The 187,162-nt window shown below is 58.5% G+C and carries 174 protein-coding genes, 4 tRNA genes and 3 pseudogenes; 97 read left to right on the top strand and 84 right to left on the bottom strand.

Annotated elements, in window-relative coordinates; all coding sequences use genetic code 11:
• The first annotated feature begins 282 nt into the window (after positions 1 to 282).
• Both amn and CKW21_RS25850 read left to right on the top strand, forming a co-directional pair.
• Positions 283 to 1,782 (top strand): AMP nucleosidase, encoded by a 1,500-nt coding sequence (amn, locus tag CKW21_RS25855; RefSeq protein WP_170948728.1) that lies wholly within the window; start codon positions 283 to 285, stop codon positions 1,780 to 1,782.
• 68 nt (positions 1,783 to 1,850) lie between these two features.
• Positions 1,851 to 2,486, top strand: coding sequence for a pseudouridine synthase (locus CKW21_RS25850; RefSeq protein WP_095196703.1), 636 nt, complete (start codon positions 1,851 to 1,853; stop codon positions 2,484 to 2,486).
• Here the strand turns inward: CKW21_RS25850 and CKW21_RS25845 are convergent.
• Both CKW21_RS25845 and CKW21_RS25840 read right to left on the bottom strand, forming a co-directional pair.
• Positions 2,481 to 2,690, bottom strand: a complete 210-nt coding sequence (locus tag CKW21_RS25845; RefSeq protein WP_095196702.1) for a DUF2788 domain-containing protein — start codon at positions 2,688 to 2,690, stop codon at positions 2,481 to 2,483. The genes CKW21_RS25850 and CKW21_RS25845 overlap by 6 nt on opposite strands.
• Positions 2,691 to 2,901: 211 nt before the next feature.
• Positions 2,902 to 3,381, bottom strand: a complete 480-nt coding sequence (locus tag CKW21_RS25840) for an Lrp/AsnC family transcriptional regulator (protein ID WP_007937367.1) — start codon at positions 3,379 to 3,381, stop codon at positions 2,902 to 2,904.
• A gap of 437 nt (positions 3,382 to 3,818) precedes the next feature.
• Between CKW21_RS25840 and CKW21_RS25835 the strand changes: the two genes are divergently transcribed.
• A complete protein-coding gene (locus CKW21_RS25835) occupies positions 3,819 to 4,865 on the top strand; it encodes a DUF6515 family protein (RefSeq protein WP_095196701.1) in 1,047 nt (348 codons plus the stop codon).
• Here CKW21_RS25835 and CKW21_RS25830 read toward each other — a convergent pair.
• Together CKW21_RS25830 and CKW21_RS25825 are read right to left on the bottom strand one after the other, a co-directional pair.
• Positions 4,850 to 5,755, bottom strand: a complete 906-nt coding sequence (locus tag CKW21_RS25830) for a cation diffusion facilitator family transporter (protein ID WP_095196700.1) — start codon at positions 5,753 to 5,755, stop codon at positions 4,850 to 4,852. The genes CKW21_RS25835 and CKW21_RS25830 overlap by 16 nt on opposite strands.
• A 23-nt stretch (positions 5,756 to 5,778) precedes the next feature.
• The gene (locus CKW21_RS25825) at positions 5,779 to 6,198 is read right to left on the bottom strand and encodes a polyribonucleotide nucleotidyltransferase (protein ID WP_095196699.1); all 420 of its coding nucleotides are present in this window, start codon (positions 6,196 to 6,198) and stop codon (positions 5,779 to 5,781) included.
• Between the two features lie 361 nt (positions 6,199 to 6,559).
• Between CKW21_RS25825 and hrpB the strand changes: the two genes are divergently transcribed.
• The gene (hrpB, locus tag CKW21_RS25820) at positions 6,560 to 9,076 is read left to right on the top strand and encodes an ATP-dependent helicase HrpB (RefSeq protein WP_095196698.1); all 2,517 of its coding nucleotides are present in this window, start codon (positions 6,560 to 6,562) and stop codon (positions 9,074 to 9,076) included.
• Between the two features lie 45 nt (positions 9,077 to 9,121).
• Here the strand turns inward: hrpB and CKW21_RS25815 are convergent, their stop codons facing one another.
• The 7 genes from CKW21_RS25815 to CKW21_RS25790 all read right to left on the bottom strand — a co-directional run bounded on the left by CKW21_RS25815 (position 9,122) and on the right by CKW21_RS25790 (position 17,498).
• The gene (locus CKW21_RS25815; protein ID WP_256590333.1) at positions 9,122 to 10,381 is read right to left on the bottom strand and encodes a cysteine desulfurase-like protein; all 1,260 of its coding nucleotides are present in this window, start codon (positions 10,379 to 10,381) and stop codon (positions 9,122 to 9,124) included.
• A gap of 41 nt (positions 10,382 to 10,422) precedes the next feature.
• Entirely contained in the window at positions 10,423 to 11,796 is a 1,374-nt protein-coding gene (gene cysS / locus CKW21_RS25810; protein WP_095196696.1) for a cysteine--tRNA ligase, read from the bottom strand.
• A 119-nt stretch (positions 11,797 to 11,915) separates the two neighbouring features.
• Positions 11,916 to 12,359, bottom strand: a complete 444-nt coding sequence (locus tag CKW21_RS31275) for a hypothetical protein (RefSeq protein WP_141233024.1) — start codon at positions 12,357 to 12,359, stop codon at positions 11,916 to 11,918.
• A 185-nt stretch (positions 12,360 to 12,544) separates the two neighbouring features.
• Positions 12,545 to 13,498 carry a DMT family transporter gene (locus CKW21_RS25805; protein ID WP_170948727.1) on the bottom strand — a complete coding sequence of 318 codons (954 nt, stop codon included), beginning with the start codon at positions 13,496 to 13,498 and terminating at the stop codon, positions 12,545 to 12,547.
• Positions 13,499 to 13,547: 49 nt separating this feature from the next.
• The gene (locus CKW21_RS25800; RefSeq protein WP_170948726.1) at positions 13,548 to 14,468 is read right to left on the bottom strand and encodes a JmjC domain-containing protein; all 921 of its coding nucleotides are present in this window, start codon (positions 14,466 to 14,468) and stop codon (positions 13,548 to 13,550) included.
• A gap of 43 nt (positions 14,469 to 14,511) precedes the next feature.
• Entirely contained in the window at positions 14,512 to 16,074 is a 1,563-nt protein-coding gene (locus tag CKW21_RS25795) for a thioredoxin family protein (protein ID WP_095196693.1), read from the bottom strand.
• Between the two features lie 32 nt (positions 16,075 to 16,106).
• A complete protein-coding gene (locus CKW21_RS25790; protein ID WP_095196692.1) occupies positions 16,107 to 17,498 on the bottom strand; it encodes a KamA family radical SAM protein in 1,392 nt (463 codons plus the stop codon).
• 600 nt (positions 17,499 to 18,098) lie between these two features.
• Between CKW21_RS25790 and CKW21_RS25785 the strand changes: the two genes are divergently transcribed.
• Both CKW21_RS25785 and argE read left to right on the top strand, forming a co-directional pair.
• Positions 18,099 to 18,776 carry a DUF1028 domain-containing protein gene (locus tag CKW21_RS25785; RefSeq protein WP_095196691.1) on the top strand — a complete coding sequence of 226 codons (678 nt, stop codon included), beginning with the start codon at positions 18,099 to 18,101 and terminating at the stop codon, positions 18,774 to 18,776.
• Positions 18,769 to 19,935, top strand: coding sequence for an acetylornithine deacetylase (argE, locus tag CKW21_RS25780; protein ID WP_095196690.1), 1,167 nt, complete (start codon positions 18,769 to 18,771; stop codon positions 19,933 to 19,935). Before CKW21_RS25785 ends, argE begins: the two co-directional genes overlap by 8 nt.
• 122 nt (positions 19,936 to 20,057) lie before the next feature.
• On the opposite strand, the gene CKW21_RS25775 is transcribed toward argE, so the two are convergent.
• A complete protein-coding gene (locus tag CKW21_RS25775; RefSeq protein WP_095196689.1) occupies positions 20,058 to 20,972 on the bottom strand; it encodes a LysR family transcriptional regulator in 915 nt (304 codons plus the stop codon).
• A gap of 244 nt (positions 20,973 to 21,216) precedes the next feature.
• Between CKW21_RS25775 and CKW21_RS25770 the strand changes: the two genes are divergently transcribed.
• From CKW21_RS25770 to CKW21_RS25745, 6 genes are all read left to right on the top strand, one after another.
• On the top strand, positions 21,217 to 22,707 hold the full coding sequence (locus CKW21_RS25770) for an aldehyde dehydrogenase (protein WP_095196688.1): 1,491 nt from the start codon (positions 21,217 to 21,219) through the stop codon (positions 22,705 to 22,707).
• Positions 22,708 to 22,839: 132 nt separating this feature from the next.
• On the top strand, positions 22,840 to 23,895 hold the full coding sequence (locus CKW21_RS25765; protein ID WP_095196687.1) for an ABC transporter substrate-binding protein: 1,056 nt from the start codon (positions 22,840 to 22,842) through the stop codon (positions 23,893 to 23,895).
• A 139-nt stretch (positions 23,896 to 24,034) separates the two neighbouring features.
• A complete protein-coding gene (locus tag CKW21_RS25760; protein WP_095196686.1) occupies positions 24,035 to 25,480 on the top strand; it encodes an APC family permease in 1,446 nt (481 codons plus the stop codon).
• 28 nt (positions 25,481 to 25,508) lie between these two features.
• The gene (locus CKW21_RS25755; RefSeq protein WP_095196685.1) at positions 25,509 to 26,891 is read left to right on the top strand and encodes an aspartate aminotransferase family protein; all 1,383 of its coding nucleotides are present in this window, start codon (positions 25,509 to 25,511) and stop codon (positions 26,889 to 26,891) included.
• 310 nt (positions 26,892 to 27,201) lie between these two features.
• A complete protein-coding gene (locus CKW21_RS25750; protein WP_095196684.1) occupies positions 27,202 to 28,467 on the top strand; it encodes an NAD(P)/FAD-dependent oxidoreductase in 1,266 nt (421 codons plus the stop codon).
• 37 nt (positions 28,468 to 28,504) lie between these two features.
• Positions 28,505 to 28,930 carry a RidA family protein gene (locus tag CKW21_RS25745; RefSeq protein ID WP_095196683.1) on the top strand — a complete coding sequence of 142 codons (426 nt, stop codon included), beginning with the start codon at positions 28,505 to 28,507 and terminating at the stop codon, positions 28,928 to 28,930.
• A 129-nt stretch (positions 28,931 to 29,059) separates the two neighbouring features.
• Here CKW21_RS25745 and CKW21_RS25740 read toward each other — a convergent pair whose 3' ends face one another.
• Positions 29,060 to 30,139 (bottom strand): endonuclease/exonuclease/phosphatase family protein, encoded by a 1,080-nt coding sequence (locus CKW21_RS25740; protein ID WP_095196682.1) that lies wholly within the window; start codon positions 30,137 to 30,139, stop codon positions 29,060 to 29,062.
• Positions 30,140 to 30,205: 66 nt separating this feature from the next.
• Positions 30,206 to 30,880: a YciC family protein gene (locus tag CKW21_RS25735; protein ID WP_095196681.1), complete on the bottom strand. Its 675-nt coding sequence runs from the start codon at positions 30,878 to 30,880 to the stop codon at positions 30,206 to 30,208.
• Positions 30,881 to 31,058: 178 nt separating this feature from the next.
• Here CKW21_RS25735 and CKW21_RS25730 point away from each other — a divergent pair, with 178 nt between their 5' ends.
• The 3 genes from CKW21_RS25730 to CKW21_RS25720 all read left to right on the top strand — a co-directional run bounded on the left by CKW21_RS25730 (position 31,059) and on the right by CKW21_RS25720 (position 33,220).
• Positions 31,059 to 31,829 carry a DUF2076 domain-containing protein gene (locus tag CKW21_RS25730; protein ID WP_095196680.1) on the top strand — a complete coding sequence of 257 codons (771 nt, stop codon included), beginning with the start codon at positions 31,059 to 31,061 and terminating at the stop codon, positions 31,827 to 31,829.
• A gap of 277 nt (positions 31,830 to 32,106) precedes the next feature.
• Entirely contained in the window at positions 32,107 to 32,586 is a 480-nt protein-coding gene (locus CKW21_RS25725; protein WP_095196679.1) for an NYN domain-containing protein, read from the top strand.
• A gap of 22 nt (positions 32,587 to 32,608) precedes the next feature.
• The gene (locus CKW21_RS25720; protein WP_095196678.1) at positions 32,609 to 33,220 is read left to right on the top strand and encodes a PolC-type DNA polymerase III; all 612 of its coding nucleotides are present in this window, start codon (positions 32,609 to 32,611) and stop codon (positions 33,218 to 33,220) included.
• 120 nt (positions 33,221 to 33,340) lie between these two features.
• Here the strand turns inward: CKW21_RS25720 and CKW21_RS25715 are convergent, their stop codons facing one another.
• Positions 33,341 to 33,799, bottom strand: a complete 459-nt coding sequence (locus CKW21_RS25715; RefSeq protein ID WP_095196677.1) for an Lrp/AsnC family transcriptional regulator — start codon at positions 33,797 to 33,799, stop codon at positions 33,341 to 33,343.
• 166 nt (positions 33,800 to 33,965) lie between these two features.
• Here CKW21_RS25715 and yedA point away from each other — a divergent pair, with 166 nt between their 5' ends.
• Positions 33,966 to 34,907, top strand: coding sequence for a drug/metabolite exporter YedA (gene yedA, locus CKW21_RS25710; protein ID WP_095196676.1), 942 nt, complete (start codon positions 33,966 to 33,968; stop codon positions 34,905 to 34,907).
• Between the two features lie 66 nt (positions 34,908 to 34,973).
• Positions 34,974 to 36,311: a DEAD/DEAH box helicase gene (locus CKW21_RS25705; RefSeq protein ID WP_095196675.1), complete on the top strand. Its 1,338-nt coding sequence runs from the start codon at positions 34,974 to 34,976 to the stop codon at positions 36,309 to 36,311.
• Positions 36,312 to 36,447: 136 nt separating this feature from the next.
• Here CKW21_RS25705 and CKW21_RS25700 read toward each other — a convergent pair whose 3' ends face one another.
• Positions 36,448 to 37,689 carry a TIGR03862 family flavoprotein gene (locus CKW21_RS25700; RefSeq protein ID WP_095196674.1) on the bottom strand — a complete coding sequence of 414 codons (1,242 nt, stop codon included), beginning with the start codon at positions 37,687 to 37,689 and terminating at the stop codon, positions 36,448 to 36,450.
• Between the two features lie 279 nt (positions 37,690 to 37,968).
• Positions 37,969 to 38,889 carry a histone deacetylase gene (locus CKW21_RS25695; protein WP_095196673.1) on the bottom strand — a complete coding sequence of 307 codons (921 nt, stop codon included), beginning with the start codon at positions 38,887 to 38,889 and terminating at the stop codon, positions 37,969 to 37,971.
• A 79-nt stretch (positions 38,890 to 38,968) separates the two neighbouring features.
• Here CKW21_RS25695 and CKW21_RS25690 point away from each other — a divergent pair, with 79 nt between their 5' ends.
• The 3 genes from CKW21_RS25690 (at position 38,969) to CKW21_RS25680 (ending at position 41,104) form a co-directional block, all read left to right on the top strand.
• On the top strand, positions 38,969 to 39,538 hold the full coding sequence (locus CKW21_RS25690; protein ID WP_095196672.1) for a GNAT family N-acetyltransferase: 570 nt from the start codon (positions 38,969 to 38,971) through the stop codon (positions 39,536 to 39,538).
• A gap of 106 nt (positions 39,539 to 39,644) precedes the next feature.
• On the top strand, positions 39,645 to 40,514 hold the full coding sequence (tesB, locus tag CKW21_RS25685) for an acyl-CoA thioesterase II (protein WP_095196671.1): 870 nt from the start codon (positions 39,645 to 39,647) through the stop codon (positions 40,512 to 40,514).
• On the top strand, positions 40,511 to 41,104 hold the full coding sequence (locus CKW21_RS25680) for an HAD family hydrolase (protein ID WP_095196670.1): 594 nt from the start codon (positions 40,511 to 40,513) through the stop codon (positions 41,102 to 41,104). The genes tesB and CKW21_RS25680 overlap by 4 nt, the downstream gene beginning before the upstream one ends.
• A gap of 124 nt (positions 41,105 to 41,228) precedes the next feature.
• On the opposite strand, the gene CKW21_RS25675 is transcribed toward CKW21_RS25680, so the two are convergent.
• From CKW21_RS25675 to CKW21_RS25655, 5 genes are all read right to left on the bottom strand, one after another.
• Complete coding sequence (locus CKW21_RS25675; protein WP_095196669.1) at positions 41,229 to 42,200, bottom strand: hypothetical protein; 972 nt, start codon at positions 42,198 to 42,200, stop codon at positions 41,229 to 41,231.
• A complete protein-coding gene (locus tag CKW21_RS25670) occupies positions 42,201 to 43,094 on the bottom strand; it encodes a neutral zinc metallopeptidase (protein ID WP_095196668.1) in 894 nt (297 codons plus the stop codon).
• Between the two features lie 148 nt (positions 43,095 to 43,242).
• Positions 43,243 to 44,097, bottom strand: a complete 855-nt coding sequence (locus CKW21_RS25665; RefSeq protein WP_095196667.1) for a neutral zinc metallopeptidase — start codon at positions 44,095 to 44,097, stop codon at positions 43,243 to 43,245.
• A 134-nt stretch (positions 44,098 to 44,231) separates the two neighbouring features.
• The gene (locus tag CKW21_RS25660; RefSeq protein ID WP_095196666.1) at positions 44,232 to 45,065 is read right to left on the bottom strand and encodes an aldo/keto reductase; all 834 of its coding nucleotides are present in this window, start codon (positions 45,063 to 45,065) and stop codon (positions 44,232 to 44,234) included.
• Entirely contained in the window at positions 45,049 to 46,797 is a 1,749-nt protein-coding gene (locus CKW21_RS25655) for an FAD-dependent oxidoreductase (RefSeq protein WP_095196665.1), read from the bottom strand. Before CKW21_RS25655 ends, CKW21_RS25660 begins: the two co-directional genes overlap by 17 nt.
• A 175-nt stretch (positions 46,798 to 46,972) precedes the next feature.
• Here CKW21_RS25655 and CKW21_RS25650 point away from each other — a divergent pair, with 175 nt between their 5' ends.
• The 4 genes from CKW21_RS25650 (at position 46,973) to CKW21_RS25635 (ending at position 50,889) form a co-directional block, all read left to right on the top strand.
• Complete coding sequence (locus CKW21_RS25650; RefSeq protein WP_095196664.1) at positions 46,973 to 47,749, top strand: IclR family transcriptional regulator; 777 nt, start codon at positions 46,973 to 46,975, stop codon at positions 47,747 to 47,749.
• Between the two features lie 242 nt (positions 47,750 to 47,991).
• Entirely contained in the window at positions 47,992 to 49,047 is a 1,056-nt protein-coding gene (locus CKW21_RS25645) for a Gfo/Idh/MocA family protein (protein WP_095196663.1), read from the top strand.
• Positions 49,048 to 49,049: 2 nt separating this feature from the next.
• Entirely contained in the window at positions 49,050 to 49,865 is an 816-nt protein-coding gene (locus tag CKW21_RS25640; RefSeq protein ID WP_095196662.1) for a sugar phosphate isomerase/epimerase, read from the top strand.
• A 145-nt stretch (positions 49,866 to 50,010) separates the two neighbouring features.
• Complete coding sequence (locus tag CKW21_RS25635) at positions 50,011 to 50,889, top strand: DMT family transporter (protein WP_095196661.1); 879 nt, start codon at positions 50,011 to 50,013, stop codon at positions 50,887 to 50,889.
• Between the two features lie 125 nt (positions 50,890 to 51,014).
• Here the strand turns inward: CKW21_RS25635 and CKW21_RS25630 are convergent, their stop codons facing one another.
• A complete protein-coding gene (locus CKW21_RS25630) occupies positions 51,015 to 52,352 on the bottom strand; it encodes an MFS transporter (RefSeq protein WP_095196660.1) in 1,338 nt (445 codons plus the stop codon).
• Between the two features lie 497 nt (positions 52,353 to 52,849).
• Here CKW21_RS25630 and quiC point away from each other — a divergent pair, with 497 nt between their 5' ends.
• Positions 52,850 to 54,751, top strand: a complete 1,902-nt coding sequence (gene quiC, locus CKW21_RS25620; RefSeq protein ID WP_095196658.1) for a 3-dehydroshikimate dehydratase QuiC — start codon at positions 52,850 to 52,852, stop codon at positions 54,749 to 54,751.
• 102 nt (positions 54,752 to 54,853) lie between these two features.
• Positions 54,854 to 55,528 carry a TetR family transcriptional regulator gene (locus tag CKW21_RS25615; RefSeq protein WP_095196657.1) on the top strand — a complete coding sequence of 225 codons (675 nt, stop codon included), beginning with the start codon at positions 54,854 to 54,856 and terminating at the stop codon, positions 55,526 to 55,528.
• A 162-nt stretch (positions 55,529 to 55,690) separates the two neighbouring features.
• On the opposite strand, the gene CKW21_RS25610 is transcribed toward CKW21_RS25615, so the two are convergent.
• The 3 genes from CKW21_RS25610 to CKW21_RS25600 all read right to left on the bottom strand — a co-directional run bounded on the left by CKW21_RS25610 (position 55,691) and on the right by CKW21_RS25600 (position 58,041).
• On the bottom strand, positions 55,691 to 56,554 hold the full coding sequence (locus tag CKW21_RS25610; RefSeq protein ID WP_371917549.1) for a shikimate dehydrogenase: 864 nt from the start codon (positions 56,552 to 56,554) through the stop codon (positions 55,691 to 55,693).
• Complete coding sequence (aroQ, locus tag CKW21_RS25605; RefSeq protein ID WP_095196656.1) at positions 56,551 to 56,991, bottom strand: type II 3-dehydroquinate dehydratase; 441 nt, start codon at positions 56,989 to 56,991, stop codon at positions 56,551 to 56,553. Before aroQ ends, CKW21_RS25610 begins: the two co-directional genes overlap by 4 nt.
• Before the next feature lie 138 nt (positions 56,992 to 57,129).
• Positions 57,130 to 58,041, bottom strand: coding sequence for a LysR family transcriptional regulator (locus CKW21_RS25600; protein WP_095196655.1), 912 nt, complete (start codon positions 58,039 to 58,041; stop codon positions 57,130 to 57,132).
• Between the two features lie 117 nt (positions 58,042 to 58,158).
• Here CKW21_RS25600 and CKW21_RS25595 point away from each other — a divergent pair, with 117 nt between their 5' ends.
• The 3 genes from CKW21_RS25595 to CKW21_RS25585 all read left to right on the top strand — a co-directional run bounded on the left by CKW21_RS25595 (position 58,159) and on the right by CKW21_RS25585 (position 59,452).
• Positions 58,159 to 58,365 carry a 4-oxalocrotonate tautomerase family protein gene (locus CKW21_RS25595; protein ID WP_034148192.1) on the top strand — a complete coding sequence of 69 codons (207 nt, stop codon included), beginning with the start codon at positions 58,159 to 58,161 and terminating at the stop codon, positions 58,363 to 58,365.
• A 215-nt stretch (positions 58,366 to 58,580) separates the two neighbouring features.
• The gene (locus CKW21_RS25590; RefSeq protein ID WP_095196654.1) at positions 58,581 to 59,009 is read left to right on the top strand and encodes a DUF4160 domain-containing protein; all 429 of its coding nucleotides are present in this window, start codon (positions 58,581 to 58,583) and stop codon (positions 59,007 to 59,009) included.
• Entirely contained in the window at positions 59,006 to 59,452 is a 447-nt protein-coding gene (locus tag CKW21_RS25585) for a DUF2442 domain-containing protein (protein ID WP_095196653.1), read from the top strand. Before CKW21_RS25590 ends, CKW21_RS25585 begins: the two co-directional genes overlap by 4 nt.
• Before the next feature lie 54 nt (positions 59,453 to 59,506).
• Here CKW21_RS25585 and trmA read toward each other — a convergent pair whose 3' ends face one another.
• The gene (gene trmA / locus CKW21_RS25580; protein WP_095196652.1) at positions 59,507 to 60,586 is read right to left on the bottom strand and encodes a tRNA (uridine(54)-C5)-methyltransferase TrmA; all 1,080 of its coding nucleotides are present in this window, start codon (positions 60,584 to 60,586) and stop codon (positions 59,507 to 59,509) included.
• Positions 60,583 to 61,878, bottom strand: a complete 1,296-nt coding sequence (locus CKW21_RS25575; RefSeq protein ID WP_095196651.1) for an NCS2 family permease — start codon at positions 61,876 to 61,878, stop codon at positions 60,583 to 60,585. Before CKW21_RS25575 ends, trmA begins: the two co-directional genes overlap by 4 nt.
• A 217-nt stretch (positions 61,879 to 62,095) precedes the next feature.
• On the opposite strand from CKW21_RS25575, the gene CKW21_RS25570 reads away from it, so the two are divergent.
• Both CKW21_RS25570 and CKW21_RS25565 read left to right on the top strand, forming a co-directional pair.
• Complete coding sequence (locus CKW21_RS25570; RefSeq protein ID WP_095196650.1) at positions 62,096 to 62,533, top strand: DUF4879 domain-containing protein; 438 nt, start codon at positions 62,096 to 62,098, stop codon at positions 62,531 to 62,533.
• An 82-nt stretch (positions 62,534 to 62,615) separates the two neighbouring features.
• Positions 62,616 to 63,167, top strand: coding sequence for a DJ-1 family glyoxalase III (locus tag CKW21_RS25565; RefSeq protein ID WP_095196649.1), 552 nt, complete (start codon positions 62,616 to 62,618; stop codon positions 63,165 to 63,167).
• A 5-nt stretch (positions 63,168 to 63,172) separates the two neighbouring features.
• On the opposite strand, the gene CKW21_RS25560 is transcribed toward CKW21_RS25565, so the two are convergent.
• Positions 63,173 to 64,414, bottom strand: coding sequence for an MFS transporter (locus CKW21_RS25560; RefSeq protein WP_095196648.1), 1,242 nt, complete (start codon positions 64,412 to 64,414; stop codon positions 63,173 to 63,175).
• A gap of 483 nt (positions 64,415 to 64,897) precedes the next feature.
• Between CKW21_RS25560 and CKW21_RS25555 the strand changes: the two genes are divergently transcribed.
• From CKW21_RS25555 to CKW21_RS25545, 3 genes are all read left to right on the top strand, one after another.
• A complete protein-coding gene (locus CKW21_RS25555; RefSeq protein ID WP_095196647.1) occupies positions 64,898 to 66,334 on the top strand; it encodes a cytochrome ubiquinol oxidase subunit I in 1,437 nt (478 codons plus the stop codon).
• Between the two features lie 3 nt (positions 66,335 to 66,337).
• Positions 66,338 to 67,345, top strand: a complete 1,008-nt coding sequence (cydB, locus tag CKW21_RS25550; protein WP_095196646.1) for a cytochrome d ubiquinol oxidase subunit II — start codon at positions 66,338 to 66,340, stop codon at positions 67,343 to 67,345.
• A gap of 98 nt (positions 67,346 to 67,443) precedes the next feature.
• Positions 67,444 to 67,611, top strand: coding sequence for a DUF2474 domain-containing protein (locus CKW21_RS25545; protein WP_095196645.1), 168 nt, complete (start codon positions 67,444 to 67,446; stop codon positions 67,609 to 67,611).
• Between the two features lie 75 nt (positions 67,612 to 67,686).
• On the opposite strand, the gene CKW21_RS25540 is transcribed toward CKW21_RS25545, so the two are convergent.
• The gene (locus CKW21_RS25540) at positions 67,687 to 68,811 is read right to left on the bottom strand and encodes a methyltransferase (RefSeq protein ID WP_095196644.1); all 1,125 of its coding nucleotides are present in this window, start codon (positions 68,809 to 68,811) and stop codon (positions 67,687 to 67,689) included.
• A gap of 163 nt (positions 68,812 to 68,974) precedes the next feature.
• Positions 68,975 to 69,695, bottom strand: a pseudogene (locus CKW21_RS25535) (autoinducer binding domain-containing protein).
• 335 nt (positions 69,696 to 70,030) lie between these two features.
• On the opposite strand from CKW21_RS25535, the gene CKW21_RS25530 reads away from it, so the two are divergent.
• Entirely contained in the window at positions 70,031 to 70,807 is a 777-nt protein-coding gene (locus CKW21_RS25530; protein WP_095196643.1) for a ferredoxin--NADP reductase, read from the top strand.
• Between the two features lie 46 nt (positions 70,808 to 70,853).
• On the opposite strand, the gene mscL is transcribed toward CKW21_RS25530, so the two are convergent.
• The gene (mscL, locus tag CKW21_RS25525) at positions 70,854 to 71,267 is read right to left on the bottom strand and encodes a large-conductance mechanosensitive channel protein MscL (protein WP_095196642.1); all 414 of its coding nucleotides are present in this window, start codon (positions 71,265 to 71,267) and stop codon (positions 70,854 to 70,856) included.
• Positions 71,268 to 71,965: 698 nt separating this feature from the next.
• Between mscL and radA the strand changes: the two genes are divergently transcribed.
• Positions 71,966 to 73,333, top strand: coding sequence for a DNA repair protein RadA (radA, locus tag CKW21_RS25520; RefSeq protein WP_095196641.1), 1,368 nt, complete (start codon positions 71,966 to 71,968; stop codon positions 73,331 to 73,333).
• Positions 73,334 to 73,464: 131 nt separating this feature from the next.
• Here the strand turns inward: radA and CKW21_RS25515 are convergent, their stop codons facing one another.
• Complete coding sequence (locus CKW21_RS25515; protein WP_095196640.1) at positions 73,465 to 73,833, bottom strand: PilZ domain-containing protein; 369 nt, start codon at positions 73,831 to 73,833, stop codon at positions 73,465 to 73,467.
• A gap of 157 nt (positions 73,834 to 73,990) precedes the next feature.
• Between CKW21_RS25515 and CKW21_RS25510 the strand changes: the two genes are divergently transcribed.
• From CKW21_RS25510 to yjiA, 3 genes are all read left to right on the top strand, one after another.
• Positions 73,991 to 76,057, top strand: coding sequence for a carbon starvation CstA family protein (locus CKW21_RS25510; RefSeq protein WP_095196639.1), 2,067 nt, complete (start codon positions 73,991 to 73,993; stop codon positions 76,055 to 76,057).
• A 14-nt stretch (positions 76,058 to 76,071) separates the two neighbouring features.
• Positions 76,072 to 76,269 (top strand): YbdD/YjiX family protein, encoded by a 198-nt coding sequence (locus tag CKW21_RS25505; protein WP_095196638.1) that lies wholly within the window; start codon positions 76,072 to 76,074, stop codon positions 76,267 to 76,269.
• A gap of 160 nt (positions 76,270 to 76,429) precedes the next feature.
• Positions 76,430 to 77,401 carry a GTPase gene (gene yjiA / locus CKW21_RS25500; RefSeq protein ID WP_095196637.1) on the top strand — a complete coding sequence of 324 codons (972 nt, stop codon included), beginning with the start codon at positions 76,430 to 76,432 and terminating at the stop codon, positions 77,399 to 77,401.
• Between the two features lie 90 nt (positions 77,402 to 77,491).
• On the opposite strand, the gene CKW21_RS31260 is transcribed toward yjiA, so the two are convergent.
• From CKW21_RS31260 to CKW21_RS25485, 4 genes are all read right to left on the bottom strand, one after another.
• Positions 77,492 to 78,058: a hypothetical protein gene (locus CKW21_RS31260; RefSeq protein WP_141233023.1), complete on the bottom strand. Its 567-nt coding sequence runs from the start codon at positions 78,056 to 78,058 to the stop codon at positions 77,492 to 77,494.
• Positions 78,059 to 78,080: 22 nt separating this feature from the next.
• Positions 78,081 to 78,611 (bottom strand): hypothetical protein, encoded by a 531-nt coding sequence (locus tag CKW21_RS25495; RefSeq protein ID WP_095196636.1) that lies wholly within the window; start codon positions 78,609 to 78,611, stop codon positions 78,081 to 78,083.
• Between the two features lie 210 nt (positions 78,612 to 78,821).
• On the bottom strand, positions 78,822 to 80,075 hold the full coding sequence (gene glyA, locus CKW21_RS25490) for a serine hydroxymethyltransferase (RefSeq protein ID WP_095196635.1): 1,254 nt from the start codon (positions 80,073 to 80,075) through the stop codon (positions 78,822 to 78,824).
• Between the two features lie 221 nt (positions 80,076 to 80,296).
• On the bottom strand, positions 80,297 to 84,145 hold the full coding sequence (locus tag CKW21_RS25485; RefSeq protein WP_095196634.1) for a bifunctional diguanylate cyclase/phosphodiesterase: 3,849 nt from the start codon (positions 84,143 to 84,145) through the stop codon (positions 80,297 to 80,299).
• A 284-nt stretch (positions 84,146 to 84,429) separates the two neighbouring features.
• Here CKW21_RS25485 and ettA point away from each other — a divergent pair, with 284 nt between their 5' ends.
• Positions 84,430 to 86,094: an energy-dependent translational throttle protein EttA gene (ettA, locus tag CKW21_RS25480; RefSeq protein ID WP_007970893.1), complete on the top strand. Its 1,665-nt coding sequence runs from the start codon at positions 84,430 to 84,432 to the stop codon at positions 86,092 to 86,094.
• 347 nt (positions 86,095 to 86,441) lie between these two features.
• Complete coding sequence (gene gdhA, locus CKW21_RS25475; RefSeq protein WP_095196633.1) at positions 86,442 to 87,779, top strand: NADP-specific glutamate dehydrogenase; 1,338 nt, start codon at positions 86,442 to 86,444, stop codon at positions 87,777 to 87,779.
• Here gdhA and CKW21_RS25470 read toward each other — a convergent pair.
• The 4 genes from CKW21_RS25470 to CKW21_RS25455 all read right to left on the bottom strand — a co-directional run bounded on the left by CKW21_RS25470 (position 87,776) and on the right by CKW21_RS25455 (position 91,263).
• Entirely contained in the window at positions 87,776 to 88,270 is a 495-nt protein-coding gene (locus CKW21_RS25470; protein ID WP_095196632.1) for a GreA/GreB family elongation factor, read from the bottom strand. The two genes, gdhA and CKW21_RS25470, sit on opposite strands and share 4 nt — an antisense overlap.
• 70 nt (positions 88,271 to 88,340) lie before the next feature.
• A complete protein-coding gene (locus tag CKW21_RS25465) occupies positions 88,341 to 88,697 on the bottom strand; it encodes a hypothetical protein (RefSeq protein WP_095196631.1) in 357 nt (118 codons plus the stop codon).
• A gap of 130 nt (positions 88,698 to 88,827) precedes the next feature.
• A complete protein-coding gene (locus tag CKW21_RS25460) occupies positions 88,828 to 90,681 on the bottom strand; it encodes a DUF4105 domain-containing protein (protein WP_095196706.1) in 1,854 nt (617 codons plus the stop codon).
• Between the two features lie 93 nt (positions 90,682 to 90,774).
• On the bottom strand, positions 90,775 to 91,263 hold the full coding sequence (locus CKW21_RS25455; RefSeq protein ID WP_095196630.1) for a DUF3015 domain-containing protein: 489 nt from the start codon (positions 91,261 to 91,263) through the stop codon (positions 90,775 to 90,777).
• Positions 91,264 to 91,540: 277 nt separating this feature from the next.
• On the opposite strand from CKW21_RS25455, the gene CKW21_RS25450 reads away from it, so the two are divergent.
• On the top strand, positions 91,541 to 93,979 hold the full coding sequence (locus CKW21_RS25450) for a Lon protease family protein (RefSeq protein WP_095196629.1): 2,439 nt from the start codon (positions 91,541 to 91,543) through the stop codon (positions 93,977 to 93,979).
• Positions 93,980 to 94,302: 323 nt separating this feature from the next.
• On the top strand, positions 94,303 to 94,644 hold the full coding sequence (locus CKW21_RS25445; RefSeq protein ID WP_047533476.1) for a hypothetical protein: 342 nt from the start codon (positions 94,303 to 94,305) through the stop codon (positions 94,642 to 94,644).
• Positions 94,645 to 94,650: 6 nt separating this feature from the next.
• Here the strand turns inward: CKW21_RS25445 and CKW21_RS25440 are convergent, their stop codons facing one another.
• Positions 94,651 to 96,480, bottom strand: coding sequence for a hypothetical protein (locus CKW21_RS25440; RefSeq protein ID WP_095196628.1), 1,830 nt, complete (start codon positions 96,478 to 96,480; stop codon positions 94,651 to 94,653).
• 169 nt (positions 96,481 to 96,649) lie between these two features.
• On the opposite strand from CKW21_RS25440, the gene CKW21_RS25435 reads away from it, so the two are divergent.
• The 3 genes from CKW21_RS25435 (at position 96,650) to CKW21_RS25425 (ending at position 98,407) form a co-directional block, all read left to right on the top strand.
• Positions 96,650 to 97,138, top strand: a complete 489-nt coding sequence (locus CKW21_RS25435) for a TIGR00645 family protein (protein WP_095196627.1) — start codon at positions 96,650 to 96,652, stop codon at positions 97,136 to 97,138.
• A 219-nt stretch (positions 97,139 to 97,357) separates the two neighbouring features.
• Complete coding sequence (locus CKW21_RS25430) at positions 97,358 to 97,666, top strand: DUF6482 family protein (protein WP_095196626.1); 309 nt, start codon at positions 97,358 to 97,360, stop codon at positions 97,664 to 97,666.
• 123 nt (positions 97,667 to 97,789) lie between these two features.
• A complete protein-coding gene (locus tag CKW21_RS25425; protein ID WP_095196625.1) occupies positions 97,790 to 98,407 on the top strand; it encodes an FKBP-type peptidyl-prolyl cis-trans isomerase in 618 nt (205 codons plus the stop codon).
• A 129-nt stretch (positions 98,408 to 98,536) separates the two neighbouring features.
• On the opposite strand, the gene CKW21_RS25420 is transcribed toward CKW21_RS25425, so the two are convergent.
• The 3 genes from CKW21_RS25420 to CKW21_RS25410 form a co-directional block, all read right to left on the bottom strand.
• Positions 98,537 to 98,794: a hypothetical protein gene (locus CKW21_RS25420; protein WP_095196624.1), complete on the bottom strand. Its 258-nt coding sequence runs from the start codon at positions 98,792 to 98,794 to the stop codon at positions 98,537 to 98,539.
• A 205-nt stretch (positions 98,795 to 98,999) separates the two neighbouring features.
• A complete protein-coding gene (locus tag CKW21_RS25415; RefSeq protein WP_095196623.1) occupies positions 99,000 to 99,341 on the bottom strand; it encodes a zinc ribbon domain-containing protein YjdM in 342 nt (113 codons plus the stop codon).
• Between the two features lie 184 nt (positions 99,342 to 99,525).
• The gene (locus CKW21_RS25410; protein ID WP_095196622.1) at positions 99,526 to 100,494 is read right to left on the bottom strand and encodes a polyprenyl synthetase family protein; all 969 of its coding nucleotides are present in this window, start codon (positions 100,492 to 100,494) and stop codon (positions 99,526 to 99,528) included.
• Positions 100,495 to 100,734: 240 nt separating this feature from the next.
• Here CKW21_RS25410 and rplU point away from each other — a divergent pair, with 240 nt between their 5' ends.
• The 5 genes from rplU (at position 100,735) to CKW21_RS25385 (ending at position 104,496) form a co-directional block, all read left to right on the top strand.
• Positions 100,735 to 101,049 carry a 50S ribosomal protein L21 gene (rplU, locus tag CKW21_RS25405; RefSeq protein ID WP_003176051.1) on the top strand — a complete coding sequence of 105 codons (315 nt, stop codon included), beginning with the start codon at positions 100,735 to 100,737 and terminating at the stop codon, positions 101,047 to 101,049.
• A gap of 35 nt (positions 101,050 to 101,084) precedes the next feature.
• Positions 101,085 to 101,342, top strand: coding sequence for a 50S ribosomal protein L27 (rpmA, locus tag CKW21_RS25400; protein WP_003281574.1), 258 nt, complete (start codon positions 101,085 to 101,087; stop codon positions 101,340 to 101,342).
• Positions 101,343 to 101,539: 197 nt separating this feature from the next.
• Complete coding sequence (gene cgtA / locus CKW21_RS25395) at positions 101,540 to 102,763, top strand: Obg family GTPase CgtA (protein WP_095196621.1); 1,224 nt, start codon at positions 101,540 to 101,542, stop codon at positions 102,761 to 102,763.
• A gap of 137 nt (positions 102,764 to 102,900) precedes the next feature.
• Positions 102,901 to 104,019: a glutamate 5-kinase gene (proB, locus tag CKW21_RS25390; RefSeq protein WP_077047080.1), complete on the top strand. Its 1,119-nt coding sequence runs from the start codon at positions 102,901 to 102,903 to the stop codon at positions 104,017 to 104,019.
• Between the two features lie 12 nt (positions 104,020 to 104,031).
• Positions 104,032 to 104,496, top strand: coding sequence for a CreA family protein (locus CKW21_RS25385; RefSeq protein ID WP_095196620.1), 465 nt, complete (start codon positions 104,032 to 104,034; stop codon positions 104,494 to 104,496).
• A gap of 184 nt (positions 104,497 to 104,680) precedes the next feature.
• Here CKW21_RS25385 and rpsT read toward each other — a convergent pair whose 3' ends face one another.
• A complete protein-coding gene (gene rpsT, locus CKW21_RS25380) occupies positions 104,681 to 104,959 on the bottom strand; it encodes a 30S ribosomal protein S20 (protein ID WP_007970922.1) in 279 nt (92 codons plus the stop codon).
• A gap of 252 nt (positions 104,960 to 105,211) precedes the next feature.
• Here rpsT and murJ point away from each other — a divergent pair, with 252 nt between their 5' ends.
• From murJ to ispH, 6 genes are all read left to right on the top strand, one after another.
• Positions 105,212 to 106,750 (top strand): murein biosynthesis integral membrane protein MurJ, encoded by a 1,539-nt coding sequence (gene murJ / locus CKW21_RS25370; protein ID WP_095196619.1) that lies wholly within the window; start codon positions 105,212 to 105,214, stop codon positions 106,748 to 106,750.
• Between the two features lie 142 nt (positions 106,751 to 106,892).
• Positions 106,893 to 107,831, top strand: a complete 939-nt coding sequence (gene ribF, locus CKW21_RS25365; RefSeq protein ID WP_170948725.1) for a bifunctional riboflavin kinase/FAD synthetase — start codon at positions 106,893 to 106,895, stop codon at positions 107,829 to 107,831.
• Positions 107,832 to 107,844: 13 nt separating this feature from the next.
• A complete protein-coding gene (gene ileS / locus CKW21_RS25360) occupies positions 107,845 to 110,676 on the top strand; it encodes an isoleucine--tRNA ligase (protein WP_095196617.1) in 2,832 nt (943 codons plus the stop codon).
• The gene (gene lspA, locus CKW21_RS25355; RefSeq protein ID WP_095196616.1) at positions 110,669 to 111,181 is read left to right on the top strand and encodes a signal peptidase II; all 513 of its coding nucleotides are present in this window, start codon (positions 110,669 to 110,671) and stop codon (positions 111,179 to 111,181) included. The genes ileS and lspA overlap by 8 nt, the downstream gene beginning before the upstream one ends.
• Positions 111,182 to 111,188: 7 nt before the next feature.
• Entirely contained in the window at positions 111,189 to 111,626 is a 438-nt protein-coding gene (fkpB, locus tag CKW21_RS25350; protein WP_170948729.1) for an FKBP-type peptidyl-prolyl cis-trans isomerase, read from the top strand.
• Positions 111,627 to 111,756: 130 nt separating this feature from the next.
• Positions 111,757 to 112,704 (top strand): 4-hydroxy-3-methylbut-2-enyl diphosphate reductase, encoded by a 948-nt coding sequence (ispH, locus tag CKW21_RS25345; RefSeq protein ID WP_095196614.1) that lies wholly within the window; start codon positions 111,757 to 111,759, stop codon positions 112,702 to 112,704.
• Here the strand turns inward: ispH and CKW21_RS25340 are convergent.
• A complete protein-coding gene (locus CKW21_RS25340; RefSeq protein ID WP_095196613.1) occupies positions 112,681 to 113,229 on the bottom strand; it encodes a GspH/FimT family pseudopilin in 549 nt (182 codons plus the stop codon). The two genes, ispH and CKW21_RS25340, sit on opposite strands and share 24 nt — an antisense overlap.
• 130 nt (positions 113,230 to 113,359) lie before the next feature.
• On the opposite strand from CKW21_RS25340, the gene CKW21_RS25335 reads away from it, so the two are divergent.
• The 7 genes from CKW21_RS25335 to thiO are packed head-to-tail and all read left to right on the top strand — an operon-like array spanning position 113,360 to position 117,487.
• Positions 113,360 to 113,833: a GspH/FimT family pseudopilin gene (locus CKW21_RS25335; RefSeq protein ID WP_095196612.1), complete on the top strand. Its 474-nt coding sequence runs from the start codon at positions 113,360 to 113,362 to the stop codon at positions 113,831 to 113,833.
• Positions 113,830 to 114,279, top strand: a complete 450-nt coding sequence (gene pilV / locus CKW21_RS25330; RefSeq protein ID WP_095196611.1) for a type IV pilus modification protein PilV — start codon at positions 113,830 to 113,832, stop codon at positions 114,277 to 114,279. The genes CKW21_RS25335 and pilV overlap by 4 nt, the downstream gene beginning before the upstream one ends.
• Complete coding sequence (locus tag CKW21_RS25325; protein ID WP_095196610.1) at positions 114,276 to 114,989, top strand: PilW family protein; 714 nt, start codon at positions 114,276 to 114,278, stop codon at positions 114,987 to 114,989. Before pilV ends, CKW21_RS25325 begins: the two co-directional genes overlap by 4 nt.
• Positions 114,990 to 115,000: 11 nt before the next feature.
• Positions 115,001 to 115,480 carry a PilX N-terminal domain-containing pilus assembly protein gene (locus tag CKW21_RS25320; RefSeq protein ID WP_095196609.1) on the top strand — a complete coding sequence of 160 codons (480 nt, stop codon included), beginning with the start codon at positions 115,001 to 115,003 and terminating at the stop codon, positions 115,478 to 115,480.
• Entirely contained in the window at positions 115,467 to 115,913 is a 447-nt protein-coding gene (locus CKW21_RS32385) for a hypothetical protein (protein ID WP_095196608.1), read from the top strand. Before CKW21_RS25320 ends, CKW21_RS32385 begins: the two co-directional genes overlap by 14 nt.
• A gap of 14 nt (positions 115,914 to 115,927) precedes the next feature.
• Complete coding sequence (locus tag CKW21_RS25310; protein ID WP_095196607.1) at positions 115,928 to 116,329, top strand: type IV pilin protein; 402 nt, start codon at positions 115,928 to 115,930, stop codon at positions 116,327 to 116,329.
• 57 nt (positions 116,330 to 116,386) lie between these two features.
• Positions 116,387 to 117,487 (top strand): glycine oxidase ThiO, encoded by a 1,101-nt coding sequence (gene thiO, locus CKW21_RS25305; RefSeq protein ID WP_095196606.1) that lies wholly within the window; start codon positions 116,387 to 116,389, stop codon positions 117,485 to 117,487.
• A 102-nt stretch (positions 117,488 to 117,589) separates the two neighbouring features.
• On the opposite strand, the gene CKW21_RS25300 is transcribed toward thiO, so the two are convergent.
• The 4 genes from CKW21_RS25300 to CKW21_RS25285 form a co-directional block, all read right to left on the bottom strand.
• Entirely contained in the window at positions 117,590 to 118,921 is a 1,332-nt protein-coding gene (locus CKW21_RS25300; RefSeq protein WP_095196605.1) for a sigma-54 dependent transcriptional regulator, read from the bottom strand.
• A gap of 2 nt (positions 118,922 to 118,923) precedes the next feature.
• Positions 118,924 to 120,510, bottom strand: coding sequence for a PAS domain-containing sensor histidine kinase (locus CKW21_RS25295; protein ID WP_095196604.1), 1,587 nt, complete (start codon positions 120,508 to 120,510; stop codon positions 118,924 to 118,926).
• Complete coding sequence (locus tag CKW21_RS25290; RefSeq protein ID WP_095196603.1) at positions 120,500 to 120,733, bottom strand: PP0621 family protein; 234 nt, start codon at positions 120,731 to 120,733, stop codon at positions 120,500 to 120,502. The genes CKW21_RS25295 and CKW21_RS25290 overlap by 11 nt, the downstream gene beginning before the upstream one ends.
• Positions 120,734 to 120,868: 135 nt before the next feature.
• Positions 120,869 to 121,891, bottom strand: coding sequence for an outer membrane protein assembly factor BamD (locus CKW21_RS25285; protein ID WP_095196602.1), 1,023 nt, complete (start codon positions 121,889 to 121,891; stop codon positions 120,869 to 120,871).
• A gap of 151 nt (positions 121,892 to 122,042) precedes the next feature.
• Here CKW21_RS25285 and rluD point away from each other — a divergent pair, with 151 nt between their 5' ends.
• The 9 genes and pseudogenes from rluD to CKW21_RS32375 all read left to right on the top strand — a co-directional run bounded on the left by rluD (position 122,043) and on the right by CKW21_RS32375 (position 129,008).
• On the top strand, positions 122,043 to 123,005 hold the full coding sequence (rluD, locus tag CKW21_RS25280; RefSeq protein WP_095196601.1) for a 23S rRNA pseudouridine(1911/1915/1917) synthase RluD: 963 nt from the start codon (positions 122,043 to 122,045) through the stop codon (positions 123,003 to 123,005).
• Positions 123,002 to 123,727 (top strand): peptidoglycan editing factor PgeF, encoded by a 726-nt coding sequence (pgeF, locus tag CKW21_RS25275; protein ID WP_095196600.1) that lies wholly within the window; start codon positions 123,002 to 123,004, stop codon positions 123,725 to 123,727. The genes rluD and pgeF overlap by 4 nt, the downstream gene beginning before the upstream one ends.
• Before the next feature lie 130 nt (positions 123,728 to 123,857).
• On the top strand, positions 123,858 to 126,422 hold the full coding sequence (gene clpB, locus CKW21_RS25270) for an ATP-dependent chaperone ClpB (RefSeq protein ID WP_095196599.1): 2,565 nt from the start codon (positions 123,858 to 123,860) through the stop codon (positions 126,420 to 126,422).
• 400 nt (positions 126,423 to 126,822) lie between these two features.
• Positions 126,823 to 126,898: transfer RNA gene (locus tag CKW21_RS25265), tRNA-Asn, on the top strand.
• 9 nt (positions 126,899 to 126,907) lie between these two features.
• A tRNA-Pro gene (locus CKW21_RS25260) sits at positions 126,908 to 126,984 on the top strand.
• 5 nt (positions 126,985 to 126,989) lie between these two features.
• Positions 126,990 to 127,065 (top strand) — tRNA-Lys (locus tag CKW21_RS25255).
• A gap of 95 nt (positions 127,066 to 127,160) precedes the next feature.
• A tRNA-Pro gene (locus tag CKW21_RS25250) sits at positions 127,161 to 127,237 on the top strand.
• 145 nt (positions 127,238 to 127,382) lie between these two features.
• A pseudogene (locus CKW21_RS32380) lies at positions 127,383 to 128,150 on the top strand (MCP four helix bundle domain-containing protein); the annotation flags it as partial.
• A complete protein-coding gene (locus CKW21_RS32375) occupies positions 128,145 to 129,008 on the top strand; it encodes a methyl-accepting chemotaxis protein (RefSeq protein ID WP_371917550.1) in 864 nt (287 codons plus the stop codon). The pseudogene CKW21_RS32380 and the gene CKW21_RS32375, both read left to right, overlap by 6 nt.
• 120 nt (positions 129,009 to 129,128) lie before the next feature.
• Here CKW21_RS32375 and CKW21_RS25240 read toward each other — a convergent pair whose 3' ends face one another.
• Genes CKW21_RS25240 through CKW21_RS25225 form a run of 4 tightly spaced genes read right to left on the bottom strand, consistent with a single transcriptional unit; the run spans position 129,129 to position 131,863 of the window.
• Complete coding sequence (locus tag CKW21_RS25240; protein ID WP_095196597.1) at positions 129,129 to 130,427, bottom strand: NAD(P)/FAD-dependent oxidoreductase; 1,299 nt, start codon at positions 130,425 to 130,427, stop codon at positions 129,129 to 129,131.
• Between the two features lie 60 nt (positions 130,428 to 130,487).
• Complete coding sequence (locus tag CKW21_RS25235) at positions 130,488 to 130,661, bottom strand: DUF3094 domain-containing protein (RefSeq protein WP_095196596.1); 174 nt, start codon at positions 130,659 to 130,661, stop codon at positions 130,488 to 130,490.
• 51 nt (positions 130,662 to 130,712) lie between these two features.
• Complete coding sequence (locus CKW21_RS25230) at positions 130,713 to 131,240, bottom strand: MOSC domain-containing protein (RefSeq protein WP_095196595.1); 528 nt, start codon at positions 131,238 to 131,240, stop codon at positions 130,713 to 130,715.
• A complete protein-coding gene (locus CKW21_RS25225; RefSeq protein WP_007970534.1) occupies positions 131,237 to 131,863 on the bottom strand; it encodes a DUF1780 domain-containing protein in 627 nt (208 codons plus the stop codon). Before CKW21_RS25225 ends, CKW21_RS25230 begins: the two co-directional genes overlap by 4 nt.
• A 241-nt stretch (positions 131,864 to 132,104) precedes the next feature.
• Here CKW21_RS25225 and CKW21_RS25220 point away from each other — a divergent pair, with 241 nt between their 5' ends.
• From CKW21_RS25220 to CKW21_RS25210, 3 genes are read left to right on the top strand one after another with little or no spacing between them, the layout of a single operon-like run.
• Entirely contained in the window at positions 132,105 to 133,472 is a 1,368-nt protein-coding gene (locus CKW21_RS25220; RefSeq protein ID WP_095196594.1) for an aromatic acid/H+ symport family MFS transporter, read from the top strand.
• A complete protein-coding gene (locus tag CKW21_RS25215; protein ID WP_095196593.1) occupies positions 133,469 to 134,689 on the top strand; it encodes a benzoate/H(+) symporter BenE family transporter in 1,221 nt (406 codons plus the stop codon). Before CKW21_RS25220 ends, CKW21_RS25215 begins: the two co-directional genes overlap by 4 nt.
• 17 nt (positions 134,690 to 134,706) lie before the next feature.
• A complete protein-coding gene (locus CKW21_RS25210; RefSeq protein WP_095196592.1) occupies positions 134,707 to 135,975 on the top strand; it encodes an OprD family porin in 1,269 nt (422 codons plus the stop codon).
• 8 nt (positions 135,976 to 135,983) lie between these two features.
• Here CKW21_RS25210 and CKW21_RS25205 read toward each other — a convergent pair whose 3' ends face one another.
• The gene (locus CKW21_RS25205; protein ID WP_095196591.1) at positions 135,984 to 136,226 is read right to left on the bottom strand and encodes a DUF2790 domain-containing protein; all 243 of its coding nucleotides are present in this window, start codon (positions 136,224 to 136,226) and stop codon (positions 135,984 to 135,986) included.
• 120 nt (positions 136,227 to 136,346) lie between these two features.
• Between CKW21_RS25205 and CKW21_RS25200 the strand changes: the two genes are divergently transcribed.
• Together CKW21_RS25200 and CKW21_RS25195 are read left to right on the top strand one after the other, a co-directional pair.
• Positions 136,347 to 137,279 carry a LysR family transcriptional regulator gene (locus CKW21_RS25200; RefSeq protein WP_095196590.1) on the top strand — a complete coding sequence of 311 codons (933 nt, stop codon included), beginning with the start codon at positions 136,347 to 136,349 and terminating at the stop codon, positions 137,277 to 137,279.
• A 75-nt stretch (positions 137,280 to 137,354) separates the two neighbouring features.
• Positions 137,355 to 138,044, top strand: coding sequence for an energy-coupling factor ABC transporter permease (locus tag CKW21_RS25195; RefSeq protein ID WP_095196589.1), 690 nt, complete (start codon positions 137,355 to 137,357; stop codon positions 138,042 to 138,044).
• Between the two features lie 19 nt (positions 138,045 to 138,063).
• Here CKW21_RS25195 and CKW21_RS25190 read toward each other — a convergent pair whose 3' ends face one another.
• Complete coding sequence (locus CKW21_RS25190) at positions 138,064 to 138,405, bottom strand: hypothetical protein (RefSeq protein ID WP_095196588.1); 342 nt, start codon at positions 138,403 to 138,405, stop codon at positions 138,064 to 138,066.
• A 178-nt stretch (positions 138,406 to 138,583) separates the two neighbouring features.
• On the opposite strand from CKW21_RS25190, the gene CKW21_RS25185 reads away from it, so the two are divergent.
• Genes CKW21_RS25185 through CKW21_RS25165 form a run of 5 tightly spaced genes read left to right on the top strand, consistent with a single transcriptional unit; the run spans position 138,584 to position 143,641 of the window.
• Complete coding sequence (locus tag CKW21_RS25185) at positions 138,584 to 140,062, top strand: cytochrome c oxidase subunit II (protein ID WP_095196587.1); 1,479 nt, start codon at positions 138,584 to 138,586, stop codon at positions 140,060 to 140,062.
• A 42-nt stretch (positions 140,063 to 140,104) separates the two neighbouring features.
• On the top strand, positions 140,105 to 141,880 hold the full coding sequence (ctaD, locus tag CKW21_RS25180) for a cytochrome c oxidase subunit I (RefSeq protein ID WP_095196586.1): 1,776 nt from the start codon (positions 140,105 to 140,107) through the stop codon (positions 141,878 to 141,880).
• On the top strand, positions 141,877 to 142,569 hold the full coding sequence (locus CKW21_RS25175; protein WP_095196585.1) for a cytochrome c oxidase subunit 3: 693 nt from the start codon (positions 141,877 to 141,879) through the stop codon (positions 142,567 to 142,569). Before ctaD ends, CKW21_RS25175 begins: the two co-directional genes overlap by 4 nt.
• Positions 142,570 to 142,575: 6 nt before the next feature.
• On the top strand, positions 142,576 to 143,289 hold the full coding sequence (locus CKW21_RS25170; RefSeq protein ID WP_095196584.1) for a heme-copper oxidase subunit III family protein: 714 nt from the start codon (positions 142,576 to 142,578) through the stop codon (positions 143,287 to 143,289).
• A gap of 13 nt (positions 143,290 to 143,302) precedes the next feature.
• A complete protein-coding gene (locus CKW21_RS25165; protein ID WP_095196705.1) occupies positions 143,303 to 143,641 on the top strand; it encodes a cytochrome C oxidase subunit IV family protein in 339 nt (112 codons plus the stop codon).
• 31 nt (positions 143,642 to 143,672) lie between these two features.
• Here CKW21_RS25165 and CKW21_RS25160 read toward each other — a convergent pair whose 3' ends face one another.
• The 6 genes and pseudogenes from CKW21_RS25160 to CKW21_RS31980 all read right to left on the bottom strand — a co-directional run.
• Entirely contained in the window at positions 143,673 to 144,227 is a 555-nt protein-coding gene (locus CKW21_RS25160; protein WP_095196583.1) for a hypothetical protein, read from the bottom strand.
• A 223-nt stretch (positions 144,228 to 144,450) separates the two neighbouring features.
• The gene (yacG, locus tag CKW21_RS25155) at positions 144,451 to 144,651 is read right to left on the bottom strand and encodes a DNA gyrase inhibitor YacG (protein ID WP_060543361.1); all 201 of its coding nucleotides are present in this window, start codon (positions 144,649 to 144,651) and stop codon (positions 144,451 to 144,453) included.
• Entirely contained in the window at positions 144,648 to 145,271 is a 624-nt protein-coding gene (gene coaE / locus CKW21_RS25150) for a dephospho-CoA kinase (protein WP_095196582.1), read from the bottom strand. The genes yacG and coaE overlap by 4 nt, the downstream gene beginning before the upstream one ends.
• Complete coding sequence (locus CKW21_RS25145; protein ID WP_095196581.1) at positions 145,268 to 146,140, bottom strand: A24 family peptidase; 873 nt, start codon at positions 146,138 to 146,140, stop codon at positions 145,268 to 145,270. Before CKW21_RS25145 ends, coaE begins: the two co-directional genes overlap by 4 nt.
• Position 146,141: 1 nt before the next feature.
• The gene (locus CKW21_RS25140) at positions 146,142 to 147,359 is read right to left on the bottom strand and encodes a type II secretion system F family protein (RefSeq protein WP_095196580.1); all 1,218 of its coding nucleotides are present in this window, start codon (positions 147,357 to 147,359) and stop codon (positions 146,142 to 146,144) included.
• Positions 147,360 to 147,361: 2 nt separating this feature from the next.
• Positions 147,362 to 147,502 (bottom strand): annotated as a pseudogene (locus CKW21_RS31980) (hypothetical protein); the annotation flags it as partial.
• Positions 147,503 to 147,819: 317 nt separating this feature from the next.
• On the opposite strand from CKW21_RS31980, the gene CKW21_RS25130 reads away from it, so the two are divergent.
• A complete protein-coding gene (locus tag CKW21_RS25130) occupies positions 147,820 to 148,239 on the top strand; it encodes a pilin (RefSeq protein WP_095196578.1) in 420 nt (139 codons plus the stop codon).
• 309 nt (positions 148,240 to 148,548) lie between these two features.
• Positions 148,549 to 148,905 (top strand): BON domain-containing protein, encoded by a 357-nt coding sequence (locus CKW21_RS25125; RefSeq protein ID WP_095196577.1) that lies wholly within the window; start codon positions 148,549 to 148,551, stop codon positions 148,903 to 148,905.
• A gap of 270 nt (positions 148,906 to 149,175) precedes the next feature.
• Here CKW21_RS25125 and CKW21_RS25120 read toward each other — a convergent pair whose 3' ends face one another.
• The 16 genes from CKW21_RS25120 to dksA all read right to left on the bottom strand — a co-directional run bounded on the left by CKW21_RS25120 (position 149,176) and on the right by dksA (position 170,119).
• A complete protein-coding gene (locus tag CKW21_RS25120) occupies positions 149,176 to 149,472 on the bottom strand; it encodes a DUF2845 domain-containing protein (RefSeq protein WP_095196576.1) in 297 nt (98 codons plus the stop codon).
• The gene (locus CKW21_RS25115; RefSeq protein ID WP_095196575.1) at positions 149,472 to 152,423 is read right to left on the bottom strand and encodes a DUF748 domain-containing protein; all 2,952 of its coding nucleotides are present in this window, start codon (positions 152,421 to 152,423) and stop codon (positions 149,472 to 149,474) included. The genes CKW21_RS25120 and CKW21_RS25115 overlap by 1 nt, the downstream gene beginning before the upstream one ends.
• A 93-nt stretch (positions 152,424 to 152,516) precedes the next feature.
• The gene (locus CKW21_RS25110; RefSeq protein WP_095196574.1) at positions 152,517 to 153,533 is read right to left on the bottom strand and encodes a class I SAM-dependent rRNA methyltransferase; all 1,017 of its coding nucleotides are present in this window, start codon (positions 153,531 to 153,533) and stop codon (positions 152,517 to 152,519) included.
• Between the two features lie 158 nt (positions 153,534 to 153,691).
• Entirely contained in the window at positions 153,692 to 154,564 is an 873-nt protein-coding gene (locus CKW21_RS25105) for an oxygenase MpaB family protein (protein ID WP_095196573.1), read from the bottom strand.
• Positions 154,565 to 154,707: 143 nt separating this feature from the next.
• Positions 154,708 to 156,645 (bottom strand): acetate--CoA ligase, encoded by a 1,938-nt coding sequence (acs, locus tag CKW21_RS25100; RefSeq protein WP_095196572.1) that lies wholly within the window; start codon positions 156,643 to 156,645, stop codon positions 154,708 to 154,710.
• Between the two features lie 212 nt (positions 156,646 to 156,857).
• Positions 156,858 to 158,522: a glucose-6-phosphate isomerase gene (gene pgi, locus CKW21_RS25095; protein ID WP_095196571.1), complete on the bottom strand. Its 1,665-nt coding sequence runs from the start codon at positions 158,520 to 158,522 to the stop codon at positions 156,858 to 156,860.
• A 223-nt stretch (positions 158,523 to 158,745) separates the two neighbouring features.
• A complete protein-coding gene (gene panD / locus CKW21_RS25090; RefSeq protein WP_003228271.1) occupies positions 158,746 to 159,126 on the bottom strand; it encodes an aspartate 1-decarboxylase in 381 nt (126 codons plus the stop codon).
• A gap of 154 nt (positions 159,127 to 159,280) precedes the next feature.
• Positions 159,281 to 160,141, bottom strand: coding sequence for a pantoate--beta-alanine ligase (panC, locus tag CKW21_RS25085; RefSeq protein WP_095196570.1), 861 nt, complete (start codon positions 160,139 to 160,141; stop codon positions 159,281 to 159,283).
• Positions 160,138 to 160,938 carry a 3-methyl-2-oxobutanoate hydroxymethyltransferase gene (panB, locus tag CKW21_RS25080; RefSeq protein ID WP_095196569.1) on the bottom strand — a complete coding sequence of 267 codons (801 nt, stop codon included), beginning with the start codon at positions 160,936 to 160,938 and terminating at the stop codon, positions 160,138 to 160,140. The genes panC and panB overlap by 4 nt, the downstream gene beginning before the upstream one ends.
• Positions 160,939 to 161,301: 363 nt before the next feature.
• A complete protein-coding gene (gene folK, locus CKW21_RS25075; RefSeq protein ID WP_095196568.1) occupies positions 161,302 to 161,787 on the bottom strand; it encodes a 2-amino-4-hydroxy-6-hydroxymethyldihydropteridine diphosphokinase in 486 nt (161 codons plus the stop codon).
• A 3-nt stretch (positions 161,788 to 161,790) separates the two neighbouring features.
• Positions 161,791 to 163,191: a polynucleotide adenylyltransferase PcnB gene (locus CKW21_RS25070; RefSeq protein ID WP_095196567.1), complete on the bottom strand. Its 1,401-nt coding sequence runs from the start codon at positions 163,189 to 163,191 to the stop codon at positions 161,791 to 161,793.
• Between the two features lie 734 nt (positions 163,192 to 163,925).
• Positions 163,926 to 165,365 carry a sigma-54 dependent transcriptional regulator gene (locus tag CKW21_RS25060; protein ID WP_095196565.1) on the bottom strand — a complete coding sequence of 480 codons (1,440 nt, stop codon included), beginning with the start codon at positions 165,363 to 165,365 and terminating at the stop codon, positions 163,926 to 163,928.
• 22 nt (positions 165,366 to 165,387) lie between these two features.
• The gene (locus CKW21_RS25055; protein WP_170948724.1) at positions 165,388 to 168,342 is read right to left on the bottom strand and encodes a sensor histidine kinase; all 2,955 of its coding nucleotides are present in this window, start codon (positions 168,340 to 168,342) and stop codon (positions 165,388 to 165,390) included.
• Positions 168,326 to 168,502 carry a hypothetical protein gene (locus CKW21_RS25050; RefSeq protein ID WP_003176118.1) on the bottom strand — a complete coding sequence of 59 codons (177 nt, stop codon included), beginning with the start codon at positions 168,500 to 168,502 and terminating at the stop codon, positions 168,326 to 168,328. The genes CKW21_RS25055 and CKW21_RS25050 overlap by 17 nt, the downstream gene beginning before the upstream one ends.
• A 77-nt stretch (positions 168,503 to 168,579) precedes the next feature.
• Positions 168,580 to 169,476: a tRNA glutamyl-Q(34) synthetase GluQRS gene (gene gluQRS, locus CKW21_RS25045; RefSeq protein ID WP_095196563.1), complete on the bottom strand. Its 897-nt coding sequence runs from the start codon at positions 169,474 to 169,476 to the stop codon at positions 168,580 to 168,582.
• 199 nt (positions 169,477 to 169,675) lie between these two features.
• Entirely contained in the window at positions 169,676 to 170,119 is a 444-nt protein-coding gene (dksA, locus tag CKW21_RS25040) for an RNA polymerase-binding protein DksA (RefSeq protein WP_095196562.1), read from the bottom strand.
• Between the two features lie 333 nt (positions 170,120 to 170,452).
• Here dksA and CKW21_RS25035 point away from each other — a divergent pair, with 333 nt between their 5' ends.
• Together CKW21_RS25035 and sfsA are read left to right on the top strand one after the other, a co-directional pair.
• Positions 170,453 to 171,625 carry a pyridoxal phosphate-dependent aminotransferase gene (locus CKW21_RS25035; RefSeq protein WP_095196561.1) on the top strand — a complete coding sequence of 391 codons (1,173 nt, stop codon included), beginning with the start codon at positions 170,453 to 170,455 and terminating at the stop codon, positions 171,623 to 171,625.
• The gene (gene sfsA / locus CKW21_RS25030) at positions 171,625 to 172,338 is read left to right on the top strand and encodes a DNA/RNA nuclease SfsA (RefSeq protein WP_095196560.1); all 714 of its coding nucleotides are present in this window, start codon (positions 171,625 to 171,627) and stop codon (positions 172,336 to 172,338) included. Before CKW21_RS25035 ends, sfsA begins: the two co-directional genes overlap by 1 nt.
• Here sfsA and CKW21_RS25025 read toward each other — a convergent pair.
• Entirely contained in the window at positions 172,335 to 172,652 is a 318-nt protein-coding gene (locus tag CKW21_RS25025; RefSeq protein WP_095196559.1) for a Rieske 2Fe-2S domain-containing protein, read from the bottom strand. The two genes, sfsA and CKW21_RS25025, sit on opposite strands and share 4 nt — an antisense overlap.
• A gap of 165 nt (positions 172,653 to 172,817) precedes the next feature.
• Here CKW21_RS25025 and CKW21_RS25020 point away from each other — a divergent pair, with 165 nt between their 5' ends.
• Entirely contained in the window at positions 172,818 to 173,690 is an 873-nt protein-coding gene (locus tag CKW21_RS25020) for a hemin ABC transporter substrate-binding protein (RefSeq protein ID WP_095196558.1), read from the top strand.
• Between the two features lie 320 nt (positions 173,691 to 174,010).
• Here the strand turns inward: CKW21_RS25020 and CKW21_RS25010 are convergent, their stop codons facing one another.
• The 3 genes from CKW21_RS25010 to CKW21_RS25000 all read right to left on the bottom strand — a co-directional run bounded on the left by CKW21_RS25010 (position 174,011) and on the right by CKW21_RS25000 (position 176,518).
• Positions 174,011 to 174,283: a TfoX/Sxy family protein gene (locus CKW21_RS25010; protein WP_007971093.1), complete on the bottom strand. Its 273-nt coding sequence runs from the start codon at positions 174,281 to 174,283 to the stop codon at positions 174,011 to 174,013.
• A 242-nt stretch (positions 174,284 to 174,525) separates the two neighbouring features.
• Positions 174,526 to 174,870, bottom strand: a complete 345-nt coding sequence (locus tag CKW21_RS25005) for a pentapeptide repeat-containing protein (protein ID WP_095196556.1) — start codon at positions 174,868 to 174,870, stop codon at positions 174,526 to 174,528.
• A gap of 91 nt (positions 174,871 to 174,961) precedes the next feature.
• Positions 174,962 to 176,518 (bottom strand): bifunctional aminoglycoside phosphotransferase/ATP-binding protein, encoded by a 1,557-nt coding sequence (locus CKW21_RS25000; protein ID WP_095196555.1) that lies wholly within the window; start codon positions 176,516 to 176,518, stop codon positions 174,962 to 174,964.
• Between the two features lie 117 nt (positions 176,519 to 176,635).
• On the opposite strand from CKW21_RS25000, the gene mrcB reads away from it, so the two are divergent.
• From mrcB to CKW21_RS24985, 3 genes are read left to right on the top strand one after another with little or no spacing between them, the layout of a single operon-like run.
• Positions 176,636 to 178,960 carry a penicillin-binding protein 1B gene (mrcB, locus tag CKW21_RS24995; RefSeq protein ID WP_095196554.1) on the top strand — a complete coding sequence of 775 codons (2,325 nt, stop codon included), beginning with the start codon at positions 176,636 to 176,638 and terminating at the stop codon, positions 178,958 to 178,960.
• Between the two features lie 16 nt (positions 178,961 to 178,976).
• The gene (locus CKW21_RS24990; protein ID WP_095196553.1) at positions 178,977 to 179,711 is read left to right on the top strand and encodes a hypothetical protein; all 735 of its coding nucleotides are present in this window, start codon (positions 178,977 to 178,979) and stop codon (positions 179,709 to 179,711) included.
• Positions 179,711 to 180,046, top strand: coding sequence for a YqcC family protein (locus CKW21_RS24985; RefSeq protein WP_095196552.1), 336 nt, complete (start codon positions 179,711 to 179,713; stop codon positions 180,044 to 180,046). The genes CKW21_RS24990 and CKW21_RS24985 overlap by 1 nt, the downstream gene beginning before the upstream one ends.
• Positions 180,047 to 180,096: 50 nt before the next feature.
• On the opposite strand, the gene CKW21_RS24980 is transcribed toward CKW21_RS24985, so the two are convergent.
• Positions 180,097 to 180,519 carry a DUF4124 domain-containing protein gene (locus CKW21_RS24980; protein WP_095196551.1) on the bottom strand — a complete coding sequence of 141 codons (423 nt, stop codon included), beginning with the start codon at positions 180,517 to 180,519 and terminating at the stop codon, positions 180,097 to 180,099.
• Positions 180,520 to 180,918: 399 nt separating this feature from the next.
• Between CKW21_RS24980 and CKW21_RS24975 the strand changes: the two genes are divergently transcribed.
• The 6 genes from CKW21_RS24975 to msrQ all read left to right on the top strand — a co-directional run bounded on the left by CKW21_RS24975 (position 180,919) and on the right by msrQ (position 186,898).
• Positions 180,919 to 182,643, top strand: coding sequence for an acetolactate synthase 3 large subunit (locus tag CKW21_RS24975; protein WP_095196704.1), 1,725 nt, complete (start codon positions 180,919 to 180,921; stop codon positions 182,641 to 182,643).
• A gap of 2 nt (positions 182,644 to 182,645) precedes the next feature.
• Positions 182,646 to 183,137, top strand: a complete 492-nt coding sequence (gene ilvN, locus CKW21_RS24970) for an acetolactate synthase small subunit (RefSeq protein WP_003205610.1) — start codon at positions 182,646 to 182,648, stop codon at positions 183,135 to 183,137.
• 48 nt (positions 183,138 to 183,185) lie between these two features.
• A complete protein-coding gene (gene ilvC, locus CKW21_RS24965; protein WP_095196550.1) occupies positions 183,186 to 184,202 on the top strand; it encodes a ketol-acid reductoisomerase in 1,017 nt (338 codons plus the stop codon).
• Positions 184,203 to 184,347: 145 nt separating this feature from the next.
• On the top strand, positions 184,348 to 185,205 hold the full coding sequence (pssA, locus tag CKW21_RS24960; protein ID WP_095196549.1) for a CDP-diacylglycerol--serine O-phosphatidyltransferase: 858 nt from the start codon (positions 184,348 to 184,350) through the stop codon (positions 185,203 to 185,205).
• A gap of 59 nt (positions 185,206 to 185,264) precedes the next feature.
• Positions 185,265 to 186,278, top strand: a complete 1,014-nt coding sequence (gene msrP, locus CKW21_RS24955) for a protein-methionine-sulfoxide reductase catalytic subunit MsrP (protein WP_095196548.1) — start codon at positions 185,265 to 185,267, stop codon at positions 186,276 to 186,278.
• A complete protein-coding gene (msrQ, locus tag CKW21_RS24950) occupies positions 186,278 to 186,898 on the top strand; it encodes a protein-methionine-sulfoxide reductase heme-binding subunit MsrQ (protein ID WP_095196547.1) in 621 nt (206 codons plus the stop codon). Before msrP ends, msrQ begins: the two co-directional genes overlap by 1 nt.
• Positions 186,899 to 187,162 lie beyond the last annotated feature (264 nt).

Here is a 187,162-nt window from a genome sequence, read left to right as displayed (position 1 = left end):
GGCTTATGGGCCAGAGTGGAAAGGTGGATGACAGCTCTGCTCCCACTCGTGCTTTGAGCACCGCGGACTTACAGCTTGTCATCCACCCCTCTCACCCCAGAGTTTATCCCTAGGCCTAGACACAAGCGGGCTTGCCCGCGATAGCGGCCGGTCAAACAACATGGATGTTGGATGTGAAACCGTAATCGCGGGCAAGCCCGCTCCCACAGGGATTATCTGTGCCTCATATATTGAGGCGCATCCAACACACCACTGTTCCCGTGAAGCGACGATGCAGGCAAGATGAAGCTCTGCAAGTCAGAACACAGGATGCTGATCGTGACCGAAGCTTTTATTGTCGTTCAAACCGCCGAGCAAGCCGTGGATCGGCTTGCGCTCTTGCACAATCGTGCGACCACCGCGCTGAGTCAGGCGCTCAAGCGCTATCTCAAGGATCGTGTCGAGCCGGATGCCGAGCAGCGGGCAATGTTTCGTTATCCCGAGCTGCGCCTGACCTACCACTGCCAGGGTGAAGTCCCGCAGACCACCCGCGCTTACGCCAAGGTCCAACTGCCGGGCACCTACAGGGTCACCGTCACTCATCCCTCCGCTTTCCGTAAGTACCTGCTGGAACAGCTGGTGCCATTGATGCACGACTTCACCGTGACCGTGGAGGTCGGGGTCAGCGAGCAGAACATTCCTTATCCATACGTGGTCGAGCAGGGCGACGAACTGGCCGGTTCCGGTGTCACCGCCGCCGTGCTGGCGCGGGTGTTCCCGAGTACCGACCTGTCGGCGGCGTCCGATGGCATTGCCGATGGCCTGTACGATTGGGAAAACACCGATCCGCTGCCGCTGGCGCTGTTCGACGCAGCGCGGGTGGACTTCTCCCTGCGCCGCCTGGTGCATTACACCGGCAGTGATTGGCGCCATGTGCAGCCGTGGATCCTGCTGACCAACTATCACCGTTACGTCGACCAGTTCATCGTCCATGGCCTGGAGCAGTTGCGCAGCGACCCGCGTTTTGTGCGCATGGTGCTGCCGGGCAACGTGATCATCGAAAAGAGCATGGACCACGGCGAAGCCTCGGCCATTGCCGCCGGTGTGGTCTGGCACCGTTACCAGATGCCGGCCTATCACCTGATCGCCACCGACGGCCACGGTGTGACGTTGGTGAACATCGGTGTCGGCCCGTCCAACGCCAAGAACATCACCGATCACCTGGCCGTGCTGCGTCCGCATTGCTGGTTGATGATCGGCCACTGCGGTGGCTTGCGTCAGTCGCAGACAATCGGCGACTACGTACTGGCTCACGCTTACATGCGCCGTGACGGGATTCTCGACCGCGTGGTACCGCCGAACATTCCGATCCCGGCCCTGGCCGAAGTGCAGATGGCCTTGCAGCAGGCGGCGGCCAACATCACCGGCGAACATGGAGATGAGCTGAAGAAACGCCTGCGCACCGGCACCGTGCTGACCTACGACGACCGCAACTGGGAACTGCGCTGGGCCCAGGAGCGACCGCTGATCAACCTGTCCCGCGCCGTGGCGGTGGACATGGAAAGCGGCACCATCGCCGCCCAGGGCTATCGCTTGCGGGTGCCCTATGGCACGTTGCTCTGCGTCTCGGACAAACCGCTGCACAGCGAAATCAAGCTGCCGGGTTCGGCCAACGCGTTCTACGAGCGTGCGGTCAGCCAGCATCTGAAAATCGGCATCGAAGCGGTGGACCTGCTGCGTACCGAACTCAACTCGTTGCATTCGCGCAAACTGCGCAGCTTCGACGAGCCACCGTTCCGCTGACAGTCATGGTCATTTGGCGGTCAGGCCACTAGCATAGTGAGCCCTGACCGTTAGATGTTCCTTTGCTCATGTCTCGTCCTCAACGTCCTGTTTCCCGCCGCCCTGGCGTGAAGCCATCTCCTTCAGCAACGCGCCGTGTCGCCAAGGCGCCGCCGGCCGAGCCGAAACTGATCCTGTTCAACAAACCGTTCGACGTGCTGACGCAGTTCAGCGACGGCGACGGTCGCGCGACCCTCAAGGATTTTATCGAGATTCCCGGGATTTACCCGGCAGGAAGGCTGGACCGCGACAGCGAAGGCTTGCTGTTGCTGACCAACGACGGCCAACTTCAGGCACGCATCGCCGACCCCAGGCACAAACTGGCCAAGACCTACTGGGTACAGGTCGAAGGCGAGCCGAGTGTCGAGCAGCTGCAGCGTTTGCGTGATGGTGTGGAGTTGAACGACGGCATGACTTTGCCCGCCGATGCGCGGCAACTGGAGGAGCCCGCGTTGTGGCCGCGCAATCCGCCGGTACGCTTTCGCAAAAGCGTGCCGACGAGTTGGCTGGAATTGGTGATTCGCGAAGGTCGCAACCGGCAGGTGCGGCGCATGACAGCGGCGGTCGGGCTGCCAACGTTGCGGCTGGTGCGGGTCAGGATCGGCGACTGGACGATCGAAGGGCTCGATCAGGGCCAGTGGAAAGAAGTGCCGGCGCGGTTATAGCGTGCCGGTTTCGATCAGGCCGATCACTACACTCTTGATGATGAATGCTGCCACGCCAAGGCCCAGCACGAAGAACAGAATGAACGAACCGAAGCGCCCGGCCTTGGACTTCTTCGCCAGATCCCAGACGATGAAACCCATGAAAATGATCAGAATGCTGACCAGTCCGGTCATCATCCACTCTTCGAATACTGCAGGATCCATCGGACATCTCCAGCGTGGGCGGGGCTAAAAGGCGCTGGAGTATAAGGCATGGCGGGTGCGTAAGGTGCGGGCCTGCGGCGGTGTGTCGCAGCTATTCGTCGCTTGTGCGGGCCCCATCGCGGGCAAGCCCGCTCCCACAGGTTCTATGTTGGTCGCAACATGGTGATCGACACAAAACCCTGTGGGAGCGGGCTTGCCCGCGATGGCGTCCTCAGCTACGCAGATGAGTCAAAGGTAGTTCGGTGCTATTGAGTACCTGGTTCAACACAAAACTCGACCGCACGCTGGTCACCCCTTCAATCCGCGTCAGATGCCCCAGCAGCAGTTTCTGGTAATGGTCCATGTCCGGCACCACGACCTTGAGTTGATAGTCGGCATCCATCCCGGTCACGAGGCTGCATTCCAGCACCTGCGGCAAGGTACGAATGGCCGCTTCGAAGTTCTCGAAACGCTCCGGCGTGTGCCGGTCCATGCCGATCAGCACGTAGGCCGTCAGGCTCAGGCCGAGCATCTTGCGGTCGAGCAGGGCGACCTGGCGGGAAATGTAGCCGTCATCCTCCAGTTGCTTGACCCGACGCGAGCAGGGTGAAGGGGACAGGCCGATGCGTTCGGCCAGCTCCTGATTGGAGATGCGCGCGTCGCGCTGCAATTCAGCCAAAATGCTCAGGTCATAACGGTCGAGTTTGCTCATCAAACGGTCCCTTGTCGTATCTATTGCGGCGGATTATCTATCCAGGGTTAAAAATTGCGCAAGTGATGTTTATTTGAGCAATCTTCGCAATCCTCTGTCGGCGCTCCCAGCCTATTCTTATCACCAGAATCACTGCTCGGACAAACAGTCCAGTGCGGCTCGCCCAAACAGGCCAGCTGCGGTCGCCACTCCCACAGGGGATGAGCCGGCCCCCGAGCTACACACTGTCCAGAAGACGGCGTGAGGTGAGCCGACGTCAAAAGCGTCGAGCACGGACGAAGTTCTCAAGGGGAGGCCGACGGGTCTCCCCTTTTTCTTTGCCTGGAATTTGATCGGCCACCCTCAATAAATAAGTTGCGCGACTGATAACCTGTTGCAGAACCGGCCAATGCATCGCCAGTCTTACCTACAGGCCCTAACCCGCAATGAGGAAAAGCATGAAGTCGCGCATCTGGCGTTTGGCCGGTGTTGGTTTGCTGATTATCGGTGTTGAGGTCAGTGTCGCTGCGCAATCGCAATCGCAAGCCGATGAGCCGCAGAACCGGGGGGCCGAGGGTGGGCAGCACGGGGACGGTGGCCATCAGGGCGACAATAGTCAGGGCCGTGGTGGCAACAATCAGCCACGCCAGCAGAACAACGACATCATTCGAGGCGACAACAGTCGCCAGTTCGAGCGCGACGATCATCAAAACAACGCACAGAATCAGAATGGCGGCCAATGGCAGAGCCGTCCGCAGCCCGACTTCAACAACCCGGTTCGGCCACCACCGCCACCGCCGCAACTGCCGGCTAACGATTTACCCATCCAGGGTCGGCCCGACACCGTGCAACAGACTCAACAGCCACGGCGTGGTTACTACCAGGACCAGCCGCGGCGCAATGATCCCAACCAGCACTGGAACGGCTATATAGGCGCACCGTCCAATGACTCTCGGGGGCCTGGGCGCAGCAACGGTTGGGGCCCCGGCCCGCAGTATCGGCCCGGTCATGTGATCGACCGCTTCCCGGATCGCGACTATCGCGTGCCATACCGTGGCATGGATTACTACTATTCCGGTGGCTATTGGTATCGCCCGTTGGGCCCGCGCTATGTGGTGGTCGAGCCGCCGCGCGGGATCCGGGTCCGCTATCTGCCTGACTACGCCGAGCAAGTCTTGATCGGTGGGTCGGTGCTGTTCCTTGCCGCCGGGTCGTATTACGCCTGGCAGGACAGCACCCAGGATTACGTCGTGGTCGAGCCACCCATGAACACCGTGCAGCCGCAACCGGTCAGCAACGGTTACGACGTGGTGGCATACCCTGCCAGCGGCCAGTCGCAGGAGCAGGTCAATCAGGACGGTTACGAGTGCTATCAATACGCGGTGCAGCAGAGTGGCTTCGATCCGCGAACCGCGACCTATCAACCCGCCCCGTCAGTGGTGCAAACCTACCGCCAGGCACAGGGCAATTGCCTGAGCAGTCGCGGCTATCAAGTGAGTTTCTGAGCCCGGGCGGCTTTCACCACTTCCTGCGGGTCGGCGTGCACCAGCACTTCGGCCCGCGGATAGGCGGCGTGGATCGCATCGGCGGCTTGATCGCTGATGCCGTGGGCGACCGACAGCGTCAGCTCCCCCGGCAATTCCAAGTGCAGTTGCACGAACCACTGGTTGCCGGAAATCCGCGTGCGCAAGTCATGGGCGCCTAAAACGCCCGGCACGCTGCAGGCCAGCTCCAGCATATGCTGGCTGACATCCGGTGGCAGTTCTTCATCCATCAGCACCGCGAAGCTTTCCCGGGCGATCCGAGTCGCACTCCAGAAAATGTAGGCGGCGATCCCGAGGCCGAACCAGGCATCGACCTGATGCCAGCCAACCCCGGCCAGGACCAGTGCCACCAAAATACTGCCATTGAGCAACAAGTCCGAGCGGTAATGCAGAGAGTCGGCGCGCACCGCGTTGGAGCCGGTGGCCTTGACCACCCGATGCTGCAACATCAGCAGTGCCAGGGTCAGGCCCAGCGAGAACACAATTACCCCGGTGCTGATCCACGGCGCGTCCACCGGCTCCGGATGCTTGAGCCGGTCGAATGCCTGCAACGCAATCAGCACCGCACTGCCGCCAATGAACAGGGCCTGGGCCATGCCGGCCAGTGATTCCGCCTTGCCATGGCCGTAGCGATGATCGTCATCGGCAGGACGCAGGGCGTAATGCACGGCCAGCAGGTTGAGCAGCGATGTCACGCCATCGAGTGCCGAGTCGGTCAACCCGGCGAGCATGCTCACCGAACCACTCAACCACCAGGCGATGGCCTTGGCGATGATCAGCGTACAGGCCACCGCCACCGAGGCACGGGTCGCCAGCCGCAGCAGGCGGGCGTGTTCGGAGCTGGAGATCATGAGTGCGGCGTTTCCTTGAGCGCTTACGCGGCCGGTTGCAGGCCCAAAAGGGCCAGTTGCTGGGTGCTGCCCTTGTGCTGGATCAGGCGTGGATCGTCCAGCGGGAAGCGGCGACCCGTTTCACGCTCCAGAATAGTCTGCAACTTGAGGTTATCGACCTTGCCGTCGGCACCGATGGCTTCCTTGAGTTTTTCCGGCGCCACTTGGGCGGTCTCGCCCGGCGCGTAGTAAATCGCGCCGGTGGCGAAGTCCACGGCAAACGCGATCAGGCCGGGGATGATGTAGAACAACAGGCCCACGGCATCGAGCACGGCAATGGCCGGGTCAATCTTGCCGTCGATCTGGCCGCGGCGATCCGGGTAGAAAATCGAACCGCACGCGGTGACCTGGGTCAGCAGGGTCGCGATCAATACACCGCCAATCAGGCGAAAGGGAACACGCATAGGAAATCTCCTGAGTAATCTCAATACGAAACGTCGTCGGTATGAATTAAGACCCTGACGAACGCCCGGCAGTTCGCCGTTATACTCGGCCCGGCAGGGCGTGCCCACAGTAAATTTCGGCCGCGTCTCACCCCCACTGGGATTGTTGAGGATTGATGTTGTTTTTTTCAGATCGACAACGCGTCACGGCTGATGAATGTTATCGGGGTTCGGCCCTCCGGGCTGAAGCTGTGGACGCGCCATGCTGCGTTGCGGGACTTGGCAAGGAAACGACCCTTACCTGCGCCCCGCGCCTTGCCTGGCACGCCCACAGCTTCAACGCGACTCGCAATTTACTGTGGGCACGCCCTGGGGAGCCAGCATGATTTCTTTGCCGATTGATGAAGTTTTACCCGCCCTGCGTGAAGCCCTCGCTACACGCCACGAAGCCGTGCTCGAAGCACCGCCCGGCGCCGGTAAAACCACCCGGGTGCCCCTGGCCTTGCTCGATGAGCCATGGCTGTCCGGGCAGACCATCCTGATGCTTGAACCGCGCCGTCTGGCGGCGCGGGCGGCGGCGGAATGGCTGGCCAGTGAACTGGGGGAGAAGGTCGGCGAGACCGTGGGTTATCGCATTCGGCTCGACAGCAAGGTTGGCCCCAACACCCGTATCGAAGTGGTCACCGAGGGCATCCTCACCCGGCGTTTGCAGGACGATCCGGCGTTGGAAGGCGTAGGCCTGCTGATCTTTGACGAATTCCACGAACGCAGCCTCGACGCCGATCTGGCCTTGGCCCTGAGCCTCAATGGCCGGGAGCTGTTCCGTGATGACCAGCCGCTGAAAATCCTGTTGATGTCCGCCACTCTGGAGGGCGAGCGCCTGGCCGGGTTGCTTGACGATGCGCCGATCCTGCGCAGCGAAGGCCGCATGTACCCGGTGGCGATGCGCTGGGGTCGGCCGTTCCAGGCCGGTGAATTCATCGAGCCACGGTTGGTACAAACCATTCTCGAAGCCTTGAACGATGAAACCGGCAGCGTTCTGGTGTTCCTGCCCGGGCAGGCGGAAATCCGTCGCGTTCATCAACAATTGACCGACGCGCTGGGTGAGAACACGCAGATTTTGCTCTGCCCGCTGCATGGCGAACTGGACCTGTCGGCGCAGCGTGCGGCGATCGATCCGGCACCCGAAGGCAAACGCAAAGTGGTGCTGGCGACCAACATCGCCGAGACCAGCCTGACCATTAACGGTGTTCGCGTGGTGATCGATGCCGGGCTGGCGCGGGTGCCGCGTTTCGATCCCGGCAGCGGTATGACCCGCCTCGACACACAACGCATTTCCAAGGCCAGCGCCACGCAACGCGCGGGCCGCGCCGGGCGACTGGAGCCGGGCGTGTGTTATCGCCTGTGGTCGCAGGATCAGCACGAACAACTGGCGGCCTACGGCAGTGCGGAAATTCTCTCTGCCGACCTTGCCGGGCTGGCGTTGCAACTCGGCCGTTGGGGCGTAGCGCCGGGACAGTTGGTCTGGCTCGACGTGCCACCAGCCGCAGCCTATGCACAGGCGCAGGATCTGCTCGAACGCCTGGGCGCCCTGGAAGGCGAAGCGTTGACCCGTCATGGTCAGGCCATGGCGGAATTGCCGGCCCATCCGCGCATCGCCCATTTGCTGTTGCGCGGGCAGGCGCTGGGGCTGGCGGACATGGCCTGCGACGTCGCGGCGCTGCTCGGCGAGCGGGACATCCTGCGCGGCGCCGGGGCGGATCTGCACAGTCGACTGACGCTGGTGTCCGGCGAAGAGCGGGCGGCACGTGGCGCTCAGGGCGGTGTACAACGTGCCCGGCAACTGGCGCGACAGTATCGCGGTTATCTGCGCGGCAAGGCGTCGGAGCCGGTCAGCGATCCCGACCATCCGCGCTGGCTCGGCGCGCTATTGGCGCTGGCCTATCCGGATCGCGTGGCCCAGCAACGCCGGGCCGGGGGCGCCGAATATCGACTGGCCAACGGCCGCGCCGCGCTGTTCGCCGAAGCGGACAGCCTGATGAAGCAACCGTGGCTGGTCATCGCCGACCTCGGCAGCCGACAGGGTCAACGTGAAGAGCGGATTTACCTGGCGGCGGATTTCGATCCTGAATTGTTCGATTCGGTGCTGGCCGAGCAGGTGCGCTGCGTCGATCAACTGGATTGGGACGAACGCGAAGGCGTGTTGCGCGCCGAACGCCAACGCAAGGTCGGTGAGTTGATCCTCAGCCGTGAACCCCTGACCGGGCTCGACGAAACCGCCCGCAGCCAGGCACTGGTGAATCTGGTGCGGCGCAAAGGCCTGGAGCTGTTGCCGTGGACCCCGGAACTGCGACAGTGGCAAGCGCGGGTCGCGTTGCTGCGCCAGTTGGATTTGGCCAGCAAGGCTGAAAGCGAATGGCCGGATGTCAGCGACGCCGCACTGCTCAAAAGCCTCGAACACTGGCTGATGCCGTACCTGGGCAAAGTTTCGCGGCTCAGTCACTTCGCCAATCTCGACCTGTCGAGCATCGTTCACAACCTGCTGCCGTGGCCGCTGCCGCAACGGCTCGATGAACTGGCGCCACATCACTTGAGCGTGCCCTCGGGGTCGTCGATTCGTCTGGATTACAGCGAGCAGCCGCCGATCCTGGCGGTGCGGTTACAGGAACTGTTTGGCCTGGCGCAAACCCCGCGCATCGCCGGTGGCCGGCAAGTGGTGAAGTTGCACTTGCTGTCCCCGGCGCGCAGACCGGTGCAGGTGACCCAGGACCTGGCGAACTTCTGGCGCAGCACTTACGCCGAGGTGAAGAAAGATTTGAAGGGGCGCTACCCGAAACACTATTGGCCGGATGACCCGTTGGTGGCTGAGGCCACTGCACGCATCAAGCCGCGTAAGTGATCAGGGAGGAATGACTCACTTGTGGTGTGAGGCATTACCTTTAACTCAGGTGTTCGGGCGAAGTGTGTACATTGCTGAGAGAAATCGCTCTATATCTTCTTCTGACGTATATTGGGAAATGCTTACTCGGATCACGCCGTCTTGATCATCAAGCTTCAATTGTTTGATGGTTTCCGGGCTGAAGTTATTGCCATGCCATAAAAAAATGCCCTTTTTCGCCAGTTGTAGAGCAATGAGTTCACTGCGCACTGAATGTACGGTGAAGGAAATCGTTGGTGTTCTTAGATGGAGCGTTGAAGGGGCGGTATACCCATGGATTGTAACGAATTCCATGGCCTGTAAGCCTTTGATGGTTTTTTTTAGAAGGCAAGTTTCATGTTTAATGATTGATGTCATTCCGGCGACTATCTGCTCACGTACTCCGGAATGCTTGGCGCATCCGCCGAATTCCTTGCCTATCCACTTCAGGTGTTCAATTGCGCCAAAAAGTCCAGCGATTGCTTCTCTATTTTTTGTGCCGGTTTCAAATTTATATGGAGGCTTGTTAATAGTAGGGCGGAGTTTGTAGGGCAGTAGAGATTCTAGTAGATCCAGACGTCCCCATAGGATGCCTTGATGAGGTCCGTAAAGCTTGTGAGATGAGCAAACAACGAAATCGCAGCCCAGGGACTGAACGTCTAAAATGCCGTGTGGGGCAAAATGAACGGCATCAACATAAACAAGTGCACCAAATTTTTTGGCTATTGTGGATACTTGTGCAATGTCGTTGATTGTTCCGGTTACATTGTTGGCGTAATTCAAGGCAACAATTTTGGTGCGGTCATTAATAATAGAGGTCGCAATACTGGCATCAAAACCGTAAGTGCAAAGATTAAAAGGTAGCCACTTTACAATAAGTCCGGAATCATTGGCCAGCTCTAGCCATGGTGAAATATTGGATTCATGATCTGATTGAGTAAGAACTATTTCGTCTCCCGGCTTCAGGCTGCGTCCCAGGCATCGCGATATGTTATAAGTGAGCGTCGTCATGTTTTGACCAAAAATAATCTCCTCGGTCTCATATGCGTTGAAGAAGTGCGCAGAGGCTTTTCGTGCCTCTTCTATTTCAGTCCCGGCTCTTGAGGAGGTCATAAAAAGACCTCCCAAATTGGCATTGTGATTGATACAGGCTTTAACGCTGGCATCCACAGAGCGTGTGCACATTTGGGTTCCCGCAGCACCATCTAGAAAAATAGAATTCTTTAGGTTTATGTCGGAAAAAACCGAGAATTGTTGCCGGATGCAGTTTATGTCCAATGTATACACACTCCTAAATGTTTGGATCTACCTGTCAGTACGCTAAGTGCTCAGTCGTGTTTCGTGTCTTTGACTTGTATCCCCTGTTTCAGTAGGAGGTCTCTAATGCGGTCTGCTTCAGTCCAGTTTTTTGCTGAGCGCGCCGCGTTTCTTGCGGCAATTAGTGGGGCGTACTCTTCGCTTGAATCAATGGAGTCATTCTGGAATAGACCAATGCCCAAAATTTTATCGAATACGCTTAACAGGTCAATTCGCTCTGCATCGTTCAATTTGTCAGCTTTAATAACTGACCAAAGTTCTGCAATTGCGCTGGGCGTGTGTAGATCGTTTTTTAGATGTCCAAAGAATCTATCTAAGTAAGTATCGTAGTGCTGAGAATGTGTGGATCCGCTCACGGTACCTTTTTTTTGAATGGCAAGGACTCGATTTCGAAGTTTTAGCAGCGCTGTGGTTGCAGAGTCCAAAGCTTTCCACGTAAACATCATTGGGCTCCTGTAATGGGAACCTAAAACGAGATATCTAAAAGCTAAAGGGTCATAGTTCCTGGCGGTTAAAGTATCAACTGTGAGAAACTCGCCCTTGGATTTTGACATTTTTTCTGCATCAATATTGAGGAACTCACAGTGAAACCAGTAGTTGACCCAGCGATGACCAAAGCAGGATTCCGATTGTGCAATTTCATTAGAGTGGTGCACACTGATATGGTCTACACCACCGCAATGGATGTCTACATGCTCTCCGAGAATTTTACTGGCCATGGCTGAGCACTCAATGTGCCAGCCTGGAAATCCTGATCCCCATGGAGACTCCCACTTCATTACCTGATTAGGGTATTTGGAGGTTGAGAACCATAATGCGAAATCAGACTGATTGCATTTTAAAGGATCGTGAGCAACTCTATCAGTCGCTTGTTGTTCTTTGAGTTTCAGTCGGCCGAGCTCGTGATAACTGGGGAATTTTTCGACATTAAAGTAAACATTTCCAGCGCTTAGATAAGCGATTCCTTTTGTGATAAGTCGCTCAATCATTGAGATTATGTCGCTGATGTGTTCAGTTGCCCGGCAAACAACGTCAGGGCGTCGGATACCTAACATACGACTATGTCGGAAAAATTCATCTTCGTAAAAACGAGCTATTTCAAAAGGTGTCTTATTTTCACGGGCAGCTCCTAACATGAGTTTGTCGTCCCCAGAATCGGCATCTGATTGTAGGTGACCAACATCGGTAATATTCATTACGTGTTGCACGCAGTAACCGAAATGTCTAAAAGACTTTGTTAGTATGTCTTGAAAGATATAGGTGCGCATATTTCCTATGTGCGCATAGTGGTAGACCGTAGGGCCACAGGCGTAGATGCCGACCTTTAGCTCAGTAATAGGTTTGAATTGTTCCACTGACCTGCTCAGTGTGTTGAATAGTTTCATTGTTCAGGACTTATGGGGGTGGTTATTTTTGATGGGTGAATAGAGTTGGATGCGTTGTCGAGGCTGTTTGCTGGCTGGGTCTGTGAGGTATTACACTGAGTTAGGTTGAGTGTTGAATGTTATGTTGGTGTTACATCGAAGAACCCACCTCTTTCCGATTCTTTTGCTCGAATCCAGAGATAGTCATCATCAATTACAGTTGGGTCTTCGTGTGCTAAATAGATGAAGCCATAGTTTGTAAATATATTAATTGTTGGCGCAACGGTGTCAGCGACTTTTGGAGCCCGGATCATTTTTTGAAAACTCGGTCGAGCAGAAAGCTCATCCAGCCATCGACGATGGTGTACGGTGCCGGATACGGAATTTATCATGGCGATGACTTCAAATTGTAAATGTGCGCGTTTAGCATCGTGCAACATTGAATAAAAGGCTGTTGAGTCTGCATAACATGCCGCGCAAAGATTGATGCAGTTAACTCCGCATATTTTCGATATCGTCGTCAGTTCTTGAGTCCCCATCATTCTCGCTGCCCATTCGATAAGAATCGGACCCTTTTCGGTCACCATTATTTCGAGGAACGATGGGCCAAAGATTCGCCGAATGCATTCAGGCTGGTATAAAGCATAGTCTTCAGGTTTAAAGCTGTTGACCCCGTATTGTAGAACTTTAGTCGTGGGTTGAATGTGATCGCATGTTGCATCTCTAAACTTTCAGCTCTTCAACTAGAAGTTCTAAAGTTCGATGCGTATCAACGATTGCCGCGTATTTGATATTTGGTTTCCTCGTTCTTGATTTGTTTTAAATGGGAGTGACTATTATGGGCGGCAGCTAGACAAATAATTACCACGCCTGCAAGACTGAATTCTGAAAACTCGAGTCTTGAATCAAATGACTGGAATGCAACTGTGAACAGCGGCGCGGCCGCTAAAACCGCCTGTGTGGTGACCGGTTCACATCGCTTTATTCCTTCCTGTAGTAGATAAAACGGCAGAATAACGCCAAAAATGCTCAGCCAGAATAGTGGTATGATATATTCAAGTGCCTTAGCTAACTCGATTTGATTGTATAGTGAATATGCCCCCGTAATTACTAATAGGATGTAGAAGCGATGAGCGCAGATGAAGAGACTTGACACTCCATGGTCTGCTAGCCTCTTGGATGTAATGGATACAAGCGCCATGGCTATGCCGCAAATAATCATCACGAAATAGCTCTCTCTGGCTTGTAGGGAGTCAAGCTCCTCCTCTAATGCAGTATGTCCATTAATTGATATCCAGGCCAAATAGATGCTAGCTATAGCTATAATGATCGTTGCGATATAGTCGGCCCTGATTAGGGTTGTGGATGGACGGATAAATTTGATCAGCGTGAGTGTTGCTATTATTCCTATGCCGCCTATTAACGCACTAACAATTGCTGGTTCAAACCACTTTAATGAAAATGTGAATGCAATCCATAACGCTGCTGAGCTGAAGTTCAGTGTCAATAATAGGAGATGAAATTGTTTTCTGTTTTTGATTGATTGAAGCTTCCCGTTTCTGGATTTGAGGTTGGTAACATGAAGCAGGAAACATATCGGCCAGGCAATAGCGAATAGTATGAATGCCACTACGGTGCTATCAAGCTTTTGCAGTATGATTCCGAAGTAAACCTCCTTTGCCCCGTCTAATGCATTGACCAGTAGTAGTGCAGAGATTCCCATCAGGAAAGTTCGTGTAGTGTTCATTGTAGGTTTTCACTAGGGATATTAGTTATATTGGCGATAGATTTCTTGTGTTTCCTTTTTTGGATGATTTGTACCTGTGCAGCAGGTCCTCTGCAGAGAATTCTATTGAAAGATTTCTCATTTTATTAAGGCCCTTTTGAATGATATTTAATAAAATGTCGTCATTGTTCGTGGGGTGGGTTGCAAGTGGGTGTGCCCGCAGGGCCTCTACGGAATGTAATTGCTCTAGCACAGCATAAGAAATAATATCTGCGATGGTGGGAGGGTTTATAACAAAGCCAATGGAGAAGGACTCTTCATGGGAAGTGGTGCTGTGCCAGTATCCTCGAGGCATGAAAGTAGTCGTTCCGGGGCGCACAAGATGTTCTTCATTCTTAGTGGGCATTTCGCGTGGTAACTGAGCGCCTGTATATGGATGTCTACCGTTTTGATAAAATCTGTTGGGGTTGTTTGGAAAGTAAGGGTATATCGGATCGGGAAGCGAGGTGTTTTCTGCAAAGCGCCAGGTTTTTTCGCCTTTAATTTGGATCATGAAGTTAGTTTCATGGTCGAAATGAGTTGCAACCTCCACATCTCGGTTAGCTGCAAACGCTTCGCAGCTGACGTACTGTCTAGGAACAGCAAGTGTATGGGCCAGGTCGTCACATGCCGAGGAAATAGCGGGGATGACTTCCATGTTTTTTATGTAAATCATCGCCTCGCCATTGGTGTGTGCGGATAAAGCCTCGAATTTATCGGATACAGAAATTCGTTTTCCTCCAGGGAACAGCAAGTCCACAGAGTCGTTCAGAACACTGAGTAATTTCTCGATGTCATGCAATTCTTCCAGTGATGATAACTCTGTAAATCGATTCATGTCCCCTTGTAATACGTAGGGAAGTGTCGGCCAGTGTTTTTCTAGGAAATACTCGTTATGTACGCCAAACATCTGTTGGATAATGTTCATGGTTTTTCCTGGGCAGGTTCGGCGCGCTCTGCGCGCCGAATTTTTAGGCAGTGATTCGCTCGACTTGTTTGGTCGATGTATCTTTCGGCGATGCATTTTCGCTGTTTTTGATGTATTTGTTATAAACCTCAAACAGCTCATCGCTTCGTTCTTTTAGTTGGTAAGTGGCATTGGAAAAGAGCCTGTCCTGAGTTTCTCGGGGTAACCCGATCATTTCACCTTCGGCGCGCCCAAGTGCATTAAACAGCAGCTTGGCAAGAAACTCCGTTTCTGTACGTTCGTGGCCAATGCGTTGACAGATTGTTTCGATTACAGAGGCGTGGTCATGAAAGTGCCAGCCTAATCGGCAAAGGCGAAACCTTACCGATACTGCAGAGTCTTCCCACCAGCTTAGGGTCGCTTCGAGTTCGGTGTCTGAGATGCCGGAAAACTCCTCCACTAACTGGTGGTGTCGCTTTTCCCACAGCGTAAGGAGGGACTGGATGCTACCGAAGTTGTGAGGAGGGGGACCATACTTTTCCCAATTGGTGAGCGTCGGACTGACACCGGCTTTGTAGTTTGAACTGGATCGACTGGCTTCCAGAGTCGCCCGAATGGCGGGGGCATGAGCCCAGAATTCTGCCATTACGCAATGAACGATATTGTTTCTGATTGTCCTTTGTTTCCCGAGCGTGAAATTCTGATGAAAATGTTGCTGATCGTATTCAGTCGTATTTAATCCAATAAGAGTGCCTTGCAACTCTCGGAACGCGATTTGCCAATCACGAATTATCATCTGGGCTCGACTCAGATTTTGTTCTTGTGCAGCACGTTCATGCCCAGCCTCAGTCGCGACGTCTTTCAGCATCTGAAAAACCCCCAGGCATAACTCGCGCAAGCAGTCGGTGTAATGAACCCAACCTCCTTCGCCCTGTGCGCCGGGCCAGTCAGCCATGAGTTCTTGGTCGGGCACTTGGACTAGAATTTCGCAGAACCGTCGTACTTCACTCACGATAGCAGTTTGTGCGATTGCTTCTGCTGGCATCACGTCTTCTGGGTACCGACCGCGGTCTTGTGCAACCGGCAACCAGTATTCGGCCTCTTGTGTTGTCACGCTTCCAGGTGCGGAATGAGTCAATGCTTTTCTCAGCAATGAGTCTGCCGCGCAATAGTGGAAAGAAGACATAGCCTGCTTCGCTAATCCGATTGACAATTGAGCCACGGTATCGTTGGCGGATATGTCTCCGGGCACATCGTGGTGAACTCGGCAATAACCAAGATCGAGACGTGTGTGTAATGGTGCACCCAGAAACTTATGATAAATATCCCCATCGCTGGAGATAAGTTGCAGGGCTGGCGACATGATAAAGATATGACTGCCGACGAGTTCGGATACCCGTGGATTCGGTCCAGGGTTTTCTACTTCAACCCAAACCGGAATTGTATAGTTTGTGACAGCTGCAATAAGTTGAAGGTCATTGAATACGGATGTTTCTAAACGCTTGCATCCCTCGCATGATTCGCTATGGAAATAAATCAGTATTGGTTTGCCAGTTGATTTTGAAGACTCTATAGCTTTTGAATAGTTGGTGTGAAGTGTCCAATCTATCTTATTGTATTTTGCCATTTTTCTGATCTCGCCTCGGTTGTATTTTGTATTTATTTCACACGCTCTTGCAGGTGTTTTATCAGCTCGGCGCGAGCTGCCGGGTCAGTCCAGAATGACTGAGCACTGGGCGATAAAGTATGGAGCGGGTCGCAGTAAAGAAATAATTTGTCCTTTTTTACCGCCGGTGCGCTATAAACAGTTATGCCCAATGTTTTGTCTTGGTAGTCATAGCTATGTATGTCGCGTTTACCACCTCCACCTGGCAGGTCTACTATAAAGTTAGGCGTGTTATGGCCTGCAATCATTCCTCTCGTGGCTTTTTCTAGTTCTATGGTTTCATTGATACTGTTTCTGAGCGTTTCTACACCGCGAATCATATCGCCTTGAAATACGTAGTACGGTCTGATGTTTAAGTAGGCGAGAGATTGATTTAGTCGTTGTATTTCTTCCGTTGTGTTATTAACACCTCTTAACATGACCGCCTGATTCCTCACCACCACTCCTCTCTCATATAAGATGCCGAGCGCTCTGGCGGTGATGGCGGTTATTTCGTTTGAATGGTTGAAATGCGTGTGTATGGCAATTGACTTTCCCATTTTTCGGGCTTGGTCAGAAAGCCTTGAGATTGCGTCCGTCCACTCAAGATCTGTCTCGATTTTCATAGGGAGCACAGCCAGCCCTTTTTTTGCGAATCGCATACGTCTTATATGGGGAGTGTTTAGCAAGCGCTCGCCAATTTCGGTTATTTGCCGAGCTTTGAGTCGATACGCATCTCCCCCGGAGATAACAACATCCTCGATGTTGTTATTCGATTCTATGTACCGGAATGCGGGCTCCCAGCGTTCGGTTGAACTATTTATTTTCTTTTTTGTAATGCTATCAGTATCAAGGCCAACGGCATAACTACGTGTACAGTACCGGCAGTAAACCGGACATACATGTGTTGCCAGGAACAGGACGCGATCCGGATAACGATGGGTAATCCCGGATGCTGGTGAATCGTCTTGTTCGCCCATAGGGTCTAACTTCAGCAACGGATGGTCTGGTTCCATTTCCGAAGCAAGTGGTAAGAACTGGCGCCGGAGGGGGTCGCAAAGGGCGTTGTTCCAATCAATCAACGATAGAATGTAAGGGGTAAGTCTGATAGACATCGGTGCGAGTCTGTGCCCGTCTTCAAGGTCTTTCAAGAAGGCATCGGTAACTTGATTTTTGATCAACTGCTCCAAGCCCGAGATATTCGTGACTGCATTTTTTTCTTGCCATAGATGGTTGTGAAAAAGTTTTGAATCAACTTCTTTCCAGATTGGCAGTTGTTGCCAGAATGCATCGTTCCGAAAGTTGTATCGGGAGGTTGAGTCTTGTGTGGCTGGTTTTTTATTTTCGGGTGCAGATGAGTTGGTCAGAACGATAGGTGCAACTGTATCGTGGTTTGTATTTGTCATTGTGTTGTGCCTTGGTCGCGCCCTGGTTCGAAGACGGCGAGAACAATAGCAGTACTTTGTCGGGAGGCAAGTATGAATATGCTTGAATTGAATGGGGATGTGTAACTGAATAATGTTGATTGTAGATGTTGGGTTTTATTGTTGGTTTTGGAATTGTTTCACGAGTAAGTGAAATTGTTTCCCTGTGAGTCGCGTGAAACATTTTTTATTGTTGAGTGGTCGTTTTTGGGGGGGCGGTGATAAGTGTTGTCCTATTTGTAATGTATAGATCAGTGCAGGCCTAAAGTGATATTGCAGGTCGTCACGAGGTCGGTGTTTGTGACTAACCGTAAATAAGATATAAGCGTTTATGTTTTTTGGCGATTTACCACTTAGAGCAGCCGAACGCGTGACGGCAGGGTGATCCAGCAAGCGACATCGCTGTTGATGTTCACCTGGGATGATGGGCGGAAAGTGTGTGCTGTGTTCTGTTCTTGTTATCCACCGGCACCCCATAGCCAGTTTTTTCCTACCCCAAAGCCACAAAAAACCTGCTTTCTCCCTTTCCTGTGCATGAACAGAATACGAATCCGCATGCACAGGAAACCTAAGGAGTGAGCCATGACGTTCTCAATTATCGGGCGTTGCCCTGAAACCGGGCAGCTCGGTATTGCCATCAGTTCTTCAAGCATTGCGGTAGGCGCGCGTTGCCCTTGGGCGCGGGCGGGTGTCGGGGCTGTCTCTACGCAGAACATTACGTTGCCGGCGTTGGGAGCGCAGATACTGGATTTGCTGGAGCACCAGCATCTGGAGGCCGGCGCGGCGCTGGACAAGGCGCTCAATTCCAACGGGTGGAGTCAGTACCGGCAGGTCACGGTGATCGATGCGTCAGGCCGGATTGCATGCTTCAGCGGCAAGGAGTCGTTGGGCGTGCATAACGCGGTGAAAGGCGAGCAGTGTGTCGCGGCGGGTAATCTGCTCAGCGATGTGCGGGTCATCGAAGCCATGGTCGCGGCGTTCGAAGCCGAGCCCGGTCAGTTGGCCGATCGTTTGCTGGCTGCCATGCACGCGGCCATGGCTGCCGGTGGTGAGGCGGGACCGGTTCACTCCGCGGCGCTCAAAGTGGTGGGCGACTACACGTGGCCCATCATCGACTTGCGGGTCGACTGGGCCGAGGAAGATCCCATCGGACAGATGGACGGGCTCTGGCAGGCGTATCGACCGCAAATGCAGGACTACCTGACCCGCGCGCTCAATCCGACGGCTGCGCCGAGCTATGGAGTGCCTGGGGATGAGTAATGCCTCCAGCTGCGACCTTCTGGAACGCCTGGTTGGTTTCGCCACTGTCAGCCGGGACTCCAACCTCGAATTGATCCGCTTCATCGAGGCGTATCTGGCCGGGCATGGCGTTGAGAGTGAGCTCCTTTATAACGAAGAAGGCACCAAGGCCAATCTGTTCGCGACCATTGGCCCGCTGAAGTCCGGCGGGGTAGTGCTCTCCGGTCACACTGATGTGGTGCCGGTTGAGGGGCAGGCCTGGACGGTTGATCCCTTTCAATTGACGGAAAAGGATGGGCGCCTCTACGGTCGCGGCACGGCTGATATGAAAGGGTTCATCGCCTCGGTGCTCGCGGCGGTGCCGGTCTTTGTTCGGCGGCCGCTTCTTGCCCCAGTGCATCTGGCGTTTTCATACGATGAAGAAGTGGGATGCCTGGGGGTAAGGCCGATGCTTGCCAAGTTGCAGAAACGGCCGTACAAACCCAGGCTCTGTCTGATCGGCGAACCAACCGAGCTCAAGCCTGTGCTGGGTCACAAGGGCAAACTGGCGATGCGCTGCGAAGTGCGCGGTGCTGCTTGCCATTCCGCCTATGCGCCTTATGGCGTCAACGCGATCGAATACGCCGCGCAGCTGATCGGTCGGTTGGGCGCAATCGGGGCCGAACTCGCGCATCCCGATCGCCATGACGAGCGTTTTGATCCGCCGTATTCAACGGTGCAAACGGGTGTCATCAAGGGGGGCCGGGCGCTGAACATTGTTCCGGCTGAATGCGAATTCGATTTTGAAGTGCGGGCGCTGCCTGACTTCGATGCCCAGGACGTGGCCAGCCAGTTGCAGACTTACGCCGAGGAACAATTGTTGCCCAGGATGCGGGCCGTGCAGGCGGACACCGACATCAAACTGCGGCCGTTGAGTGCCTATCCCGGTTTGGCGACTTCACCCGAGAGCGAGGCGGCGCGCCTGCTGGCGATCCTGAGCCAGTCTTCAGCCTTTGGCACAGTGGCCTTTGGGACCGAGGGCGGTCTGTTCGATCAGGTCGGAATTCCCACAGTGGTCTGCGGCCCTGGGAGCATGGATCAAGGGCACAAGCCCGACGAGTTCATCGCGCTGGAACAGTTGAATGGCTGTGATGCGATGCTGATTCGATTGGCTGATTATTTGTGTGACGCTGTCATTTAAGGGTTCCCCCGAACCCTGTGGGAGCGAGCCTGCTCGCGAAAGCGGAGTGGCAGGCACATTGATGTCGGGTGTGCCGACGACTTCGCGAGCAGGCTCGCTCCCACAAGAGGAGCGGGTCGATTTCAATGAGCAACCTTCTGGCTCAACTGCTCGCGGCAAAAGTCCACGAACAATTGCGCAGGCTTGGTCAGTTGATTGCGTTTGAGGCGGGCGCAAGCCAGTCCGGAGGTTGAGACCGGTTCCTTGATATCGACCGTCACCACCTTTTTCCCATCGTAAGTGCATTCCGAATGCGGGCGGGTCACGAGGATGGAAAAGCCGAATCCCTGACCGACCATGCCGCGCACCATCTCGATCGAAGGCGAGCTGAACACGATGTTCGGCGTCAGTTCCAGTTCGTGGAACAGGCTGACAAAGTAGGTTCGGCTCGGCTGCACATCGAGAAGAATCATTGGCTCCCCGCACAGATCCCTCAGCGATACCTCCTTCTGATCAGCAAAACGATGCCCTTCAGGCAGCAGGACGTAGGGTTTTTGCGGTGGCATCAGTGGCGTGGTTTCTATGGTGCTGTCGAGCCCGTGATCGTAGAGGAAGGCGACGTCGAAAGTGCCTGCGGTCAAACCTTGGACCAGCTCCTGCTGCTCGCCGTCGCGAATGCGAATGTCCACGCCCGGATACAGCTTGCGAAAGTCTGCAATGAGCTGTGGCAAGTACAGCGGGGCAACCGTCTCGAAGCAACCGATGTCGATCTGTCCGGACACCGTATCGTTATCGGCCAACGCATTCTGCTCAAACTCCCTGGCCATGCGCAGCAGCTCTTGCGCCTTGTGATAGAAACGCGTGCCGGTGGGTGTCAGGGAAACGCCCTGGGCATGGTGGCGGATGAACAGCTGGACATTGAACGACTCCTCCAGGCTTTTGATCGCCGTTGAAACCGATGGTTGCGCGATATAGAGCTGTCTCGAAGCCTGCGCCACGCTGCCGGCTTCTACCGTGGTGACGAAGTACTTGAGTTGTCGCAAGGTATAGGAAGCCACACGCACCTCTTTTTGCTCTGCTTGCGGTGAGAGCCGGGATGGCTCCTGTCGCGCGAATGCTTGACTGAACCTTACCCTATGACGGTTCCGGGCTGGTCCAGCGCTTGCCCAGTTTTTTCTTATACCCGGAGCATATTTTTAATAATTTTCCTCTGGGCACGGTTGACGCACTATCTCTCCAACCACTGATATCTACCCCGACCAACTACCCCGACCACCCTGGCGGTCGTAAAGGGAGCGTAGCGTGTTCGACCTCGACTATTGGCAGCAAAGAGCTGCCCGGCAAACTTTCTCAGACAAAGCCTTGATCGATGGCCGGCAGGTAGCTGCCTCTTCAGGCGCAACATTCGATTCCATCAACCCTGCGACCAATCAGTTGCTGGCCCGTGTCGCTGCCTGTGGCGAAGTGGAAGTGGAGCTGGCGGTTCGCAGTGCGCGCCGGGCCTTCAACGAAGGACCTTGGGCACGCATGGCGCCGGTCGAGCGCAAGCGGGTGATGCTGCGTCTGTCTGAACTTGTTCTTGCGCACCGTGAAGAGCTGGCGCTGCTGGATTCGCTCAACATGGGCAAGCCGGTGATGGATGCCTACAACATCGACGTCCCGGGCGCCGCCCATGTATTGGCCTGGTATGGCGAGTCGCTGGACAAGCTGTACGACCAGGTCGCGCCCACCGCGTCATCGGCGTTGGCGACCATCACCCGTGAAGCACTGGGTGTCGTCGCGGCGGTCGTGCCGTGGAACTTCCCGCTCGACATGGCCGCCTGGAAGCTGGCGCCGGCCTTGGCTGCCGGCAATAGCGTGGTACTCAAGCCTGCCGAGCAATCACCCTTTTCGGCATTGCGTCTGGCGGAGTTGGCCCTGGAAGCCGGTTTGCCGCCAGGCGTGCTGAATGTGCTGCCCGGGCTGGGTGAGTCCGCCGGCAAGGCGCTGGGCCTGCACCCTGATGTCGATTGCCTGGTGTTTACCGGTTCGACCCAGGTGGGCAAATACTTCATGCAGTACTCGGCGCAATCGAACCTCAAGCAGGTCTGGCTCGAGTGTGGCGGCAAGAGCCCGAGCCTGGTGTTCGACGATTGCCAGGATCTGGACCTCGCGGCAGAGAAAGCCGCATTCGGCATCTTCTTCAATCAGGGGGAAGTCTGCTCGGCCAACTCTCGCCTTTATGTGCAGCGTTCGATCAAGGATGAGTTTATCGAGCGGCTTCTGGAAAAAGCCAAAGGGTGGATGCCTGGCGATCCACTGGACCCTGCGAGCCCGGCGGGCGCCATCGTTGATGCGGGCCAGGCCTCGCGTGTGATGAGCTTTATCGAGCGCGCCAGGGAAGACGGGGCGAGGCTGCTGACTGGCGGTCGTCGCTTGAGCTTCAATGGCTCCGACAATTTCATCGAGCCGACGATTTTTTCCGACGTCCCCCACGATTCGCACCTGTCACGTGAAGAGGTGTTCGGGCCGGTGCTGGCGATTTCCACCTTCGACACCGAAGAGCAGGCGGTGCAACTGGCCAACGACAGCATCTATGGGCTCGCCGCTTCGGTATGGAGCGATGATCTGAATCGCGCGCATCGCGTCGCTCGCGCTCTGAAGGCGGGCACTGTGTCGGTCAATACCGTGGATGCCCTGGATGTGACCGTGCCGTTCGGGGGTGGCAAACAGTCGGGTTTCGGCCGTGACCTGTCGCTGCACTCGTTCGATAAATATACCCAGCTGAAAACAACCTGGTTTCAATTGCGTTGAGCTGACTTGATAGTTTGATTACGAATTAACAATAAAAAGATGTCCTCGCGCGGCTGGTTATGCGCGTGTTTACGGCCGCGTGGTCGTGACTGCCTCAGTAACTAATCACAATTAAAAAGTGAGGGAGCTTCTATGTTCAGATATTCGTCTTCGAGCGTTACAGCGGTCGCGGGTTTAACCGCGTTAATTATATTCACTGTGCCACTCGCCGCCCATTCGGAAAGTCTTACGGTTATTTCGTTTGGTGGCGCGACAAAGGCCGCGCAAGAGGGTGCTTACTTCAAACCCTTTGAAAAAAGCGGTGCTGGCAAAGTTGTAGTCGGCGAGTACAGCGGCGAACTTTCCAAAGTGAAGGCCATGGTGGATGTGGGCCAGGTCAGTTGGGACGTTGTCGAAGTTGAAAGCCCCGAGCTCCTGCGCGGCTGCGAAGAGGGTTTGTTCGAGCGGCTGGACCCGGGACTGATCGGCGAAGCGGGCAACTACTTGCCTGGCGCGGTCAGCGAGTGCGGTGTGGCCAGTTACGTCTGGTCGATGGTGCTCGCCTACAACTCAGGCAAGGTTGCCGCGACGCCGACCTCCTGGGCAGACATGTGGAATCTGCAGCAGTTTCCAGGCAAGCGCGGCTTGCGCAAGGGCGCCAAATACACACTGGAAGTGGCGCTGCTCGCCGATGGCGTCAAACAAGCTGACCTCTACAAAGTGCTGGGGACCAAGGAAGGGGTGGATCGGGCGTTTCACAAGCTTGACCAGATCAAGCCTTCGATTCAGTGGTGGGAAGCCGGTGCCCAACCCCCTCAATGGCTAACGGCGGGCGACGTCGTCATGTCGGCCGCCTACAACGGCCGTATCGCAGTCGCACAAAAGGAAGGCTCGAAACTCGCCATTTCATGGAACGGCCACCTTTACGATCCTGATCACTGGGCCATCGTTCGCGGCAGCCCGAACAAGGCGCTTGCCGAGCGCTTCATTGTGTTCGCCAGCCAGGCGAGCGGCCAGAAGTCCTTCTCCACGCAGATTCCCTACGGCCCGATCCGCAAGGACGTGCTGGCGCAGCTGCCGGCCGACACGCTGTCCCAGCTGCCCACGGCCCAGGCCAATCTGGCCGAGGGGCAACTGGTGGATGCCACCTTCTGGGTCGATCACGGCGAAGAGCTGGAGGAACGCTTCAACGCCTGGGCGGCCCGCTAAGCCGTTCGGGTCGCCCATCGCGATTCCAGGATGAGACGCGATGGGCGAAACGTGAGGCTGCCGGGAAACCGGGGCCTCGCTCATTCATCCCTGCCTCCCGCGTGGAGGCGATCAACAACAAAAACACGGGGAGATTGTCATGAGTTCAAACACATCCGCCGCCATCCTTGGCAATTCCGGCGGATTGCGTCGTGTCCTGGGGCTGGGCTCCTTGCTGGCTGTTGCGATAGGCGTCGTGGTGTCCCAGGGCGTCATGGTGCTGATGCTGCAAGGTGCGGGCATCGCCGGTTTCGGTTTCATCATTCCGCTGGCCATCGCCTATGTGCTTGCGCTGACCTATGCCTGGTCGTTTTCCGAGCTGGCCTTGATGATTCCCAGGGCGGGCAGCCTCAGCAGTTACACGGAAGTGGCGATCGGGCATTTTCCGGCGATCCTGGCGACTTTTTCGGGCTACATGGTGGTTGCCATGTTTGCGCTCTCCGCCGAACTGCTCCTGCTGGACCTGGTGATCAGCAAGGTTTACCCCGGTGTCCTTCCGCACATGCTGGTGGCCTATGGCGTGCTGGGGCTGTTCACTGTGCTGAACCTGTTCGGCATCGATGTGTTCGCCAAGCTACAGAACGTCCTGGCGCTGGTCATGGTCGTGGTCCTCGTCGCCATGGGGCTTGCGTCATTGAGTAACGGCCAGGCCGATTTCCAGCTGCCGCTCGATCAGGGCTGGAACCCGCTGGAGTTCGGCGCCATCACCCTGGCTGCCATGGCCGTCTGGGGATTTGTCGGGGCCGAGTTTGTCTGCCCGCTGGTGGAAGAGACGCGCAACCCCGAGCGCAACATTCCACGCGCCATGACCATCGGTTTGACCGTGATCTTCGGCGTGATCGCTCTGTATTGCCTGGGTGCATTGCTGTGTATCCCGCGTGAACAGCTGGCCAGCGATGCGCTGCCGCACTATCTGCTCGCAACCACCGTTTTCGGTGAGGCAGGCAAGCTATTTCTGGTCATTGCCGCCATCACCGCGACTTGTAGTACGGTGAATTCGTCCCTGGCCGCCTTGCCGCGCATGCTCTACGGCATGGCGCAAAACGGCCAGGCCTTCCCGCAGTTCAAACAACTCACAAAGCGCGGCCGTACACCTTGGGTGGCAGTGCTGTTCGTCGCGGCGATCACCGGTCTGCCGATCCTGATCCTGGGACACGACTCTGCGGCGATCAGCCTGCTGCTGTTGGCTGCCGCGCTTGCCTGGCTGCTGGCCTACATCATTGTTCACATCGATGTGATCGCCTTGCGCCGGCGCTATCCCCATCTGGCACGTCCATTCCGTTCACCGTTTTATCCATGGCCACAAGTCATCGGCATCGTCGGCATGCTGTTCGCTATCTATCACGTCTCTCCGGCACCGGAGATGACCGCGCGCATTTTTGGTTGTGCGGGTGTGGTGCTGGGCGTGATATCGGTGATTGCCGTGCTATGGGTCAAATTCGTGATGCGCAAGCCGCTGTTTACCCCGGAACCCCTCATTCAACACACATCGCAGGGCAACGATGCGCCTGGTGTGGCACCGCTCACTACGGTGTCCGGGAACTGAACCTTTATTCAATTGAGGAGAACAAGAGATGACAACAGACTACAAACCCCAGCGTGAAACCAGGGACTATCAAGCGAGCGACGCCGCACACCACATTCACGCATTCCTTGATCAGAAAGCGCTGAATGCCGAAGGCCCTCGCGTCATCGTCGGTGGTGAGCGTCTGCATCTGTGGGACAACGACGGCAATCGCTACCTCGATGGCATGTCGGGCTTGTGGTGCACCAACCTCGGTTATGGACGCAAGGATCTGGCCGCCGCGGCGACTCGCCAGCTGGAGCAGTTGCCGTACTACAACATGTTCTTCCACACCACTCACCCGGCGGTGGTCGAGTTGTCGGAACTGCTGTTCAGCCTGCTGCCCAAGCACTACAGCCACGCGATCTACACCAACTCCGGTTCCGAAGCCAACGAGGTGCTGATTCGTACGGTGCGCCGTTACTGGCAGATTCTCGGCAAGCCGCAGAAGAAGGTCATGATCGGGCGCTGGAACGGTTATCACGGCTCCACCCTGGGCGCCAGCGCGCTGGGCGGCATGAAGTTCATGCACGAAATGGGCGGGGTGATTCCCGATGTCGCGCACATCGATGAACCCTACTGGTTCGCCCATGAGGGTGATCTGACCCCGGCGGAGTTCGGCCTGCGTGCAGCCCGGCAACTGGAAACGAAGATTCTCGAACTGGGCGCCGAGAACGTCGCTGCCTTTATCGCCGAACCCTTCCAGGGCGCTGGCGGCATGATTTTCCCGCCGGAAAGCTACTGGCCGGAAATCCAGCGCATCTGCCGCCAGTACGACGTTCTGCTGTGTGCTGACGAGGTGATCGGTGGCTTCGGGCGTACCGGTGAGTGGTTTGCCCACCAACACTTCGATTTCGAGCCGGACACCCTGTCCATCGCCAAGGGCCTGACCTCGGGCTACATCCCCATGGGTGGCCTGATTCTGAGCCGACGCATGGCCGAAGTGCTGGTGGAGCAGGGCGGTGTGTTTGCCCACGGCCTGACTTACTCCGGTCACCCGGTGGCGGCCGCAGTGGCTATCGCCAACCTCACGGCATTGCGCGATGAGGGGGTTGTCACCCAGGTGAAGAACGACACCGGCCCGTATCTGCAGCAGTGCCTGCGCGAAGTATTCGGCCACCACCCGTTGGTGGGGGAGATCCAGGGTGTCGGGTTGGTGGCGGCGTTGCAGTTTGCGCAAGACAAGGCGACGCGCAAGCGCTTTGCCAACGAAGGTGACATCGCCTGGCGCTGCCGCACGATCGGTTTTGAAGAGGGCGTGATCATCCGTTCGACGCTGGGCCGCATGATCATGGCGCCGGCACTGATCGCGACGCGCGGTGAAATCGACGAACTTATCGCCAAGACCAAAATTGCTGTTGATAGAACGGCCCAAGAAATCGGCGTGCTTTAAACAAATAACTTTGGGAGCGAGCCTGCTCGCGAATGCGGTTGATCATTCAACATTGATGTCGACTGATGCACTGCTTTCGCGAGCAGGCTCGCTCCCACAGGTTTGCGTTAATAACTATTAAATAGAACAAGTAAAGAGCTGGGTCGTTAGTTAGTTTTTTACTGGGCAACAACGACAAAAATCATATTTTCGCTGTTTGCATTAACCGAACACAATAAAAGTACGCCGCAAGAGCGGAACTCAATCAATAACAAACGGCTGATCTGTCGCGGCTTGGCGCGCCATAGTCGCCTCACTGAAGGGCACAGGCATGACTGTTAATAAAATCGAAGTAGATACGCTTGTTGTCGGGGCCGGCCAGGCTGGCGTCGCCATGAGTGAGCACTTGAGCAAGCTCGGTGTTCCGCACCTCGTTCTGGAGCGTAATCGCATTGCTGAGGCGTGGCGTACCGGGCGTTGGGATTCGCTGGTTGCCAACGGTCCTGTCTGGCATGACCGCTTCCCCGGGTTGGCGTTCGAAGACCTTGAGCCCGATGCCTTTGCTTCAAAAGATCGCGTTGCCGCCTATTTCGAAGCTTATGCCGAGAAGTTCGAAGCGCCGATCCGTACCGGTATCGAAGTCAAAAAAGTGGTGCGCAACGCCGATCGCCCCGGCTTCACCATCGAAACGTCCGAAGGCGTGATCGAGGCTAATCGCGTGGTGGCGGCGACTGGTCCTTTCCAGCGTCCGGTCATTCCACCGATTGCCCCGAAAGACGAGCGGATCACGCAAATTCATTCGGCCCAGTATTTCAATCCGCAGCAATTGCCGGAGGGTGGGGTTCTGGTGGTGGGAGCAGGCTCTTCCGGGGTACAGATCGCTGATGAGCTACAGCGTGCCGGTAAACAGGTCTACCTGTCCGTCGGCCAGCATGACCGTCCGCCTCGCGCCTATCGCAACCGTGACTTCTGCTGGTGGCTGGGGGTTCTGGGGCTCTGGGATGCCGAGGTCATGCAGCCAGGCCGTGAGCACGTGACCATTGCGGTCAGCGGTGCGCGTGGCGGGCAGACTGTCGATTTCCGTGCGCTCGCCAGGCAGGGCGTCACGCTGGTGGGGCTGACCCAATCCTTCAACGACGGCGTGGTGACGTTCCAGCAGGATCTGGCGCGAAACGTCGCTGCCGGAGACGAGAACTACCTGTCGCTGCTGGATGCGGCGGATGCCTACGTAGCGCGCAATGGCCTTGATCTGCCGGAAGAACCCGAAGCCCGCTTCATGCTGCCCGACCCGGATTGCATCACCCATCCGATCCTTGAGCTGGATTTGGCCGAGGCGGGAGTCACCTCGATCATTTGGGCCACCGGCTACGCCGTCGATTACAGCTGGCTGCAGGTCGACACGTTCGATGCTAAGGGCAAGCCACGTCATCAGCGCGGTGTCTCGAGTGAGCCAGGTGTTTATTTCGTGGGGCTGCCGTGGCTGTCCCGTCGCGGCTCGAGCTTTATCTGGGGCGTTTGGCACGACGCCAAACATGTCGCCGGCCACATTGCGACCCAGCGCCAATACCTGGAATACCGGGATCCGTCGCAGCGTTAAGAATCGATCATCAATCAAGCTTCAGGGGAGCCAGCAGATGCCTACTCATACTCGAATTCGCATGTTCAATACCAAAGACACCTATCCCAACCAGTCTCTGGACAATGATCTTTGCCAAGCCGTAAGGGCGGGCAACACGGTGTATGTCAGGGGCCAGATCGGTACCGATTTCGAAGGCAACCTGGTGGGGCTTGGCGATCCGGGTGCCCAGGCCGAACAGGCGATGAAGAACGTCAAGCAACTGCTGGAAGAGGCTGGCAGCGATCTTTCCCATATCGTCAAAACCACGACCTACATCATTGACCCGCGTTACCGCGAGCCGGTCTATCAAGTCGTGGGCAAGTGGCTGAAAGGTGTTTTCCCGATCTCGACGGGGCTGGTGATTTCCGGGCTTGGGCAACCTCAGTGGTTGATGGAAATCGACGTGATTGCTGTCATCCCGGATGATTGGCAGGCGAACTGAAGGCGTGACCCCTGTGGGAGCGAGCCTGCTCGCGAATGCGGTTGATCATTCAACATTGATACCGACTGACATACCGCTTTCGCGAGCAGGCTCGCTCCCACAGGTTATGCATTCGCCTGGAAACATGGATCAAGGGGTGGCGGGGAGCAAGAACCGCGCAATGACCGGCAAATGATCGGAAATACGCAACGTATCGTCCTGCCGGACCATCGCCTCGACACGTTTGATGCGGGGGCTGTAAAACAGGTAATCAACGGTGCGGTCCGGGCCGTTCAGTCCCGGGTCGTTGGGGTAGTGGGTCAGCCAGCGGGCGCGGTCGATGCCGCTGGCTTCATTGTTGGTGGGGATCATCGGGTATTTGTCCCACAGGGCGTGCAAGGCGCTGTCGGCGGTGTAGGGCGTGCGTTGCTCACTGGGCAGGCGCTGGTATTGCCCCAGCGGCAACAGATTGAAATCGCCGCCGATCAGCCAGGGCGTACCGCGGCTTTCGAACTTGTCGAGGACTTTGGCCACGGCGGAAATCTGCGTTTGCAGTGTCTCGTCCGGTTGCGTCACGCGGTCCAGGTGGGTGTTGAGCACGGCCAGTTGACCGCCGTCGCTCAACGGCAGGTAGGCGACCAGCAAGGCGTTTTTCGGTTGAAACTGGCGGTTGATCAGATTGCTCGGGGCGACCGGTAATTGCAGGCGCTGGGCATGATCGATCTGATAACGGCTCAAGGTCGCCAGTTGCCGGCCAACGCTGCCGAAGATATGGGGATCGGGAACGAAGTCAGCCTTCCAGTCGAAGGCGTGGACGCTGCAGGGATACAGATCGGCGACCCGTTCCAGCAGCAGTTTGAGCTGGTTCTGGTAATCGCTGGCCTTGGCGCCGTCATCCAGTTCCTGCAACAGCACCACGTCCGGTTGTTCGTCGCGAATCACCCGTGCCACTTCATCAAGGCTGAAGGCCATGTCTTCGGGGGTAGGGGCATCGTCGGCGCCGGCTGCCAGGTCATTCCAGAATACGTAACGCTTTCCCGACAGGTACTGGACGTTCCAGGTCATCACCTTCAGCGCCTGGCCGGGCGCCAGGGACGGTGCCCGGGTACTGCAACTGACCGGCAGCACTTCCCTGGCTTCGGGGCGCCAGGTCAGGCTGTAGATCATCACGCCGGCCAGACCGATGACCATCAGCAATCCCAGCAAGGTGTAGCGCAGTAGTCGGGTCATGGCTCGGCTTTTAGCGTTACGGAAATTGACCCCGAGCATACCCGACTGACGGTCGGTCGCCCAAGGTCAGAGTGGCCCGTCGATTTTTTCCGGCACTTCGCTGATCAGCATGAACAGACGGAAGATGACCACGCTGGTGAACAGTTGCAGGAAGCTGTGGGCGCTGTCGATCAGCAGCGAGATCACCGGGTTCTGCGGCTCGGGATAGACCGCCAGCGTCGCACCCTTGAGCAGCCACAACGGTGCCATCACGCACAGAATGCACACCAGGATGCGCATGAAGTGGCCGCGGGTCAGGCGCAGGCTTTCCTTCATCGCCGCCAGTGGCGCCAGGCCACGCAAGACCAGCAGGTACTCACCGAACGCCAGGGTCACCATCAGCCAGATGCCCGGCAGGAAGTACAGCGACAAGCCCAGCAGAATCAGCAGGGTGTTGAGGGCGGTCAGCAGGGCGAATCGCGGCCACAGGTAGGCGGATCGCGACAGCAGTTCGCGGTTGCCTGGCGATTCGCCACGGCTGCGGGCATCGAGAAACAGGATCAATGCGGCGGTGTACAGCGGATAAACCAGCAGGCCGACCATCACACTGATGCCGGGGAAACTGTCCGGCTCGGTGGAGCGGTCGACCACTTGTTGCAACAGGGCTTCGACGATCACCAGCGGCAGGCACAGCCGCACGATCTGGCCCAGATTGCGTTTGAAGAAATACAGGGAGTCACGCAGTACATCGAACGGATTCATCAGTCGGTATCGCAGGTTGAAAGCAGTGGCTCACTTTAACCGATGAAGTGGAGGAGGGCGCAAACGTAAACGTTCGGTAAAGGTCATTGAAACAACTTGTTTCAGTCTCCATTAAGGTCGGGCACCTTATCCTGAGTGGGAAAGGGCAACGATTTCCCCGGCAATCTACGAGGTCGCCATGAACAACGAAGAACAAACCCTGATCGATGGACTGTTTTCCCGGCTGCAACAGGCCGAAGCGGACTCAGCCCCGCGCGATGCCCAGGCCGAGGCGCGGATCAAGGAACACCTGACTCGCCAGCCCGCGGCAGGTTATGTCATGACCCAGGCGATCCTGGTGCAAGAGGCGGCGATCAAAAGCCTCGATGAACAGAACCGACAACTGACCGCGCAAATTCAGCAATTGCAGGCTGACCTGCAACAGGCGAAGGCGCAGACAGCGACTCCGGCGCCGAGCAGCGGAGGTTTTCTGTCGAGCATTTTCGGCAGTGGCACCCGTGATCCACAGCCTGCGCCAAACCGAAGTGCGCCAGTGTCGAACGGTGGCGGCTGGCAAGAGCCGGGGCGGTCCTCATTCAATTCGCAGCCGCCGCAGCAGAATTTCGGTGCCTCGCCGCAACAGAACTACGCGCCACAACAACAGATGCCTGCAGCAGGCAGCAGCTTCCTCGGCGGCGCGCTGAAAACCGCGGCCGGGGTGGCGGGTGGCGTGATGCTGGCACAAGGCATCAGCAGCCTGTTCCATCACAATCAGCAACCGCAGGAAGTCGTCGAAGTCATCAAGGACGAGCCGGCCCAGGTCAACGACCAAAGTAACAATGGCTGGGGCGACGATCAGCGCATGGCCGGTAACGATTCCTACGGCAATGATCAGGGCGGTTTTACCGACGCCGACTACAGCGATGACAATTCATCGTTCTTTGGTGGCGACGACGATTCCTTCGTCTGATTCCGCGAACCCGTGGCGAGGGAGCTTGTCGGATCGCCGCACCGTTCCGTTGGGCTGCGCAGCAGCCCCCTTCTTTCGAAGCAGAGAGCGGGGCCGCTTCGCGACCCAACGCGAGCAAGCTCGCTCGCCACAGGTTGTCATCTCGCAGGGCTGCCATTCGTCCGAGGTTGCCAGGTGCCTACGGCCGATTTTTCGCGGAACCCTCCTTCGGACTGGCATACTGGGCGACTTTCGGGCCAGGGGCCTGATCCTGTCTGCGCACCAAGGGGATGTTGCGGTGAAGAAAATCGCTGTGTTCGCCGATGTCCAGAACCTCTATTACACCGTGCGTCAGGCCTACGGTTGCCACTTCAACTATGCCGCGCTGTGGGCTGAAATCAGCAAGCAGGGGCAGATCGTCGAGGCCTATGCCTACGCCATCGATCGTGGCGACAGCAAACAGCAGCAGTTCCAGCAGATCCTGCGCAACCTCGGCTTCACCGTGAAGCTCAAGCCCTACATCCAGCGCAGCGATGGCTCGGCCAAGGGCGACTGGGACGTGGGTATCACCCTGGACATCATGGATGCGGCGGACCATGTCGACGAAGTGGTATTGGCCTCCGGCGACGGAGATTTCGACATGCTGCTGGAACGCATCATCAGCAAGCACGGCATTCAGGCGGTAGCCTATGGCGTGCCGGGCCTGACCGCCAACTCGCTGATCCGCGCCGCCAGCCGCTACGTGCCGATCGAAGGCGCCTTGCTGCTCAAGAATTGATTTTTACGGAGTTGAAACAGGTTTGGAACGCATTGCAGTCATCGACTTTGAAACCACCGGGATCTCCCCGAGCAGCAACTGCCGGGCCACGGAAATCGCCGTGGTGATCCTTGAACAGGGGCGCATCGTCGAGCGTTACCAGAGCCTGATGAACGCAGGTGTACGCGTCCCGGCATTCATCGAGCAACTCACCGGCATCAGTAACGCCATGCTGCGCACTGCGCCCTCGGCGGAGCAGGTGATGAACGAGGTCAACGAATTCGTCGGCACCACGCCTTTGCTGGCGCACAACGCCGCGTTCGACCAGAAGTTCTGGGACTTCGAGCTGGGGCGGATCAAACGCACCCGCCTGCAGAACTTCGCCTGTTCGCTGCTACTGGCCCGTCGCCTGATGCCCGCCGCACCGAACCACAAACTCGGCACCCTTACGACCTTCGCCAACCTGCCCCACACCGGCAAGGCCCACCGGGCAATGGCCGATGCGGAAATGGCCGCCAACCTGACGGCGCACCTGGCTGAAGAGTTGCGCCAGAAGCATGGCCTTCGCGAGCTGTCCCATGATCTGCTGTGCAAGTTGCAGAAAGTGCCGGCGGCGAAGGTGGGCGAACATCTCAAGCGTTATCGCGGGTTCTGACCGTAGGTTCCTTGTGGGAGCGAGCCTGCTCGCGAAAGAAATTGATCATTCAACATTGATGTCGACTGACACTCCGCTTTCGCGAGCAGGCTCGCTCCCACAGGGGATCACCTGCAAACATCAAATCGCCTTGCCATTCCCTTCCAGTTGCCCCAACGGCACGCGCTTTTCTATCGCGCTCGACAACACAATCGACGTCTTGCTGAACCCGAATTGGGCAACCCGGTTAATCAACTCTTCCAGCTCCGGCATCGAGCCCACCGCCGCTTGCATGATCACGCACGGGTCGCCGGTCACCCGGTGGCATTCGGTGAGTTGTGGGATTTGGATCAGGTCGTCATAGGCTTTCTGGTTGCCGTGCTGGTTCAGGCGCAGTTCGATGACGCACCGGATCGGCAGGCCGACCTTGGACATATCGACTTTCGCCTGGTAACCGGTGATGACGCCGCTGGCTTCGAGTTTGGCCACGCGCTCGGCCACGGCGGGGGCCGACAGGTTGACCTTGCGCGCCAGGTCGGCGTAGGACGCGCGACCGTTTTCCAGCAGGGCGCTGAGGAGCATGCGGTCGTACTTATCCATCGTGCTGACTCCTGAAAAATGACGGACTTTCGAAAGCACGGTTTATAGCCTTGAACTCCGTGTTTTGAAAAGTGTACTGGCGCTTTAAACAGGTTTTGTAACTTATTTTCCAGCGCCAGCCTTTCTAGAATAGCCGTTCACCTGTTCTGCCTGTGAGCTGCCCATCATGTCCGGCCTACGTCGCTTTCCCTTACCGTTGATCGCTGCCTTTTTCGCCTTGTACGTGATTTGGGGCTCGACTTATCTGGTGATCCGTATCGGTGTGGAGTACTGGCCGCCCTTGTTGCTCGCGGGCATCCGCTTCGTCATCGCCGGCACCTTGATGTATGCCTTCCTGCGCTGGCGCGGGGCGCCGGCGCCGACTTGGGCGCAATGGAAAGCCGCCGGGATCATCGGGGTATTGCTGCTGGCATGCGGCAACGGCGCGGTCAGCGTGGCCGAGCACACCGGCGTCGCTTCCGGCGTGGCCGCGCTGGCGGTGGCGACGGTGCCGCTGTTTACCTTGCTCTGTGGCTATTTCTGGGGCGCGCGCAATACCCGTCTCGAATGGGCTGGCGTCGCGCTGGGAATGATCGGCATCGTCATGCTCAACCTGGGCTCCAACCTGCAATCGAGCCCGTTGGGCGCCGCCTTGCTGATTTTTGCCGCGGCCACCTGGGCCTTCGGCTCGGTGTGGAGCAAACACTTGCCGTTGCCTGAGGGTGCAATGGCCAGTGCCGTGGAAATGTTGGTGGGTGGCGTGGTGTTGCTGATCGGTAGTGCGGTCAGCGGCGAGCATCTGGAAAAGATGCCGCCGATCGAAGGCTGGGCCGCGCTGGCGTACCTGACCGTGTTCGGTTCGATCATCGCCTTCAACGCTTACATGTACCTGTTGAAACACGTACGTCCGGCGGCGGCCACCAGTTATGCCTACGTCAACCCTGCCGTGGCGGTGTTGCTGGGGATCGTGTTTGTCGGTGAGACGATCGGTATCGAGGAAGCACTGGCGATGCTGGTGATCATCAGCGCGGTGGTGCTGATTGGCCTGCCGCAGTGGCGAAGGACACCACATCAGCCTGTGGCGAAGGTCGTGCCGACGGTGGTGCCGACAGAATCCCGTGTGAATTAGGGTAAACTGCGCGCCATTGCACTCTTGTTTTGCACAACTCGCGCTGAATTTTCCTACGGTACTTCCATGACTTTCGCCACCCTTGGCCTGATCGACCCCTTGTTGCGCTCTCTTGAGAAGCTCGGCTACCAGACTCCGACGCCGGTTCAGGCGCAAGCCATTCCGGCGGTGCTGGCCGGTCGCGACCTGATGGCCGCGGCCCAGACCGGCACCGGCAAGACCGCCGGTTTCGCCTTGCCACTCCTGCAATTGCTGGCCATGGAAGGGCCGAAAGTCAGCGCCAACTCGGTTCGCGCGCTGATCCTGGTGCCGACCCGCGAACTGGCCGAGCAGGTTCACGAAGCCGTGCGCCAGTACGCCGAGAACCTGCCATTGCGCACCTATGCGGTGTACGGCGGCGTCAGCATCAACCCGCAAATGATGAAGCTGCGCAGTGGCGTCGATCTGTTGGTCGCCACGCCGGGCCGATTGCTCGACCTGTTCCGCCAGAACGCGCTGAAGTTCAACCAGTTGCAAACCCTGGTACTGGACGAAGCCGACCGCATGCTCGATCTGGGTTTTTCCGAAGAACTGGCGAACATCTACAAGGCGCTGCCGAAGAAACGTCAGACCCTGTTGTTCTCCGCGACCTTCTCCGACGACATTCGCCTGTTGGCCGGGCAAATGCTCAACGATCCGCTGAGCATCGAAGTCAGCCCACGCAACGTGGCGGCCAACACCGTCAAGCAGTGGGTGGTGACGGTGGACAAGAAGCGCAAGCCGGAGCTGTTTGTGCACTTGATGCGCAAGGGCAAGTGGAAGCAGGTGCTGGTGTTCGCCAAGACCCGCAACGGCGTGGACGCGCTGGTGGAAAAACTCCAGGGCCTGGGCATCAATGCCGACGGCATCCACGGCGACAAACCCCAGGCGACTCGTCAGAGTGCGCTGGACCGCTTCAAACTCAGCGAAGTACAGATCCTGGTCGCCACCGACGTTGCGGCCCGTGGCCTGGATATCGAAGACTTGCCGCTGGTGGTCAATTTCGACTTGCCGATCGTGGCCGAGGACTACATTCACCGGATCGGCCGTACCGGTCGTGCGGGATCCACCGGCGAGGCGATTTCTCTGGTGTGTGCCGATGAAGTGAATCTGCTGTCGGCTATCGAGATGCTGACCCGTCAGACCTTGAAGCGTCAGAACGAGCCGGACTTCGAGCCCGAGCACCGCGTGCCGGATACCGATGCCAGTGGTCAGGTGATCAAGAAGCCGAAAAAACCGAAGAAGCCAAAGGCTTCCGGTGGTGGCGGTAAACGCAATCTGGGCAAGTGGGTGGATAGCGGTGAGGCTTCGCCACCGGAGCCGTCGGTCAAGCCTGTGCGGAAAGTGCCGGTGTTCAATACCGGGCCGCGCAAGCGCAAGCCTTGATAATCTGCGGCGTCTGTTAGGCCGCTTTCGCGAGCAGGCTCGCTCCCACAGTGGACCTTCGGTGAACACACAATTTGTGAGCACCAAAGATTAAAATGTGGGAGCGAGCCTGCTCGCGAAGGGCGCGCCGCGGTCTTCAGCCTTTGCGCTGCAACCACTCGACAATTCCCAACCCCGCCGCCCGCCCACTGGCGAAACACGCGGTCAGCAGATAGCCCCCCGTCGGCGCTTCCCAATCGAGCATTTCCCCTGCGCAGAACACGCCGGGCAATGGCTTGAGCATCAAGCGTTCATCCATCGATTCGAACATCACGCCGCCAGCACTGCTGATCGCTTCGTCCAATGGACGGGTTTTCACCAGGGTCAGAGGCAATGCCTTGATCGCAATGGCCAGTAACGTCATGTCTGCAAAGGTTTCGGCAGATGTCAGCTCTCGCAATAGGGCGGCCTTCACGCCGTCGATTCCGAGTTGACTGTGCAGATGCTTGGCCATCGAGCGTGAGCCGCGCGGTTTGCTGAGCGCGGCCTGGACTTTATCCACAGGCCGGCCCGGCAACAGATCGATATGGAGGGTCGCGCAGCCGTGCAGGTTTATGGCTTCGCGAATCGGTGCCGACAGGGCGTAAATCAGACTGCCTTCTATGCCGGTGGCGGTGATCACACATTCACCCAATCGTGGAGTGTCGTCGTTCAAACCGATGGCGATGTTTTTCAACGGTGCGCCGGCGAATTTGCTGACCATCAATTCGCTCCAGGCCTGCACCTCGAAGCCGCAATTACTCGGTTGCAACGGCGCCAGTCCTACGCCGCGCTGCTCCAGTGGCAGCATCCACGCACCATCCGAGCCCAGGCGTGCCCAACTGCCGCCACCGAGGGCGAGCAGGGTGGCGTCTGTTTGAACGGTTTTCTCGCCATCGGGGCTGTCGATACGCAAGGCGCCGAGTTCATCCCAACCCAGCCAACGGTGACGGGTGTGGATAACTACACCGCTGTCGCGCAGGCGCTTGAGCCAGGCGCGCAGCAGTGGCGCGGCTTTCATGTCGGTTGGAAACACCCGGCCGGAGCTGCCGACAAAGGTCTCGATGCCCAGATCATGAATCCACTGACATAGCGCATCGACCCCGAAACCCCGCAGCAACGGCGCAATCTGGGGGGCACGTTCGGCGTAGCGCGAGAGGAACGCCGGGTAGGCTTCGGAGTGAGTGATATTCATGCCGCCGACACCGGCCAGGAGGAATTTGCGCCCCACCGAAGGCATGCCGTCGTACAGGTCGACCTTGATCCCGGCCTGGCTCAACACTTCAGCCGCCATCAGACCGGCGGGGCCGCCGCCGATGATGGCGACGTGAGGAGGGGAGGCGGTCGATGGCTGAGTCATGATGAAAGCTGCGGTGTGGCGGAATAGCCGCGCATTCTAGCAGTACACGATCTCTGTGGAAGCGGGCTTGCCCGCGATAGCGGACTGTCAGGCCACAAAGATGTTGAATGTGTCGACCTCATCGCGGGCAAGCCCGGCCCACAGGAATGTATTGAGTCGGGAGGGCTGGTCAAAAAACAACCATCGCCCTGTAGCCCATGGTCACTATGGGCTGTAGTCCCTTTCGCTCAGGTTATCCACAGGCAGCTCCACAGGCATTGTGGGTAAAGCATCCACAACTCAATGACAACCTGATGACTGCCAGACCCGCTCCGCGCTGTGATGGAGAATGCCGTGGCGGCGGGCCAGAGCCTTGCGGTCCTTGCTGTAGCCGCCGCCGATCACTCCGACCACCGGAATATCCCGGCCCAGGCAATGGCGCATCACGCTTTCATCGCGGGCGGCGACGCCTTGGTCGGTCAGTTTCAGGTAGCCCAGCGCGTCATCTTTGTGCACATCGACTCCGGCGTCGTACAGCACCAGATCCGGTTGGTAGAGCGGCAGCAGATAGTTGAGTGCATCGTCGACGACCTTGAGGTAATCGGCATCGCCCATGCCATTGGGCAACGGGATGTCCCAGTCACTTTCGGCCTTGCGTGCAGGAAAGTTCTTCTCGCAATGCAGGGAAACGGTCACTGCTTCCGGGGTGTTGTGCAGGATGCGCGCGGTGCCGTCGCCCTGGTGGACATCGCAATCGAAGATCAATACCCGGTTCACCCGGCCACTTTCCAGCAGGAAGTGGCTGATCACCGCCAAGTCATTGAAGATGCAAAAACCTGCCGGGTGGTCGTAGTGCGCGTGGTGTGTACCGCCCGCCAGATGACAGGCCAGGCCATGCTGCAGCGCCTGCTCGGCCGCCAGCAAGGAGCCGCCGACCGCCCGCACCGTGCGCCGGGCCAGGGCTTCGCTCCAGGGCAGGCCCAGGCGCCGTTGATCCTCGCGGGAAAGTTCGCCACCCATGTAGCGCTCGATATACGAAGGGTCATGGGCGAGGGCGAGAATCTCCGACGGGCACAGTTCCGGACGCAGCAGGTCGGCGTCGCAGGTCAGGCCGCTGTCTACCAGGTGATCGCGCAGCAGGCGAAACTTGTCCATGGGAAAGCGATGATCCGCCGGGAACTCGGGACTGTAGTCTTCGTGATAGATCAGCGGCAGGGGCATAGTGATTTCATATAGGAATGAGTGAAGGATCCTACCAGCGTTGTAGACTTGCGACATCCAGAGGGAGGGCGGAGGGACGATGGAGCCGATACTGAAGCTCGAGAGTGCGCGACTGTTGATGCGCCAGTGGCGCGACGAGGATCTGCCGGAGTTTGCGGCGATGTGTGCCGATCCACAGGTCATGCGTTATTTTCCGGCGCCCTTGAGTCGCCTGGAAAGCGCTTCATTGATTGGGCGGATCAGAGGTCATTTCGCCGAGCACGGCTTCGGCCTCTGGGCGCTGGAGCGCAAGGACACGGGGCAGTTCATCGGTTTTACCGGGCTTGGCGTGGTCGGGTTCGACGCGCCTTTCACCCCGGCCATCGAGATCGGCTGGCGCCTGGCACGGCAACACTGGGGCCTCGGCTATGCCAGCGAAGCGGCATGGACCGCTCTGCGTTGTGGCTTTGACCGATTGCCGCTGAGCGAAATCGTCTCGTTCACCGCTGACAACAATCTGCCTTCGCAGAAGGTCATGCAGGCCATCGGCATGCACCATGACCCTGCCGATGACTTCGAGCATCCGAAGCTCGCCGTCGATCATCCGCTGCGTCATCACGTGTTGTATCGCATCAGCCGTGAACAATGGCTGCAAACCTTGCATGGATAACCTGGCACGGACGTTTACAATGGCCCTCATGTTGGCACGGGCCAGAAACTGAATCGACCGACGCAGCCAAGACTGCGCGGCATTGCGTTGTGTGAGGAGAGTCTGAATGAGCCAAGTGTTGGATGATCTGGTGGACCTGCTGACCCTGGAGCCGATCGAAGAAAACCTGTTCCGTGGCCGCAGCCAGGACCTGGGCTTTCGTCAGTTGTTCGGCGGTCAGGTGCTCGGCCAGTCGTTGTCGGCGGCCAGTCAGACCGTTGAACAAACGCGCCACGTGCATTCGATGCACGGTTACTTCCTGCGTCCGGGCGATGCCGGGTTGCCGGTGGTGTATCAGGTTGATCGGGTCCGCGACGGCGGCAGTTTCAGCACGCGCCGGGTGACGGCGATCCAGAAGGGGCATCCGATCTTCACCTGCAGCGCCTCGTTCCAGTACGACGAAGAGGGTTTCCAGCACCAGAGCGAGATGCCGCAAGTGGTCGGGCCGGAAAACCTGCCATCGGAGCTTGAGCTTACGCAGCAGCGCGCGCACCTGATCCCGGAAAAAATGCGCGAAAAGCTGCTGTGCCCCAAGCCGATCGAATTTCGGCCAATCACCGAGAAAGATCCCTACAACCCGCAACCCTCGGATCCGATCAAGTACGTCTGGTTTCGTGCCGACGGTGCCTTGGCCGACTCTCCGGCGCTGCACAAATATTTACTGGCCTACGCCTCGGATTTCGGACTGTTGACCACCTCGATGCAGCCCCATGGCAAATCGGTCTGGCACAAGGACATGCAGGTCGCCAGCCTCGATCACGCGCTGTGGTTCCATGCCGATCTGCGTGCCGATGACTGGTTGCTGTACGCCATGGACAGTCCGTGGGCCGGCAACTCCCGCGGGTTCTCCCGCGGCAGCGTGTTCAACCGTGCCGGGCAACTGGTGGCTTCGGTCACCCAGGAAGGCCTGATTCGCCATCGCAAGGATTGGGCATGAGCCTGGCCGACGTGCGTCATTGGGTGTTCGACATGGACGGCACCCTGACGGTGGCCGTGCATGACTTCGCGGCGATTCGCGTGGCCCTGGCGATCCCGGCGGATCACGACATCCTGACTCATCTCGCGGCGTTACCAGCCGATGAAGCCGCAGCCAAGCACGCGTGGCTTCTGGAACACGAGCGGGATCTGGCGCTGGGCTCGAAGCCGGCGCCGGGTGCCGTGGAGCTGGTGCGTGAGCTGGCCGGACGTGGCTATCGACTGGGTATCCTCACGCGCAATGCCCGTGAGCTGGCGCATGTCACCCTGGAGGCCATCGGCCTGGCCGACTGCTTCGCCGTGGAGGATGTACTCGGTCGCGATGAAGCACCGCCAAAACCGCATCCCGGTGGTTTGCTGAAACTGGCCGAGGCCTGGAATGTGTCGACCAGCGAGATGGTGATGGTCGGCGATTACCGCTTCGATCTGGATTGCGGGCGTGCGGCGGGCACGCGGACGGTGTTGGTGAATTTGCCGGATAATCCGTGGCCGGAATTGACGGATTGGCATGCGGCGGATTGTGGGGCGTTGCGGGCAATGCTTTCGGCTTGAGGGCCTCATCGCGGGCAAGCCTGCTCCCACAGGGATCTCGGCTGTTCACAAATGATGTGTTCAACACACAAATCCTGTGGGAGCGGGCTTGCCCGCGATGGCGTCAGATCAAACACCTAAAATCTTACTGCCCAAACAATGCTTTCTGCCCCTCCGGCGAGGTAAACATCCCATCCCCGTCATGTCCCACCCCGCGCACTTCGATCAGCTGCTGCTTCAACCCTTGCGGTTGCAGGCGCTTCAGATAATTGAAGTAAAAACGCCCCCGCGCCAATCGATTCGGGCCTTGTGCCTTGGCCTCGCAGCTTTTATCCAGCGCCGGGTGATTGGGGTCGGTGTCCTGTTGCCCCAGTAGATAAACAATGTCGCGCTTGAGGTATTTTTCCTGCAATTGCGCGGCACTTTGTCCTTCGGCATAGGCGGGCAAATCTGTCAGTCCGTACTTCCAGCGGTTGTAGTCCGGGCATCCGGCGTGATTGAAGGCCACCGGTCGCCGCTCATCGAAATACGCATAAGAAGACGGATTGGCGATGACGTAGCGCACCTGCACGCCAGCGGCCTGCACGGCGGGTTGATCGTGGCCCAGCAAAGCGTAGCGCTGAACCACTTGAGCACCACCGGAATGACCGGCGATCACGATTTGTTTCACATCCGGAAACTGCTTGCGATCACTCAAGCGGGCGACGATTTCGTCTAGTGCCTCGTAGGAGCTCAGACGAAACGGTGCGGTGGACTCACCGCCGGCCATCCATTCGTTGCCTTGCCAGCGTAAAACCGTCTCGGCCACCGGGTGCAGCGCGACATCGGCTTCATTGAGAAATTGCGGGGCGATCACCAGGGTCGATGCACTTTGCCCTGCCAGTTCTGCCGAGTGTTCGCCGCTTTTGAGGTAGGTTTGCGCATTGCGCAAGCGACCGTGGACGATGATCAATACCCGTTCGATCTTTGCCGGCGCGGGGCCGAGACCTACCGCCATTTCGCCGGATTTCAACAACAGACGTCCCGGGCTGAGCTCCTTGACCCCATGCTCGGTGGCCCAAGAATTTGTCAAAGGGCTTGCGCAAGTGAACAGCAACACCAACAACCATTTTTTCATTTACAGATTTTTCGCCGCAAAGGTATCGCACTGGCCAACCTGGCCTTGCGCGAATCCGGTTTTGAACCAGCGCACCCGTTGCGCCGACGTACCATGGGTAAACGAGTCAGGCACCACGCGGCCTTGACCCTGTTGCTGCAATCGATCGTCGCCGATGGCATTTGCCGCGTTCAGTGCTTCTTCGATATCACCCGGCTCCAGCCAGTTCAGTCGCTGCTGCGCATTGTTGGCCCAGACCCCGGCCAGGCAGTCGGCTTGCAATTCCTGACGAACCAGCAGGCCGCCATCGCCTTCCATTTGCCGGCCCTGCTGGCGGGCTGCCTGGATTTTCGCGGAAACGCCGAGCAAGGTCTGTACGTGGTGTCCGACTTCGTGAGCAATCACGTAGGCTTGGGCAAAGTCGCCGGCGGCCGCAAAGCGTTGTGACATCTCCTGGAAGAAACTCGTATCCAGATAGACCTTTTGATCCGCCGGGCAATAGAACGGACCCGTCGCCGACGTCGCCATGCCACAGGCCGAGTTGACGCGATTGCTGAACAGCACCAGGGTCGGGTCTTTATATTGACGACCGGCCTGCTGGAAAATCTGCCGCCAGGTGTCTTCGGTATCGCCGAGGATCGAACGGACGAATTCCGCCCCTTCATCATTGGCCGGTGGCGCCTTGCGGGTCTGGTTGGTGGCCGGTGCCGATTGCTCGCCCATCTGGCCCGTCAGCTCGCCGAGTATTTGCATCGGGTCCTGGCCGGTGATCCAGCCGATCCCGACAATCAGAAGGATCGCCGTCAGGCTCAGGCCCTTGCCGCCACCGAAGCGCATCCCGCCGCCCCCGCCGCCGACATCATCGCCACGGGCATCGACCACGTTGTCGCTGCGTCGGCCTTTTTTCCATAGCATGTGGGAATCCTCTTTCGTTCCAGGTAAAGAAGCGTGCGATGAGTGTTGCTGCTCAGGGGGAGCGGCGCCAGTCCGGTCGTCAGACAGCCTTGAGCGCTGCGGGTTCTGCGCAGGGTGTGATATCAGTGGTTTCGTTGATCGGCGGGTCCTACAGGTCTACGGCGGCGAAGGTGTCGCAAGCGTCTGTGCGGCCTGTGTCAAAACCGCTTTTGAACCAGTTCACGCGCTGCTGTGAGGTGCCGTGGCTGAATGTCTCTGGTCGCACGCCAGTGGTCTTGGAGCGTTGCAGGTAGTCGTCACCGAACACTGTCGCGGCATGCAATGCAGCCTCGATATCACCAGGTTCCAGCCAGTCCAGGCGCTGCTGCGCGTGATGTGCCCAGACCCCGGCCAGGCAATCGGCCTGCAATTCCCCGCGCACCTCCAGGCCTCCATCGCCAGTGGCGGGTTTCTTGTCCCGCAGGGCTTTTTCGAGCGGGTCGGAAAGTCCCAGTTCCAGCTGCACGTGATGGCCGATTTCGTGAGCGATGATGTAGGCCCGCGCGAAGTCGCCGACCACTGAGAAACGCTGCTCCAGCTGTGAGAGGAACTCCAGGTCGAGGTACAGCTGTTGATTGCTCGGGCAGTAAAAGGGGCCGATGGTGGAACTGGCAAAACCACATCCTGAACTGACGCCATCGTTGAACAGCGTCAGCGTGGGGGGCGGATAGCGCCGTCCTGCTTGTGCAAAAAGCTGCTCCCAGGTGTCTTCGGTCTCGCCCAGCACTGATTGAACAAACATCAGCTGCCGATCTTTTTCGGGCTCGATTGCGAGTGCGGCGGATGGGACAAGCTCCTGCGAGGAGGTTTTCGGAGTGTCGCCCAGCGTCGAGTAAAGTCCCGCGCTCGCCAGCGCGGCCACGGCCAGTCCGGCACCGAGGGTTTTCCCTGTGAGTGTGCGGGCATCCTTGCCCTTGCGAGTGTCGTTTACGTTGTCGCTGCGTCTAGCCTTGTTCCATAACATGTTTGCGGTCTCTCATGGGTTGATGGGGTATCGCCGGATCCATGAATAACTGCACAGGCAAAAATGGTGTGGGAAAAATGTGTAAGGGTAAGTAAGGCCACGATCGTCGCGGGACGGCCATGGCCATTTCCCGCTTACTGGTCGAACGCATCCCACACGGGGGCAAAGTCGGGGCTGACCTGACGCTCGCGCTTGGACAAGCCGGCAATCAAACGACGATCCTCATCATCCAGCTGCACGTCGAGTGCGGCGAGATTGGCCCGTTGATTGGCGTCGCTGCTGGCTTTGGGAATCGCCGCAACGTTCGGTTGGTCCAGCAACCATTTGAGCGCGACCTGGGTCGGCAGCACACCGTGTTTGGCGGCAATCTGTTGAATGACCGGGGTCTCTGACACCTTGTTACGGGCCAGTGGTGTGTAGGCTGTCAGCACCATGTCGTGTTGGCGGGCGTAGTTCAGCAAGGCGTTTTGTCCGAGCAGCACGTGGTATTCGACCTGAATCGCGGACAGTGGCGCGCCAAGCTCCTCGACGACTTTGCGCAGCAGCGGCAATGGAAAATTCGCCACGCCGATGTTGCGCGCCAGGCCTTGCTCCTTGAACGACACCAGGGTTTCGAGGGTGCGCGGCAGATCCCAGTCCGTGGCGGGCCAATGAATCATGAACAAGTCGACGTAATCGCTGTGCAGGGCCTTGAGGCTGCGGTCCATGGAATGGCGCATGGCGTCGGGTCGCAGTTGGTCCCACCAGACCTTGGTGGTCACGTGGATCTGTTCGCGAGGTGTCGGACTGTTCACCAGTGCCTGACCGACCGCGTCTTCGTTGTTGTAGGCCGCCGCCGTATCGATGTGCCGATAACCCAAGGCCAGGGCCTGTTCCACGGCACGGGTGCATTCGTCACCCAGCATCGGCCAGGTGCCGAGGCCGAGTTTTGGCATGTTCAATCCCTGTGCATTAACGATGTGCTGCATGGTCGATCTCCTGTTCGTAAGCGGTGATTCCTGCGATGTGGCGTGCGGCGATGTAGCCGAAGGTCAGCGCCGGACCGATGTTGATACCGCCGGCGGGGTAATGCCCACCCATGATGCTGGCCATGTCGCCACCCGCCGCGTATAGCCCGGCGATGGCTTGTCCCGAATCGTCGAGGACCTGGGCGTGCTGATTGACCTTGAGTCCGGCGAAGGTGCCGAAGCAGCCGGGCTCGACTTTCACGGCGTAGAACGGCCCTTGTTCGAGGGGGGCGACACAGGGATTGGGTTGCTGCGACGCATTACCCTGTTTGCGGTTATAGGGTGTCGTGCCACGACCGAACCGTGGGTCTTCGCCGTTGCGTGCATGCCGGTTGTACTCCGATACGGTGCTGCGCAAGCCGTCCGGATCGATGCCGCAGGCCGACGCCAATTCCTCAAGGGTGTTGCCGGTTTTCAGATAGCCACTGCGGATAAAGGATGACAGCGGCACGGGAAACGGCCGAGAGATGCCCAAACCATATCGCCGTTGAAAGGCATGGCTGCAGATCAGCCAGGAGGCGACTTCTTCGCCCGCCGGCGCCGCGGCGACCATCGCCGTCACGTAGTCGTAATAGCCGTTGGCTTCGTTGACGAAGCGCTGGCCGTTGCTCAATACACCGATGATCCCGGGCTTGCCGCGTTCGATGATGTGCGGAAAGTGACCCGTGCTGCCGTCGCTGTGCGGTACCCGGGAAACCGGGGCCCAGGCGACGGGGGATTGCAGGTCGGCATCCACTTGGGCGCCAACGCTTTCGCCCAGTCGCAGGCCATCGCCGGACACGCCGAGGGGTGGCAAGGCCAGGTGCTCCCGGCCGGTCGGTGTGCGCGGGAACAGTGCCTTGCGTCGTTCGACATCATTGGCGAATCCGCCCGCTGCGAGTACCACGGCCTTGCGCGCCTTGATGCGAACCGACCCTTTGGTGGTATTGATCACGGCGCCGCGCACCCGATTGTTCTCGCGCAGCAATTGGGTGACCGGCGCCGATTCCCAGAGCAACACGCCGAGATCGTCGGCGGATTTCGCCAGCCGCGCCACCAGTGCCACGCCGTTGACCAGTTGCATCGCCCGACCATGCACGGCGAGGTCGAGCAGGTGGCGGGTAAAACGCCGGGTGACATGCCAGGCTGCCGACAGCGAGCGGGTCAGGTTGAGAAACGCCGTGAGGTCTGTGCCGGCCATGATCGGCATGCCCATGAAGGACGTTTCGCGCATGGTTTTTCGCAGGCGCTTGAGTAGCTTGCCGACTTTTCGTGCGTCGTACGGTGCGGCGATCACCGAGCGTCCACCGGTGCCGGCGCCCGGCGTATCACCATGAATGTCGGCAATCGCATTGCCATCGGCGAATTGCAGCGAGGTGTGCTGTTCGAAGAACCCGACCATTTGCGGGCCGGCCTCCAGGAATGCGTTGATCATTTCCGGCCGGTAACGCTCGCCCAGTTCATGCTTCAGGTACGTGCGCGGCAACTCCACGTTTTCGACGATGCCGGCGCGCCGGGCCAGAGGATTGCACGGTACCCAGGCCCAGCCACCGGACCAGGCCGTGGCACCGCCGAACACCGGATCTTTTTCAACCACAATGACCTTCAGGCCATGCCAGGCCGCAGTCACCGCCGCTGACAACCCGGCCGCACCGGAGCCGACTACCAGCACATCGCAGTCAATGTCGGGAAGAACGTGCGGTTCGGCAGGCATTTTTCGAGCTCCAGCGTATTGTTGTTTTGGAATTTGGTTCCAGAAAATATAAGAGACGGATTGAAGCGAGCAAGGACTGGACGTATAAAGCGGGCGTTTATCGGACAGTCAGTTCCAGATTTCGCGTTCGGCGGGATGTCTTCTAGAATCGGCAAAATTTGCGTGGAAAGTCCCCATGGCCGGCAGTCAGATCGAACGTGTTTTCAGTGTGCTTGAAAGTCTCACCAGTGACCCTCGCGGCTTGCCGATGCAGGCCCTGGCGGAGCAGCTGGATATTCCAAAAAGCGCCACCCACCGCCTGCTCGCCGAGCTGATCCGCCTGGGTTACGTGCGGCAGAATCCAGAGAACCTGCGTTATCACTTGTCGACCAAACTGGTGGCGATGGGGTTCCGATACCTGTCGAGCAGTGGCGCCGACATCGTGCAACCGGTGCTTGATCGCCTGGCGCAGGAAACCGGCGAACTGGTGCGCCTCGGTGTGATCGAGGGCGAGCGGCAGACCTGGATCGCCAAATCCCAGGGCGCCCGTTCCGGTCTGCGGTACGACCCGGACATGGGCCGTGATGCGCCGCTGTTCTACACCGCTTCAGGACATGCCTGGCTGGCGTGCATGAGCGATGCCGAGGCCTTGTCGCTGGTCGAGCGCCAGGCGGCGGACCGGCCGCTGGAGTTGGGGCCGAATGCGCCGCGGTCCAACATCGAACTGCTTGAACGCCTGCGCCTGGCGCGGGAGCAGGGTTACGCCTGTGTCGAGGAAAGTTCGGCGGTGGGCACCTCGGCGATTGCCGCGGTGGTGCGCCATCCCGCTGATGGCCGGGTGATCGGCGTGCTCAGCATCGCCGGACCGAGCGCGCGCATGCCGGGGGCGCGGTTGCATGAGCTGGCGCCGCTGTTGTTGGCGTTTACCGAGGAGTTGTCGGCGGCGAGTCTGGCGTCGGAGTTGTTCAGCTGATCCAGCAAACGCTCCCTCCATTGTGGGAGCGAGCCTGCTCGCGAAGAGGGGGGACATTCAACATCTTTGTCGGCTGGCACTCCGCTTTCGCGAGCAGGCTCGCTCCCACAGTGGATCTGCGTGAGTCCGTAAAGCTGTGCGCTGTTCGAACACTATCTGCTGATGCTTGTTTCAGAATTTGGAACTCGGTTCTAAATTGTTGGGATTCACCCTTCCGACAATAACCACAAAAGGACCGCACCATGAGTTCGCCCCTTCGCATCGCTCTGATCGGCGCTGGCAACATGGGTCAGCAGCATTACCAGCATCTGAAATCCCTGGAGGAAGCCACCTTGTGGGCGGTGGCCGATCCCGGACCGCAAGCGGCACATCTCGCGGCGCTGTGGGGTGTGGCGTATTTCGCAGATCATTGTCAGATGCTGGAGCAGGCGAAACCGGACGCTGTCATCGTCGCCAATCCGAATAATCTGCACGTCAGCACTGCGCTCGATTGCCTCGCCGCTGGCGTTCCAGTGTTGCTGGAAAAACCGGTCGGGGTGCACCTGGACGACGTCCGCGAACTGGTGGCGACCTCGAAAGCCACGGGCGTTCCGGTGCTGGTCGGTCATCACCGTCGCCACAACCCGCTGATCACCCGCGCCCATGAACTTGTCCACAGTGGCGCCCTTGGTCGGTTGACCACGGTCACGGCACTCTGGCAGTTGCGCAAACCCGACAGTTATTTCGAGACCGCGTGGCGGCGCGAGGCCGGTGCGGGGATGTTGTTGACCAACCTGATCCACGACCTCGATCTGCTGCGGTACCTGTGCGGAGAAGTGCGTCAGGTTCAGGCCATTACCAGCAACGCGATACGCGGGTTCGCCAACGAGGATGGCGCGGCGGTGCTGCTGCAGTTCAACAACGGCGCGCTGGGTAGCCTGACCGGGTCCGATGCGGTCGCGGCGCCATGGAGTTGGGAGTTGGATTCGGGGGAGAACCCGGTGTATCCGCGCCAAGCTGATCAGCCCTGCTATATGCTGGCCGGGACCGGCGGTGCGTTGAGCATTCCGCAACTCAAACACTGGCACTATGCACAGGCCGATGGCGGCTGGCACGAACAGTTGCTGTCGACTCAGGAGCGCTTCAGTACGGAAGCAGCCCTGCGTTTGCAATTGCAGCATTTCGTGCGCGTCGCCCGTCGGGAAGTCGAGCCGCTGGTGAGTGTCGCCGATGCCGCTCGCACCCTGGCGCTGGTCGAGGCCATTCTCGAAGCCGCCGAAACCGGTCGCGCGTGCGCGCCGTCCCAGATCGAGGGCTGACCATGAGCGAACGCATCTTTTCCCTGGCCAGCCTGACCGTGCTGGAGTTGTCACCGCCCGACATGGTCGAGGTCGCGGCGCGAGCCGGTTACAGCCATGTCGGCTTGCGTCTGGTGCCGGCGACACCGCAGGAGCATCACTTTGCGCTGGTAGCGGATGTTGATCTGCGCCGCCAGACCTTGACGCGTCTGCGTGATACCGGCATTCGTGTACTGGATGTTGAAATCTTGCGGCTGAAACCGGACACCGTCGTCGCCGACTTCGAGAACATTCTGGCGGTCGGCGCCGAATTCGGTGCCAGTGAGCTGCTGGTGGCCGGTAACGATTCTGACGAGCAACGGCTGACGGACAACTTTGCCGAACTTTGTGATCTGGCAACGTCTTATGGTTTGCATCCGCATCTGGAGTTCATGCCTTGGACCGACGCGCGCAATCTTGAACAAGCGGTGCGCATCGTCGAGCACGCCGGGCGCGAAAATGGTGCGGTGCTGGTGGACGCGTTTCACTTCGATCGTTCGGGTTCGCGGCTGGAAGATCTGGCCAGGGTTGCGCCTTCACGGTTACGGTATGCGCAGTTGTGTGATGTTGCCGGGCCGCGGCCGGCGGACATGGCCGAGATCTTGCGTCAGGCACGCAACGAGCGACGTTTTCCCGGTGATGGCGATTGTGATTTGTCGGGGTTGTTGCGCTGCTTGCCGGCTAACCTTCCATTGAGCCTGGAGATTCCCACGGTGCAACTGCTGGAGCAGGGTGTGAGTGGGTTGGAGCGGGCGCGAATGGCTTTGGATAAAACCCGGGACTTGTTGGCGCGGATTTAACCTGCTGTTGTAGCGAGGGAGCTTGCTCCCGTTCGGCCGTGAAGCGGTCGTCGGTTGAAGTTACACCGCTGCATTGCAGGACTGCTGCGCAGTCCAACGGGAGCAAGCTCCCTCGCCACATACCGATTTCACTTTAGAGGCTTTCATGACCGTCAGCACCCCGCTTTCCGGCGTCAACAAGCCCTTCAAGGGGATTTTGCTGATCGTTCTCGCAACCTTCCTGTTTTCCAGCCATGACGCACTATCGAAATACCTGTCCGGGTTCTATCCGATTGTCATGGTGGTGTGGGCGCGTTACGTGGTTCACACCCTGTTGATGGCCGGGATCTTTCTGCCGCAATCCGGGCTGCGGGTATTGCGCACGAAGCGACCGCTGCTTCAGCTGATCCGGGCCCTGTGCCTGCTGGGCACCAGCCTGTTTTTCACCACCGGGTTGATGTACATCCCGTTGGCCGAAGCCACGTCGGTCAACTTCCTGGCACCGGTGCTGGTCACTGCGTTGTCGGTGCCGTTGTTGAAGGAGCGGGTGACGCGGGGGCAATGGCTGGCGGTGATTTGCGGGTTCATCGGGGTGCTGATCATCGTTCACCCCGGTGGTGATTTGTTCACGCCGGCAGTGTTGCTGCCGTTCTGCTCGGCGCTGTTTTTCTGCTTCTATCAGTTGCTGACGCGCAAGCTGAGCGAGATCGACAGCCCGACCACCAGTAACTTTTTTGCCGGGCTGTGCAACACCCTGGTGATGAGCGCATTGGTGCCGTTCTTCTGGCAGATGCCGAACCTGCTGCACGGCGCGATGATGCTGGCGCTGGGGGCCTGCGGGATGACGGCGCACCTGTTCCTGACCCAGGCCTTCCGTCTTGCGGCCCCGGCCCTGCTGGCGCCATTCAGTTACTGCCAGATCGTGTTTGCCGGCCTGCTGGGCTGGCTGCTGTTTTCCCACACACCGACCCTGACCACCGTGATCGGCATCGCCGTGATTTGTTGCAGCGGGCTGGCGGCGGCCTGGCAGCAAAGCCGTAAATAGAAGGTCATCGATAAAACTGTGGGAGCGAGCCTGCTCGCGAATGCGGTATGTCAGTCAACGTCTATGTTGAATGACAGTCCGTCTTCGCGAGCAGGCTCGCTCCCACAGGGTATTTCGCTGAACTTTTAGTCGGTGACGTTAGGAATCTTGCGCGGTGCCATGAAGTACATCCAGATCAGTGCGATGAAGTACATCGCCGGAATCATGGTGAACAGCACGGTGTAGTTGTTGTTGGTGATGGTCAGGATGTGGCCGACCAACTGGGTCATGAACATCCCGCCAATCGCCGCACACATGCCGCCGAAGCCGAACACCGTGCTCATCATGTGCTTGGGCGTGTAGTCCATCACCAGGCTCCAGATGTTTGCGGTCCAGGCCTGGTGCGCGCCGATGGCCAGGGAAATCGCGGCTACCGCGACCCACAGGTTGCTGGATCCGGCCGCCATGATCACGCCGATGATGCAGCAGGCGAACAGGAACATGGACATCAATCGAGCCTTGATCGGGTTGACCCCGCGGCCGATCAGGAACGAGGACAGAATCCCGCCGCCGACACTGCCGAAGTCGGCGGTCAGGTAAATGATGATCAGCGGAATGCCCATCTGGGTCACGTTGATGCCCAGGTTGTATTGCTGATTGAGGAACGGTGGCAGCCAGTACAGGTAGAACCAGAACACCGGTGCAGTGATCGAGTAGGCGAGGGCGAAGGCCCAGGTGCCGCGCATACGCAGGATTCGCGAAAAGGGTACGCGGGTTTGTTCCGGTTCGACTTCATTCTGGATGTAGTCCAGTTCCGACTGTTTGACGCTCGGGTGATCTTCCGGGTTGAAGTACTTCAAGCCCCAGAACAACAGCCAGATACCACCCAGTGCCGCCATGCAAAGAAACGCAGCTTGCCAGCCCCAGGCGTGCAGGATCAGCGGCAGCAGCATCGGCGTGAACATCGCACCGACGTTGGTCCCGGCGTTGAAAATGCCGGTGGCCACGGCGCGTTCGCCAGCCGGGAACCACAGGCGCGTGGTCTTCACGCAGGCCGGGTAGTTGGCGGCTTCGGTCAGGCCGAGAATGAAGCGGCAGACCATGAAACCAACCGCTGAAGTGGCCAGGCCGTGGGCGCCGGTCGCCAGGCTCCAGAGCAGCACGGCGCAGAAGAACACACGCTTGACGCCGACCCGGTCGATCAAACGGCCTTGCAGCACGAAACCGATGGCGTAGCCGACCTGGAACCAGAAGTTGATGTTGGCGTAGTCCATCGCCGTCCAGCTCATTTCCTTGGCGAGGATGGGTTGCATGACACCGAGGGCGGCGCGGTCGATGTAGTTCAGGGTGGTGGCGAAAAACACCAGCGCCAGCATGCCCCAACGGGTTTTGCCGACGGCCATGGCGCCGCGGATTTTGTCGCCGATGCCGCCAGTGGCGGCGCTCACGGCCGGAGCCATGCGAGAGCTTTGAGTAGGATTCATCTGGGCCATCCGTTCAATGACTGACAAGCGAAGCTCGTCTGGACTTCAAGGGCGCGTGATCAATCGATGGCGGTGGGCGCAGGACTGATCGGCTGGTTTCGTCGGCTGACGGGTTATTCAGCGAGCGGCACGCTGATGCCGGCGGTGCGCAAGGTTCGGATGGACGCCAGGCAGGGCGTAATGACGGCGGTTCGAGTGAGCAAGGCGGTGAATGAGCGCATGAGCGTATACCCGTTTTTTGAAATTTTTATGTGGTGTTCAGGGTCGTTATAACTGAGGCGGACGGTTCATGACCGGACTCAATGTGGTGTTGATGTTGCGCATTGAACAAAAAATCGTCAATTCGCCAAAGTCCATTGTGTTCGATAATCGCACGCAAAACTAACTGGGTAGTACACTTTAAATTGCTCATTGCACCGCCCAGCTCAATAATTCGCTCACTCTTTTAAAATCGGCGCAAATTCCCAGCAGCCGAAGCCTCCACCGGGAGTCGAAACATGCAGCGTTCCATTGCCACCGTGTCCTTGAGCGGTACCCTGCCGGAAAAACTCGAAGCCATCGCCGCCGCCGGTTTTGACGGTGTAGAGATTTTCGAGAACGACCTTCTCTACTACGACGGCAGCCCGCGAGAAATTAGACAGATGTGCGCCGATCTCGGGATCGCCATCACCCTGTTTCAACCGTTCCGGGATTTCGAAGGCTGCCGCCGTGACCGCTTGCCGCGCAATCTGGAGCGGGCCGAGCGCAAGTTCGACCTGATGCAGGAGCTGGGCACCGACCTGGTGTTGGTGTGCAGCAACGCTTCTGCCGACTCCATCGGTGATGAACAGATTTTAGTCGATGACTTGCGACTGCTGGCCGAACACGCTGGCGCGCGCGGATTGCGCATTGGTTACGAAGCTCTGGCCTGGGGTCGGCATGTGAACACCTGGCAGCAGGTGTGGAACATCGTCCGACAGGCCGATCACCCGAGCCTCGGTGTCTTGCTGGACAGCTTTCATACGCTGTCGCTCAAGGGCGATCCGAGTGCCATCGCCGAGATTCCCGGCGACAAGATTTTCTTCGTGCAAATGGCCGACGCGCCGATCCTGGCCATGGATGTGCTGGAGTGGAGCCGGCATTTCCGCTGCTTCCCGGGTCAGGGCGAGTTCGACTTGCCGGGCTTCCTTGCACCGATCATCAAGAGTGGCTACACCGGGCCGCTGTCGCTGGAAATCTTCAACGACGGTTTCCGCGCCGCACCGCCTCGGGCCAACGCCGCCGACGGTTTGCGTTCGTTGCTGTACCTGGAGGAGAAAACCCGCCAGCGTCTGGCGCAGGAAACCCCGGCGCCGACCAACGTCGACATCTTGTTCGAGACGCCAAAGGCCAGCGAGTACAACGGTATCGAGTTTCTCGAATTTGCCGTGGACGAAAGCCTCGGCGCCAAGCTCTCCCATTGGCTGGAGCGCCTGGGCTTCGTCAAGGCTGGCCAACATCGCTCCAAGAGCGTCAGCCTGCTGCGCCAGGGCGATATCAACCTGATCCTCAACTCCGAGCCTTACTCGTTCGGCCACAGTTTCTTTGAGGCGCACGGCCCATCGCTGTGTGCCACTGCCGTGCGGGTCAAAGACAGTGCCAGCGCCCTGGCGCGGGCCGTGGCCTACAAAGGTCAACCCTATCGCGGGCTGGTCGGTCCCAATGAGCTGGAACTCGCCGCCGTGCGCGCGCCGGATGGCAGCCTGATTTACCTGGTGGATCAGGAGAACGATGTCTACGGCACCGACTTCAACCTGTTGCCCGGCGCGGTGGCCAGCGGCGGCCTCAAGCGCATCGACCACATGGCCATGGCGCTGCCCGCCGACAGCCTCGACAGTTGGGTGCTGTTCTACAAGAGCCTGCTGGATTTCGAGGCCGATGACGAAGTGGTCCTGCCCGATCCCTATGGTCTGGTGAAAAGCCGCGCACTGCGCAGCCGGGACAGTTCGATTCGCTTACCGCTTAACATTTCCGAAAACCGCAATACCGCGATCTCACACGCGCTGTCGAGTTATCGCGGTTCCGGCGTGCATCACATCGCCTTTGATTGCGACGACATCTTCGCCGAAGTCAGCCGTGCGAAAGAGGCGGGGGTGCCGCTGCTGGATATTCCGCTCAACTACTACGACGACCTGGCTGCGCGCTTCGATTTCGACGATGAATTCCTCAGCGAATTGGCCTACTACAACGTGCTGTACGACCGCGATGCCCAGGGTGGCGAGCTGTTCCACGTGTACACCGAGCCGTTCGAGGGGCGGTTCTTCTTCGAGATCATCCAGCGCAAGAATGGCTATGCCGGTTACGGCGCAGCCAATGTCGCAGTGCGCCTGGCGGCCATGGCCAAATCCCGAAGTGGTGCCGTACGTCAGACAAAGTTGTAGGAAAATCGTAATCGCGTCGACAAACCGCTGCCGCACGGCTTCCTTCACTGTGCGGCGCGGCTCATAATCGCCAGCCTGTGCAGTGATGGCCGTGAGCCCGCAATGACAATGACTTCAGAACTCTCCGCAGCCCCCGAACAACCTGTCGAGCCGCGCAAGAGTCGCAAGAACAACCCGGAAAAAACCCGCGAGAATATCCTTCAAGAGGCGATTGTCGAGTTCGTTCAACAAGGTCTTTCCGGGGCGCGCGTCGATGCCATCGCCGAACGCATTCATACCTCCAAGCGCATGATCTATTACTACTTCGGCAGTAAGGAACAGCTCTACGTCGAGGTTCTGGAGAAGCTGTACGGCGATATCCGCAACACTGAAAACCGCTTGCACCTGGCCGAACTGGCCCCGGTGGAGGCGATTCGGCGTCTGGTGGAGTTCACCTTCGATCACCATGACCGCAACGTCGATTTCGTGCGCATCGTCAGCATCGAGAATATTCACAATGCCGAATTTGTGAAGCGCTCCGATGCGATCAAGGCAATGAACAACACCATCCTCGATTCACTGGGTGAGATTTTGCGTCGCGGTGCCGAACAAGGGGTGTTCCGCGCCGGTCTTGATCCGTTGGATGTGCATTTGCTGATCAGTTCGTTCTGCTTCTATCGCGTATCGAACCGCCACACCTTCGGCGAGATTTTCCAGATCGATTTGCCGGACGAACGCATCAAGCAGCGTCATCGCGAGATGATCTGCGAGTCGGTGTTGCGATATCTGCAGGCCTGACCGGGAACAGAGTGCTTACTGGAATTGATGGTTGGCACCGGAACAAAATGTGGGAGCGGGCTTGCTCGCGAAAGCGGTCTGTCTATCAACATCTCTGTTGGATGTGCTGCCGTCTTCGCGAGCAAGCCCGCTCCCACATGGGGATGTGCCGAGCGATGCTTTTCAGACATTCATGCTCTGAAAATGCGCCAGCATCCGCTGCGCATCCGGTACCACACCGCTGAACAACTCAAACGCCTTCACCGCCTGAAACACCGCCATGTTGCCGCCATCCAGCGTCCGGCAACCCAGGGCGCGGGCATTGCGTAGCAGTTCGGTTTCCAGGGGGAAGTAAACAATCTCCGCCACCCACAACTCGGCACGAAGCAACTCGACCGGCACGGGCATGCCCGGCAGTTTTTTCATGCCCATTGGCGTGGTATTGACCAGGCCATCAGCCTCGGCCAGGGTCAGCGCCATATCATGACCGGCGACCGCGCGGCCGCTGCCGAAATGTTGGTTGAGGTTGTCGGCCAGGCTCTGGGCGCGGCTGATTTCCACGTCGAAAATGCTCAACTGTTGTACGCCTTCGCTCAAGAGTGCGTGGGCCACTGCCGCGCCGGCGCCACCGGCACCCATCTGTACGACGCGCTCAAGGGCAACGCCCTGCAAACCGCGGCGAAAACCCTCGGCAAATCCCAGGCAATCGGTGTTGTGGCCGATGCGTTTTCCGTCCTTGAGCACGACGGTGTTCACCGCGCCGATGCCGCGCGCTTCCGGGGACAATTCGTCGAGCAGCGGGATGATCGCCTGCTTGCACGGGAACGTGATGTTCAGCCCGGTGAAGTTCATGCGCTCGGCAGCCATCAACAGGTCGGGCAAGGCATTGCTGTCGAGTTGCAGTTGATCGAGGTCGATCAGGCGATAGAGGTAGCGCAAACCCTGGGCATCGCCTTCATGTTCGTGCAGTGCCGGCGTGCGTGAAGCCTGGATACCGGCGCCGATCAGTCCGGCCAATACAGTCTGGTTCTGATTCACGATGTTCATCCTTTCAGGCGTTGGCTGAAATGCTCCAGCGCCAGGCGATAGCCGTGGCTGCCGAACCCGGCCATCACCGCGGTGGCAATGGCTGACACGAAGGAGTGATGGCGGAAAGGTTCACGGGCGTGGACGTTGGACAAGTGGACTTCGATCACAGGCAATTCACTGGCGACCAGGGCATCGCGGATCGCCACCGACGTGTGAGTCCAGGCGGCGGGGTTGATCACGATGCCGACGCAACGACCGCGTGCACCATGAATCCAGTCGAGCAACTCGCCTTCGTGGTTGGTCTGGCGAAACTCCACCGCCAGGCCGAACTCATCGGCGGCACGGCCGCACAGGGCGGAAATGTCGGCGAGGGTTTCATGGCCGTAGGTCGCCGGTTCACGGGTGCCGAGCAGGTTCAGATTCGGTCCGTTGAGCACCAGAATGATGGGGGACATCGAGGTTTCTCCACTTATTGTTTTTGGCATTGGCCAAAGCTTCGGCCTGTGGAGATAAATTGTACTAGATGGTTAATTTGGTCAATTCAAGAGGTGTCCGGCTGGCTTTTTGTGTGCGGTGATCGGACGCTTTTGGTATCAGCGCGGCAAGTGCTCCATCAGGAAATCGATAAATGCCCGCACTTTCAGCGGCATATGGCGATTTTGCGGATACAGCAAGGTGAACGGCCGTGAGCGCCCGCCATAGGGTTTGAGCACTTCCACCAGTGAGCCATCGGCCAGTTCTTTTTCGACGATGAAGCGATAGGTCTGAAACAGGCCTGCGCCATGTTTCGCCAGTGTCACGCCACCCAACACATCGTCGGAACAGCTGAAATTGCCCTCGGCCAGAATCTCGCGTTGCACGCCGTTGTCATTGAACAACCACGCGATGCGCCGCCCGCTGCTGGGAAGTTCGTACTGAATGCATTCGTGCTGTTGCAAGTCGTCGAGGGTTTGCGGAGTGCCGGCGCGCTTGAGGTACTCGGGGCTGGCAATCATCACCAGCGCGGCGTCCTCCAGTTGCCGGGCAATCAGGCCGGAATCAGGAATCGCGCGCACGCGAATCGCCATGTCATAGCCTTCGCCGACGAAATCGATATTGCGATTACTGATGTGCGATTCGACCTTCACCGCCGGAAAGCGCGCACGAAAGGCCGGCAACAATGGCAGGATCCGATGGTGAGCGTACGTGGTCGGGATACTGATTCGCAGGGTCCCGGACGGCACTTGCTGCTGGCCCATGACTTCGCGCTGGGCTTCCACCAGTTGCGCCAAGGCCTGGCGGCATTCCTCGTAATAGCGTCGACCGCTGTCGGTCAAATTGACGCTGCGGGTGGTGCGCGCAAACAGCCGCACACCCAGGCGTTCTTCCATGCGCGACACCGAGCGGCTCACCGCGGCTGGCGTAACGCCCGCCACCAGCGCGGCCGCGGTGAAGCTGCCGGCCTCGGCGGCGAGGCAAAACAGCTCGATGCTGCCCAATTGAAGATCGTCGAATTGTCGCTGCATGATTGATTACACCGGGGATCAAATGAAGTGTGTGAATCAGTATTTATCAGATGCCTGCACACAGATACAGTGAGCTTCCATCAGTAAGCCTTTAATCAGCCGAGCAGGAGAAGCAGCATGCCCTTCGTCAGCGTACGTATCACCCGTGACGGCGTTACCCGTGAGCAGAAAGCCCAGGTCATCGCTGAAATCACCGAGACCCTGCAACGCGTCCTCGGCAAGCCGCCGGAGCTGACCCACATCGTGATCGAGGAAATCGACACCGATAACTGGGGGTACAAGGGCATTACCACCACTGAGTTTCGAAAAAATCAGCCGGGGTGATTGTGGCCCGAGGCAAGACAGCCGTCCTTCGTGATGGCTTTTTTATGGCCGTCGAGAAAAGATTGATAACGATTCTTCAGAGCTATCCATCGGGCCTGAGCGGGTCTGGGCGCTAGGCTGAGAAGCTCCCTCACGATTTGGCGTTCAGCGCCAATGGTCGGATTTTTTTGGGACGGCCGAATCTTCGGACTCAATAACCTAACGGATGGGTTAGCATGAAAGTATGCAGCTACAAAGGACTGTCGGTGGTGATCATGTTACGTGATGAGCATTGTCCGCCTCATGCGCATGTCGATGGAGGAGGCTGGAGTGCGCGGTTCAAGTTCAGCTTCTGGCACAACGGCGTGGAACTCTGGGACGTTGTTCCGCTCTCGCATCGGCCACCCGTGGCAGTGCTTGAGGGTTTGCGCCAGTCGCTCAAGCAACCTGCCTATCTGCTGCGTGCTCGTGATATCTGGTGGCGGAAATTACAGACAGTTTGTCTTGAAAACCAATTGTGGGACTGGCACAGCAATGAAGTCGTCGTCGTTAAAAGAGTCATCAGCACCACCAACATGATTGGATCGGCTCGCTACGAACCTGAAACGAACACGACGCGCCTGTCCCTGATAGGTGCACAGAAATGCGTGGAGATCGAGTTATGAAAACGGTGAAGGTCAAGGCTCAGTCAGATACACCCGTGACGGAAAGCCGCCTGGACGAAGCCATCAGGCGAGGGCAACTGCGCATGAACAACAGCCTGCAAGCGACGGCAGTCAACTTCATTGCCCCGTGCCTGGCCGTTAGCTTCGAAGATGGCTGCGGTGTATTGCTGCCTGTAGCGAACTATCCTGAGTTCGACGACTTTGAAGTCGAGGATTTTGACGGGTTGAGCGTTGGCTTTGCAGGAACTGCACTGTGCCATGAAGGCAAGGACCTGCACGTGTCTATCGCCGGAATGATCTCGGCAAGCAAGCCGTTGATGACAATGGCGGCCTCGGTGATTGCCTCGCGCAATGGTCGCCAGAGCAGCGCCGCCAAAGCCGAAGCTGCAAGGGCCAATGGCAAGAAAGGCGGGCGGCCACGCAAGGCCGACATGGTGATTTGAACGCCCACAAAAAAGCCGTCGTAATGACGGCTGATTTGTTTTTGGCATCAGCGATTACCGCCGGGTCAACAACACCCCGGATTCCATATGATGCGTCCACGGGAACTGGTCGAACATCGCGCATTGGGTGATGCGGTGAGTGTCGTGCAGTTGGGCGATGTTGGCCGCCAGGGTTTCCGGGTTGCAGGAGATGTAGAGGATGTTGTCGAAACGCCGGGTCAGTTCGCAGGTGTCCGGATCCATGCCGGCGCGGGGCGGATCGACGAAGACGCTGCCGAACTCGTAGCTTTTCAGGTCGATGCCGTGCAGGCGGCGGAATGGACGCACTTCATTCAGCGCTTCGGTCAGCTCTTCGGCGGACAGGCGCACCAAAGTGACGTTATCCACCGCGTTTTCGCTGAGGTTGCTCAGTGCCGCATTAACCGAGGTCTTGCTGATTTCGGTGGCCAGCACCTTGCGCACGCGGGTGGCGAGGGGCAGGGTGAAGTTGCCATTGCCGCAATACAGCTCCAGCAAGTCGTCTGAGCGATCGCCGAGTGCGTCGTACGCCCAGTTAAGCATCTTCTGGTTCACTGTGCCGTTAGGCTGGGTGAACGCGCCTTCGGGCTGGCGATAGCTGAAGGTGCGACCGCCGACTTTCAGTTTCTCGACCACGTAATCGTGACCGATGACTTCGCGCTTGCCCTTGGAGCGGCCGATGATGCTGACGTTCAAATCGGTCGCCAGCTTTGTGGCCGCCGCGTGCCAGTGTTCGTCCAGCGGGCGGTGATAACACAGGGTGATCATCGCATCGCCGGCCAGGGTGGTGAGGAACTCCACCTGAAACAGCTTGTGGTTCAAGGCCGAACTGGCCTGCCAAGCCGCTTTGAGCTGCGGCATCAACTGATTGATGCGCAGGCTGGCAATCGGGAATTCTTCGATCAGGATCGGCGTGCGTTTGTCTTCCTGGGAAAACATTGCGTAGTGGCGCTCGCCGGCTTCACGCCACAAGCGGAATTCGGCGCGCAGGCGGAAATTCTGCAGCGGCGAGTCGAATACAGCCGGCTCCGGCGCGTCGAATGGGGCCAGCAGGTCACGCAGGCGCGTGACCTTGTCTTCGAGCTGAACGGCGTAGGCCTGGGAATCAAAAGTCATGCGTTGAACCAACCCAGCTTGATCACGAACAGAATCGACAGAATCACCAGCGCCGAGTTCAGCTCACGGCCGCGGCCGGACAGCAGTTTGATAGCGGTCCAGGCGATGAAACCGAAGGCGATGCCATTGGCGATGGAATAAGTGAACGGCATGGCCAGGGCGGTGACCACGACCGGTGCGGCAACGGTAATGTCGTCCCAGTCTATTTCGGCCAGGCCGGATGTCATCAGCACGGCGACGAACAGCAATGCCGGCGCGGTGGCGAAGGCTGGAACGCTGGCAGCCAGTGGCGAGAAGAACAACGCCAGCAGGAACAGGATCGCCACGACGATGGCGGTCAGGCCGGTACGGCCCCCGGCACTCACACCGGCGGCGGATTCGATGTAGCTGGTAGTGGTCGAGGTGCCCAGCAGGGAACCGGCCATGGCGGCGGTACTGTCGGCGATCAGGGCGCGGCCCATTTTCGGCATGTGGCCGTCCTTGCCCATCAGGCCGGCGCGCTTGGCAACGCCGATCAGGGTGCCGGAGTTATCGAACAGGTCGACAAACAGGAAGGCGAAAATCACGCTGACCAGACCGATGTCCAGTGCGCCCTTGATGTCGAGTTGCAGGAAGGTCGGCGCCAGCGAAGGAGGCATCGAGGTCACGCCGCCGAACGGGGTGAAGCCCATCAGGATCGACACGATGGTCACGGCCAGAATGCCGATCAGCACCGCACCGCGTACGGCAAGCGCTTCGAGGGCGACGATCAGGGCAAAACCGAGGGTGGCGAGGATCGGAGCCGGTTGTTTCAGGTCACCGAGGCCGACCATGGTCGCCGGGTTGCTGACCACGATGCCCGCGTTGTGCAGGGCAATCAGCGCCAGGAACAGGCCGATACCGGCGGCGATCGCCGAACGTAGCGGCAGCGGGATGCTGTTGATGATCCATTCACGGATGCGGAAGATCGACAACAGGAAGAAACACACGGCGGAGATGAACACCGCACCCAGCGCCACTTGCCAGGTGTGGCCCATGTGCAGGACCACGGTGTAGGTAAAGAAGGCGTTCAGGCCCATGCCCGGTGCGAGGGCGATCGGATAGTTGGCGATCAGGCCCATGGTCGCGGAGCCGATGGCGGCTGCCAGACAGGTGGCGACGAACACCGCACCCTTGTCCATGCCGGTCTCGCCGAGGATGCTCGGGTTGACGAACAGAATGTAGGCCATGGCCAAAAAGGTCGTGACGCCCGCCAGAATCTCGGTGCGTACGTTGGTGTTGTGTGCCTTGAGTTGAAACAGCCTTTCCAGCATGTCTGCTCCCCGTGGCGCGCCGGGCGCCGTGAATGTATCGACCTCAACAGCAAAGCACAGACCGCTGCAGGCGCCTGGGAATTTTCTGTGGGTCGGAAAAAGCCGCGCATCATACCAGCAGCACAGGGTTATGGCTGCTTATGGTGGTGATCGTCGTCGATGTTTTGCGTTTGGCCCAAGTCAGCCATACTGCGCGCTGGTTTTTTGGGGGGCATGCATGAAAAAGTGTCTGTTGATCTTGATGGCATTGTTCTTGGGGGCGCAAACCGCCTCGGCGGCCTCGGCACCGCCGTTGACCCAGGTGAAAGTGCTGAAAGTCGAGTCGCCGGGCTGTGGTTTTGAAACCATTGATGAAGGACAGGCGCAGACCCGCTGCAATCACAGTGGCCCGAACATCAGGGTCTACGTGCTGGAAGTGGGCTACGGTCGCAGCCAACCCCATGTCGCGCTCGATGGCTTTGAAGTGGACGGCACCCGCACGCCGGTCTGCGCCTACGAAAACGGCAACCTGACCGATTGCTCCCAGAGAACCAAGGTAGTCGGCAATCTGTACATTTTCAGTCTTGCTGGCAAACAGGAAGGCACGTTCACCTTCAGCAACACCTCGATCAATGCGCCGGGCAACACGATGTCGACGCAGCTTTACATCAAGTAGCTTTACATCAAGAAACAGCCGGCCTCGAACAAGGGTAAGGAAAGCTGACTACGCTTCAAGGATCATTCTGTGGATTGCCCTCATGACCTTTAGAGCCCTGATTACCCTCGCCGAGGGCATCGATGACCTGCAAGCCGTGACCCTCGTCGATGTGCTGCGCCGCGCCAAGGTGGAAGTCGTGGTGGCGAGCATCGAAGGGCGACGCATGCTCACCTGTGCCCGCGGTACCCGCCTCACCAGCGATGCGATGCTGGTGGATTTGCTGGCCCAGCCCTTCGACTTGATCGTCCTGCCCGGCGGAGCCGTAGGCGCGCAACACCAGGCGACCCATCAACCCTTACAACAACTGATCAAGGACCAGGCCGCGGCCGGTCGCCTGTACGCGGGTATCGCCGAAGCCCCGGCAGTGGCGCTGCAAACCTTTGGCGTGTTGCGCCAGCGGCGCATGACCTGCCTGCCTTCGGCCAGTCATCAACTCTCAGGCTGCAACTACGTCGATCAACCGGTCGTTGTCGACGGCAACTGCATCACCGCCCAGGGTTCGGGCGCTGCGCTGGCATTTGCCCTGACACTGGTGGAACAGTTGTGCGGCAAAGCCACGCGGGCGGCGGTGGCTGGGGAGTTGGTTGTTTAGATCACTCAGACCTTAGCCTCTTCTTCCACCGGCATATGCATACGGTCGCGCTGGGCCAATGTCGGAAACAGCTTGATCCAGGTCCCGGTCACCACCAGCGTGCCGATACCGCCCATGACCACGGCCGGCACGGTGCCGAACCAGTGGGCGGTCAGGCCGGATTCGAATTCGCCCAACTGGTTCGAGGCGCCGATGAACAAACCGTTCACTGCACTGACCCGGCCGCGCATTTCGTCCGGGGTTTCCAGTTGCACGAACGAGGCACGGATCACCATGCTGATCATGTCCGCCGCGCCCAGTACCACCAGCACCGCCAGCGAGAACCAGAACGAGGTCGACAGACCGAAGGCGATGGTTGCCACACCGAATACGCCCACTGCGGTGAACATCACCCGCCCGACATTGCGCTCCACGGCAAACCTCGCCAGGAACAGCGACATCAACAGCGCACCCACCGCCGGTGCCGAGCGCAACAGGCCCAGGCCCCACGGGCCGGTGAGCAGGATGTCCTTGGCAAAAACCGGCAACAACGCCGTCGCGCCACCGAGCAGGACGGCGAACAGGTCCAGGGAAATCGCCCCGAGAATGTCCGGACGACTACGGATGAAGCGGATGCCCGCCAACAACGAATCCAGGGTGGCCTTGCCTTTGTTCAGCGGCGTTTGCCGTGCGGGCAGATTGAGCATCAGCGTGCAGGCAATGATGTAGAGGATCACCGTCGGGCCATAGACCCACACACTGCCGAACGCGTAGAGCAAACCGCCGAGTGCCGGTGCGACGATGGTTGCCGACTGCTGGGCCGATTGCGCGGCGGCCACGGCCCGGGGGAACAGAGCGCTGGGCACGATGCTCGGCAGCAGCGCCTGGGTGGTCGGCATTTCGAAGGAACGGGCGGCGCCGAGCAGGAAGGCGAGGATGAAGATCATCTCCCGGGTGACATGGTCGGTCGCGCTGCCGATGGCCAGCGACAGGGCGATCAGCGCTTGCAAGGACTGACAGATCGCCGCGACCTTGCGCCGGTCGTAGCGGTCCGCCACGTGCCCGGTGTGCAGCATGAACAGCACACGCGGTGCGAACTCCACCAAACCGACCAGGCCAAGGTCGAGCACGTTGCCGGTCAGTTGATAGAGATTCCAGCCAATGGCCACAGTGAGCATCTGAAAACCGCTGGCGGTAAAAATCCGGGCCAGCCAGAACGCAAGGAAAGGGCGATGGTGACGTAACAGCAAAGGCTCTTGGCTGGGCATTTGAAGGCAAATCTGGAGGAGGGGAAGGGCGAGATTATCACCAGCCTGTAACAAGAAGTTGCTGATTATGAAAATTTCATTAGCCAGACATCGATTCCTGCAACGCAACAAATTCCTGTGGGAGCGAGCCTGCTCGCGAAAACGGAGTGGCATTCACCGTAATGTTGACTGACCCATCGCATTCGCGAGCAGGCTCGCTCCCACAAGGGATATGTTTCTGCCTGTTACCCCAACCATGAGGCAACTTGTCACGCGGCAAAAGACCACGCAGTTCAACCCCGGAAATGGGACTACTCTTTCAACGTTGCTTGATCCAGGTCAAAACCCTTAAAGGAATTGATCAGGCGGCCGCAAGGCCAGACTCCCTGCGTAGCGATGCGTGTAAAAAAAAGAACAAATAGAGATTCGCCACACTCCATATCCGTGGGGGCCGTGGGTGCAGGCTTCCAGCCAGCAGCCGTACTACCTGACAGAGGAAGACTTATGTTCGGTTTAGAGGCACTTGATCTCGCCCGAATTCAGTTCGCGTTCACTATCTCGTTCCACATCCTGTTCCCTGCCATCACCATTGGCCTGGCGAGTTACCTGGCGGTACTCGAAGGCTTGTGGCTGAAAACCCACAACGACATCTACCGTGACCTCTACCATTTCTGGTCGAAGATCTTTGCCGTCAACTTCGGCATGGGCGTGGTCTCGGGGCTGGTCATGGCCTATCAGTTCGGTACCAACTGGAGTCGCTTCTCGGACTTCGCCGGGTCCGTGACCGGGCCGTTGCTGACGTACGAAGTGCTGACGGCTTTCTTCCTCGAAGCCGGTTTCCTGGGTGTGATGCTGTTCGGCTGGAACAAGGTTGGACGGGGCTTGCACTTTTTCGCCACGGTCATGGTCGCCATCGGCACGCTGATCTCGACCTTCTGGATTCTCGCCTCCAACAGCTGGATGCAGACTCCGCAGGGCTTTGAGATCGTTAACGGCCAGGTCATTCCAACCGACTGGCTGGCGGTGATCTTCAACCCGTCGTTCCCTTATCGCCTGATGCACATGGCCACGGCGGCGTTCGTCGCCACAGCATTCTTCGTGGGCGCCTCCGCGGCTTGGCACTTGCTGCGCGGCAAGGACAATCCGGCAATCCGCAAGATGCTCTCGATGGCCATGTGGATGGCATTGATCGTGGCGCCGATTCAGGCCGTCATCGGTGACTTCCACGGCCTCAACACTCTGAAACATCAGCCGGCAAAAATTGCCGCGATCGAGGGCCACTGGGAAAACCACGGCAACGAGGCGACTCCGCTGATTCTGTTTGGTTGGCCGGACATGAAAGAAGAGAGGACCAAATTCGCCGTCGAGATTCCATACCTGGGCAGCCTGATCCTGACCCACTCTCTGGATAAACAGGTGCCGGCGCTCAAGGAGTTCCCACCGGAGGACCGGCCGAACTCGACCATCGTGTTCTGGTCGTTCCGGATCATGGTCGGTCTTGGCATGTTGATGATCTTCACCGGGTTGTGGAGCCTGTGGCTGCGTAAACGCGACAAGCTCTATACCTCGCGGCCGTTCCTGTACCTGGCATTGTGGATGGGGCCGTCCGGCCTGATCGCGATCCTTGCCGGCTGGTTCACCACGGAAGTCGGCCGTCAGCCGTGGGTGGTCTACGGTCTGATGCGCACGGCGGATGCGTCCTCCAACCATAGTTTCATGCAGATGAGCATCACCCTGATCCTGTTTGTCGTGGTGTATTTCGCGCTGTTCGGTGCCGGTCTGGGCTACATGATGCGCCTGGTGCGCAAAGGACCGAAGATCGACGAAGGCAAGGAAACCAATGATGGAGGTCCCGGCCAGAAACGCACACCGGCGCGTCCACTGTCGGCTGCCGACGACGATCACTCCGATGCCGACCGCACCGTGACCAAGGAGATTTGAACCATGGGTATTGATCTTCCGCTGATCTGGGCCGTGATCATCATCTTCGGCATCATGATGTACGTGGTCATGGATGGCTTCGACCTGGGCATCGGCATTCTCTTCCCGTTCATTCCGGGCAAGGGCGACCGCGATGTGATGATGAACACCGTCGCCCCGGTCTGGGACGGTAACGAAACCTGGCTGGTGCTGGGCGGCGCGGCGCTGTTCGGCGCCTTCCCCCTGGCCTATTCGGTGGTGCTCTCGGCGTTGTACCTGCCGTTGATCCTGATGCTGGTCGGTTTGATTTTCCGCGGCGTGGCGTTCGAGTTCCGCTTCAAGGCCCGGGACGACAAGCGTCACCTCTGGGACAAGGCGTTCATTGGCGGCTCCATCACGGCAACGTTCTTCCAGGGCGTGGCGCTGGGGGCCTTCATCGATGGCCTGCCGGTGGTCGATCGCCAGTTTGCCGGTGGTTCACTGGACTGGCTGACGCCCTTCACGATGTTCTGCGGCGCCGCGTTGGTGGTGGCTTATGCACTGCTGGGATGCACCTGGCTAATCATGAAGACCGAAGGCAAGTTGCAGGAACAGATGCACGACCTGGCGCGGCCGCTGGCGTTTGTATTGCTGGCGGTGATCGGTATCGTCAGCATCTGGACGCCGTTGGCTCACGCCGAGATTGCCGCCCGCTGGTTCACCCTGCCTAACCTGTTCTGGTTCCTGCCGGTGCCGATTCTGGTGCTGGTGACCCTGTACGGCTTGATCCGCGCGGTGGCGCGCAATGCGCACTACACACCCTTCCTGCTGACACTGGTGCTGATCTTCCTCGGTTACAGCGGGTTGGGGATCAGCCTGTGGCCGAACATCGTGCCGCCGTCGATCTCAATCTGGGATGCCGCTGCACCGCCGCAAAGCCAGGGCTTCATGCTGGTGGGCACGCTGTTCATCATCCCGTTCATCCTGGGCTACACCTTTTGGAGCTACTACGTGTTCCGCGGCAAGGTCACCCATGAAGACGGTTACCACTAAGCCAGCACATTGAACCTGTAGGAGCAAAGCTTGGTCCGGGCGGCGCTCCGACGATGGCGTCGGTCGCGGCGCCATCGATCTGAAAGAGGATTGAAGCAATGTCCAGCAAACCTTCCTTGCACGACATCAAACAAGCCGAAAAAAAACCGCTGTGGCAGCGGCTTGGCTGGCTGGCCCTGATCTGGGTCGGTAGCGTCGGTGCATTGTTCATTGTGGCCAGCCTGATGCGGATGTTCATGAACGCCGCTGGCCTGAGCACGCATTGAAAACCTGACATCCCATCCCGTCGCCTGCAGGCGCGGATTTATAACCCTCCGATCGGAGGGTTTTTTTTTGTCCGGTTATTTGCGGGCCTTGAGAATCACGAACTTCGGCGTGGCCGCCACTTGCTCGACACCACGGAACAAACGCGCCAGTTTGCTGTGATAACCCAGGTGACGATTGCCGACGATGTACAACGCGCCGCCGACCACCAGCGCCTCACGCGCTTGCTGGAACATCCGCCAGGCCAGGAAGTCGCCGACAACCTGTTGCTGGTGAAACGGTGGATTGCACAGCACTACGTCAAGCGACTGGGGTTCCTGTCCGGCCAGACCATCACCGGCACGCACGACGACATCGCGCTCGCCCAGCGCCGCACACCAGTTTTCGGCAGCCGATTGCACCGCCATGAACGATTCGTCCACTAGCGTGTAATCGGCTTCAGGGTTTTGCAGGGCGCTGGCGATGGCCAACACGCCGTTACCGCATCCGAGGTCGGCAACCCTTGCTGTGCCAAGGTTCTTCGGCAAATGCGGCAAAAAAGCCCGCGTGCCGATATCCAGGCCTTCGCGGCAGAAGACGTTGGCGTGGTTGAGCAATTCGATGGAGGGGGTATCGAGGCGATAACGGGTCGGGTAGGGCGAGGTAACCGGCGCCTTGGTTTCAACCGTGGCAATCAGCAAGCGGGCTTTCTTCACCGCCAGCGAAGCCTGCACCGGGCCGATGTAGCGCTCCAGCAGATCACCCGCGGCCCGTGGCAAATGTTTGATCATTGCTCCCGCAATCACTTGAGCGCCGGGCGCCAACTGGCCTTGCAGGCGGATCAGTTGTTCTTCGAGTAACGCCAGGGTCTTTGGCACCCGTACCAGGACCCGATCAAACGGTCCCGCCAATACTTCGCTGGCGGGTATGGCCGACACCGCATCAAACGCCTGGCCGTTGCGGGCCAGGTTCTTCTCCAGCCCCTGAAAGGCCAGGAAAGAATCGCCGCTGCTGGTCACCTTGACCTTGCTGGCCAGACTGGCGGCCAACGCGCCGAAACTGTCGTTCAGCACCAGTACCCGCGTGTCGACAGAGGGTTGCTGTTCGGCCAGGTGGTTGAGCAGGTACTCATCGGCCGCATCGAAGGCTTGCAGCGGTTCGTTCTGCTGTTCGGGCTGGCGGATCAGGTCGAGGCTGGCGAAAGGCGTTTCGAGCAAAGGCATGGGGCGGGGCTCTGGGTAATCAACGGATATCCCGCGCCCAGGGGCATCTTGGCGGCGGGGCCGTCCGAGTGGACTGCGTCGTGGGAAAATCACACGTCATCACTCAGGATGGGACCGCGAATGGTACGTTTTTTTGAGTTGGATTACCCGCAGGTTTTTCGGCTCAGCGCATCGCGTTGCTATTGAGATAACCAGCCTTGACGGCGGCAATGACGGCCGAAACCTTATTGTTGACCCCGAGTTTGCGGATGGCTTCCTGTACGTGGAAGTTGATCGTGCGGGCGCTCAGATTGAGAATCCTGGCGCTTTCGTATGCCGTCTTGCCGGCTGCCGCCAGTTTCAATACGTCGATTTCCCGCGGTGATAAATGTGGCATGGACGATTTGGCCGGCTCCTTGGGCAGTGTCTGTACGACCAGCTTATGCAGATGCCGACCAATAAAGACGGAGAAACCAAAATACTCATAAAGCTCCAACATATTAATCGGGCAATGGCTTCTGGCCAGACTCACAATGCTGCAGAAACCGGTTTCCTCGTCATGAACGGCTTGTGACCAACCATGTTGAAGTCCTTGTAATTCAAGTGTCTCCCACATTGCGGAAAAGCTCTTCGCTCCAAAGAATAGGCAGCATGGATCGATTGCAATGTGCCACTACCGGGTCGAGGGCGCCAAACTTCTTTTTTTCATATTCAGAGTTCCAGTCTTTTGGGTAATTGTTGAACCGTACAGTGTGAAAGTGTTCGGTGTTGGTTGGGCAAGTCGTTGAAAAAGCGAAAAATTTAAAACCGATATTTTTCGCGAATCTCAGTGCGATTTCGTAAGCGACCTCCGGCTCGGTTGCTGTTGATAATTGTTTAAGTTGTGACTCCTTCCACCTTTCCATCATGAGGCTCCACAGTCGTGATAGCTTTGGGGCGCATATTGGATCCAGAAGATCGGCGCGAAGGCAAGTGTAGGATGTTTCTTACTTATATGTTGAGATTTTTTAGACTTACTAACGTCTCTCAAACTAAGCGTCTGGTTCTAACGATAGTTTAATGAGTGGGCTCATTTAAATGGTGGTTTTCATTCTATTGAGCTTTTGTGTTAACTGAATAGTTAGTGGCTTGTGTGCGGGTTGGTGAAATCAAGAATGTTTGCCAAAGACACTACAAATCACCCGTGTTTATGGGGCTCGCTTTGCGAGACACTGTGGCTATCTGTTGAATGGAGCCCACCATGACTGCCAGCGAAGATAAATTTACTCGCCAGACTTTGCTCGACGTCCAGCCGTTGACCCCGAACCTGTTCACCCTGCGCGCTACCCGGGATGCGGGCTTTCGTTTTCGCGCGGGGCAATTTGCCCGCCTGGGCGTGACCAAGGCTGATGGCAGTGCGGTCTGGCGCGCCTATTCCATGGTGTCGTCGCCCTTCGATGAGTACCTGGAATACTTTTCCATCGTAGTGCCGGGGGGCGAGTTCACCAGTGAACTGAGTCGGTTGGGCGTTGGCGATACGCTGCTGGTCGACCGCCAGGCCTTTGGGTACCTGACGCTCGATCGATTCGTCGATGGGCGTGATCTGTGGCTGTTATCCACAGGCACCGGCCTGGCACCGTTTCTGTCGATCCTGCAGGATTTCGAGGTGTGGGAGAAATTCGAGCGAATCATCCTGGTCTACAGCGTGCGCGAATCACGGGAACTCGCCTATCAGGACCTGATTGCAGGGCTTACACAACGAGAGTACCTGGCGGAGTATGCGTACAAATTACAGCTGATCAACACAGTGACACGCGAACACCATCCCGGTGCTCTTAACGGACGGATCACCACGCTGATCGAAAATGGCGAGCTGGAGCGGGTAGCCGGCGTGGCGCTGACACCCGAGCATTCTCGGGTTATGTTGTGCGGGAACCCGCAAATGATTGACGACACGCGCAAATTGCTCAAACAACGCGACATGCACTTGAGCCTCAGCCGGCGGCCCGGTCAGGTGGCGGTAGAAAACTTCTGGTAAAAAAACGGCGCCCTGAAGGCGCCGTTCTTATAGGCCGTCCAAGCGGTCAAGGCCTGTTGTTCTGAGCCTTGAGCAGATCACGGATTTCACTCAGCAACTCTTCCTCCTTGGTCGGAACCGGTGGCAGGGTTGGAGCGACGGCTTCTTCGCGCTTAAGGCGGTTGATGGCTTTGACGCCCATGAAAATCGCGAAAGCGACGATGATGAAGTCGATCATGCTCTGGATGAATTTACCGTACGCCAGCACCACTGCCGGGGCCTCACCTTGAGCCGCTTTCAGCGTGATGGCCAGGTCACTGAAGTCCACCCCACCGATCAACAGCCCGATGGGAGGCATGATCACGTCACCGACAAATGACGAAACGATCTTGCCGAAGGCGGCCCCGATGATGATACCGACGGCCATGTCGACCACATTGCCTTTGACCGCGAAGGCCTTGAACTCACTTAGCACGCCCATAGGTTATTTCCTTGTTACAGATGAGGTTGGTGAACGCAGTGTAAATCAGCAATGTGCATCGTGCTCGAATCGACTGCTGACAGTGTTCGCCTGCAATCGACCCGGGGGGCGTTGAAAAGTTTTTCAGATAGCCGATTTGTCGCCTGGCTCTGCGCTGCCGGGTCATTCTCACAGGTCCTTTTCGAATCTACTCGTCGTTCTCATTAATGGCTTCAACTCAGGCACTGTTTCGGGATTGTGGATCCTGGCGAAAACTCTCGATGCAGGCACTCGATTGTTATTATTCATTGGTGAAGTAAATGCTCTAAGTCGGTAGGAAGGTTTAGTGGGTGAGTGAAAATAGTCTTTCTGATTTTCATGGGAGTAGTGAGGAAGAATTGTACGGCTGGAGGTTCTGTTGATAAGTTTTGTACAGGTTTTATATTGATTTGCTGAAGGGCTCAATGTGTTCTTATCGGTTACAGGGCGAATGAAATTGAACTGGAGTTCGTGGAGTGCGATTGTAAATATCTATTCCCTGAAACATCTTCTGCGGATCTAATGTGAAAAAAGTGTAAATTTAAAAATTAAATTGATATTACTTTTCAGATCTGCTCGTTAGTACATTTCAAAGTTATGACTATCGAGGTCCGTTGTGCATCAGCCTGCGCCAAGTTCGCTTTCCTGCGCTATCATCGCGGTTTTTGCCGGGGGTTCAGATGGCCAAGGCCAAGCGCATGTACGGCTGCACCGAGTGCGGCTCAACCTTCCCGAAGTGGGCCGGCCAGTGCGGCGAATGTGGCGCCTGGAATACGTTGACCGAAACCATGGTGGAAAGCGGCGGAGCCGCGGCACCGACAGGGCGTACCGGTTGGGCTGGTCAACAGGCACAGATCAAGACCCTGGCTGAAGTCAGCGTCGAGGAGATCCCACGGTTTTCCACTGCGTCCAGTGAGCTCGATCGGGTACTGGGTGGTGGCCTGGTCGATGGCTCGGTGGTGCTGATCGGCGGTGATCCCGGTATCGGCAAATCGACCATTCTGTTGCAAACCCTGTGCAACCTGGCCAAGAGCATGGCGGCCCTGTACGTCACGGGTGAAGAGTCCCAGCAGCAAGTGGCCATGCGCGCCCGACGCCTGGGTTTGCCGCAGGATCAGCTGCGGGTCATGACCGAAACCTGTATCGAAACCATCATTGCCACGGCCCGGCAGGAAAAGCCCAAGGTCATGGTCATCGACTCGATCCAGACGATTTTCACCGAGCAACTGCAATCGGCTCCAGGCGGTGTATCCCAGGTGCGTGAGAGCGCGGCATTGCTGGTGCGTTACGCCAAACAAAGCGGCACGGCGATTTTCCTCGTCGGCCACGTGACCAAGGAAGGCGCATTGGCCGGGCCGCGGGTACTGGAGCACATGGTCGACACCGTGCTTTATTTCGAAGGCGAATCCGATGGGCGCCTGCGTCTATTGCGGGCAGTGAAAAACCGATTCGGCGCAGTTAACGAGTTGGGCGTATTTGGTATGACCGACAAAGGGCTGAAAGAAGTCTCCAATCCATCGGCTATTTTTCTGACCCGTGCACAGGAAGAAGTCCCGGGCAGCGTGGTCATGGCGACGTGGGAGGGCACCCGGCCGATGCTGGTGGAAGTCCAGGCACTGGTGGATGACAGCCATCTGGCCAACCCGCGTCGGGTGACGCTGGGGCTGGATCAGAATCGTTTGGCAATGTTGCTGGCGGTGTTGCATCGTCACGGCGGTATTCCCACCCACGATCAGGATGTATTCCTCAATGTGGTCGGCGGCGTGAAGGTATTGGAAACGGCCTCTGACCTGGCGTTGATGGCAGCCGTGATGTCCAGTTTGCGCAACCGGCCGCTGCCCCATGACTTGCTGGTTTTTGGTGAGGTCGGTCTGTCCGGGGAAGTGCGTCCGGTGCCAAGCGGTCAGGAACGTCTGAAGGAAGCGGCCAAGCACGGCTTCAAGCGTGCCATCGTGCCCAAGGGCAATGCACCGAAAGAAGCGCCGCCGGGGTTGCAGATCATTGCCGTCACGCGTCTGGAGCAAGCCTTGGACGCATTGTTCGAGTAGTTGCTGAAGAAACACGGACCCTGTGGGAGCGAGCCTGCTCGCGAAGGCGGCCTGACATTCAACATTGATGTTGGCTGCAACACCGCTTTCGCGAGCAGGCTCGCTCCCACATTGAGATTGATATCAGGTCGTCAGACTTCGATCAACGCACCCAATTCCCGCTCAAGCTCCTGCGGGTCACCCAGATTGAGTTCAATCAATCGCCGCAAACGCTCAATGGACTCCAGGCTGATGTGCCGGCAGACAAACCCGAGCTGGCCATGGTCTTCATGGGTCAGTTGCACATCCATTTCGATGTCGGTGTCTTCGCTCAGATGAATGTCGACAAAAAAATCCTGCTGCGGATCACCTAGCCAGGGCTCAGGCCGCTCGATCAGCAAGCCCTTGAGCGACAGATCGATCAACTTCACCGGCCAGATGAATTCCCCCTGGCTCAGCTCGGTTCTGGCATCGAACGCAATACGTTTGAAGCGGCGGCGATCGGCAGGGTGTTCGCTCATGGCGCAATCCTCTAGATGTTCGCTGACTATAGACCCGCATTGTTAGAACCTGCCAGCCAGCACAGCGCTCTAGACCAACGTTGGGGTATGGCCTTTGTCGTCAGGAGAGCTAAACTCCGTTGGCTGTCTTTCTGTCCACTCTGGCTGGAATAATAAAATGAAAAATAATAATAGCCCGCTACGCCACATACCCTGGCTGGTGCTGGCAATCGTTGGAGCGTGCGCCCTCGGGGTCGTGGCATTGCGCCGAGGTGAGGCGATCAACGCCTTGTGGATCGTGGTCGCTGCCGTGGCCATCTATCTGGTCGCGTACCGTTACTACAGTCTGTTCATCGCTAACAATGTGATGCAGCTCGACCCGCGACGGGCCACCCCCGCCGTGCTCAACAACGATGGTCTGGACTATGTTCCAACCAACAAACACATCCTTTTTGGTCACCACTTCGCGGCCATCGCCGGCGCGGGGCCGCTGGTCGGCCCGGTCCTGGCGGCGCAGATGGGCTACCTGCCCGGTACGCTGTGGCTGATCGCCGGGGTGGTGCTGGCCGGTGCCGTGCAGGACTTCATGGTCCTGTTCATGTCCACTCGCCGCAACGGTCGTTCCCTGGGTGACATGGTCCGTGAAGAAATGGGCCGCATCCCCGGGACCATCGCGCTGTTCGGCTGTTTCCTGATCATGATCATCATCCTCGCGGTGCTGGCGCTGATCGTGGTCAAGGCCCTGGCCGAAAGCCCATGGGGGATTTTCACGGTGATGGCGACCATCCCGATCGCGATGTTCATGGGCATTTACATGCGCTACATCCGCCCGGGCCGCATCGGTGAAATCTCGATCATCGGCGTGTTGCTACTGCTCGGTTCGATCTGGCTGGGCGGGCAGATTGCCGCCGACCCGGTGTGGGCCAAGGCGTTCACCTTTACCGGTGTGCAGATCACCTGGATGTTGATCGGTTACGGTTTCGTGGCCGCCTCGTTACCGGTGTGGCTGATCCTGGCCCCTCGTGACTACCTCTCTACCTTCCTCAAGATCGGCACCATCGTCGCCCTGGCGATCGGCATTCTGATCACCATGCCCGAGCTGAAAATGCCGGCGCTGACCCAGTTCGTCGACGGCACCGGCCCAGTGTGGAAGGGCGGTCTGTTCCCGTTCCTGTTCATCACCATCGCCTGTGGCGCGGTATCGGGTTTCCACGCGCTGATTTCCTCCGGCACCACGCCGAAGCTGCTCGATAACGAGGTCAATGCCCGTTACATCGGTTACGGCGGCATGCTGATGGAGTCCTTCGTGGCAATCATGGCCATGGTCGCCGCTTCGGTGATCGAACCGGGCGTGTACTTCGCCATGAACAGCCCGCCGGCCGTGGTCGGCACTGATGTGGTGGCGGTGGCACAAGCGGTCAGCAACTGGGGCTTTGCGATTACCCCGGAGGCGCTGCAAGCCGTGGCCAAGGACATCGGTGAGACCACCATCCTGGCCCGTGCCGGCGGTGCGCCGACCCTGGCGGTGGGTATCGCGCAGATCCTGCACAGCGTGCTGCCAGGTGAGAACACCATGGCGTTCTGGTACCACTTCGCGATCCTGTTCGAGGCGCTATTCATCCTGACCGCGGTCGATGCCGGTACCCGTGCCGGTCGGTTCATGCTGCAGGACTTGCTCGGCTCCTTCGTGCCGGCGCTCAAACGCACCGAATCCTGGGCTGCCAACTTCCTTGCCACTGCCGGTTGTGTGGCCATGTGGGGCTGGCTGCTGTACCAGGGCGTGATCGATCCGCTGGGTGGCATCAACACCCTGTGGCCGCTGTTCGGCATCTCCAACCAGATGCTGGCGGGTATTGCGCTGATGCTCGGCACCGTGGTGCTGATCAAAATGAAGCGCCAGCGTTATGTGTGGGTGACCATGCTGCCAGCGGTATGGCTGCTGATCTGCACCACCACCGCGGGCTTCATCAAGCTGTTTGACGCCAACCCGGCGATCGGCTTCCTGTCGCTGGCCAAGAAATACAGCGATGCCCTGGCCAATGGTCAGATCCTCGCCCCGGCCAAGGACATCACGCAAATGCAGCATGTGATCTTCAACGCCTACACCAACGCCACACTGACCGCACTGTTCCTGTTCGTGGTGTTCAGTATCCTGTTCTATGCACTCAAGGTCGGCATTGCCTCCTGGGGTAAAAAAGAACGTACGGATAAAGAATCGCCCTTCCAGGCGCTGCCGGATGCGTAATCGAGGATTGCAGTATGTTCAATGACTTGAGTCGCCTCGGTAAATACCTCGGTCAGGCCGCGCGCCTGATGGTCGGCATGCCTGACTACGACAACTACGTCGAGCATATGCAAAGCAAACACCCGGACAAACCGGTGATGGACTACGAGACGTTCTTCCGCGAACGCCAGGAAGCCCGTTACGGTGGCAAGGGTGGGCCGAAGTGCTGTTGATTCGACAGTCAGGCTGATGCACCCCCTGTGGGAGCGGGCTTGCTCGCGAATGCAATCTGTCATTCAACATTTGTGTTGACTGACACATCGCCTTCGCGAGCAGGCTCGCTCCCACATTTGTTTTTTATTGTTCTCTAATTTTGTGAAAAAGGAGATTCGGGTGTCCTCTCCCATCCCGGTAACGATTCTCAGCGGCTTCCTCGGCGCAGGCAAAACCACCTTGCTTCGCCACCTGCTCAAAGCCGAGCACGGCCTGAAAATCGCTGTGATCGAAAACGAATTCAGTGACGCCGGTATCGACACCCAACTGCTGGGCGACGAACCGGTTCAGGTGATGACGCTATCCAACGGTTGCGTTTGCTGCACCATCCACACCGACCTGACCAAAGCCTTGTACCTGCTGCTCGAGCGCCTGGACAGCGGCGAAATCGCCTTTGACCGTCTGGTGATCGAATGCACCGGACTGGCCGATCCTGCACCGGTGGCACAAACCTTCTTCATCGACGAGGAACTGCGCGAGCGTTACATCCTCGACGGCATCATCACTTTGGTGGACGCGGCACATGCCGAACTGCACCTGACCCAGACCATTGCCCAGGCGCAGATCGGTTTCGCCGACCGTTTGCTGGTGAGCAAGCGCGACCTGGTGGACGAGCCTGCTTTCATCGCGTTGAGTGAGCGCCTGACCCGCATCAACCGCCGCGCGCCCATTCGTGTGGTAGACCATGGCAAGATCGATCTGGCCGAACTGCTCGATGTGCGTGGCTTCAATCTCAATGCTGACCTGGGAGGCGGCGTGAGTTTGCGTCCGGTCAGTACGGCGCCTTCCATCGATCGCATTTCCAGCCTGGTGCTGCGCACCGACAAGCCGCTGGATATCGACAAGCTCAGTGAGTTCATGAACGAACTGCTGGAAGATCATGGCAAGCAGTTGCTGCGTTACAAAGGTGTGTTGAACATCCTGGGAGAGCCACGGCGCATGGTATTTCAGGGCGTATTGAAGCTTTATGGTTTCGACTGGGATACGGAGTGGTCGGACGATGAAACGCGTGAAAGCGTGATCGTGTTCATTGCCGATGATTTGCCGGAAGAGAAGATTCGTGCGGGTTTTGCCAAAGTGGCTGCGAACTGAACCCGCTCGCGTGGTGATAATGAGTTTTTCTGACATCTGAAAGATGCGGGCAAGACGTATACGTCGTGCCCGCCAATTCGGGCGTTTACTTCAGGTTTCATCCGGATGATTGAGGTAGGGCGAATTTCTTTCCAGGATGTTCAGGTTAAAAGCCAGCGCTGTCCCCTCTTTAGCGGCGATATAGGTGTATGGGGAGCCTCGGATTATTAGTGTGTGTAGTACTCCCGAATTTCTAGCTTGTAAATAGATGGAGGGGGTAATGTTGTTCAGGTTTTCAAGGTTGATGGGTATGCCGTTTTCTCTAATTAGATAAAAGGTGTCTGATTTAGTTGAGGGGAATGCACCAATTAATCCATTGTTGTTGGTGCTGAGGCACATTCCATAATGTGGGCCTGGCGAGCGGATGTAGAGTCGATAACCGTTATTGGTATGTCTGAAGTAAAGCGCCAGGCGAGGCCGATAATTTATAGGGACTTCACTTCGTAGTCCTAATAAGTGGGAGTCATCTCGTCTTTGTGAGGGGCCTGTAAAAAATCCACCGCTGGCGCGATTAGGTGTGGAGATCGCCCGTTCGCCATGCATTTCTTCCAGGAAGTGCAAAAGGCTGAACTCAGTGCCAATGGTCGCAATAAAGGATTTTTGTCTATCTGTACTCATTAGAATCTTCCTGCTTGAAGGATCAAGCTGCGCCGCGACTCAGTATCTCAAATTTGAAGTCCAGCGGCCGAGCACTGACTTTCCCCGTGCAGACCAGGCTGCCCACCTTTGTATTGCCCCGAGCGCTCAAAGTACGACCGCCCCTTGTCTGGATCCTGAGGACGGGGGTATCGGTGTTTATCTGGTCCAGCGTGACAATTTGGCCGTTCCCATCGAGCAGGTTATAGGTTGTCTGTTCATGGTCATAACGAAAAGCGCTGATGAAATCCTGGTTTTCATTGCTCAATGCGTAACGGTGGTACAGGCCATCTGTAAGAAGGTAAATAGAGTAATAATCATCGATGCAGTCAAAATAAAATTTTATTTGATTTGCCGGTGCATCGGTTTTTACGCACAGGTAACTTGAAATGTCCATGTTTGCGTCAAATGACCAGGTGTCATAGTCCAGCTTTTTAATCAGGGTGGTTTTTCCGTAAGTTATTTTAGGCAGGTGAAGGTTGCCATGGTTTGTTTTCATCGTGGCGATGAAAGACCGCTCTTGGTTTTTATTCATTTCAGTGCATCCATGTTCTGATATGTATAGGTTGTTTTTCCGAACTCATTCGTTCGGTTATTAAGCTAGCAACTTATATGGGGGGGAGAAAGGCTGTTTTAGAAGGTTGATGTATCAGTGTTTTTCGTGAGTTCTTGAAGCGTTAAAGGCTTAAAGCAGGGGCCAAAAAAAACCCGGCCATCAGGCCGGGTTTTTTTCAAGCTACCGCTATCAGGCGCCGTACACCGGCAGCTTCTTGCAGATCGCCTTGACCTTCTCACGAACGGCGTCGATTACCGCTTCGTTGTTCAGGTCAGCCAGGATGTCGCAGATCCAGCCAGCCAGTTCCTTGCACTCTGCTTCCTTGAAGCCACGAGTGGTCACAGCCGGGGTGCCGAAGCGCAGGCCGGAGGTGACGAACGGGGAGCGTGGGTCGTTTGGCACGGAGTTCTTGTTCACGGTGATGAAAGCCTTGCCCAGAGCGGCGTCGGCGTCTTTACCGGAGATTTCCTGTTTGATCAGCGACAGCAGGAACAGGTGGTTTTCAGTACCGCCCGACACTACGTCGAAACCGCGCTCGATGAACACGCTGGCCATGGCCTGGGCGTTTTTCACCACTTGTTGCTGGTAAGCCTTGAACTCTGGCTGCAGTGCTTCCTTGAAGCAGATCGCCTTGGCGGCGATCACGTGCTCCAGCGGGCCACCCTGGGCACCCGGGAATACCGCGGAGTTCAGCTTTTTCTCGATGTCGGCGTTGGCGCGAGCCAGGATCAGGCCGCCACGTGGACCACGCAGAGTCTTGTGGGTGGTGGTGGTCACGACGTCAGCGAATGGCACCGGGTTCGGGTAGACGCCAGCGGCGACCAGACCAGCCACGTGGGCCATGTCGACGAACAGGTAGGCGCCAACCTTGTCAGCGATTGCGCGGAAGCGTGGGAAGTCCAGAACCTGCGAGTAGGCAGAGAAACCGGCCACGATCATTTTCGGCTTGTGCTCGACCGCCAGGCGCTCGACTTCGTCGTAGTCGATCAGGCCGTTGGCGTCGATGCCGTACTGGATGGCGTTGTACAGCTTGCCCGAGGACGAAACGCTGGCACCGTGGGTCAGGTGACCGCCGTGTGCCAGGCTCATGCCCAGGATGGTGTCACCGGCCGACAGCAGGGCCAGGTAAACGGCGCTGTTGGCTTGCGAACCGGCGTGTGGCTGAACGTTGGCGTAATCGGCGCCGAACAGTTCTTTTGCACGGTCGATGGCCAACTGCTCAACCACGTCGACGTACTCGCAACCGCCGTAGTAGCGCTTGCCCGGGTAGCCTTCGGCGTACTTGTTGGTCAGTACCGAGCCTTGAGCTTCCATCACCGCAGGGCTGGTGTAGTTTTCCGAAGCGATCAGCTCAATGTGCTCTTCCTGGCGCTGAGCTTCTTGCTCCATGGCGGCAAAGAGATCGGCGTCGTACTTGGCAATAGTCAAATCACGGCTGAACATGGCGGTCCTCAAGGATCGGGGGCAGAAAAGGGGGGCATTCTACCCCAACGGGTTTTGGAAGGCATATGAAAGGACATCATGTCGCAGACAAGTGGGCTTCATGCAGGGATCAGCGGTGATCCTGCGGGCCTCTTCGCGAGCAGGCTCGCTCCCACAGGAGATCGCAATCCAATGTGGGAGCGAGCCTGCTCGCGAAGGGGCCGGTCGGAGCACCGAAAATTTCAGTCGAACACGAACAACGCATCATTGCTGAATTGCACTTCGAACTTGTTCGCCGGCATCGGGCGGCCGAACAGGTAGCCCTGAACTTCGTCGCAGCCGTGCTCCCTCAGGAAGTCGAGCTGCTCGTGGGTTTCCACGCCCTCGGCGATCACCGCCAGGTTGAGGCTGTGGGCCATGGCAATGATCGCCCGGGCGATCTGCGCATCCTGTTCGCCCGAAGGCAGGCCATCGACGAAGGTGCGGTCGATTTTCAGCACGTCGATCGGGAACTGCTTGAGATAGTTGAGCGATGAATAACCCGTGCCGAAGTCATCGACCGCGATGCTCAGGCCGAGATTTTTCAGTCCATCGAGTATCTGCATTGCCTCGCTGACTTCACGCATCAGGATACTTTCGGTCAGCTCCAGTTCCAGGCACGCCGGTGGCAGGCCGGTGTCCTTGAGGATGGTGGCGATCCGCGTACCGAGTTGGCCATCGGAGAACTGCCGCGCCGAAATGTTCACCGACACCTTCGGCACCCGTACTTTAGCCTGGTGCCAGGTCTTGAGCTGACGGCAGGCCTCGCTGATCACCCAGTCGCCCACATCCACCACCAGGCCGAGTTCTTCGAGCACCGGAATGAAGTCCCCCGGCGGTACCAGGCCACGGCGCGGATGGCGCCAGCGCAACAAGGCTTCGGCGCCGGTCAGACGTTTACCATCGCCACTGAATTGCGGCTGGTAATACAGCACGAACTCGTTCTGTTCCAGGGCATGACGCAAATCGCTTTCCAGTTCCAGGCGCTCCAGGGCGCTGGCGTTCATGTCCGCCTGATAAAACTGGAAGTTGTTCTTGCCGCGCTCTTTGGCGTGATACATCGCGGTGTCGGCGTTTTTCATCAGCTGGCTGAGTTCGTTGCCGTCCTGAGGGCTCAGGGCGATGCCGATACTGGCGGTGACAAAGAACTCGCGGCCTTCGAGCACGAACGGTTTCACCAGGCTGGCGAGAATCTGTTCTGCAACGTGGATCGCCCGGGTCAAGGCGATTTCACGGTTAGCTCGCGGTTGCAGGAGCAAGGTGAACTCGTCGCCGCCCATGCGCGCTACGGTATCGTCGTCATCGACGCAGCCAAGCAGGCGCGTGGCCATTTCCTTGAGCATGCGGTCGCCGGCGGCGTGCCCCAGGGAGTCGTTGATCGGCTTGAAGCGGTCGAGGTCGAGGAACATCAACACTACCCAGGATTTCTGCCGTTCGGCCGCTTGCAGCGCCGTGTGCAGGCGGTCCTGGAACAGTGTGCGGTTGGGCAGGTGCGTCAAAGCGTCGTAATAGGCGAGGCGGTGAATTCGCTGCTCACTGGCCTTGCGCTCGCTGATGTCGCTGAAGAAGCACACGTAACTGGCCAGGTCGCCTTCGTCGTCCAGTACCGCCGTAATGCCGACCCAGGCCGGGTAATGCTCGCCATTGCGGCGTTTGAGCCAGACTTCGCCTTCCCAGGTGCTGTTCTGGTTCAGTTGCTTGAGCACGTAACGCAGATGGGCTTCCTGCTGCTCGTCGACAGTCAGTATGTTCGGCAACTGGTCGAGTACCTGTTCCACTGCATAACCGCTGACGCGGCTGAAGGCTTCGTTGGCCTGGACGATGTAGCCGGCCGGGTCGGTGATCAGGATCGCCGAGGTCGAGTGCTCGAATACCGTGGCCGCCATACGCAGGTCTTTTTCGGCACGGCGTTGCTGGCTGATGTCGCGACCGACCCCGAGCACGCCTTCGAATGCACCGTGCTCGTCCCAGACCAGCACCAGCCGCAGTTCGATAGGAATCTTGCGCCCGTCGGCCCGCAGGCAGTCGAACAAGAACAATTGGGTCTGCACCTGGTTGCGCAACAGAGCCAGTTGATCGGGTTGATCCAGCGCGTTGTTGACCCGTTCCATCAGGCTGTAGATGCCTGCCAGTTGTTGCGGGTTGGCGATGGTTGATTGCCAGCCGTTCTGGAAAATCCATTCGGCGTCATAACCCAGCACGGCTTGTACCGACGGGCTGACGTAATTGAGCGTCATGCGGTTATCGGTGGAAAAAATCACGTCGCTGATGCTTTCGGCGAGCATCCGGTAGCGCTGCTCACTGTCACGCAGGGACTCACTGGCTTCGATTTGCTCGGTGACGTCCTTGGCCACGCCAATGATGCGGGTCACCTGGTCGTGCTTGTCCCGTGCCAGGGCCTGTTCGCGAATGTCGAAGCGCCGCCATTCACCGTCCCGGTGACGGAAACGCAGCTGGCATTGCATCAATTGGCTGTAGCCACCTTGCCGTTGGGTCTGGCGCGAGCGGTGGTAGTAGTCGGCATCGTCGGGATGCAGGAGGATTTCCCAGAAGTACTCGCCCATCTGGTGCAATTCGGTGCGGTTGTAGCCCAGGGTCTGGCCCAGATGATGGTTACTGAAAATCATGCGCTGGCTGATCACGTCCTGTACGTACAGGTGATCGGGCACGGTGCGTACCACATCAGACCAGAAACCTTCGCGCTCCTGCAGCGACAACTCAATGAGCTTGCGGCTGGTGATATCGGTGATGCTCAGGATCACCGCGTTATAGTCGTCGGGACTTTCCGGCAGGCGCAGCACCAGCCACAGGTGCTGATCACGGCCATTGGCATCCTGGAGTTTGATTTCCAGCTCAAGTTGCTGCTGCTGATGGAATGCCGCTTCGAGTACTTGATTGCCGATGGCGCTGCCATCGAGCGGGTTGCCATCGATCAGCAGGTCCCAGGCTTGCCTGGACGTACTGACATTAAGCAGCTGCAGGGCAACCTGGTTGACTTCGGTAATACGCAGCGCCTGTAGCAAATGTCGGCGTTGCTCCGGGTCATCCAGCCGCGCCTGCAATTGTTCGGTGCTTTGCAGTCGAGCCTTGTCAAAGGCGCTCTTGAGTCCGGACATGTCGAGTACACACAGCGCAACGCCAGTGCCTTCGAAAATTTCCTGATAACGTCGACGCCCTTCATGCAACTGGCGTTGGCGTCGGCGCATGTTCAGCAGGACGACAAACGGCAGCATGGAAAAGGCCAGGCCCAGCAGGCATTTGCCGATGAAGGCCGGCAGCAGCTCTTCGAGCACGCGCTGGCGATCGAACAGCCCACGCAGCTGCCAGTCGCTGCCGCTCAGTGGGACGGTCAGCACACTGTTGCTCAGATCGTCCTGGGTCAGTGTGCCCGGGTTGACCAGTGGCAGCGCGATATCGCGGCTGATGATCTGGTGGTTGAAACGGTTTTCCACCAGCCACTGCGGGCGGCCATCGGCCTCGCTCAGATTGGTCAGGGACGAAAAAAACGTCGGCTTCAGGCGCAAGGCCCAATAGCCACGGGTACTGCCGCTGGCTTGATGCAGCAGCAGGTGCACCACGGAGCCATCGATCGCATTGCTGAAGTAGTGAGGCTGGGCACGACTGCGTCGGACCAGCTCGCCCAGATAGTCGGCGTCTTCGCTGTTGGTCGCGCTGTCAGTGAGGATTGTCCCGGAGGGGCTGAGCAGGGCCAGGCTGGTCAGGTCTGGCAAGGATTTTTGCAGCTTGCGCAGCAGCTCCTGCTGTTCGTCGGTGCTTTGCGGCTGTTCGACGATCGGTAGCAGGTTAAGGGCGATCTGAGCGTTGAGCGCCATGTTCAGGCTGACTTGCGCGGCCAGGTCGGCGGTGTAGTCGATGGTGTACTGCCGCTGATTTTTCCGGGTTTCACGCAACTGGTCCAGCAGCTGCCAAAACAGCAGTGCGAGCAGCAACAGAGCCAGCATCGCCAGCGCGCCTTTCAGGGTTCCGCGCAGGGGCGAACCGGGCGCCGCTGTCGGAGCACTGTTAGTCAGGGACGGAGTGACATTGGACAAACTGTAATCCTGCGGTTTGGCTGGACTGGCGCGACGTGCACTATAAGCCGGACGCCCGGAGGGCGGCTAGCATGCCTTGAGTCGTGGCAAAGTGCCAGTCCCGCTCGGCTGGACGGCCACCTGTCATTGAGGTAGCTTTGCCGGTTACGCGGGAGCGTTCCAGCTCCTAGAATCAGACTTTTTCAGCGCACCCGCATTGATAGTTTCAATCGGATGGCGCGCACAGTCTGGCCAGGCATCGTCTGCGCTCCAATCATTCATCAGTCACTGACCCAAGGTTCTCCATGGCTCAATACGTATTCACCATGCATCGGCTGGGTAAAGTTGTACCGCCGAAGCGGGAAATCCTGAAAAACATCTCCTTGTCTTTCTTTCCAGGCGCCAAGATCGGCGTACTCGGCCTCAACGGTTCGGGTAAATCCACGCTGCTGAAAATCATGGCCGGCGTCGACACCGAGTTCGAGGGTGAAGCCCGTCCGATGCCGGAGCTGAACATCGGCTACCTGCCGCAGGAACCACAACTGGATCCGACCAAGACTGTGCGTGAAGTGGTCGAGGAAGCCGTCAGCGTGATCAAGGACGCCCAGGCGCGTCTGGACGAGGTCTACGCGGCCTACGCCGATCCGGATGCCGATTTCGACAAACTGGCTGCCGAGCAGGCCAAACTCGAAGCGATCCTGCAGGCCAGCGACGGTCACAACCTGGAGCGCCAGCTGGAAGTCGCCGCCGATGCGCTGCGTCTGCCGGCCTGGGATGCCAAGGTCGAACACCTGTCCGGTGGTGAAAAGCGTCGTGTGGCCCTGTGCCGCCTGCTGCTGTCCGCCCCTGACATGCTGCTGCTCGACGAACCGACCAACCACCTGGACGCCGATTCCGTCGCCTGGCTGGAGCACTTCCTGCACGATTTCCCGGGCACCGTGGTTGCGATCACGCACGACCGTTACTTCCTGGACAACGTCGCCGGCTGGATTCTGGAACTCGACCGCGGCGCGGGCATTCCCTACGAGGGCAACTATTCGGGTTGGCTGGAAGCCAAGTCCGATCGTCTGGCTGCCGAATCCAAGCAGCAGTCGGCTCACGAAAAAGCCATGAAGGAAGAACTGGAGTGGGTGCGCAAAGGCGCCAAGGCCCGCCAGTCCAAATCCAAGGCTCGTCTGCAACGCTTCGAAGAAATGCAATCGCAGGAATTCCAGAAGCGCAGCGAAACCAACGAGATCTACATTCCGGCCGGTCCTCGCCTGGGTGACAAGGTCATCGAGTTCAAGAACGTCACCAAGGGCTACGGCGATCGCGTATTGATCGACAACCTGTCGTTCTCCATGCCTAAAGGCGCCATCGTCGGCGTTATCGGTGGTAACGGTGCGGGTAAATCCACGCTGTTCCGCATGCTGATGGGCAAGGAAACGCCGGACTCGGGCAGCATCGAAGTCGGCGAAACCGTCCAGCTTGCTTGCGTGGATCAGAGCCGCGAAGACCTGGACGGCAGCAAGACGGTGTTCCAGCAAATCTCCGACGGTTCCGACCAGATCCGCATCGGCAACTACGAGATCCCGTCGCGTACTTACGTCGGCCGTTTCAACTTCAAGGGCGGCGACCAGCAGAAGTTCGTCAAGGATCTGTCCGGTGGTGAGCGCGGTCGCTTGCACCTGGCCCTGACCCTGAAGGAGGGCGGCAACGTCCTGCTGCTCGACGAACCGTCCAACGACCTCGACGTCGAAACCCTGCGTTCCCTGGAAGAAGCCCTGCTGGACTTCCCGGGCGCCGCCATTGTGATCTCCCACGATCGCTGGTTCCTTGACCGCGTCGCGACCCACATCCTGGCGTACGAAGACGACTCGCAAGCCGTGTTCTTCGAAGGCAACTACACCGAATACGAAGCCGATCGCAAAAAGCGTCTCGGTGAAGCAGCTGCCCAGCCGCATCGTGTACGGCACAAGAAACTGGCCTGATTTCGGGTTGGTTGCTTGAAAAAGAACGGAGCCTTCGGGTTCCGTTTTTTTTTGCGCTTTTTTAGCTGCTTCGAGTTGCGGCTTTCGCGAGCAGGCTCGCTCCCACAGGGAGCGCATTACAATTGTGGGAGCGAGCCTGCTCGCGAAGGCGGAGTCACTGGTGGTGCAAGGGCTAATTTGTAAATCCCTGTTTCAGTGCAAAAGCGGCCGATAATCGGACTGAATTTATATCGGTTGCACCATTTAATTTCATAAATGCGACATTTTGCTCTGTCCTAGTGCGCGTTTCGTTTGTTAAAGTCCGGCCCAATTTCTTCCAACGACAATAAATTTGCCGAGACTTTTCCATGATCGAATCCGTTGAATCCTTCCTTGCCCGCCTGAAAAAGCGCGATCCGGACCAGCCTGAATTCCACCAGGCGGTCGAAGAGGTCCTGCGCAGCCTGTGGCCTTTTCTTGAGGCCAATCCGCACTATCTGACTTCAGGCATTCTGGAGCGGATCTGCGAGCCGGAGCGGGCGGTCGTGTTTCGGGTTTCCTGGGTCGACGATCACGGTAAGGTGCAGGTCAATCGCGGGTTCCGCATCCAGATGAACAGCGCCATCGGTCCATACAAGGGCGGCTTGCGCTTCCATCCTTCGGTAAACCTCGGCGTGTTGAAGTTTCTGGCGTTCGAGCAGACCTTCAAAAACTCGCTGACGTCGCTGCCCATGGGCGGTGGCAAGGGCGGTTCGGACTTCGATCCGAAAGGCAAAAGCGATGCGGAAGTCATGCGCTTCTGCCAGGCCTTCATGAGCGAGCTGTACCGTCACATCGGTGCCGACGTTGACGTGCCGGCCGGTGATATCGGCGTCGGCGCCCGTGAAATCGGTTTCCTGTTCGGCCAGTACAAGCGCCTGAGCAACCAGTTCACCAGCGTGCTGACCGGCAAAGGCCCGAGCTACGGCGGCAGCCTGATTCGTCCTGAGGCTACCGGATTCGGTTGCGTGTATTTCGCTGAGGAAATGCTCAAGCGTCGCGGGTTGACCGTTGAGGGCAAACGCGTAGCGATTTCCGGCTCGGGCAACGTTGCGCAATACGCGGCACGCAAGGTCATGGACCTGGGTGGCAAAGTGATTTCGCTGTCCGACTCCGAAGGCACGCTGTACTGCGAGAGCGGTTTGACCGAAGCGCAATGGCAAGCGGTATTGGAACTGAAGAATGTCCAGCGCGGGCGCATCAGCGAATTGGCCGGCCGTTTTGGTCTGGAATTCCTCGCCGGTCAGCATCCGTGGGGCCTGAGTTGCGACATCGCGTTGCCATGCGCCACGCAAAACGAACTGGATGCCGATGCGGCTCGTGCATTGCTGCGCAACGGCTGCGCTTGTGTGGCGGAAGGCGCCAACATGCCGACCACGCTGGAGGCGGTGGATCTGTTCATCGACGCGGGCATCCTGTTTGCACCGGGCAAGGCGTCCAACGCCGGTGGTGTTGCTGTGAGCGGGCTGGAGATGTCGCAGAACGCCATGCGCTTGCTGTGGACCGGCGGTGAAGTCGACAGCAAGCTGCACGCAATCATGCAGTCGATTCACCACGCTTGCGTGCATTACGGTGAAGAGAACGGTCAGGTCAATTACGTCAAGGGTGCGAACATCGCCGGCTTCGTCAAGGTCGCCGATGCGATGCTGGCCCAAGGCGTGGTTTAAGCCGGTTCGATGCGGATGATCTCGATCAGTTGATCGCCGGCCGGGCGTTGCCAAAGCACCTCGTCACCGAGCTGTGCCCCGAGCAACGCCCGACCCAACGGCGATCCCCAATTGATCAGGCCTTTGGCGGCAACGGCTTGGTCTTCCCCCACCAGTTGCACGCGACGCTCGGTGCCGTGCTCATCAGCGTAAATGACCCAACTGCCGATCTGGACTTTCCTGGTTGAAGTCGCGGGCGGCACGACCTGGGCACTTTGCAGGCGTTGATGGAAGTAGCGCAGATCACGCTCAAGGTTGGCCATCAACTGTTTGTCAGCCTGATCGCCGAGCGCCGATTGTCCGCCGTGCAGCGCCTGCAACTCGGCAACCTTGTTTTGCAGCAGGCTCAGGCCCTCGGGGGTGACGTAATTGGGCTGTGCACTGACCTGCCGTTCGACCGGCTGATCGGCTTGCGCGGCGGCGTTATCTTCATTGACGAAGGCACGACTCATGGTTTTCTCCCGATATAGGGTTTGGGCCATGGTTGCAGGGTTTTAGTTTCGGTGGATGTCTATCAGCGACCTATTGCGAGTGATAGGCCCGGGCGGCGTCCTGATCCTTTTGCTGTTGCCAGGCTTTGTCGCGCTCGTCCCAATGGCGGTTGCGATAGTCCTCGCGGTCCTGGCTTTCGCGCATGGCCTGACATTGGCGAAAACCATCGCTCCAACCCTCGGCGTAGTTTTTGTCTTTCAGATAACGCAGGACATTTTTGCGAAACTCACCGGTGATCGCTCCGGCGGCTTGCCGGCCACTGCTGCAGCCGTCATCGAAACCATCGGCGAACGCCGGCGGGTAACCCTTGGCGATCAGATCCTCGTGGGTTGTCTGGCAACCGGCGATCAACATCAACAAACTCAACACGCCTGCGCAACGCGACATCTCAGACTCCCGGGCCGCAATACACCCTGTATGGAAAGTCTAGGTCGGTGTTCGTGAGGCGATTGTGCAATGGCCGTGAAAAATCCATTCAACACCACAAAAAACCTGTGGGGGCGGCAGCGCTTTTGGGTTAGTAGTGATACCACTTCAGCTCCAGCATCACTTCATTCTCGGGCGTGGCCAGGTGGCTGAATTCACGCTGGGCGCTCAGGCGCAAGCCCAGGTCGCGCGATAACTCCCACTGTTGATTCAGGCTCACGCTGCGGCGCACTTCGCCATTGGTGAAGAAATCACCTTTGGTTTCCAGGCTGAAGTTGCCCAGCGGGTTTTTCCACAGCAGGCCTGTGTTGAAACCTGCGGCCGGTGCGATAAATCCGGCGAAATCATTGTTGTGTTCCACGCGCACGGTGCCCAGGGCGAACCCCAGCAGGTCGTCGCCCAGTTGCCAGGTCCCGCCACCACCGCCATTGACGTGGCTGACCAGGTTCTCATCGTCATGCTTGCCCGGCACCCGCTCCAGGCCGCCAGTGACTTGCCATGAAAGCGGTTGCAGCAGCTCATTGCGCGGGGTCAGTGAGCGGATGGTCGCCAGATCCAGTTGCTGCACCTGCCACTCATTGCCTTCGTACTGACGCAGTTTCAGTTGCAGGATCTCGATCTGCGCGCCCAGGGGGAAACTTTCGGCGTTGTCGTTGAGGTCGTGATAGGCCATGCGCAGGCCATATTCGCCAAAGGCGCGATCGCCGCGAGTGCCGAGGCCGGCCTGCCAGGTGCGGGATTCATGGCCATCCTCGGGCAGGCCGGGTTGCGGGATGTCCAACTCCGGAGCCGGGTTCTGATTGATTGCCCGCAACAGTTCGAAACTGCGCTGCGCCCGCTGCGGGTCACGTTCCTGGCCATTCGCGCGGTAGCGCTCCAGGCGATAGGCCGCGTCGATGATCAGCGCCTGGCGGTCGCGGGGTTGCGCCTTGAAGGCCTGGGTTTGCAAGTGCTGCTGGTCGGCGCTGACTTTCAGCACCCACTGTTGTTCTTCATCGGTCAACGGTTCGGCACGGCTCAGCAGTTCGCGCTCGCGGGAAGGGCGGTACTGGATGGATTCCACCAGACCGGCCTCTTTCACAGCTTTGACGGTGTCGGTGGGGATCGCGGTCAGCGGGAATTGCTCGGTCAGGCGCAGGCTTGGACGCGCCACTTGCAGCAGTTCCAGCAGTCGGTAGGAGCAGTTTTCGTCGAAGAAGAAATAGTCGAATTTGATCTGCTTCAACTCCCAGACGTGCTCGACCATGCGTGCGGTTTCCTGCTCCGTCAGGTTCAGGCGGTATTCCCACAGATCGCGGTTTTCCAGGCTGCGGTATTCCGAGAGTTTTTCCTGGTAGGGCACCAGCGCAAACAACCCCGGATAACCCCCCATCAGGCCTTTCCAGGCGTAGAGGATGCTGTTGTCCGAGCCTTCGATGTAGGCGCCGAAGTTGATCGCGTAACTGAGCAGCGAGGTCTTGTCGCTTTGCACATCCGCCTGATCGATACGCAGCAGGGTGTGGCCGAACATGGAAGACGGGCTGTTGAGGTAGGCCGCCGGGAAAATCATCACCGCGCTATGGGGCGAGACGTCCTTGAACCACTGCTTGAATTCAACGCAATCGGGCGTCGGCAGATCGGTCAGGTTGAGCTGTGCTTTCAACCAGCGGGTACGCGCCGGGTAAACGCATTGTGCATGTTGTTCGCCGGCACTTGCCGGGGCGTACAGTGCTTGTACGGTGGCTGCCAGCTCCTGGTCCGGGTGTTCGTGGCCGTCGGTGGCGAGGAAGAATTTCTGGTCGCTGACATAGCTGCGCCAGCCACCGAGCTTGGCGGTTTCGTAATGACCCAGGGAAATCCAGAAAGGGTCATTGGCCAGTTGCTGCAAACGTTGAGGGTCGATGTGGGGCGCGGCGGACAGCGGGGCGCAGACACAGAGCGCCAGCCAGGCAAGGCGTTTGAGCATAGTCAGCAACTTAAACAGGAAAAAACCAAGACCCAAAGGGGGAGGTCCAAAAAATAAAGCCCGCTTCCCGGAAGAAGCGGGGTGCGCTCGAGCTTAAGCCTGAGTGGCGTACTTGGCCAGACGAGGATCGTTCTTCAGAACGGCCAGGGTGTTGGTATGCACATCTTCCGCGGTCACGTCAGCCTTGCTGAAGATCTGCTGGAAGTGCTGGTGAGTGACGGCGGCGAAGTGCGCACGGTCTTCCGGCGCCACGCCCAATACCACGGCATAAGTGGTCAGCGCTTCGCCCTGACCTTTAGCCATGTCTTCGGACAGCTCGTTCATCATGCCATTCATGGCAAACCAGGATTTGCCGCCATAGGTCAGCGACGCGTTGGTGGAGCAACCGTTGGTGCCGGAAGTCATACCGAAGGTTGCGTTACCGGAAGTGCCGTTGGTGGTGGATGCCAGGAAGTGAGCCGGAGTACCACGCTGACCTTCGAACAGCATGTTGCCCCAACCGCAATCCGGGCCGCCTGGCGCCTGAGCCATGGCGTTGATGGATACAGCGGTGAAGAGAGTACCAAGAAGAATCCGTTTCATAGCTTTGTTCTCTTTATGTGCGTACCAATGGACAAGGGTTCTGGCGCCTATCTCGCCAGTTTGGACCGGTTATTAATCCAGTCGCGCAGTTTGGAGTTTAGGCACGATCATGGGGTTCCGTGATTTTTTGCAAAACATTCGTTGAAAACAGGGATTTGGCGCTGCTCTGCGCCGGGGTATCGACTTGTCTATGCTTTGGTCAGAGGCGCTCCTTGCCAGTCAGGCATGGGCGGCGCCAGAATGCCGCTATCTGCCCCGCCTGATGTAAGGAAGCCCGATGCCTGATCCTGTTGCTGCCAGCTTGCGTCTAGCGCCCGAAGCGCTGACCCGTCCGTTTTCCGCTGAACAGTTCAGCTTCTCTACCACCAATGATCTGGAGCCCTTCCGCGGTGTGCTTGGCCAGGAACGTGCGGTCGAAGCCTTGCAGTTCGGTGTGGCCATGCCACGCCCCGGTTACAACGTATTCGTCATGGGCGAACCCGGCACCGGCCGGTTTTCGTTCGTCAAACGCTACCTGAAGGCCGAAGGCAAGCGCCTGCAGACCCCGGCGGACTGGGTCTACGTCAATAATTTCGATGAGCCGCGGGAGCCGCGCGCACTGGAGTTGCCCTCGGGCACCGCCGGTGCCTTTATCGGTGACATCAACGGGCTGATCGACAACCTGCTGGCAACCTTTCCAGCGGTGTTCGAACACCCGTCCTACCAGCAGAAAAAAAGTGCCATCGACCGCGCCTTCAACCAGCGCTACGACAAGGCGCTGGACGTGATCGAGCGTCTGGCCCTGGAAAAAGACGTCGCGCTCTATCGCGACAGCAGCAACATCGCGTTCACTCCGATGCTCGACGGCAAGGCGCTGGACGAGGCGGAATTCGCCCAATTGCCGGAAGTCGACCGCGAGCGTTTCCACGACGACATTTCGGCCCTTGAGGAGCGCTTGAACGAAGAGCTCGCGAGCCTGCCGCAATGGAAGCGCGAGTCGAGCAATCAGCTGCGCCATCTCAATGAAGAAACCATCACCCTGGCCTTGCAGCCGTTGCTCTCGCCGTTGTCGGAGAAGTACGCCGAGAACGCGGCAGTCTGCGGTTACCTGCAAGCGATGCAGGTGTATTTGCTGAAAACCGTGGTCGAGCAACTGGTGGATGACAGCAAGACCGACGCCGTCGCCCGCAAACTGCTGGAAGAGCAGTACGCGCCGAGTCTGGTGGTCGGTCATTCGGCCAGTGGCGGTGCGCCCGTGGTATTCGAACCGCACCCGACCTATGAAAACCTGTTTGGCCGCATCGAATACAGCACCGATCAGGGCGCGCTGTACACGACCTACCGGCAGTTGCGGCCGGGTGCGCTGCACCGGGCCAACGGCGGTTTCCTGATCCTCGAAGCGGAAAAAATGCTCAGCGAGCCATTCGTATGGGATGCGCTCAAGCGTGCCCTGCAATCGCGCAAGTTGAAAATGGAGTCGCCGCTGGGCGAGATGGGCCGCTTTGCCACCGTGACCCTGACCCCGCAGCACATTCCGCTGCAAGTCAAAGTCGTCATCATCGGCGCCCGTTCGCTCTATTACACGCTGCAGGACCTTGATCCGGACTTTCAGGAGATGTTCCGCGTCCTGGTGGATTTCGATGAAGACATCCCGATGGTCGACGAGAGCCTGGAGCAATTCGCCCAACTGCTGAAAACCCGCACTTCCGAAGAAGGCATGGCACCGTTGACCGCTGATGCGGTGGCGCGCCTGGCGACGTACAGCGCGCGTCTGGCTGAACATCAGGGACGTTTGTCGGCGCGTATCGGTGATCTGTTCCAACTGGTCAGCGAGGCGGACTTCATTCGCCACCTGGCTTCTGACGAAATGACCGACGCCGGACACATCGAGCGGGCGCTCAAGGCCAAGGCCACCCGTACCGGACGCGTGTCGGCACGGATTCTCGATGACATGCTGGCGGGGATCATCCTGATCGATACCGATGGCGCCGCCGTCGGCAAGTGCAACGGCTTGACGGTGCTGGAAGTCGGCGATTCGGCCTTCGGTGTACCGGCGCGGATTTCCGCCACGGTGTATCCGGGCGGCAGCGGCATCGTCGACATCGAGCGCGAGGTCAATCTCGGTCAGCCGATCCACTCCAAAGGCGTGATGATTCTCACCGGATACCTGGGCAGCCGTTACGCGCAGGAATTCCCCTTGGCGATATCCGCGAGTATCGCCCTGGAGCAATCCTACGGTTACGTGGATGGCGACAGTGCGTCCCTGGGCGAGGCGTGCACCTTGATTTCGGCCCTGTCGAAAACCCCGCTCAAACAGTGCTTTGCCATCACCGGGTCGATCAACCAGTTCGGTGAAGTGCAGGCGGTGGGTGGGGTCAACGAGAAGATCGAAGGTTTCTTCCGGCTCTGCGAAGCTCGCGGCCTGACCGGTGAGCAGGGGGCGATCATTCCACACGCCAACGTGGCCACGCTGATGCTCGACGAGAAAGTGCTGGCCGCCGTGCGCGTGGGGCAGTTCCATGTCTATGCGGTGCGCCAGGCAGACGAGGCGTTGAGCCTGCTGGTTGGCGAACCGGCGGGCGCGCCGGACGAGAATGGCGAGTTTCCTGAAGGCAGTGTCAACGCTCGGGTGGTGGAGCGTTTGCGGGTGATTGCGGAAATGATCAGCGAGGAAGACTTGAAAGAGGCCGAGAAAGAGATGGCGGTCGAGGCGCTGGTGGAGGCCAAGCCGGCCTGATGTAACCTGAGTTCACCTTGTTCCACTGTGGGAGCGACGATTCGACTTGCTCGCGAATGCGATCTGCCAGTCACTATTGTGTTGGCTGACAGGATGCCTTCGCGAGCAGGCTCGCTCCCACATTTCTATCCGGTTCAGGGTGTAAAAGTGCCACTACTCTGACGTCAAACTTCACACAATGACCATTCGGCGCCTTCTGGTTTCGCCTGACGTACCGGTCAAACTTTTCTTCTATTATCAGCTCAAGGATATCGACAGTAATCACTGGATCGAGACAGTCTTCCCGTGGAGGCTGAATACCGGATCTACCGAGGGTCGCCGCCATGTCGCGCAACCTCTGCCTTACCCGTCAATGCCTGGGTCTTGTGACCCGTATCGAATGCGCCATCAAGCCCCTGGCTGGCGATACGGGCATGTGGACCTTGCTGTTCGCCGCCGGGATGGCCGGCGAACAACCTTCAGCCATCAAGGCCCAAGGCCCGTTTCATGGCCCTTTCGTGGCTGAGTCCATCCTCGACACCATTGTTGAAAGCCTGACCCTTCACGGCTACGAACTGGCCGATGATCCGCAAATCTGGTGCCTGCACCTGCAAGCCCAGCTGCGGGAAATCAATGGCGGTCGTTGCCGCAGTGTCGGTGGCTTCGAGTTCCGGCCAGAGCATTGATGCGCGCTACTGGTCCAGTTTGGACAGGTCAGCCTTGTCGAGCTTGACCTCGTAACCATATTGCACGGTGGCGAGGTCGGTTCGCTGATAGCTTTCCAGGCGCGTGGGCTTTCCATAGAAGTAATGCACGGCAAATAATCCGGGGCCTTCAGGGCTGGCGTCGTGGTTGACCGCAAGAATTTCCTTGAGGTAATGACCGCTATCGTCCTTGGCATAAAACCGCCAGTCCTGCTCGGGAAACACCTTCAGATTCACCACCAGAGCATTGCCTTTGAGTTCCAGGCCTTTGGGCAGCTGGCGGGCATCGATGCTCTGTTTATCGATTGTGGCCAGGAACAGTGGCATGGAGCCCACCGCATACGCGGGTGTTTCCGGGAACAGGTTCAGGTCGTAGGTGATAGTGCCGCGCAAGGGGTCGACCTCATAGGCTTGCGCTGGCAGTTCGATCGGCTCGTCGCGTTTGCCGCTGCTGTCCTCGGTGAAGAAGGTGACCGGGCTTTCACCAGGATTGAAAGACGTGCCGAGCAATTCATCATTGAAACTTCTGAGGTGACTGAACTCCACTCGCGCAGCGCTCGGGTCCTCCACTGACTGGCTGACAATGACGCCCTTTTTCAGTTGCTCCTCAGTCAATGTCGCGCCCTTGAGCCAGCTCGGCGCCTGATCGTCATACACCAGCACCGGCAATTCCAGGGGCTGGATGGTCTTCTGTGTGGTGTGACGGTCGAAGCGCCGCACCGGCAGGTTCAGATCCTTGCGGGTGACCGTGACCGCGGAGAAATCCAGCAGGCTGACTTCGAGAGTGTCGATCGGTCCATTGAAATACACCTTCGAGTATCGGTGGGTTTGCTGTTTCTCGAAGGTGCGCTGTTCCTCGTCGAGCTGTTTTTCGAACGCCTCGCTCCAGGCCTTCTGTTGCTGCATTTTCGCTAACTGTCGCTGATAGAAGGTAATTTGCGCCGCGGTTTCATTGATCGAGCCGGACCGCGAGAGAAACTGCCCGGTGGCATCCCTGGCCTGGACGATCAGCGGGTTCAGTGGTGCCTCCCCGATCTCCGGGGCCTGGGGCTCCTTGTTGTTGAATTCGATTTCCGCGTAGTTGTTGCCCATTTTCAGCAAGGTGACGCTGAGGTTGTCGTTGGTGCGAGTCTGGCCAACATCCTTTTTCGTCAGGTCGAAGCTATAGAGCCGGCGTGGCGCAATGACTTCCACCTTGCCTTGCAGGCTGACGGGTTGCGGCTGGCTCTTGATGTCGACATCGAGACCTTCGATGAACGGGTAGGTCACGGTCAGGTCATCAGGGTTGGTCAGGTTGGAGCTCGACGGACTCAGCTGGATGCCGGGATCGGTTTCCGACCATTCCGGCTGAAAGGCGATGACGCGTTTGTTGCTCAGTGTGACTGACTGCCATTCCAGACCATGGGGGAATAGAAATGCGGCAGGCGTGCTGAAGTTGAAAGGAAATACCGGCTGCAGGTCGGTCAGGTAGTCGGAGCTGGAATCTTTATGCAGCACGAACAGGCCGTTGATGTAAGTGTCGACCAGGGCCTGCGGCGTGGGGTAGTGCTTGAGTACGGCGAGGGCATCTTCACCGTATTCGGTCACCACCGGTTTGCTGTCGAGCTTCAGTTGCGCCCGTTCCAGCAGCAACAGTGAGCCGCCGAGCTCAGCCACGGCATCCTTGAGTTTCGGGTCAGTGATTGCATCCAGCGATTTTTCGAACTGCGCCGTCTTCTCCTCAAGGCTGATCTCGCGCTTGTCTTCGCCGGGCGAGCAGGCGCTCATCAGCAAAGCCAGGCAGATTCCGGCACTCGTCAAAGGCAATCGCACATCCATTTCCAGTTTCCTGTCCGATATCACTGCGCTGTCAATGGTTTGGACACTAGCAGAAAAAAAATGACATACACCCGCAGGTGACGGATTTACCGACGGTTTATGGCTGCTTCTGGGTATAGACGAGTGGCTGTTATACTCGCGACCATTTTCAAAACACGTGTGAGATTCAATGGAACGCTTTATCGAAAACGCAATGTACGCCTCCCGCTGGCTTCTGGCGCCGATCTACTTCGGCCTGTCCCTCGGGCTGCTGGCCTTGGCGCTGAAATTCTTCCAGGAAGTCTTCCACGTCATACCCAACGTCTTTTCGATGGCCGAAGCAGACCTGATCCTGGTACTGCTGTCGTTGATCGACATGGCGCTGGTGGGTGGTTTGCTGGTGATGGTGATGATCTCTGGTTACGAAAACTTCGTTTCCCAACTGGACATCGATGACACCAAGGAAAAGCTCAACTGGCTGGGCACCATGGATTCGTCTTCCCTGAAGATGAAGGTGGCGGCTTCGATCGTGGCGATTTCTTCCATCCACTTGCTGCGCATCTTCATGGACGCCAAGAACGTCGATCCCGAGCATTTGAAGTGGTATGTGATCATTCACATGACGTTCGTGGTGTCGGCATTCGCCATGGGTTATCTGGATAAGCTGACCAAGCACTGATTTGCCCACACCCCGTAGGAGCGAGCTTGCTCGAAAAACCTGATTGCTCCGCTGGGCATCTGGTTTTAAGCGTTTTCGTTAACGACCTTCGCGAGCAAGATCGCTCCCACAGAAGGGCATGGGTTGTGTAACAGACGAACGGTGTGGTTTGTGGCTTGTACTTTGATGCGTCAAGGCATATCCCTGTAAAGGTAATGACTCGCCGCATGAGGTGCGTTCATGAACCTGCAAGAGTTGAATGCGTATGCCGTCGCCGGAAAGGTCGATGAGCTGAACCTGATCTCGCTGGAAGGCGGAATCTATCTGCTGGAAGCCCGGATGCACGGAGCCGCCTATCCGCTGAGTGATACGCACGGGCACATGATGCACCTGCGCTCAGTTGAGCATGCCCGTGATGTGCTGCGCTCCTTTCCCAAGTTGAACTTCAATCTTGTGCACACCCTGGTGCACGACGAGATGTGCGGCCTCGGTGGCATTGATGAAAGTCTGAAGGTGCCGATCGAACAACGTTCTGCGCCACAGCACTGACGGCTCTGATCAACACATTGGCATCTGTGCTAGTCTGCTGACCCTTTTTGGTTCCGGGCGCTCCGGGGACAAGCTGTGCACGCACGGCAATTTCCCGGGCCGTTCGCACAGCGGAGCAGTGTCATGTCCGAAGTAAATCTGTCCACCGACGAAACCCGCGTCAGCTACGGTATTGGCCGTCAGCTGGGCGACCAACTGCGCGACAACCCGCCACCGGGCGTCAGCCTGGACGCGATCCTGGCAGGCCTGACCGACGCATTCGCCGGTAAGCCAAGCCGTGTCGGCCAGGACGAAATGTCCGCCAGCTTCAAGGTGATCCGCGAAATCATGCAGGCCGAGGCTGCAGCCAAAGCTGAAGCGGCCGCAGGTGAAGGCCTGGCCTTCCTGGCTGAAAACGCCAAGCGTGATGGCATCACCACCCTGGCTTCCGGTCTGCAGTTTGAAGTGCTGACTGCGGGTGAAGGCGCCAAGCCATCCCGTGAAGATACCGTGCGTACCCACTACCACGGCACGCTGATCGACGGCACTGTGTTCGACAGCTCCTACGAGCGTGGCCAGCCTGCGGAGTTCCCGGTTGGCGGCGTGATCGCCGGTTGGACCGAAGCCCTGCAACTGATGAATGCCGGCAGCAAATGGCGCCTGTACGTGCCGAGCGAACTGGCTTACGGCGCTCAAGGCGTTGGCAGCATCCCGCCACACAGCGTACTGGTGTTCGACGTCGAGCTGCTCGACGTTCTGTAATACCCAGCCCGGAATTACACCGGGCTAATGTGGGAGCGAGCCTGCTCGCGAAGGCGGAGTGTCAGTCAGCTAAATGTTGAATGTCAGACCGAATTCGCGAGAATCTCCCACAGTTTTTAACAGCGATGTTCATACTTCGATCTTGTTGTGCAGTTCACTGGTCGGGCGCAATGCCCGGGCATAGCAGAACAGAAACAGATTTCTCACCACTTCCTTGAGCACCACTGGCTCGCTGGAACTCAAACCATTGAGGTCCAGGTCTCCCTGGTCCTGCAGTTCGCTCAGGGCTTCTTCTTCAAGCACCGCACAGACTTCACCGGTTTCCCGGTGCAGGATTCTCAGATATGGGTGTGGGCGGTCAAGCCAGGCATCGATCAAATAAGTCATGTCTCATCTCCATTGATTGGGATTCAATGAGAATAATTCTTATTCATCAAATAGCAAGGGTCTATTGGCTGATTGTGGCTTTTTCCGGGTAAAGATTGCGTAAGGTCAAAACGACTGGCGTTCAGCTATCACGAGCATGTGTTGGTCGGGCAGGGGAGGGCGAAGCACCATCCCGCGTCGGGCGCGGGATGGGGATGCAGCGAAATCAGACTTTTCTGACGAACTCGGATTTGAGCTTCATCGGGCCGATCCCGTCGATCTTGCAGTCGATATCGTGATCACCATCGCACAAGCGGATGTTCTTCACCTTTGTGCCGACCTTGACTACCAGGGATGTGCCTTTGACCTTGAGATCCTTGATGACGGTGATGGTGTCGCCGTCCTGCAGGATGTTGCCCACCGAATCCTTTTTCACTGCATCATCGGACACCGCTTCGGCTTCGCCGCCGGCGGACCATTCGTGGGCGCACTCGGGGCAGATCAGCTGGGCGCCGTCTTCATAGGTGTATTCGGAATTGCATTTCGGGCAGGGTGGCAACGTGCTCACTAAGGCTCCTTGGATTCAGGATCGCTAAAAAGCGCACATTATATAGGGTTTTAGGCGAAAGAGGGCAGGACCGAAAAAACCTGTGGGAGCGAGCCTGCTCGCGATAGCGACTTAACATTCAACGCAGATGTCGACTGTAAGTCCGCTTTCGCGAGCAGGCTCGCTCCCACAGGAGATGTTGCTGTCAGTGTGTACGGGCGACCGCAAACTCGCTCAATTCGACCAGCGCATCGCGATATTCGCTGGCCGGCAGCGCGTCGAGGCACTTGATCGCACGGGCCACATAGTCGCGGGCCAACTTTGCGGTGTATTCCAGCGAACCCGAGGCTTCCACGGCTGCACGAATGCTTTCCAGGTCTTCGATGCCGCCTTTCTGGATCGCCTTGCGTACCAGGGCTGCCTGCTCCGGTGTGCCTTCGCGCATGGTGTAGATCAGCGGGAGGGTCGGCTTGCCTTCGGCAAGATCGTCACCGACGTTCTTGCCCAGGGTTTCAGCGTCGCCTTTGTAGTCCAGCAGGTCGTCGACCAGTTGGAAAGCCACACCCAGATGATCACCGAAGGTGCGCAGCGCTTCGCTCTGTTCAGGCGTTGCACCGGCCAGCGCCGCGGCGCTGTGGGTCGAAGCTTCGAAGAGCATCGCGGTCTTGCCGCGGATGACTTCCATGTAGGTTTCTTCGGTGGTGCTGGCGTCACGAACCTTCGACAGCTGCAACACTTCGCCCTCGGCGATGATGCGCGTGGCTTGTGAAAGAATCTTCATGACCGGCATGGAGCCCAGCTCGACCATCATTTCGAACGAGCGTGAGTACAGGAAGTCGCCCACCAGTACGCTGGGTGCATTGCCCCACATGGCGTTGGCGGTCGAGCGGCCTCGGCGCATGCCGGACATGTCGACCACATCGTCATGCAGCAGGGTCGCGGTGTGCAGGAACTCGATGGTCGCGGCCAGCAGGCGAAGGTCATCGCCTTCACGGCCCAGGGCCTTGCCACACAGCAACACCAATAAAGGTCGAAGGCGTTTGCCGCCGGCCGAGGTGATGTAATCGCCGATTTTCGACACCAGCGGCACTCGGGAAGTCAGCTGCTTCTTGATGATGCCGTCGACGGCGCTAAAATCGTCCGCGACCGCGCGGTAGAAAGCTTGGGGTTGCATCAGCGACAGTCGCTCCAGAAGGGTTGCGCGGCATGCTAGGACCCACGTCCGGGCCTGTCAAGGCGCGATGGACGGCCTATTGCAAGGCGCTCGTGCCTTGCGTACAATCGCGCACCCTGAACTTCCTGGGCAGCACCTGCCTTACGCAATTGCAATCGGGCCTTCCAGCCCCATGCAGCCATGCCAGCCAATACCTCTTCTTATAAAGAGCTGGGTGAGCAGGATTATCGGAGAAATACCATGTCTTATGCAGTAATCGTTACTGGCGGCAAGCAATACAAGGTCGCCCCGGGTGAATACCTGAAGATCGAAAAACTGGAAATCGCTACCGGCGAATCCGTTACCTTTGATCGCGTTCTGTTGGTTGCCAATGGCGACGACGTGAATATCGGCGCTCCAGTTGTTGCTGGCGCTACCGTTGTGGCTGAAGTGATCTCCCAAGGTCGTCACGATAAAGTCCGCATCATCAAGTTCCGTCGCCGTAAGCACCACATGAAGCGTATGGGCCACCGCCAGTGGTACACCGAGATCAAAATCACCGGTATTCAGGCTTAATTACAGCCTAATTCCTCACTAGGAGAATTGAACTCATGGCACACAAAAAAGCTGGTGGTAGTACCCGTAACGGTCGCGACTCAGAAGCCAAACGCCTTGGCGTGAAGATGTATGGCGGCCAGGCTATCAAAGCAGGCAACATCATCGTGCGTCAGCGCGGCACCCAATTCCACGCTGGCTACGGCGTTGGCATGGGTAAAGATCACACCCTCTTCGCTAAAGTCGAAGGCGTGATCAAGTTCGAAGTAAAAGGCGCCTTCGGTCGTCGTTACGTGAGCGTTGTCGCGGCTTAATTGCGCGATCGCTGGAAAAGCCCTGTCTCGCGACGGGGCTTTTTCGTTTGTGGGGTGAGTCTCTTGCAAAACTGTTTGTATGGGCTGTCGGCGCGCTGGACTGTGCGGTCGTTGATTGAGGTCGCTGCGCTCATTTTTGCAAGAGTCTTATGTCTTAGTGTTTTTCGGCTCGTCCGTATGGCGAGAGGCGTTGTGTTATGAAGTTTGTTGATGAAGTATCGATCCGAGTAAAGGCTGGCGACGGCGGTAACGGTTGCATGAGTTTCCGTCGCGAAAAATTCATCGAAAACGGTGGTCCGAACGGTGGTGATGGCGGTGATGGCGGCTCGGTCTACATGATCGCCGACGAAAACCTCAACACCCTGGTGGACTATCGTTACACCCGGCACTTCGATGCCGAGCGTGGCTCCAACGGCGGCAGCACTGATTGCACCGGCAAAAAAGGTGAGGATCTGGTACTGCGCGTACCGGTCGGCACCACCGTGATCGACTCCGCGACCCAGGAAGTGATCGGCGACCTGACCAAGGCTGGTCAGAAGCTGCTGGTTGCCCATGGTGGCTGGCACGGTCTGGGCAACACCCGCTTCAAATCCAGCACCAACCGTGCGCCGCGCCAGACTACGCCGGGCAAGCCGGGCGAACAGCGTGACCTCAAGCTGGAAATGAAAGTGCTGGCGGACGTTGGTCTGCTGGGCTTGCCGAACGCCGGCAAAAGTACCTTTATCCGTTCGGTGTCGGCTGCCAAGCCGAAAGTCGCCGACTATCCGTTCACTACTTTGGTGCCAAACCTGGGTGTGGTCAGCGTCGATCGCTGGAAAAGCTTCGTGGTTGCGGACATTCCGGGTCTGATCGAAGGTGCTTCCGATGGCGCGGGCCTGGGGATTCGCTTCCTCAAGCACTTGTCGCGCACGCGCCTGCTGCTGCACCTTGTCGACATGGCGCCGCTGGATGAGACCGATGCTGCGGAAGCGGCTGAAGTGATCGTCAGCGAGCTGACCAAGTTCAGCCCGTCCCTGGCTGAGCGTGATCGCTGGCTGGTGCTGAACAAGTGCGACCAGATCCTCGATGAAGAGCATGATGCCCGCGTCAAGGAAATCGTTGATCGTCTGGAGTGGACGGGTCCGGTTTACGTGATTTCGGCCATCGCCAAGCAGAACACCGAGCGTCTGTGTCACGACATCATGCGTTACCTGGAGGATCGTGCTGATCGCCTGGCTAACGACCCGGTCTACAAGGAAGAGCTGGCCGAGCTTGATCAGCGCATCGAAGACGAAGCCCGTGCCCAGCTGCAGGCGCTGGATGACCAGCGTGCCCTGCGTCGCAGTGGCGTGAAGTCGGTCCACGACATCGGCGATGATGATTGGGATGAAGAAGATGTGGATGACGAAGACGGTCCGGAAATCATTTACGTGCGTGACTGATTCGTTGCGATAAACTTAAGCGCCGCTCAATCGAGCGGCGTTTTAGTATCTGGAAATCGATCGTTGGTCACGAATAACCACGAATAACGTCACGGGCAGTGCTAGGTCGCGCTGTCCTCAAGCTAAGGTTGAAGATGATGCGGAGCAAGGTGACAGGTGCGCAGCGTTGGGTCGTGAAAATCGGCAGCGCTCTGCTGACGGCGGACGGCAAGGGCCTGGATCGCGCGGCAATGGGTGTCTGGGTTGAACAGATGGTGGCCTTGCATGAGGCGGGTGTCGAGCTGGTGCTGGTGTCCTCCGGGGCGGTGGCGGCGGGCATGAGTCGTCTGGGCTGGACTTCGCGACCCAGTGCGATGCACGAACTCCAGGCCGCTGCTGCAATCGGCCAGATGGGGTTGGTGCAGGCTTGGGAGTCGAGCTTTGCCGAGCATGGTCGGCACACTGCGCAGATTCTCCTGACCCACGACGACCTGTCCGACCGCAAGCGCTACCTGAACGCTCGTAGCACCTTGCGCGCGCTGGTTGAGCTGAAGGTTATTCCGGTGATCAATGAAAACGACACCGTGGTCACAGACGAAATCCGTTTCGGCGATAACGATACCCTGGCGGCGCTGGTGGCCAACCTGGTCGAGGCGGACCTGCTGGTGATCCTCACGGATCGCGATGGCATGTTCGACGCCGATCCGCGCAACAATCCGGATGCCCAGCTGATTTACGAGGCGCGTGCCGATGACCCGGCGCTTGACGCGGTGGCGGGTGGGACCGGTGGTGCGCTGGGGCGCGGCGGCATGCAGACCAAATTGCGCGCAGCGCGTCTGGCGGCGCGTTCCGGTGCGCACACGATCATTGTTGGTGGGCGCCTCGAGCGAGTGCTGGATCGTCTCAAGGCGGGCGAGCGCATCGGCACCTTGCTTTCGCCTGAGCGCGGCATGCTGGCGGCGCGCAAACAGTGGCTGGCCGGGCACCTGCAAACCCGTGGCACGCTGGTGCTGGATGCGGGCGCGGTGACGGCGCTCTCCCAAGGCAACAAGAGTTTGCTGCCGGTGGGGGTGAAGTTGGTTCAGGGCAGCTTCCGTCGCGGCGAGATGGTGGTATGTGTGGCGCCGGACGGTCGAGAGATTGCGCGTGGCCTGGCCAACTACAGTGCGCTGGAAGCGCAAAAAATCATCGGTCAGTCCTCTGATGCGATTGTCGGTCTGTTGGGTTACATGGCGGAGCCGGAACTGGTTCATCGCGATAACCTGATCCTGGTCTGAAGGAATACCTGAATGCGTGTGGCAAAAGGATTGTTGGGGCTGCTGCTGGCGATGCCGCTGCTGGCTTCGGCCGAGGAAATTGGCCAGGTGTCGACGGTGTTCAAGTTCGTTGGGCCGAACGACCGGATCGTGGTCGAGGCGTTTGATGATCCGAAGGTCGAGGGTGTGACCTGCTACCTGTCGCGTGCCAAGACGGGTGGCGTGAAAGGTGGTCTGGGACTCGCCGAGGATCGTGCCGAGGCTTCCATTGCGTGTCGTCAGGTAGGGCCAATCAAGTTCAAGGGCGAGCTGAAGGACGGTGATGAAGTATTCAAGGAGCGCACCTCGCTGGTGTTCAAGACCATGCAGGTGGTGCGTTTCCTCGACAAGAAGCGTAATACGCTGGTTTATCTGGTCTACAGTGATCGCTTGATCGAGGGCAGTCCGCAGAATGCGGTGACGGCGATTCCGATTTTGCCGTGGGCGAGCGCCCAGTAATCTGAAGTTCGCGAAGATCCACTGTGGGAGCGAGCCTGCTCGCGAAGATGGCTGCACATTCAGCATTCATGTGTCTGATGTACCGCTTTCGCGAGCAGGATCCCTCCCGCATTTTTGTCGAATTCACCAAATCGCAGGCAATAAAAAACCGACCCTGAGGTCGGTTTTTTAATGAGCGTGTCGCTTAGGCAGCAGCGGCAACGTTCAGGGCCTTTACGTGGCCATTCAGGCGGCTCTTATGGCGAGCAGCCTTGTTCTTGTGGATGATGCCTTTATCGGCCATGCGGTCGATAACTGGCACAGCCAGAACGTAAGCAGCTTGTGCTTTGGCAGCGTCTTTTGCGTCGATGGCCTTAACTACGTTTTTGATGTAGGTACGAACCATGGAACGCAGGCTGGCGTTGTGGCTGCGACGCTTCTCAGCCTGTTTTGCACGTTTTTTGGCGGAAGGTGAGTTGGCCACCGTCGAGCTCCTCGAAAGACTTTTTAGGAAATAGCAAACAAAATAGGCCGCGAATCATGCCGATGAGTTGAAGTCTTGTCAAGGGCGCTTGAAACGTTCCGCTAAGTGGTAGGCGTGGTGCGACGGGATATTTCTTTCCGGCGTGTGACCTGTAAACTCGCGAGCTTTGGCTCTGTGCTGTTGCGGCGCGGAGTATCGCACAAGTAGGCGCGTAGTTCGCCTGCTGTTTATCGACAGGCACAAACTCTTTCAATGAATCTGCTCAAATCGTTGGCCGCCGTCAGCTCTATCACGATGCTTTCCCGGGTTCTCGGATTCGTCCGTGACACCCTCATTGCGCGCGCATTCGGCGCAGGAATGGCAACCGACGCCTTCTTTATCGCATTCAAACTGCCCAACCTGTTGCGGCGCATCTTCGCCGAGGGGGCGTTTTCCCAGGCGTTCGTGCCCATTCTTGCCGAATATAAAAGCCAGAAAGGGGACGAGGCGACGCGTACGTTCATTGCCTATGTCTCGGGCCTGTTGACGCTGGTGCTGGCGCTGGTTACGGCGCTGGGCATGCTTGCCGCGCCGTGGGTCATCTGGGTGACGGCACCGGGTTTCACCGACACGCCGGAAAAGTTCGAACTCACCACCAGCCTGTTGCGGGTGACCTTCCCCTACATATTGCTGATTTCCCTGTCGTCCCTGGCTGGCGCGATCCTCAACACCTGGAACCGTTTTTCGGTGCCGGCCTTTGTGCCGACGCTGCTGAACGTCAGCATGATCATCTTTTCGCTGTTCCTGACGCCGTATTTTGATCCGCCGGTGATGGCGCTGGGTTGGGCCGTACTGGTGGGCGGCCTGGCGCAGTTGCTCTATCAGCTGCCTCACCTGAAAAAGATCGGCATGCTGGTGCTGCCGCGCCTGAATCTGCGCGACAGTGGCGTCTGGCGAGTGATGAAGCAGATGCTGCCGGCGATTCTCGGGGTATCGGTCAGCCAGATTTCGCTGATCATCAATACCATTTTCGCCTCGTTCCTGGTCGCCGGCTCCGTATCCTGGATGTACTACGCCGATCGTTTGATGGAGCTGCCTTCCGGCGTACTGGGCGTAGCGTTGGGCACGATTCTGCTGCCGACGCTGGCCAAGACTTACGCCAGCAAGGATCGCCATGAGTATTCTCGAATCCTCGATTGGGGTCTGCGCCTTTGCTTCATGCTGGTGCTGCCTTGCGCTCTGGCATTGGGGATTCTGGCCGAGCCACTGACGGTTTCATTGTTCCAGTACGGTCAGTTCAGTGCTTTCGATGCGGCGATGACCCAGCGGGCGCTGATTGCCTACTCGGTCGGTTTACTCGGGATTATTGTGATCAAAGTGCTGGCTCCCGGCTTTTATGCGCAACAAAACATCCGGACTCCGGTAAAAATCGCGATTTTTACCCTGATCGTCACGCAGCTGTTCAACCTGGTGCTGATCGGCCCCCTGGCCCATGCCGGCCTGGCGCTTGCCATCAGTGCCGGCGCCTGCCTCAATGCCGGGTTGCTTTTCTATCAGTTGCGCAAGCAGCAGATGTACCAGCCGCAACCGGGTTGGGCTAAGTTCGGTTTCAAGTTGGTGGTTGCGGTGGCGGTGATGTCTGGCGTGTTGCTGGCCGGGATGCATTTCATGCCGGCCTGGGGCGAGGGGCAGATGCTTGAGCGCTTCCTGCGCCTGGGCGCGTTGGTGGTCGCGGGTGTGGTGGCTTATTTCGGCATGTTAGTGTTGATGGGCTTCCGTTTGCGCGACTTCAATCGCAAGGCGCTGGGCTGAGGATAAAACCTCGATAACTATTTAGAAAAAACGTGGGCGGGCCGGCATTTTTGTCGGCTCGATTACTTTGGCATACGGTGTTGCCTGTCGTCGGCCGCCGGGTGTGGTTATAATCGACCACTTTATGAGCAAGAAGCGCGTTATGCAGCTGGTTCGAGGCCTCCACAATCTGCGCCCCCAGCATCGGGGCTGCGTCGCCACTATTGGCAACTTTGACGGTGTACACCGTGGCCACCAGGCTATCCTGGCGCGGCTGCGTGAGCGTGCGCTCGAATTGGGCGTGCCCAGCTGCGTGGTGATTTTCGAGCCGCAGCCACGGGAGTTCTTCGCGCCGGATACGGCGCCTGCGCGTTTGGCCCGCCTGCGGGACAAACTGCAGCTGCTGGCGGCCGAAGGCGTCGACCGGGTCTTGTGCCTGGCGTTCAATCAGCGTCTGAGCAAGCTCAGCGCCAAGGCGTTCGTCGATACCATCCTAGTGGACGGCCTCGGCGTGCAACACCTTGAAGTCGGCGACGACTTCCGTTTCGGCTGTGACCGGGTAGGGGATTTCGATTTCCTGCAACAGGCCGGTGTCACACAGGGTTTTACCGTTGAAGCGGCGCAGACCGTCGAACTCGACGGCATCCGGGTCAGCAGTACCCAGGTGCGTAATGCGCTGGCGGCTGCCGACTTTGTCCTGGCCGAACGTCTGCTCGGTCGCCCGTACCGTATCGCAGGTCGCGTGCTGCACGGCCAGAAACTCGCGCGGCAGCTGGGTACGCCCACCGCCAATATACAACTCAAGCGCCGTCGCGTGCCGTTCACCGGGGTTTACCTGGTCAACGTGGAGATCGACGGCAAGACCTGGCCCGGCGTCGCCAACATCGGCGTGCGGCCCACGGTTCAAGGTGATGGCAAGGCCCACCTGGAAGTGCATCTTTTAGATTTTGCCGGCGATCTGTATGACCGGCGTTTAACGGTGGTTTTCCACCACAAGCTGCGTGAAGAGCAGCGTTTCGCCTCTCTGGAGGCGCTGAAAACGGCGATCAACGCGGATGTCGCCGCCGCCCGTGCACTAGCCGCACCTAGCGCCCATCGCTAATGAAGAGCCTTAAATGACCGACTATAAAGCCACGCTAAACCTTCCGGACACCGCCTTCCCAATGAAGGCCGGCCTGCCTCAGCGCGAACCGCAGATTCTGCAGCGCTGGGACAGCATTGGCCTGTACGGAAAGTTGCGCGAGATTGGCAAGGATCGTCCGAAGTTCGTTCTTCACGACGGTCCTCCGTACGCCAACGGCACGATTCACATCGGTCATGCGCTGAACAAGATTCTCAAGGACATGATCATCCGCTCGAAGACCCTGTCGGGCTACGATGCGCCTTATGTTCCGGGCTGGGACTGCCACGGCCTGCCGATCGAGCACAAAGTCGAAGTGACCCACGGCAAGAACCTGGGCGCGGACAAGACCCGCGAACTGTGCCGGGCGTACGCCACCGAACAGATCGAAGGCCAGAAATCCGAATTCATCCGTCTGGGCGTGTTGGGTGACTTTGCCAACCCGTACAAGACCATGGACTTCAAGAATGAGGCCGGTGAAATCCGCGCCCTGGCTGAAATCGTCAAGGGCGGTTTCGTGTTCAAGGGCTTGAAGCCTGTGAACTGGTGCTTTGACTGCGGTTCGGCCCTTGCTGAAGCGGAAGTCGAGTACGAGAACAAGAAGTCCTCGACCATCGACGTGGCTTTCCCGATTGCCGATGAAGCCAAGCTGGCTGCCGCCTTCGGTCTGGCATCGCTGGCCAAGCCTGCCTCGATCGTGATCTGGACCACCACCCCGTGGACCATCCCGGCCAACCAGGCGTTGAACGTCCACCCGGAATTCAACTACGCGCTGGTTGATGTCGGCGACAAGCTGCTGGTACTGGCTGAAGAGCTGGTCGAATCGTGCCTGGCCCGTTACAGCCTGCAAGGCTCGGTCATCGCGACCACTACCGGTAAAGCGCTGGAGCTGATCAACTTCCGTCACCCGTTCTATGATCGTCTGTCGCCGGTTTACCTGGCCGACTACGTCGAGCTGGGCGCCGGCACCGGTGTGGTTCACTCTTCGCCGGCCTACGGCGTGGACGACTTCGTGACCTGCAAGAAGTACGGCATGGTCAACGACGACATCCTCAACCCGGTACAAAGCAATGGCGTGTACGTGCCATCGCTGGAGTTCTTCGGCGGCCAGTTCATCTGGAAGGCCAACCCGGCCATCGTCGACAAGCTGACCGAAGTCGGTGCGCTGCTGCACACCACCATCATCGAACACAGCTACATGCACTGCTGGCGCCACAAGACGCCGCTGATCTACCGCGCCACCGCACAGTGGTTCATCGGCATGGACAAGCAGCCGACCACGGGCGACACCCTGCGCCAGCGTTCGATCAAAGCCATTGAAGACACCAAGTTCGTCCCGGCCTGGGGCCAGGCGCGCCTGCACTCGATGATCGCCAACCGTCCGGACTGGTGCATTTCCCGTCAGCGCAACTGGGGCGTGCCGATCCCGTTCTTCCTGAACAAGGAAAGCGGCGAGCTGCACCCACGCACTGTCGAACTGATGGAAGAAGTCGCCAAGCGCGTCGAAGTGGAAGGCATCGAAGCCTGGTTCAAGCTGGACGCTGCCGAACTGCTGGGCGATGAAGCGCCGCAGTACGACAAGATCAGTGACACGCTGGACGTCTGGTTCGATTCGGGCACCACGCACTGGCACGTGCTGCGCGGTTCGCATCCGATGGGCCACGAAACCGGTCCACGGGCCGACCTGTACCTGGAAGGTTCGGACCAGCACCGCGGCTGGTTCCACTCCTCCCTGTTGACCGGTTGCGCCATCGACAACCACGCGCCATACCGCGAGCTGCTGACCCACGGTTTCACCGTCGACGAGTCCGGCCGCAAGATGTCCAAGTCGCTGGGCAACGTCATTGCACCGCAAAAGGTCAACGACACCCTGGGCGCCGATATCATGCGTCTGTGGGTGGCATCGACCGACTATTCGGGCGAAATGGCGGTTTCCGAGCAGATCCTGCAACGCAGTGCGGACGCCTACCGGCGTATCCGTAACACCGCGCGCTTCCTGCTCTCGAACCTGACCGGGTTCAACCCGGCCACCGACCTCCTGCCGGCCGAAGAAATGCTGGCACTGGACCGTTGGGCCGTGGACCGTACCCTGCTGCTGCAACGCGAGCTGCAAGAGCACTACGGCGAATACCGCTTCTGGAACGTCTACTCCAAGATCCACAACTTCTGCGTGCAGGAGCTGGGCGGTTTCTACCTGGATATCATCAAGGATCGCCAGTACACCACCGGCGCCGACAGCAAGGCCCGTCGTTCGTGCCAGACCGCGCTGTTCCATATCTCTGAAGCGCTGGTTCGCTGGATCGCGCCGATCCTGGCGTTCACCGCCGACGAGTTGTGGCAGTACCTGCCGGGCGAGCGTAACGAGTCGGTGATGCTCAACACCTGGTACGAAGGCCTGACCGAGTTGCCAGAAGGCTTCGAGCTGGATCGCGCGTACTGGGACCGGATCATGGCGGTCAAGGTCGCGGTCAACAAGGAAATGGAAATCCAGCGTGCAGCCAAGGCTGTCGGTGGCAACCTGCAAGCCGAAGTGACGCTGTTCGCCGAAGACGCCCTGAGCGCCGACCTGGCCAAGTTGAGCAACGAGCTGCGCTTCGTCCTGATTACCTCCACCGCCAGCGTTGCGCCTTTTGTAAAAGCGCCTGAGGACGCGGTAGTGACCGAAGTTGCCGGCCTGAAGCTCAAAGTGGTCAAGTCGAGCCACGCCAAGTGCGCCCGTTGCTGGCACTGCCGTGAAGACGTCGGCGTGAACCCGGAGCATCCGGAGATTTGCGGTCGTTGCGTCGACAACATCAGCGGTGCTGGCGAGGTTCGCCACTATGCCTAACGCCGTTGGCCGTTTCGGACGGCTGAGCTGGCTCTGGTTGAGTTTGCTGGTCCTGGTCATCGACCAGGCCAGCAAGTTCTACTTCGAAGGCAAGCTTACGATGTACCAGCAAATCGTGGTGATCCCCGATTACTTCAGCTGGACCCTGGCCTACAACACCGGTGCTGCGTTCAGCTTCCTGGCCGACAGCTCCGGCTGGCAGCGCTGGCTGTTTGCCTTGATTGCGATCGTGGTCAGTGCGGTGCTGGTGGTCTGGCTCAAACGCCTGGGCCGCAATGAAACCTGGCTGGCAGTCGCCCTGGCACTGGTGCTCGGTGGCGCGCTGGGTAACCTTTATGACCGCATTGCCCTGGGCCATGTGATCGATTTCATCCTGGTGCACTGGCAGAACCGCTGGTACTTCCCGGCGTTCAACTTTGCCGACAGTGCTATCACTGTAGGCGCAGTCATGCTGGCACTGGATATGTTCAAAAGTAAAAAGACCGGAGAAGCCGTTCATGACTGAACAGGTATTGGCTGAGCAACGCATCGGCCAGAACACGGAAGTCACCTTGCATTTCGCATTGCGCCTGGAGAACGGCGACACGGTGGACAGCACCTTCGACAAGGCCCCGGCGACTTTCAAGGTTGGTGATGGCAACCTGTTGCCAGGTTTCGAGGCTGCACTGTTCGGTTTCAAGGCAGGCGACAAGCGTACGCTGAGCATCGAGCCGGAAAACGCATTTGGCCAGCCCAACCCGCAAAACGTGCAGATCATTCCGCGCTCGCAGTTCCAGAACATGGACCTGTCGCCGGGTTTGCTGGTGATCTTCAACGATGCGGCCAATACTGAATTGCCAGGCGTGGTGAAAGAATTCGATGATGCGCAAGTGACCATCGACTTCAACCACCCGTTGGCCGGCAAGACGCTGACCTTTGACGTGGAAATTATCTCCGTCAAAGCGCTTTAACTGCTTTTCTGTAGGAGCGAGCTCGCTCGCGATGATCGTTAACGAATACGCGTTTTTTCTGGATTAACGCGTTGTCCTTTAGTTTTTCGCGAGCAAGCTCGCTCCTACAGGGCAAGACACGAGGCACAGCATGCAAATCAAACTCGCCAACCCCCGTGGCTTCTGCGCCGGTGTGGACCGGGCGATCGAAATCGTCAACCGCGCCCTGGAAGTCTTCGGACCGCCGATCTATGTGCGCCATGAAGTGGTCCACAACAAATTCGTCGTCGAAGACCTGCGCAATCGTGGCGCGATCTTCGTCGAAGAGCTGGATCAGGTGCCGGACGACGTGATCGTGATCTTCAGTGCCCACGGTGTGTCCCAGGCTGTACGCACGGAAGCCGCTGGCCGTGGCCTGAAAGTGTTCGATGCCACATGCCCGCTGGTGACCAAGGTGCACATCGAAGTTGCGCGCTACAGCCGCGACGGTCGTGAATGCATCCTCATCGGCCACGCCGGTCACCCTGAAGTCGAAGGCACCATGGGCCAGTACGATGCCAGCAACGGCGGGGCGATCTACCTGGTCGAAGACGAGAAAGACGTCGCCGAACTGCAAGTGAACAATCCCGAAAAACTGGCGTTCGTGACCCAGACCACCCTGTCCATGGACGATACCAGCCGCGTCATCGACGCCCTGCGTACCCGTTTCCCGGCCATTGGCGGTCCGCGCAAGGACGATATCTGCTACGCCACGCAAAACCGTCAGGACGCAGTCAAGCAACTGGCTGACGAATGCGATGTGGTGCTGGTGGTCGGCAGCCCGAACAGCTCCAACTCAAATCGCCTGCGTGAACTCGCCGAGCGCATGGCCACTCCGGCCTATCTGATCGACGGTGCCGAAGACCTGCAAAAGAGCTGGTTCGACGGTGTCGAGCGTATCGGCATCACCGCTGGCGCCTCCGCGCCGGAAGTCCTGGTGCGTGGCGTGATCCAGCAATTGCAGGCCTGGGGCGCCACCGGCGCCGACGAGCTGGCGGGTCGGGAAGAGAACATCACGTTCTCCATGCCTAAAGAACTACGTGTTCGCTCCCTGCTCTGAGTCTTCTCCACCCACGCATAACGCCTGTTCAGTCTTTTTGCTGCGCAGGCTGACGAGACCGGTGCGGGCCAGTACCACCTGGTATTGGCTCAACGGCTCGCGGGCTGAGCAAATGTGCAATGTCCCCGCTTGAAAAGCCCCGCTTGGCAATAGCGGCTCACCCAGACCACTGAACCTTACAAAACTCCTGACCGGTCGATTACCCACAACAGGCACACGGGCACTGCCTTGGCGTTCCATAAGCAGCGGATTGCTGCTGTCCTCATGTCCCTTGCCGCTCACATCCAGAATCATCCGCCAGCCTTGAGCCCAGTCATTGTTGATGCTGTGGATGACGATGGTCTGATTGCGTGTGATGGCTTCGGTTCTGGCCGTGCGTATGCCACTGAAAAGCGACCTCGCCGCCTCCTCCCGATAATTCGACTCCGTTACGGCTGCAAACGCCGGACTGACCAAATGCAGAACAATCCCGACAATCGTCAGTCCCATGAGCAGTTCGATCAGGCTGAAACCGTGCTGACGCATGGCAAATCCCTCCCTGGAGTGTTGTGCCCCGTGCGATCCGTGCACGAGTGATGGCAATCCAACCGCGCCGCGGCGGTCGAACGTTCTAGTGTGTAAAAGCAGGTATAGCCGACGGCAACGGAGGGCACCGATGGAGCATCGTACAAAAGGTTTCACGCTGATCGAGTTGCTGGTTGCCATTGCGATCTTTCTGGTCCTGATCACCTTGGCTGTCCCGGCGTTCACCCGATCCACGCAAATTTCCAGGGCCGACACCGAGATCGGTGATCTGCGACGTGGCCTGAATTTCGCCCGACTGGAGGCGATAAACCACGGTGTGACCACGCGAGTGCGCCCTACCGCGGGCGGCAGTTTTTGGAACGGCGAGTTGTCGGTGTATGACGGTACTGGCACACCGGCCAATGTATTGCGTGTTGTTCCAGCAATGAGCAGCGGCGCGACGCTGACGCTAACCTCAGGAGTGACCGCCATCGATTTCAATAACCTGGGCGGTTTGTCGTCACCGTCCACGGCGGTGGTGATCAGTTATGTGCTGGGGACGCAAAGCAGGACGCTGAATGTGTGTTTGAACGGACGAATTCTATTAGGTGGAAGTTGCGGATGAGGCACTGGAGTAAACGTGCACAGGAAGGCATGACGCTGATTGAAGTCTTGGTTGCGTTGCTGATTCTTGGCGTGGGGCTTTTGGGGGCAGCAGCGATTCAATTGAATGCGCTGAAGTACACCGACAGTGCGCGCATGACCAGCCAGGCCAGTTTTATCGCCTATGACATGATGGACCGCATTCGCGCCAATGCAGCCACCGACTACACCGTCACGCCGCCGACCTCGGGCAACCTGAGCGTCGCCCGGGACCAGGACCTCTACGATTTCACCCGCAATATCGTCAATTTCGGTGGCCCTACGGCTACCGGCAGCATCGCCCTCAATCAGCACGTGTACACCATCACCATCACCTGGGACGACTCCCGGGCCGCCAACAGCGCCAATACCCGCCGCAGCTTCGTGCTCACCAGTCGCGCAACCGTCGAACCGGTGGCGACGCCATGAGCCGTTTCCAAAGAGGGTTCGGCCTGATCGAGCTACTGATCGCCCTGGCCTTGAGCTTGATCGTGGTGCTGGGCGTGGTGCAGGTTTTCATTGCTGCAAAAAACACCTACGTCAGCCAGAACGCTGCTGCCGCCATGCAGGAAGATGCGCGTTTTGTACTGAGCAAAATGATTCAGGAAATCCGCATGGTCGGCATGTTTGGCTGCCTGGGGACGATCACCGACGCCAGCTTGGGGGGACGTTTCGCTGCCAGTCAGAAAACGCCAATCAGTTGGGATAACGCCAATCAAAAATTGACCTTGGTGACGGCGGATGTCGGCAGTAACGGTGCAACGCCGACCTGGACGGTGGTTTCCGATTGCCGAATTACGGCGACGGCCTATTCCGACTTGCGCGCGCCGGCTTCGGGGCAACAGGCATTTCCGATCCGGCGGTTGATCTACCGCTTCAAGAACGGTCAGTTAACGATGGGCACCGGTATAGATACGCCAGCTCAATCCGTGCTGGTCGATAACGTCAGTGCCTTCAACGTGAGCTTCGGCCTCGCCAGTTCCGCCGCCGATACGGCCGCCTCCAGTTACAGCAGCAATCCCTCGGACCCGGCGCGCATCCGCAGCGTGCGGCTGAGCCTGACACTCGCCGATCCGAACAACCGGGTGGGCAATCAAACCTTCAACGTGGTTGCCGCACTGCGCAACCGCTTGCCGTGAGGGGAGGGCCGATGAGTGTTTTTCCGAGAACGCCTCGCTCCCAACGCGGCATGGCGCTGTTGGTCAGTCTGGTATTTCTGTTGCTGCTGACGCTGATCGGCATTTCCTCGATGCAGAACGCCACCCTGCAGGAAAAAATGGCCGGCAGCGTGAGTTTGCGCAATCAGTCATTCCAGGCTGCCGAAGCGGCGTTGCGCGTCGGCGAAAGCGCGGTGCAACTCGATAGCTACCTGTTGGCCGAGTGCAATGACACGCGCCAATGCGAGCCCCCGGCCGAGTCATCGACGGTCAAGGCCGCCGGGTTCATTGCCAGCTCGGGGGTCACGTGGATCGCTTCCGGAACCGGTTTTTATGGCGTGCAAAACATTGGCACCACCCAGATGGCGGTGAATGTGCCGAGCAACACCTCGGCGACGTTGTACCGGGTCACCGCCGTCGGCATCGCGGGCAACTCGCGTAGTGTGGTGGAGAGCATCTATGCGAAGTACTGAACGATCAACGACGCTGTCAGTCGGTGCTGTTTTAGCGTTGTGCCTGTCGGTATCGGTTTATGCCTACACGCCATCGGACTGGCCAGGCCAGAATCCGGAGATGACTATCGCCTCGTCGAACCTGGGCCGGGACAGTTGCTTGGCCCGTGGCAACTGGTACGGCTTCTATCGCAGTGATTCGGGTTTGAAACCCATCTGCCTGAAGCTGCCCGTGGCGTTCAGCGTTAAGATGCTCGACTCCAATGGCGACGGAGTGATCGATAATCCTGACGTGCTGTCCAGCGGAGTGATTTTTACCGGCGACGATCCGACCCTGAGCGATATCGACAAGGACGCGACGAACACCGAGAGCGATTCCAGTGGCGGTATCAGCGAAGGGGTGGAAAAATCCGGCGACGGCAGCCGTCGCATCATGTGGCGACAAATACAGTAAGCGAGAGTTGAGGCATGCACAGATCCAACCGCGGTTTTACCCTGATCGAAATCATGATCGTGATTGCGATCATCGGGATTGTCCTGACCATCGCCATGCCAAGCTTTACGGAATATCAGAACAAAGGGCGTCGTACCGAAGTGGCCGGCCTGCTTTCCGAGCAGGCGCAGATCCTTGAGCGTTTCTATTCACAGAAAAACGTCTACAGCGGTGTCGCCGGCCTCAGTGCGGGCAGTGACTACTACACCATCACGCCGACACTGACCGACCAGACCTTCCTGCTGACGGCGGTGCGCAAGGCGGGTACCAGCATGGCCGCTGACAAGTGCGGTGATTTCACCATCACCAATACGGGCGAGCGCGGTATGGTCAATGCCACGGCCGGCCTGACCACCAAGGATTGCTGGGGTCGCTGAGTTTTACTTTTCGGGCGTCTTTTGTGCCCTCTGTCTATTTATCGGTTGGATCAGAATATGACCAGGCAACAGCAAGTGGTGATTGTCGGCGGCGGGGTAATCGGTCTGCTGACGGCATTCAATCTCGCGTCCGAAGTGCAGAGCGTTGTACTGCTGGACCGCTCGAACGTCGGTCAGGAGTCTTCCTGGGCCGGTGGCGGCATCGTATCGCCGCTCTACCCGTGGCGTTACAACCCCGCGGTCACCGCGTTGGCCCACTGGTCCCAGGACTTTTATCCACAACTGGGCGAGCGCCTGTTCGCGGCCACCGGGGTCGATCCCGAGGTGCACACCACCGGCTTGTATTGGCTGGATCTGGACGATGAAGCCGAGGCGCTGGCCTGGGCTGCGCGGGAGAGTCGTCCGCTGCGGGCTGTGGATATCTCGGCGGCGCACGACGCGGTGCCGGTCTTGGGTGGTGGTTTTTCCAGGGCGATCTACATGGCCGACGTCGCCAATGTGCGCAATCCACGGTTGGTGAAATCCCTCAAGGCTGCGCTGCTGGCACTGCCGAACGTGACGATTCATGAGCAGAGTGAAGTCAGCGGGTTTATTCGTGAAGACGGAAAAATTGTCGGCGTGCAGACTTCCACAGGTGTGATCCGCGGTGATCAAGTGGTCCTGACCGCTGGCGCCTGGAGCGGTGATTTGCTCAAGAGCCTGGGCCTTGAGCTGCCGGTCGAACCGGTGAAAGGGCAGATGATTCTCTACAAGTGCGCGGCGGATTTTCTGCCGAGCATGGTCTTGGCCAAGGGGCGTTATGCGATCCCCCGGCGCGACGGGCACATCCTGATTGGCAGTACGCTGGAGCATGAAGGCTACGACAAGACGCCAACCGAATCGGCGCTGGAAAGCCTCAAGGCCTCGGCGGTGGAATTGATACCGGCACTGGCGGATGCCGAAGTGGTGGGGCATTGGGCTGGTCTAAGGCCGGGCTCGCCGGAAGGCATTCCCTACATTGGCCGGGTGCCGGGATTTGAGGGGCTGTGGCTCAACTGCGGGCATTTCCGCAACGGGCTGGTGTTGGCGCCGGCGTCGTGTCAGTTGTTTGCCGATGTGATGTTGGGCAGGGCGCCGATCATTGATCCGGCACCGTATGCGCCGATTGGGCGGATCTAGTATCGAAAGATTTGGCGACTGTCAGATCGCATTCGCGAGCAGGCTCGCTCCCACAGAGGCTGTGGTTTACCTGTGGGAGCGAGCCTGCTCGCGAAGAGGCCCTCAATCCAACCCTAATTTTTTCAGCCTGTACCGCATCGACCTGAACGACAAATTCAACCGCTGAGCCGCCGCCGTACGATTCCAGCGGGTTTCTTCAAGGGCCTGGAGAATCAACTGGCGTTCGACGTTCTCCAGATAAGCCTCCAGATTGTCGATCTGCGTGAGATCCGGCACACCGCCTTCTGCGGCACAGTTCCCTTCGGCCAGGCGCAGGTCGCCGGCTTCGATCTGTTTGTTTTCGCACAGCGTGTGTGCCCGTTCGAGCATGTTCTCCAGTTCCCGCACATTGCCCGGAAAGCGGTAGCTTTTCAGCGCATCGAGAGCTTGCGGGTGAAGTGTTGCCACGGGTTGACCGGTGTCGGCGGCCAGGCGCTTGAGCACATGGCTGGCCAGCGGCTCGATATCGTCACGGCGTTCGCGCAAGGGTGGAACCCGCAGCTCGATCACGTTCAACCGGTAGTACAAATCCTGGCGGAAGCGCTCAGCGGTGACTTCGGCCGCGAGGTCTTTATGGGTGGCGCATAGTATGCGCACATCAACCACCACTTCCTGTTGCCCACCCACACTGCGTACGGCTTTTTCCTGAATGGCCCGCAGCAGTTTGACCTGCATCGGCAGCGGCAGATCAGCCACTTCGTCGAGGAACAGGGTGCCGCCATGGGCCGCCTGGAACAGTCCGGGTTTGTCTTCGATGGCGCCGCTGAAGCTGCCTTTGCGATGACCGAAAAATTCGCTTTCCATCAACTCCGACGGAATGGCGCCGCAATTGACCGGAACAAAGGGCTGGTTGGCGCGCGGTCCGCGATCATGGATCAGGCGTGCGACCAGCTCCTTGCCACTGCCAGACTCGCCGCTGATGTACACCGGCGCCTGGCTGCGCGCCAGTTTGTCGATCTGTTTGCGCAGGTTGCGCATCGGCAATGAATCGCCCAGCAAGCGGCGGTCGATGGCAATGCCCGGGGTGGGCAGCAGCAGGGCGCTGTTGACCAGTTCCCGCAGGCGAGTGAGGTCCACCGGTTTGCTCAGGAAGTCAAAAGCCCCGGCCTTGAGAGCGTTGATCGCTGTCTCGACATTGCCATAGGCAGTGATCATGGCTACCGGGACTTGCGGGTGGCGTTGCTGGATGTGCTGTAGCAGTTCAAGACCTGTACCGTCCGGCAGGCGCATGTCGGTCAGGCACAGATTGAATGTCTCGCGCTTGAGCAGTGCCTGTGCCTCGCCAGCGTTGCGGGCACTCCAGGTATCGAGTTTCATCCGTCCCAGGGTGATTTCCAGGAGTTCGCGGATGTCCGGTTCGTCGTCGACGATCAGGACTTTTTGCCGTGGGCTCATCTTCAACCTTGTTTCTGTCCGTGAGCAAAGGTGATGCGAAAGCAGCCGCCTTGGCGTGGTTTAAAGTCCAGGCGGGCCTGGTTGCTTTCGCACAGCTCACGGGACAGGTAAAGCCCCAGGCCAGTGCCTTGGTGGCTGGTGGTGAAGAAAGGCTCGAACAGTTGCGCTTGATGGTCAGGGGCCACACCGGGGCCGTCGTCGAGGATTTCGAGGATGGGCAGTTGGCTGTCGGGATCGACGAACAACTCAAGCCAGACCTGTGCCAGATCGTGGCGCTGGGCGCTGTGGCGCCAGGCGTTGCGAATGAGATTGTCGAGAATCTGGTTCAACTGGTTCGGGTCCATCAACGTCTTGAAGTCGCCGCCAGCGATGTGCAGGTGAATCTGCTGGCGCTCGGTCGCGCCCTCGCGAATTTCGCTGACGAACTGTTGCAGCCACGGCTTCAGGTCCAACCGTTGCGGTAAGGTTTGCTGGCGGCGGGACAGTTGCAGGACGTTTTCGATTACCCGATTCATGCGCTGAGAGTGATCTTGAATGATCTGCGTCAGACGTTGATCCGCGCTGTTCAGTTCCTCGGACTCGCGCAATAGCTGCGCGGCATGACTGATGGCACCCAAAGGATTACGGATTTCATGGGCGATACCGGCAGTCAGGCGTCCGAGCGCGGCGAGTTTCAGTTGTTGGGCCTGCTGGGCGATCTGGGCGAGGTCTTCAAGAAAAACCAGGGTCTGGTGCTGCGGGCTTGAGTCCAGTGCAATGAAGCTCGGTTGCAGCTCCACGCCGCTATTGGCGATTTTCAGGCTTTGCGGGCGCAACGTCGGATTGCTGAGCCAGAGCTGATAGCGTTCGACGAGGGCGGGGACCTGGTCGTCGATCAGTCGGCCCTCAAGCCGGTCGCAGCCGAGCAGTGACAGGGCGCTGTGATTGGCCAATTGCACGCGCCGCTGCTCGTCGAGCACCAGAATGCCGGTGCGCATGCGTTGCAGGATCAGCGCATTGAGTGCTTCCAGGCCGACGACTTCGCTGGCCTTCTGTTCCACGAGGGTTTCACTGACTTCCAGGCGTCGGATCAGGCCTTGCACCAGCAAAGCTGCGGCAAAGCATAGGGCGCCCAGGGTTCCGACCTGCAAGTAATCATTGGGTTTGGGAGGATGGCTGAAATTCAGCAGAAAGCTGGAACCGACGATGCCGAGTGCACCGACGGCTGCAATCAACAGGCCGATGCGTCTTCGCAAGAGCGTATTGCTGATGGCGACGGAGACGATCAGCAGGTTGCCAATGGCGCTGGCCACACCGCCGCCTGCGTAGAACAGGAGGCACAGCAGCAAGACGTCGAGAAGCGCCAGGCTGAACAATTGCGTCGGCTGGCGAGTGTTCTCGAAGAAGACCACCAAAAGAATGTTCAGCACCAGGTACAACCAGCTGCCACTGCGCAGCAGCTCGTTGCTGGCTGACGTCAGCAACTGGTCGTCCAGATTGCTGGAGATCAGCAGCACCAGGACGATGCCGACGCTTAAACGGTAGAGGTGATAAAGGCGCAGCAGTCGCTGAGCCTGTTTGCCGCCTTGACTGGACGTCTCAGCGATCACTGGAACCGGGGCCTTGCTCCAGATGGGCCTGGCTGCAATACCATTGTTGTTGAAGACTCAGTGCACGATCCCGTGGCAGGTGCACACCGCAATGGGCGCAGCGGACCATCGGTGCCGCTTCCAGTTCGGCAGGCGACTTGGGCACGGCAGCCTGGCCCTTGTACTTGCGCCAAAACCATACGGCGGCGGCAATCACGGCGATCCAGAACAGTAAACGAAGCATGATGAGCGGCTTTTTGGCTGATGAATCGCCAGTTTAGCCGGGGACATGGCAGGCGCACAGCGTAAATGCGTTCTATAAAAACGGCGCAATAAAAAAGGGAGACTCGAAGTCTCCCTTTCTGTACCGCCGGTCGTATCAGTCGAACACGCCGAAGGTCATGTAGCTGAACCAGGAACGGTCTTCGTTGTTACCTTCTGCTTCGTGATTCTCTTCTTCGATCACGTCACCGTCCGCATCTTTAGGCTTGAGCTCGTTCGGAATCGCGTCCTTGGCATCCTGGAACTGCTTCTGCACGTCCTGGTTGGCGCGGGTTTCTCCCGGTGGCAGCGGCGGACGGGATTCGATCAGGCCCAGGGTGGCCTTGCTCAGCCACGAACGGTTGTCGGCTTCGGCGACCGACGGTACGAACTGACCGTCCACCAGGCTTGGGTGGTTCGGGTAGTTGAGCTTCAGGGTTTCAAGGCTGGTGGCTGCCAGGTCGTCCAGGTGCAGGCGCTGGTAGGCCTCGGTCATCACCGCCAGGCCGTCGCCGACCGAAGGGGTTTCCTGGAAGTTTTCCACCACGTAACGACCACGGTTCGCCGCGGCGACATAGGCCTGACGGGTCAGGTAGTAATCGGCAACGTGGATTTCGTAGGCCGCCAGCAGGTTGCGCAGGTAGATCATGCGCTGCTTGGCGTCCGGCGAGTAGCGGCTGTTGGGGAAGCGGCTGGTCAGCTGGGCGAATTCGTTGTAGGAGTCGCGAGCGGCGCCCGGGTCACGTTTGGTCATGTCCAGCGGCAGGAAGCGAGACAGCAAACCGACGTCCTGGTCGAAAGAGGTCAGGCCCTTGAGGTAGTAGGCGTAATCGACGTTCGGGTGCTGTGGATGCAGACGAATGAAGCGCTCAGCCGCGGCTTTCGCAGCTTCTGGCTCGGCATTCTTGTAGTTGGCGTAGATGAGTTCGAGTTGTGCCTGATCGGCATAACGACCGAACGGATAACGCGATTCCAGAGCCTTCAGCTTGGCGGTGGCGCTGGTGTAGCTGTTGTTGTCCAGATCAGCCTGAGCCTGTTGGTACAACTCGACTTCGCTCAGGTTTTCGTCTACGACTTCCTTCGATGAGCAAGCAGCGGTCAATGCGAGGATGGCGATCAGCAGCAGGTGTTTCACTTGCATGGCGGCTTGCGTCCCTATGACGGCCGCTGTCTTGGGCGTGGCCGTCCTGTTATGATGAGCGCCCCGTTGAATAGCCTCGGGGCAAAAGACGCCGTATTTAACCACAAGCGCGCAGCCGAAACCAAAGGCTGTGCCGACGCCTAGTCTGAGCATGTCCGATAAAATTGAACTTCGCGCAGAGGTGCCGTCCGAATTGGGCGGCCAACGCCTCGATCAAGTCGCCGCACAATTATTCGCTGAGCACTCGCGCTCGCGCCTTTCCGCCTGGATCAAAGACGGCCGCCTGACTGTGGATGGGGCGGTTATCCGCCCGCGAGACATCGTTCACGGTGGCGCCATTCTTGAACTCACTGCCGAGCAGGAAGCTCAGGGCGAATGGGTCGCTCAAGACATTGCCCTGGACATCGTCTATGAAGACGACGACATCCTGGTGATCAACAAGCCTGCGGGCCTGGTGGTGCATCCCGCCGCCGGTCACGCTGATGGCACCTTGCTCAATGCGTTGCTGCATCACGTGCCGGGCATCATCAATGTGCCCCGCGCCGGTATCGTGCATCGCCTGGACAAGGACACCACCGGTCTGATGGTGGTGGCCAAGACCATTCAGGCGCAGACGCAGCTGGTGACACAGTTACAGAGCCGCAGTGTCAGCCGCATCTATGAATGCATCGTGATTGGCGTGGTGACAGCCGGCGGCAAGATCAACGCGCCGATCGGTCGTCACGGCCAGCAGCGCCAGCGCATGGCTGTGATGGAAGGTGGCAAGCAAGCCGTCAGCCATTACCGTGTGCTCGAGCGTTTCCGCTCTCACACCCACGTACGGGTGAAGCTGGAAACCGGTCGTACGCACCAGATTCGCGTGCACATGGCGCATATCAACTTCCCGTTGGTCGGAGATCCTGCCTACGGCGGTCGCTTCCGTATCCCGCCGGCAGCCAATCCGACCATGGTCGAGTCGTTGAAAAACTTCCCGCGTCAGGCGCTGCATGCGCGGTTCCTGGAGCTGGATCACCCGACCACTGGTCAACGCATGAGCTGGGAGTCGCCGTTGCCGGAAGACTTCGTCTGGTTGCTGACCCTGCTCAAGCAAGATCGCGAGGCGTTCGTCGGATGAGTGACTGGCTGATTCCTGACTGGCCCGCGCCGGCCGGGGTCAAAGCCTGTGTCACCACCCGTGCGGGCGGCGTCAGTCTGGCGCCGTTCGACAGCCTCAACCTCGGCGATCATGTCGACGACAGCCCAGAAGCTGTCGCCGAAAATCGCCGTCGCCTGACCGATCACTTCTCTATTCAACCGGCCTGGCTGCAGCAGGTCCACGGCATCGTCGTGGCTCATGCGGATCCGAGTCAGGTGGTCACCGCCGATGCCAGTTGGACGGCAACGCCGGGAATCGCCTGCGCGGCAATGACCGCCGATTGCCTGCCTGCACTGTTTTGTGACCGTGCCGGCACGCGCGTGGCTGCGGCTCATGCCGGCTGGCGCGGGTTGGCGGCGGGCGTGCTGGAAGCGACTCTGGACAGTCTGGCCGTACCACCTGCCGAGGTGCTGGTCTGGCTCGGTCCGGCCATCGGCCCGCAAGCGTTTGAAGTCGGCCCGGAAGTACGTGAAACTTTCGTTCAGCAGCTGCCGCAAGCGGCTGAAGCCTTTGTTCCGAGCCAGAGCCCCGGCAAATTCATGGCCGACATCTATATGCTGGCGCGTTTGCGTCTGGCGGCTCGCGGTGTAACGGCTGTCTATGGCGGAGGTTTCTGCACCGTGACCGATCCTCGCTTCTTCTCCTACCGCCGCAGTCCTCGCACTGGTCGCTTTGCCTCCCTAATCTGGCTTGAACGCTAGACTTGCCTGACCTGCATCAACGTCACGACGCTTGAAACTCCCAGAATCGACCGCATCTACTGTGGTATCTGGCAGGTTTCTTCATTCAGGATGTTTTATAGGTCCGGCCTGCTCAAAAGGAAGGTGACCCATGCGTATAGACCGTTTAACCAGCAAGTTGCAGTTAGCCTTGTCCGATGCCCAATCCCTGGCCGTCGGTCTTGACCATCCCGCCATCGAGCCGGCGCATTTGATGCAGGCCCTGCTTGAGCAACAGGGTGGTTCGATCAAGCCCCTGTTGATGCAGGTGGGCTTCGACGTCAACAGCCTGCGTAAAGAGCTGACCAAAGAGCTCGACCAGCTGCCAAAAATCCAGAATCCGACCGGCGACGTCAACATGTCGCAGGATCTGGCGCGCCTGCTCAATCAGGCTGATCGCCTGGCCCAGCAGAAGGGCGACCAGTTCATTTCCAGCGAGTTGGTGTTGCTCGCCGCCATGGACGAGAACAGCAAGCTCGGCAAATTGCTGCTGGGCCAGGGCGTCAGCAAGAAAGCCCTGGAAAATGCGATCAACAACCTGCGTGGTGGCGAGGCAGTCAATGACCCGAACCACGAAGAGGCGCGCCAGGCGCTGGATAAATATACCGTCGACCTGACCAAGCGCGCCGAAGACGGCAAGCTCGACCCGGTGATCGGTCGTGACGACGAAATTCGTCGGACCATCCAGGTCCTGCAACGTCGCACCAAGAACAACCCGGTGCTGATCGGTGAGCCTGGCGTTGGTAAAACTGCCATCGCCGAAGGTCTGGCCCAGCGCATTATCAACGGTGAAGTGCCGGACGGCCTGAAAGGCAAGCGTCTGCTATCCCTGGACATGGGGGCGTTGATTGCCGGTGCCAAGTATCGTGGCGAGTTCGAAGAGCGGCTAAAAGCGCTGCTCAATGAACTGTCGAAGCAGGAAGGGCAGATCATTCTGTTCATCGACGAACTGCACACCATGGTCGGCGCCGGCAAGGGCGAAGGCTCGATGGATGCGGGCAACATGCTCAAGCCAGCCCTGGCGCGCGGTGAGTTGCATTGCGTCGGCGCGACCACGCTCAATGAGTACCGCCAATATATAGAGAAGGATGCAGCCCTTGAGCGGCGCTTCCAGAAAGTATTGGTGGACGAGCCGAGCGAAGAAGACACCATCGCCATCCTGCGAGGATTGAAAGAACGCTACGAGGTCCACCACAAGGTGGCGATCACCGACGGCGCGATCATTGCGGCGGCCAAACTCAGCCATCGCTACATCACTGACCGTCAGTTGCCGGACAAGGCCATCGACCTGATCGACGAGGCCGCCAGCCGCATCCGCATGGAGATCGACTCCAAACCGGAAGTGCTGGACCGTCTGGAGCGTCGCCTGATTCAGCTGAAGGTGGAGTCCCAGGCGCTGAAGAAAGAAAGCGACGAAGCGGCGATCAAGCGTCTGGAAAAACTCCAGGAAGAAATTCGGCGCCACGAACGCGAGTATTCGGATCTCGAAGAAATCTGGAACTCGGAAAAGGCCGAGGTGCAGGGTTCGGCGCAGATCCAGCAGAAAATCGAACAGTCCCGTCAGGAACTGGAAAGCGCTCGCCGCAAAGGCGACCTGAACCGCATGGCTGAGTTGCAGTACGGGGTGATCCCGGACCTGGAGCGCAGCCTGCAAATGGTCGACCAGCATGGCAAGAGTGAAAACCAGTTACTGCGCAGCAAGGTGACTGAAGAAGAGATCGCCGAAGTCGTATCGAAGTGGACCGGTATTCCGGTGTCGAAAATGCTCGAAGGCGAGCGCGACAAACTGATGAAGATGGAAAGCCTGTTGCACCAGCGTGTGATTGGCCAGGATGAAGCAGTGGTCGCGGTTTCCAACGCCGTGCGGCGTTCTCGCGCCGGGTTGTCCGACCCGAATCGCCCGAGTGGATCGTTCATGTTCCTCGGCCCGACCGGTGTCGGTAAAACCGAGCTGTGCAAGGCGCTGGCCGAATTCCTCTTCGACACCGAAGAAGCGATGGTGCGCATCGATATGTCCGAGTTCATGGAGAAACATTCCGTGGCTCGCTTGATTGGCGCGCCACCGGGCTATGTCGGCTATGAAGAGGGCGGTTATCTGACGGAGGCTGTGCGTCGCAAGCCTTATTCGGTGATCCTGCTGGACGAGGTCGAGAAAGCTCACCCGGATGTGTTCAATATCTTGTTGCAAGTGCTGGAAGATGGCCGGCTGACCGACAGTCATGGCCGCACGGTGGATTTCAAGAACACCGTGATTGTCATGACCTCCAACCTGGGCTCGGTGCAGATCCAGGAACTGGTCGGTGATCGTGAGGCTCAGCGTGCGGCGGTGATGGATGCGATTTCCTCGCACTTCCGACCTGAGTTCATCAACCGGGTCGATGAGGTGGTGATCTTCGAGCCATTGGCGCGGGATCAGATCGCCGGCATTACCGAGATCCAGTTGAGTCGTCTGCGCAGTCGCCTCACCGAGCGGGAGTTGAAGCTGGAGTTGAGCCCCGAGGCCATGGACAAGCTGATCGCGGTCGGTTACGACCCGGTGTATGGCGCACGACCGCTCAAACGAGCGATCCAGCGCTGGATCGAAAACCCGCTGGCACAGCTGATTCTCTCCGGCCGATTCATGCCGGGAGACACGGCCAAAGGCACGGTGGAAAACGACGAGATCGTTTTCAACTGAGCCAATGTAGGAGCGAGCTCGCTCGCGATGGTCGTTAACGAGAACGCGTATTCACTGGCTGAACGCTGCGTTCTTGAGCCCATCGCGAGCAGGCTCGCTCCTACAAAATCTCTGACTGAAAAGGAGGCCTCGCATTGCGAGGCCTTTTTTTCGCCAGGCTGTTGAACTTAAAGGAAAAGGCTTGTAAAGTGCGCCCCGCAGTAAGTCACCCGGTAGGGTTTCTGCTCCCCAAGCAGGAATCTGAAATAAGTTGCAAATCATTAACTTGAAAGCAATTTAGGGGGTTGACAGAGGTGCTTAAGATTGTAGAATAGCGCGCCTCAGACACACGAACGCAGCGATGCGAACGGGTCGAAGAGAACGCAGTAAAGTTTCACCGTTGTAAATTGAAATATGTAGTTCCGTGATAGCTCAGTCGGTAGAGCAAATGACTGTTAATCATTGGGTCCCAGGTTCGAGTCCTGGTCACGGAGCCAATTTCAAACCGGGGTATAGCGCAGTCCGGTAGCGCGCCTGCTTTGGGAGCAGGATGTCAGGAGTTCGAATCCCCTTACCCCGACCATATTTGGGTCGTTAGCTCAGTTGGTAGAGCAGTTGGCTTTTAACCAATTGGTCGTAGGTTCGAATCCCACACGACCCACCATTTTTGAAACCAGTTAAGGCTGGGATCGAATCTTAAGATCAGACGCCAAAAGCTCTGTTCGCAGAAGGCGCCTTTCGAAGGTGCCTTTTTTTTACCGGGGTATAGCGCAGTCCGGTAGCGCGCCTGCTTTGGGAGCAGGATGTCAGGAGTTCGAATCCCCTTACCCCGACCATATTAAAAATCCTCGTATCGAAAGATACGGGGATTTTTTTTGCCTGCGAAAAAGCACAACCCTTCAAGTCATCGTACAACTTGCCGATAACGAGCTGTCGGGGCATGGCCCTTCACTCAAGCCAATAAAAACAAAGGCGCTCGTTATGTTTCTTCGTCAGCTGAATATTGCCCCCCGTGCCGCGCTGGGTTTTGCCTTGATCGCGGTGCTCGTGGCGCTGCTCGGGGTCTTTGCCCTAGGGCAAATGTCGAGCATTCGCGAGAGTGAGGTGGCGGTGGAGAAACAATGGCTGCCGAGCATTCGCGGCGGTGACGAAATTCGCGAAATCATGCTGCGCATTCGCACCATTTCCCTTCGTATGGCCCTGGATCAGGATCCGAAGAATATCGCGCAATACCGCAGCCAGATGGACACCCGGGACAAGGAGCTGAGCGAAAAAATCGCCGCTTACGACAAACTGGTGACCACGGCTGAAGGCAAGGCGTTGTACGACCAATTCAAAAATACCTTCATCGCCTACCGCACCGGCATTGCCCAATCGTTCACTTTGGCTGAGCAGGGGCGTCGCGACGAACTGACCAAGCTGTTGCTGGTGGACATGAAAACCGTGGTCGATGGGTCTGGCAAGCAACTCAGTGACCTGGCGCAACTGTTTACTCAGCAAGTCGCGGCCGAGAGCGAGAAATCCAAAGCGCATTACGAAACGTCGCGCACGATAGTCAGCCTGTTTATCGCCCTCGCCGCCTTGGCGACGGTTGCCCTGGCCATGCTATTGACCCGCAGCATCGTGCGTCCGCTCAGTGAGGCGGTGATTGGCGCAGAACACGTGGCTCAGGGTGACCTGACGCGCCCGATCGAAACCCATGGCAATGACGAAGTCAGCCGCTTGCTCAAGGCATTGGCGGCTATGCAGTGCAACCTGCGGGAAACCTTGCAGGGTATCAGCGGTTCCGCCACGCAATTGGCTACGGCAGCTGATGAGTTGAACGCCGTCACCCTCGATAGCAACCAGAGCCTGCAACAACAGAACAACGAAATTGAGCAGGCGGCCACGGCGGTCAATGAAATGACCAGTGCTGTGGAGGAGGTCGCGCGCAATGCCGTATCCACCTCCGACGCCACCCGCCAGTCCAGCGAGTCGGCCCATCTGGGGCAGGAGCGGGTCAGCGAAACGGCCAGTGCCATCAGTTCACTGGCCCATGACGTGCAAAGTACCGGAGAGTTGGTGCGATCGCTGGCCAATCAATCCCAGGATATCGGCAAGGTGCTGGATGTGATTCGCGCCATCGCCGAGCAAACCAACTTGCTGGCGCTCAACGCGGCCATCGAAGCGGCACGAGCCGGGGAGAGCGGTCGGGGTTTCGCGGTGGTGGCTGACGAGGTGCGTGCCTTGGCTTATCGCACACAGCAATCGACCCAGGAAATCGAGCAAATGGTGCAAGGCATGCGCAACGGTTCGAGCCAGGCCCTCGATGCCATGAACGCCAGTGCATCCCGTGCCGCCAACACGTTGGTCCTGGCCGAGCGCGCAGGCGAGGCCCTGCAAACCATCACGGCTTCCGTGCATGAGATTCACGAGAGAAATCTGGTGATCGCCAGCGCGGCCGAAGAACAGGCGCAAGTGGCGCGGGAGGTCGATCGTAACCTGGTGAACATTCGCGATCTGTCTGTACGGTCCGCCACCGGGGCCGATCAGACCAGTGCATCGAGCCATGAGCTGTCGCAACTGGCCAATGCACTGCAGGGGATGGTGCGGCGGTTTCGGGTTTAAATTCGACAGATGAACAAATGTGGGAGCGAGCCTGCTCGCGAAGGCGCCAGCCCAGTCGACATCAATGTCGTCTGAAGTACCGCTTTCGCGAGCAGGCTCGCTCCCACAAGGTTTTTTGTATCAGTGCAGTTTGAGCCGCGGTTCGGTGCCACGCCCGATCTTGCTGCCCAGCATCAGCATCGCCGTGCGGAACGGCCCATACAGCGCCATCTGGTGCATACGGTACAGCGACACGTAAAACATCCGCGCCAGCCAACCTTCAAGCATCACGCTGCCCGTGAGGTTTCCCATCAAGTTACCCACAGCGGAAAAACGCGACAGCGAGATCAGCGAGCCGTAGTCGGTGTACTTGTACTCCGGCAATGCCTTGCCTTCGATTCGCAGCTTCAACGATTTGGCCAGCAACGACGCCTGTTGATGCGCCGCCTGAGCGCGTGGCGGCACATTGCGGTCGCTGCCCGGTTGCGGGCAGGCCGCGCAGTCACCGAAGGCGAAGATGTTCTCGTCGCGGGTGGTTTGCAGCGTCGGCAGCACTTGCAGCTGGTTGATGCGGTTGGTTTCCAGGCCATCGATGTCTTTGAGGAAGCCCGGTGCGCGAATCCCTGCCGCCCAGACTTTCAGGCTGGCGTTGATCACTTTGCCATCGGCGGTGATCAAGGCATCGGCCGTCACTTCGCTGACCGCCGCGTTGGTCATGACGTTGACCCCGAGCTTCTCCAGGGTTTTATGCACAGGTCCGCCGATGCGTTCCGGCAGCGCCGGCAGCACCCGTGGTCCGGCTTCGATCAGGGTAATGTGCATGTTTTCCGGTTTGATCCGGTCCAGGCCATAGGCCGCCAGTTCATGGGCGGCGTTGTGCAGTTCGGCGGCCAGCTCGACCCCGGTGGCACCGGCGCCGACGATGGCGACGCTGATCTGCTCGACCTTGTCGGTTTGTCCGGCGTGGGCGCGCAGGTAGTGATTGAGCAACTGTTGATGGAAACGCTCAGCCTGTTTGCGGGTGTCGAGGAACAGGCAATGTTGTGCTGCGCCCTGGGTGCCGAAATCGTTGGTGGTGCTGCCCACGGAAATCACCAGCGAGTCGTAAGGCACTTCCCGCGCCGGCACCAGTTCCAGGCCGGCTTCATCATAGGTGGCGGCCAGCTGGATTCTTTTCTGTGCCCGATCGAGCCCGCTCATGCGCCCCAACTGGAACTCGAAGTGGTTCCATTTTGCCTGGGCAACATAGTTGAGTTCGTCTTCGGAGGAGTTCAGGGACCCGGCTGCCACTTCGTGCAACAAAGGTTTCCAGATGTGGGTCAGGTTCGCGTCGACCAGCATCACACTGGCCGTGCCGCGCTTGCCCAGAGTCTTACCCAGACGGGTAGCCAACTCCAGACCGCCGGCGCCGCCGCCAACGATGACAATACGATGAGTCATGGGGATATCTCGCAAGGCTAAAAGAAATCTGTGCAGCTACCCTCGCGAGCGCAACGCGGCTCATAGCGCCAGGTAACTGATAAATCGGCTCAACAGGCCCAAACCAATGGTCACTGCCAACACCAGCACCAGGAGCATCCACGGCCGGAAGGGCCGGCGCTCGACACGGTGCTGGGACAGTTGCAAGTACTCTTCGACATGCTTCTGGTCGTCGGGGTTCAGGCGGCTGGTCATAAAGGCCTCGTCAGGTAGACGTTGCTGAATGTTTAGAAGCTACAGACTGATTTAACGAACGATGAACGGAGCATAGCCGGTGTCCGGAATCGGCTCGACGCTCACTGTATCGTCCAGGCGAATGATGCCACTTTGTAACACCCGGGCCGTGATTCCGCCATGGCCACGCATTGCTTGAAACGTCCCGGTGCCGAGGTTGTTTTCCAGTCGTGCGCACGGCTGGCACCAGCCGGTGGTTTCGAAAATCGCCTGGCCAATGCGAAAGCGCCGACCCTTGAGGCTGAATAAATTGATCCCACTGATAACGAGATTGCGCCGCAAATCTTCAGGCTTGACCGGTTGATCGGCGGGGCGCCCCATCAGCGAACTGATCACCGCCAGATGTTCCCACTGAATCAGCGTGACTTGTCGTGCGTTGCGCACGCCGGGTCGGGCGTGATCGCCGGTCAGGCCAGCCTCCAGCCGCGCTTCCACGGCATCGAGTTCGATCATTGACGAGCGTGATTGCGGGCGTACACCTATCCAGCGAACGCGGCCCTGTTGTGGCACTTCGGCAATCAGTTCCTGCAGTGGACTCACAGGCTGATCCCGACATCGAACACGATGCTGCGCCCCAGGTTGCTGCGCAGGAAGTCCGGTGCATCCGGATGTGCGAACAGCACGCGGGCGAAGGTCGGCCCCACCAGCGACAGCGAACGCCAGCCCTGGCGCAAGTATTCGGTGGGCGGAGGGAAATGGCTGTTGAGGTCCAGCACTTCGCGCTTGAGGCTGGCGAAGGCGATGATGTCCAGTTCCCCCAGGTCCATGCCGCGTTCCTTGTAGTTATGCGCTTTTTTGCGCAGGGTCGGCGCCAGTCGCAACAGAAACTCGTTGGCCGGGATACGCCGGGGCTTGGCTTCGCGCCGTACCAATTGGCTGAGGGAAAACGCGCTGCGCCGGCGTTGCAATTCATCGCGCCATTCGTCGTTGAGGCGTCGACCTTCGTCGAGGACGAAAAACACCTCGAAACTGGCATCGCGAAACAACACGTCCGGCGGCTCCCCGGCCGGGGCAAACTCGTCGGCGCGATAAGGAATGTTCAAGCCTTGCAGCAGGCGCTGGCACACCCAACGCTCACGCTCCCATTTGCGGGCATTGGACAGGAAAGCGTTGGCTTGCTCGGCCGCGATGGTCAGCAGGCGTAAGTAATCTGAGTCATCCATAGGCCCAAGCTTAGCGTTCAAATGCGATCGCAAAGAAGACAGTTTATCGCGCAGGTGCAAATTCTTGTGCGACACGCACGCTGCGTCCCCGCTCCCAACACCTGATTTCGCCGTTGCACAAAACGGATAGCGATCTGCGCTTTGCGGATATTGACCTGCTCCTGGCGCCTCTACCATCGGCTGTACGGACGTCAGCCGTATTGCCGACGCTCTGAAAAAACAACAACAAGAGATCAATGCCATGCGCAAAATCGACGTACATGAGGTTATCGACAACGCTCGATTCAACCGCTTCCACTGGATGGTGCTGTTCTGGTGTGCCCTGATCATCATCTTCGACGGTTACGATCTGGTGATCTACGGCGTTGTGTTGCCGATGTTGATGAAGGAGTGGGGGCTCAGTCCCCTGCAAGCCGGCGCACTGGGCAGCTATGCGCTGTTCGGGATGATGTTCGGTGCACTGTTCTTCGGCCCGCTGTCGGACAGGATCGGCCGCAAGAAAGCCATCACGATCTGCGTGATCCTCTTCAGCGGTTTCACCGTGCTCAACGGTTTCGCCAGAAACCCCACTGAGTTCGGTATTTGCCGCTTCATTGCCGGCCTGGGCATAGGCGGCGTGATGCCCAACGTTGTGGCGCTGATGAATGAATACGCGCCGAAGAAAATCCGCAGCACGCTGGTGGCGATCATGTTCAGCGGCTATTCGGTGGGCGGCATGCTCTCGGCAGGGCTGGGCATCGTATTGATCCCCAGTTTCGGTTGGCAGTCAGTGTTTTACGTGGCGGTGCTGCCGCTAGTGTTGTTGCCGCTGATCATGTACTTCCTGCCCGAATCCGTGGGTTTCATGCTGCGCCAGGGGCGCAATGACGACGCGCGCAGCATTCTCCAGCGCGTTGACCCGTCCTACGTCGCACAGACCAATGATCAACTGCATATGAGCGAAGTGAAGGGCACCGGCACCCCCGTGTTGCAGTTGTTCCGTGAGGGGCGCGCATTGCGCACACTGATGCTGTGGCTGGCATTTTTCTGCTGCCTGTTGATGGTCTACGCCTTGAGTTCCTGGCTGCCGAAACTGATGGCCAACGCCGGGTATAGCCTGGGCTCGAGCCTGTCGTTCCTGCTGGTATTGAACTTCGGCGCGATCTTCGGTGCAGTCGGTGGTGGCGTACTGGGTGACAAGCTCAATTTGCCGCGCGTGCTGTCGGTGTTCTTCGCCCTGGCGGCCGTTTCGATCACATTGCTGGGCTTCAACAGCCCGATGCCGGTGTTGTACGTGCTGATCGCCATTGCCGGCGCCACTACCATCGGCTCGCAGATTCTGCTGTACGCCTGCGCTGCGCAGTTCTATTCCATGACCATTCGATCCACCGGTCTGGGCTGGGCCTCGGGTATCGGGCGCAACGGCGCGATCGTCGGTCCGTTGCTTGGCGGTGCCTTGCTCGGGATCAGCCTGCCGCTGCAACTGAATTTCATGGCGTTTGCCTTGCCCGGTGCGATTGCAGCTATCGCCATGACGGTGTTCGCGCTCAGCAGTCGGCGCAGTGCCCGACAGCCGCTATCGGGCGCTCAGGCCGGATCGCCTGACGGGGCTGTCGGCGAGGCCTCATGAACATGTTTTTACGGGACTTTTCCCTGTCTGCCGCAGTCGCCGGATTCATTGCCACAGTGATTTCCTATGCAGGCCCGTTGGTGATCATTTTTCAGGCTGCCGAGGCTGCACAGCTGTCGCGGGAGGTGCTGTCGTCGTGGGTCTGGGCGATTTCCATCGGCAGCGCCTTGCTCGGCATCGGGTTGAGCCTGCGCTACCGCGTGCCTGTGATCATCGCGTGGTCGGCTCCGGGCTCGGCGTTGCTGGTGGCGTTGTTGCCGGGGATCTCCATGCCGGAAGCCGTGGGCGCCTATCTGGTCAGCAGCCTGATCATTTTCCTGGTCGGGGTGTCGGGTGCGTTTGACCGGATCATCGGCAAACTGCCCCCGGCTATTGCGGCGGCGATGCTGGCGGGGATTCTGTTCAGCTTCGGTACGGGGTTGTTTGTCTCGTTGCAAGGCAAGCCGTTGCTGGTACTGGCGATGTTTGCCACCTACCTGATCGGCAAACGGCTGATGCCGCGTTATGCGGTGGTGATGGTATTGCTGGTCGGCTGCTCGATGGCTTTTCTCGCCGGCGATCTGCACCGCGAAGCGCTGGTGATCGGTTTGGCCACGCCGGTGTGGATTACGCCGGCGTTCAGCCTGAGCGCGACGCTGAACATCGCTTTGCCGCTGGTGATGGTGGCATTGACCGGCCAGTTCGTTCCGGGCATGGCGGTGTTGCGCGCCAGCGGCTACGCGACGCCGGCCGGCCCGATCATCGCCGGCAGCGCACTGGGCACAGCGCTGTTGGCGCCCTTCGGTTGTCACGGGCTGAACCTGGCGGCGATTACCGCGGCCATTTGTACGGGGCGCGAGGCCCACGAGGATCCCGACAAACGCTATGTGGCCGGGGTCGTGGGTGGACTGTGTTACCTGGTGCTGGGGATCTTCGGCGCCACCCTGGTTTCACTGTTTTCGGCGTTTCCCAAGGAACTGATCGCGGCCCTGGCCGGGCTGGCGCTGTTCGCCGCGATTGCCGGGGCCATGGCCGGCGCGATGGCCGTGCCGAGCGACCGGGAAGCTGCGTTGGTGACCTTTCTCACTACGGCGTCGGGCATGTCGCTGCTGGGTTTGTCCGCAGCTTTCTGGGGACTGATTTTCGGCATGGTCACGCACCTGTTTTTAAGCGCTCGTCGTCCTGTCCCTCGCAGTGAAAGCGCTGCGGCCAAAACACCTCTACCTGTCGATCAATAAAAATAAGAGAAAAAACGATGAAACAGATTGTTCCAGCAACCGGTTCAGTGTTGTCCATGGCGCTCGTCTCGAGTTTCTCCACCGGTGTGACGGCCGCCGAGGGCGGCTTCATCGAAGACACCACGGCCACCTTGCAAGCACGCAATTACTACTTCAGCCGGGACTTTTCCGACATCGTCGGCGCCAACCAGCAATCGAAGGCCGAAGAGTGGGCGCAGGGTTTCATTCTCAACGTCAAATCGGGTTATACCCAGGGTCCCGTCGGTGTTGGCGTGGACGTGATCGGCCTGCTCGGGCTCAAGCTCGACAGCAGTCCGGATCGGGTCAATACCGGTTTATTGCCGGTGCAGGATGATGGGCGCGCGGCGGATGATTACAGCCGTCTGGAAGGCGCATTGAAGATGCGTTACTCCAAGACCGAGCTTAAAGTGGGGGAGTTGCAACCCAACCTGCCCGTGCTGGTGTTCAGCGATATTCGCCTGCTGCCGCCGAGTTATCAGGGCACCAGTCTCACTTCCAATGAGATCAATGGCCTGACGTTGCAGGCCGGTCGTTTGAATACAACCAGCCTGCGCAACGAAGCGGGTGACGAAAAGATGCAAGCCATGCTCGGCCATGTGCCGCAGCGTCAGGTCAGCAGTGACGGCTTCAATTTTGCCGGGGCCGATTACGCCTTCAACGATAAACGCAGTACGGTCAGCGCCTCGTACGGGCAACTGGAAGACATCTACAACCAACGTTTCCTGGGCTTCAAGCACAGCCAGCCGATGGGCGACTGGATCCTGGGCGCCAACCTCGGTTATTACGATTCACGCGAAGACGGCAAAAAACTGCTGGGCAATATCGACAATCAGGCGTTCTTCTCGCTTTTGTCGGCCAAGCGCGGCGGTCACACATTTTATGTCGGCTATCAGGGCATGTTCGGCGACAGCGCGTTCCCGCGAGTCTTTGCCAACATCTCGCCACTGGGCAACGAAGTGCCGACCTACGAGTTCGCCTATACCGACGAGCGCTCCTGGCAGGTGCGTTACGACTACGACTTTGCGGCGCTCGGCGTGCCTGGCTTGACCAGCACCGTGCGCTACATCACCGGCAACAATGTCGACACCGGGCAAGGCTATGAGGGCAAGGATCGAGAGCGTGACCTGGATATCGGCTACGTGCTGCAGAGCGGCAGCCTCAAAGGCCTTGGTATCCGTGTGCGTAATGCGATGGCTCGTTCCAACTACCGCAGTGATATCGATGAAAACCGGCTGATCCTGAGTTACACCTGGACGTTGCTATGAGCCATTGATCACAGGTTGCTCGTGCAGTCGCCCATGACCTCGTAGGTCACGCGATGGGTCTGGCCCTGATGATCGACATACACCATGGTCGCCGGCACGACCCCGCACGCGGTCGCGGTATCCGACACGGAAACCACCTTGGCAATGTCCAGCGGTTGCGCGGGGTTATACAAGACCGTGAGGGGTTCGTTGTCTGCGGCCATGGCCGAGGTGGCGACAAGGGTCAGAAATAGGCTGATCACTGTTTTCATTTTGGCGTGCTCCATGTGGATTCGATGGGTAAAGTCTAGTCTTTGCCACCCGTGGATAAAGGGGTGAACGCCTGATACAGCCTTACATGAAACGTAACAGTCACCGCCCGAGGGAGGCTTATGGATTTGCTTAACAGCTTGCGCGTGTTCGTCCGAGTGGTGGACTGCGCAAGTTTCACCGCCGCCGCCGATGCGCTGGAGTTATCCACAGCGCAAGTGTCCCGTCTGGTCGCGGATCTGGAGCAGCATGTGCAAGCCCGGCTGCTGCAACGCACCACACGGCGCTTGAGCCTGACCGAGGCCGGCGAGCGATTCCTGCTGCGCAGTCGGCTGATACTCGAAGAAATAGAGGAGGCGACCGCCGAGGCTCGCGGTGCCCATCTCAAGCCAAGCGGCCGGTTGCGGGTGCACAGCATGAACGGCCTCGGGGTACTGATCACACCGCTGATTGCCCGTTACAGCGAGCTTTACCCCGATGTGGTGATCGAACTGACCCTGTCGCAGCGCAATCCCGATCCGTTGGAGGAAGGGCACGACGTGGTGATTTCGACTGCCCACGAACTGGCCGATTCGCAATTGGTCGCCCAGGCCGTCGGGCAGTTTTACAGCGTGCCCTGTGCTTCCCCGCAATACCTGCAACGTCGGGGTGTGCCGGACCATCCGCTGGCGCTGAGCGACCATCAGTGCTTGCGCATGCTCGATCCGTTGTACAGCGATCAGTGGGTGTTTCAGGACGAGGAGGGCGAGCATGCCATCAGCCCGGCCAGGACTTTTCAGTGCAATGTCGCCGAGTCGATGGTCAAGGCTTCAGAGGCTGGTATGGGCATCAGCCTGATTCCGTTTTACACCGCCACACGTCCCTTGAGTGACGGCACCTTGTTGCGCTTGCTGCCGGACTATCGGCCTCGTCAGCGCAATGTGTATGCGCTGTATCCGTCGCGACGCTTTCTCGATGCCAAAGTCCGCACGTGGGTGGATTTCCTCAAGGCCGAGTTACCCAGGTTGTTCGCCGAGCATGAAGCGGTGACGAACGATCCGCGGCATTGGGCTTGAGGTCGAAGGGCGGGTAAAGGGCGGTGTAGACTGGGGGCCTGTTCTCTTCGGCAAGACAAGGGAGTGTGCCCCGCCATGATCGGCGCCGAGTTGCTGTCACCCGAAACCCTCACGGTGGGGTGGTTGATCTATGTGCCGGTGCTGATCTGGGCCGTTGCGCGGGTTTCGTGGGTCGAGTTGTTCAGCGACAGCCGTCGCCAGCATTTGCTGTTCGGCACGGTGTTCGCGCTGTTCGCGCTTTGGCTGGTGCGACGGGATTTCGATACCGGCGTGTCCTATCACTTCATCGGCATGACCGCGGTGACGCTGTTGCTCGACTGGCCGCTGGCAATCGTCGGCGGATTGGTGGCTCAAACCGGACTGGTGCTGCTGGGTCGTCAGGACCTGGTGGCGATGGGCGTGAATGGCGCGCTGTTGATTCTGCTACCGGTGCTGGTTACCGAGTGCTGTGCCATCGCGGTGGAGCGCGCGCAACCACGCAATCTCTTCGTGTACATCTTCTGTTCCGGCTTCTTTGCCGCGGCCCTTTCGGCGTTGCTGTGCCTGGTGCTATCGCTCACGGTGTTGTGGTACGACGAACGTTTTGCCATGCCCTACTGGCTCGAAGACTTCATCGGCTATCTGTGGTTGCTCGTTTTTCCGGAGGCATTCATCAACGGCATGGTGGTCAGCGCGCTGGTGGTGTTCTGCCCGGAGTGGCTCGAGACCTTCAATCGCACGCGTTATCTGTCGGCGCCCTGGAAGGACGACGATCCCGAGTCTTGAGCCCACTCAAGTCCCCGATTCAATCAATCAGCTGATCAATCAAAACCACGTTGGAGTAGATCAAGCTGCCATCACTGGCTCGGTGTCCGACCAGATGGAACTGACCGCGCTCGTAGTGCAGATAAACGCGCATTTGGCAGTCGGACAAGGGGCCGTAACCCTCCGGCAAGACCAGGTTCAAGGTGACCATGTCGACATCGACCATGACCTCCTTTAGCTCAGGGGTCTTCTGCAGGCGTTCTTCAGCTTCCTCCAGGCGTAGATGGAGGGGGCCGTCGACGTAAAAATGGATCTCGCCTATTGGGACGGATGGTTGGTTGGGGTTGGGTTTGCACCTGCCTTCTAGCGTCAGGTTACTCATGACAGTACCTCCATCGGGGATGCTGGCCTGCCATTGAGTATAGCCACCAACCGGGTCTCGCTTGCCGACCTATACTTTTCACTGACTTTGCCACTACGGGTGGCTGTCTGCCTTGCTTGGACGCCAGTGGCGATGCTCACGCATTACCAATGAGCAACAGGAATAGGATGAAGAAAAAATGGCGATGGCAATTATCTTGATTCTAATCGTTATTGCCTCAGTACTCTTTCATGTACTAGCGCCCTGGCATGCCGCACCACCCGCTTCCAACTGGGGATCAATAGACACCACACTGTTTATTACCCTGATCATTAGCGGAATATTTTTCATCGCCATTACGGTATTCATGGCGGTCGCCGTGATGCGTTACCGTCACAAGGAAGGCGCCAGGGCACACTACCAGCCAGAAAGTAAAAAATTGGAGTTCTGGCTGATTGTAGTGACCTCGATAGGTATTGCCGCGATGTTGGCGCCGGGCCTGGTTGTTTACAACGATTTCATCCGGGTGCCGAAAGAGGCCTATGAACTTGAAGTGGTCGCCCAGCAGTGGCAGTGGGCTTTTCGTTTTCCCGGCCAGGACGGGAAGTTGGGGAAATCGGATATCAGGTTTGTTGATTTCGCCAATCCACTCGGTGTCGATCCCAAGGACCCTGCCGGGCAGGACGATGTACTTATAAAAAATAATGAAGTTCGACTTCCGCTGGATCGACCGGTAAAAGTTTTACTGCGTTCCAAAGATGTGTTGCACAACTTTTATATACCGCAAATTCGCAGCAAGATGGATATGGTGCCAGGGATGGTGTCGTACTTCTGGTTTACGCCAACTAAAACCGGAAAGTATGAAGTCCTTTGTGCCGAGTTTTGTGGTGTAGGCCATTACAACATGCGCGGCCAGATGATCGTGGAAGAGCAGGGGGCCTTCGATCAATGGCTGAGCAGTCAACCGACCTTTGCGCAGACATTAACCACAGCTGCCAGGCCCAGTCGCGACAGCCTGGTGGAAAAAGGTCGCCAGTTGGCCGAACAATACGGCTGTGGTGCCTGCCATAGCCAGGATGGCAGCACCCGTCTCGGCCCGGGATGGAAGGGCCTGTATGGCCGTCAGGAACAACTCGCCGATGGTACAAGTGTGCTGGTCGACGAGGCGTACCTGAAAGAGTCGATCCTCGCTCCGCAGGCCCGTCTGGTGCAGGGCTACCCGCCGGTCATGGTGGCCTATACTCTCAATGACGATGAACTGGGTGCCCTCGTTGCCTTGATCAAATCATTGAGCGATGCACCGCAAGACGCCGAAGTGCCTGCCGGCGCGGCTTCGGGTTCAGGTGCGGACCCGGTGGCGCAGGGACAACAGTTGGCCCAGTCGCTGGGCTGCCTGGCTTGCCACAGTGTCGATGGCAGCAAGAGTATCGGCCCCACATGGCAGGGCCTGTATGGCTCGACCGTCACCCTTGCCGACGGTACGGGCATAAAGGCCGATGAGGGCTACATAAAAGATTCGGTTCTTAATCCCGCTGCCAAAGTCGTCAAGGGCTTTGCAGCCGTCATGCCGGCCATGACGCCGAGCGATAAGGAGTTGGACGCCCTGATCGCTTTTATCAAATCCAAAGCCAATGCCGACGCTGATGCGAGCAAGGCGGAAACAGGGAAGCAACCGTAAAGCAGCCGGCAATACACCGAAACTTCGACAGGAGATGACGTGATGGCCTATGCGGAGCAAGCCGAAACAGAAGCACTGCACGAACCCAAGAGTTTCCTGACCAAATACATCTGGAGTCAGGACCACAAGGTCATCGCCATCCAGTATTCCTTGACGGCTTTGTTCGTGGGGCTTATCGCCGTGGTGTTGTCCGGCTTGATGCGCATGCAGATTGGCTTCCCCGGCAGTTTGGCGTTCATGGATGCCAGTGCTTACTATCAGGCGATGACCATGCACGGCATGATCATGGTCATCTACTTGCTGACGGCGTTGTTTCTGGGGGGCTTCGGTAACTACCTGATTCCGTTGATGGTGGGCGCCCGGGACATGGTCTTCCCCTACGTCAACATGCTGAGTTATTGGTTCTACCTGCTGGCGGTAGTGGTGTTGCTTGCCAGTTTTTTTGTTCCTGGCGGCCCCACCGGTTCGGGCTGGACGCTCTATCCGCCACAGTCCATTACCCGGGGGACACCGGGGGTCGAGTGGGGCATCGTGCTGATGCTCGTCTCTCTGGCGATTTTCATTGTCGCGGCCACCATGGGTGGTTTGAACTACGTCACCACGGTGTTGCAGGCGCGTACGCACGGCATGACATTGTTTCGCATGCCGCTCTCCGTATGGGGCATCTTCATGGCCTCGATCATGGCCTTGCTGGCTTTCCCGGCGTTGTTTGTCAGTGCGGTCATGATGCTGTTCGACAAACTGTTGGGTACCAGTTTCTTCATGCCTGCGATGATCTCGCTGGGGCAACAGCTCGATCACCAGGGGGGCAGCCCGATACTGTTCCAGCATCTGTTCTGGTTCTTCGGCCACCCGGAGGTTTACATCGTTGCGCTCCCCGCGTTCGGTCTGGTCTCCGACCTGATCAGCACCCATGCGCGTAAAAATATCTTCGGCTACCGGATGATGGTGTGGGCCATTATTGCGATTGGCGTACTCAGCTTTGTGGTTTGGGCGCACCACATGTATGTCAGCGGAATGAACCCGTACTTCGGCTTTTTCTTTGCCGTTACCACTTTGATCATCGCTGTGCCGACTGCGCTGAAAGTCTACAACTGGGTACTGACCCTGTGGCGGGGCGACATTCATCTAACCGTGCCGATGCTGTTTGCCCTGGCCTTCATCGTCACTTTCCTGGTGGGTGGCCTGACCGGATTGTTTCTCGGCAATGTGATTGTGGATATTCCGCTCTCGGACACCTATTTCGTCGTCGCCCACTTCCATATGGTCATGGGGGTTGCGCCGGTATTGGTGGTGTTTGGCGGTATTTATCATTGGTTCCCGAAAGTCACCGGTCGCATGACCAACGACATCCTGGGCAAGTTGCATTTCTGGATAACCTTTCTGGGCACTTACGCCATCTTCTTCCCCATGCACTATCTGGGTTTCCAGGGCATGCCGCGAAGGTATTACGCCTTTGAAAACTACGCGTTCATTCCGCAATCGGCGCAAGATTTGAATGCCTTCATCACGGTGGTCGCATTGATCGTCGGCGTTTCCCAGTTGCTGTTCGTGTTCAACCTGGCCTGGAGCGTATTCAAAGGCAAACCCGCGGGCAGTAATCCCTGGGGCGCGGCCAGTCTGGAGTGGCAAACGCCGGACACACCGCCGAAACATGGTAACTGGGGAGAGAAGCTGCCCGTCGTGCATCGCTGGGCCTATGACTACAGTGTGCCGGGGATAGAACAGGATTTCGTTCCGCAAACGGTCTCCGCCGAGGAGTTGGAGCAACTTCGCCAACTCAGTGCCGGCACCAGGAAAGCGGACGTTAAAACATGAACAGGCTGCTTTTGAGAAACGCCGACGGCGCTGACCCCGGCGGCAGTTGGAATCATGACCCTGAAGGTCTTCAGGCCGACGACGATGCCAGGAGACGGCAGATCGCAAAAACAGGTCTGCGTTTGTTTCTGGCGGTGGTGAGTTCGTTATTCTTTCTCTTCCTGATTGCCTTTATCGCCCGCTCACAAATGGTCGACTGGCTGCCCCTGACAGAACCCTTGGCGCCGTTGGCCAATCCATGGCAACTCTGGCTGAACTCGGTTTTTCTAGTGTTCAGTTGTGTTGCGCTGCAGTGGTCGCGCATGGCCGTCCGGCAGGCTCGATTGGGCGCAACTGTCATCGGCTTTGGATTGGGGGGCGTGTTTGCCATTGCCTTTCTGTTGGGACAATTCTGGGTATGGCAGCAGTTTGCCGCCTGGGGCTACTTTGTCGCCGGCAATCCGGCCAACAGTTTCTTCTACCTGTTGACCGGCCTGCATGGGCTCCATCTGCTGGGTGGGTTGATCGCTTGGGGCAGAACCGTCGTCAAATTCCTGCGCCGCGTACCGTTGCAGCAACTGAGCGCCAGCGTAGAGCTCTGTGCCATCTATTGGCACTACTTGTTGGGTCTCTGGTTCGTGCTATTCGCGCTACTGACCAGCACGCCAGAAACCTATGAAGCCATCGCCAGACTCTGCGGCCTGAGGTGAAAAACCATGGCATCGCACCCACAAGCCCCGGCTGATTCCGGCTCATCCAATCCACCAGGTTCACTGCCTGCCCCCGGATGGCAGGGCATCGCCAGCGACTGGTCCTCGGACAAAGACGCTTTCAAGCAGGTGTCCTGGGGCAAGGCGATGATGTGGATATTCCTGCTCAGCGATACGTTTATCTTCACCTGCTTTTTAACCGGCTACATGTCGGTGCGCATGACCATCACGGATCTCTGGCCGAACCCCAGTGAAGTCTTTGCACTGACGATCGGCGGTCAATCAATTCCGCTCATTCTGATCGCCATCATGACCTTTGTGCTGATCAGCAGCAGCGGCACGATGGCCATGGCCGTCAATTTCGCCTATCGCCGTGATCGCGCGCGAACCACTGCCCTGATGCTGGCGACCGCTGCCCTGGGTGTGACCTTCGTCGGCATGCAGGCCTTTGAATGGAGCAAGCTCATCGCCGAAGGGGTGCGCCCCTGGGGGAACCCCATGGGGGCGGCGCAGTTTGGTGCCAGTTTTTTCATGATTACCGGTTTCCACGGATTGCATGTATCAATCGGCGCGCTCTACCTCAGTATCGTGGCGATGAAAGTATGGCGGGGAGATTATGAGCGCTCCGGCAACTATCAGAACGTTGAGATAGCCGGGCTTTACTGGCACTTCGTGGATTTGGTCTGGGTGTTTATTTTTGCTTTCTTCTATTTGTGGTAGAGGAGCACGGATGATGGCGCATGCTCAAGGTCAGCAACATCCAATCGGCTTGTACCTTAAAATCTGGGGGCTGTTATTTGTCCTCAGCACGCTGTCGTATCTTGTCGACTACTTCCACTTCCATGGCTACCTCAGGTGGTCCCTGATTATTATTTTCATGTTGCTAAAGGCAGGTCTGATTGTCTCTATCTTCATGCATATGGCATGGGAACGATTGGCCTTGGTCTACGCCATATTGGTGCCACCTTTGTGTTTGCTGGTACTCGTTGGACTGATGGCCACCGAGGCGGACTATGTTTTCCTCAGCAGGGTCATTTTCTTCGGCCAATCAGTAACTTCCGGAGGGCCTTGAGCCTCCGGACGCTACTTTGTGTGAATGGGCGTTATATCGTTCGCTTGAACTGATGCCATCTGTGCAGCCAGGCGACTGTCCAGTGGGGGGCTGCTGTTCCCGTGCCTGCGCCCGTCAGCTTTGGATGCTGCTCGATGACCCGTTCCAATACCGACTCCTGGCTTGGCTCGACATCCACGAAGAAAACATGCTTGCCCGTTTCAACCAACTGTTTAAAGTTGCGAAAGTGCGCATTCGGCACCTGGATACCAAAGAATCCGCCTTCCCAGATGCAGAACCCCAGCACAACAACGGCCAGGAAGATAAAAGGTACCCAGCCTGCCGCAGACTCGTGCCAGCCCAGCCAATAGGCGCCGCCAAGGACCAGCGCCGCGAGTGGCACACCGATCACCGCACCAATCTCTCCAGAGTGAACGACATCTTGTTTCATCAACGAGTTGACCTCGTGGAGGTGATGTTCTTCAACCTCCGCGACTTGTTCACTGAGCACATGAATTTGTTCGGAATTGATGCCGTTGGCTTCCAGTTCATTTTCAACGGACTCAAGATCGTCAAGATTGTCACTGATGTAATAGTGTCGGTTCATGCCACACCTCCCATCTCGTTTTTTTTTGCTGTAGACCTCCTCTGTCCAGCAGCCGTTAACTGAGATTTACCGTCGGTATTGGAACCCGCAGGGACTGTTGCACTCTTCATGCAACCCGAAAGAAGTATAGCACCCGCTAGCATGCTGATTATTGGGTGTCAAGATCAACGAGCCTGGCACCTCTCGTTGATTGGCGGCGTAGTTACGTCCCTGACGATCGGGATCAGTGACGCGGGTCGAAATCGCCGCTGAACAATTCATCCTCGGCATCCGGGGCTACGGGAATCTTGTGCTCTTCCGATGCCCAGGCGCCCAGGTCAATCAGTTTGCAACGGTCGGAACAGAACGGCCGGAATTTGCTTTCGGGGCTCCACTCGACAGGGGCGCCGCAGGTCGGGCATTCGACGGTTGGGATCTGGCTCATGACTGGCCTCCACGCAAAGTAAGGTAAAAGTGATGCAGGCGTTCGACCTCGCTGTGTAGCCAGGCGAGGTCGCGGTCGTTGACCACCACCTCGTTGGCATGGCTCACGCGATCCTGGCGACTGGACTGGGCCTTGAGGATCGCCTGGACCTGCTGTTCGCTGGTCTGGTCACGTTGCAGGGTGCGTTCGATCTGTAGCTGTTCGGGGGCATCGATCACCAGCACCCGTTGGGTCATGGCGTACTGGCCTGATTCGATCAGCAGCGGCGAAACCAGAATCGCGTAAGGTGATTTTGCCAGCGCCAGATGATGAGCGATTTCCTCGGCGATCAGCGGATGCAGCAAGGCTTCCAGCCAGCGGCGTTCATCCGGCACTTCAAAGATCAGTTTGCGCAGGGCCGCGCGATCCAGTTGTCCGTCGGCCTGCAACACGCCGGGGCCGAAGTGTTCGGCGATCTTCGCCAGTGCCGGCCGGCCTGGCTCCACCACCCAGCGCGCGGCATGATCGGCGTCGACCACATGCACTCCGAGGTCGATGAAGTGTTGGGCCGCCGCACTTTTGCCGCTGCCGATGCCGCCGGTCAGGCCGAGAATCCAGGGTTTTTCCACAGGGGTATTCATTTCAAACCGACAAACTGCCAATAGAGGTCGGTTATTTGACCACCCCAGAGCAAGGCAATCCAGCCGGCAATCGCCAGATAAGGGCCGAAGGGGATCGGTGTCGAGGTTTTTGCCTGGCGCAGGCGCAGGTAGATCAAGCCGATAACGGCCCCCACCAGGGAAGACAGCAGGATGGTCAGCGGCAGAATCTGCCAACCGCCCCAGGCGCCAAACATCGCCAGCAGCTTGAAGTCGCCATGGCCCATGCCGTCCTTGCCGGTGAGCAACTTGAACAGCCAGAACACCGACCACAGCGCCAGGTAGCCGGCAATGGCACCCCACAACGCGTCATGCAGCGGTACGAACAAACCGAGACTGTTGACGATCAGTCCCAGCCACATCAACGGCAACACCAATACATCCGGCAGCAATTGATGTTCGGCGTCGATCAGGCTCATGGCCAGCAGGCCCCAGGTCAACAGCAGCGCCATGCACGCTTGCCAGCCGAAACCGAAGTGCCAGGCAATGAACCCCGACAACAGACCACAGGCCAGTTCGGTCAGCGGATAGCGTTTGCTGATCGGTGTCGCACAGGCTGAGCAGCGCCCCCGCAGAAACACGTAACTGAGCAGCGGGATGTTTTCCCAGGCACGTATCCGGTGGCCACAAGATGGGCACTGAGAGTGGGGCAGCAGCAGATTGTAGGTGGGCAGTGGTGTTTCGCCGGGCAGGTCGAGGATCTCGTGGGCTTGCTCGCGCCATTCGCGTTCGAGCATTTTTGGCAGGCGCCAGATCACCACGTTGAGAAAACTGCCGACCAGCAACCCCACCAGACCGGCGATCACGACGAAGGCTAGCGGGAAGTGGGTCAGGATTTCGTTCAAGGGCATGTCAGATCGCTGCGCCGAGTTGGAAGATGGGCAGGTACATCGCGACCACCAGTCCGCCGACGATAACACCCAATACCACCATGATGAACGGTTCCATCAGGCTGGTGAGGTTATCGACCATATTGTCCACCTCGTCCTCGTAAAAGCCCGCGACCTTGTCCAGCATGTCGTCCAGCGCGCCGGACTCTTCGCCAATGGCGGTCATCTGAATGGCCATGTTCGGAAAAACACCGGAAGTGCGCATGGAAAAATTCAACTGCATGCCCATCGAAATGTCTTGCCTGATGCGCAGCACCGCACGCTTGAACACGATATTGCCAGTGGCGCCGGCCACCGACTCAAGGGCTTCCACCAAGGGGACGCCGGCGGCGAAGGTGGTCGACAGGGTGCGGGCGAAACGGGCCACGGCGGACTTGTACATCAGGGTCCCCACCAGCGGCAGCTTCAGCAGCCAGGCATCTGTTCGATCGCGAAAGCCTTGCGACGTCTTGAAGGCGTGGCGAAACGCGAAGATTGCCACGATCAGCCCGCCTAGCATCATCCACCACCCGTCCTGCATGAACCGCGACAGCCCAATGACCATCACGGTAAAGGCGGGTAATTCGGCACCAAATCCTTCGAACACCGACTGGAACTGCGGTACCACGTTGACCAGCAGAATCCCGGTCACGATGATTGCGACGAACACGACCACCAGCGGGTAGGTCATGGCTTTCCTGATCTTGGCCTTGAGGCTTTCGCTCTTTTCCTTGTAGGTCGCCACCCGCTCCAGCAGGGTATCCAGGGCGCCGGCCTGCTCCCCGGCATCCACCAGATTGCAGTACAGCTCATCGAAATACCGGGGCTTTTTACGCAGGGCGACGGCGAAGCTGTTGCCTGCCGCGACTTCCTGTTTCAACTCATCCACCAGGGTGCGCATGGCCGGGTTATCGAAGCCTTCGGCGATGATGTCGAACGACTGCAACAACGGCACGCCGGCTTTCATCATGGTCGCCATCTGGCGCGTGAACAGGGCAATGTCCTGGGCCTTGATGCGCTTGCCCAGGTTGAACAGCGAAGTGGTTTTCTTGCGCACCTTGCCGGGGTTGATGCCTTGCTTGCGTAACTGCGCCTTGATCAACGCCGGATTTTGACCGCTCAACTCGCCGGTGACCTTCGTGCCTTTACGGTCAGTGCCTTCCCAGGCGTACACACTGATTTTTGCTGCTTTGACCGCCATGTTCAGTCCTTGGTGACCTGGTTGATTTCTTCAAGGCTGGTGATGCCTTGCATGGCTTTGAGCAAGCCTGCGGTGCGCCGGTCGTTGCAATGTTCGCAGCCGACCGGCTCATAGATCGTGAATGTGCCGATGCGTTCCTCGGGCTTGTTGAGATGCCTGTTGCGCGCTTGTGCCAGTGAGCAGCCCGGCCAGGACCCATTGCTTGGCCAGGCCGCTGAGGGCGATGTCATTCATTGGACGACCGGACCAAGACAGTTGAATGACTTATAGCCTAGTCAAGCGATGGAACCAAACCAGCGCCGGTGAGGTGACAAAAAGTGTCAGATAGTGCGGATGCTGGGGGTTGGAGGAGGGGTTGTGGCGGTCTTGCGTCCCGCCAACAGGGCATGCGGCGCTTGGCATGGGCTGTGCTGCGACAGATTCAGATCATGAGATTTCGACTCATGCACGGAGGCTGTCAATGAACATTCAAAAAGGTTTTACCCTGATCGAGCTGCTGATCGTGGTGGCGATCATCGGGATTCTGGCGACGTTTGCGATCCCGGCTTATTCCAAGTACCAGGCGCGGGCGAAGGTGACGGCGGGGCTGGCGGAAATTTCGGCGTTGAAGGTTCCGTTTGAGGATCTGATGAATCAAGGAACCGATCCTGATCTGACGAAAGTCGGCGGTACCGCGACAACCTCCAACTGCGCAACGACAGCGTCGGGTATCGCCGCTGATGGAACGGGCACAATTGGTTGCACAATCCTGAATGCACCCGGTCCGGTGCTGAACAAAACCATTACCTTGACGCGTGCGGTGACGGGCTGGACATGCGCCACTACCGTCGACCAGGAGTTCGCGCCTAAAGGCTGCGAAGGCATTGCCCCTAAGGTCTGATTCCTCATCCGGTTGCCTGGTACCCCGCCTCGCGCGGGGTATTTTTTGTTCGCCGCCTGTAAGTTCCGAGTGCTGAGGAAAACTCCCGACAATTCATGGCCTTAGGCCTTACCAAAAACCCGCAACTTGCATGTAGAGAATGGCCGGGTCATGCAAATTGCATGATTCCGAAAAAAGAGCGGTTTGCTAACTAATTGATTTATAAAGAATTATTGTGAGTCTCAAGGTTGGCACAGCGTTCGCAATATCTCTGGTAACCCTGCTGAAAAGACATCCAGCAGACTTTCCAGAAAAACAGGAGTTACTCGTATGAAGAAGTTCGCTATCGCTGCCGCTACTGCAACCGCGCTGACCCTGACCATGGCTAACGCAGCATTTGCACAGTCCACTCAGGCGACTCAGGCACCCATGATGCTGGCCGCCGGTGAAGTCACTGAAGCGAAAGAGGATGTTTCCGATACCTGGATCACTACCAAAGTCAAAGCAGACCTGGTTACCGAAAAAGGCATTCCGGGTACCGATATCAAAGTGGAAACCAACAAAGGCGTTGTGTCCCTGTCTTCCACTACCGCAGTCACGGATAGCCAGAAAGACGTTGCGGTGAAAATCGCCAAGAACATCAAAGGCGTCAAGGCGGTTTCCGCTGACGGCCTGAAAGCCGAGTAAGGGCAAGGCTTCTCGCCTGGACTGGGAGAAGGCGCGGCAGGCGGGCCGAGATATACGTCTGTCGCATCTTGAGGAGTTCATGCGAACGGCCATAAGGATGTGGCCATTACAGGCCCCGGCATTCGTGTCGGGGCCTGTTCTATTGCGGGGGTATGCAAAACAACTGTGGGAGCGAGCCTGCTCGCGAAAGCGGTCTGTCAGCCAACATATGTGTTGAATGTCAGTCCCTTTTCGCGAGCAGGCTCGCTCCCACAGTGTTTTATGGTGTTTTCAGTTACCGCGTTTGCTGGTGATCTGCACCAACCGATTCCCCTCGAACCGCAAGTACTGATACATCCCGCCGTTCGGCCCGTAAGTCCATTCCTCGACCTGAAACTCTTCCCGTCGATCGGCGCTGCGCTTGTAACCCAGCAGATCGCGGCTGACGGGTTCGCCACATTTGTGCAGTACCTCGCTCGACCGGTCGCCGACACTGATCAATTGGCTGCCGCAGCGCAAAGTATCCGCCGCCAAGGCCTGGTTCGCCGTCAACGCCAACGTCAATGCGAGCAGTAGCCGCTTGCCCATCATTCGGCGTCCAGATGCATGGGCGTAACGACCTTGCCGTCCTTTTCCGCTTCGCCTAATTGGGCATCGATGAAGTACACGCGGTCATCGGCCAGTTGACCCTTGTCGACCAGATAATCCTTGATGCTGCTGGCGCGTTCCTGGCCCAACTCACGCAACAGCACTTCGCTGGAACTCCAGAACTGGATCACGCCCTCGCGCATCTTCGCGGTGCGTTCTTCTTTGCCCAGGTCTTTCCATTCGGCAGGCGGCTGGGTTTTCAGACGTGTGCGGTAGATCCCTTCCAGCAGCGGACCTTTCTCGCTGTCAGGCACTTCCAGCAAAGCAGCTCTCGCCGGTACCTTTTCACCGCGCCGCTGGAGCATTTTGTAGTAGTTGTACTGATACTCCCGCTCCAGGCGTTGCTCAGCAATCAGCGGGCCGTCGCTGCTCTTGGCCGCGGTGCCTTCGATTTCCAGGCGCAGGGCCGGGCGTTCCTTGAGGGCCTGGGACAGCTTGACCAGGGCCGCTTCAGCGTCCTTGCTCAGCTCGCTTGAGCCCGGCGCGAACGACACACTGCCCAGATCTTCCGACCCGCCACCGGCCACCAGTCCGCCAATGAGTTTGAACGGCGCGGCGGCCGCCTTGACGATCAGGTTGCGCAAGGTTTGCCAGACAATCGGCATGACGCTGAACTGTGGGTTGTTCAAGTCGCCGGACACCGGCAGTTCGATGGAAATCTTGCCGTCGACATCCTTGAGCAAGGCAATCGCCAGTTTCAGCGGCAGGCTCACGGCGTCGGGGCTGTCGACTTTTTCACCCAGTTGCAACTGCTCGACCACCACTTTGTTTTCGGCCTGGAGCTGGCCCTTGGTGATCTTGTAGTGCAGGTCCAGATTCAGCCGGCCCTTGCGGATGCGGTAGCCGGCGAACTTGCCGGAGTAGGGTGTCAGCGTGGTCAGCTCCACGCGTTTGAAGCTGGTGGCGATGTCGAGGCTGGCCATCGGGTCGAACGGGTTGACCGAACCCTTGATGGTCACGGGTGCATAGCGATCGACCTTGCCCTTGACGTCGACGCTGGCCGGTTTTGCCTGCCGGCTGTCGATGGTACCGATCTGACCGTTGAGTTGTTGAACGGCGGTGGCGAAGTTCGGCGTCAGGCTGAAGTCGGCGAAGTTGGCCGAGCCGTCGTTGATGACGATCCCGCCGATGTGGATGCCCAGCGGCTTTTCTTTACTGGCGGGTTTGGCAGCAGCGGTCTTGGCACCGGTATCGGCCGGTTGCGGAATCAACAGATCATCGATGTTGGTGGTGCGGTCATCGTTGATCATGAAACGTGCGTAGGGCTGCATCAGGTTGATCTTGTCGATCGACAGGCTGTCACCGTGTTGATAGTTCAGACCTTCGACCACCACCTGCTGCCACTTGAGAAAGTCACGGGTTTTCAAGGTGTCCAGGGTATGCAACTGATCGACCTGGGCGCGTCCGGTGACGCTGAGGGCCAGCGGTTCGGTGCTTTTCAGGTTGACCGCCAGATCACTGCCGAGCATGCCGCTACGCAGTTCCAGGCGGATGAACGGGTTGATATAGGACTGGGCGACGCGCAGGTCGATGTCCTTGGTCTGCACGTTCAGTTTGGCGCTGACCGGAGCCAGGTTGACCTCGCCTTCAGCCATGAGCTTGCCTTGTTTGCCCACGCCAGTGTCGAGCTTGAGCGTAAAGGGCGAGCCATTGAGGCTATCGAATTTCTGCAGGTCGAGATTCAGCGGCGCCAGTTCCAGTTCCACGGCGGGTTGCGCCTTGCGGTCTGACAGGTGCACGCGGTAATCGCGCAGTTGCACATCGTTGAGCAGCACTTGCCAGGGTTTGGCGGGCGGCGCGGGTTCGGGCTTTGGTGAGTCGGCCGACGCCGGGGTACTCGGCGGTTCGGCATTGGCTTTGGCGGCGGGTTTGGATGGCTGGCTGGCAAACAGTTTCTGCCAGTCGAGTTGGCCATCGGCTTCCAGGGCCGCCCAGGTTTCCAGCTTCTGGCTGCGGATCTTGCCGACGACGACTTGCTGTTTGGCCAAGTCGATGGTGGTTTCGCTGACGTCCAGTCGTTCGAGCCTGGCCAATCGCCGACCGTCCGGAGCCTTGATGGCGAAGGGCGCGACGCTGACAGCGACGTTGCTCAGCAGCAGTTCGGTTTCCTTGGACAGGTTGAGTTTGTAATCAGTGCTGAGGCTGATCACGCCGTCTTCAAGCACCAATGGCACGGCATCACGCACGTAGGGCCAAAAGGCTTTCATCTTGCCGTCGGTGATCTTCAGCTTACCTTCGGATGCGATCGGGATCAGGCTGAAGTTACCGGTCCAGTCGATCTGTCCACCATGCGGGCCGATGGCCACCAACGTCATGTCGGCGCTGTCTTCGGGCAGGGTGCTGAGGTTCTTCAACTCGAAGTCGAGTTTGTCGTAGAGGAACTCGATGGGTTCGCTGGGACGATCATCCTTGAAGTGAATAGCACCGCCGGCCAATTTTATCCGGTCTATGCGCAGCGGGAAGGGCTTGGCATCGGGATCGGCCGGCGTCGGTTCGCTCTGTGGCAGCTTGAACAACCCGAGCAGGTTGAGTTTGCCGTCCTTGCCGAAAAGGATCTCGGTCTTGGACTTTTCCAGCTCGATATCCGTCAGGTGCAGCGCCTTGGTCCAGAGACTGTCGAGTTGCAGGTTGGCGTACAGGCGTTCGAAGCCGACCTGTTCCTTGCCGGGCTCACCGATGTTCAGGCCCCAAAGGGTCACTTCGAGGCTGAACGGGTTGAGTTCGATTCGCTGGATCGTGGCGGGCGTCGTCGCGTAGTTGGCCAATTGCTGGTTGGCTACCCGCAAGGCGATACCCGGCAAAATCAGAAAGCCCAACAGGCTGTAGAGGGCCAGAACAGTCAACAGGGCGCCAACGGCGCGGATCAATCCTTTGTACATGCGTGGCTTCATCTGTCTGAATCGGAGTGCCTTGGAGTATGGCACGCGATTCCGGTTCCGAAGCAATCGCCCGATTCAGGTTTTTTCAGATTTGTCTGACATGAATCAGAGCTGCAAAATCAGGGTTTTCAGTGGCGGTTGCTGATCCAGCGACGGGAAATCAGCCCCCGGTTTCATCACCGTCCACTCACGCACCGGCCGTCCGGCTTTCTCTGCGCAACGCAAAACCTGTTCGCGCCAGTCGTCCATGCTGACTTTCGCCAGATTGTTGCAGCAGATCAGCACACCGTTCTCAGCCGTGGTGAGCAACGCCGGTTTCAGCAGACTCTGATAGTCGCGCAGCAGGTCGACGGTGCCGAACGCGCTCTTGGCCCAGGCCGGTGGATCGAGCAGCACCAGATCGTACTGGCGTTGTTCCAGGCGCTGATAGCTCGGCAATTTTTGCCCGCGACGCTGGCTGATAGGCAGGCCGGCCAGTTGGCGGATGGCCGGGAAGTAGTCGGACTGGACGAACTCCATGGTCGGCAGTTGCGGGTTGAGCAGGCCGTTTTCACGACCGACCGCCAGGTTGCCTTCGGCGAAGTCCAGGTTGCACACCTCGCGGGCGCCACCGGCCGCGGCGCTGAGGCCGACGCCACAGGTGTAGGCGAACAGGTTGAGCACGCTTTTGTTTTTGCTGTGCTCCTTGACCCAGCCGCGGGTGTTGCGCAGGTCGAGGAACAGTAGCGGGTCCTGTCCGGCGTGACGCCCGCGTACCCGGTAATTGAGGCCCCATTCGTGGCCGACCAGGTCTTGCAGGGCTGCTTCTTCGGCGCGGTAGACGGTGTCTTCACGGTCGATGCGTGAATTGCCACGGGAGCGGTCGTTGTAAACCAGCAGGCTTTCAAAGCCCAGGTGCTGGTTGATGGTTTCGTGCAGTTGCAGCAGCGCATCGCGCTCCAGCGACTGGTGAAAACTCTGCACCAGCAATTGCGGGCCATAGCGGTCGATGGTCAGCCCCCCGGCACCTTCCTGGCTGCCATGGAACAAGCGATAGCAATCGGTGCCTTGCCCATGCAGTTCGGCAAGCAGGTCCTGGCGATGTTCGAGGGCGGCGCGCAGCGCCTGGTTCAAGGAAGACATGCTGGGCGCCTTGCAGGAGGAATTTGGCGCGGGAGTTTAACAGCTTGGCACTGAACCGAGGTGCTGCCTTCGCGAGCAGGCTCGCTCCCACACTCATTTGATGAACGACACACATCCACTGTGGGAGTGAGCCTGCTCGCGAAGCTTTTGAGTTTGGTTCAAGTGAGCAAGCCCATCCGCCGCTTGGCCCGCTGAACCGAACCATTGCGCACCGCCCAGCGTAGCATCGGCGTGCTGCGATTGACGCTGGCGCGGATCAGCTTGCGTTGCAGCAGGCTTTGTCTGACACCCAGCATGTCACTGGCCCAGTCCGGCAGCAGATCGATCCCGGCCTGCATCATGAGGCCGCCGAAGGGTTTGGCCAGACGGCTGGGGGACGGGGCGTTCAACAACAGTCGCAGCACTTCGCGACTGCGTTCGTCGCACAAGAGCTGCGGCCTGATTCGCTCAAGGTAATCGGAAACTTCCTGTCGGGAACGGGGTACGTTCCGGGCACCCAGGCGTTCGGCCACCAGTGCGATTTCTGCGTAATAGCGATCCTGATCGACCAGGGACAGATGCGGGTTGCGATAGCGCAAATGCGCAGCGAGAAAGTTGCTGACTTCCGCTACGTGCACCCAGGTCAGCAGGTCGGGATCGCTGGCGGCGTAAGGCCGGCCATCGGGTGCGGTGCCGGTGATCTGGAGATGAATGGTGCGCACTTTCTCGATCAGCCAGTCAGCGTCCTGGCGAGAACCAAACGTGGTGCCGGAAATGAACTGACCGGTGCGACGCAGCCGGCCGAGCATGTCCTCGCGAAAATTGGAGTGATCCCACACTCCCGCCAGAGCCAACGGATGCAGGGCTTGCAACATCAGGGCGCTGATACCGCCGATGAGCATGCTGCTGAAATCTCCGTGTACCTGCCAGCTCACCGAATCAGGCCCGAACAGGCCGGGATCGCCCTTGGGGTTTTCCAGATCGAGTTTACCCAGGGACAGACCGGTGAGACTCATGATTTGGGTTTCGATGCGGCTGCGGATGAATTCCATGGTGACCCGGTGATTTTCTGTGGGAGCGAGCCTGCTCGCGATGGACGTTAACGATAACGCGTATTTTCAAGAAGCCCACGTTATCGTTAACGCCCACCGCGAGCGATCGAGCGTCGACCGGCTGCTCCTACAGAGAGCGTGCATTATTGGTTAAGGCGTTTGTCGATCAGTCCTTGCACCACGCTCGGGTCGGCCAGGGTCGAGGTGTCGCCAAGACTGTCGAGTTCGTTGCAGGCAATCTTGCGCAGAATGCGTCGCATGATCTTGCCGGAACGGGTTTTCGGCAAGGCCTGTGCCCACTGGATCAGGTCCGGTTTGGCGAAGCTGCCGATTTCCTTGCTGACCATCGCCAGTAGCTCTTTCTTCAGCTCGTCGCCGGTTTCGACGCCGTTCATGGGGGTGACGAAGGCGTAGATGCCTTGGCCTTTGACGTCATGGGGGTAACCGACCACGGCAGCCTCGGCGATGCTGTCGTGCAACACCAGGGCGCTTTCCACCTCCGCAGTGCCGATGCGGTGCCCGGACACGTTGATCACATCGTCAATGCGTCCGGTGATCCAATAGTCGCCATCTTCGTCGCGGCGCGCGCCGTCACCGGTGAAGTAGTAGCCGGGATAAGGCTTGAAGTAGGTGTCGACCATCCGCTGCGGATCGCGGTAGACGCTGCGAATCTGCGCCGGCCAGCTGGATTTGATTGCCAGTACGCCACTTCCAGCCCCCTTGATTTCCTTGCCATGTTCGTCGAGCAGCACTGGCTGCACGCCGAACATCGGTTGCGTGGCGCAGCCGGGTTTGATGCGTTGGGCGCTCACCAGGGGGCTGAGCATGATGCCGCCGGTTTCGGTCTGCCACCAGGTATCGACAATCGGGCAACGCTCTTCGCCAACTGTGTGGAAGTACCATTCCCACGCTTCCGGGTTGATCGGCTCACCGACGGTGCCGAGTAGTCTGACGCTGGCGCGGGACGTTTCCTTCAGCGGTTCAGGACCTTCACGCATCAGGGCGCGCAGGGCGGTCGGGGCGGTGTAGAAAATATTGACCTTATGCTTGTCGATCACCTGCCAGAAGCGCGAGGTGCTCGGGTAGTTCGGCACGCCTTCGAAGATCAAGGTGGTGGCGCCATTGGCCAGCGGACCGTAGACGATGTAGCTGTGGCCGGTAACCCAGCCGACATCGGCGGTGCACCAGAAGACTTCACCGTCGCGGTAGTCCAGCACGTATTTGAAGGTCATCGCCGCTTGCAGCAGGTAACCGCCGGTGGTGTGCAGCACGCCTTTGGGTTTACCGGTGCTGCCGGAGGTGTAGAGGATGAATAGCGGGTCTTCGGCGCCCATCGGCTCGGGCGGGCAGTCGTCGCCGACGTCGCGCAGGGCCTGGTGATACCAGAGGTCCCGGCCTTCGACCCAGTTCACCTGATTCTGTGTGCGCTCGACCACGACCACAGTGCTGACGTCGGGGCAACTTTGCAGGGCTTTATCGACGTTCTGTTTGAGCGGGATGAATTTGCCGCCGCGCACGCCTTCATCGGCAGTAATCACGGTGCGGCAATCAGCATCGAGAATGCGGTCGCGCAGGGAGTCCGGGGAAAAGCCGCCGAACACGACCGAATGCACCGCGCCGATGCGCGTACAGGCGAGCATGGCGTAGGCCGCTTCGGGGATCATCGGCATGTAGATGCACACCCGGTCGCCTTTTTTCACGCCACGGCTTTTGAGCACGTTGGCCAGGCGGCACACGTTGTGATGCAGTTTTTTGTAGGTGATTTGCGTGGATTCGGCAGGGTCGTCGCCCTCCCAGATGATCGCGATTTGATCACCGCGTTTTTCCAGGTGGCGGTCGATGCAGTTGTAGCTGACGTTCAGCTCTGCCCCGGCAAACCAGCTGGCCTCGCCGGTTTTCAGGTCATAGCGCTGGACGGTGTCCCACGGTTTGCTCCAGTCGAGAAAACGCCTGGCCTGTTCGGCCCAGAAGGTACTGGGGTGTTCGATGGATTCGCGGTACAGGCGGTGATAGTCGTCTTGACTCAGTTGTGCAGCCCGGCGGACGGCATCGGCTTTGGGGAACGTGCTGATATCGAACATGACGGTTCCTTATTCTTGTTATGCGACAAAGATAAAGATGCGCCGAGCAGTGAAAGGGTTCAAGTCAGACGCCGCAGCAAGTGTAGGCGGCGCAAAACAACTGTGGGAGCGGGCTTGCTCGCGAATGCGGTCCGACATTCAACGATGAGGGTGAATGTTAGATCGCTTTCGCGAGCAGGCTCGCTCCCACAGGGTGTAGCAGGTGCGTTGGATCAACCGCGGTGACGACCACGGAAGTAGTTGATCAGCCCTTGAGTGGACGGATCCTCGGCCGGTGTTTCTTCGCTGCCGACCAGGCGGTTGTAGACGCCTTTGCCCAGTTCCTTGCCCAGCTCCACGCCCCACTGATCGAAGGCGTTGATGCCCCAGATCACGCTTTGCACGAAGACTTTGTGCTCGTACATCGCCACCAGCGCGCCGAGGCGACGCGGGCTGATGCGCTCGACCACCAGGGTGTTGCTCGGACGATTGCCCGGAATCACCTTGTGCGCCGCGAGTTTCTTCACGTCGGCTTCACCCATGCCTTTGTCGCGCAGTTCAGCCTCGGCTTCGGCAAGGGTCTTGCCAAGCATCAGCGCCTGGCTCTGCGACAGGCAGTTGGCGTACAGCCATTGGTGGTGGTCGGACACCGGATTGAAGCTGACGATCGGCACGATGAAGTCCGCCGGAATCAGTTGGGTGCCCTGGTGCAGCAACTGGTGGTAAGCATGCTGGCCGTTGCAACCGACGCCGCCCCAGATCACCGGACCGGTGTCGGTGGACACTGGCGTGCCGTCCTGACGAACGCTCTTGCCGTTGGACTCCATGTCCAGCTGTTGCAAGTGCTTGGTGATGTTACGCAGGTAGTGGTCGTACGGCAGGATCGCGTGGCTCTGCGCGCCCCAGAAATTGCCATACCAGACACCGAGCAAGGCCAGCAGCACCGGCATGTTCTGTTCGAACGGCGCACTCTGGAAATGCTGGTCCATGGTGTAGGCACCGGACAACAGCTCCTTGAAGTTCGACATGCCGATGGCCAGGGCGATTGGCAGGCCGATGGCCGACCACAGCGAGTACCGGCCGCCGACCCAATCCCACATCGGGAAGATGTTCTCTTCACGGATACCGAAAGCCACGGCGGCGGCATTGTTGCTCGATACCGCGATGAAGTGACGATACAACTCGGCTTCCGAGCCACCCTGGGCCAGGTACCAGGCACGGGCGGCCTGGGCGTTTTTCAGGGTTTCGAGGGTGTTGAAGGATTTCGACGAGACGATGAACAGCGTGGTCTCGGCGCGCAGCTTCATGGTCAGTTCGTGGAACTCACTGCCGTCAATGTTCGCCAGATAGTGGCAGCGCACGCCCTTCTGGGCGTAGGACAGCAGGGCTTCGGAAACCAGCTCGGGACCGAGGAATGAGCCACCAATGCCGATGTTCACCACGTCGGTGATCGGCTTCTCGGTGTAACCGCGCCACAGACCGTCGTGGATGCGCCCAACGAGGTCGGTGATCTGGTTCAGCACCTTGTGCACTTCAGGCATCACGTTGACGCCATTGACCGACAGTTTGTCGCCGACCGGACGACGCAGGGCCGTGTGCAACGCCGGGCGACCTTCGGAAGCGTTGACGATTTCGCCGTCGAACAGCGCCTTGATCGCGCCCTTGAGGTCGACTTCATTGGCCAGGCCTACCAGCAGATTGCGGGTCTCGGCGTTGATCAGGTTTTTCGAATAGTCGAGGAACAGGCCGCAGCTGCTGAGGGTGAACTGGGTAAAGCGCTGCGGATCGGCATTGAAGGCCTCGCGCATGCTGAAATCCTGCATGGCTTGGCGGTGGTCATTCAACGCTTGCCAGGCGGGCAGAGCGGTCACGTCGTGAGGAGTGCGGTAATACGCCATCGCTGCGGGTTTCCTTTTTACTTGAACGGCCTTTAGAACACTAAAAATCCCGGCGCGCTGTGGATGGGCGTCCGGTCAACTGCGTCGACACGATTTCATGGCGCAGGGCGAATACAGTAAACCCCGCGCGGTGATCTGTCTTGACTTTGTCTGACCTGATTCCGGTACTTTTTTAACATCAAAGTTTGGAGCGTCCGACAAACGGAGGCGCGACAGGCTTCGATCAGGCGACCTGGACCGGAATGGCGTTGCTGGTGTGGCTCAGTTCATTGCCCGGTGCCATGTAGAGCATGCGTGGCTTGAAGTTGAGCAGCTCGGCTTCGCTGTAGTGGGCGTAAGCGCAGATGATCACGCGATCGCCGACCTTGGCCTTGTGCGCCGCGGCACCGTTGACCGAGATCATGCGTGAGCCTTCTTCGCCGCGAATGGCGTAGGTGGTGAAGCGCTCGCCATTATCGACGTTGTAGATCTGGATCTGTTCGTACTCACGAATGCCGGACAAGTCCAGCCATTCGCCGTCGATGGCGCAGGAACCTTCGTAATCGAGTACAGCGTGGGTGACTTCGGCGCGATGCAGCTTGGCTTTGAGCATGATGGCGTGCATGAGTGTTTTCCCAGGTCGGAATCGGGTTGTGGACACTAAAACAGTTCAAGTGTGGGAGCGAGCCTGCTCGCGAAAGCGGCGGATCAGTCAACCTAGTTGTTGAATGGCGTACCGCATTCGCGAGCAGGCTCGCTCCCACATTGTTTTGTTGGGCTCAGATGGGCGTATCGAGATTCAGGTGCAGGTTGTCGATCAACCGCGTCGTGCCGAGGAACGCCGCCACCAGAATCACCAGGTCCCGGTCCTCGGGAGTCGCCGGACGCAAGGTCAGTGCATGACGGATTTCCAGGTAGTCCGGACGCAACCCGGCAACTTCGAGCTGTTTGATCTGCGCACTGATCAGCGCCGGGAAATCCCGCTCACCCTGTTTGATCGCATCGGCAATCTGGCTCAGGGTGCGATAGACAACCGGTGCAACGGCACGTTGCTCTTCGCTGAGGAACCCATTGCGCGATGACAATGCCAGGCCGTCGGCGGCGCGAACGGTCGGTTCGCCAATGATCTGGATCGGCATGTTCAGGTCGTGGACCAGGGCGCGAATCACCGCCAGTTGCTGGAAGTCTTTCTGGCCGAAAATCGCCAGATCCGGCTGGACCATGTTGAACAACTTGCTGACCACTGTCGCCACACCTTCGAAATGCCCCGGACGGCTGGCGCCGCACAGGCCTTCGGACAATTGCGGGACGCTGACACGGGTCTGGCCAGTCATGCCGTCGGGGTACATCTCTTCAACGGTTGGCGCGAACAGCAGGTCGCAACCGGCCTCGAGCAGTTTTTCCTGGTCGGCCGCGAGGGTGCGCGGGTATTTGTCGAGGTCTTCGCCGGCGCCGAATTGCAGCGGATTGACGAAAATACTCGCGACCACGAAATCCACCCGCTGGGTGGCCTTGGTAATCAGCGCGATATGCCCGCTGTGCAGGTTGCCCATGGTCGGCACGAAGCCGATACGTTTGCCTTCGCCACGGGCGCGGGCCACAGCGGCCCGCAGTTCACGTACGGTTTTTACGGTGTTCATGCAGAAAATCCGTGTTCGATGCCAGGGAAGGTCGCCGCTTTGACTTCAGTGACGTAAGCGCTCAAGGCCGCGTGAATGCTCTCTTGGCCGGCCATGAAGTTCTTCACGAATTTGGGCACACGACCGGTGATGGACAGGCCCAGCATGTCGTGCAAGACCAATACCTGGCCGTCGGTGCGGTTGCCGGCGCCGATACCGATTACCGGGATTTTCACCGCTTGAGTGATTTCTTCAGCCAGTTCGCTTGGCACGCACTCGAGCAACAGCATGGCCGCGCCGGCCTGCTCCAGTGAAATCGCGTCGGCGCGCATCTGCCGCGCCTGGTTTTCATTGCGGCCCTGTACCTTGTAACCGCCGAGGATGTTCACCGATTGCGGTGTCAGGCCCATGTGCGCGCACACCGGGATGCCCCGCTCGGCGAGCAGGCGAATCGAGTCCGCCAGCCACAATGCGCCCTCGACCTTGACCATGTGCGCGCCTGCCTGCATCAGCAGCGCGCTGTTGGTCATGGCTTGTTCGGTGGTGGCATAGGCCATGAAGGGCAGGTCGGCGAGGATCAACGCGTCGGTGTTACCGCGTTTGACGGCGGCTACGTGGTAAGCCATTTCGGCGGTGGTAACCGGCAGGGTGCTGTCGTGACCTTGCAAAACCATGCCGAGGGAGTCGCCCACCAGCAGCACTTCGACGCCAGCCTGATTGCAGGCGTGGGCGAAGGTCGCGTCATAGCAGGTCAGCATGGTGATTTTCTCACCTTTCTGCTTGAGGCTCTGGAGCGTGGTCAGGGTGATGGCTGGCATGTCAAAAAATCCTCGTTCAGGCGCTATGGAAACTACTGCGAGTAACGCGCGTGATTCGTCATCTACTCAGGCGCACGGTCTTCTGTCGTGCTTATAAGGCCTGGATTGCGCCCTTGGGTGCCGGGTTGGCGGCATCGGGACGCCTATAGTCGTGAGGAGAACTCGGGAAGTCAATTGCGTGTGTTACCGCATTGTTACGAGGAGGGTGTTACCGGGGTAACTGATGCGTTTCAGCAGATTCTGTAGGATTGACACAAGGCCAATGTGGGAGCGAGCCTGCTCGCGAAGACGGTATGACATTCAACCATGATGGTGAATTCAAGATCGCTTTCGCGAGCAAGCCCGCTCCCACAGGGTGTCGTGTCAATTTGCAGGGAGGCGCTCCAGCCCGACGAACGGGCAGGCAGCGAGCAATTCCGTGAGGCTGCGGCCGTCGGCCAGACGCAGCTCCGCAGGTGCCAACTCCGCCAATGGATACAGCACAAAGGCCCGTTCCTGCATATGGTAGTGCGGGACTTTGAGGCGAGGTTCGTCGATCAGTCGGTGGCCGAACAGCAGGATATCCAGATCCAGCGTGCGTGGCCCCCAGCGTTCAAGACGCTCGCGGCCTTGCTCGTTCTCGATGGCTTGTAGCGCATCAAGCAAGTCCAGCGGCGTGAGGGTGCTGTCGAGGGCGGCGACCGCATTGGTGTAACGCGGTTGGCCGGGAAGCAGCGAATCGCTTTGATAGAAGGCGGAAACCCCGATCAGTTCCGATTGCGGCAGCTGCGCCAGGGCGGCGACGGCGCTGCGCAGCTGTTCGGCGGGAGCAGCCAGGTTGCTGCCCATGCCGATGTAGATGCGTTCCATGGATTACTCGCCCGTAGTGCTCGAAACGCCCGCGGCACGCTTGCGCTTGGAGCCACCGCTACGGCGACGTTTGCGCGGTGCGCCAGTGCCTTCGTCCTTGCCGCTGAGGTCGCGGATCATGTCGCGACGCTCACTGTCGTTGGCGTCCTGATAGTCCGTCCACCATTCGCCCAGGCCATCGGTCTGCTCGCCCGCGCTTTCACGCAGCAACAGGAAGTCGTAACCGGCGCGGAACCGCGGGTTGTCCAGCAACAGGTCGGCACGTTTGCCGCTGCGCCGTGGCAGACGTTCCTGCATGTCCCAGATCTCGCGGATCGGCATGGTGAAGCGTTTTGGAATCGCGATGCGCTGGCACTGTTCGGCAATCAGTTCGTGGGCCGCTTCTTGCATCGCCGGAATCGGCGGCATGCCACGTTCCTGCAGGCGCAGTACTCGAGCCGGAAGAGCAGGCCACAGCAGCGCGGCAAACAGGAACGCCGGGGTCACCGGTTTGTTCTGCTTGATCCGCAAGTCGGTGTTGATCAGGGCTTCGCTGATCAGTGTATGGGTATAAGTCGGGTTGTATTCCAGCGCCTCGGCACTGGCCGGGAACAGTGGATCGAACAGTTGCAGGTCGACCAGCATCTCGAAGGTGTCCGCGGCATGGCCGGAGAGAAACAGCTTGAGGACTTCTTCGAACAGACGGGCCGCCGGGATCTCGCGCAGCATCGGTGCCAGGTCACGGATCGGCAGGGCGCTGTGTTTTTCGATGCCGAAATTCAGTTTCGCCGCGAAACGCACGGCCCGCAGCATCCGTACTGGATCTTCCTGATAGCGTTGTTTCGGATCGCCGATCAGACGGATCAGGTGATTGCGAATGTCGTGCACACCGTTGGCGTAGTCGAGGATGCGCTCGCTGACCGGATCGTAATACAGGGCGTTGATGGTGAAGTCGCGGCGTTGCGCGTCTTCCTCCAGGGTGCCGTAGACGTTATCGCGCAGGATGCGTCCGCTTTCGTTGCGGGAAGACTGGTTGCTGTCTTCTTCCTCATCGTTTTGCGGGTGATTGGCGCGGAAGGTCGCGACTTCGATGATTTCGCGGCCAAAGTGGATATGCACCAGTTTGAAGCGCCGGCCAATGATCCGCGCGTTGCGGAATTCGGCCCGGACCTGTTCAGGGGTGGCACTGGTGGCGACGTCGAAGTCTTTCGGCGTGATGCCGAGCAGCATGTCGCGCACGCAACCGCCGACCAGATAGGCCTGGTAACCGGCGCCCTGCAGGCGTTCGACGATGTTCACCGCGTAACGGCTGAATTGCGCCTTTTGCAGCGAATGTTGGCCGCTGTTGAGCACTTCAGGCGTGCTGCGGATATGTTGCGTACGACGCAGGGGAGTACGGAATGACTGGAACAGCTTCTTCAGCATGGGATGCACTGTTTGAAGGAATGTTCGGCCAAAACGAAGAATGACCGCATGATGGGCGGGGATTCTAGCATTTAGTCGGGGGATGGTGTAGGACGCAGCAGATATGAGCTGTAAGCCGCACGTTTCAAGGTGGAAACAGGCGGATGCAAGGCGGTTTTTGAATCGCGGAAACTACAAGGGGAGCCGAAGCTCCCCAAGAAGTAGTTGCATGCTCTATTTTTGTTATTGGTTTCGGGCTTCTTGTTTTTGTTGAGTGCCCTCGCCATGAAGCTTCCTTCATGACCCTCCCAATCGGGAGCCAAGAGCAAACGGATTGCTTTGGTCGCTGAATTGCAGTGATCTCTCGATCCAACCAGTACAGGCTCTGTCTTATGACAGTTTTTTGTTGTTCTCGGCCTGGTCGTGGGGCAAGCCCCAAATACAACGCCTCTCCAAAAGAATCAGTTAGCTGCGCCTCTCGCCGTCTTGTTTTTATTGTGCGTGAGTCGATTCGTCTTATTTTTATTGTCTTGTGCATTGCTTGTTATTGTTCTTGTACCAAACATATAGCAGGGTGCGTGCCAACTTTTACAAACCCCAGTAAAACAAGGGGTTAGGCGGTCTGGTGGGATAAGTGCAGGCGAAAAAAAGCCGGGGTTTCGTTACCGTAAGCCCCGGCTTCTGTTACGTGAAAAACCTGAGGTAACAGTTTTTCCACAAAGTCACGCGTTACCCGCACATCAGACAGGGGCGGTTCAGCTTTCGCTGGCGACCCCGGTCTTGCGCCGTGGAATGCCCAGGCGTTGACGGCGTTCCCACAGGCACTTGCGACTGACCCCGAGTTTGCGGGCCAGTTCGGTTTCGGTCATGTGGTCCTGATGCTCGAGCACGAAATGCTGGAAGTAGTCCTCCAGGGACAGGTCTTCGGTCGGTTCGTGGTTGTTGTTACCGGCGTTGTTGTTGCCTTGTTGCGGGGGCAGGCCGATGAACTCGTCGTCTTCCAGATCGCCCAGCTCGATGTCGATACCCAGCAGCTCGGCAGAAATCTCCGGGCTCTCGCACAGGATAACGGCGCGCTCGACAGCATTTTCCAGCTCACGAACGTTACCCGGCCAGGAGTAATGGCGAATGGCTTGTTCCGCGTCCGGAGCGAATTTCAGGTCGGTGCGGTTGATCCGCGCGCTCTGCCTTGCGAGGAACGCATTGGCGATTTCATTGACGTCGGCACCACGCTCGCGCAGGGCGGGCAGTTTTAGCGCGATCACATGGAGGCGGTAGTACAAGTCTTCACGGAACTGGCCGATCTTCGCCAGGCTCTTGAGGTCGCGGTGAGTCGCGGCGATCAGGCGCACATCGACCTTTTGCGACTGCACCGAGCCGACCCGGCGAATCTCGCCTTCCTGGAGAACGCGCAGCAGTCGGGCCTGGGCTTCCAGTGGCAGTTCACCGATTTCGTCGAGGAACAAGGTGCCGCCGTCCGCTGCTTCCACCAGGCCGGCGCGCCCGGCGCTGGCACCGGTGAACGCGCCTTTTTCGTGGCCGAACAATTCGGACTCGATCAGGCTTTCCGGAATGGCTGCGCAGTTCACCGAAATCATCGGTGCCTTGGCCCGCTTCGACAGGTTGTGCAGGGCGCGCGCCACCAATTCTTTACCGGTGCCGGATTCGCCCTGGATCAGGACATTGGAGTCGGTCGGCGCGACTTTACGAATCTTGCCGTACAGATCCTGCATCGGTGGACACGAGCCGATGATGCCGATCTCGCCGTTGCTGTTATCGATGCCCGTTTTTGCCGCGCCATTGGCGACTTTACCGGCCACGGGTTCACCGCTGGCTTGCACCGATTGACGGTCGCGCAGGATACGCGCAACCGCCTGGAGCATTTCGTCATGATCGAAGGGCTTGGCGATGTAATCCACCGCGCCCATCTTCATCGAGTCGACTGCGGAGCGCAGGCTGGCGTAGCTGGTCATGATCAGCACCGGAGTGCCCTGACCCAGTTTGATCAGTTCGGTGCCCGGTGCGCCCGGCAGACGCAGGTCACTGACGATCAGGTCGAACGTGGGAATGGTGAAGCGTTCTTGTGCTTCCTGCACTGAACCGGCTTCGCTGACCTGATACTGGTTGCGTTCCAGCAGGCGGCGCAAGGCGGAGCGGATAATTGTTTCGTCTTCGACGATCAAAATGTGCGGCATTGATTCGATACTCTCGACGGTCTCAGTTCACAGCGGACGTCGCTTCGACATGACGCGGTAGTGTCACCCGGATACGGGTGCCGCGTTGGCTCTGAACATCAGCCGGGCTGTCGATGGTGATTTGTCCATAATGCTCTTCAACGATGGAATAGACCAGTGCAAGGCCCAGACCGGTACCTTCACCCGGGTCCTTGGTGGTGAAGAAGGGTTCGAACAATCGGTCCATGATGCTCGACGGGATCCCGCTGCCTTCGTCTTCCACGATCAGGTCGACCGTGTGTTCGCCGGCTTCGCTCTTGACGCGCACTGCACTGCCTGGAGGCGAGGCATCACGGGCGTTCGAGAGCAGATTGATCAGTACCTGGGCGAGCCGCTGCGGATCGCCTTCGACCCAGTGATCGGGGTCGCATAGATTGTAGAACTGCACTTCGAAATTGCGTCGGTTCAGGGCCAGCAGGCCGATGGCGTCCTGGGCGACTTCCGCCAGACAGACGGGCTCGTCGTTGTGCTGATGACTGCCGGCATGGGCGAAGCTCATCAGCGACTGGACGATGCGCGACACGCGTTTGGTCTGTTCGAGGATCTGCCCGCTGATTTCCTTGAGTTCGCCGTCTTCTTCGCGCTCTTCGCGCAGGTTCTGCGCCAGACACGCAATGCCGGTGATCGGGTTGCCGATTTCATGGGCCACGCCGGCGGCGAGGCGACCGATGCTGGCCAGGCGCTCGGAGTGCACCAGTTTGTCTTCGAGCATCTGGGTTTCGGTCAAGTCTTCCACCAGCAACACCAGGCCACTGTTACCCGGCGCGAGCGGCTCGTCGATCGCCGCCTTGTGCAGGTTCAGCCAGCGGGTCTGGCCGTCGAGGGCCAGATGCTGCTTGTGCAAGTGTTCGTCCGGGACATTGATGAAACCTTGCAGCAACTCTTTCCACGGGTCGGCAATGGTGCTCAGGCGCGAACCGACGACCCGTTGCGCAGCGATCCCGGTCAACTCCTCCATGGCTTTGTTCCACATGAGGATTTCCTGATCCTTGGCCAGCGAACAGACGCCCATTGGTAATTCCTGAAGGGTCTGGCGGTGATAGCGGCGCAGGGCATCGAGTTCGGCGGCCAGCCCGGTCAGGCGAGAATGGTAATCCTCGAGTCGGCTTTCGATGAAGTGGATGTCCTCGGTGACATAGTTTTCGCCGCCCGCCTTGTACGGCAGGAAGGTTTCGACCATGTCCTGGGCTACGCTCGGTCCCATCAGGCCGGAAAGGTTGGCCTCGATGCGGTCACGCAAGCGACGCAAGGCATAAGGCCGGCGCTCGTCGAATGGCAGATAGAGATCGCGCAGAGCCTGTTCGACTTCTTTTTGCGCAGCCTTGGCACCCAGCGGTTTGGCAAGCTGTGTGGCGAATTCCTGAGGCGAAGCGGCGTGCAGTTCGCGGCGTTGCGGGCGACGCACATTGTCCACGGCACAGGCTTCCGCGGCGCTGGCCTCTTCGGTGCTGGCGTTGGTGAACAGTGAGATCAGGGTGAACATCAGCACGTTGGCGGCCAGCGAGGCAATCGCCGCCATGTGCCAGCTGGTGTCGTCCAGCACATAGATCATGTTCAACAGCGGGATGTAGAAGCCCTGCAGATTGCCGACCAACGGCAGCAGCATGGTCACCAGCCACACCAGGATCCCGGCCAGCAAGCCGGCGATGAAGCCGCGACGGTTGGCAGTCGGCCAATACAGGACCGAGAGCACGCCCGGCAGGAACTGCAAGGTGGCAACGAACGCGACGATACCGAGGTTGGCCAGGTCTTGCTCCGCGCCCAACAACAGGTAGAAACCGTAACCGGCCATGATGATCGCGACGATCAGTGCCCGGCGCGTCCACTTCAGCCAACGGTAGATATTGCCTTCCGCCGGCGGTTGATACAGCGGCAGCACCAGGTGGTTCAGGGCCATGCCCGACAGCGCGAGGGTGGTCACGATGATCAGGCCGCTGGCGGCGGACAACCCGCCGATATACGCCAGCAACGCCAACGCCTTACTGTTGGCGGCGATGCCAATGCCAAGCGTGAAGTATTCCGGGTTGGTGGTTGCCCCGAGTTTGAGCCCCGCCCAAAGGATCAGCGGCACCGCCAGGCTCATCAGCAACAGGAACAGTGGCAAGCCCCAACTCGCGCTGACCAGCGAGCGCGGGTTGAGGTTTTCGGTGAACGTCATGTGGTACATGTGCGGCATCACGATCGCCGAGGCGAAGAACACCAGCAGCAGCGTGCGCCACGGGCCTTCCTGCAACGGCGTGTGCAGGGCGGCGAGGGCCGTCTGGTTTTGCAGCAGCCACAGCTCCAACTGTTGCGGGCCGTCGAACACACCGTACAACGCATACAGTCCGACGCCGCCCAGAGCGATCAGCTTGATTACCGATTCGAAGGCAATCGCGAAGACCAGGCCTTCATGTTTCTCGCGGGTGGCGATGTGCCGGGAGCCGAAGAAAATCGTGAACAGCGTAATGAGTGCGCAGAAACTCAGGGCGACGCGGTGCTGCACCGGCTCACGGGTAAGGATGCCGATTGAATCGGCCACCGCCTGAATCTGCAACGCCAGCAACGGCAGTACGCCGACCAGCATGAAAATCGTGGTCAGCGCGCCGGCCCAGGTGCTGCGGAAGCGGAACGCGAACAGGTCCGCCAGGGACGACAGCTGATAAGTGCGGGTGATCTTCAGGATCGGATACAGCAATACCGGCGCCAGCAGGAATGCCCCGGACACCCCGAGGTAACTGGACAGGAAGCCGTAACCGTACTGATAAGCCAGGCCCACGGTGCCATAAAACGCCCAGGCACTGGCATAGACCCCCAGCGACAGGGTGTAGGTGAGCGGGTGGCGAATGATCGCCCGGGGGATCATGCCCCGTTCGCTGATCCAGGCCACGCCGAACAGCACCGCCAGGTACGCGGCACTGATCAGGATCATCTGGGTCAGGCTAAAGCTCATCGGCATCTTTTTGGCTCTGCAGGATGAAGGTCACGACGATCAGGATCAGCCAGAGCAGATAAGGGCGATACCAGGCGCCAGTGGCGTCGATCCACCAATCCATGATGGCCGGGGAGAACAGATAAATCCCCACTACCAGGAGCAGGACCAAGCGATAGATGTACATCCCGGCCTCTCTTTTTTATGCGCGTGCCCGAAAACGTGCGGCGATGGTAACGGATGGGCGCGACACTGCAAGCACGATCACTGTAGCTGCGCCTCGGGCAGGCTCAGTGTGCGCGGGATCCGGCTTGCATCCCAGTGAGCGATGCCCCAGTTCAGCACTTCCCTGGGGGTGCCATCAGCCAGTTCGGTACCGGGAGTCTGCCCCAGTGCACGCAAGGCACGCAGCAACAATGGTGTGGCCTGGTCTTCGGTCAATGGCGGCGAGCGATAGGACTTGCCGAGCTTGTTGCCATCGGGTTGGGTAATCAGCGGGATGTGCAAGTAACGCGGTTGCCGCAGGCCGAGCAGTTCCTGCAGGTAAAGTTGGCGTGGCGTAGAGTCGAGCAGGTCGGCGCCGCGCACGATATCGGTAATGCCTTGCCAGGCATCATCCAGCACCACCGCCAGTTGATAGGCGTAGAGCCCGTCACGGCGGCGAATCACGAAATCGCCGACATCCCGGCCCAGGTGTTGATGGAATTCACCTTGCACGCGGTCGATGAAGTGGTAATCCAGTTCGGGTACACGTATCCGGATCGCCGCATCGTCGGTGGCATGCCCGGCATTACGGCACAGCCCCGGATAGATACCATGGTACGGCTCCAGTTGCTTGCGCGAACAGGTGCACGCGTAGGCCAGGCCGTGATTGAACAGGCGATTGAGTACTTCGGCGTAGGCGTCGTGTCGGTCGCTCTGGCGGACCATCTCGCCATCCCACTCGAAACCATAGCTCTCCAGCGCCTTGAGGATCGCCGCCTGGGCGCCGGGTTCTTCACGGGGCGGGTCGAGGTCTTCCATGCGCATCAACCAGCGGCCGCCGACCGAACGTGCGTCAAGGTACGAAGCCAGCGCGGCCACCAGCGAACCGAAATGCAGGTGACCACTGGGCGTGGGGGCGAAGCGCCCGATGTAGGAAGAGGTGGAGATGGCGGTCATAGGGTGATGTCATTTTTTCCGTACTTGAGCCGGCCCCTGTGGGAGCGAGCCTGCTCGCGAAAGCGGTGTGTCAGCCAGCATTAATGTTGAAGCTGAGGCCCCCTTCGCGAGCAGGCTCGCTCCCACAGTTTCCTGTCGAAGCAAATGTCAGAAACAAAAACGGAGCGTTCGCACGCTCCGTTCTTCGTTCAAGTCGTTATTACTTGCCGACTTGCTTTTCCTTGATTTCCGCCAGGGTCTTGCAATCGACGCACATGTCGGCGGTAGGGCGGGCTTCCAGGCGCTTGACGCCGATTTCGACACCGCAGGACTCGCACCAGCCGTATTCTTCGTCTTCGATCAGTTGAAGCGTCTTGTCGATCTTCTTGATCAGCTTGCGCTCACGATCGCGCGCTCGCAGTTCGAGGGCGAACTCTTCTTCCTGGCTGGCACGGTCTGCCGGGTCAGGAAAGTTGGCCGCTTCGTCCTTCATGTGATCAACCGTGCGGTCGACTTCCTGCATCAAGTCCTGTTTCCACTTGTTCAGGACCTTGGTGAAGTGCGCACGCATGGGCTTGCCCATGTACTCCTCGCCCGGAACTTCTTTATAGGGTTCGAAGCCGCTGATCGACTGGACTGCCTGTTGCTTTGCTTGGGTGGACATGAAATAGACCGCCTCTACTCTTGTAATCCATCTGCGCAGGATTGCTCCATCACCGGCACCCGCCGGCCCTGCGGCTGCAAGCGGGCGAACTTACCAGATCAAATCAGAGCGCGCTACTCCCGGATGTCGAGGCCGCGGCCTGTGGCGCTTGCAAATGATGGCAAAGCGCTGCCTGGTAGCTCCGCAGCCCTGATCAATTATTGATTTTAGTCAAACCTTGGGCACTCGCTCGAGTCGTTTTGGGTCTGGGTTATACCGCTCTGACCGCTTTAGGCTCTCGCTCGTTCCTGCGCTTGGGTAGAATCGTTTCTTTTCTTCGTTGAAGGAAGGCCAATGGCTCAGTCCTACAGTGCCCGCAGTCGCGCAATCGAACCTTTTCATGTCATGGCATTGCTGGCGCGGGCCAATGAATTACAGGCCGCCGGTCACGATGTGATTCACCTGGAAATCGGCGAACCGGACTTCACCACGGCCGAGCCGATCATCCGTGCCGGCCAGGCTGCGCTCGAATCGGGAAAAACGCGATACACCGCCGCACGTGGCATTCCCGAGCTGCGTGAGGCCATCTCGGGCTTTTATCAGCAGCGTTATGGCCTGAACATCGATCCGCGACGCATCCTCATCACGCCCGGCGGTTCCGGTGCGCTGTTGCTGGCCAGTGCCTTGCTGGTGGATCCGGGCAAGCATTGGCTGCTGGCGGACCCGGGTTACCCATGCAACCGGCATTTCCTGCGACTGGTAGAAGGTGCCGCGCAGCTTGTCCCTGTAGGTCCGGACGTGCGTTATCAACTGACACCGGATCTCGTCGAGCGGCATTGGGATCACGACAGCGTGGGTGCGTTGGTGGCATCTCCGGCGAATCCAACGGGGACGATCCTCACCCGTGACGAGCTGGCGGGGCTGTCCAGCGCCATCAAACAGCGCCACGGTCATCTGGTGGTGGACGAGATCTACCACGGCTTGACCTACGGCACCGATGCGGCCAGCGTGCTGGAAGTCGATGACAGTGCCTTTGTGCTCAACAGTTTTTCGAAATATTTCGGAATGACCGGATGGCGGCTCGGTTGGCTGGTGGCACCCGATGTGGCTGTGGGTGAGCTGGAGAAGCTCGCCCAGAACCTCTATATCAGTGCCCCGAGCATGGCGCAGCATGCTGCGCTGGCCTGTTTCGAGCCAGAAACCATCAGGATTCTGGAAGAGCGTCGTGCCGAATTCGGTCGTCGTCGCGATTTCCTTTTGCCAGCATTGCGGGAGTTGGGCTTCGGGATCGCTGTCGAGCCTGAAGGCGCGTTCTATTTGTACGCTGATATCAGCAAGTTCGGCGGCGATGCCTTCTCGTTCTGTCGGCATTTCCTCGAAACGGAGCACGTAGCATTCACGCCTGGACTGGATTTCGGTCGCTATCAGGCCGGGCATCACGTGCGTTTTGCTTACACGCAAAACCTTGAGCGTTTGCAGGAAGCGGTGGAGCGTATCGGCCGGGGTCTGCGGAGCTGGCAAGGCTGATGCGTTTTCATCCTCCCCTCGAAGAAGGTCGGCTGATCCGCCGTTACAAGCGTTTTCTCGCCGATATCGAAACCGTTGGCGGTGAGTTGTTGACCATTCACTGCCCGAACACCGGCTCGATGCTCAATTGTCAGGTCGAAGGTGGACAGGTTTGGTTCAGTCGCTCCAATGACCCCAAGCGCAAGTTGCCCGGCACCTGGGAAATCGGCGAAACCCCGCATGGTCGTCATTTTTGCGTGAATACCGGGCGGGCCAATGCTTTGATCGAAGAAGCACTGCTGGCTGGGGTAATCACCGAGCTGAACGGCTTTACCGGTCTCAAGCGCGAAGTGGCCTACGGTCAGGAAAAGAGCCGGATCGATTTTCGTCTCGATTACCCCGACGGGCCGGCCTATGTGGAAGTCAAAAGTGTCACGCTGGGTTTCGACGGTGTCGCGGTGGCGGCGTTTCCTGATGCGGTGACCCAGCGCGGGGCGAAGCATCTGCGTGAGTTGGCCCATCTGGCGCGGGACGGAATTCGTGCGGTGCAGTTGTACTGCGTGAATTTGACCGGTATCGAAGCCGTGCGCCCGGCCGAAGAAATCGATTCCGCCTACGCACAAGCCTTGCGTGAGGCGGTGGCGTGCGGGGTTGAAGTGCTGGCCTATGGCGTGCGTCTGACCCATGAAGAGATGGTCGTGGATCGGCGTCTGGAGGTAGTGCTTGGCGGTTAAAGACTGATCCAGATGCCTTGCGCATCCTCGCGACAGTCGACACGGGTCAGCGATTGCCCCGCGCAAGGGCCGGCAACGCATTCGCCGTCCTCGATCAAAAACAGGGCGCCGTGGGTGGCGCACTGGATCAGGCTGTTGCTGGGGTCCAGAAACTGGTCGGGGGTCCATTCAAGTCCGACGCCGCGGTGCGGGCAGCGATTGACATAGACGTAAACCTTGCCGTCCCGACGCACGGCGAAAAGCTTTTGCCCGGCGAGTTCAAACCCGCGGCTGCTGGCATCGGCCAGCTCAATGCCTTTACACAGAAATTTCATGCCTATCCTCAGGGCGCACAGTCGTGACCGGATATGTCCGAGCTTGACGTGCAAATGCAAGCAATTATCAAATGGCTGACTTGCCCGGAAGGCGCGGTTGCCAAGTTGCACAGGATACGTGGCCTCGTCGCCTGATGCCCGGGAAACCCTCATAGGAAACTGTATATGCGCCTGAGTACCCGTGTTTGCGCGCTGTGTTTCGGACTTTTCGCCAGTCATCACGTCGCTGCGAGCGAGTTGCCGCAACGTTGGGTCAGTGCCGGCGGGGCGCTCTCGGAGTGGGTCAGCGCTTTGGGGGGCGAGTCGAAACTGGTCGGAGTCGATACCACCAGTCAGCACCCTGAATCCCTGAAGGCTTTACCCAGCATCGGATATCAGCGGCAGCTTTCGGCGGAGGGTGTGCTGAGTTTGCGTCCGCAGATTCTGGTCGGTACCGAAGAGATGGGGCCGCCCCCCGTGCTTTCGCAAATTCGTAATGCGGGCGTGCAGGTCGAGCTGTTCTCGGCCCAGCCGGATCTGCCGACGCTGCAGAATAACCTGCAGCATTTGGGCAGGTTGCTCGGCGCCGAAGACCGGGCGGCACAGTTGCTGGCGACTTATCAACAGGCGCTTGAGCTGCAGAAGATCCGGGTTACCAGGGCGCAATTGACGCAGTCCTCTCCGGGGGTGTTGCTGTTACTCGGGCACGCGGGCGGAAAACCGCTGATCGCCGGCAAGGACACCGCCGCTGATTGGTTACTGCAACGCGCCGGAGGACACAACCTGGCGACCCATACCGGCTACAAGCCGTTTTCGAACGAGTCGCTGGTGAGCCTTGATCCTGATGTGCTGGTGTTTGCCGACCGCGCACTGAGTGGTGATGCGGCGCGTGCAGCGTTGTTCAGGGAAAATCCGATTCTGGCCTCCACTCGCGCAGCGCGGGGCGGGCGGGTCATCGAGCTTGATCCGACCTTGCTGGTGGGTGGATTGGGTCCACGACTGCCGGAGAGCCTGAAAAAGCTGTCTGACGGTTTTTATCCTGAATCTGCTGGTCAATAACCTTGCGCCGCAATTAGCGCAGTGTCGCGGTGACGACTTTTCCTCAGGCAAAAAAAGACCCGGCAAGAGCCGGGTCAAATAACCGTGATTAGCCTGATGAGGAGATAATCTGAGAGTCCGAACCAAGGGCTATTCAGAATATCGACCAGTCTCGCGACCAGTTGTGATAATCATATCGATTCTCATTACCAAGTCAACAGCTGATTTCTCATTGGCGTCGTTTGTGTCGCGCGTGGTCGGCAAGTCCTTGTAAATATTGACTATTGGTTTGTCGTTTTTAGTGGCTTCACTCGTATCAATCGCGGACATCCCATGCGGACTCAGTTTTTGTGACGTGACGAGATCGCTTCCAACTGTTTATTCAACGCTTCTTTGCGTTCGGCGGGAATGTCATTCCAATGCACGTCCATCAGGGCGCCTTCGATTGCATACAACAACACCTTGGATGCTCGAAAACCGCGCGTGCGCACGGCCCGATAAGCGTCCACCGCTCCCAGGCGACGCAAGTCCGAGGCGCTGTGGATGCCCACCGCATGCAGCCACTGCGCCGACGTCTTGCCAAGATTCTTAAGGTGTTGCAGTTCATCATTCATCAAGCCTCCTTGCGATGGCCGAATGGTGCGTGGGCAAGCTTCTCAGGAGTGTAGCCATCAGTAGGAAAAGCGTGATTGTTTGGTCGTTTTCGACGCAAAAGCTTCTAAGAGGCAGGCGTTAGAGGGCGCGTGAAAAACTGCGAAAGGAGCAGGGACAGGGGGGAGATGCCAGTAGTCGGGACAAGTCGGCCCGAAGTCCAATGCGAAGCGTGGGCACCGGACTGGTGAATTTACGCTAAGGGTCAGCGGGTGCGATAACGCAGTCGTGTCCCGAAGTTCATCGACATCAGAATCTCGTCAGCACTCAACTCTGGCGGAAAGTAGGCACCGGAAATCTGTGCATGGGCCAGACTTGCACCTTCGAGTGACGCATTGCGAAAGTCGATGCCCCGCAAATCGGCGGAACGGAAGTAGGCATTGGTGAAGTCGACGCCGTCGGCGTTCAACTCGCGCAAGTCCAGCCCCCGGAAGTCACCACCGACCATGTCGATAGGGCCATCCTTGGGGCGTTCATTGTTGAAACCTGTGATGTCGTCTTTGTGCAGCAAGGCATAAAGCGGGGTGTCGAGAAGTTTCGGCTGGCTCATGTCACATCACCTGTTGGTTTTATGGCGCCAGTATAGTGCCACTATTTGGCAGCCGTGAAGCCGGCGAAGGCCTCACGGCTGAAATAGTTTTTTACAGGCCTGGCAGGCGTTGGCGAATTTGCGCCACGACTGTGTCAAGCGTTCCGCTTTCATTGGTCTGAACGCGTTTGCTGCAGAGAATTTCTGCCGGGGTCAGGGGTTCGCGACTGGCTTGCTGGGCCTCGATCACCGCCAGCGTGGCGTCGGACGGATCTGTGTTATCTGCCTGGCGCAGGGCCAGCCAGCTCTCGATCACGGCTTGTGGTGCATTGCAGTCGAGGATCAGGAAAGGCGTGCCTGTAGCCTCGGCAATTTTCGCTGCGCTTTCGCGCTGATCGTGCTTGAGATAAGTGGCATCGATCACCACCGGGAAGCCGGCGTGAAGGATGACCTCGGCAATTTCGTGCAAGCGTTGGTAGGTCGCGGTACTGGCATCGGCGCTGTAAATGCCGGCCTGCAGGTCGTTCGTGCCGGTTTGCTCGCCGAACAGGCGTTTGCGCTCAACGTCGGAGCGCAGGCGAATCGCGCCCAATGCTTCCACCAGGCGCATCGCCACGTGGCTTTTGCCGACCGCGGAAACACCGTGGGTAATCGCCATGAAGCGCGAAGGAATGGTGCTATAGCTTTCTGCCAGGTTGGCGTAGGTCCGGTACTGGCGCAGGGTGGTGGCGCGCTGCACCGCAGTGGCGTCGGCCGGCATGCTGAACAGGCTGACCTTGGCGCGAACCAGTGCACGGTAGGCTTTATAGAAGTTGAGCAGTTCCAGGCCCTGATAATCGCCGGTCAGTTCCAGGTACTGGCTGATGAAGCGGCGTGCCAGGCACTTCAGGCCGCGGTCTTCCAGGTCCATGGCCAGGAAGCCGGCATCGGCATACACATCGGTGAAGCGGAACGGTTCGTTGAACTCGATGCAGTCGAAAATCACGACCTTGCCGTCGATCACCGTGGCGTTGCCCAAATGAATGTCGCCATGGCATTCGCGGATGAATCCGTCTGCCTTGCGCTGGGTGAGGATGGGCTTCAGGCGATCGAAGCTGCTCTCGGCCCAGGCTAGCAGGGCGTCGAGTTGCAGCAGGTCAGCCTTGTCACTGAGGAATGGGCGAATCTGTTCGAAGTTCTGACGCACTGGCGCCATGACACTGTCAGGAGTGCCCGCTTCATGTTCGGCCGGGACTTTTGGGGCGCTGAGGTGGAACCGGGCGATTTGTGCCGCCATCGCGTCGATGTGCGAGGTGGTCAGTTCACCATTGGCCTGAAGGGTGCTGAGCAAGCCGGTTTGCGGGAATTGACGCATTTTCAGCACGTATTCGATGGCCGGGCCTTCGCCGCCCAGTTGCGGAGCTTCGGCGCTGCCAGTGACCGGCAACACTTCCAGATACAGATCGTCTGTCAGGCGCTGGTTCAGGCGCAATTCTTCGCCGCAGAAATGCTTTCGAGCCTCAAGCGTGGTGAAATCGAGGAAACCGAAGTTGACCGGCTTCTTCACTTTATAGGCATAGGAACCGGTGAGCAGTACCCAGGAAATATGGGTTTCGATGAGCTGGAACCCGTCAACAGGATGCGGATACAAGGCCGGGTTTTGCAAAGCGGCAATCAGGGACTGGCTCACAGGGGGGATCCTTCAGAGTCTGGAAAAATTCAGGTCGTCATTATGGCGGCTAGCCAGCCCAACGCAAACTCGGAGGGCTCCTGTTGAGGATGAATAAAGTGCGTATAATCCGCCGCCATGACTCGTACTCGATCCCCCCGTACCCCAAAAAAACCACCTTCCCGAGGCCTGCGGCCCTGGCTGGGCTGGGTCCTTAAACTCAGTCTGGTCGGCCTTGTGGTGCTGGCCGGATTCGCGGTTTACCTCGATGCCATCGTGCAGGAGAAGTTTTCCGGCAAGCGCTGGACGATTCCGGCCAAGGTATACGCGCGTCCGCTCGAGCTGTTCGTCGGACAAAAACTGAGCAGGGATGACTTTCTCACCGAACTCGATGCCCTGGGCTATCGCCGTGAAAGCGTGAGCAACGGCCCCGGCGCGGCGGCAGTCAACGGCAATACCGTCGACTTGAATACCCGCGGCTTCCAGTTCTATGAGGGTCTGGAGAACGCTCAACCGGTGCGTGTTCGCTTCTCCGGCGACTATGTCGCCGAACTCTCGGCGACGAACGGTTCGAAGTTATCTGTAGTGCGCCTGGAACCGCTGCTGATCGGCGGGATTTATCCGAAGAACCTCGAAGATCGCATTCTGATCAAGATCGATCAGGTTCCGCCGTATCTGCTGGAAACCCTGGTTGCCGTGGAAGACCGTGACTTCTACAGCCATTGGGGGGTGTCGCCCAAGTCGATTGTGCGAGCCATCTACGTCAATACCTCTGGGGGCAAGCTGACCCAGGGCGGCAGTACGTTAACGCAACAGCTGGTCAAGAATTTCTACCTGACCAGCGAACGCAGCCTGACCCGTAAACTCACCGAAGCCATGATGGCGATGTTGCTTGAGTTGCATTACGACAAACGGGAAATACTTGAGGCTTACCTCAATGAAGTGTTCGTTGGCCAGGATGGTCAGCGTGCGGTCCACGGATTCGGCCTGGCCAGTCAGTTCTTCTTCGGGCAGCCGTTGTCCGAACTGAAGCTGCATCAAGTCGCGATGCTGGTGGGCATGGTCAAGGGACCGTCTTATTACAATCCGCGTCGCAATCCTGAGCGGGCGCTTGAACGGCGCAATCTGGTGCTGGATGTGCTTGAGCAACAAGGCGTCGCCACCGCCGAGCAGGTCGCTGCTGCGAAGAAAATGCCATTGGGCGTGACAACACGTGGAAAGTTGGCTGATAGCTCGTTCCCTGGTTTCCTCGATCTGGTCAAGCGTCAACTGCGTGAAGACTATCGCGATGAAGACTTGACCGAAGAAGGTCTGCGAATCTTTACCAGCTTCGACCCGATCCTGCAGATGAAAGCCGAAGCATCGGTCAACGACACCTTCAAACGCCTGTCTGGGCGCAAGGGCTCCGATGACGTCGAAGCGGCGATGGTCGTGACCAACCCGGAAACCGGTGAAGTCCAGGCCATGATCGGCAGTCGCCAGGCAAGTTTTGCCGGCTTCAACCGTGCACTGGATGCGGTGCGGCCGATCGGCTCGTTGATCAAGCCAGCGGTTTATCTGACAGCACTCGAGAAACCGAGCCAGTACACACTGACCAGTTGGCTGTCAGACGAATCCTTCTCGGTCAAAGGTGCGGACGGTCAGGTCTGGAAGCCGCAGAACTATGATCGCCGCTCCCATGGCACGGTTTTCCTTTATCAAGGCCTGGCGCATTCCTACAACTTGTCGACCGCGCGTCTCGGCTTGGCGGTAGGTGTTCCCAATGTCCTCAAGACCCTCGGGCGTCTGGGGGTGAGTCGCGAGTTTCCGGCCTTTCCGTCGATGTTGCTGGGGGCGGGCGGCATGACACCGATCGAAGTGGCAACCATGTACCAGACCCTCGCCAACGGTGGTTTCAATACCCCGATGCGCGGGATTCGTAGCGTACTGACAGCCGAAGGCGAGCCTCTCAAGCGTTATCCGTTCCAGATTCAGCAGCGTTTCGACCCGGCCTCCATTTACCTGGTCCAGAGCGCCATGCAGCGGGTCATGCGCGAAGGCACCGGCAGTTCGGTTTACAACGTGCTGCCGAAAACCCTGACACTGGCCGGCAAGACCGGTACCAGTAACGATTCGCGCGACAGCTGGTTCGCCGGTTTCAGTCAGGATCTGCTGGCGGTGGTCTGGTTGGGGCGCGATGACAACGGCAAGACGCCATTCACGGGTGCTACCGGGGCGTTGCAGGTCTGGACCAGTTTCATGCGCAAGGCCGATCCGTTGCCGTTGGACATGCCTCAGCCGGATAATATTGTTCAGGCCTGGGTCGATTCGCGGACCGGACAAGGCTCTGACGGCAACTGCCCGGGCGCCGTGCAGATGCCGTATATTCGCGGCAGCGAACCGCCTCCCGGCGCTCCTTGCGGTGGCGAAAGCCCTATCAATGGTGAAACGGTGATGGATTGGGTCAAGGGCTGGATGAATTAAGCAAAGAGGGTTTCAAGTGAACAAGTGGTTGATTCCAGCGGTTACCGCCGTGGCTTTGCTCAGCGGTTGCTCCTCCGTACAGCGTGGCTCGATTCCGGTTGTGGACTCCGGCACCAATGTCTCCAATAGTGAGAGGGTCTCGGCGAACGGAGGTTTCCGTCATTCGACGGTCAAGCGTCCTGCACAAGCGAAGGTGCAGGAAATTCCGCAAGGCGATACCGGTGTGGTCGTGATGGTGCCGGGTGGCGGCGCAACGACTTCGACGCCGATCAGCACTACGCCGATCACCCCAGGCCCGATTACGCCGGGACCGATTGATACCTCGCCGGTGCAGTCTGCACCGATCAATCAGGGCAGCTACAGCATGCCGTCGACGCCGAGCGGAATTCCGTCGGCCAGTTCCGGTGGTTTGTCCGCCGATGAGCAACTGGACGGTCCAGTGCTGGCGCTGTTGACCACTGCTCAGCAGCAACAGGCGGGTGGTGATCTCAACGGTGCCTCTTCAAGTCTCGAACGTGCCCAGCGTGTCGCCCCGCGTGAACCGCAGGTGCTTTATCGCCTGGCGCAAGTGCGCATGGCTCAAGGGGATGCCGCGCAGGCCGAGCAATTCGCGCGTCGTGGTTTGACTTTGGCCAATGGTCGTCCGGCGCTTCAGGCCAGTCTGTGGGAGTTGATTGCCCAGGCACGTGAGAAGCAGGGCGACTCCGCTGGCGCGGCATTGGCCCGTCAGAAGGCAAAGGTTTCGTCGTGATGGATGTCCGCTTTCCCAGGATTGCCGAGCAGTTGCTGCTGATCGAGCGTGAATTGCGGGTGCAAGGATGGTGGGATGATGTCCCGCCATCCGCTGAGGCGCTCTCCAGCGTTGAGCCGTTTTCGGTCGATACGCTGGACTTCGAGCAATGGCTGCAATGGATCTTTCTGCCGCGCATGAAAGCAATCCTTGAGCAGAACCTGCCTTTGCCGAATGCTTCGGGGATTCAGGAGATGGCCGAAATGGTCTTTGCCTCCCGTAATGTTCAGGGCAAGGATCGACAGCTGCAAGTGCTGCTCAAAGAGTTCGATCAACTGATCACCGCTTCTCGCTGACCCCGATTCCTGTAGGAGCCGAGCTTGCTCCGGGCGGCTCCTGTAGGTGACTACATGCAGTTATCCGCGATCTGTTTCTGCGTTTCTCCTATGCGCTCCTGCCGTTGAGTGTCGTCGAGTCGACGCAGTTCTCCCTCCACTTCCTCTCTAAGCCGCGGATTGTTCCGCAGCTGCGCCAGGTTTGTTCGCGCCTGTTCGCAAAATACTTTCAGCTCTGTTTGCTGCTTGGCGACCTGCTTCTTGACTTTTTTGTCGATGGCCTGTTGATCGCCAATCGTGCCGCTGTTCAAAAATGCGGCGGGTTTGGCGGCGGACGGGGAGGGCATCACGACAATAGTGGCTTGCTGACCTGAAGGTGGTTGCGCATCGAAATGGGTAACGCCCTGGGCGTCGACCCATTTGTAAATCTGTGCGGCCATGCTTAAAGGACTCAGGCCAATCAGCAGGCCGGCGGTCAGGAAGAACGCTCGCATGTCATTTCCTTGTCTCGGGTTGCGCAATTGAAGCTAACACACTTGATGTTTCACGATTTTTTCTTGCTTTCTCATGTGCTTAGTTCAATAAAGCACATAGACGACTTGACTTGCAGGGGACGAAACAGAAGAATCCAAAGTCCGCTGTAGAGGGACTGCCAGAAGCAGACCCACTCAGCAGATCATGAGGCGCACATCCGCGCCGACCTGTTACACCCGCAACGCGTTACCTCGCGCTGGGTGGGAAAGGCCCGCAACACTTGGGACGATCCCAATACTTGCTCAGTCAGTGCTGACGTAGTCGGCGACCACCGTCGCTCATGCTCTGCTGAGAAGTAAACCTATTAAGACCCGTCCCATTTTCGTGGGCGGTATTCTGGCGTTTTAGAGGTGAGCAACGTGGAGCTTTTATCTGGCGGTGAGATGCTCGTCCGCTTCTTGCGTGACGAAGGCGTCAAATATATCTACGGGTACCCGGGTGGTGCTCTTCTTCATGTCTACGATGCCCTGTTCAAAGAACCGGAAGTGACTCACATTCTGGTTCGTCACGAGCAGGCTGCGACCCATATGGCTGACGGCTACGCCCGTGCCACCGGCAAGGCCGGCGTGGTTCTGGTGACTTCCGGCCCGGGCGCAACCAACGCTATCACCGGTATCGCCACGGCCTACATGGACTCCATTCCGATGGTGGTCATTTCCGGCCAGGTGCCGAGCACCATGGTAGGTACCGACGCATTCCAGGAAACCGACATGATCGGTATCTCCCGGCCGATCGTGAAACACAGCTTCATGATCAAACACGCGTCGGAAATCCCGGAAGTCATGAAGAAAGCTTTCTACCTGGCGCAATCCGGTCGTCCTGGTCCGGTCGTTGTCGATATCCCGAAAGACATGACCAACCCGGCCGAGAAGTTCGAATACGTCTTCCCGAAAAAAGCCAAGCTGCGCTCCTACAGTCCGGCCGTTCGCGGTCATTCCGGTCAAATCCGCAAAGCAGCGGAAATGCTACTGGCGGCCAAACGTCCCGTTCTGTATTCCGGTGGTGGTGTGATTCTCGGCAACGGCTCCGCGCCGCTCACCGAATTGGCAAAAATGCTCAATCTGCCAGTGACCAATACCCTGATGGGGCTGGGTGGCTACCCTGGGACCGATCGTCAGTTCATCGGCATGCTCGGCATGCATGGCAGCTACACCGCCAACCTGGCGATGCACCATGCTGACGTGATCCTGGCTGTCGGTGCGCGTTTCGACGACCGTGTAATCAACGGCGCATCGAAGTTCTGCCCGAACGCCAAGATCATTCATATCGACATCGACCCTGCTTCGATTTCCAAGACCATCAAGGCTGACGTGCCTATCGTTGGCCCGGTCGAGAGCGTTTTGACCGAAATGGTCGCGATCCTCAAGGAAATCGGCGAGACCCCGAACAAGGAATCTGTTGCCAGTTGGTGGAAGCAGGTTGATGAGTGGCGCGGTGACCGTGGTCTGTTCCCTTATGACAAGGGCGACGGTAGTGTCATCAAGCCGCAGGCCGTGATCGAAACCTTGTGCGAAGTGACCAAGGGCGATGCCTTTGTCGCCTCCGACGTTGGTCAGCACCAAATGTTTGCGGCGCAGTACTACAAGTTCAACAAGCCTAACCGCTGGATCAACTCTGGCGGCCTGGGCACCATGGGCTTCGGTTTTCCGGCGGCCATGGGCATCAAGTTGAGCTTTCCGGATGATGATGTCGCTTGCGTGACGGGCGAAGGCAGCATCCAGATGAACATTCAGGAACTGTCGACCTGCCTGCAATACGGTTTGCCGGTCAAGATCGTCATCCTGAACAACGGTGTGCTGGGCATGGTTCGCCAGTGGCAAGACATGAGTTACGGCAGTCGTCACTCGCATTCCTACATGGAGTCGTTGCCTGACTTCGTCAAGCTGGCAGAGGCCTATGGTCACGTCGGCGTGCGCATCACCGACTCGAAAGACTTGAAGTCGAAGATGGAAGAAGCGTTCGCCATGAAAGATCGCCTGGTGGTCATCGATATTTCGGTCGACACCAGTGAGCACGTCTACCCGATGCAGATCAAAGACGGCTCCATGCGCGATATGTGGCTGAGCAAGACGGAGCGTACTTAATCATGCGGCACATTATTTCCTTGCTTCTGGAAAACGAACCTGGCGCTCTGTCTCGTGTAGTCGGCCTGTTCTCGCAGCGCAACTACAACATCGAAAGCCTGACCGTGGCGCCAACGGAAGACCCGACTCTGTCGCGTCTCACGCTGACCACGGTGGGCCATGATGAAATCATCGAGCAGATCACCAAGAACCTGAACAAACTGATCGAAGTGGTCAAATTGGTCGACTTGTCGGAAAGTGCTCATATCGAGCGCGAACTGATGCTGGTCAAGGTCAAAGCCACCGGTGCCCAGCGTGCCGAGATCAAACGCACTACCGATATTTACCGTGGGCAGATCGTCGATGTCAGCGCCAGCGTGTATACCGTTCAATTGACCGGTACCAGCGACAAGCTCGACAGCTTCATCCAGTCCATCGGCACCGCTTCGATTCTGGAGACCGTCCGCAGTGGCGTCACCGGGATTGCCCGCGGCGACAAAGTACTCAGCATCTAAACCAAATTAGCGAATGGCCTGAACGGCCTGGATATATAGGGGAAATTCATGAAAGTTTTCTACGATAAAGACTGCGACCTGTCGATCATCCAGGGCAAGAAAGTTGCCATCATCGGTTACGGCTCCCAGGGCCACGCTCAAGCGTGCAACCTGAAAGACTCCGGCGTTGACGTTACCGTTGGTCTGCGTAAAGGCTCGGCCACTGTTGCCAAGGCCGAAGCACACGGCCTGAAAGTGACTGACGTTGCTTCCGCTGTTGCGGCTGCCGACCTGGTCATGATCCTGACCCCGGACGAGTTCCAGTCCTCCCTGTACAAGAACGAAATCGAGCCGAACATCAAGAAGGGCGCCACCCTGGCCTTCTCCCACGGCTTCGCGATCCACTACAACCAGGTTGTGCCGCGCGCTGACCTCGACGTGATCATGATCGCGCCGAAGGCTCCAGGCCACACCGTACGTTCCGAATTCGTGAAGGGCGGCGGTATCCCTGACCTGATCGCTATCTATCAGGACGCTTCCGGCAACGCCAAAAACGTTGCGCTGTCCTACGCTGCTGGCGTGGGTGGCGGTCGCACCGGCATCATCGAAACCACCTTCAAGGACGAGACTGAAACCGACCTGTTCGGCGAACAAGCCGTTCTGTGCGGCGGTACCGTCGAGCTGGTAAAAGCCGGTTTTGAAACCCTGGTTGAAGCTGGCTACGCGCCGGAAATGGCCTACTTCGAATGCCTGCACGAACTGAAGCTGATCGTCGACCTCATGTACGAAGGCGGTATCGCCAACATGAACTACTCGATCTCCAACAACGCCGAGTACGGCGAGTACGTGACCGGTCCGGAAGTCATCAACGCCGAATCCCGTCAGGCCATGCGCAACGCCCTGAAACGTATTCAGGACGGCGAATACGCCAAGATGTTCATCAGCGAAGGTGCTACCGGCTATCCTTCGATGACCGCCAAGCGTCGTAACAACGCTTCTCACGGTATCGAAATCATCGGCGAGCAACTGCGCTCCATGATGCCGTGGATCGGTGCCAACAAGATCGTCGACAAAGCTAAAAACTAAGTCTGACACTTGTACGAAAAACGCGGCCCAGGCCGCGTTTTTTCGTTTGGAGGGCCGGTTCTGGTATAAAGCTGCATCGTTTGCGGTGCGAACCGGCGTTGCAGACATCTGTCGAAACTTTCCATCCCGTTGCAAGGTATTGTCCATGAGCGAACGTCCCGAAGAGCCAAAACAGGCTTCTGACGCCGAAAGCCTGCTGCCCATCGATGAACATGTCGAAGAAGGGCATGACGCTGAAGGCCGTAAAGTCCGGCATCGTGGTATCTATCTTCTGCCGAATCTGTTCACCACTGCGAACCTGTTCGCAGGGTTCTACTCCATCATCAATTCCATGAGCGCCCAGAGTGCCTTGAGTGCGGGTGATTCGATTGGTGCGAGCAAGTATTTTGCGTTTGCCGCCATCGCAATTTTTGTCGCCATGGTGCTCGATGGCCTCGATGGCCGTGTCGCCCGCATGACCAATACCCAGAGTGCCTTCGGTGCCGAGTATGACTCGCTATCGGATATGGTTGCTTTCGGCGTGGCGCCGGCGCTGCTGGCGTTTGGCTGGGCCTTGGGCGACATGGGCAAGGTCGGCTGGATGGTCGCCTTCATCTATGTAGCGGGTGCGGCGTTACGCCTGGCGCGTTTCAATACCCAGGTCGGCACGGCCGACAAGCGCTACTTCATTGGTCTGGCCAGCCCGGCTGCCGCTGGCGTGGTGGCGGGAATTGTCTGGGCGTTCAGCGATTACGGCATTCAGGGTTCCAAGATGTCTTTCCTGGTGGCGCTGATGGTCGCGGCAGCGGGTATGCTGATGGTCAGCAACATCAAGTACAACAGCTTCAAGGAGCTGGATCTGAAAGGGCGCGTGCCATTCGTGGCGATCCTCGCCGTGGTTTTGGTGTTCGCGGTAGTGTTCAGTGATCCGCCACGCATTCTGCTGCTGGTTTTCCTCGCCTACGCAGCATCCGGGCCGGTGCAATACTTGTTACATCTTCGTCGGCGCAAAAGCGCCGAGTGATGTAATTTCCCTCATACTCCGCAGTTGGTGCATCTGTTCTCCAATGCTGCGGAGTAGTCATGCTGATCAAAGTCCCCAAGGCATCCGACTGCCATGAGTCGGATGTCACACCTGAATCCATCTACCTTTCTCGACGCAATGTATTGGGTGTCGCCGTTGCCGGCTTGGCCATGAGTAGTCTGCCGCGTTGGGCGGACGCTGATGATGCGGCGCGATATGCAGGTGTCGAGCCTGGCAAGGCGCCTTCGTGGTTCAGCGAAAAGCTTCCCTCGATCAAGTGGGGGGCGGTTAACGTCAAGGATGAGGCGATTACGCCGTTCAAGGATGCAACCCACTACAACAACTTCTATGAATTCGGTACCGACAAGGGCGATCCGGCTGCCAATGCCGGTGCGCTGAAGACTGAGCCATGGACTGTGGTGGTGGATGGCGAAGTGGGTAAGCCGGGGCGCTACGCACTGGAAGACTTCATGAGGCCTTATCAACTGGAGGAGCGCATTTACCGCCTCCGTTGCGTGGAGGCCTGGTCGATGGTCATTCCATGGATAGGTTTCCCCATTTCGGCGTTGCTCAATCAGGTAGAGCCCACTTCAAAAGCCAGATTCATTCGCTTCGAAACGCTTGAAGATCCCAAGAGCATGCCGGGGCAGCGCTCGGGGTTCGCCTTGATCGATTGGCCCTATGTAGAAGGGTTGCGCCTTGATGAGGCGATGAACCCCTTGGCGATTCTGGCAGTGGGAATGTACGGGCGTGAGTTACCCAATCAGAACGGGGCGCCACTGCGTTTGGTGGTGCCGTGGAAATACGGATTCAAGAGCATCAAGTCCATCGTGCGGATCAGTCTGGTGAGTGAGCAGCCAAAAACCACCTGGCAGAGTATCGCTTCGAACGAGTATGGCTTCTATGCGAATGTGAACCCTGAGGTTGATCATCCACGCTGGACTCAGGCTCGCGAACGGCGCTTGCCGAGTGGTCTGTTCAAGCCGAATGTGCGTGACACGCAAATGTTCAATGGTTATGCCGATGAAGTCGCTTCTCTCTATACAGGGCTCGATCTTCGGAAGAACTACTGATGCGATATCGACTCTGGCGTATTGGCGTTTTCGTCGCTGCGGCGATCTGGCCTCTGCTTTGGTTGTATCAAGCGTGGGAGGATGTGCTCGGGCCTGATCCGGGCAAGGTACTGGTTGACCGGTTGGGCTTGGGGACGCTTGTTCTGCTGCTTATTACATTAAGTATGACGCCGCTGCAGAAGCTCACGGGGTGGGCTGGGTGGATTGCGGTTCGGCGGCAGCTGGGTTTGTGGTGTTTCGCTTATGTAGTTCTGCATTTGAGTGCCTATCTGGCATTCATCCTTGGGTTCGACTGGTCGCAACTGGGCGTCGAGCTGGGCAAGCGTCCCTACATTATTGTCGGGGCGTTGGGGTTTCTGTGTTTGCTGGCGTTGGCAGCGACTTCCAATCGATACAGTCAGCGGCGTTTGGGGTCGCGCTGGAAAAAGCTGCATCGTCTGGCTTATCTGGTTCTCGGCCTTGGGTTGCTGCATATGCTCTGGATTGTGCGCGCCGATTTGAAGGAGTGGTCTATCTATGCCGGTATCGGCGCGTTGCTATTAGTGTTGCGTCTGCCACCCGTAACCCGGCGCATCCCGCGTTTGGTGGCTAAAAAGGCCTCTTCTGCCAAAAAAGCGTAATAAGTGGTTGACGGCAGATCTCAGGTGTCTATAATTCGCCCCACTTCCGGCGCAGTCGAAACGGAAAACTCCTTGGTAAACAATGAGTTACGCAGTTTTCGGCAGCAGGTTGCTTCAGATCATCGAAGCCGAAAGGGAGTTGAAAAAGAGGTGTTGACAGCAGCGAGTAACGCTGTAGAATTCGCCTCCCGCTGACGAGAGATCGAAAGCGCAAGTGGTTGAAGTTACAAAGGATTCTTTGAAAACTTCTGAAAATAACCGCTT

The organism is Pseudomonas sp. Irchel 3A7, from assembly GCF_900187565.1.
GTDB lineage: Bacteria > Pseudomonadota > Gammaproteobacteria > Pseudomonadales > Pseudomonadaceae > Aquipseudomonas.
This window is presented reverse-complemented; position numbering and strand designations above follow the sequence as displayed.

Bases quoted from the DNA above. Each gene is read 5' to 3' on its own strand.
- amn (WP_170948728.1), top strand. From the start codon at position 283: ATGAAGCTCTGCAAGTCAGAACACAGGATGCTGATCGTGACCGAAGCT.
- CKW21_RS25850 (WP_095196703.1), top strand. From the start codon at position 1,851: ATGTCTCGTCCTCAACGTCCTGTTTCCCGCCGCCCTGGCGTGAAGCCA.
- CKW21_RS25845 (WP_095196702.1), bottom strand. From the start codon at position 2,690: ATGGATCCTGCAGTATTCGAAGAGTGGATGATGACCGGACTGGTCAGC.
- CKW21_RS25840 (WP_007937367.1), bottom strand. From the start codon at position 3,381: ATGAGCAAACTCGACCGTTATGACCTGAGCATTTTGGCTGAATTGCAG.
- CKW21_RS25835 (WP_095196701.1), top strand. From the start codon at position 3,819: ATGAAGTCGCGCATCTGGCGTTTGGCCGGTGTTGGTTTGCTGATTATC.
- CKW21_RS25830 (WP_095196700.1), bottom strand. From the start codon at position 5,755: ATGATCTCCAGCTCCGAACACGCCCGCCTGCTGCGGCTGGCGACCCGT.
- CKW21_RS25825 (WP_095196699.1), bottom strand. From the start codon at position 6,198: ATGCGTGTTCCCTTTCGCCTGATTGGCGGTGTATTGATCGCGACCCTG.
- hrpB (WP_095196698.1), top strand. From the start codon at position 6,560: ATGATTTCTTTGCCGATTGATGAAGTTTTACCCGCCCTGCGTGAAGCC.
- cysS (WP_095196696.1), bottom strand. From the start codon at position 11,796: ATGAAACTATTCAACACACTGAGCAGGTCAGTGGAACAATTCAAACCT.
- CKW21_RS25805 (WP_170948727.1), bottom strand. From the start codon at position 13,498: ATGGGAATCTCTGCACTACTACTGGTCAATGCATTAGACGGGGCAAAG.
- CKW21_RS25800 (WP_170948726.1), bottom strand. From the start codon at position 14,468: ATGAACATTATCCAACAGATGTTTGGCGTACATAACGAGTATTTCCTA.
- CKW21_RS25795 (WP_095196693.1), bottom strand. From the start codon at position 16,074: ATGGCAAAATACAATAAGATAGATTGGACACTTCACACCAACTATTCA.
- CKW21_RS25790 (WP_095196692.1), bottom strand. From the start codon at position 17,498: ATGACAAATACAAACCACGATACAGTTGCACCTATCGTTCTGACCAAC.
- CKW21_RS25785 (WP_095196691.1), top strand. From the start codon at position 18,099: ATGACGTTCTCAATTATCGGGCGTTGCCCTGAAACCGGGCAGCTCGGT.
- argE (WP_095196690.1), top strand. From the start codon at position 18,769: ATGAGTAATGCCTCCAGCTGCGACCTTCTGGAACGCCTGGTTGGTTTC.
- CKW21_RS25765 (WP_095196687.1), top strand. From the start codon at position 22,840: ATGTTCAGATATTCGTCTTCGAGCGTTACAGCGGTCGCGGGTTTAACC.
- CKW21_RS25760 (WP_095196686.1), top strand. From the start codon at position 24,035: ATGAGTTCAAACACATCCGCCGCCATCCTTGGCAATTCCGGCGGATTG.
- CKW21_RS25755 (WP_095196685.1), top strand. From the start codon at position 25,509: ATGACAACAGACTACAAACCCCAGCGTGAAACCAGGGACTATCAAGCG.
- CKW21_RS25750 (WP_095196684.1), top strand. From the start codon at position 27,202: ATGACTGTTAATAAAATCGAAGTAGATACGCTTGTTGTCGGGGCCGGC.
- CKW21_RS25745 (WP_095196683.1), top strand. From the start codon at position 28,505: ATGCCTACTCATACTCGAATTCGCATGTTCAATACCAAAGACACCTAT.
- CKW21_RS25740 (WP_095196682.1), bottom strand. From the start codon at position 30,139: ATGACCCGACTACTGCGCTACACCTTGCTGGGATTGCTGATGGTCATC.
- CKW21_RS25735 (WP_095196681.1), bottom strand. From the start codon at position 30,880: ATGAATCCGTTCGATGTACTGCGTGACTCCCTGTATTTCTTCAAACGC.
- CKW21_RS25730 (WP_095196680.1), top strand. From the start codon at position 31,059: ATGAACAACGAAGAACAAACCCTGATCGATGGACTGTTTTCCCGGCTG.
- CKW21_RS25715 (WP_095196677.1), bottom strand. From the start codon at position 33,799: ATGGATAAGTACGACCGCATGCTCCTCAGCGCCCTGCTGGAAAACGGT.
- yedA (WP_095196676.1), top strand. From the start codon at position 33,966: ATGTCCGGCCTACGTCGCTTTCCCTTACCGTTGATCGCTGCCTTTTTC.
- CKW21_RS25705 (WP_095196675.1), top strand. From the start codon at position 34,974: ATGACTTTCGCCACCCTTGGCCTGATCGACCCCTTGTTGCGCTCTCTT.
- CKW21_RS25700 (WP_095196674.1), bottom strand. From the start codon at position 37,689: ATGACTCAGCCATCGACCGCCTCCCCTCCTCACGTCGCCATCATCGGC.
- CKW21_RS25695 (WP_095196673.1), bottom strand. From the start codon at position 38,889: ATGCCCCTGCCGCTGATCTATCACGAAGACTACAGTCCCGAGTTCCCG.
- CKW21_RS25690 (WP_095196672.1), top strand. From the start codon at position 38,969: ATGGAGCCGATACTGAAGCTCGAGAGTGCGCGACTGTTGATGCGCCAG.
- tesB (WP_095196671.1), top strand. From the start codon at position 39,645: ATGAGCCAAGTGTTGGATGATCTGGTGGACCTGCTGACCCTGGAGCCG.
- CKW21_RS25680 (WP_095196670.1), top strand. From the start codon at position 40,511: ATGAGCCTGGCCGACGTGCGTCATTGGGTGTTCGACATGGACGGCACC.
- CKW21_RS25675 (WP_095196669.1), bottom strand. From the start codon at position 42,200: ATGAAAAAATGGTTGTTGGTGTTGCTGTTCACTTGCGCAAGCCCTTTG.
- CKW21_RS25670 (WP_095196668.1), bottom strand. From the start codon at position 43,094: ATGCTATGGAAAAAAGGCCGACGCAGCGACAACGTGGTCGATGCCCGT.
- CKW21_RS25665 (WP_095196667.1), bottom strand. From the start codon at position 44,097: ATGTTATGGAACAAGGCTAGACGCAGCGACAACGTAAACGACACTCGC.
- CKW21_RS25660 (WP_095196666.1), bottom strand. From the start codon at position 45,065: ATGCAGCACATCGTTAATGCACAGGGATTGAACATGCCAAAACTCGGC.
- CKW21_RS25655 (WP_095196665.1), bottom strand. From the start codon at position 46,797: ATGCCTGCCGAACCGCACGTTCTTCCCGACATTGACTGCGATGTGCTG.
- CKW21_RS25650 (WP_095196664.1), top strand. From the start codon at position 46,973: ATGGCCGGCAGTCAGATCGAACGTGTTTTCAGTGTGCTTGAAAGTCTC.
- CKW21_RS25645 (WP_095196663.1), top strand. From the start codon at position 47,992: ATGAGTTCGCCCCTTCGCATCGCTCTGATCGGCGCTGGCAACATGGGT.
- CKW21_RS25640 (WP_095196662.1), top strand. From the start codon at position 49,050: ATGAGCGAACGCATCTTTTCCCTGGCCAGCCTGACCGTGCTGGAGTTG.
- CKW21_RS25635 (WP_095196661.1), top strand. From the start codon at position 50,011: ATGACCGTCAGCACCCCGCTTTCCGGCGTCAACAAGCCCTTCAAGGGG.
- CKW21_RS25630 (WP_095196660.1), bottom strand. From the start codon at position 52,352: ATGAATCCTACTCAAAGCTCTCGCATGGCTCCGGCCGTGAGCGCCGCC.
- quiC (WP_095196658.1), top strand. From the start codon at position 52,850: ATGCAGCGTTCCATTGCCACCGTGTCCTTGAGCGGTACCCTGCCGGAA.
- CKW21_RS25615 (WP_095196657.1), top strand. From the start codon at position 54,854: ATGACAATGACTTCAGAACTCTCCGCAGCCCCCGAACAACCTGTCGAG.
- CKW21_RS25610 (WP_371917549.1), bottom strand. From the start codon at position 56,554: ATGAACATCGTGAATCAGAACCAGACTGTATTGGCCGGACTGATCGGC.
- aroQ (WP_095196656.1), bottom strand. From the start codon at position 56,991: ATGTCCCCCATCATTCTGGTGCTCAACGGACCGAATCTGAACCTGCTC.
- CKW21_RS25600 (WP_095196655.1), bottom strand. From the start codon at position 58,041: ATGCAGCGACAATTCGACGATCTTCAATTGGGCAGCATCGAGCTGTTT.
- CKW21_RS25595 (WP_034148192.1), top strand. From the start codon at position 58,159: ATGCCCTTCGTCAGCGTACGTATCACCCGTGACGGCGTTACCCGTGAG.
- CKW21_RS25590 (WP_095196654.1), top strand. From the start codon at position 58,581: ATGAAAGTATGCAGCTACAAAGGACTGTCGGTGGTGATCATGTTACGT.
- CKW21_RS25585 (WP_095196653.1), top strand. From the start codon at position 59,006: ATGAAAACGGTGAAGGTCAAGGCTCAGTCAGATACACCCGTGACGGAA.
- trmA (WP_095196652.1), bottom strand. From the start codon at position 60,586: ATGACTTTTGATTCCCAGGCCTACGCCGTTCAGCTCGAAGACAAGGTC.
- CKW21_RS25575 (WP_095196651.1), bottom strand. From the start codon at position 61,878: ATGCTGGAAAGGCTGTTTCAACTCAAGGCACACAACACCAACGTACGC.
- CKW21_RS25570 (WP_095196650.1), top strand. From the start codon at position 62,096: ATGAAAAAGTGTCTGTTGATCTTGATGGCATTGTTCTTGGGGGCGCAA.
- CKW21_RS25565 (WP_095196649.1), top strand. From the start codon at position 62,616: ATGACCTTTAGAGCCCTGATTACCCTCGCCGAGGGCATCGATGACCTG.
- CKW21_RS25560 (WP_095196648.1), bottom strand. From the start codon at position 64,414: ATGCCCAGCCAAGAGCCTTTGCTGTTACGTCACCATCGCCCTTTCCTT.
- CKW21_RS25555 (WP_095196647.1), top strand. From the start codon at position 64,898: ATGTTCGGTTTAGAGGCACTTGATCTCGCCCGAATTCAGTTCGCGTTC.
- cydB (WP_095196646.1), top strand. From the start codon at position 66,338: ATGGGTATTGATCTTCCGCTGATCTGGGCCGTGATCATCATCTTCGGC.
- CKW21_RS25545 (WP_095196645.1), top strand. From the start codon at position 67,444: ATGTCCAGCAAACCTTCCTTGCACGACATCAAACAAGCCGAAAAAAAA.
- CKW21_RS25540 (WP_095196644.1), bottom strand. From the start codon at position 68,811: ATGCCTTTGCTCGAAACGCCTTTCGCCAGCCTCGACCTGATCCGCCAG.
- CKW21_RS25530 (WP_095196643.1), top strand. From the start codon at position 70,031: ATGACTGCCAGCGAAGATAAATTTACTCGCCAGACTTTGCTCGACGTC.
- mscL (WP_095196642.1), bottom strand. From the start codon at position 71,267: ATGGGCGTGCTAAGTGAGTTCAAGGCCTTCGCGGTCAAAGGCAATGTG.
- radA (WP_095196641.1), top strand. From the start codon at position 71,966: ATGGCCAAGGCCAAGCGCATGTACGGCTGCACCGAGTGCGGCTCAACC.
- CKW21_RS25515 (WP_095196640.1), bottom strand. From the start codon at position 73,833: ATGAGCGAACACCCTGCCGATCGCCGCCGCTTCAAACGTATTGCGTTC.
- CKW21_RS25510 (WP_095196639.1), top strand. From the start codon at position 73,991: ATGAAAAATAATAATAGCCCGCTACGCCACATACCCTGGCTGGTGCTG.
- CKW21_RS25505 (WP_095196638.1), top strand. From the start codon at position 76,072: ATGTTCAATGACTTGAGTCGCCTCGGTAAATACCTCGGTCAGGCCGCG.
- CKW21_RS31260 (WP_141233023.1), bottom strand. From the start codon at position 78,058: ATGAGTACAGATAGACAAAAATCCTTTATTGCGACCATTGGCACTGAG.
- CKW21_RS25495 (WP_095196636.1), bottom strand. From the start codon at position 78,611: ATGAATAAAAACCAAGAGCGGTCTTTCATCGCCACGATGAAAACAAAC.
- glyA (WP_095196635.1), bottom strand. From the start codon at position 80,075: ATGTTCAGCCGTGATTTGACTATTGCCAAGTACGACGCCGATCTCTTT.
- ettA (WP_007970893.1), top strand. From the start codon at position 84,430: ATGGCTCAATACGTATTCACCATGCATCGGCTGGGTAAAGTTGTACCG.
- gdhA (WP_095196633.1), top strand. From the start codon at position 86,442: ATGATCGAATCCGTTGAATCCTTCCTTGCCCGCCTGAAAAAGCGCGAT.
- CKW21_RS25470 (WP_095196632.1), bottom strand. From the start codon at position 88,270: ATGAGTCGTGCCTTCGTCAATGAAGATAACGCCGCCGCGCAAGCCGAT.
- CKW21_RS25465 (WP_095196631.1), bottom strand. From the start codon at position 88,697: ATGTCGCGTTGCGCAGGCGTGTTGAGTTTGTTGATGTTGATCGCCGGT.
- CKW21_RS25460 (WP_095196706.1), bottom strand. From the start codon at position 90,681: ATGCTCAAACGCCTTGCCTGGCTGGCGCTCTGTGTCTGCGCCCCGCTG.
- CKW21_RS25455 (WP_095196630.1), bottom strand. From the start codon at position 91,263: ATGAAACGGATTCTTCTTGGTACTCTCTTCACCGCTGTATCCATCAAC.
- CKW21_RS25450 (WP_095196629.1), top strand. From the start codon at position 91,541: ATGCCTGATCCTGTTGCTGCCAGCTTGCGTCTAGCGCCCGAAGCGCTG.
- CKW21_RS25445 (WP_047533476.1), top strand. From the start codon at position 94,303: ATGTCGCGCAACCTCTGCCTTACCCGTCAATGCCTGGGTCTTGTGACC.
- CKW21_RS25440 (WP_095196628.1), bottom strand. From the start codon at position 96,480: ATGGATGTGCGATTGCCTTTGACGAGTGCCGGAATCTGCCTGGCTTTG.
- CKW21_RS25435 (WP_095196627.1), top strand. From the start codon at position 96,650: ATGGAACGCTTTATCGAAAACGCAATGTACGCCTCCCGCTGGCTTCTG.
- CKW21_RS25430 (WP_095196626.1), top strand. From the start codon at position 97,358: ATGAACCTGCAAGAGTTGAATGCGTATGCCGTCGCCGGAAAGGTCGAT.
- CKW21_RS25425 (WP_095196625.1), top strand. From the start codon at position 97,790: ATGTCCGAAGTAAATCTGTCCACCGACGAAACCCGCGTCAGCTACGGT.
- CKW21_RS25420 (WP_095196624.1), bottom strand. From the start codon at position 98,794: ATGACTTATTTGATCGATGCCTGGCTTGACCGCCCACACCCATATCTG.
- CKW21_RS25410 (WP_095196622.1), bottom strand. From the start codon at position 100,494: ATGCAACCCCAAGCTTTCTACCGCGCGGTCGCGGACGATTTTAGCGCC.
- rplU (WP_003176051.1), top strand. From the start codon at position 100,735: ATGTCTTATGCAGTAATCGTTACTGGCGGCAAGCAATACAAGGTCGCC.
- rpmA (WP_003281574.1), top strand. From the start codon at position 101,085: ATGGCACACAAAAAAGCTGGTGGTAGTACCCGTAACGGTCGCGACTCA.
- cgtA (WP_095196621.1), top strand. From the start codon at position 101,540: ATGAAGTTTGTTGATGAAGTATCGATCCGAGTAAAGGCTGGCGACGGC.
- proB (WP_077047080.1), top strand. From the start codon at position 102,901: ATGCGGAGCAAGGTGACAGGTGCGCAGCGTTGGGTCGTGAAAATCGGC.
- CKW21_RS25385 (WP_095196620.1), top strand. From the start codon at position 104,032: ATGCGTGTGGCAAAAGGATTGTTGGGGCTGCTGCTGGCGATGCCGCTG.
- murJ (WP_095196619.1), top strand. From the start codon at position 105,212: ATGAATCTGCTCAAATCGTTGGCCGCCGTCAGCTCTATCACGATGCTT.
- ribF (WP_170948725.1), top strand. From the start codon at position 106,893: ATGCAGCTGGTTCGAGGCCTCCACAATCTGCGCCCCCAGCATCGGGGC.
- ileS (WP_095196617.1), top strand. From the start codon at position 107,845: ATGACCGACTATAAAGCCACGCTAAACCTTCCGGACACCGCCTTCCCA.
- lspA (WP_095196616.1), top strand. From the start codon at position 110,669: ATGCCTAACGCCGTTGGCCGTTTCGGACGGCTGAGCTGGCTCTGGTTG.
- ispH (WP_095196614.1), top strand. From the start codon at position 111,757: ATGCAAATCAAACTCGCCAACCCCCGTGGCTTCTGCGCCGGTGTGGAC.
- CKW21_RS25340 (WP_095196613.1), bottom strand. From the start codon at position 113,229: ATGCGTCAGCACGGTTTCAGCCTGATCGAACTGCTCATGGGACTGACG.
- CKW21_RS25335 (WP_095196612.1), top strand. From the start codon at position 113,360: ATGGAGCATCGTACAAAAGGTTTCACGCTGATCGAGTTGCTGGTTGCC.
- pilV (WP_095196611.1), top strand. From the start codon at position 113,830: ATGAGGCACTGGAGTAAACGTGCACAGGAAGGCATGACGCTGATTGAA.
- CKW21_RS25325 (WP_095196610.1), top strand. From the start codon at position 114,276: ATGAGCCGTTTCCAAAGAGGGTTCGGCCTGATCGAGCTACTGATCGCC.
- CKW21_RS25320 (WP_095196609.1), top strand. From the start codon at position 115,001: ATGAGTGTTTTTCCGAGAACGCCTCGCTCCCAACGCGGCATGGCGCTG.
- CKW21_RS32385 (WP_095196608.1), top strand. From the start codon at position 115,467: ATGCGAAGTACTGAACGATCAACGACGCTGTCAGTCGGTGCTGTTTTA.
- CKW21_RS25310 (WP_095196607.1), top strand. From the start codon at position 115,928: ATGCACAGATCCAACCGCGGTTTTACCCTGATCGAAATCATGATCGTG.
- thiO (WP_095196606.1), top strand. From the start codon at position 116,387: ATGACCAGGCAACAGCAAGTGGTGATTGTCGGCGGCGGGGTAATCGGT.
- CKW21_RS25300 (WP_095196605.1), bottom strand. From the start codon at position 118,921: ATGAGCCCACGGCAAAAAGTCCTGATCGTCGACGACGAACCGGACATC.
- CKW21_RS25290 (WP_095196603.1), bottom strand. From the start codon at position 120,733: ATGCTTCGTTTACTGTTCTGGATCGCCGTGATTGCCGCCGCCGTATGG.
- CKW21_RS25285 (WP_095196602.1), bottom strand. From the start codon at position 121,891: ATGCAAGTGAAACACCTGCTGCTGATCGCCATCCTCGCATTGACCGCT.
- rluD (WP_095196601.1), top strand. From the start codon at position 122,043: ATGTCCGATAAAATTGAACTTCGCGCAGAGGTGCCGTCCGAATTGGGC.
- pgeF (WP_095196600.1), top strand. From the start codon at position 123,002: ATGAGTGACTGGCTGATTCCTGACTGGCCCGCGCCGGCCGGGGTCAAA.
- clpB (WP_095196599.1), top strand. From the start codon at position 123,858: ATGCGTATAGACCGTTTAACCAGCAAGTTGCAGTTAGCCTTGTCCGAT.
- CKW21_RS32375 (WP_371917550.1), top strand. From the start codon at position 128,145: ATGCAGTGCAACCTGCGGGAAACCTTGCAGGGTATCAGCGGTTCCGCC.
- CKW21_RS25240 (WP_095196597.1), bottom strand. From the start codon at position 130,427: ATGACTCATCGTATTGTCATCGTTGGCGGCGGCGCCGGCGGTCTGGAG.
- CKW21_RS25235 (WP_095196596.1), bottom strand. From the start codon at position 130,661: ATGACCAGCCGCCTGAACCCCGACGACCAGAAGCATGTCGAAGAGTAC.
- CKW21_RS25225 (WP_007970534.1), bottom strand. From the start codon at position 131,863: ATGGATGACTCAGATTACTTACGCCTGCTGACCATCGCGGCCGAGCAA.
- CKW21_RS25220 (WP_095196594.1), top strand. From the start codon at position 132,105: ATGCGCAAAATCGACGTACATGAGGTTATCGACAACGCTCGATTCAAC.
- CKW21_RS25215 (WP_095196593.1), top strand. From the start codon at position 133,469: ATGAACATGTTTTTACGGGACTTTTCCCTGTCTGCCGCAGTCGCCGGA.
- CKW21_RS25210 (WP_095196592.1), top strand. From the start codon at position 134,707: ATGAAACAGATTGTTCCAGCAACCGGTTCAGTGTTGTCCATGGCGCTC.
- CKW21_RS25205 (WP_095196591.1), bottom strand. From the start codon at position 136,226: ATGAAAACAGTGATCAGCCTATTTCTGACCCTTGTCGCCACCTCGGCC.
- CKW21_RS25200 (WP_095196590.1), top strand. From the start codon at position 136,347: ATGGATTTGCTTAACAGCTTGCGCGTGTTCGTCCGAGTGGTGGACTGC.
- CKW21_RS25195 (WP_095196589.1), top strand. From the start codon at position 137,355: ATGATCGGCGCCGAGTTGCTGTCACCCGAAACCCTCACGGTGGGGTGG.
- CKW21_RS25190 (WP_095196588.1), bottom strand. From the start codon at position 138,405: ATGAGTAACCTGACGCTAGAAGGCAGGTGCAAACCCAACCCCAACCAA.
- CKW21_RS25185 (WP_095196587.1), top strand. From the start codon at position 138,584: ATGGCGATGGCAATTATCTTGATTCTAATCGTTATTGCCTCAGTACTC.
- ctaD (WP_095196586.1), top strand. From the start codon at position 140,105: ATGGCCTATGCGGAGCAAGCCGAAACAGAAGCACTGCACGAACCCAAG.
- CKW21_RS25175 (WP_095196585.1), top strand. From the start codon at position 141,877: ATGAACAGGCTGCTTTTGAGAAACGCCGACGGCGCTGACCCCGGCGGC.
- CKW21_RS25170 (WP_095196584.1), top strand. From the start codon at position 142,576: ATGGCATCGCACCCACAAGCCCCGGCTGATTCCGGCTCATCCAATCCA.
- CKW21_RS25165 (WP_095196705.1), top strand. From the start codon at position 143,303: ATGGCGCATGCTCAAGGTCAGCAACATCCAATCGGCTTGTACCTTAAA.
- CKW21_RS25160 (WP_095196583.1), bottom strand. From the start codon at position 144,227: ATGAACCGACACTATTACATCAGTGACAATCTTGACGATCTTGAGTCC.
- yacG (WP_060543361.1), bottom strand. From the start codon at position 144,651: ATGAGCCAGATCCCAACCGTCGAATGCCCGACCTGCGGCGCCCCTGTC.
- coaE (WP_095196582.1), bottom strand. From the start codon at position 145,271: ATGAATACCCCTGTGGAAAAACCCTGGATTCTCGGCCTGACCGGCGGC.
- CKW21_RS25145 (WP_095196581.1), bottom strand. From the start codon at position 146,140: ATGCCCTTGAACGAAATCCTGACCCACTTCCCGCTAGCCTTCGTCGTG.
- CKW21_RS25140 (WP_095196580.1), bottom strand. From the start codon at position 147,359: ATGGCGGTCAAAGCAGCAAAAATCAGTGTGTACGCCTGGGAAGGCACT.
- CKW21_RS25130 (WP_095196578.1), top strand. From the start codon at position 147,820: ATGAACATTCAAAAAGGTTTTACCCTGATCGAGCTGCTGATCGTGGTG.
- CKW21_RS25125 (WP_095196577.1), top strand. From the start codon at position 148,549: ATGAAGAAGTTCGCTATCGCTGCCGCTACTGCAACCGCGCTGACCCTG.
- CKW21_RS25120 (WP_095196576.1), bottom strand. From the start codon at position 149,472: ATGGGCAAGCGGCTACTGCTCGCATTGACGTTGGCGTTGACGGCGAAC.
- CKW21_RS25115 (WP_095196575.1), bottom strand. From the start codon at position 152,423: ATGAAGCCACGCATGTACAAAGGATTGATCCGCGCCGTTGGCGCCCTG.
- CKW21_RS25110 (WP_095196574.1), bottom strand. From the start codon at position 153,533: ATGTCTTCCTTGAACCAGGCGCTGCGCGCCGCCCTCGAACATCGCCAG.
- CKW21_RS25105 (WP_095196573.1), bottom strand. From the start codon at position 154,564: ATGGAATTCATCCGCAGCCGCATCGAAACCCAAATCATGAGTCTCACC.
- acs (WP_095196572.1), bottom strand. From the start codon at position 156,645: ATGTTCGATATCAGCACGTTCCCCAAAGCCGATGCCGTCCGCCGGGCT.
- pgi (WP_095196571.1), bottom strand. From the start codon at position 158,522: ATGGCGTATTACCGCACTCCTCACGACGTGACCGCTCTGCCCGCCTGG.
- panD (WP_003228271.1), bottom strand. From the start codon at position 159,126: ATGCACGCCATCATGCTCAAAGCCAAGCTGCATCGCGCCGAAGTCACC.
- panC (WP_095196570.1), bottom strand. From the start codon at position 160,141: ATGAACACCGTAAAAACCGTACGTGAACTGCGGGCCGCTGTGGCCCGC.
- panB (WP_095196569.1), bottom strand. From the start codon at position 160,938: ATGCCAGCCATCACCCTGACCACGCTCCAGAGCCTCAAGCAGAAAGGT.
- folK (WP_095196568.1), bottom strand. From the start codon at position 161,787: ATGGAACGCATCTACATCGGCATGGGCAGCAACCTGGCTGCTCCCGCC.
- CKW21_RS25070 (WP_095196567.1), bottom strand. From the start codon at position 163,191: ATGCTGAAGAAGCTGTTCCAGTCATTCCGTACTCCCCTGCGTCGTACG.
- CKW21_RS25060 (WP_095196565.1), bottom strand. From the start codon at position 165,365: ATGCCGCACATTTTGATCGTCGAAGACGAAACAATTATCCGCTCCGCC.
- CKW21_RS25055 (WP_170948724.1), bottom strand. From the start codon at position 168,342: ATGCCGATGAGCTTTAGCCTGACCCAGATGATCCTGATCAGTGCCGCG.
- CKW21_RS25050 (WP_003176118.1), bottom strand. From the start codon at position 168,502: ATGTACATCTATCGCTTGGTCCTGCTCCTGGTAGTGGGGATTTATCTG.
- gluQRS (WP_095196563.1), bottom strand. From the start codon at position 169,476: ATGACCGCCATCTCCACCTCTTCCTACATCGGGCGCTTCGCCCCCACG.
- dksA (WP_095196562.1), bottom strand. From the start codon at position 170,119: ATGTCCACCCAAGCAAAGCAACAGGCAGTCCAGTCGATCAGCGGCTTC.
- CKW21_RS25035 (WP_095196561.1), top strand. From the start codon at position 170,453: ATGGCTCAGTCCTACAGTGCCCGCAGTCGCGCAATCGAACCTTTTCAT.
- sfsA (WP_095196560.1), top strand. From the start codon at position 171,625: ATGCGTTTTCATCCTCCCCTCGAAGAAGGTCGGCTGATCCGCCGTTAC.
- CKW21_RS25025 (WP_095196559.1), bottom strand. From the start codon at position 172,652: ATGAAATTTCTGTGTAAAGGCATTGAGCTGGCCGATGCCAGCAGCCGC.
- CKW21_RS25020 (WP_095196558.1), top strand. From the start codon at position 172,818: ATGCGCCTGAGTACCCGTGTTTGCGCGCTGTGTTTCGGACTTTTCGCC.
- CKW21_RS25010 (WP_007971093.1), bottom strand. From the start codon at position 174,283: ATGAATGATGAACTGCAACACCTTAAGAATCTTGGCAAGACGTCGGCG.
- CKW21_RS25005 (WP_095196556.1), bottom strand. From the start codon at position 174,870: ATGAGCCAGCCGAAACTTCTCGACACCCCGCTTTATGCCTTGCTGCAC.
- mrcB (WP_095196554.1), top strand. From the start codon at position 176,636: ATGACTCGTACTCGATCCCCCCGTACCCCAAAAAAACCACCTTCCCGA.
- CKW21_RS24985 (WP_095196552.1), top strand. From the start codon at position 179,711: ATGGATGTCCGCTTTCCCAGGATTGCCGAGCAGTTGCTGCTGATCGAG.
- CKW21_RS24980 (WP_095196551.1), bottom strand. From the start codon at position 180,519: ATGCGAGCGTTCTTCCTGACCGCCGGCCTGCTGATTGGCCTGAGTCCT.
- ilvN (WP_003205610.1), top strand. From the start codon at position 182,646: ATGCGGCACATTATTTCCTTGCTTCTGGAAAACGAACCTGGCGCTCTG.
- ilvC (WP_095196550.1), top strand. From the start codon at position 183,186: ATGAAAGTTTTCTACGATAAAGACTGCGACCTGTCGATCATCCAGGGC.
- pssA (WP_095196549.1), top strand. From the start codon at position 184,348: ATGAGCGAACGTCCCGAAGAGCCAAAACAGGCTTCTGACGCCGAAAGC.
- msrP (WP_095196548.1), top strand. From the start codon at position 185,265: ATGCTGATCAAAGTCCCCAAGGCATCCGACTGCCATGAGTCGGATGTC.
- msrQ (WP_095196547.1), top strand. From the start codon at position 186,278: ATGCGATATCGACTCTGGCGTATTGGCGTTTTCGTCGCTGCGGCGATC.